The organism is Pseudoalteromonas sp. GB56, assembly GCF_054923835.1.
In genome coordinates this window covers 461,371-692,056 of record NZ_JBPCHK010000003.1, presented here as the reverse complement: position 1 = coordinate 692,056, position 230,686 = coordinate 461,371, and the positions used below count along the sequence as shown (strand labels likewise).

Here is a 230,686-nt window from a genome sequence, read left to right as displayed (position 1 = left end):
TGTCTCGACGTAAAGCTTGTGCTGTGACCCCATCACTGCCGGGTGCTCGGCCAATACCTAAATCAATACGATCGGGGAAGAGTGTAGCCAAGGTACCAAACTGCTCAGCAACAATCATAGGTGCATGATTTGGCAGCATGACTCCACCTGAGCCAAGCCGAATGATTTTAGTATGCGCACCAATGTATGCAAGCAAGGTCGAAGTTGCCGCACTGGCGATGTCGGGCATGTTGTGGTGTTCGGCCATCCAAAAACGGTGGTAACCCAGCTGTTCGACGTGTATTGCGAGTTCTTTCGCACGCTTAAACGCCTCTTGTGCATTACTGCCCTGAACAACAGGAGCTAAATCTAAAACGCTTAACTTTGGTAACTGAGTCATGGTTCACCCGACAAGACGATAACAAGGTGGGCACAATAGCAAGATTCTGCTTGTCTTAGCAGGTAGAAATCGGCATTGCAAAGTTGCCTCCATGGCATCAATCTTTTTGCTTTTTGATGTCTGGACGGAAATTAAAGTAGGACTGATCCATCAACATTCGATGCACTCCCGCAATATTTGCCTCTCGCCACTGTGCAAACATGGGTAAAGTCTTAAACTCAGACAAAGTCAGCTGTTGTTGAATTTCCTCAACAGATAAACCACTCAACATGCCATCGCGAACGCCGTCATACAGAGCTTTGATATACGAAAGGTAGTACTTAACATCATCTCGCGTGCCCATGTTGGCATGCCCACCAACAAGCACATCAAAATGTGGCATCGCTAAAACCTGTTCGGTGGAGCGGATCATGCCATGAATATCGTAACCTTGGAGGTCTTGGTATGGCATACGCCCAAGCACTATCCAATCAACGACATAGAGTACGTTCGCTGGCATAAAGCGCATACTCACAGAACCTCTGCCATTATTCGGGCCATGGTAAGCAAGCTCTACCGAGTTGCTTCCCATGTTCACTTTAAGCTCCTGAGCAAAGGTAATGTCAGCCATACGTGTAGGCGCATCCGTCCATCGTAAGTCTTCATAGCGTAGCGGTGTGCAATAACTTGCGTAGAGCTATCAGCCAGAGAGTCGCCGCCTTGAGTATGGTCGATATGATTATGGCTGTATGCCATATACTTAATTGGCACATTAAAACGGCGCTTGATTTCGGCATTGAGCCAGTTCGCTGCATCACTGTTGATAGGGTCGGTAACAAAAGCAGCGGATTCAGTAATCATAAAAACACTGTAATAGTGACCCGCGTTAAAGCGATAGACGTTGTCTTTCACAGGCTCAATTTTGTACTCGCTCGAGAAGCAGGAAAGGCTCAATACAACGAACAGGCTCATAATCCATTTCATTTTTATTCCAACGCAGATGCCTAAAATACAGAGTGTAGATTACGTTGACTCTATTGTATTAGTTCAAAGCTATAATTGCTGGAGTGCGCTTGGTGTGTGTCATAAAAATAAAACACCCATTCGATAATATCGATAAATTGCGAATAAAAAGGACTTTATGTCAATGCGTTACCTACTACTCACACTTGTACTTTCGACAGTTGTGCTGGGAGGCTGCACCGTCCAACAACCTCCAACAATCACGCAAATTGATGATGCCCCCGCATCGCAACCTAATGTGCACCTAGGTCCTCGCCCTTTCATGCTGATAGAAGCGATGCCTCAAAGTGAGCTAAAGGATAAGTTAATGTCCTGTGCTAACGCTGATTTCAAACCACATGTATTTTCAATTGGCCACCGTGGTGCACCCATGCAGTTTCCTGAACATACCAAAGAAAGCTACATAGCTGCGGCGCGAATGGGAGCAGGCGTGTTGGAGTGTGATGTCACCTTCACTGCAGACAACGAATTGGTATGCCGTCATTCACAATGTGACTTGCACACCACCACCAATATTCTAGCTACAGACCTTGCAGCGAAATGCAGTGAGCCCTTTTCACCAGCTGCAAATGGTGAGCCTGCAAGAGCTAGGTGCTGTACCAGTGATATTACCGTAGAAGAGTTTAAATCGCTCAAAGGTAAAATGGATGGTGCGAATCCCCAAGCTACGACAGTCGCTCAATACCTCGAAGGCACTCCCAATTGGCGAACTAATTTGTACTCCACTCATGGCACCATAATGACCCATGCGCAAAGCATTGCTCTCTTTACACAGCTCGGTGTGCGAATGACCCCTGAACTAAAGGAACCGGAAGTTGCCATGCCTCATAAAGGAATGAGCCAACAGGATTACGCAGCAAAAATGCTAGATGAGTATAAACAAGCAGGGGTTACGTCAACACGCGTGTGGCCACAGTCATTTAATTACAACGACATTATGCATTGGATTGAACAATACCCAGAGTTTGCTGCACAGTCGGTATACCTTGACGGTCGTGATCAAATCGAAGGATTCGATCCTACAAACGCTGCAACCTGGTCACCAAGTATGGATAAACTGGTTGCAGATGGAGTACAGATCATCGCGCCACCTATTTGGATGTTGTTAAGCCTTAACGACAATGGTGAGATCATCCCATCGGCTTATGCTATTGCTGCAAAACAAGCAGGACTTAAAATCATAACTTGGTCCTTGGAACGCTCAGGCCCATTACATAGTGGCGGCGGTTGGTACTATAAAAGTATCTCCGATGCGGTAGTTAATGATGGTGTGATGATGCGGGTGTTAGACGTACTGGCACAAGACGTCGGAGTTATTGCTGTATTCAGTGATTGGCCCGCAACAACCACGTATTATGCCAACTGTATGCTGAGCACCGATTGACGCAAAACACCGCTTTTCAATGAAATACACTAATGCTTAGTTGTTCAATGACTATTCATATTATAGTAGCGGTAGAGGTGCGCCACGTGCTAGTCTAAAACTGGTGCAAAATTAAACATAACGACCAAAATCAGTACCCTACAGGTCTTTTCTAAGGAGAGTATTATGGACCCTATTTCGCAAATCCTTGACATGTTATTCACTGTTGAGGCTTTCTTGCTCATTTTTGTGCTCGTAACATTAAAGAGCAGTGTGAAGTTCGTGCCACAAAACAGAGCATGGCTTATCGAACGCTTTGGTAAATACCAATCAACGAAAGAAGCGGGCTTAAACTTTATTGTTCCTTTTATCGATCGTATCGCGGCGGATCGTAGCTTAAAAGAGCAAGCACAAGACGTACCTTCACAGTCAGCAATCACCAAAGACAACATCTCTCTGATAGTCGATGGTGTGTTGTACTTCCGCGTACTCGACCCATATAAAGCAACCTATGGCGTAGACGACTATGTATTCGCAGTAACTCAACTTGCGCAAACAACCATGCGTTCTGAACTGGGTAAAATGGAGCTAGATAAAACGTTTGAAGAGCGTGACTTACTTAATACCAACATCGTTGCTGCTATCAACCAAGCTTCTGAGCCATGGGGCATTCAGGTTCTGCGTTACGAAATCAAAGACATCGTGCCACCAAATTCTGTTATGGAAGCGATGGAAGCGCAGATGAAAGCTGAGCGTGTGAAACGCGCGCAAATTTTAGAGTCTGAAGGTGATCGCCAGTCCGCTATCAACGTGGCTGAAGGTAAAAAACAAGCACAAGTTCTTGCTGCAGAAGCCGACAAGGCTGAGCAGATACTAAAAGCGGAAGGTGAAGCTCAGGCTATTATCGCCGTTGCGGAAGCACAAGCTGACGCACTGTTGAAAGTCGGTGAGGCTGCTGAAACTGAAAAAGGCCAAAAGGCAATTCAGTTAGACCTAGCCACAAAAGCTATTGCTGCCAAAGAAGCGATTGCGCGTGAATCTTCCGTGGTGCTACTACCAGAAAGCGGAACGGATGCAAGCGCATTGGTTGCGCAGGGGATGTCAATTATCAACACCCTGAATAACAAACAAAAAGGCAGTTAATTTATTTTAGGAGGTGGTATGGAATTCCTAATGAATAATCTCGCAGAAACCTTGATGATTTTGGGTGTACTTGCCCTTATCATCGAAGTGGCAGTGCTGGGCATGTCGACGTTTATCCTATTATTTTTAGGGTTGTCGCTGTTGTTCACGGGCTTGATGATGAACTTCTCATTACTCGATAGCACATTAACTACCGCGCTATGGAGTAACACCATCGTCACCACGGCACTGGCTCTGTTACTTTGGAAACCACTCAAACGTATGCAAGAGCAACGTGATAGCGGTGAGGTAAAATCAGACTTTGCTGAACTAAGCTTTGTGCTTGAGAACGACGTGGATGACCAAGGCTTAACGACTCACACATACTCAGGTATCAGCTGGAAGCTCAAAAGTGAGCACCCACTTACAACTGGCACAAAAGTGAAAGTTGTGAAAAAAGAGGTCGGCGTTATGTGGGTTGAAGCGCAGTAACTATTCACTAAAAATCAAATTATGACTTAATAAGCACGCTTGTCTTTATGGCATTGCGTGCTTTTTTATTGCAACTCGCGCAACAGCCTCATCCCCCCTTGACCACACCTTACCTTTCGAATGCCACTAAAAAAGAGTGTGTTTAAACTTATTGAAAGCGGTTTCAACGCATACCTTAATGAGGTACATTATTGATGTAGATTAAGGTAGAGGCACTACTTTTTCGTCATGATCGGCAAAGCAGGCGCTTCTCATTATAAAAATAACAATAAATATGTGTATTCAGAAAGCAGTTGAACACCACATAAAACAATAAGCGCGGTTTTTAGCTGACTTTCTTGAAACAGTAGTAATAGGACAATTAGGTATGAACCCACAATCTATCTCGAATTACTTTGTGGCTGATCACAAGCGCCTAGAGTGTTTGTATGCGAGCTTTAAGGCAAAATTGGGGAGTGATGAGGCACTGTGTTACTTTTGGGCTTTTAAAAAAGGCATCGAGCAAAATATCAAATGGGAAGAAGAAGTGCTGTTTCCATTTTTTGAGGAGAAAATGGGGATAAGCCATGGCCCTACAGATGTGATGCTCAGCGAACATCGCGACATATTGGAATACCTTGTTGGCATTGATGAGTATTTATTGAGTAATCGCGACGTAGCGCCCCTGCTGCTCGCACTTGAAGAAGTACTCGACGCACATAACCAAAAAGAAGAACAAATTCTTTTCCCGCTAATTGACGATTACAGTAATGGAGTGGAGAAAGCAGATTTATTTCTCGCACTTTGTACGACAAGGGCTTAAAAATCTCTTTCTATGCCAAGCATATTTTCATAATAGGCTTGGCTGAGACCCACACACCCAAAAGCGAAAAAGTGACTCACTAAAGCACTCTCAATAGCGCGTTATGGTTTCACGATTCCGACTCCCCGCAATACATTGCATAGGTCAAATCAAGGCATTAACATGGGCACAAAAATTTTGTCGTGCCTCTATGATGATTAGAACTTACTTAATCGCTGCCATCCCAGCTCTTTCGCCTTTTGCTAGTCCCTCAGTGTATGCAACACAGGATAAGCAAGATATCGAGCGAATTGTGGCAACTTCGTCACGCTTCGCAGTTAATGACGACATTAAAGCGCTGAGCATCACTAGCGTTAACCAAGAATTACTAGAGCAAATAGGCGCGACCCACATAGAAAAAGCATTGCAAAGTGTTGCCGGTGCCAATATTCAACATGGCAATGGCCAAGAATACCTCCCTGCTCTTCGCTCCCCAGTTTTCACCGGCTCAGGAGCATGCGGTTCAATTTTAACGCTTGAAGATGGCATCGCCCTGCGCGCAGCAGGTTTTTGTAACGTCAATGAGCTGTTCGAGGCACACAGTGAAATGGCCCAGCGCATCGAAGTCTTAAAAGGCCCAGGCTCAGTGCTGTACGGCTCAAATGCGGTGCATGGTGTAATTAATGTGATCAGCCAAGACCCAACCCTAGGAAGCGGGTATGCCGCCATAGATGTAGGCTCTTATGGCTACAAACGGGCGAAGTTGCAAGCGGGCAAAGACACAGTAAGTTATGGTATCGGCGCAAATATCAGCATCACTCGCGACTCAGGCTATCGTGAAGATGAAAGTGTCGACCAAGAAAAAGTAACACTGCGCCATCACTACGACGGTCAATCTTGGTCGGTGCAAAATGGCATTGCGTACAGCAACTTGAATCAAGACACTGCGGGCTATATTGAGGGCTTTGAAAGCTATAAAGACCCAGAGCTAGCGAAGCAAAACCTTAACCCAGGTGCCTTCAGAGACAATCGCGCACTAAGGGCATGGAGTAAGTTTAATGGGCACGTTAGCGACTCAACCGACGTAGCCATAACACTCTACGCTCGCGACCAAGAAATGACTTTTTTAAAGCACTTTCTTCCCGGTACGCCTATTGAGCAAAACGCCCAGCACGGATTCGGTATAAATAGCCTCGTGCAACATCGACTCACCCCGCAATGGCGATTGCAACTTGGGCTTGATAGCGAATTAACTCAAGGCAGCATGGTGCAATATCAAGAAAATCCAACCCAAGGTTCCGCCTTTTTGCAAGCGACTATCCCACAAGGAAAACATTACGATTACACCGTCGATGCATCTCAACTCGCCCCTTTTATAGCTTTGCAGTATCGTCAAGCAAACTGGCAAGTGGATCTTGGCGCGCGGTATGAGCATATCCGCTATGACTACGAAACACATATGCAAGCTGGGCGCACGAAAGAAGATGGCAGCGAATGCGCGATGGGCGGATGCCGTTACACACGTCCACCGAGTGCAAAAACTGAATTTACCGACTTATCACCGAAATTTGCCGTTAGCTATCAACTCAACGAAAACCTCCTGACTTACGCCAACCTAGCTAAGGGTTATCGGGCACCACAAACCTCGGAGCTGTATCAGTTACAACGCGCTCAACAGGTTGCTGACCTAAAAAGCGAAACACTCGATAGTATCGAATTCGGTGTAAAGGGGGCTTACACTGATTGGCGCTTTTCACTTGCAGGTTACTACATGGAAAAAGACAACGTTATTTACCGCAACAGCGACTTTTTCAATGTTAACCAAGGACAAAGTAGGCACCGCGGATTAGAATTAGAATTAGATTACCGCCTAAGCGACACGTTGAGTCTACAAACCGCCATAGCAAATGCTCTGCATACCTACGAACATGAGCAACTTCTAGGCGAGCAAAATATTCAAGGGAATATTATGGATACGGCACCGCGTTTGATCACAAACACTCGCTTAAATTGGCGAGCAAGTGACTCAGTGCTGCTATCCTTGCAGTGGCACAGCATGAGCAAATACTTCACTGATGCAGAGAATCAACACGAATATGAAGGGCACGATTTACTCAGTGTACGAGGGCAATGGCAAGTAAGCCCGCAGCTATTGGCAACTCTTAGAATAGAAAATCTTACCGATGAAGCCTATGCAGAACGCGCCGATTACACCTCGTTCAGTGGCGATCGCTACTTCCCTAGTAGACCAAGAACTGCACTGTTCACGATTCAATATGAGTGGGATTAACCCTAGTTAATCCCAGAATAACCAAGAGCTTAGGCTCTTGGTGCTTAAAACACAGCTTTATTTAGCCACAAGTGCACCACAATACTGGCGCCATATCCAAGGGCAATGACCGGTGTCCATTTTAGGTGCGAGGCAAATGAATAATAACCGCGTGCTTGCCCCATCAAGGCCACACCGGCTGCCGAACCTATCGACAATAAGCTACCACCGGTTCCTGCAGTTAACGTGATAAGCAACCATTGGCCATGAGACATTTCTGGCTCCATCGACAGCACCGCATACATTACCGGAATGTTATCTATCACAGCCGACACCACACCGAGTACAGTGTTAGCGACCGTAGCGCTCATGTTGCCATACAAGGATTCCGACAGCAGACTCAAATACCCCATAAAGCCAAGACCGCCCACGCACAGCACAATGCCGTAAAAGAACAGTAAGGTATCCCATTCAGCACGAGAGACTTTGCTGAAGACATCAAATGGCACCACGCTTCCTAACTGCTCCAATCGTTTGTTGTCACCTTCCAGCTCAGCCTTTTCACGCTTGCGCGCCAAAGAGCCTGGGAGGGTCATTCGCAAGAAGTAGCCAAAGAACTGTAAATAGCCTAGGCCCATCATCATGCCCAGCACTGGCGGCAGGTGCAGGACGATGTGACACGCCACCGCAGTTGCAACGGTCAGTAGAAACAAAAAGGTGATTCGCAGCGCGCCACGCTTTAACTCCACATCCGTGTCAACCCGCGTTGGCGAGCGATTTTCAATGAACATACTCATGACCAAGGCTGGCACTAAATAATTAACCAGTGAGGGCACAAAGAGTCGTAAGAACTCAGTAAACGTCACTTGACCTGCTTGCCACACCATCAGCGTGGTAATGTCGCCAAATGGGCTGAATGCGCCGCCAGCGTTCGCTGCCGTTACAATACTCACGCAGCACAGAGCAACAAACTTTTTGTCATTTTCAGCGACTTTCATCACCACAGCGCACATCAGCAACGCCGTAGTAAGGTTGTCTGCAATGGGCGAGATAAAAAATGCTAAGCCACCGGTTATCCAAAATAGTTGTCTGTAGGTGAAGCCTTTTTTAAGTAACCAACCGCGTAAAGCATCAAATAGTCGCCGCTCTTCCATGGCGTTGATGTAAGTCATCGCCACTAACAGAAACAGCATCAACTCGGCAAATTCAAGGAGGTTATGACGAAACGCTGATTCAACAATACTGGCATGCTCGCTTGGGTAAACACTGGCAATGAAAATCCAGATAAGACCCGCGGCAACAAGCACAGGCTTAGACTTGCGCATATGAATCTTTTCTTCTGCCATAACAAGAATATAGGCAATGGTGAAAATAACGAGGGCAGCATAGCCAACCCCTGATTGAGTCAGATTCAGCGCTGCAAAATTGGATTCGCTAGCCTGAGTCGAAAACGAACACAGCACAGTAAACAGTATCAGTAAAGTTTGCGTCATAGTTGTAACGGGCACTGCATTCGCCCTTCCCTCCCAGAAGATAACGGTAAAGTCCCAGCTCATTCGACGTCTCGAAAGAGTAAGTGGAACCGGTGAACTCAGTTAAGTTACCACAAGAAGTACGAACAATTATGTAAGCAAAAGGTGTATATCGACCCTCACAGTAGCTAACCAGTTATAACAGTGAGAACACACAGTGAGCCAGCTATATTTCGGTGCTACCACGAGAGCATTGACTGACTTTAGATAATAGAAAGCGCAATCAAATAGTGATGATTATCTGCACTAATTCAACGTATTAAGTTGCAATCAATGATGAGCCATTCTAAAACTAGGGTTCACATAACCGCTAAGGATTGAGTATGAAGATCACCAAAATGGCTTGTGCCTTGAGCCTCGCGTTGTCATCAGGTGTGATGGCAAATGACCTTTCCCCATTGCAACTAGAAGATGTATTTAATCTCGAATATGCTAACCAGATAGACATTAGCAACGACGGCAAACAGGTTTATTTTGTGCGCAACCGCATGGATATCAAAACCGATCGCAAGTTCAGCAATATTTGGCAAGTCAACACTGATGATAAGCAGCTTATGCCTGTAACCAGTGGTGTGCATCAAGACTTTGCACCAGTACTTTCTCCCAGTGGTGATCGTCTCGCTTTTATCTCAACACGTGATGGCAGTGCGCAGCTTTACGTAAAGTGGTTAAGCACAGGTGCGCTCAGCAAAATTAGTAACCTCACACAAAGCCCGTCAAAACCAACGTGGACGCCGGATGGAAAATCCCTCGTATTTAGCATGTTTGTGCCTGCGAAAGCGAAAAATCCAGTGAACCTTCCGGGCAAGCCCGAAGGCGCCAAATGGGCAGACCCAGCAGTGTTCATCGATGATGTTTACTATCGCGCCGACGGTGCAGGGTACACCAAAGCAGGCTTTAACCAGTTATTCAGTATTTCAGCCCAAGGCGGCAATGCAACCCAGCTAAGCCATGGTGATTTCGACCATGGTGGTAAATTAAGCTTTAGTGGCGACGGTAATACGCTTTATTTCTCTGCTAATCGTCATGCAGACGCAGAGTTAAAACCGATAAACTCAGAAATTTATGCCCTTGATTTACAGACCAAAGAAATCACTGAAGTAACTGACAGAAACGGTCCTGATAACCAACCTCAAGTATCACCTAATGGCCGCTATCTCGCGTACACAGGGTATGATGACAAACTCACTAACTACGAAAACACCCAATTGTATATTCGCGATTTAAAATCGGGTGAGACGCAAAGCTTAACGCCTGACTTTGACCGTTCTGTTGGCGATATTCAATGGTCAGGTGACAGCAAAGGTATCTATTTTAGTTACGACAGCGAAGGGCAAACAACTCTTGCCTATCAACCTCTGCGTGGCAAACACACTGTGATCACTGAAAAAGTGGGCAGTGTTGCCTTTGGTCGCCCCTATTCGGGCGGTGATTTTGATGTAAGTAATAAAGGTGATATCGCCTTTACCCTTGCCGATACTCAGCGCCCCTCCGATGTTGCGCTAACCAAACGCGGCGAAGCACGCCGCCTAACTCAGCTTAACGAAGATGCGCTTGGCAACAAAGAACTGGGTAAAGTTGAAGAGTTATGGGTTAAATCCAAGCATGATGGCTTAGATATTCAGGGGTGGGTGGTGTATCCGCCAGGCTTTGATGCCAGCAAAAAATACCCGCTCATTTTAGAAATTCACGGTGGCCCAGTTGCCAACTATGGCCCACACTTTAGCGCCGAGGCGCAACTTTTTGCCGCCAAAGGAAACGTGGTTTTGTACATGAATCCACGAGGTAGCGACTCTTACGGTAAGGAATTTGCGCAAACAATACACCATAACTATCCAAGTAACGATTATGATGACTTGATGACGGGGGTTGATACACTCCTTGAGAAAGGCTTTATCGACCAAGATAAATTGTTTGTTACTGGCGGCTCGGGTGGTGGTGTGCTTACTTCTTGGATTGTCGGCCACACCGACAGATTTGCGGCGGCTGTGGTTGCCAAGCCAGTGATTAACTGGTTTAGCTTTGTACTTACCGCGGACTTTTATCCATTCTTCACCGATTACTGGTTCCCTGGAAAGCCATGGGATCATATGCAGCACTATATGGAGCGCTCACCGATTAGCTACGTGGGTAATGTAAAAACGCCGACCATGCTACTGACAGGGGAAGCGGATTACCGCACACCAATTTCAGAGACTGAGCAGTTCTATCAAGCACTCAAATTGCAAGGCGTTGATACCGCAATGGTGCGCATCCCTGATGCCTCGCACGGTATCACCAAGCGCCCTTCTAACTTAATGGCAAAAGTAGCGTACATTCTCTGGTGGTTTGAAAAGCACACAGAAAAAACCGCCGAATAACCTAAAATTCAACGAATAAAAAGCGTGGTCACTTTAAGTGAGCCACGCTTTTTTTGTGCTTCTACGGCGAGTTTAAGTTAGTAAAAATATGATCTGAACGTCTTCACCGTAGCGCTTAGAATTAGGCAATAACCAGCTCAACGTCGATGTTGCCGCGCGTTGCATTTGAATAAGGGCACACTTGGTGTGCTGTATCAACTAGTGCTCGTGCCTGCTCTTTGTCCATATCACCTAAATTAATCGTCAGTTTTGCATCAATCGAAAAGCCTGCCCCCTTAGGACCAATCGATACTTCACCTGTGATCGACACATCACGAGGCAATTTAATTTTTTGGTCACCGGCCACTTTTTTCAGTGCGCCAATAAAACATGCGGCATAGCCCGCCGCGAATAACTGTTCTGGGTTGGTGCCCTGCCCATCGTCGCCACCTAAACCTTTAGGCACAGATAAACCAACCTCTAGACGACCATCGTCAGATTTTGCCGAACCGTCACGGCCACCAGTTGCAGTTGCTTTCGCTGTGTAAAGTACGCTATCTAAAGCCATTATATTTCTCCAATCTTTGTCTCAAACTCAAACTTATTTTGCATGCAAAATAAATAATAGAGATGCTTAAGTTGAAGATCAAGTCTTTTGCATGCAAAATAATAAAACAGGAGACACTATGACCGACGAAATTCTTAAACTAGACAACCAGCTCTGCCATCGATTTTATACGGTTGCGAATGCATTCGCGCGTGCTTACCGGCCGCTTTTAAGTGAGCTGGATATCACTTACCCCCAATATGTGGTGATGATGGCGCTGTGGGAAGAAGATGACATAACCATCCATCAGTTATTACAAAAGACGCGGATTGATGGCGGTGCTATGAGCTTGATCCTTAAAAAGCTCACTACCAAGAATTTACTTAATGTTGTCAGCGATGAGCACGACAAACGTGTAAAACGTGTGCTCCTTACCCAACAAGGAAAAGCAGCCAAAGACAAAGCGCTCGCAATCCCCAAACAAATGCGCTGCAACTTCGATAACATCTCTAACGAAGAAGCAATTGAGCTCATGCGTTTAGTGGATAAGGTCAGTAACGGCCTCAGCCAAGCATTGTGTGAAGTGAGCAAAGATGGGTAATGCACGTGAAAAAGTACTCATAAGTGCGTGCCTGTTGGGTAACAAGGTGCGCTACAACGCCAGTTGCCTAGCACTGTCCCAAGAAGATTTTGACTGGTTAAATACACATGTTCAATTGATTGTGCTTTGCCCTGAGGTCTCTGCTGGATTGCTCACACCCAGAGCGCCAGCGGAAATACAACAAGGGCAAGGCATTGACGTGCTACAAGGGAATGCCTCTGTTGTAGGCGATGATGGCGTTGATGTTACTGCGGAGTTTGTAAAGGGGGCTTACAATGCCCAAAGCGTTTGCAAGCAACATGGCATTCGCTACGCGATTCTCGCCGAAGGCAGCCCGTCGTGTGGCAGCACCCAGATTTACGATGGCAGTTTTAGCGGCAAGAAAATAGCAGGTTCAGGTGTCACTGCTGCATTGCTGGAGCAACAAGGCATCAAGGTGTTTAGCCAACATAACATCGACAAACTAGCTGCAGAGCTTGAGCGCCAGCGCGCTCAAGAGCAATAACACTGATATAAGTTATGTGATGTGAACACCGCTGCATAGCGGTGCCTGAACAGTGATTACCTACCAGCTGGGCGTCTATTTCTCGACTGATTGCTTCTTCTGCCCTGCCCTTGCTTCTGCTCGTTCCCTGCGCCACCTTGATTGCGAGGGTTTTTTGAGTTCGCAGGGCGACGACGTGCTTTGTTGGCATGATGCGAATGACCACGTTTGTCTGTCTGTTCTTTGTTTTTCGAAGGTGTATTTTGCCCGTCAGTTTTTGTTGCTTGAGCGTGACCTTCGTCGTTCACCTTTGGCTTTTTAGGCTTCTTCGGTTTCTTTGCCTTCAATGGCTTTAGGGTGCTTTGTGGCAATTCATTACTTGGCTCATATCCGGCGATAATTTTACGTGGCAACAATTCTTGGATTAGGTTTTCTATGCCATTTAAATCTTTCGCATCATCAGCAATCGCAAAAGAAATCGCCAAACCGGATGCTCCCGCACGACCCGTTCGACCGATACGGTGTACATAATCTTCTGCAATGTTAGGCAAATCGTAGTTAATCACGCAAGGAAGTTGGTCGATATCGATACCGCGAGCGGCAATATCTGTCGCAACTAGCGCTTGGATGCTGCCATCTTTAAATCCAGCTAGCGCTTTGGTGCGACTGCCTTGGCTCTTATTGCCATGAATTGCCGTCGAGGTAATGCCGCGGCTTTCTAAATTACGGGCAATACGGTTAGCCCCATGCTTAGTGCGGCTAAATACTAGCACTTGCGGCCAATTATGCTCTTTAATTAAATGACTCAACAAAGCTGTTTTGCGAGATTTATCAACTGGATAAACCCACTGTTCAACGGTTTTAGCTGTCGTGTTCGGCGGCACCACTGAAATCTCAAGCGGATCAGTAACGATTGTTTTGGCTAACTCACGGATCTCTTCAGAGAAAGTCGCAGAGTAAAGTAAGTTCTGACGCTTCGCGGGTAATAACTTGATGATTCGGCGAATGTCATGAATAAAGCCCATATCCAGCATACGATCGGCTTCATCCAACACCAGCATTTCAAGTTGGTTGAGCTTGATAGCATTTTGCTGATACAGGTCCATCAATCGACCCGGAGTAGCAACGAGAATATCTGCACCGCGGCGTAACTGCATCATCTGCGGGTTAATTTTTACACCACCGAAGACCACTGAATAACTCAGCGCTAATTGCTTCCCATAGGTTTCAACACTCTCCCCCACTTGCGCAGCAAGCTCTCGAGTCGGTGTTAATACAAGAGCGCGAATAGTATTATTTTGCGCGCGCTGACCTTTGCTTAACAATTCAAGCATAGGCAAAGTAAAACCCGCGGTTTTGCCTGTGCCGGTTTGCGCTGCCGCCATCACATCTCGGCCCGATAACACCGCTGGAATACCCTGCGCTTGAATGGGCGATGGGTGTTTATAGCCCTGTTGTTCAACAGCTTGTAAAAGCTTCGGTTGCAGGCCTAAATCGCTAAACTGGATGTTGCTTTGGGATTCAATTGAGTTGGTTGTTGGCGCTGATTGCTGGTCGGTCATAGATGCTCGATATGCGTGGCAAAATAAGGCTGCGCGTTATTTCACCAGAAATGTTTAAGGACGCGCAGACTAAAGGACTCTTGCCCTAATTGCAAAGACAATCCGCACTTTTCGTGCTCGGTACGCTCTACAATTACCTTGTCATTTATAAATGCGCTTTATGTATTACTGCTTCACCACTATTCACGCACCGACATGAGTGCATTGGATAGGTGATGTGTAAATGCAATTATAACCGAAATAGCGTCTGCAATGACCAAATAATGCAATCTGTGAATTGGCCTGTTTATCCTTGTAGATTACTTTATGTGCAATCAAAGCGATGTGTGCTGCAAAGCACCACTCATTTGGATAGGTATATCCATGAAGCTAGATTACATCGCGCATCCATGTGCTTCACTGCGAAGAATTGAGAGTCCCAGAATTCATTACTCGCACCATCGCTTTTAATGATCAACCTACATTCAGCTCATTTCCTTGGTGTGGGCATCACAGAGAGTTAATGTTTTAATCAGTGTCTCGACAGTCACTTTATGCCAACAACCTAGCCGTATTGGACGACAAAAATAAAAGGCCATCTAATGAAACGACAAACCTCTGCTCTCGCTGCGGTTCTGCTGCTTAACCTGACTCCTGCCCATGCCGAGTATGATGTCTTTAAGCCCCAACGAGCCATGATCCACCTTGGTGTGCAAGCGGTGCTCACTTGCAACGGCTTGTTTACGTCAAACCGCACCATTGAGCAAGTTAATGCACAAGAACTCACCTATATCCCCGGCAAATTTGGCGTAGCGCCGTCGAAATTAGTACACATAGATAATGACGTTCGCGGGGTGGCTGTGAGCAATGAGTCTGGCGTGACTATTCGCGCAATTTATCGTGATGGCATTGGGTGTGTGGTGCTGCGCCCAGACCAAGACTTTAATGTTGCCGATACCCTGCCGAGTATCAAATTAGCACCAGCTCCGAAAAATTACGCTACAACTCCTTGGCCTATGGGGGATGCGACGACTGACTATCAATTTACATCTGCAACACAACAGCAAGCCATAAACGCAGTTGCTGAGTGAGCGTTCAATACGCCAACGGATGAGCAAGATACCTTAAGCCTTGTTATCGTTCATCGCGGTAATATTATGCTGGAGCGCTACGCTGAGGGCGTCAATCGTGACACCAAAACACGTACTTGGAGCACAGCTAAAAGTGTCTTTGCGACTCTCGCTGGTATCAAAGTCGACCGTAAAGAAATGGCAGTGAACGACTCGTTGAATCTAACTTGTCGCCACAGTTAGCCAACCCAGAGGACGACCCGCGTAACAAAATCACCTTGGGAGATGCCCTGCAGATGTCTTCCGGGCTCTACCCTGTAGATAGCTTTAATATGGAATACGCCAATGGTTCAGGCCTTGCGTATTGGGCGGGTGAGAGTTCCGCAAAGGGCGCGGTGAATCGTGGGCTTGTGCGTGAGCCCGGCACATTTTGGGACTATGAAAACTACGACACATTGTTGGCGACCATGTCGTTCAAAAACACCTTTGATGATGAGCAGGAGTATCATCAATTCCCGTCACGCGCTCTATTCAATAAGTTAGGGATGTACAACACACTTGTGAGCACAGACCAATATGGCGACTTCATTTTTAGCAGCCAAATGTACACCACGGCGCGAGACTTAGCACGATTCGGAATGTTGTACGCCAATGGCGGAAAGTGGTTTGGTGAGCAAATCATCTCGCCAAAGTGGATTGCCTATTCAACCACCCCTGCGCCAGCATCCGCTTCGCGAGACTTTGATTACGGTGCACAGTGGTGGCTACGCAAGGCAGATAAGAACAATGGCCCAGCAAAAGCCTTTACCACGCGTGGTAACCGCGGCCAATTTGTGGTGGTGATCCCAGAAAAAGAACTGGTGATTGTTCGCCGTGGCCTCGACTATGGCAAGCAAGGGTTCAACCCTTGGGAACTCTCCGATAAGGTGCTTGAAGCATTAGAGAAATAAGTGGTAATTTTGCCCCTTTGGTGGATTCTGAAGGGGCCTGAATGAATACTTTTTCGCCTCCTCAATGTAAGCAATCGATTTATTTTAACTACAGGTAACGTACACCACTTCCTTATTTCAACAACCGACCCAAGCCAAACAATGACGCTATGTAACTGTCGAACGACAGCCTGTATTGCTCAATAAAACGTTATCTCTTACGCGAGACTAGGAGACAATGTACTCGCTGCTGTACTTTGTGACTGAACAACACGATTCCTACCCGCTCGTTTAGCTTCATACAAGGCGTCATCAGCCCTTTTTAATACTTCTTCCCAGTGACAGTCGCATTCGCCTGATATAGAAATGCCTAAACTGATGGTGACATTGAGGTCTGTTCCGTTAAATGCATACTTAATGGACTCCACCTCTTCGCGAATTTTTTCAGCCAATACGCTTATCCCCTCTAAGGGTGTTCCCACAGTCGTTACGATGAACTCTTCCCCACCCATGCGAAATAATTTATCAACCTTTCTAAGGCGCCTATTAATAGCTTGAGTTGTACTTTTTATTACGCTATCTCCAGCGTCATGTCCAAACGTGTCATTAATTTTCTTGAAAAAGTCGATATCAATAGCAATCACACCGAAGACGCTATTTATGCGCTTACTCTCCTCGAAGGATTGTTCTGAGCTAGTTTGCATTGCCCTTCTATTGAGGCAGCCTGTTAATTGATCCGTAAGAGACAACCTTCTAATTTCTAAAACCTGCTCTCGCACCACAACTAAAACACACGCGAGTGTGGCTACAGAGATATACAACAAGTCCGCCAGCCAACCAATCGCTTGAATTGGATGGTTAAAATCTTGAAGCACTTCAGAACTGCTAACAGAGACTGCCATCAACGCTCTCACAGCCATTTGTGTAACGAAGAAAACTTCTATCATAAAGAGAGGCGCATAGGACCACTGTTTTGTCGAAGACATCACACGACCCAGAACATACAGAGCGTACATTTTGATAATTAGGATGAGTGTAAAAAACAGGATGATTCTATTTTCAAAAGAGCCACTGAATACCGGGAACTGATGAGCAAGAGAAACAATGATCGCGGCGAGAGCCATTTCCGTTGTAAACAGGCGGAGATTTAAATGCCTTAATAATCCTCTCAAAATCGCGCAATGAGCAAGAAAGTAACAAGTATTTGATAAGCCGAGAAAAAATGAATTTAAATTTTCTCCATGCTCTACAAAATTGGAATGCAGTAATCCCGTACTTATATATCCAAGGGTGTTAAAAAAACCCGCGCCAGCCCAATCGAAAAAGCACAGCTCCTCTTTATTTGCCTTGTACATTGCGAACATAGTCACAGCCATAATGGCACTTAGTATCGTGGCTGCAATTTTTATAGTGAAAGAATCTAACTCCATATGTCGCTCCCAGCCAATAATCATACAAATTAAAGCACACTTAACTCATTTTACGAATTAACATGATTAGTTAGTATTAGATTCCAGCAACCGGATAATAGACACCGCTCACGTTAAAACTAATAAACTTATTTCCGTCAAAACGAGCTTTTTCAAACTTAACCTTCAGGTAACTCCAACCACCAAACCAAAAAGACAAAACACAAGAATAATTTATTTCAAAATAAAGTAAGGGAAAAGATAAAAGAACCAATCAAAAACCACCCCAAATAAAAAATTGTTCAACTGCACTACAAATCACATCACACCAACATGATAAATATAAACTTTTATAATAAAGATCAGCAGATAAAAATACACAAGGTAATGTCACTAGCAAACCATGGCAAAGCAACAAAGCAATAAATTAAGAAATAAATTATTCTTGATCTTTATTTTTTCTGTACTAAGTTAACATTGCCAACATGTTTTTTCACATGTTGAGATAGAGTCACTCGATAATACAAATAAGAGCAATAACCCAAACTTCTAACGTTTGGTATTAACGGGTCACATTACAATAAAAACGATTTTAAAGGTGCAACATGAGAGCTCTTCGCTTATCAAAAATGACCATCGCTATTCATTCAGCCATATGCTTGTCAGCGTGTATGTCTATGCCAACCTTTTCTCAGGAGGTAGAAAAGGAATTAACCACGAAACAGACTTCGGAAAAACAAATTAACGAAGGCGAAATGGAAGTAATTGAAATTACTGGCATTCGCTCTTCACTGCGCGATAACTTAAATAACAAGCGCTACTCCAATGCAATTGTTGACTCCATTAATACCGAAGACATTGCGAAGAACCCCGATAAAAATATGGCAGAGGCACTACAACGTGTCGCTGGGGTTCAAATTGAACGTCAGTTTGGCGAAGGCTCTAGAATCTCTATCAGGGGGACGTCTCCAGAACTGACAAACACATTAGTGAATGGCCAGTCAGCCAAATCTGCATCCTATTTGCCAGGACAAGCTGAAAGTAACGCTTTTGATTTTTCTAACATTCCAGCGGAGCGCGTTTCAAAAATTGAAGTGCATAAGTCAGCACGGGCAGACCTCGATGCAGGTGGTATAGGTGGAACGGTCATCTTGCATACTAAAAAACCATTGGAGCAAGAGGACGGCTACGGCTATTTTAATGTTGAGTCCGAATACAATGACTCATCAGAAAAATACTCTCCACAAATATCAACAGCTTATAACTTCGTGTCTGACAGCAAAAAGTTTGGCGCGTCGATCAGTGTTAGTAGACAACAACGCAATGCGTTTCGTACGGGGTTTGAGTCTGATGGTATTGCCGGTAATGAAGGTGCGATAAGCACAGGCTTTGCACAAACTGATGCAATCAACTGCCCGACAGAGGCATGTGCAAGCAGCGATATAAATCTGCGCCACATGAACAACCATGCATTAATCATTACTCGGCATATGGCATTAAATGGTTATACGTATGGCGATTTAGAAGCTGTTGCCAATAATGGCCCTTATTGGCCTACAGAAAACCCCCTTGATTCAGGAGTATGGAACAACAGCACGCAAAATTGGGGGCAACTTGATGAAGTTATCGATCCTACCTACCTCGATCCTGTTTGGGGTCTTTTTTGGGGAAGTCGTAGAAGCGCGGGCTTAGGCCAAACACCAGGTAGAACTTTAGGAAATATGGTTTACGCGCCTGCTTTTTCTACAGATGAGAGCCGCCTAGACACCACGATTAATTTACAGTGGGCCCCCACCGATACGTTAAGCATTAACCTAGAGGTTAACCAGAATAAATCTGACCGAGATAACAAAAACGATAATCTCTATGCGCAACCTCACCGAATCGTGCAGCTCTTGTACAGTAATGAAGTTCCGGGTATTGACCCTCGACTAGTAATGGATGCCGAGCGCGATATCGTTTTATCTGCAACCTACCCTGTAGACGGCACGAATCTAGTTCGCGGGGCTGGTATGGTGTGGGATGGAAACAATTATTACGCCGGTGATATACGCTGGGGTGAGATGCTCCGCAGAGACTCCAATGATAGAAGCGGCACCGAAACAGAGCAAAATAGATATCACCTCACCATAGATTATGAGCTAGATGATTTCGAGATTAAACTTCAAGCAGGTCATACAGAAGCAGATAGCACGGTATTGGATCGTGCAACCACCCTTGCGAGTCGCTATGGGGATTATGAAACCCCATACTCAGGTGATCAAGCTTCACTTAAAATCCCAACCTATGAAGGTGTGAACTTAGGCTATGGCTACAACCCAGACACAGGAAAAGTATACTGGGGGCTCGAAGCCGACCCTTCACTTACAGGACAGGCTCTAATAGATGCACAACAGCGCGCTAAAAACTTCTTATTAGCACCGACTAATGAGTTTTATCTCCTTACAGGAGGCTTGAGAAATACGGCTCGTTATCGTGATAACACGGAGGATTTCTTACAAGGGGATTTTACTTGGTCATTTGAAAATGATTTTTACATCGACAGCGTCAAGTTTGGTGCTAAATACCGAAACATAGAGCGAACACAGCGCTACTTTACTGAAGATGCCCGCTTCCATGGTTACGCTAATGAATCCAGTGATTTTCCATTAATTCTTGCCGAGCAAATTGTCGGCGGCACCGTGTCTGGTTTGGACTCCGCAGGCCACGATATTCCTAATGAATATTTCGATATAGACCAACAGAAGCGTAATGCGTTATTAAATGATCACTTTTTATTACTCAATTCAGAAGGCACGCCTAACGAAGGAGCGTGTGCTGAAGCTATCGCTAACTCTGCAAATTCAGAAACCTATTACGGTTGTCGCTCAGGGTTAACGGAATCAGCGGGATCAGCGTACGAAGTGAGTGAAGAATTACTTGCTTACTATGCAATGGCTAATTTCAGTGGTGAAATATTCCGTGGTAACGTGGGTATTCGCGTTGTAGATACGCAGCGGGAATCAATTGGTAACGAAGTGGCCAAAGATGAAAATGGCCAATTGCTATCTTATCCACTTGATCCTAGTGACCCTAGCTATATTGCCGAGCTCGCAGGCTTCAACCAATACACTCCCTTAGTACAAGAAAGTAGCACGAAGGATTACCTGCCTAGCTTCAATATTGCGGTTGATTTGGCTGATGATATCGTTCTCAGAGCGGCCGCATCTAAAAATATCTCGCATCCTAGCTTAACTCAGCTAAGAAGTAACTTTAGCTTGGTTACACAGCGATACAGACTATACACCGATGGTAGACAGCAAGACCTAACCCCCAACGGCGAAGCTGAGCGCCTTCCCATGGACTCACAACGAAGAGGTTCCGTAGGTAACCCTAATTTAGGCTCATACAGCTCTGTGAATACTGAACTAGGGGCGGAGTGGTATTTTGCAGAGTCTTCAATATTCGCCATCACCGCGTTCCAAAAAGACATCAAAGACATGGTGCGCTCTACCTCGCAAGTTCAAGATCTATCTTACCTTGGCGCCGAAGGCAAAACCGATGATAATGGCTATTCCATTAACGGAGACTATGTCGTCAGTTCATACTTCAACACGGGTGAACAAAAAGTAAAAGGTCTTGAGTTTCAACTGCAACACGACTTCGGAAACGGCTTTGGTGGCTTAGTCAACTACACCTACACCGATGTACCCGATCAGAAATTTACTACCTCTACTTTTTCTTATGAAATCGCTGATATGTCTGACACGGAAACGCACTTAAGTGATCCATCTCAGCGCGAATACTTTGAAGTAACAGGATTCAACACCAAAACAGTAGGCCAAACAGAGCCTATGTTTGGGCAATCCAAAGACACACTGAATGCGTCTCTGTATTATGAGAATGATACCTTCTCTGCGCGTCTTTCTTATAATTATAGAAGTGAGTTTGCCAACGCAAGTTACACTGATGGTATCCGCTATACAGGGGCTCGCCAACAAGTCGACTTCAAAGCGACCTATCAAATCTTAGATAATCTAGTTGCAAGTTTTGCAGTGACCAATCTAACCAATGAAAACGTTGTTCACTACATGAAAACGTCGCAGATCGTCAATGATCCAGTCATTAATAAAATGAAGTGGGTTGATGAAATCGGCGAAGATGGCGTAGCAACGGGTAATAGAATCGTCGCAACGGATGAGAATGGTAACGAAATCGTTGAATCTTCAATTACTGGAGAAGAGGCCTTCGAGATTCTGTCACAGGCAAGTGGTATTCCTGTTGATGAGCTAAAGCCATACTACGAAAACCACCTAGACAAGATATATGTAAACGAATGGACGAACGGCCGCCGTTATTATCTCGGCTTAAACTGGACGTTCTAACTGCGTTTATCGCCTGGATAGACTATCCCTGAGGCTGCTGCAAAAACACACTGCAATAGCCAATACCCTTAATGAGTGGGTATGTAAGTACCCACTCATTAGCTTCACCACACCAATCAAAAAAGAGTGATTCTCGAATAGCTCGAACGTCAATTCACAGAGTTGCACAGAATCGGCAATGCCCACACAATGTTTATTTGATAACTACGATTGACATTAAAGTTAGCTTTAAGGTTAAAGTTGCCGTCACAGCAACATAGTCGCGGAGAATCATATGCAAACAATACTCGGAGCAAGCGGGCAAATTGGTACTGAATTGGCGAAAGCCCTATACCAAGAGCACACCCAAGCAATACGCCTTGTTAGCCGTAATCCAAGTAAAATAAACCCCACAGACGAGCTTGTCAGCGCTGATTTGTTAGATGCTCAGCAAACGTTGGATGCGGTAGCGGGCTCACGCGTTGTTTATTTTACTGCGGGACTACCCATAGATTCGACGCTTTGGTTGCAACAGTGGCCGATTATGATGGCTAACGTGATCAAGGCGTGTGCCGCTCACAATGCAAAGTTAGTGTATTTCGATAACACCTACATGTACGCACAAAACAATGTGCCGCAATCTGAAGATGCACCTTTCGAACCATATGGAGCGAAAGGCCGCGCACGCGCGCAAATCACCACCATGCTATTGAATGCAATGCAAAAAGGGGTCGTTGAAGCCATGATCTGCCGAGCACCCGAATTCTACGGGCCGGGAAAAACGCAAAGTATTACCAATGCCACTATGCTGGACAAACTGCGCGTCAAGCAAAAGGCCATGGTGTTTTTACGTGACGATACGCTGCGCACCTTGATTTACACACCTGATGCGAGCCGCGCAATGGCGCTGTTGGGAAATACCGAGGATGCATACAATCAAACATGGCACCTGCCCTGCGACGATAATCGCAAGACCTACAAAGAAATCATTGCTATAGCAGAGCAAGTGCTTGCTCATCCTTGTAACTATAAAGTACTGAAAAAATGGCAGCATTCATTGGTGAGTTTGTTTAATAAGCAAGTGCGAGAAACAAAAGAGCTGCTGCCGCGCTACACCACTGACAATATTTTCGTCTCAGACAAGTTCAAAGCGCGTTTTCCTGATTTTGAGGTAACCAGTTATGAACAAGGTATCCGCTCAACTCTGTTACAGAAGTAGCCATACGACATCTGAAACGTGTTGGCTAGTTGAGCGCCTTAACCAACGAACAACTCTGGATTATTTGACACTTGCTCGAACCAACTGCGCAGACTATCAATGGCTGCGCGTGTTTTCGCAGCAACTGTATCGCGATGGGGTGTTACTGCATACACGCTGTAATGAGGCAAGTGCCACTGTGGGCATAAACGTTTTAGCTTGCCGTTTGCTAGCAAATGACGTACTTCCGGCTCAGGTAGCGTGCCATAACCAATGCCATCAAGCGTAAGCTGGATCACCGCCTGCATGTTGTTAACGAGTAATCTTGGTGGGCATAACGAGTGAATCGCATCAGACTCTTGATGTTTGAGGTTATTAGCAATGCGAGTCGTATTTACATGGCCAATATGTGCAAACTCTTTTAGCACACAGGGTTCCTCTGTGGCCACCTTCGCTAATGGGTGTTCGCTACTCACACACGGAATAAGTTGCCAATCGGCAAGGTGGCGCGCGATTAAACTTGAGTCGTGTAAAGGGCCGATACAGATAGCCAAATCGACACCGCTGGCGATGATGTCGAAGGGCTCATCGGTCAGGGTAAGTTGTATAGCTATCTCGGGAAATTGCTCAGTTAGCTGTTTTAGCGGTTGACTCAACAAACCACCACCAAAACCAATCGGCGCGGCAATTTTTAACTGGCCGGAGGGTGTACTTTGCAAATGCTCGAGAGCTTGCTGTGCCTCTTCTGCTGTCGCCAATAGCTTTAGCGAAGATTGATAATAAATCTCCCCCGCCTCAGTTAGGGTTAACTTGCGTGTATTCCGATTGAACAGGCTTAAACCAATGTCTTGCTCAAGCTTAGTGATCTGCTGGCTTACCGCTGATGCAGTCATATCAAGTTGCGCAGCAGCTTGGCTCATATTGCCCATTTCCACCGTTTTCGCGAACACTTTAAGTGCACGAATAATCTTGTTGTTCATAATCTAAGGTGTTCCTGATACACACTATTAGCGTAGACAGTTTGCTGATAACTTCACACATCATAACATTAAATGATAATTAATATCATTTAATAATACATAAAAAATATATCGTCACTTTGCGCCAGCGTGTACTGCGCGCGACCTCTCTTTTTGGCCCATATTCGCTCAAAACTGGTTTAATGGTTATGTAAATGGGGTTTACAAAGACCCAGAATACGCATTTTTTGTTCATATAATTCAGTCCAATAACTCTAAATCACAGGCATTGTGCAAAACTCCACATTTACTTAGCTTGCTAACTAAATTAAAATACTTAGCATGCTAACTAGTGTGAGTACCCTGTATGTCTAAACTGCCATTTCATGAAACCTTAGATTTGAGCCTATGCGGCCACCTTGGACGCGTCCATCGTGTCTGCCGCGAAGCCGTGTCTGTGGCTGTAGCGCCACTGGGTTTTACCCAACCACGATGGACAGCCATGATGCACATCCACCATTTAGGCGAAGGCTGCACACAGCTAGAAGTTGCTAACAGCTTAGGCATTGAGATGCCGAGCCTAACGCGCACTTTAAAACAACTTGAAGAAAGTGGCATTGTTGTTCGCCGCGTTGATAGCCAAGACAAGCGTTGTCGTCGTATCTATTTTACTGAGCAAGGTTTAGCCGATTTAGCACGCCTGAAGCAGCGTATTAGCGAAATAAAAGAACTTCTGTATCACGGGCTGAGCGATGAACAGCTCAATATCCTCGCCCATGGCCTAGTTCAACTTGAAGAAAATGCCCTTAAATTAGCCCATAAGGAGTAATCATAGTGAGTCAACCACGTACACCCGATCAACAATTTGCCCGCTATGTGAAGGTCGCTATTGCGCTCTTTGTCTTGTTTTTTGGCTATTTTGTGGTCGCTGACTTATACATGCCAATGACGCCGCAGGCGCGGGTTTATCATCAAGTTACGCAAATAACACCACAAATCAGTGGGGATATTGTTAAGGTATCAGTGCGCAATAATGAGCAAGTGAAAAAAGGCCAGCTATTAATGCGTATCGATGCCCGCCCGTTCGAACTTGCAGTGCAAAAAGCAGAATTAAACCTTGCTCAAGTAAAACTGCAAAACCAGCAACTAGACGCTGAAATAGCTGCGCTAAAAGCCGATTTAATTGCCGCTGATGCACAACTCGATGAGCAACAAAGGCTGTATGCTCGTAGTAATGCCCTACTGGCATCAAAAGCTATTTCCGTGCAACAAAGTGATGAGATCAATGCCAACTTAGCGACCGCTCGCGCACAAGTAAGCGCGGTAGAAGCCAAGCTACAAGCTGCCAAAATTAAGCGAGGTGCGCATGGTGCAGACAATGTCGCTTTACAACAAGCAAAAAACGAGCTTGAAGCAGCACAGCTCAACCTCAGTTACACACAAGTGATCGCTCCCCACGACGGCGTGGTAAGTAATCTGCAAGTGACTGCAGGTACCTATGCCAAAGCAGGCACAGCCATGACAGGTTTGGTCGCAAACCGCCTAGATTTAGCCGCGGATTTCAGGGAAAAGTCACTTTATCATGTGCGTGTTGGCAAGGCCGCTTTAGTGAGTTTTGATGCGCTGCCCGGCAAAATATTTAATGCTCATGTAAGCGAATTTGCCGCAGGTTCTAGCGACGGTCAGCTCAATGCTAATGGTGCATTAGCACAAGTTGAAACATCGAATCGCTGGGTACGTGACGCACAGCGTCAACGCATACACTTACAACTTGATGGCACGGCCAAAGAAGCCTTTGCACACCTGCCCAGTGGCGCTCGTGCAACGGTGCAGATTGTGCCAGAAACCGGCATTCGCGCATTGTTAGCCAAAGGGCAAATAAAGCTAGTCAGCTTAATGCACTATGTGTACTAAGCTGTGGGAGGTGAGCATATGACTCTCAGTGCCAACGACGTACGCCAAATGCTGCGCATCGCCACAGGTGCCACCATTGGCTTTACACTCAGCAAGCTGTTTAATTGGCCCAATGGTATCTTTTTTACTGTCTATCCGATGCTATTGCTAGGGTTGGTGCCAATCATTAATCCCCACATCGCCCGCCAATTCATCGCCAGTGCGTTGTTTTGCGCTTTTGTGGTTTTGGTGATGCAAGGTTTATTCGGTTTTCACCCAGTACTGATGTCGCTGCTCGCTTTTGTTGTGTTTGCATTTTTGTTCTATCAAATGAGTAAAGGCGTAAACTTCCTATTTGGCGCACTGAGTGTCGTCGGTTTGTCTATCCAACTACATTTTGCCAGTTACAGCAGCACCGGTTTGGGCTTATATCCACTTATCGCCAGCAACATGTTAGCAGTGCTAGTGAGCTTGTGTAGTGCCTACTTGATGCATTACGTGTTTCCTGACGTTGCACCTAGAAACATGATGCAGCGCCCTGCAAAAGACAGTGCCAGTGTGCGTCATGAAGTCTTATTGTGCGCGAGCGTGACCACCGTGTCCTTCATCGTTTTTCAGATTTTGGATTTGCAAGATTCGGTGTCTGCTCAAGCTGCATCGATTTTAATTCTCTTCCCTTTGTGCTGGAAAGCCGCGGGTATGGCAGGCTGGCAACGTATCATAGGCACGTTAATTGGCTGTAATCTTGCGCTTGGCGCACAATTGCTGCTGTTTAACTACAGCCAAATATTAGTGTTTCCGGTCATTGTGTTATGGATATTAACTTTCATTTTCAGCCGCTATCATGTATTAGGTGGCGGTATGCCAGGGGTCGGATTTGGGGTCATTACAACATTTGGTATTTTGTTTGGACAATCTTTAGCACCTAATCAAGACCTAGTATACAGTGCGCTGTATCGCTTTAGCTCGGTGTTTGTGGCCATCGCAGTGAGCTTGTGTCTAGTTTACCTCATCCACCATTTGCTTAATCGCTACAGTGCAACAAGGCACCATACATTTGACTGATAAAGGCATGGCTCGCTTTTGTTCTGCAGCCTTTATCAGTAAGATTTGCATGTAGGTGATGACAAAGGAACGTACATGACATTACAAGGCACATTGTTGGCTAAGCGCAAAATGTTAAAACTCGCTTTAGCGGCAGCTTCAATTGTATTGCTAAGTGTGGCTTTAATAACGCAGAACACCAATCTAATCGCCCTTTTCTCTTTGCTGGCTGTACCACTTGTTATAACCAATTTATCTGCAAAACAGATATCACTGGGTAATCCATTCGAGCATTTGAAAGCCGAACAAGGGGTGCTTAGTGTTCAAGGCACACTTGTGCCCATCAATGAAATTCGTAAAGTGGTGGTAGACAGGGTAAAAGACCAAGGCATCTTCCAGTTGCCCTATAACAGCGGCGGTGACATCAGCCTGGTATTCGATCAAGAACATGTAGAAGAGCTCAAAGAGTACCTAACGCGCACTATTCCCGGCGTTGAAATTGTGACGTAACTTGTCGGAACCCCTACATTTTGGGCATTTTCCGCAACTCTTTGGTTCGTCCACGTTGTACTTTTTGGTCGACACGTTTGCGCTGAGAATTGCGCGTCGGCTTAGTTGCGTGGCGCTTCTTTTCAACTTTTGTCGCCGCCAAAATAAGTTCTTTAAGGCGCGCTAATGCGTCTTCGCGATTTAGCTCCTGAGTACGGTGACTTTGTGATTTAATGACGATAACGCCATCTTTAGTGATGCGACTATCTCGGTAAGCAAGTAGGCGCTCTTTATAAAAATCGGGCAATTTAGAACGTTTAATATCAAAGCGAAGATGAATCGCTGTTGCAACTTTATTGACGTTTTGACCACCCGCCCCCTGTGAGCGAATTGCAGATAATTCGACTTCCCACTCATCAATGGTTACGTTATTTGAGATCGCTAACATCATTGCCTCAGCGTTGCTTAAAACCGTAGTTTACCATTTTATAGCAAATTGACCCAAGCCTTCACAGCATATAAGGCATTGTATTTAGCGCGTAAAATCACCAATTCGTCGCGCCAATTCAACATATAAATCACTTTGTTCTACAGTTAGTTAGATTCAGCCAACACATAAAGAAGCAGGACTAACAATGAACAACAGCAATAAGTCTATCATCCCGAAAGAAGCCTTTGATTGGTACGACGAATATGCCCACGGCATGATGGACCGCCGCACGTTTATGAAAAAACTAGGCACCCTAGTGGCAGTAGGTTATTCAATGACGGTACTGACAAGCGCTCTGCTGCCTAACTATGCGCTGGCTGAGCAAGTATCATTTAACGACCCTGATATTATTGCCCGTTATCAAACCTTCGCTTCCCCAGCAGGTCATGGGGAAGGTAAAGGATATCTTGTTACGCCAGCGAGTATAGAAACCGATGCAGACACCAAGCTGCCCGTGGTACTAGTAGTGCATGAAAACCGTGGCTTAAACCCCTACGTCAAGGATGTAGCCCGGCGCTTGGCTAAAGCAGGGTTTATTGCTTTTGCGCCAGATGCCCTCCATCCGCTTGGCGGCTATCCAGGAAACGATGATGAAGGTCGAGCGATGCAGCGCTCATTGGACAGAGGAAAGATCCAAAATGATTTTGTGGCCGCAGCACAGTTTTTAAAAACGCACAAAAATAGTAACGGCAAATTAGGCGCGGTCGGGTTTTGTTTTGGTGGCTACATCGTCAATTATCTTGCCGCCGTAGACTCTGACTTACTCAATGCGGGCGTGCCTTTCTATGGCACTCCGGCCGAAGAGTCGCTGCGCCAGAACATTAAAGCCCCTCTTTTGGTGCAATTAGGTGAACTCGATGAGCGCGTAAATAGTACTTGGCCCGCCTACGAAAAAGACTTAAAGGCGTTGGGTGTGCAATATCAGATGCACATGTATAAAGGGGCCAAGCATGGCTTTCATAACGACTCCACAGCACGTTACGACAAAGAAAATGCCGAACTAGCTTGGCAGCGCACTATCGCATTCTTCACTCAAGAGTTAGCGAGTGCCTAGGGTCTGTTGATCTTTGAAGTATGAACTTTGTTCAAATCAAAGGCTTTCAATGCAAGGAATGGGTTATGCTGCACAGTGAGCTATGTTAATAGCCCATGACAGAGCAGTGTAAGCTTTTGGTTGAACTTTTTGGGCAGCCAGTATGAACCAGCTGCGCGTTAGAAAGGCTGGCATCAACCAAGGTGCCTCGTCATAATGTCCGCAAACTAAAGTAATTCGATTCTGTATATGACTTATCTTTTAGCCACTACCTTATTGTGGGCATTTTCTTTTAGTCTGATTGGGGTGTATTTAGCAGGCCAAGTCGACCCTTGGTTTTCTGCGCTCACGCGCATTGCACTCGCCACAGTGGTCTTCCTACCCTTTATGCGATTGCGCTCATTGTCACGAGAACTATTCATCAAACTGATGGCCATAGGCGGGATACAGTTAGGTTTGATGTATGGTTTTTACTACCATTCGTTTTTGTACCTCAGCGTACCCGAGGTATTGCTGTTTACGGTAATGACACCCCTGTACGTCACTTTATTAAACGATGCGCTAGACAAGCGCTTCAACCTCGGCTTTTTTAGCGCCGCCATGCTGGCCATTATCGGTGCGATTGCTATTCGCTATGACGGTGTAAATCAGGGTTTCTTGATTGGTTTTGCCATCGTGCAAGCAGCAAACATGTGTTTTGCCAGTGGGCAAGTGCTGTACAAGCGTTTGATGGCAAAACATCAAGGAGTCACCCAGCACCAAGTGTTTGGGTGCTTTTTCATAGGTGCCTTGGTGGTGTCGTTGCTTTGTTACGCCCTATTTAGTAACCACACGCAATTACCCAGCAACCCAACCCAATGGGGAGTACTTATTTATTTAGGTTTAATTGCCTCGGGTCTGGGTTATTTTGCGTGGAATAAAGGGGCAACACAGGTCAATGTGGGTACGCTTGCGGTCATGAATAACCTGCTCATTCCTGCTGGAATTCTCGTTAATGTACTTATCTGGAATCGTGATGCCGATATTGTGCGGCTGAGTATTGGTGGTGCCTTAATAATGGCGGCGTTGATCATCAACGAAAAGTACTTCAATAAACGCCACAGCGCATAATTTTGGCAAGGGGGTTTACACCCCCTTTGCTTTTTCTACAGCATACTTTTTAGAACATCATCCTTACGAATGAAGTGATGGTACAACGCAGCACACGCGTGCAAAGCTATCAGCGCTATCAAGCTCACAGCCAAGAATGAGTGAAACATTAAAAACACTGCATATAGCTTAATGTCGGCAGATAACGCACCCGCGATGTTAAACAAATCAAACACCGATACAGGCCGCGCTGCAAAATACTGCATTAAGAGCCCTGATATCGGCATTAGAATCATCAATGCATACAAAGCATAGTGTGAACCATGTGCGGCTTTACGCTGCCAATTCGGCATGTCCCCGAGCAGCGTGGGTTGTGGTAGCATGCAGCGATTTACAAACCGAAAAATTACCAACACTGTCGCCAATACGCCTGTGCTTTTATGCAAAGAAAGTAACGCTAGTTGCCACACTTCTAAGCTTTTAACCATCGCCAGTCCTGCACTGAGCATAGAAATAATCAATGCCGCCATCGCCCAGTGTAGCGCTCGCATGGACCAGTGGTATCGAGTCACTCGACTAGTCATCACGCCCCTCCTTCACTTGGCCTGTTAGCGATTCAATCGCGCGGCGACGATATGATTCAGCATAGGCTGCTGAACGCGCTCGCAAAATAGGATCTTTGGTTGCTTGTATACCTGATGGAAGCACCAGCGGGTCAAAATTGATGTCATCACACTGCCCCCCTGATTGCGCTTGCCATTGCTCAATTACAACTTGACCAGCAAGGATTTTCTGACGCGTGTTTGGCCAGCTCTTCGCTGGGTTGTTTTCATCATCTTCCGGTGCTGCAAGCGTAAATTCCCAATCAAACACCACAGGCGTGTTCGCTAGGCGTTGTTGTAACTCATTAAATAAGGCGTTCTCACCTGTGAATCGTTCCACTGATACAGGGGTTACATTCGCTGGCTTCATGGCCCAGCGCACCGCTTGGTGTTCTTTGTTTTCATTCACCAAATAAAATGCATTGATACTGTGATAGGTTTCATGAGCAAAGCTATTCGTAGGCACATAGCTGGATTTCCAAACGCGAAAGTCCTCACTTTCAGGGTGCGCTGCAAAAAACTCAGCGATAGACTTTGGTCCTGCTTTAATCGCCATAATTTGCTGATAAAAATTATGAGGGTTAGAAACGGCCATAACAGGCGGCGTATTCATTGCCACGCGCCACTGCTGTGTATTGTCGGCATTAAAGCTTAAGGCAAAACTGCGCACGGGGGCCTTTAAATCCGGCGCGTAAGGATTGTTACCAGCAATCGAGATTCGACCGACGAACGGCGTGATACCCGCCTCAAACACAGCGGCTGTACTGTAACTGTGTAAGTTACCATTAGAGATAAACTGGCCACTTACACACATCCCTTTTGCATGTGCACGGCGAAAACCTGGGTAGTCAGAGTCGCCCTGCTGTAGGTCAACAAACTGCTGTGCCGTCACTGTGGGTGCTTGCGCTAACACTGGGGCGCTAATCAGCAACAACAAAACACTAAGATAATGGGTCATTTTGAGCATCCATATTTTGTTTGATATTAAAGATGAGATAAGGAAATACGCTCAATAGACCTGTTAGTGCATTATTTTATTTCAGCTTATTCAAATAATTGTCTGACACGCGCCTGCAGTTGCGGGATAACATCTTGTTCAAACCAAGGATTGCGCTTAAACCAACGATTATTACGAGGGCTTGGGTGAGGCAAAATAAGTTGTTCAGGCCAGCTTGAACGCCAATCTTCAACAGCCTCAGTGACCGTTTTATAGCGCCTTTTGCTATGATAATTCATAGCGTATTGACCCAAAACCAGCGTTAGTTTTCGATTTTTTAACTGGGTCATAATATCAGCACGCCAAGTTTGCGCGCACAGTGGCAAAGGTGGCAGATCACCATTCTTACCTGTACCAGGGTAGCAAAATCCCATAGGCACAATGGCAAAGTTGTTAGGGTTATAGAATTCATTCTCAGAGACACCCAGCCATGAGCGCAGACGTACACCACTTGGGTCTGAAAACGCCTTACCCTGCTCATGGGCGCGAATACCCGGCGCCTGCCCAGCAATCAATATTGGGGCGCTACCGATTAACTGTAAAATAGGTTTTGGTGGCTGTGGTAATCGCTCTGTACACAAGGTGCAAGCGAGAATTTTATCAATCAGTTCCATAACCTTGAAACCTCCCTGACAACAACTTGTCTGTTTGAGTGCCCTACACCGAGTAAATTTAGAATGGGTATAGATCACTATTTTACTAACTTAATTAATGCTAACCCATTTAAGTGCACACATTACATAGCATGTTCGTTGCAATAACTTAATCATTACAACCAATTGAAATATAGAATTATTTTAACGATTCACACCATCAGTTTTAGTCATTCAAGTTAGTATAATAGCGATCTGCGATCGATGTAGATCAGAATTTTACTAACTTAGGCACGCAATACTAGCCGTACTTATTTGTAACAGCCCTTTAAATCACTAAAAAAGCCATACAATGCGGTGCATTATATGGCTTCGGTGATGGGTAATCTTACATTGCGTTATTGCGAGTGGTGCAGATCAGATTTTTACTAACTTAACTGTTCTCTGTTAGTAAAATCATGATCTGTAAACCCCCTTTACAACTTTATTCCTATTTATTGGTCCACTAAAATAAGCTTGTCGACTGCAAACCCACGTTGCGCTAACGCCTGTTTAAAATCGTTGATTCGCTGCTCATCCACCTCGGGCGTGCGCGATAATAACCAAGCATAATCGGTGTTAAAGCCGCTGATATAAGCGTATTGGTAGTCTTGCTGATCCAAATCAAAAATTACGTAGGAGGAATAGAAAGGGCCAAAAAACGACACCTTCAAGTGCCCTACGTTACTACTATCTACAAACTTTGCTTTACCTTCAGCACTTGACCATTCATCTTGTTGCGCATCGAAACCCTTGTTCAATACCTTTACCGTGCCATCATCGTTAATGCTGTAGGTTGCTGTTACCTTAGTAAGACCTTCTTCAAAAGAATGCGGCATGCGCGCAATTTCATACCAAGTGCCCGTATAGCGAGACAGTTCAAATGGTGTGACAGGCTTAACCTGCTCGGGCACTGACGTGCAGGCACTGAGCACCAAGGTTAGTAAAATAATGATCTTATTGCGCATTGATTGTCCTCTTCGGGTATTCCAAAAATCAATTGATATTAATTATTTACGTTTAATCCGTTAGGATGGTTTAATTTAGTGCTGATTTATTTTTTAGTTTAGTACTTAAGTTTCTGTTCTATGAAACAAGACTGTATTGGATCAAAATTTTACTAAGAGCACCCATATATATGACCCAGGAAATAGGCTTTGGTGATAGCCAAGCAGCGATACGCGTGTATGTGAAAAATCGCCCGAACCTCATCCAATTCCATCAACTGGACCGCCTTATCGCGCTGAATAAACAGGCTATCGAGCAAATCAATGCTGAAGCTGGGAACGGTTGGCGCAAGGTGTTTAACGTATACGCAAAGTGGCTATTCGCCTTAAAACCACAATGCATGGATTTTTCTAGTATCTCATCTTGGCAGTCTTTCAGAGATACCAAACTACTTACTAAGGGGTCCAGCACCGCCCTACTCTTTAGTAAGCCTGATTTTTCGCATTCAGCATTACATATTATTGCTGGCCGACAATATGCTAAGGAGCTGGCAAATGATGCATCAGTTGGTAAAAATCTGATCTGGTTAGATGATGAATTTGCCGTGGATAGGGTAAACAATTTGGTGGTATGCCCCTATTTTGACTATCGGCAACTCAGCAACGTTAAAATCGATAAGCTCGTCAACTTAATAAAAGATATATAGGCGGAGCATACAACAAAGTCTATAGGGTAAATTAAGCATAGCGGGTAAATTTGGCTACACTAAAAACATTAAACATGTTGCTAGGATGCCTTGTGAAAGTACTCGTTGTTGACGATATGCCGCTGATGCGGCATGTAATGATAAATATGCTACGCAAGCTCAATTTCACAGATGTCGTTGAGGCCACGGATGGGCATCAGGCCCTCAAGCTTTTAGAAACGACCAAGTTCGACTTGGTGTTAACCGATTTAAATATGCCAAAAATAAGCGGAAAAGACTTGTTTATGACAATTCGCAGCAACAAAGAATGGGGCTACATTCCTGTCATTGTAGTGACCTGCGAAGACCAAAAAGACATAGTGACGGAGCTTATAAGCGCTAATGTAGATGGCTTCATTGTTAAACCTTTCAACTTAGCAACGCTGAAAAAACAAATCGACCACCTTCAGAAGATACGAACCAAAGCTACTGACAACGCACAGCAAAACCAGCAAAGCTCATCGCTTTGAAATAGCAATGGGCAATACCGAAATCACTACGCTCTAAAAGTTCAGCGAAGCGCATTCGGTCAAGCGCGAAGAATTCGCGCTCAAACGCCACTCGCGTTCGCTCGACACCCACATCTGTAAGTCCAAGCTGTTGGCAAACGTTAAATTGTGCTTCGCGCTCAAACGGCGTCTCTGGCTGCATTAAATCGGCAATCCACAGCCACGCACCACCAATGAGATGACGACGAATAGCCTGTAATAATTGCGCCTTAGAGCCGTCATCGGGCACAAAATGCAGTACCAATAAGCATAGAGCGGCATCGTATTGCCCTTCTAAAGCATTCAAATCGCCACAATGGATTTGTACCCTGCTTGTGAGTCCCGCCTGTTCAAAACGCTGTCGAGCAACGGCTAACATATCCTCGGATATGTCCTGAGCCACAAATTGCATCGCTGGGTTAGCGTGCGCCAATGCAACAACCTCTTTCCCTGTGCCAGCCCCCACCACTAAGACTCTAGCATCGGCTTTTAATTGCACTTGGCACTGTGCGACTGTCAGTTGATGTAGTAATTCATAGCCGGGCACTAAACGTTCAATACGGTCGTCGTAGTTTACCGCTTCTTCACCTTGAAAACTGGGCATGTTGCCTCCTTAGTTTTTACTCACACACAACCTCAGAATACCCACCGGGGCGCTTCTTCACCTTGATCTGCGTCGCTACACGTTCAGTTAATTGGGCAATGTGTGATATGACTCCCACTTTACGTCCTTGGGCTTGCAGGTTATCAAGCGCATCCATAGCAATATTAAGAGTTTCAGCGTCCAAAGTGCCAAAACCCTCATCGATAAACAAGGACTCAATTTTAACTTTGTTAGAAGACAAGGACGCTAAACCTAATGCAAGCGCCAACGACACCAAGAAAGACTCGCCACCGGAGAGTGTATTAACACTGCGCTGTTCGTCCGCCATATCTTGATCGATAATGGCAATATCAAGCGTGCCGGCGATGCGAGTGAGACGATAGCGTTTTGATAGCGTGCGCAGATGCTGATTCGCATACGCGAGCAAAATGGCCAAGGTTTGGCTTTGTACTAGGTTGCGTAAACGCTTACCTTGCGCGTCACCAAGTGCTGTATTCAGCGTGCTCCAAATCGCTAACTGACTTTGTAATGCCTGTAGCTGTGTGGCTTTGTCGGCTAACTGGCGAAGGTTCTGCTGATGATTTTCGAGCTTAGCAACTAATAATGTTAGCGCTTGCTGGGCCTGTTCCTGCGCCTGTTCAAGTTCTAATTTTTGTGCGACCAATCCATCTTCACTTTGTTGCGGCTGATTAGCTTTGTGGGCTGCCAGTTTATTCGCCGTCTGCTCGGATTGCGCCTCAAACTTAATGAGGCTTTGCTGCAATTGCACTTCGCGCAACTGAATTTGCTTAACAACTTCTTTGTCGCGAGTTAGTAATTCGGTGATCTGTGCACGTGTAAGTTCAATACCCTCGGTGCGCTTGCTTTCAATCCATTGACTAACACTTATTTCGAGCTCTTTAATGTCTGCGTGTAACTGAGAACAATTTTTTACTAAGTGCTCGTGTTCTTTGCGTTCCAGCTCAAGTTGGCTTTGTTTCTCTTGCACTACTTGCTGTGCTTGCATTAACGCTTGCTGCGCTTGGCGCGAAGTCAGTTCTAACAATTCTAATAAGCGCTTGGGGTCGTCTGTTTCGTTCACTAATTCGTTTCTATTAGTTAGTAAAATAGTGATCTGGCTTTGCCAGTCAGCGATCTGTTTATCTAGTTTTTTGCCCTGTTCAGTGTGGCTCTCTAACTTAGTAAAATTCTGATCCCGAAGTTTTGATGCATCACTTAGACTTTGTTCAATTGCTGTTATTTGATACAGATTTTGTTCATAAGCTAACTTATCTTGCTCCAGCGCAGGCCATTGTTTTGCAAGAACCTCGATATTATTTTGCCACCAAGGCGCGTCTGCAAAAACCTGCTGCACATGCGCGACAGACTCATTGACTTGCTTCTGCTCGCTGGATAGCTCATCACTCAAACGCTGATATTGCATTTGTAATTGCTGATAATGTTGCTGGGTTTGCCCATACTGAGATTGCAAAAGCGCTTCGGACTTCGCAATCTGACTTTGCTCAAATCGCAATTTTACTAACTGCTCTTCAACTGATTGCATCCGTAATGCATCATGTTCAAGCTCAGTAATATGGTTAGTAAAATAGTGATCGCTCAAGCTATCTATCTCAATAGACTCACAAAATTGATGCAAGCGTTCGATAAGTTGGTTCGATTGCAGCCCTATTTTTGCAAGATTTTCCTCTACCGTAGCAATGCGCTGCTCGCCTACACGAATGGATGTTCGCAAGTCATTACAGTTAGTTAAATGCTGATCCAGCATTGCTTTATCGCGCTGTAATTGCTGTTCAAAATCCTGTAGCAGAGCTTTAAAAGCACTAGATTCACTGCCGTGTTGAGCATATGGATGCGTTGTAGAGCCGCACACCATGCAAGGTTCTGAGTCTTGTAACTGAGTACGTAAATCAGTGATCTCTTCGCTCGCCCTTAATTGTACCTGCTGCAGAGCATGCTGTGTCTGCACAACACTTTGTTCCAAAGAAGCTTGCTGTGGCAATAAGTCATTGAGCTTCGCGTGGTAATCACTTTGCTGTTGCGTTAACGCATCTAAATGTGAGCGCAGTTCATTTTCTTGTGTTTGAACAGCGAGCCATGCGCGATAATTTTCCAAGCTTTGGCGCCACATAGCTAACTGTGATTGCAACTGTGTTGCCGAGCGCCCTTGTGTTTGGCTTTGCGCTTCTTCGATTTGTTGCATCAATAAGTCGCGCTGTGCTCGCACACCATTTAGTGTCTGTTCTATTTCAATCGATGATTGAGCAGCAACATCCAAAGCAGACTTAACTTCTTGTAACTGGCCATTTTTTTTCGCACTGTGGTTATGAAACAAGGCGATACCTGACCACAGATGTTGATAGTGAGACCAATTTTTTACTAACTCGGCTAGCCAAGGTTGCGATGCATATTTTTTCTGTGCTTTGTTTAGTTGCTCATTTAAATCTGCAATTTCACGCTCTAGAGAGAGGTTACTGCTAGTGATTAAACGTGTCGTGCGCTCAAGTTCGGCTCGCTCAATTCGCATTTTTTCCATAGCACCGTGAGCCTGAACCCATTTCAAATCAATTTCGATGGCTTGGTTTAGGCGGGGCTTTAAAGTAGTCAATTCTTGTTGCGATTCGCTCGCCTTATTTTGACTAGCTTGTAGTAGCGCTCTGGCTTCTTCAACGCGTTGCTCAGTAGCACTGTCTTTTAGTATCTCTATGCGTTGCTGTTGCTCAACCAGACGCCCAGTTGCACGCTTTGCGCTTAATACAGTCTCTTCTATCTGCCAACAGGCAGCGATACGTTTAGCATCTGCAAACTCATGTTCAGAGTGAGCAAGCTGCGCCTTAGTGTTATTGATTTGCTCAGTTAAATGACTTAACTCGTCAGTTAACACGCGCTCGTTGTTGAACCAAGTAACCTGATGCGCAAGTGCGTCAATTTGGGCTTTACGTTGCGCTTGGGCCTCTTTTTCTTTACTCAATGCCCCATGTAATTCTGCTTCTTCCTCTTCACTGAGCAAGTGCACTGCGTTCATAGTTTGTTGGAATAATTCAACTTCATTTAACTTAGTTTTGTATCCCTCAAACACGCGTTGGCCAACAAGCGAATATTTTTGTGTACCACTTAAACGCTCGAGCAGAGCAGCACGTTCGTCACCCTGCGCACGAAGAAATGCTGCAAACTCATTTTGTGCCAACATAACCGCACGGGAGAATTGCTCGAAGTTAAGTCCTACAAGACGTTCAATGACTTTTTTAGTTTCTGACTTAGCATCAGTCACTAAGGCTTCATCCGGCATCGCATAAAGCGCATGAGTCGGGGCCTGTAATCTTCCTTGTGCTTTTTTTCTGGCTCGAGTGACCTGCCAAAAAGCGCGATACTCTTTGCCATCGATCGCAATAAAATCAACTTTTACCCAACCTGCTCCTGTTCCACGACGCAACAAATGCCGAGGATCGTTGAGGCGCACGTTGTCACCATTGAAGTCTATCTTCTGTGTGCTTTCATTGCTCAGTCGCGCTGTTTTGTCATACAACGCCAAACACAACGCATCTAACAGTGTGCTTTTACCTGCTCCTGTATCACCCGTAATGGCAAATAACCCTGTATCACTCAGGGGAGATTGGCTGAAATCGATATCTGCTTCCACTAGGGACGCCAAATTATGTATTTGGAGGCGATTAATTTTCATCCACGCGCTCCTGTTCAATATCTGACACCAGTTTGCTAAATAGTGCTTTGACTTCTTCCGTCACGTCTTTTTCTAATAATTCGGGGTGGTCATTAACCGCCAATTCCAACAGTCGATTAGCGTCTAGGCGCTCAATTTCATGTAAATCTTTTAACTCTAGTTCTTCTGCTGTTTTATCTGCCTCTTGACGTACGCGCTCAATGCCACAAAAAAGTAAGGATTTCCCGGTCAATGCTTTGTCTATTTGCGCTCTAAAATCGGGCGCCATTTCCTTACTCGACAAGCGAACGCGGATGTAACCTGTATGTTCCTCACCTTCGGGCAGAGCCTTGATCTGGGCACACACTTCTTGCAGCGTTGACAGTTGTTTGTCTGGAACAATATGCAGATGTTTAAATTTGGGAATGTAAAGGGGGTTTACATCGACTGTTTCATTGTCATTTAAATTAACAATAACACATTGATGTTTATAATTTTTTTCTGAAAATGACATTGCAAATGGCGTTCCGCTGTAGCGAATACATTCATTACCATTCACGCTTTGCGCTTTGTGCAAGTGACCCAGTGCAACATAGTCAGCTTGTTGGGGGAACACATCTGCGCCGATAGCATCTTCACCCCCTATGACCAAAGCACGCTCAGAGTCTTCACTGACGGCCGCGCCACGTGCATGTAAATGCCCCATAACCACAACTTTTGCACGCTCTGGCAACGTTTTAGAGGTCAAAATGGCTTGATAAGCCTGTTGAACTGATACGCTGTAGCTTTGCTTTACGTTAGTGATATCGCACGCCCGTAAATAGGGTAGGGCGAGAATAGCGAGTTGTTCTTGGCCAACATCAATTTGAACTAAACAATTCTCAGGATGTTGGAATTCAAAGTGGCCAACAACATGAGTATCAAATTGAGCGAGCAGGGGCTTGGCCGTAGTGATACGTTTAGCAGAATCGTGATTACCCGCAATCACCACTATATGCAAGTCAGGGCAGGCTGCCTTTGCAGATTTAATAAATTGATAAAATTGACTTTCAGCACGGGTAGGTGGATTAGCGTTGTGATAGATATCACCACTAATAAGCAAAACATCAATCGCTTGCTCATCTAATTGTGTTAGCAGCCATGCCAAAAATGCTTGATGCTCATCGTAACGCTCGTGCTCATAAAAGAGCTGTCCTAAGTGCCAATCTGAAGTGTGAAGTAAGCGCATGAATTAGAATTATTAACTTCTGATGCGCTCACTATATCATGGATATGATGGAGACAGAGTGTTAGTGGGTGAACTGCCACCAACTGATAATTAATACAGGGATGGCAACGGCTATCGCCATCAACGGCACGCGAATACCACGTTGATATTGGGACTTGGTTCGACGAATAGCCGTGGTTTCATCACACGCCGCAACCTTATCAATGTAAAAATAACCATTGTCTAGGTATTGCTTGCAATGCTGCTCATCGGCAGGGATCGCAATTAACTCGTCGTTCTTTTTGAGGACATAAAAATCCATAGCACCACCAATTTTACTCTGCTATGTGCGAATCTAGTGAGCTTCCCTTCGCTTACTTTATGTAACAATAAGTGTGCCAACACGCCTATTGTTGTCCCTGTTTTATTGTTCACGAATTAAAAAAGTGGGGGATTCTAAAATTAATTAGCCCTCAATTTCAACCCCCGTAGAGGTTATTTTCCTGCCTCACTGGCAACCCCCTTTACACCGTGTTGTTAGTCAAACTTAAATTTGGCCAGCTATTGACCGCATCGCGCTGCATTTTGTCGCGTTCTCATTGCACCGATTGATTACTTTTGCAACATTGTTGCTCCTGAATTAGCGATTAAAAAAAGTCATGTATAAATACAAAGGTACCGCCCTAGCAGTCGGGGCATTGGCGCTGTTAAGCCAAAGTGCTTTAGCAAGCATTTCGCAAACAAAAGGCAGTTATGAAGACAAGTTTCGCCAGTTAGATGAAACACTTCCCACTCCAAATATCTACCGTAGCGCCGCAGGTGAGCCTGGAGAGCGTTATTGGCAGCAAAAAGTTGATTATGATATCGACGTAACCCTAGACGAAAAAAATCGCCGTATTAGCGCCTCACAGCGCATTGAGTACAAAAACAATTCTCCGCATACGCTTCGTTACTTGTGGTTACAGTTAGACCAAAATATTTTTAAAGCCGACTCCATTGCCGAACGCACCAAAACCTTTAACTCAGGCCTTGAAGCTCAGCCTATCGGCAAGGCAAGCAAATTAAGCTTGTCACAACTTCGTCGCATGCAATTTCTTGCCGACAATGAACCCGGTTTTGTTGTTAGCAATATTAAAGACGGCAGTGGCAAAGAGTTAAAAGCCACGATAGTGGATACCTTGATGCGTATTGACTTGAACGAGCCACTGCGCCCTGGCAAAAGCGTTGAATTCGCCATGGACTTCAACTTCAACATTATTGAAGAAGACGCGGTCGGCGCACGCAACGGTTATGAGCACTTCGAGAAAGATGGCAATGACATCTTTTTAATGGCGCAATGGTTCCCGCGTCTTGCGGCATACACTGACTATGAAGCATGGACCAATAAAGCCTTTTTAGGCAGCGGTGAATTCACTCTTGAATTTGGTGACTACGATGTTGAAATCACCGTTCCTGCGGATCACATTGTGTCTTCTACGGGCACACTGGAAAACGCACGCTCAGTGCTTACTTCAGCGCAACGTAAACGCTTGGAGAAAGCAAAAACAGCAGAGCGACCTGTCTTTATCGTGACTGAAGAGGAAGCCTTAGAAAACGAAAAAGCAGGCACTGAAGACACAAAAACATGGCACTTTAAAGCGGATAATGTGCGTGACTTTGCATGGGCGTCATCGCGTAAATTCATGTGGGACGCTAAAGGTTATCAACAAGGTGGTAGCGAGCAACCTCTTGTGATGGCGATGTCTTTCTATCCGAAAGAGGGTGGGGATCTGTGGAAGAAGTACTCAACGGAGTCAGTGATCCACACCATGGAAGTGTACTCACGTTATTCGTTCGATTACCCTTACCCAGTGGCGCAGTCAGTCAATGGTCCTGTGGGCGGTATGGAATACCCAATGATCACCTTTAACGGCCCACGTACGGAGCTTCGTGATGATGGTACGCGCACCTATTCGCAAGCAGAAAAACGCTTTCTCATCGGCGTTGTTATCCACGAAGTAGGTCACATTTATTTCCCTATGATAGTCAACTCCGATGAGCGTCAATGGACGTGGATGGATGAAGGCTTGAATAGCTTCCTCGATGGCGTTGCCGGTCGTGAGTGGGATCCTAACATTCCTTGGGGTGTTGAGCCTCGCGATATTGTTGAATACATGAAATCTGAGCACCAGGTGCCCATTATGACGCAATCAGACAGTGTTTTGCGCTTGGGTCCAAATGCTTATACTAAACCAGCAGCGGCGTTGAACATTCTTCGAGAAGTGATTCTAGGCCGTGAGTTATTTGACTTTGCCTTCAAAGAATACGCTAACCGCTGGAAGTACAAACGCCCAACACCGGCCGATTTCTTCCGTACCATGGAAGAGGCATCGGGCGTTGACCTTGATTGGTTCTGGCGCGGCTGGTTCTACAGCACTGATCACGTGGATATTTCCCTAGACAAGGTATACAAGCTTCGCCTAGATACCATGAATCCAGATATTGATTTCAACCGATTACGTGAAATTGAAATGAATAAGCCATCTTCATTGTTTGTTGAACGTAACAAGCGAGAAGGCCGTGAGCTTTGGATTGATAAGAACAAGGATATCACCGACTTCTACGATGAAAACGACCGTTTCACCGTCACCAACAAAGAGCGCAACAGCTATCAGAAAATGCTGAGTAAGCTCGACCCATGGGAAAAGCGCACGCTTGATAGAGCGGTGGCGGAAGACAAAAACTACTATGTGCTGCAATTTAGCAACCTAGGTGGTCTGGTGATGCCAATTCTACTCGAGCTCACTTACGCAGATGGCACTGTAGAAGAACGTTATATTCCAGCGGAAATTTGGCGCCGTAACAGTCGTAATGTTGAGAAGCTTATCGTTACCGATAAGGACAAGGAAATCGCTAGCATTGCAATTGATCCAGGCTGGGAGACGGCTGATGTGGACGTATCGAACAACTATTACCCGCGTCGCATCATGGAATCGCGTATCGAGACTTACAAGCGTAAAGAGAGCAAAGACAAGGTGAAGCGTGACATTATGCACGACATCAAAACAGAGCTTAAAGACGTGAAAAAAGATGAGGAGCAAGAGCAATAATGCACGCAATAAAACAAGTGATATTGCCTGCTGTTGTTGCTGTTAGTGCGCTGCTATTTAGCAGCGCAAGCCTTGCGCATCAATTAAAGAGTTCGGTCACCACCGTGCTCTTTAATAAACGCACTCACAATATCGAGTTGATGCATCGCTTTTATCTACACGACACTGAGCATGCTATAGAGCATATTGTTGGCAAACAGGCGGATATGCTCAATTCCAAATCAGATCAACAACAGTTCGCGGATTATGTGGCACAGCATGTCGCCATCAAAACGCCCCAAAGTGAATCAATGCCACTGAAAAATGTAGGCTTTGAAGTCGATGGTAAGTTCTTTTGGGTATACCAAGAGGCAGCCATGCCTAAACAGACACTCACTGGCTTACAGATGAGCCATGGCGCCTTACAAGAACTATGGCCTACACAAGTAAACATGGTCAATATAGAAGGGCAGGGCAAGGTGCGCACTGTGTATTTTGACCAAGAAAATCAGTGGCATACAGTCACTTTTTAAGGCTAGCATCTAAGGCTCCCCCAACCGACGTGCACATCAGGGATGATGTCGGTGTGCGCGTTTTTTACCGTCCCCCTTCATCCACAGCAATAATCAACGTGTATTCTTTTCAACAGTGTTATACCAATGGTCTTGAATATAGATTTAGGCATTCAACCCGCTACAGCTAGAATAATTAGCAATTTAAATTGCGTGGTATTATTGTGCTTTCATCACGACTATTACGTATCTAGCACAGACCAACAACCAATAGTGAGATGCAACTTACAATGAATAATTCGCTCAAAGGCGTGATTTTTGACATGGATGGCACGCTGTTTAGCTCAAACTTAAATTTCGCCAATATCAGGGAGCAAATCAATTGCCACCCACACGAAGACATTCTTGAATTTGTCGCGCGCCAAGATAGGGCAGGGCAGTTGCGCGCAGAGCAAATTATTCTCGATCATGAACTGGCTGACGCACATCAAGCACAATTATTGCCACAGGTTGAGAAATCGGTGACAGCGTTATTTCATCGTCAGATTCCAATGGCCATCGTCACGCGCAACTGCCAACAAGCAACACAAATAAAAGTCGCACGTAACCCTTTGCCCATCGATCTTATTTTGACACGAGATGACGCGCCTGCGAAACCGGACCCGAGTGCGTTATTGCAGATAGCCCAGCAATGGCAAATTGCACCTCAACAATTACTTTACGTCGGCGACTTTCGCTACGATATAGAAGCGGCGCACAATGCAAGTATGCAGGCCTGCTTCTACGCGCCAGATAGCCTTCCGGAATATGCGCATAGGGCGGACTACATCATTAAGTGCTTCAGTGAACTTCCCGCACTTTTCCAAGATTATGTTAAATAGACTCGTTTTGTAATTTCGTCTAGCTAGGTTGACGATTTATAAAAACATGGTACTAGCCCAATTAGCCTTGAATTGTTAAAATCCTTCGCAGAAATAATATTCAAACTTGAGAGATTGAAAATGGGCAGAGCGTTTGAAGTTCGTAAAAACGCCATGGCGAAGACAGCCGCGGCAAAAACAAAAGTAAACTCAAAATACGGTAAAGAAATCTACGTCATTGCAAAAAATGGCGGTGCTGACCCAGACACTAACCTTTCTCTACGTCGTTTGATCGACAAAGCGAAAAAAGATCAGGTTCCTGCGCACGTTATCGACAAAGCAATCGAAAAGGCAGCAGGTGGTGCGGGTGAAGATTACTCAGCGGCACGTTATGAAGGTTATGGTCCAGGTAACTGTATGGTTATCGTTGATTGCCTAACTGACAACCCTAACCGTACTATTAAAGACGTACGACTTCCATTTACCAAAACAGATTCAAAAATTGGTAGCCCAGGTTGTGTTGCGCACATGTTTGATCACCTCGCGATTCTTGGCTTCGAAGGCGACGATGACGAAGCTGTGTTAGAAGCACTTATGATGGCAGATGTGGACGTTACAGACGTTGAGCTAGAAGATGGCAAGGTTTCTGTATTCGCACCTCACACTGAGTACTTCAAAGCAAAAACTGCGCTGACAGAAGCGTTTGAAGGTATTAATTTCGAAGTAGATGAAATCACCTTTGTGCCGCAAACGCACATCGAAATCACTAACGAAGACGATATCGCTAACTTTGAAAAATTCATTAATATGCTAGAAGACTGTGATGACGTACAAAACGTTTATCACAATGCGATTGTTGATAAATAACAATCAGCACTAATAAAAGGATTTAAATCAATCAGTTGGATTTAAATCCAAGCATAAAAAAAGCCGGATATTCATCCGGCTTTTCTGTGTAAAGGGGCTTTACACAATTAGGACTCTTTGAATAATCGACGGTAATGATGGAGCAGAGGCTCAGTGTAACCGCTTGGTTGCTCACACCCTTTAAACACTAAATCCATCGCAGCTCTGAATGCGAAGCTGTGCGACAGTGATTGCTCATCTTTAGCCATAGGCAAATAATTCGCATCAGCTGCGTTTTGCTCATCGACAACCTTAGCCATACGTTTCATCGTCTTAGTAACTTGCTCCGTTGAGCACACATTATGACGTAACCAGTTCGCGATATGTTGACTAGAAATACGCAGTGTCGCTCTGTCTTCCATTAACCCCACATTGTTGATATCCGGCACTTTAGAGCAACCAACTCCTTGTTCTACCCAACGTACTACGTAACCTAAAATACCTTGTGCATTGTTGTCTAATTCGAGTTGGATATCCTCAGGGCTTAAGTGTTGCTGATTATCAATTGGCGGCGTCAATAACGCAGCCAATGAATTACCAGCCAAAAGCGGAATAGTTTTTTGCACTGCAAACACATCTTTTTGGTGATAATGCAGCGCGTGCAAAGTAGCGGCAGTAGGGGAGGGCACCCAAGCGGTATTCGCTCCCGAATTTACATGGCCAATCTTTTGTTCCATCATCAGCGCGAGCTTATCGGGCATCGGCCACATGCCTTTACCTATTTGCGCCTTACCACTGAGACCACATTCAAGACCAATGGCAACATTACGCTTTTCATAAGCATCAATCCAAGCTTGCTCTTTAATCTTAGCCTTTGGCAATACAATACCCGCTTCCATCGCTGTGTGAATTTCATCGCCGGTTCTATCAAGGAAACCTGTATTAATAAACACAACTCGGTTTTTAGCGTTAGCAATACAGGCCTTCAAGTTCACTGATGTTCTGCGTTCTTCATCCATAATCCCCATTTTCAATGTGAACGCTGGTAGACCCAGTAATCTCTCTACTTCTGTAAATAATTGGTCAGTAAAAGCGACCTCTTCGGGACCATGCATCTTGGGTTTAACGATATAAATGCTATTGGCGCGAGAATTTTTAAGATCACTCTTACCCAAGAATTCAGGCAAGGCACACAAGGATGTGAAGATGGCATCCATAATACCTTCAAACACTTCATTACCATCACAGTCTAGGATGGCCGGATTCGTCATCAAATGGCCCACGTTGCGAACGAACATCAGACTGCGTCCATGTAGCGTTATTTGCGAACCTTCCACGCTGGTAAAATGATGATCTGGATTTAACGTACGTGTAAGTACTTCATCGCCCTTTTTGAACTGGCATCTCAGTTGCCCCATCATCAGCCCAAACCAATTACGGTACACATTGGTTTTGTCTTCACCATCAACCGCTGCAACCGAATCTTCGCAATCCATGATGGTGGTGAGTGCCGCCTCCATGATGATGTCTTTAATGCCGGCTTTATCGTCCCGTCCGATACGGTGATGCGGGTTAATAGCTAGAATGAAGTGCAACCCATTGTGTTTAAACAACAGCTCACTTGGGCGCTGAGGCTGACCTTGATAACCAACGAGTTGAGACTTATCAGCGAGCGTAACCTGTTGCGAGTCGCCTAGCGTCACCACCAACTCGCCATTATTAATGGCGTACTCAGTACTCTCAATGTGCGAACCGCTACTCAAAGGTAAGGTCTCATCGAGGAATTGACGAGCAAATGCCATGACTTTAAAACCACGTACTGGGTTATATTCTCCGCCTTGCTCAGCACCATCGTCTTCACCAATCACGTCGCTGCCATATAACGCGTCGTATAACGAGCCCCAACGTGCATTAGCCGCATTGAGGGCAAAGCGTGCGTTACTCACTGGCACCACTAGCTGCGGGCCAGCCATGGTGGCAATTTCAGCGTCTACATCTTTGGTTTCTATGGTGACGTGCTCTGGCGACTCGACCAAATAGCCAATCTCTTTAAGGAACGAGGTATATTCATCCAGGTTATGTTCGTTATTGCTCTGATAGTAGGCATCAATCTGTGTTTGAAGGGTATCGCGCTTGGCCAATAAGGCTCGATTGATAGGCGTCAAGCGTTTGATGATATCGGCCACACCCTGGAACAAGGTATCAGAGTCGATAGGCGTATGCGGCAGTACCTCTTGAGTTACAAACTCATGCAGGCATGCGTCAATAGACAAGCCGCTGTGAGAGATGCGCTGTGTCATGAACAATTCCTTTAAACGAACAAGTTGTTATTTCACTGTAAACGAAAATTCATGAATGTGAACAGCAAAGCCATTCACAAAAAATATAGTGGTAATAACAACTATAAATTTAATAAATCACGAAAAAAACGCCTAGTTTAAAAATACGACGCGGCAACCTCTCACATTCGTTGACGCAACACATAACCGTTACTCGTTCAAAGGATACGCACAATGAAACATTACAACGCACAGATCGATAACCTAGCAACTTTATGTCAACAAAATGGCGCAGCCTGGGGCACTATCAGCCCGGAATTTGCCGCACGTATGCAACTTCAAAACCGCTTTAAAACGGGTTTGGATATTGCGAAGTACACCGCAAAAGTGATGCGTGAAGACATGGATGCTTACGATGCAGATTCTAGCAAATACACGCAGTCTCTAGGTTGTTGGCATGGCTTTACAGCCCAGCAGATGATGATGGCCATTAAGCGTCATCAGAAAACAACTAAGCGTAGCTATGTATATCTGAGCGGTTGGATGGTGGCAGCACTGCGTTCTGAGTTTGGTCCATTGCCAGACCAAAGTATGCATGAGAAAACCTCTGTGCCAGCGCTAATTGAAGAGATCTATACCTTTTTAAAACAAGCAGATGCACGTGAGCTGGATCACTTATACAGAGACCTCGATGCTGCACGTAAAAAGGGTGCTGATACCAGTGCTATTGAAGCACAAATCGACAATTTCGAAACTCACGTAGTGCCAATTATTGCTGACATCGATGCAGGTTTTGGTAACGAAGAAGCCACTTACCTGCTTGCTAAAAAGATGATTGAAGCAGGAGCGTGCGCGATTCAAATCGAAAACCAAGTATCGGATGCAAAACAATGTGGTCACCAAGCAGGTAAAGTAACCGTGCCTCATGAAGACTTCTTAGCGAAAATCAATGCTGTACGTTATGCGTTCTTAGAACTAGGCGTGGAAGACGGCATTATCGTGGCGCGTACAGATTCTTTGGGCGCGAGTTTGACGCAAAAAATCCCTGTCAGTAAAGAGCCTGGAGACCTAGCTAGCCAATACATCAGCTTCTTAGATGCTCAACCAATTAACAGCGCCGATGACCTCGAGGACAACGAGATGGCGATTAAACTAGGCGGCAAACTGTGTAAACCGGTTCGTCTAGATAACGGCTTGTATCAATTCCGAGAAGGCACAGAAAAAGACCGCGTGGTATTAGATTGCGTAACCAGCTTACAACATGGTGCTGACTTACTGTGGATTGAAACAGAAAAGCCGAATGTTGCGCAAATCGCTGAACTCGTAAACCGTGTACGTGAACAGGTGCCGAACGCGAAGCTTGTCTACAATAACTCACCATCATTTAACTGGACACTGAAATTCCGTGAGCAAGTGTATGCTCAGTGGCAACAAGAAGGCCGTGACTTGAGTACCTACCCAGATCCAACACACGATGCAAAAGTGCTGATGGATGCGAGCCTAGATAACTCTGAACTAGCTAAAGAAGCAGACCGCGCAGTACAGAACTTCCAACGCGACGGTGCACGTGAAGCAGGCATTTTCCACCACCTTATCACGCTACCGACTTACCACACAGCAGCGCTAAGCACTGATATCTTAGCTGAGGGCTACTTCGGTGATTTAGGAATGCTTGCCTACGTACGCGATGTCCAACGCCAAGAAATTCGCCGCGAACAAGCATCGGTTAAACACCAAGACTTAGCTGGCTCGAACATGGGTGATACGCACAAAGAGTATTTCTCTGGTGAAAATGCACTCAAAGCCGGTGGTGAAGCCAATACCATGAACCAGTTCTAATCAAAGTGTGTTGCAATCTATAGGGCCCAAACGGGCCCTTTTTTGTGGGATCAGATTTTTACCAGCTAAGGTTCAGCCGCCAAAATGACGTTGATTTCGCATCACAGAACAAAATTTTACTAACTGTCTTGATATCATTTCCATGTTCAAAGCACGTTTTTACTAACTGGCCAGACGATCACAGAACAAATTTTTACTAACTTAGGCATATGCCAAAAGTAACAAGGCCATCAACTCGATGATGGCCTTGTTACATATATCTTAATAATACGGTGAAATAGTACAGAACATTTAAGCTTGATTACGTCTCAATGGTACAACAGAGCTTTGCTCATCATGACTCTCTCGCTTTGGGCTGTCACCTTGAGGCTCAGCTAGCGCATTGAGACGTGCACGTATGCTTTGCGTGTCAACATGTTCTGCTTTTGCTGCTTTGTTCAAACGTGCTCGCACAGCGTCTAATTGCTGTTGTTGAGGATTTCAGGAACGATAGCATCCACAGTCACGCCTTCATTTGCCATCATTTCAGTGAGTGATTCAGAGGGTAAATTAAGCGCGTTTACAACAATATCTACGGTCTCTTTAAATGCCACTTTTTGGGCTAAGCTAAGCGTCTCTAAAGCCTGTTTCAACTTGTGATAATCAAGAAAAAGCTGCGATAAATGATTCTGCAAAACCGATTCAGAAGTGCCATGATTTGGCTTTTGCAATGGCGCATATGCGTCAGTTAATAAGCCTTCTTCGCGCATCTTGCGGATAAGCTCATCGGAAGGCATTTTTAAGTCAGTAAAAACCTGATCCAGATTACGCTTCACGCGAATGGCTTCAAGCATGCTTAAACGAGCAAAAGCGCGGCTTAAATTATGATGATCCGTAAGTATCGCAAACATAGCGCGTCCTGTTATTGAGTGACAAGGTTAAGGTCCGTTTACCTCTGCTGCACAATTGCGCAAAACGGTGAACGGACGATAACAGCTAAATATTAAAATTTAATTACAGTACCCAAACCTCAACGCGGCGGTTGCGCTCACGTCCTTGCTCACTGTCATTGTTGGCAACCGGTAACACTTCACCGAACCCTTGGGTATCAAACACAGGGATGCCGCGCGCGTTCAGTTCTGTCGCTACAGATAAAGCGCGTTGCGATGACAGAGATTGATTTTTAGTGTTATCACCAGAGTTATCAGAAAAGCCCATTAACACCACGCGTTTTTGTGGGTACTCTTCGAGATATGCAAGTAAACGTTGTAAGTCACGCTTGCCTTTATTGTCGAGTTGACCACTGCCATATTGGAACCTAAAGGTCAGTGATAAGCGCTCCCCTTGATCAGCGTATTGTCTGTATAGGGCCGGTGCCGAATTTGGCGCTTTCACTTGTTCTACGTGAATGTTTTGCGAAATGAGGCCTGTATCAGCCACAATCTCCTGACCTGAAAATGAAATCGCGTAGTGCGCGAAGTTCTTCACAAACATATCCGCGGTAGTCGGTGTATACAGGTATAGACGACGCGACAACGCATAATCTTCGGTACCAATAGTAAAGCGAGTAGGGTAGATAGGTGCCGTTTGCTGACCTTCTGAAACTGCTAGCGCCTTGTTATGGACGATGTAGTTTAAGCCAATGAAACCAATACCAAATTCATCTTGTGATACCAGCTGAGAAAGCTCAGAGCTCGATTCAAAGCGCTGTGCAGCGTCGCTCAGTGACGAGTTGTGTTTTTTCAATACCAAGTTTTTGAAGGTATCCCAGGTGCCAGACTTCGCATCACGCGCATAAATGTTTATCGGTGCAGAACTACCTCCCAACTCGCGCCAGTTGCTAATTTTACCCGAGAATACATCAGCAAGTTGTTGCGTTGTTAGATGGCTTATTGGGTTATTTTGATTCACAATCACAGCTAAACCATCCAGGCCAATAATGTGCTCATTACCCACTTGGCTAAAGTCACCATATTGTGATTTTAGGTTCACAACTTCTTTTTCTTTTACTTTGCGTGATGCCATGGCTACGTCCGCACTTGCCGAAAGAATATCGGCAAATCCCGTGCTAGAACCATGCGCATGTAGCTCAATATAATAAGGTTTATCATTAAGTTGATAATGAAGTTCGCGCTCAACAACCACGTTTCCTTGCTGCCAATCGAAGTCTACGGCACCTTGCTCGCGAAGGTACCCCTCCAGTAATGCAGGCGCTAATTTCTCACCGATTGTGTTTGAACCGTGAATTCTAAATGCTAGCTGGGCCTGTTGCTCTTTAGGTGCAGTCATCGCGACGGTTGTTTGCGCAGGGGCAGTTTGTTCAACGATAGGAGCTTTTACAACAGCCTGATTTACTTGCTGTGTCGGCGTGCTTTGCCCAGAAAAAACCACATATCCAGCAACAGCGAGCGTGATCACCACTGAAGCACTCGCCAACAACAATGCTACCGGTTTCTTTTTGTCTTGTGCAGGTTGTTCTGTAGGAGAGGTGCTAGTTGGGGCCGGCTGTTTGATCGCCTCAATGATGTTATTCAGCTCTGAGTCGCCTAACAGCGCTAATTCACTCAGTACCAGTTCACGATAATTATCGTCGTTGATAAATTTTTCTGTGGCAATTTCAATACCATACTTATTTTGCGCTACACTTTGTAATTGTTTTAGCTGCTCGATAAAACTCTGTTGATGATGAGGATTCATGTGATAAGGCCCATGTCGATTTTTGGGCTCAAGAATAGAGCAGTTAAATGACACTTTTATGAAATGTAAAGGGGGTTTACGGTACCTTTTTTACATTTAAAACAATAATTTACCTATTTCAAGAACACGCTAGGGAAAGATGATGGTAAAGATATCGGGATGGTTGTTTATTGGTAGCGCTATTGCTTTTGCAGGTGCTGGGTATATGGAGAAATATTAGGATTATATGCGGTGGCGGCAATATTTTTAGTGCTAGGTGTTATTCAAATCATTCGACCAATGCAAGACAATTAAATTGTGCCACAGTCGGGAGCAGATCATTTTCCTACTCCCAACGAGAACGTGAAACAACTTAGAGCAAGTTAGTCGCAGTGTTTTAACTCAAGTTCAGCTTTCTCTACTAAGGCTTCGGGTAACTCTTTTTGCACCGCAACCCCAAGCTCTTTAAAGTCATTAGCTTGTTTGATTAAATTACCTTTGCCGCTATAAAGTTGAGCGTAAGCTTTATCGTAGGTTTCTCGCGCCTTATCTAATTGTTTACCCACACCATCCATAGAAACTAAAAATGAATTCAACTTATTGTAAAAACGTTCTGCTCGTTTGGCCAACTCATGGGTATGTTTGGATTGATCCTCAAAACGCCATAACTGCTTCACGATATTCAAACTCGTGAGTAATGTTGTGGGGGTTGCCACTAAGATATTCTTCTCAATGGCTCGCTGATAAAGGTCTGGCTGAAATTTTAGCGCTTCGACAAACGCGCTTTCTATAGGCATAAACATAATCACCACCTCAGGTGAATTAATCTGATCGAGGCGATGATAGTCTTTGCTTGCCAATTCATTGATACGATCAGTCACCGCTTGAACATGCTCTTTAAGCGCTTGCTGCGCGTCTAATTCGGTTTCAGCATTGACGTAACGTGTGTATGCAGACAAAGACGTCTTTGCATCAATAACGATATGGCGGTCCTTGGGTAAATACACCACAACATCGGGCCGAAATCGCCCTTGCTCAGAGTCTAAGCTCACTTCACGGCGATAATTCTGATTTAAACGCAGCCCAGCGCTGTCTAAGACGTTTTCCAACATGAGTTCGCCCCAATTACCCTGAGTCTTCTTTTGGCCCTGTAATGCCGTAGAGAGACGTTCAGCTTGCTCGGTAATCGACTGATTCAACTTCTGCAGGTGAATAAGCTCAGCTTTGAGAGCGGCGCGTTGCTGTAGCTCTTGTGTGTGGATGTGCTCCATTTTATCGCGAAAGCCTTTAAGCTCACCTTGCACCGGTTTCAATAACTGCTCCATACTTTCTTGATTGAGGTGCTTAAATTGTTTGGATTTATCTTCAAACAGCTGATTTGCGAGCAGTGAAAATTCCTTTTTCAGCACCTCTTTTGAATCTTGAAGCAACGCGAGTTGCTGTTCAAAGTGACTTTCCTTTTGCTCTAACGTTGCTTTGATTGATTCATAGCGACCGTGTAATAGCGTTACCTTTTGCTGCAATTGATTGACACTCTCGCGTTCAGATTGGGCTTGTTGTAATAAATCATCATTACGGATAGACGCAGTTTGCAGCTGATTTTGTAATTCGCCTAACTGCTCTTGGTGGCGCAATTGGTTATGTGAGGCTCGCTTTTTTAAACGGTTCACGCACAAAGCTAAATAACCATTCAATACACATGTTGCAGCCAAAGCTGCAAGTAAAGCCGGGGTGTTTTCAGACAGAAGAGCGATCATAGCGATCTCGCGTTTTTATTATTGTCTATAGAGATAATACCAATTGTATCAGGAAAGTAACTACTTGCCGTGGTTGAATAAAGGCAAAAAAAAACCAGCTAAATTAGCTGGTCTTAAAATCAAAATAATCAGGGAAATCAACATAGGGTGCTTGCATCACAAGCATAATAGTAGAGTCACCATTGACGAGAAAGTTCACAAAAAATTACGCTTTTTGCGAACTTTCTAAATTAAGCATCTCAAGCAGTTGATTATCATCAATTTTTTTATTTGATAATAATGTGCCATTTAAGAACTCATCGACTAAGTTTCGCTTTTTTTCTGCTAATGCCATCACTTGTTCTTCCACTGAATTAGCAATGATCAACTTGTACACAAACACAAATCTATCTTGCCCCATGCGATAAGCTCGGTCTGTGGCTTGATGCTCCACCGCAGGATTCCACCAAGGGTCAAAGTGAATAACTGTATCTGCTTTGGTTAAGTTAAGGCCACTGCCGCCAGCCTTTAAACTTATTAAAAACACACTTTTACGACCTTCTTGGAACTCATCAACCTGCTGCTGACGATTGCGTGTTTGTCCAGTTAGTAAAGCGTAATCAATTCCAATCTCTTCGAGTTCACGCGCTATCAAGCGCAGCATTGATGTAAATTGACTAAAAATAATCACGTGGTGATTTTGAGCCAGCATTATCGGTAGGTGCTCTCTTAGCCAAACTAGCTTGGCACTGCTTTGTTCATACTGGTCGTCAACGAGGTGTGGATGGCAACAAATTTGCCGTAATTTCAGAAGCGCATCAAGAAATTGTAGTTTGCTCTTACCCATACCTTGAGTGGACACAAGGTGGCTTAACTTGTTGTGCAGTGCTTTGTGGTAACTCTGATATATCTTGGCTTGCTCAGGCAGCATCTCGAGCTGTTTGACCAATTCCGTTTTACTAGGTAGCTCGGATAGCACATCGACCTTGGCCCGGCGCAACAAATAAGGGCGGATCACTTGGCTTAGCGCATTGCGACCAAATACGTCTTGGTCAACGAAGTGGCTACGAAACCCGTTGTCAGAACCAAGTAAACTCGGCATAGCAAAATCAAAGACAGACTTGAGCTCGAGCAGATTATTCTCGAATGGGGTACCACTCAATGCCAATCTAAATCGTGCTTTAAGTTGCTTCACTTTTTGGCTTAACTGCGCTTGGGTGTTTTTGATTGCCTGCGCCTCATCAAGCACCACTGTGTGGAAATCTACACCGTGATAAAAAGCAAAGTCTCGTTTGAATAAGGTGTAAGTTGTAACTACGACCTTACACTTATCCAGGTTGCTCAACAATCCAACGCGATTTGTTCCTCCTATCACTTGAACAGGAATCTGTGGCGCGAAACGTGAAAACTCATTGAGCCAATTTCCCACTAAACTAGTAGGACATATAATAAGGTGAGGGTGAGGTATAGACTCCTCAAGAGAACTTAAATAGGCAATTACTTGAAGTGTTTTACCAAGCCCCATGTCGTCAGCGAGTACGGCGCCCAATCCTTGAAAAGAAAGCAGCTGTAACCAGTTAACACCAGCTTGCTGATATTCTCTTAAAACCACATCCTTATGAAGGTTGACAGGTCGCAACGATGAAAGAGTTGGCTTTTCTAGTAAAGCTTCAATTCCTGCTTCTATTTGGGTTTCCCAAAGCGAGTTCGCTCTCAAATCATCAAACAAGCTACGAGGAATAGAACACAGGCTGCGAATTGGCGCATCACTATAGCGCTTGAGATACTCAAGCATTTGAAAAGCACTATTTGCATCACAGGCCAGCAAAGCATGTTCGCAACTAACGTAAAAGTGCTCGCTACTGTAAGCAAAGACATCCTCTAACATTTGTTGTGTGAGTAGCACGGATTTATCGCCAACACAGAGCTGAAAGTAACCACTAAGGCGATGGCCCTTTAGCCCCGTAAGCACTAACTTGGGCACACAAAGTTGTACTTTTTTCAAACTGGCGCGCGGTACATTAAGCAAACGCCCACCTAACCCCGACAGTCTATTACCGATTTCAAACAGTTGCCGAGACAACTCGTGGTGTCCGCTACTTGCTAACAAATATTGACCACGTAAAGCCCCTTTACATGGTTCAAAGCCAAGATTGATAAGCGTGTCTTGTGCAGGTAATGGCCCTTCTAGTTCAGCATAAAAGGGGGCGTGTTTAGTGATGAACTTTACTGTGAATTGGCTTTTTGGCTTTTTTTTTTGGCCAAGGCTCAACACTGGGCCAAGCTGTTTGTTTATACGCTTAGTGAGATCCTGAACATCGTCAATCATCACCTCAGGGAACTTACCTAACTGTTTGATTTGCAATGCACTCAAATGTGTTTCTAAGGCAAGTACTTCATTTGAGTGCACATCTAAATAGTGAGGGGGGGCGGTATTAAGAACGCAGTCAGAATCAAAATCTACGATGTTAGAAACGATAGTGGCTTTGTCATTTTCATAACACCAATGATATTCGAGTTTTAAGGGTCTGCCAGCGACCAAAGGTTCTCTGCTCTTTCCTGCAAAAAACCGACCCCGACCAAGCAATTGATGCAAAGCACGACTTCCCCAATGGCTGAACAAAGCCGTCTGCCCAGGCATGTTCTGCGATCTCACCCAGCTAAATAAACGAAAATCATCTTCATCTAGGCCGTTAGGCGTGACCTGAGCGTGTGACTGCTGCTCAGTCAAAAAGCGACCTTGTGAGCTAAAGCCTTCGGGCGTATTAGGTGCCATTTTTGGAATAATTTGCAACGTACCGTTGTGGTGCTGAATTTCAAACAGCAACACAAATTGCTTTTTCTGCGACGATACACTCGCTTCCCTTAATTCACCGAACCAGTCTTCAATTTGATATTGATGTGCAAATTCACCTTGGCTTTGCAATTTTAATTGCAGCAAGGCACTCGCAACATGTTTACAGCGGATTTTGGCAGAACAACTGCAATGGGCTTCGATTTCAGGCGGAGTTTTCGCACTATCAATCGTGATTTGCTGATCAAAGGTGGTGCCGTCATCATCCATCACCTGAGCATCAACTTGGGTGAAGTCGTCGTTGCTCTTAACCCATAATACCTGTTCATCGCGCAGCATCTGTTGAGCGCGACTATAAACGCCCTTAGTGAACATGTTTTTGAGCATGTGTTCAGATAAAGGAAAGTCTGCATCTTGCGAATTAATTTCCGCAAAAACCGCAAGCAAGTCTTCCTTTGTGAACGATGATGACATGTGCCAACCTACAAACTGAAATAGGCCAGTATATCCGTTTTGCCAGTAGGGAAAAAGACCTTGGCAGCCATACCTGAGCGCAAACAAATAAAAAAGCCCTCATTCACAACAAGGGCTTAATGAAATGTGTTGAAAAAGGTAATTAATTAAAACTCTCTAATACCTTAGCCAACTGAGAAAAACGTTTATCTGTCATTATCTTATTATCAATTCTGATAGTAAGATCACCGCTTTTGCTGTGTTTTTGAATACGAACGAAATCGTTATTAAGTCTAATGTCTTCGTTTCGTTTAGCGGTTTGCGGTGCTTCACACAAATACTTGGTTACAGCGAGCGCGGCCTTGTCATCCGTATCAAATTCACTATCGCGGAAGGCACTTTCACAACTTTCGACACGAGTATTAAAGTCATTTTCGTCTTTTTCTCGCGCTTGAATAAGCTTTTTAGCGACTTCTCGACCAACGTGATTCGCAGTAGGGTAGAGCGCTAAAACTTCTTTTGGAAGGCACTCGTACGCCTTAATAGCATCGGCTATTGCCGTATGGGAAACACCTTCGATCTGTGCAATTTCGCGATAAGAGCCCTTCTTTCCCTGTAATTTAAGGTCTTCGCGTGTCGACGCATAGGCCTGGCCTAACTCCCATAAGCTCGGCGCGATATATTGATCCGATGACACTGCAAGGATATTAGCATCCTCGTCGTTAAAATCCGGGGAGCTTAAAACTAAGTAATCTGCATTGGCTAAAATACACGCCTTACGACGACGAGAACCGGCAAGAACAAACAATCCATCGTCATGCTCCCATGCAAGTGCAGGGTGCTGATTGCGTCCATCTTCAGTAATAGCAGGAAGAATGTCAGCAACTGACTTTTCAGTTAACAATGCTTGTACGCGTCGATTTTTGCCATACACCTTGGTCCGGCTTTCAATCTCAGCAGAAGGAATTACCTGACAAGTAAGCCGAATCATACGATTAGGATTGCTTGGAGAAGGCATGCTGATAACATCTCCTGCACGCGCTTGTTCCAACAATTGGTCTAGGCTGCTACTCTCAACTGCCGTTGCAAATGGATCAATTCGGGTATCGTTTTTACGTTTTTTTACCATGATAATGCCTTACTGAGCTGCCTTGAGTTGAGATTGTGTCGACACCCAATTTGAGCGAATAAGCATTTCAAGCTCATCAACAACATCTTTAATATTTTCTTGTGCTTTTACCAATGACTCGCGACTCGCCAGACTATCTGAAGTCTTTTGATCAAAAATAGTATTGAATGAAGACGAACTGGCGGTAATAGCGCTACTGTGATTAATCGGGTAGCTCATTACTTGCCTGCCGAATGCAGAGCGCACGTCTTTAACAATATCGCGTTGTGAATGATTGCCTTTAACATAATTAGTGACAAGGAACTGCATGAAATCCCAGCCATCATGCCCAAGCGCAGCAACGGTATGATAAATTTCACCGAGTCGTTTGAGGTATTTGTTATTCGCATCAAAATCAACGGCTTCTGGATGAACAGGAATCAACATCGCAGTAGATGCCATTAATGCATTATAAAACATGAAGTTAAGCGAAGGAGCAGTATCTATCAAGATAACGTCAAATTGGTCCTGCACCGGCTCTATCACCTTTTCCAACAGCTTATGATAATGGCGAGTAGAATCATAATCACCACTCTCTCTCAATGCTGTTGCTATCTCGTGCTCAAAATAAAAGTCGTCCATTCCCGATGGAAGGATGCGAATATTCGGAATATGGGTCGGTAAGAAAGCGTTGCTAACAATATCTTGCCAGGTCTCACCGTCTTCCAATTCAATGCAATCACGCATTAAATCACCCACAGTAATGGGATCTGGCTCACCAGGAGGGAAGAAACTAGAAGAAGAACCCTGTGGATCCAAATCTATGATTCCAATACGGTATCGCTTGATGTTTGTAGTCGCTAACGCTGCAGCGATGTTCACCATACTGGTCGTTTTACCACAGCCGCCTTTGAGTGAATTAATAACGATTACTTGCAATTTATCAGACTCAGCACGGTGATCGGGGTTGATGCCCATAACTTCAGCCATCTGATAAATATTAGCTAGGGTATACGCGTAATGACCGTTGGCACCTCTGCGGATTTCAATGTGATCAAAATCACCTTGGTCGTGTCGACGTTTTAACGTTCGATTATTACAACCTAACAGATCAGCTGCAGCTTTTTGTGTATAAGTACGAAGCTCTTTTTCATCCGATTTTAAATGAGCCCTATAATGCTGAATTCGCCCTTCGAGGGACTTTTCAGCAACATCAGCAGTAGCTTTGAGAAGTTGGTAAGTATTTAGCGCACTTTTTTTAATTGTCATACTTGTATCCCTAACGTTGAGCTTTAAGTATAATGTCCACTTCTTTAGCTGTAAACAGATATTTAAGACGACATTACATAAAAAACAAGAAAGATATTTACTGATAATCTTGCTTAAAGGTAATAAGACGTTTAAATGTGGTTAAAGTAATAGGTATTAAAAGGATAAGGCGTAAAAATTAGATAATAACTATTTGTTTTTTATAAATAAGTTAGAAATTGATGGATCATCTTTTTACTTGGTATAGATTCTGATTCCTACTAACTAACAGATCAGACTTTTACTGACCTAAGAAATGACATTAGAGTTATTCACAGTTTTGAAACAAAGATATCCACATAATACAGGCTGCAGATCACATTTTTACCAAGATAAAGGGTCTACTTATACACACATATAAGTAGTTAAGTGACTGAATAGTAGTAAGAGATCTGATCTTTACCTGCTATAGATTAGAATCTCTACTAAGTGGATGTATAGTTATTAACATGGCAATTGAATAGAACGCCTAAATTGAATGGAAAATGACCAACTTAAGGCTGTTAGCCCTTTCCTAAGAAAAAAATAACAATTTGAGTTAGTAAAAAACTGATCTCAAATTGAGTAGTTAGTAAAAAAGTGATCCATAAATTGCCTAACTGAGCGTATTTCAGACGCAAAGTTAGTAAAATAATGATCCAGATTACATATCGCGCGTTTGGATCAGTTTTTTACTAACATAGAAGATTAACTTTTGATGCGAGATGTGTTGATATAACCGTTGGCATCGATAGCAATGGAAAATAATAATGAACCGCAAGGTAAATATCTCGGTAGAAAACTTACCGGACTCTTTGCGAGGCCAAATCAATGGCGTTGAAAGTGCAACGGATAATGAAAATTTAGCGTTATTCACAGATAACAAAGACGTACGCATTTCGATAGAAAATTCGATGCATGGTTTAAGAGCCTATTCTAATACGTTCAATCACTATAATCTGTGGGGACGCTTCGTACGCTCTGGCCATAAAAAGTTGCCGCTAGAAGATGCACCGAAGAAAACAATCATCACTAGACGCATATCTGAGAAAGTCGATGGCATTCTCTATGAAGGTGAAATAAAAATAACCCCTGCTGTTGTTAGTACCCGTCAAGATGGTGAAGAAGTTGAATGTCTTGTTTGGCCATCAGACAGAGAAGAAAAAGTAGAGCGTGCACTGATTCGTTTGGCGTCAAAGGGTAAGATTGTAAAAATTAATTTTAAATCTGGTATCCAATACGCTGTAATCTTTTCAATGAATGAACTTGCCCAAGAGTTAAAAGCTGTTGGTCAATCAATGCCTTATCCGCAAATTAAAGAATCTTTAGAAGCGCTTCAAGGTTCAAAGCTGTCATTCAAATATACTGCAACGGATACAAAAAACTCTAACATTGATGACTCATTCTATGAGTCGAATATGAACTTCCTTAGTTCTTTACACTTTAGTGGTAAGAAAGGGCAGGGCGGCAATGTGAAATGCGTTGCGTGCTTAAATGCATTTGTTCACAACATGATTGATAACCTTGAATATAAGGGATATTACTTTAACCGTGCGCAAGAACTAAAACGCGGATTATCGCGTTGGATGATGTTACGTCTATATCATTTATGGCGTTATGCTGCGCCAGGTAAAACTTATCATTTTAGATTGTTATCAATTATGGAGAAGTACGGCACTATTTATGCCGATGATGAAATTACTGAAAATAAGCTCAAAGCATTACGTCGTGATATGACCACCACAATGAAAGACTTAATCGACAAAGGGGCTATTTCTGATTACAGCATTTCCAACGTTAAAGAAGATAACACTGGAAAAATAATCGACTACGTTTATGAAATGCATCCGTCAGATGAATTCTGCGAAGAAATATTAACGTTGAACAAACAAAATAAGCGAATTGAAATTCAAGGTGGGAAACGCATCGTCGAAAATGCAGAAATTATTGATGAAGACCGCTTAGAAGAAATTGTCGAAAAATAGTCAGTATTAACTATCAAAAAAGCCCACAGATGTGGGCCTTTTTGTATAACTACAAGTAAGCGTGTACTTACTTACTCACCTTTAGCCAAATAGAGTCTTTCTACTAAATATTCATGTTCTTGCTTTCGTGGGTCTGACTTGGGTTGATAATTTGATAAGTGACCAATTTTTAATTCAGGATTGTCATCAAAAACAAGAAAAGGCAAAGCTCCGCTTACATGATAACGACGATTGTCTGCGAATCGAATATTTACTTCTGGTGTTACACGGATTGGTCTACGAATGCGCAGTTTTTCATTTTCACTGAGGCTCGCTACTTTACGTTTTTCTTGTTCTACAAGTTGTTGCCAATGGGATTGATCAATCATTCGCGGATTGGAATAAGCACTACTCCTTTCAAGCATAGTAAGTGCTAACTTACGAGTAAGAGACTTTGTTGAATGTTTTGTCATCCACGTAAAGCGAATAGAGTAGGGATCATTTGCTTGGTAGTGAATTTGTCTGTAAAAGGACAAGGTCATTAACCCTGGTACTGCGCTATGAACCGCGTCAAATCGTGCATCGTTATTATCCAGCGTTAACACTAAATCTTTAAACTCAGTCTTAAGTTGGTTTATTTTCAATAAATACGGTTCAAAATTAACAAAATACCGCTTAGGTAAACATACTATGCCGGGATGACGCTTTGCTAATCGGCCACTTTGGTCTTTGTCTCTTAAGAAATCGAGATACGCACCTTTAATCAACGGCAACGCAGATCCATTTTTTATGTGCGTGACATCAATATGGTTGAGTGGTTTTGCTTCCAATTCTGCACTAGGCATAGGAAGCAGAAAATAATCCAATTGACGATGCTCTGATTCATCAAGTTGTTGGCACAAACCTTGGAGATATTCGTTTGTAAGATCAAAGATACTGCGTAGAGACGTTTTTATATTCGGCATAAAAAAGAACACATCATACTTACTAGCTAATGCAAGTTTACTCGGTTTCCTCTTTGGTTTCTATAGTGTATTTATTTTATCAGTTGCTGAGGTTAATTGAGGAATCATATAAGTATGATGTGTTCAATTTAGTGTTGGAGCATATCGTGACGTGACTCTAGCTTTGTGGTTTAGTAAATAACGATTAAAAATTAAGGGGGATGCCCATGAAAATCATGTTCGTCTGTTTAGGCAATATATGCCGTTCACCCACAGCGCATGCCATAGCGCGGAAAATTGCAATCGATATGAAAGGCCAGTATGAAATATCAAGCTCTGGAACTTCAGCGTATCACATCGGTCATAAACCGGACGCTCGCTCTGTAACGCACGGTAATAAACGCGGTTATGATTTCAAAGGGATACGTGCACAACAATTGACTATTCAAGACTTTTTCACGCATGACTACATCTTAACAATGGACAATCAAAACTTTGAAGCGGCAAGGTCAATAATGCCGTCTGGATCACGCGCAAAGCTGATGCCCCTCATGGCATTTCATCCAGGAGAAAACATTACTGAAGTGCCCGACCCTTATTACGGTGGTGCCCAAGGTTTCGACCTAGTCGTTGACTTGTGTGAGCAGGCAATTATCAACTTGTTTAATCAGTTAGAACATTAAACTTCGTTTGCTGAGATGTACTCAAAACAACAAATCGTATGATGTGTTCATTCTGTTTGTATTAGTTATTCCTTTTTATTTACCTAATTTCGGCTTTTACCCTTGCGTCAGTGCCCGCCATTCGGTACTTTCGATGGTGAGGTAACAATAGGAATGAGGAAAATTAAACAGTGAAACCTTGGAGCCCAAATAGTTGGAGGGACTTCCCAATAGTCCAACAACCAACTTACCCTGACGAGAGTCAGTTAAGTACTGTGGAAAGTGAGCTTAATAGTGCACCACCACTGGTATTTGCAGAAGAAACTCGTAGCTTATTCAAGCAGCTTGAAGATGTGTGCGAAGGTCGTGCTTTTCTTTTGCAAGGCGGTGATTGTGCAGAATCATTTGCCGATTTTAACGCAGCTAATATTCGTGACACGTTTAAAACATTGCTGCAAATGGCGGTTGTTTTAACGTACGGTGGTAAATGTCCAGTTGTAAAAATCGCTCGTATGGCCGGTCAATTTGCAAAGCCGCGTTCTGCTGATCTAGAAACAATTGATGGCGTCAGTCTACCATCTTATCGTGGCGATATTATCAATAGTTATGAATTCACCGAAGAAGCACGTGTACCAGACCCGCAGCGATTAATGAAGGCATACCACCATAGTGCATCTACCTTGAACCTGCTTCGTGCTTTTGCGCAAGGCGGTCTGGCAGACTTACATCAGGTAAACCGCTGGAACATGAGCTTTGTAGCTGCTAATCCTTTAAAAGAAAAGTATCAACAAGTCGCTGACCGTATACAAGATGCACTGGAGTTTATGGAAGTATGCGGCATTAACTCTACTAATGCGCCGTCTCTAACAGAGACTTCGTTGTATACATCCCATGAAGCATTGCTTCTTGGCTACGAACAGGCACTTACACGACGAGACCATTTAAGTGGCGATTGGTATGACTGCTCCGCACACTTTGTGTGGATTGGTGAACGTACACGTCAATTAGACCATGCACATATTGAATTCTTCCGTGGTATTAAAAACCCTATTGGTGTGAAAGTTGGCCCAGGTATGGACCCAGACGAATTAATTCGTTTAATCGACGCGGTTAACCCAGATAATATCCCGGGTCGTTTAACACTGATCACTCGCATGGGTGCCGATGTATTGCCTGAAAAACTACCAGCGTTAGTGCGCCGTGTTCAACAAGAAGGCCGCAAGGTCATTTGGAGTTCAGATCCAATGCACGGTAACACCGAAAAGGCGAGTTCAGGTTATAAAACACGTAGCTTCGACAATATCTTGCGCGAGATTAGCCAGTTCTTCGCTGTACACAAAGCTGAAGGCTCGCATGCCGGTGGTGTCCATCTAGAAATGACAGGCCAGCACGTTACCGAATGTACAGGTGGCGCATATGGGTTGTCTGACGATGATTTAGCCCAGCGCTATCGTACTCAGTGTGACCCACGTTTGAATGCTGACCAAGTACTTGAGCTTGGGTTCTTAGTTGCAGACTTACTTAAAGACGCACGAGCTTAGGCAAAAGCTTAACCATAAAAGCGCCTAAATAGGCGCTTTTTTAGTATCGGACATTTACCACATTAATATTTTCGACGCTGCAGTCCCGTCTCAGCCATTATCTTTGCTGATATTTCCTCCACAGAATGGTGAGTGGAATTAAAGTGCGGGATTCTAAAACGCTTATACATCATTTCTACTTCGCGGATTTCTAATCGACATTGTCTTAACGACGCATATTTCGAATTAGCCATGCGTTCATTACGAATTGCTGCCAAGCGCTCAGGTGCTATTGTTAAACCAAATAATTTGCTCTTGTAAGGTTGCAAACATTTTGGAATGTCACTGGATTCTAAATCATCAGGGGTCAAGGGGTAATTTGCTGCCTTAATCCCATATTGCAATGCAAGATACAAACTCGTGGGTGTCTTCCCACTTCGACTCACTCCAACCAATATTACATCGGCCTGCTGGTAGTCTTTAATATTCGCACCATCATCATTTGCCAATGCATAGTTCACCGCAGCTATTCGATAGTCATAGCTTTGCTCGTGAATACTGTGAGTTCTGTGCACTTTTGGCACTGGCTCTACGTTGAGTTCTTTTTGTAGTTGATTACTAAAGGTACTTATAAAGTCATAACATACCGCATCACTGGCAAGGATGATCTCGCTGAGTTCTGGGTTCACGAATGTGAAAAATACAATCGGTTTTTCTTTGCTTAGGGCCGCGGCTTGTTCGATTTGTTTTTTTACTTCTAGCGCCTTTTTCTTAGTCTCAACAAACGGGATAGTGGTGTGTTCAAATTCCATTGGGAAGAGCGACAAGGTCGCGTTACCAAAAACTTCTGCGGTGATGGCGGTACCATCGGAAATATAAAATGCGCTGCGCATAAGGGTCCTTTTTTGAATTAACACCGGATAAACCGCCCGTAGGCGGTTTACGCATGAGTGTTTGCCAGTGTAGAATGATGGCGCCTCATTTAAAAGGTCATTATTACGATGACCAAACTTACAATTTGTTTTTTGGAGAAAGTTCCGTGCAAGAATACGTTCTCTGGTATCAAGAACTTGGTATGCATGATGTGCCGAGAGTAGGGGGCAAGAACGCCTCTCTTGGTGAAATGATTTCGAACTTAGCAAACGCAGGTGTGCAAGTTCCAGGTGGTTTCGCAACGACATCATATGCTTTTAACGAGTTTCTTGAGCAATCTGGATTGAATGCTCGCATCTACGACGTACTAGATAAATTAGACGTAGAAGATGTAAATGAATTGGCCAAAGTGGGTGGAGAAATTCGTCAGTGGATTATCGACACACCTTTCCAAGATGATTTAGATAAAGCAATCCGCGAGGCCTACGGCCAACTACACGCAGATCCAACCCACGACGTATCTTTCGCAGTACGTTCATCAGCCACCGCAGAAGATATGCCAGACGCCTCATTCGCTGGCCAGCAAGAAACCTTCTTAAACGTGCGTGGCATCGATGCTGTAATGACAGCCATCAAACATGTTTTCGCTTCTCTATTTAACGACCGCGCAATTTCTTACCGCGTACACCAAGGCTACGACCATAAAGGCGTTGCTTTATCCGCTGGTATCCAGCGTATGGTTCGTTCAGACAAAGCATCTTCAGGTGTAATGTTCAGTATTGATACCGAATCTGGTTTCGAGAACGTTGTATTTGTTACATCGAGCTTTGGTCTAGGTGAAATGGTTGTTCAAGGTGCTGTGAACCCAGATGAGTTTTATGTGCACAAAGGTACTCTTGCGAAAGGCAAGCCAGCAGTAGTTCGCCGTAACATCGGTTCTAAAGCTATTCAGATGGTGTATTCGCAAGACCAGGCTCACGGAAAGCAAGTTGAAATTGTTGACGTTGCGCCTGAGCAAGCAAACACGTTCTCTATCACAGATGAAGAAGTCATGGACCTTGCTAAGCAAGCCGTGATCATCGAACAACACTATGGTCGTCCGATGGACATCGAGTGGGCAAAAGATGGTAACGATGGCAAACTTTACATCGTTCAAGCACGTCCAGAAACTGTTCGCTCAAACGAAGACGCGAACGTAATGGAGCGTTTCCAGCTTAAGCAAACTTCAAGTGTTGTTGCTGAAGGCCGTGCAATCGGTCACAAAATTGGTTCAGGTGTTGTACGTGTCCTTGATTCAATTGATGAAATGGACAAAGTCCAACAAGGCGACATCTTAGTTACTGACATGACTGACCCTGATTGGGAACCTATCATGAAGCGCGCTGCTGCTATCGTAACTAACCGTGGTGGCCGTACATGTCACGCGGCAATCATCGCTCGTGAACTAGGTATCCCTGCTGTTGTTGGTTGTGGTAACGCAACAGACCTTATTAAAGCAAACCAAGAAGTCACTGTTTCTTGTGCTGAAGGTGACACAGGTTATATCTACCAAGGTCAGTTAGAGTATGAAGTACTGACTTCACGCGTTGATGAAATGCCTGAACTTCCTCTAAAAATCATGATGAACGTTGGTAACCCAGACCGTGCATTTGATTTCGCCCGTTTACCTCATGCTGGTGTTGGTCTTGCTCGTCTTGAGTTCATTATTAACCGTATGATTGGTGTTCACCCGAAAGCGCTTTTAAACTTTGATACTCAGTCACCTGAACTGCAGGAAGAAATCAAAGATATCATCGCTGGCTATGAATCACCGCGCGAATTCTACATCGCAAAATTAGTTGAAGGTATTTCAACACTAGGTTGTGCATTTGCACCGGAACGAGTAATCGTTCGTATGTCAGACTTTAAGTCTAATGAATACGCAAACCTAGTGGGTGGTCAGCAATACGAGCCGGAAGAAGAGAACCCGATGATCGGTTTCCGCGGTGCTTCACGCTACATCAGCGAAGATTTCCGCGAGTGTTTTGCACTTGAGTGTGAAGCCATTAAACGCGTTCGCAATGAAATGGATTTAACCAACGTTGAAATCATGATCCCATTCGTTCGTACGCTCGAAGAAGGTCAACGCGTAATCGAGTTACTTGAAGAACATGGCCTTAAACGTGGCGAAAATGGTCTAAAAGTGATCATGATGTGTGAGCTCCCTTCGAATGCGCTTCTTGCAGATGAATTCCTAGAATTCTTCGATGGTTTCTCAATCGGGTCAAATGACTTAACTCAGTTAAGCTTAGGTCTTGACCGTGATTCAGGACTAATTGCGCACTTATTCGACGAGCGTAACCCTGCTGTTAAAAAGCTCCTTTCAATGGCAATTAAAACAGCCAAAGCGAAAGGTAAATATGTAGGTATCTGTGGCCAAGGTCCTTCGGATCACGAAGACTTTGCAGCATGGCTGGTACAAGAAGGAATCGACTCTGTATCACTTAACCCAGATACGGTATTAGAGACCTGGTTATACTTAGCCGACAAGCTAAAAGATAACTAAGTTTGAAAAGACAAAAGGGCGAAATCTTCGCCCTTTTATTTTTTTGCCAGCTTTTTATCTAGCAACTGGCACCCACGCGTTAATGTATTTTGACATATTCTCAAATACTTACGCGCAAACGGATAATGAAAGGCGAGTAACGTTAAGCCAATCAAAAAGAAAATCACGGTTGGACCTGGTACCACAACAAATATCAAACCCAATAGAAAACAGACTGCAGCTGCAGCATTCATTAACCACTTTTTCATTCAACTCATCCATTAAGTGTTTATAATTTCACCTTAGCGCACCTAAGCCAAGAAAGTCGTTTCATTTTGTAACAATCTGTATATTCTTCAATTTAGAACTCAAAAGCCCGTGTTATAATATCCCGGTCGTTCCTTAAATATATGTCTACCATGATAGCAAAGTTGAGTGCCGAGCAAGTCAGTTCAGAACTGGTCCTGCATTATCTAAAAACAATAAAAGCAGAAGGATTTAGTGGCGATGTGGATGCTAGTTACGGCACCCGTTTACTCGCGGCCACCGATAACAGTGTTTATCAAACAATTCCGCAGGGCGTCATTTTTCCAAAAACTGACAAAGATATTCAAGTTGCATTAAACCTAGCATCAAGAGACCCATTCTTGTCACTCACCTTTGGTCCTCGAGGTGGTGGCACAGGAACCAATGGACAATCTTTAACGCCTGGCATCGTTATTGATCTGTCCCGATACATGCGTGAAATTCTTGAAATTAATGAAGAAGAAGGCTGGGTGCGTGTTCAAGCTGGTGTTATTAAAGATCAGCTAAATGATTTTCTACGACCGTACGGTTATTTTTTCGCACCTGATTTATCTACCAGCAATCGCGCGACCGTGGGCGGGATGATAAACACCGACGCGTCGGGACAAGGTAGTTTAGTGTATGGCAAAACATCTGACCACACTTTAGCTATTAAGGCATTTCTCGCAGACGGTAGTGAACTCAATACCCAAGCCATCACAATAGAAAAAGCAAAGTTAATAGCAGAACAAGATTCGACTGTTGGACGACTTTATAAAACCGTTCTTGATGTCGCGACGAGCAAACGCGAACTTATTTTAGAAAAATTCCCAAGGCTCAATCGTTTTCTAACGGGCTACGATCTAGAACATGTTTTTAATGACACTATGACGGAATTTGATATCGGTCGAGTGCTCACAGGTTCAGAAGGCTCGCTGGCAATCATCACTGAGGCCAAATTTAACATAACGCCAATTGCGCAATTCAAAACACTTATAAATATTAAGTACGACAGCTTCGACTCAGCACTACGTAACTCACCATTTTTAGTTGATGCGCAAGCAACATCGGTGGAAACCGTTGATAGTAAAGTACTTAATCTTGCTCGCGAAGATATTATTTGGCATTCAGTATCGGACTTAATCACAGACGTACCAGGTGAAACCATGCTAGGGCTCAACATGGTCGAGTTCAATGCTGAGCGTGAAGAAGACATGGCAGATAAAATTCACAGTTTATGTCAAAAACTCGATTCACTTATAGCCAACAAAGAAGCCGGCGTAATCGGTTATCAACTAACCAGTGATGTAAACGAGATTCAGAAAATATACGCAATGCGTAAAAAGTCGGTAGGGTTACTTGGCAATGCCAAAGGCGCGAAAAAACCTATTGCCTTTGCAGAAGATACTGCTGTACCCCCTGAAAATTTGGCTGATTTCATTGGTGAATTTCGTGAATTACTCGATAGCCATGATTTAGATTACGGTATGTTTGGCCACGTGGATGCGGGGGTTCTGCACGTAAGACCCGCGCTAGATATGTGCGACCCAGAACAAGAAAAGGTATTACGTCAAATTTCAGATCAGGTTGTCGCACTGACAGCAAAGTATGGCGGATTGATGTGGGGCGAGCACGGTAAAGGATACCGCAGTGAATATGGCCCAAATTTTTTCGGTGAAGAACTATTTACCGAACTGCGCCGTATCAAATCTGCGTTCGATCCACTTAACAAGTTAAACCCTGGAAAAATTTGTACACCGCTTGAAATTAAAGACGAGCTCGTCAGTGTTGATGATAAAAAACGTGGTTGGTTCGACAGACAAATCGACATTCAAGTACGAGACAGCTTTGACACTAGCATGAATTGTAACGGCAATGGTTTATGTTTTAACTATGATGTTACATCGCCAATGTGCCCTTCATACAAAGCAACTGGTGACAGACGATTCTCGCCAAAAGGTCGAGCCGGTTTAATGCGCGAGTGGTTGCGCTTGCAAACGGAGCAAGGCGTCGACATTCTTGAAGAAGAAAAAGTTATCAGTAAAAAAGATGGCCCAACCTGGTGGGAACGATTTTTAAATACCAATGCTAAACGCAAAGGTGTTTATGATTTCTCACACGAAGTGAAAGAATCAATGGACGAATGTTTAGCATGTAAAGCATGTACAACAGCGTGCCCAATTAAAGTTGATGTGCCCACATTTCGAGCGCGCTTCCTTAATTTTTACTACAGCCAATACAACCGCCCACTAAAAGATTATCTAGTTAGCAGTATTGAACAAACGGCACCGCTTCTTGCAAAATTTTCTTCAATTACAAATCCAATCGTCAAATCTGATTTTGTGCAATGGTCAATTAAGAAAACGTTGGGCTATGTTGATACACCAACGCCCAGTCATCCTAATGTTATGTCACGTACCTCGACGTTAGAGAAGTTTGATTTTGCAAAACTTGAAAGTCTCAGCCAAGAGCAACGAAACAATTATGTGCTTATCGTCCAAGATCCATTCACTAGTTTTTATGAAGCTGAGTTGGTCGAAAGTTTTGCAAAAGTAGCACAAGCACTTGGAAAGACTCCAGTGCTGTTACCATATAAACCAAATGGTAAACCACAACACGTAAAAGGGTTCTTGGATAAATTTGCACAAACGGCAAAGAACAGTGCTGAGTTTTTAGAACGAATCAGTGAACTCGATATTCCACTTGTTGGCTTAGACGCGTCACTTGTCTTATGTTATCGCGATGAATACAAGACGGTTTTAGGTGAACGCCGCGGCGAGTTCGAAGTACTAGTTGCTCACGAATGGTTAGAATCTCAAACATTTGAACAACACGTTTTTGAACCACAAATGCCGTTTGTGTTGTTAAGCCACTGCAGTGAAACAACTTCGTTGCCGCACAGTGCAAAAGTGTGGCAACGCATTTTCGAAAATTTAGGCCTTGAGCTGCAAACGAAAGCAACTGGTTGTTGTGGGATGGCAGGTACTTACGGCCATGAACTTCAAAATCAACAAAACAGTACGTCACTTTACGAGTTAAGTTGGCAACCGATCGTTGCGAATACTGTGAATACACAACTATTGGCAACGGGTTTTTCTTGCCGAAGTCAGGTAAAGCGATTTGAAAAGTTTAAACCGAAACACCCAGTTGAAGTCTTAGCTGACGTGTTAAGTTAACGATTAGTTTTGTTTTTCATACGACTTCGCAATGGGTCGAGTCGTTACTCCATGAATGAAAACGCTGACAAGGATCGTTAGCGTAGTCAGTTCGCTGATCAATCCATCTGTAGAATCCAGCACCATTAACGTAAACACAATGGATGCTAATCCCCTTGGCCCGAACCAAGCCAATGTAAATTTCTCTTTTAAATTAATGCCGTTCGAAAACATCAGACAAAACATCACTGGAATTACACGCACTAAGGTAGCAGCAACGATTGCGAATATAATTTTATTGGAAGTGAGTTCAATCGTTTGCAATTGCCAAAATGTGTATACGCCGAACAAGCACCAAATAAGATATGCAAAAAAGTCCGCGATAGTTTCGCTTTGCTGGATAAGTTTTACATCGGCCGTTCTTACATACAGTTTATCGAAAATAAGACCAGCACAAAAAGCAGCAACAAATCCGCTACCACCTAGCGACTGAGCAACACTAAAATTTATTATCGCTAATGACAAGATCAAAAATGGACTCGATGCTTTCTCAAAATAATGTCGTAACGCACTGAGGTGAATTAAACGCGTTGATACATAGGTGATAACAGCTGCACAAATAACAGCAATGCCAATTTCTTTAACGACAAATTCGAGCATTTTTGCTGGAGACTGCCACGAGTCAGCTTGCCACGATAAAAAAAGAAACAGGAATATGGGCACACATAATCCATCATTCAAACCACTTTCTATATTGATTGCCTCACGCACTTTAGCCGGTACGGCCTTAGCTTCTAGAATACCTTTACTTAACGCGGCATCGGTTGGCGTTAAAATAATAGCGATTAATGCCAGTGCTATTAAACTTGACTCTGAAAACAGTATATATCCAGTGAATAATGTTGAAAAAAATGTAAGTGGCAAGGCAATGAACAATAGAATCAAAGGATATTTATATTCTCGTTGTAATACGGACATTCTCGTTTGCGCGGCGTCTGAGAAGAGAAAAACAGCCAGCGTCAGTTCAACAAGTGGAAGTAATGCATCGAGAGGCTGTGAAGTTTGAAACTGGTTAACAAATAAGGCTGCTATAATCATACCCACCAGCACGAAATACATAGGCCCGGTAAGTTCTGCACGCGCTAGTTGCCTAAATGAAATAGAATAAATAAAAAATGAAACTGCTAATATAATTGCAATGTAATATTCCATATCATTCCTTTATAGCTTTCTTTTAATACCTGACTTGGCGCGCTCTTTTATATTTGTTTGAATATATATTTGATCCGTCGTCGCTAATTTAGCATGACCTAAATCTTCTGATAAATGTTTAAGAGGGCGAGTAGCCGCGTCGTGGGTTGCGCCGGTATGACGTAGCCAATGTGCTGTAGCTGCGGTTAGGTTTTCTGACTCTTCTGTGAAGCCATCTTTGGCTAACGCCGCTATGGCTAAATCGAAACTATGTTGTACTAAGCGGCGAATTTGCCTCACCGTCATGCCACCAGTACCACGGAGTTTATGAACAATCGCATAGGGTTCATCGACACGAGGTAAGGCACACAATCCGCGGTATAAACGATAGCGTTTTAAATACTCTATAAAGTTTTCACTTAAAGTTACATCACGTAGTTTATTGCCTTTTCCCATAACTCGTAAGAACCAAAATCCATCTGCATCTTGCCAAAAGTGTGACATCACAGGCGACCAATTTGGACGCTCTGACAACTCTGAGATGCGCAAATATAACCCCTTTAAACAGGCTAAAACAAACAGGTTTCTCTCTAAATCAGGAGTTTGGTCGCACATTTCTTCTGTCACCTTCAATACGTACTCCCACTGCAGATCACTGAGGGTGTCAGGCTGATTTATTTGCGATTGGACAATAAGATATGGGCAGTTTTTCTTTACTACAGGAACGAAATTGGCAAATGTTTTTTCTTCTAAAATAGCGAATTTATAAAATACGTTAAGGGCGGTAAACGTGGCACTTAAACTTTGCTGGCTAGGTTTTGTTTCTCTACCAATAAATGGCCGCCACTTGGGATTTGCAATACGATGGCCCATTTTTTGTTTGAAACGCCATTGCACAGAATCACTACACCAATCACCATCAGGTTCAACAACAAAGTCAATGTATTGCTCAATATCCTCACGCTTTAAGGCAAACATAGGCATGCCTTTTATAGACCAACTCCATAATGCAAAACGTTCGATTTCATTACGAAATCGTGTGAATGTCGCTTCAGATTTTCGCCCATAAACATATAAAAATTGATACAGAAATTCTAAGTCGCCTAACACTTCAGCTAATTTTAAGCTGTACTGTTGTATAAATAACGCTAGTTCAGGATATTCGCTTGAGAGCGTGCCGTCATCAAGGTGCGCAATTTGATAGCGAAGTTGTTTAAATGTGTCTACTAAAGGTGTAAGCATTTATTAAATTATCATAATATTTATATACTTAGCTTATCACAAAGTCCGATACTGTCTAGTATTGGACTTAGCTTAAGGAGCAATAAATGAAGATGACCAATCGGTTACTAATCAGTTTAGTCGTATTACTAACAATGACTGTTATCGGTGGCTGTGCAACTTCCGGAAAAGCCAGTCCGCAGGCTAAACGCGATGTCGTCCAAAGCATGCGTTCGGCAACACTTACAGATCTGTATATGCAAAAACCAGATGTTCAAAATCAAATTGCCACCAGCGCGGGTTACGCGGTATTCGACAATGCCAATGTCAACGTTGTATTCGCCAGTTTTGGCGGCGGTTATGGTGTTGTAAAAAATAATCGTACAGGAAAATGGACTTATATGAACATGGGTGAAGCGGGATTAGGACTCGGACTTGGCGTGAAAGACTTCAATGTGGTGATGGTCTTTCATACTGAGGCTGCACTTAATCGGTTTATCGACCATGGTTGGACGTTTGGGGGGAACGCAGATGCCGCGGCAAAGCACAAAGAGAAGGGTGGGGCAGTTGCCGCAGAAGCCATTGTCGATGACGTAACCGTGTATTCTCTCACCGAAACAGGCTTGGCACTTCAGGCTGTACTCAAAGGCACTAAGTTTTGGGTCGATGGTGAACTGAACTAACCTTTGGTTTACGCTCCGGCTAGGTATAAGCGCCTAGCCGGCATAATTCGTAATTAAGCACCTTTTTTATCTATATTTTTCAACGGCAATTTATGCAATAACATCGCCAGTAGATTTTTCACCTTACTCAAAGCAGCAGTTTCACGTTTGTCTAACATCCCTTGCAATTCGCTCGCAGCGGTTGCTAAAGAATTTGCATAGATATTGGCCGATGCCCCTTTTAGCTTGTGTGCTAATTCCGCCGCATCTTTGTACTTTTCATTCTGTATCAGCTCGTCAATATCGCTTGCCCAATCACAGAAGTCATTCATAAAATGATTCAAGCATCGCTCATAAGCAATGGGATTATGCCCAAAGTTGTGACGCACAGTTTCAACATCAACGCAGCCATCTAATACCGTAAAATCTATGTCACTATTAGCAATCGCCCTTAGTTCCACGCCTTCGGCGTTCTTCGCTTCTCCAGTTTTATTTCGCTTACGATTTTGTTCGATAAAATCCACAAGCGTTGAAGCTAATTGATAAATTTGAATGGGTTTAGGTAAGTGCGCATTCATTCCACAATCAATCGCAGCTTGCCTGTCTTGAGCGAACACAGCCGCCGTCATTGCAATGATCGGTAATTCATCAAGTGATTTAAACTCACGGATTTTTCGTGTTGCGTCAAGGCCATTCATAACTGGCATATGGAAATCCATCAGCACGATGTCGTATTCTTCTTCTCTCACAGCATCAACTGCTTGTTGGCCATTCTCTACAACATCAACTTGTAAACCCAATGTCTGTAAAAAGTCGATAGCAACAATTTGATTGGTTTTCACATCCTCAGCGAGCAACACCCTTGCGCCAGCAATGGGTTTGGTTTTCTCTTTTGACAGATGCACCATGTTCGAACTGCCCGAAGAAACAATCAGATCTCGCTTACCAGAATTAATAGCATCAAATAACCGCGATGGAGTAGGGGGTTGAACAATGAAAATGGGGTTCAGTTCACGCAATAGTTTGTCTTCACAATTCACGTGCGAAGTGATGATGATCAAGCTGTCCTTGCGCCCCGATTTCTTTTGCCGCCATAAGTGACAAATGTCGATGACCCGACTGGATTTTTCGTTGCTGGCATGATGAATTACCAACACATCGAATTCTTCCGGATTTTTATCAAGCACATTGTAGGCACGCTTGTTGTTGTTGTAACACGCTATTTTGATTCCCCAGTGACTGAAATATTGCGTAACCGTGTCTTCTATGTCACTGTCTTCAATAACGACTAATGCCTTCTTCTCGTCGGCGATTAGGTCTAAATAACGATTTGCGTTTTCCTGTAACAAGAATTCCACTTCAAAATAGAACTCTGAGCCTTGCCCTTGTACAGTATTGACGGACATGTGGGTGTTCATCATTTCCAGAAGACGCTGGCAGATACTTAGCCCCAACCCCGTGCCACCAAATTCACGTGTTGCTGAATTATCGGCTTGTCTAAATGGTTTAAAAATGCTCTGTACTTGGGTATCTGTCATACCAATGCCTGTATCGAACACCGCAAAGCGCAATGTGCAACTCGTCGTACTGGAATGAGTGAGTTCTACGCGGATCCGAACTTTTCCAGCTGGGGTAAATTTAATTGCATTGCTCACCATATTGCCCAGGATTTGCCCTAGGCGCATCGCATCGCCAACTAGGCTTATATACACCTCGGGCTTTACATCTAATTGCAAAATCAAACTCTTGCTTTGAGCAACAACGCTATATAAATCAATGAGTTTATCGAGTACTTCGTCAAGGCTAAACGGCTCATTGACTACACTTACTTCACCCGCTTCAAGTTTTGAAAAATCAAGAATATCGTTAACGATATTCACCAATGAATCTCCCGCACTGTAGGCACTTCTTACCAGTCGCGCTTGGCGATCTGGGAGCTCAGCCTCCATCAATAAGGTCATGATCCCAGTAATTGCGTTCATTGGTGTGCGGATTTCATGGCTCATATTCGCTAAGAATTGGCTTTTTGCTAAGTTTGCAGACTCCGCGGCCTCGCGCGCTTTTAATAATTCGGTTTCCACTTTGCGTTGCTCTGAAATATCCAGACTCATGCCAACAGTGCGAACAGAGTACTCTTGCGCCAAAACACTTTGTGCCATTTCCTCAAGTGTTTGCGGTACCATCGTCGTGCGAATGTGTTTATATCCTCCAGTAACAGACTCTTGGCGGTAATAAATGGTGATTGATTCTTTCGTTAATTCGCAATGATGTAATGCTTCCGTGAAGGTGGTTCTGTCATCCTCATGAATGTCTACTAACCATTCTTCTAGCGTTGATTGCTCTTGAGATATCAGAAATTTTGTTTTCGCATCGTATTTATCACTAACAATCACACCGTTGTGCTTATCCCAATACCAGAACACTAATTTGCCTGTATCGCTGGCAAGTTGGACGCGTTGGCGAAAATCCTGAAGCTGGAATTTAACGCGACTTTCATCAGTGACGTCGCGCAAACACACGATTGCTAGACGCGTATCGTTGTAATAAGCATGCCCCAAACTTACTGACACATCCCTGCATTCGCCATTTTTTGTTTTCGCTTGCACGCGTCGACCCTTACCCATCATCCGAGTATTAGGTGCATCAAAAAACATTTGTCGCATTTTCCCATGTTCTGCTTTTATTGTGTCGGGAACCAGTTCGTCGACATTCATTCCCTCAAGGCTGTCACCATAGCCAAAAAATGTTTTCGCACTGGCATTGGCGCGCACTATTTCCCCTTGTTGGTTGATAGACAAAATAGAATCAGGCGTGGTATCGAGTAAGGACTGTAAGTCTCTGCGCGTGCTGTCTATTTCTTCGGCGTGGTTTCGCATAGTATGTACTAACAAGTAGACAATCGCGCCCAACATCATAAGAGGGATAAACAATAAGTAACCTAAACCTATCCAGGTGTGGATGCTTGTAAGGCCGCCAATGTAGTCGCTATTGGCGTTTTGATAGTCTGACAACGAAAGGAGAGTCAAGGCTTCTATCGCTTCTAATGCTGCAACGTCACTTACTTTTATTGCCGCGTCTACCTCTTCGGCACTCATTCCTTGGGTAGTGAGCGTCTTAGCTTCAAGAAGTTTCACTTGATATTCAGCCAAGGTGGCCTTAATTATACTGACTTCATTGATACCGCCATGCGCCTTTGCGCTTTGTTCTATTTTCAGTAGTACTTGATTTGCTTCAACGACATTAAGCATCGCACTATCAAAATAACTTTCGTCTTTGCGTAATACGTAATTTTTGAGGTTGTGGATAAATCCGCCATAGCCAATATGGCGCTGGAGATTATGTAAGGAAATTACTTCGTCACTTATTTCAGATGTTAGTCTATTGAAGTTCTCAGAAGATGTTTCAATCTGCGCTTTTAATGTGAACATCCATATCACGAGTAATACAGCTGTTACGGAAGACAAACCGATAGTGATGGACAAAAGATGATGATTTTTCATGAATCCCTTACCTTTAATTGCACATGACCCAATGAGGTTATCATTGCACTTTCTTACAGCTAATGTGTGTCGTAGTTTTTGCATTAGCTGGAGGTTTATCCAGCGCTTCCTTTTTTATGACACGCTGCATAAACTCCTCAAACGCCTGAGCTGAAACGGGCCTGCAGTACCAATAACCTTGACCATAATCACACTCCATTTCTTTGAGTAATCGATGTTGAGCCTCCGTTTCTATACCTTCGGCAATGACTTTTAAACCCAGCTTGTGGGCGAGTAAAATAATCCCTTCACAAATATTCAGCTGGTCTGGGTGTGTCTCAATTTTACTTACAAAGCTTCTGTCTATTTTTATGTAATCAATATGAAATTTATTAATGTAGGCAAGGGAAGAATAACCTGTACCGAAGTCATCAATAGCCAGCTCAAACCCCAGTCCCGAAAAACCTCTCAGTTTTCCCTCGCTGACCGAAGTACTCTTCATCAAGCTCCCTTCGGTAATTTCAACCACTACGTTTTCACAGCGTAAGCCCACGTTCTCTAATTGGTCACTCCAGATTTGCGGTGCGTGGTCGTCGGTATGAAACTGTACGGGTGATTTGTTAATACTCACTTTGAAGTCACGGTTATATTTTTTTGTCCATTTTACTAATTCTGCTGTGACTTCATCGAACACCCATTTACCAATGTCATTGATACTGCCATTTTCCTCAGCGACAGGAATAAATTCAGCGGGGCTTACAAATCCAAGTTGAGGATGATTCCAACGGATCAGAGCCTCCGCTTTGAACACTTCCTCGGTCTTTAAATCAACGATCGGCTGGTAATTCATAAACAACTGGCCAGTAACAATAGCTTTGGGTAACTCTACCGAGATTTGCTGGTTACGTGACAGCACGTTAGCCAGCTCTTTGTTGTATACCGTATACGCGTTTCTACCGACCTGTTTTGATTGCACTAACGCGTAATCCGCGTTGGTTATCAGTGTCTTGTGGTCCATGCCATGAGCAGGGTACATCGCTATGCCAATGCTACCCGAAATAACATTCATGACATCTTTAATCTCGAAGGGTTTATGTAATTCATGCAGTATGGTTTGTGCTATTTTCTCGACTGCATCAACGTCACAACGGGGCAAGAGGATAAGAAATTCATCACTGCCTATGCGACCAATCACACCTTTTTCATAGACGATATCTGCTACTACATCCGCAATATGGCACAACACGGCGTCGCCGTATTCATGTCCTTGCTTATCATTAATATCCTTAAACCTGTCTAGGTCTAGGTAGATGAGGCCAAGACCTAGCCCGCCTTTGCACTGGCGTATTTCCTCCTGGAGTTTTTGTACGAGTGCTTTACGGTTTAGAAGCTGAGTGAGAATATCGATTTCACCTAGCATCTTGAGGGTATTTTCTGCTTCATATTGAGCAGTCACATCATGAAAGATTGAAGAGATACCAACAACATCGCCATCAACGTCCTTTATCGGCGAGACCGACAAAGACACGTTGAGAATTTGCCCATGACGATTAACTCGTTGAGTGACGTAGTGATCAACCTGGTTACCATTTTCTATTTGATTAAAAATAAACTCCTCTTCGCCTCGACATTGTTCGGGAATGAAGGCATTCATATCGTTGCCAATCATCTGTTCGGCACTGTAACCAAAGAGTACTTCGGCCCCTTTATTCCAACTGGTAATTAACCCATTTACATCGCGACTGATGATGGCATCGTCTGAACTATCGACAATTGCCTGAAAGTATTTTGTTTTTTGCTCAAGCTGCAAACGCTTAGAAATGTCCCTCGCTATTTTACTCACACCGATTATGACGCCTTGCTCATCTTTAATCGGTGATAAGGACACATCAATAGGGACTTTCGAACCGTCTTTTCTGAGGCGCACTGTTTGGAAGTTATCTACGTTTTTTCCTCTTACGATTTTGTCTATTAAGTATTTCTCTTCGTTTTTTTTATCCACAGGAAAGAGTTTTAAAATGGATTGTCCGAGCATTTCGTCTGCTTCATAACCAAACATTTTTTGCGCCCCCTCATTCCAGCTTGTTACGACGCCATCGAGTGTTTTACTGATAATGGCATCGTCAGATGACGTAACTATGGCGTTAAGTAACGTTGCTTTCTTCGCCAATTCCACCTCTTGGCTTATATCTCTGGCTATTTTTGATACGCCGACCACAACGCCATTATCATCATAGATAGGAGAAATATTTGCTGAGATGTGCAACGGGTATCCGTCTTTGTGAATTCGAATTGTGCGAAAGTGCTCTACAGTTTTCCCCGCTGCGATTTGAGCCAAAATGTCTGATTCTTCGGAAACTCTGTCTTGAGGAAATACTTTGAGTAAAGGTTGACCCACCATCTCTTCAGCAGTGAAACCGAAAAGACGCTCAGCACCTTTGTTCCAAGTCGTTACTTCACCGTCAAGTGTTTTACTAATGATGGCGTCAGTAGAGGCTTCGATAATTCGTCTATATTGGACGTCCTCATATTTCTTTGTCATACACGATGCTATTCCAACAAATAAAAGTCATAAGTCATAACTAGATGACAAGTCGAACAAAACAGTTCTTTAATTGAGCATAGACTATGAACTGTAGAGACGATGATATATTTATATTTTTTCACGGTTCTATAATAGCCAGTCGAAATTCAAGCTATAGGTCACGATAAAAAGCTAAGTAATTGAATTTATACAATATAAACAATCTAGACTTAGTCAATAAACTCACTGTAATGTCGTACCTATAAAGCCAACGCATCTAATACTCGACATAGTCTAAGGTTATTTCTTACAACATGTACCCATAATGTATTCAACTGTTGTGCGACTTTTATTATGAACCAAGAAAAAGCCTAGGTTAGTCTGGTCGATTTAGCGGCCTATGACGCTTTCGTTACCATCTACGTAGAGGTCAGCAACAAATTGCGTTATTAATGCTGCTACCTTCGCTGCACATATAAGTCAGCCCATTTTTTTGTGATTTGCTCTTACAGTCAGCTTCATAAACAAATGTGACAATGGAGTCGCTGTGACCAATTATCAAACTGTGTTCTGACTCGTTATCATGGACGCACATAAATCAGAGCCAACTCTGTTGCTCCCGTGTTATTTCAAATCTGAAACTGAGTAGGGTGGAGGAATGGACAGCGCAAACTCTCTTACACTCGAAAATGTGGGCTTCATGTCATAGATGACAATAAATACTCTTGGATTCTATGTACTTTAACAATGAAGGGTTCGACCCGCAGGGGCGATCCCTTACTCACGAGCAAGTGTCGAGATACAATCGTTGTCTTATGCAAACAGTACTGAATCCTCGTTGCCAGATTGATCGTTTCGGCGCTCAATAACGCGCCAAAGTTTCTCGTGGAAGTAAAAAGCCACTGTATTTACAGCGGGCTCTACCGCCGCGACTAAGCCTCCGACCAAGTAACTTCCCGTCAGTAAGTAAGTTACACTAAACGCAATTGTGAAATGCATCGTTGCAAAAGTGAGTGTCTTTTTCATCGCCTATCGTCCAAATGGTTTCTCATATAGCAACCATAATCTTTGAACTCCTTATTTCAGTAAAACTGTATAAATAGATTGTATTGATTGAAAAGATAGATGAAAAAAGCAAAATCAATAGTAAGTCACTTAAAAGAGCATGTGTTCTATCTAAATCACGCTAAATTCATACACACTACGCTTGGAGTAGGTGTCACCTGAGCGTAATACAGGAGAAAGAAAGCGCTCTTGATTAGGTGACTAAAATTAACGACCATCCTATCAGAAAAGATTAGATTCCATACAAACATGTACTCAACGTAGCGCACGTAACATAGAAAAACTTAAAGCAAATAAGACTGATTACTCAATACGGTGTAGAGTTAGCTCAGTTTCTCCTTCGAGCATTCCTCTAGGCATAGCGCTGCACTGCAACAGAAGAAGAGGGCATCCAGAGCCGGACAACAAGATAAATCCACTCACCAGATGGTACTCTGGAGATTCTTTATACAATCAACGTCAAAGATTGTGGGTACAAAATCAACGAACTTGTAACTGAAAGGGGAAACACAGATTAAAACTTTCGCTATTAACCCAAAGTGCTACAATTCTCAACAACTTATTAACTCTTTCCACCTCTGTTTTATATGACTAAGTTAAGCCGTCTTGTCGTAATGTTTGTGTGTTTTTTAGCAATTATGTTTAACGTTAGCGTACATGCTAAACAAGCTGAAATACCCACGCTAGAAGACGATACACTTGGCAAGTACGCCCACTATTTTCAAGAACACAATGGCAACATCTCACTAAAAAATGCAATAGATGCGTTTAACAACGGCCAATCAAAACCAAGTACAAACGATTCAATTTCTCTGGGGATAGGCGTTGACCCTGTTTGGCTTAAGCTCACCATTAACAATACCCATGCGCAGGCTCAGCTTTATCGTCTATCAGTAGCAACCCCGTGGCTTGACCGTATTGATACGTGGTTGATGCACAATCACGAGCAAATCAGACACATCGTTGGTGGCGATGGCCTCGGTTTTGAGCAACGCCCTATGCCATATCGGTTTTATGCATTCGAACACGACTTTCAACCGGGCATTACTGAAATTTACATGCGGGTTGAGTCTTTGGGGCCAATGGCAATTCCAATTCGCTTGAGTAAAAAACAAGCTGCGATTAGTCGGGACATTAGCACGGGTTATCAGTACGGGTTACTCTACGGTATTATGGTAGCTCTGGCACTGTATAACCTCGTTTTGTTTATATTTATACGCCAAAAAGAATATGGACTGTACAGCCTTTATTTAGTTGGTTTTGTTCTAAATAGCTTGTCATATACCGGTCAAATACACGCCGTAATTACCCCTGATTTTGGCCCATATTTCCAAGATTGGGTCGATATATTTTTAATAATCAGCATACAGTGTGGCAGGTTTGCATTTTGCTCGTCTATTGTTAGATACCCAGTCATACGCCCCTGCATTGGATAAATTAGTGGTGCGCACAACCCTCATTATTCCCGCAGGAATGCTAGCCGGCTTTGTATTAGACCAACTCGTCTTTTCTATTTCGTTAGCATTTATATTGAATTGTGGATTCGTCACATTGTTCATCGCTATGGGTGTTTATGCCCTGAAGGCAAAAAAGCCATTTGCAGTTATATTTTTAAGCTCGTCGGTCGTGGCGGCTATTTGCATAACCGTATCTACACTTGCTGTTGCTGGTGTGCTTGTCCCTTATAACGACTACACTTTTAAAGCGATAGAGGTTGGTATGGCGTTTGAAGCCATTTTACTGGCAGTCATTTTAGCTCGTCAGTTTAGAATGGCTAAATTAGATAAATTAATTGCTGAAAATTATGCCCGTAGTGATGCATTAACCACGCTGAACAACCGCCACGGATTCAGAGAAGTCAGTACGCCTGTATGGCAAAACATTCTAAGGGAAAAGCGTGACGCATCGGTAGTGATACTTGATATCGACCATTTCAAACACATTAACGACACCTATGGCCACATGGCAGGAGATGAAGTACTGAAGCAAATTGCGAATTGTATTAAAAACGTCTGTCGCAAAGGAGACATTGCCGCACGATGGGGCGGTGAAGAGTTTATTGTCTTTTTACCTGAAACATCTCATGAACACGCTAAACACCAGGCTGAGCGACTAAGAAATGCAATTGAAAAACTCACTATTACCATTGGTGATGGCATTACCACTCAATTGACGGCTAGTTTAGGCGTCGCGGGAAGCCAAGGTCATGCTATTTCCAACATTCCTTTAAACAAAGTTAGCTTAGAGCAAATCATCAAACGCGCAGATAACGCGCTATACAAAGCCAAAAACAGCGGCAAAAATCAGGTATGTTTGGCGTACTGAAAGCAGCGGCTCATCGGAGGCCATGCGGTTTACTAATGACAGACTGAACCGACCCAGCGTTAACGTGCTAATTGGTGTACAAATATCACCTTCGAGCAAGACTCACTTCGTCGTAACTCATTGTTAAATAGAGTTGTTATAAAAAGTAACACTGTCAATTTTCAACAACCAAAGGAATACTCAAAATAAATCTCCTGAGGTAGTTCGTCACGACAAAACGCCTGCGGTAGCAGATGACCTTTTAGACTTGCCTTGTATAAATTTAAAGCTTCCAACACATGGTGATAACTTCCCTTGGGTGTTCATTGTTGATGACCATGAACATAGACTGCGCGTGAAAGGACAAGTAGTTGTGAATGGGGTAAATCAGGTGGTTCAAGCTACACTAGATGGCTATGGGTTTGCGTATGTTCCTCAGGCGCTGGTCAATAATCAAATTCAATCTGGCGATCTTATTACTTTTTTACCCAATTTCTGCATTACCTATCCGGGCTATTACCTCTATTACACAAGCAGGCTCCAATCTTCAGCCGCATTTAAAATTATCCTCGAGACACTGAGACATCGGAACATCGGAACATCGGAACATCGGAACATCGGAACATCGGAACATCGGAACATTGGAACATTGGGACATTGGGACATTGGGACATTGGGACATTGGGACATTGGGACATTGGGACATTGGGACATTGGGACATTGGGACATTGGGACATTGGGACATTGAAATTGTGTTCTGTTGTACAGTGATGGAAGTATTTTTCTTTTATTCTGTAGAGTCGCTCGTTGGCTATAGCTCGCCTTTGTCCACTACAAAGTTATCTTCTGACTTGCTGTTGCCCAAAAACGTGTTTAGGCAAAAGAACTAAGAGCGAAATGCAGGCATAATTATACCGTCTCTCTTAACTTTTGTATTTCTTGCTTCATTCCTTGTTTTGTTCGCCTAGCATCTTCAGCTGCTAAACCTAAAGTCATCTTTAGGTTTGGGATTGGTGAAAAATTCCTAGTAAATTTATCCCGATAACTGTCAATATTGACAGAACGTTGCATCCTAAGTTTATGTATTTCTTATGAGTTGAACTACACTACGAGTAATCCTATTAAAACGATTAAAAACCATGATGTATCTGCTGAGAATGTTTTATTGAGGTCAGGTAGGTGAGGCAAAGTGCGTTGCTTGTCTACGCCCGTATTTTGATAAGGTTGTATGGAAAACTCAATCGAAATTATATCGTCGGAAAATATTGGCTTCCTGTTTAGCAGGTTTCCCGTTGAAATTCATATTTGGAAATTAATAAGAGAGATCCTGAAGGAAATATTAAAACATGGAGTCTTGTCTATGCCAACCCTCTAGCTTTGGCTTCATGGGATAGGAAAAATCTAACCGAGGTCAAAGACAAGTCCACAGATGAAATTTTTGGTGATGGCGCAACCGAGCACTACTTGTCGATCATCACTGAACTGTTTGAGAAAAATGAAACTAAGGTATTCTTTGATTATTTCCCTCACTTAGATAAGCATTTTCGCTTTACCTCATTTCCTTACACCGACTTTTTTATCACCACGGGTGAGGATGTCACCGATTTAATAAAGCAGCGTGATGCCATTCAGGAGCAATATGACGATTTAACAACAACGAATCAAGCATTAGAAATCAGTAATTTTAGGATTAACTTAGCGGCAGATTCAGCACGCATTGGGTTTTGGGATTTAAATCTAGATACGAATGAATTGGTTTGGGATGCACAAATGTATCAAATGTATGGCATCACAGAGACAACGTTTGGGGGGGCTTATGACGCATGGTCAAGTTGTTTGTATCCAGATGATAAAGAGCAGGCGGAACGTGCTTTTAACACAGCCATTGAAGGTAGTGGCCGACTTCATACTGAGTTTCGAATTTTGCACCCAGATGGCTCTTTGCGCTGGGTGCAGGCAGATGCTCGCTTACATGCCGATCCATTTGATGGTTGTCGCCACATCGTAGGAGTTAACCGGGATATTACATCAATGGTGCTTGCTAAAGAGGCGTTAAATAATGAAAGAAAACGATTTGAACAATTATATAACAGTTCTGATGTCGCTATTTTCGATAAAGATTTTTCTGCAGTACTCACGCTCTTTCAAGCATTACGTGACGACGATGTCACTGACTTCAAAACGTTTTTCCACGATAACCCGTCGGTAATTGACGAGATGTTGGAAAAAGTAATAGTTAATCAGATAAATGCGGCAACATTAGAATTATTTGAAGCGAAAAACGCTCAAGAGTTGAGAGAATCTACCGTTGCGAATTTTGGTGGAAATGACGCTGATATTTTAGTGCCCATGCTTTTTGCGATTTGGGAACAGCTAAAAATCTTTAAAGCTGATACCACCATAGTCACTGTAAAAGGAAATACAAAAGACGTTCATATTTCGATGCCGATACCCGATACGCCCCAAGGGTTTAGCCATATACCGGTCAGTTATTTTGACATAACAGAACGTATTCAAAGTCAGCAAAAGTTACAATATCAAGCCAGTCACGACATTTTAACGGGCCTTATTAACCGTCATGAGTTTGAAACTCGTGCCAAAATGCTATTAAAAAATGCCAAGCAAACTAAACAGCGTCATACTTTTTGTTTTTTAGATCTTGACCAATTTAAGCTTGTCAATGACACCTGCGGCCACCCAGCAGGCGACGAGCTATTAAGACAACTAAGCCAAGTCATTAAAATGTCGGTGCGAAAACATGATGTGGTCGCTCGCCTTGGAGGTGATGAATTTGGTTTGTTAATGGAAGGATACGCTTTAAAACATAGTATTCGTGTTATAGAAGAAGTACTTATAGCAATCAGTGAGTTTCAATTTGTATGGGAAAATAAGATACATCGAATCAGCGCTTCCGTCGGAGTGGTTGAAATAACGGAACTGGTGTCAAATTTTGATGAACTTTTAAAAGAGTCTGACGTTGCGTGCTATTTAGCAAAAGAAAATGGTCGGAATCGATACCATATATCAGAGCCTGAAGATTCGGTATTGGCCCGTCGCCATAAAGAAATGCAGTGGGTTTGTATCATTCATGACGCATTAGAAAATGATAAGTTTGAGCTTTTTGCTCAACCCATTGTCGACTTTAAAACTAATAAGTCGACACGCTATGAACTTTTGATAAGAATGTTCGATGAGCAAAACAACCTGATTGGTCCCGATAGTTTTTTACCTTCAGCTGAGCGTTATGGCTTGATGGAAAAAATTGATACTTGGGTGATCAAAAGAGGCCTGCAAATTATTAATGAACGCGCCGGATTTCTTAAACCGAATTGATCACATTAGTATTAATCTTTCGGGTCAGTCAATAACCAGTGTACAATTTGTAGAAAACACAATGAAGTTTTTAACTCGAGTCAACTTTCCATTGAATAAATTGTGCTTCGAGGTAACAGAAACCGTTGCGATATCTAATCTTGAGTCAGCCGCGAATTTTATTAGTGCGCTTAAAAAATATGAGTGCACCTTTTCTTTGGATGACTTTGGAAGTGGCTTATCGTCATTTGGTTATCTTAAAAACTTACCAGTCGATATAGTAAAAATCGATGGCATGTTTGTCCGGGATATTCTTGACGATGAGATTGATAACTCCATTGTCAAAGCAATCAACGAAGTGGGACATATTATGAATATGGAAACCGTTGCCGAGTATGTTGAAACGGATGAAATTGCAAATAAACTTAAGGAAATAGGGGTTGATTATGGACAAGGATACGGGTTAGGAAAACCTCGAAGTCTACGAGATATTTTAAGTTAGTTTTAACCCACTGTAGCTGTGCTATTTCTCTTTGATATTCAGGTTAAGCAATAGGTTAATCTGAGTTCAGGTTTTTTATATAATCATTCACGTTCTTTCTGTGTAGGGTAGATAACTCCGAAAGAGACTCTTCTCCAACGTTAAAGATTTGAATTTCTTTGATACCATCAACTACCACTTCAAATTGCTCTTTTTTCAAACTCGATGTTGAGACCTAAACGACGCAAAGTCTTAACGTCGTAACTAAAAAGAGGTGCTGTTCTTCTTTCTTTGTAGCCCGGCATCATACCCAGCACCATAATGACAGGGTCTACATTTGTATTTGACGAAAAGAACTCAAGCTCTTGCAACTGCCAATCCTCTGATATTTGTTGTAATTGCAATTCTTCTTCTTCAAAGTCATGCCCCAATATGAATAGGAGAACCTTTGCCCACAATGGGTATCTAGGGGATGTGACATAGAAGTCCTGGAATGCACCACCATGCCAGCCGATAGCGGAACCTTTAGTAACCAGAACTGATTCTGCAGCCGTTGCGATGTAATTGGCACAAGAAGAAAGGCAAAGTTCTTTTACTACTAATTTCAATTTGTAGTCATGAACCAATCTACCTATTTTCATTCCGGATTTAACAGAACCACCCTGACTGTGTATTTCAAGCGTTTTATAACCTTTCTTTCTTTTTAAAAGCTCTTCTAGGTTTGATGCGTTAGTTTCATTTGTGGGTCCAACAAATATGATGGTTGTATCATTTTTTCCGTAAATATATGACATCGCTGTTTCATTATTATCGCCTTTATAAGTGGTAGCGCACCCGACAAGCACTATCGATAAAAAGAAACAAATAACTCTACTTAATTTATTAACCATGAAAGCAATTAAAAAATCGTATGTTATATATCAATATCAATAAGTAAGTATTTCATCAAGTGAAAATTCAACTTTAAGTATGAAGATAGGCAATTGGTTGAAAAAAATGTATTAATAGAATTCCTGCTTAATTCTTTCCTAACGATATCACTATGATAATACACATATACTCTATTTATCTATCGCTAAAGTCCAGAGTAAGCGCGCTAGCCTTAGATCTCACTTTGTGTGCTACGCATAAAACCAAAACCACCACTATATAATAACCCCTTAATGGCTACGAATAATTTATTTATCTTTATTTTAGATACATTAACTCTGTGAAAATGAGGAAATAATTATTAACGGAAAAATATGGCTTAAATTCAACAGTAATTGTCGGTGTAGCGTCTGTATCATTGCTTTCAGGATACCAAAAGCACACAGAATCTCCGGGGAATCATTGACGCAATAAAGCGCGACTCTAGAGTAGTAATCCATGGTGGTTGTGAAAAAAGAATAGACTCAAGACTTGATTGTGATGGAGGTATTGAATGGGTTTATAAACTAGGAAGCGGTATACCCAATGATAAAGATGAAAAGGAACAGATTAAACAACTAATTGAACAGACTCAAGATGTTATCTATGTTCAAAACGGTAAAGAATTACAAGTAGATGGCATAGAAGTTGTGCTTAAAGATGGTAACTACGAAGTGGACCGAAAAACATTTGATGCTGTTGTTACCGGCTCAGAAGATATAGCAAACGCTCCGGAAGTAATAACGACATGGGGAATGGATAAGTACTTCACATCTGCTGACAATGAAGTGAAATTTATTGTAAAGCCCATCGATAAGTTTCAACCTGTTATTATGACGGCTACAAAACTTATCCACTCAGAGGTGATCCATACAGGGTCTACTGTTGTAGATGCTTTGTGTAAATTTGAAATTCAAGGTGATTCTGCCTGTGAGAGAAAAGAAAGCGACGTAATTAACGTTGGAACCTAAGTTTCACCTAAGTCACGAAATAAAATAGTAAATTGGGGGTCAGTTCTTGCTTTAAGCATCTGCCCCATATGTAGAGTGAGTTCAACAAGATATATATGAATACGTTAGGTCAATCAGTGTTTAGTTAAACTCGCTCATTTTGGTCTCACTGTTTTAATGATAGGTTCAAAATTTAGCAGATAGAAAGTTTTGAACGCTAAAAAGTCAGTGAAAATAGTAGGGGGAGAAATCCCATTCTATAAAGAAGACGTTCGACTAACGTGTTTTTGTCCAAGAGAGAGTTACATGAATATCCGTTATTCTATGTTCTATTAACTGTTTGAAGACATGCAAAGTTGTTAGAAATACCAAAGAGCTGCCTTGCGAATAACACTACATCTATTTCGGCTAGTGCATAACTGCCATTCGAAAAGCATGACCCACAAAAAGCTCGATTAGCACCCGATATACAATGTCAGTGGGTTAGTGCTGTCTCAGTCGAGGTCTGTTTTGTAGATTCCTATTTCGATGAAATATTCTTGACGAACAGTGAAATTCCCACACAAAACTTTGACCTCGATTTTGTGGAACAACTTATTTAACATAATCTAATTTATAGGCAATAAATAATGACCATTTCATTTGTTAATGAAATATGTGATCAACAAATTACAAAATGAGGTTTTTGTAAACTGCTAGGCTCTATAAATTGGGCCCTCCAGCAATATATCCCAGACTTTTAGTGTGACTTTCGACCTTGGTTTAATGAGTTGCTTACGTACACCTCGAACAACAAACAAAACATACTCTGATTAAATCAATCGCTTGCATTAAGTCGTTAATCTTTCATCTCAATTAGTACCATTGATTCAATGAGCTATTTCATATTAAGCATTTGTTCTTTTAATAAACGAAATTATGCGAATGAAATTTTCTCTTGGGTGCAGGATTACATCTCAAATAAAAACGCGTGTTTATAGAACTATCCCTGTGAAATGATTGATGTATTTATTACGGTATAGGTAGAAAAAAAAGGCCGGCACAAACCCAACGCACCAGCCTTTGTGCACTCTGTAAAACATGCTTACTTGTGATTTGACCGGCAAACTAATTCACCAACGATTGATTTCGGTGTTAGTCATTACTCAGGCTTATCACTTACCGCATTACCTTGAACGTTAAAACGCAACCCACTGTTTACTGAACTTTTAAATTGCCCATAACCATAGTTGAGTTTTCACAAAATTGACAACTTACTCTAAGTTTCGGTCAATCAATGTGTCACTTTAAGGTTACACGATTACGCCCAGATGCTTTTGACTCGTATAACGCAACATCAGCACGGGAAATGACATCATCAATATCTTCGTTGTCTTGGGCCGCGGTAACCCCAACCGATGTGGTTACTGCGCCATAGATATCGGTGTAGCCCACAACAGATTCAGCTTCTACTGCTTGGCGGATACTTTCTGCGACATGCAGCGCCCCTGCTGCATCTGTGTTGGGTAATAAAGCGGCAAATTCTTCTCCTCCTAAGCGGCACACAAAATCAGTTTTGCGGACTGAATATCTGAGTACTTGTGCCATTGCAACGAGGACTTTGTCGCCGATAGCATGCCCCGCTTGGTCATTCACCGATTTGAAGTGGTCAATGTCTATCATCAATAGGTGAATAGGTAATTTATTACGCCTGGCTTGTTCTAATTCTTGTTGCGCGCGTTCCATAAATGAACGCCTGTTTGCGATGCCAGTCAAACTGTCTTGGGTGGCAGCTTTGAGTAGCGCTAACTCAGCTTCTCGTCTTTTTTCGTCGATACTCTCTTGCAAAATAGCGCTAGAGATAACCAGCACAATAATGAACCAGGAAATGAGCACAACATACAATCCGAATAAATCTTCAGATTGTGCTGCAACAAGTGATTGTACAAATAAATAGCCCAGTAAAACTGGCACAAAGTAGCCAATCATAACTTGGAAGCGAGCTATCCTACCGCCAATGTATGGGGATAACAGCGCATGAACCGCCCCGCTTTGGGCATGAATCAACAGCACACTGATCGCTAAGAATAAGCCGTAGGTAGTCGTCAGTAGTGACATTTGTCCGAAGAATCCTGAAATGCCGTAGGCATAACCGACAATCGACAGCATGGGTACTGCCAAACCAATAAATGCACTCGCTTGCGCAGTTTTTACTTTGCCTAGTCCACCCAATACAACCGCAGCAGAAAGAAGTAACATCATTATCGATGTGTTCAGCCCCATAGAATTCGATTTTCCTGCACGCACTTCAGCAATGACCACGTTCGAAAACGGCATAATCTGGTGACTTAACTGCAGTTTAAAAATGTGATCCAGCAGGACAAGGGTGGAAATGATTAGCGAGGCTAATGCTAATGGTGCGACGACATTAGTCCACATTTTTTTGTGTTCGAGAAACACACCTAAACTCACCAGCATAACTGTGATGCCTGTTAAAGGATTGGTAGCAGCACCTCCAGAGAGTGGTCGGTATAATTGTTCAACATTAACGACATATCCAGCCATAGACAGCAACGTGAGAATGAAACAAGCACCCGCCAACGCTTTGGCGACAATATGCATATAACGCGTACGCTTTTCATATTTGAGAACTTGTTTTTGATTTTCTAAAAGATTGAATTTTACAGAGACCATGACCACACATTTTGTATTGACGCCCTGCCATCTTATTGGACTGACGCTAATAAGCAATTAGAATTACTTAAAAAACAATCATCTAAGAATAAATACCGAGGGTGATTTTTACTGTCCAATGACTCACTACGAAGATAAGGCCGATTACGATCATGGCTGGTAACTAGTTTAGCGAGCCAAAACACACATAAATATACAAATCAATACAATGTCATGTATAGTCATATATAATTTATTGTTACTTTTCGGATGCAATAATGAGCATTAATGGGAATAACTGGATACTTATTGTTGATGACGACGCGGAGCTAGCGCAACTGGTCGCTGACTTTCTGCATACCAATGGCTATACAACCAAAATTGAACACAATGGATTGAAAGCCGTAAGCACCATTATTAACGAGCAACCAGCATTAGTTGTTTTAGACGTCATGCTGCCTGATATGGATGGTTTATCTGTGTGTCGCGCAGTACGCTACGGACATACAGGAGTTCAAGGGACATACGATGGTCCTATTCTTATGCTCACGGCGCTAGATAATGACATTGACGAAGTTGCTGGGCTGGAAACCGGTGCTGACGACTATTTAGCAAAACCTGTACGTTCGCGTGTGTTGTTAGCCCGAGTCCGTGCCCTGCTTCGACGCAATCCCACGGAGCTTGAATCAGCGCAGCTTAATGACGTTCAAAATGAACCGGTTACTGAACCTAGAGATGAATCAAGCCTGCTTAAATTCGATAACTTAGTCATCGATACTAAATATCAAACCGCGACTTATAAAGGCGAGGTAGTGGATTTAACCACTGCGGAATTCGAGCTGTTAGCATTATTGGCTAAGCAACCAGGCGTGATTTGTACCCGTGACTTTATCTCTGAGCACTTTTCTAAGTTAGGGTATGAAAGTACACACAGAACCATAGATTTGCGCGTTTCACGTATTCGTAAAAAGTTGGGTGACGATTCCTCACCTTCTACTCGGATCCGTACTATTCATGGTAAAGGATACTTGTTTGTAGGCGATAGGTAGTCAGATGAACAATAAGCTAGGTGTTATTAGCATTTTCATTGTGTGTGTGCTTGGCAGCATGCTGTTGAGCAGGCCAGCAATTGCAGATGAGCCTACACCTAGCGCGCAAGAACTTGAACAATCACTTGCGCAAGCGAGTGATGCCAACAAGGGTGTATTGCTCACCGCCCTCGTTGAAGCCTACCGCGACAACAACCCCACGAAAAGCTTAGAATATGGCGAGCAAGCACTTATTGTTTTTGCCCAATTTCCTGACGCCAAACGCCACGCTACGGTATTAAACAACATGGCATGGACGCTTGTGTCTATGGGCGACTACGAGCGCGCCCAAAGCATGATCACACAGAGCCAAAGTCTTGCTCAGCGTAATGACGACCAACGGGGTCTCTATGTGGCCATGACCATGCAGGGGATTGTTTATTGGCGAACCGCAGATTACCAATCAGCACTCAAACAATTTGAGTTAGCGCAAGAGATAGCTAAACAACAAAATGACACCCGTGGAATTGCCAACACTACGAACTATATAGCCATTATTTATCAAACACTTGGCCAGCCCAAACAAGCGTTGAGTTATTTTCAGCAAGCACATGAATTGCAACTTGAATTAGGTGAACAAAAAAGCATCGCTGTGTCGCTTAACAATATCGCTAATATCCATGGCACCAGTGGCAACTACAGTTTAGCGCTCGATTTTCAGTTAAAGTCTTTGAAAATAAGGGAAGAAATCAACGATATTCCAGGTTTGGCACAGATATTGGGGAATATCGGCCTAACCTATTTCTATTTGCAGGACTATGATCTCGCCCTCACCTATTTACAGCGTTCATTAGGCCACTATGAAACGCTTAAAGATAAGTTAGGCATTGCTGAAACCTTTACTAGTTTAGGGGGGGTTCATCAACGTAAACAGCAATATGAAGCCGCCTTACACCAATACCGCAGCGCGTTAGAAATTGCACAGCAACTCGAAGATCCAGTGCTTGTGTCACGCGTTAACATCGATATTGCCAGTGCCTACATTGAGCTCAATAAGCCCGCACTTGCCAAGGTGCACGCCCAACCTGCTTTGCAACAGATCACCGAAATACAAGTGATGCCTTTGCAAGCAAATGCGCTGCTCGTCAATGCCAAAATAGCCAAACTAGAGAGCGATTTTGAGCGCGCCGTGCACCTAACTAACCGCTCATTAAGTGTCGCCCAAGAAGTAGACGATAAGCGCCTGACCAAGGAGGCGTATGAATTTCTTTATATACTTTATAAAGATAAAGATGATTATCAACAAGCATTGGCTTATCTCGAACAGTTTAAAACGGTAAACGACGAGATGTTTAACGCCGAAAGCGACCAGCGTGTGGCTTTTCTACTCAGTCACTTTGAGGCTGAAAAGCGCGAACAACAAATCAAATTACTACAAGCCGATCAGTCTTTACAACAAAAAGAAATAGCGCAACAACGTTACACACGTAATGTGTGGATAGCCGCACTGTGTGCCCTTTTTGCCTTTGTTCTGTTACTGGTAAACCGTATTCATCAATCGAGAATTAACCGCTCTCTTAATGAAAACATTCAGTCGCAGCGGGAACTTATACAGGCAGTCGCTCATGAATTTAGAGCACCATTGGCGAGGGTACAGTTAGCTTTTGATATGCTTGAGGATTCGTTCAACCAGCCAAACACGCAAACACTGAGCCATAAAATCAATGATGGCTTGAGTGAACTTGAGAAATTGATCAAAGAGGCACTCGATTTTATACAACTAGACAGCAAAGCCCGTACCCTGCATTTAAGTGAAGTATCCCTTGGAAACTTGTTGTCACGATTACTTGAGTCGCATGTTGATTTATACCCGCAAGTTGAATTCGACCTCTCAGAAAAAGGCAAGCAACCCTGTATTGTCCAAGCTGATACGTTGCAACTTAATCGCGCGGTTTCGAACATAGTACGAAACGCTGCGCGCTTTGCAAAAAGCCAAGTCACGATTACCTTAATCAATCATGCCAGTTACTTCGACATTGTTGTTGAAGACGATGGCCCTGGAATACCAGTTGCTCAGCGAAAACGCGTTGTAGAGCCCTTTGTGCGCCTTGACCTCAGTCGATGCCGCGACTCCGGAGGTGTCGGTTTAGGTTTAGCCTTGGCCAAAAAAATATGTGAGGCTCATAACGGCACGCTAAGCATTAGCGCATCGAATCTAGGCGGTGCCAAGCTAACGATTCATTGTCCAAAACAACATCCTGCATCGCGTTAGCGATTCCACCAGCGAAAAACCCATTCTCTCATTGAGTTAATTACCTCCCAGCACAGCTCCAGCCATAACGATTTGTCCACTAGGTTAAATATTCTTTGATCTTTTGTGTTGTTATGTATATAAATGTATATATTGATTTATATACAAATCGATACATAAACTAGCTTCTGTAGTTTTGAAGCTCACAACTGATAATGAATTTGGTTATATTTCGGTCACTTAAGAACAAGGATTACCTTCTTAACCGTTACCAAATTCCGCAGTAGGTCGATGTAACTGTGTAGTTTAAGGACAAAGTTTCATCTGTGTGCAATGGCCTACACGAATTGGAGTATTGTTATGAAAGTAACCAACATAGCCAGCGCTATCGCCGTTTTGTCCTTGGGTGTGGCAACCAACCTCTACGCCCAAGACTCGCGTTACGTGATCCAAGTAGATAACGAAAATAAAGGCATTGTTAAAGCGCTGGCTGCGCAATTTGGCGCAGATATTAACGTCGATGGCGACGGCTTTATCGCTGCCACGTTTGAAGATAAAGACTTAAGCGAGATAAAAGGCTTATTAAACAACCCACATATTAAATTCATTGAGTTAGACCAACGACGCTCAGCGATGGCGGTGTTTAATGACGATGCAGGCAACCCAACCAACCAACAACTTACACCTTACGCCGTGTATCAATCACAAGCTAACCAGTTGATGTTCAACGCCAATAGCGACATAAAAGTGTGTGTTATCGATTCAGGTCTTGACCGTTCAAACAGCGACTTTAATTGGAATGCCATCACCGGAAGTGATGACCCGGGCACCGGAGCATGGGACGTCAATGGTGGACCACACGGCACCCACGTTGCAGGTACTATTGGCGCTGCTAATAACGGCTATGGCGTTGTGGGCATGGCACCAGGCGTGCCAATGCACATCGTTAAGGTGTTCACCGCTAGCGGCTGGGCGTATTCTTCTGATTTGGCCTATGCTACACAGCAATGTGCTCAAGGTGGCGCCAATATTATTAACATGAGTCTTGGCGGTGGCGGCGCTAACAATACTGAGTCTAACGCATTCGCAAATTTCGTAGCTGAGGGTGGCTTAATCGTGGCCGCAGCGGGCAATGATGGAAACTCAGCACGCTCATACCCTGCAGGTTACCCATCAGTGATGATGATCGGTGCCAATGATGCCGACAACAACATTGCTGAATTTTCTCAATTCCCAAGTTGTACGAGTGGCCGTGGCAAGCGCGCCACTTTCGATGAAACCATTTGTGTCGAAGCAACGGCAGGTGGCGTCCAAACGCTGTCGACCTATCCGGCGGGTATGGCAAGCCTTAGCACCCTCTCGGTAGACGGTACAGCAATCCCGACTTCTGGTATGGAAAATACAGGCAATATCACTGCGAATACCTATTTCATGGGTACCGCAGAAACTCAAGATTCAAACGCAGCAGGTAAAATCTGTGTAATCGACCGTGGCAATATCAGCTTCCACGACAAAGTGCTCAATTGCGAAAACTCTGGCGGCGTGGGCGCGATTATCGTCAACAATGTTGAAGGCATGCTTTATGGCACGCTCGGTGATGCAAATGTGACATCTATTCCAGCTGCTGGAGCGGCACTTGCACAGCGCGCTGAGGTTGTAGGTTCTATCAGTGCCTCTATATCTATTGGTGCCTCAGATTACGGCTATATGAGCGGTACATCAATGGCCACACCTGCTGTGGCTGGTATCGCTGCGTTAGTTTGGTCTAATTTCCCAGAATGTACTGGCGAAGAAATTCGCGCTGCACTCAAAGCAACTGCATTGGACTCAGGTGTGCAAGGTCACGATGTGTACTTTGGCTACGGTATTGTGCAGGCGCATGACGCCAGTCAATACCTCAGCACGCATGGCTGTCTAGGTAGCACAAATCCGCCGGTAGAGCCACCTATAGAGGACCCCACAACACCAGAGCTAAGTGCAAATCATGCAATGAGTAAAGGCAAAAATGTTGTTGAATTAGTTGCAACAGCATCGCGAGAAGTAAATCTCTATCGTAACGGTTCGTTTGTCGCCAGGGTGGCACCAAATCTTGTCTACAACGATATATTTAGTCGCAAAGCCTCTGGCACATTCGAGTATCAGGCATGCGACAGTGTAGACACAAGTGTGTGCTCAACAAAGGTATCTATCTCTTTCTAGTTGGACCTAACCAAAGCAGTGTGCCCTTCCCCATTGGGCCGCTGCTTTTTTATGTGTGAAATCTCTGAGCTCTCCCTACTTCCTTACCCATATGTTCGTGTATTTGTGTATTTGTGTATTTGTGTATTTGTGTATACACATTCCTTTTTGATGTCTTTTGCCATCATGACTCACTGCCTCACTGTCCCAATTAGGGCATAGACAGTGCCGTAACCGCCTTTCGAACGAGAATTTTATAAAAACAATTTTAAGTTTAAAAACATTAACTTATAAATGTTTAATACATATTTTATAAATAAATGTGAATTTTTTGCTGCATTTGTATTGATCGTATACATTTTGAGGTATATAACTATATACATTCGCATACAAATGCGTCGTGCGCCTTACAGGGAGAATGAAGTGGGTCGTACAAATCAACCATAACTTTACATTGATAAAACAACAGGAGACTTGATGATGAAAACGCCCAGTAAATCATCTTCCAAACTAGTATCAACACTTGTAGGCACCACGCTACTTGCGACTATCAGCCCTATCGCGTTAGCGGTAAGTCAGGCACCAGAAAAAGCAGCACCGGCTTATGACCAACAAAGTGTTATCGTTAAATTCAAACAAAAAGTAACTAAAAAAGAACGTAAAGCGTTAACGCAAAACCTCGGTGTATCGTTCAAAGATAAAAATGATGATGGTGTAGATGACCGTCTGCGTCATATCGCTAATGGACGACTTGCTGTTTTAAAGCTCGGAAAAGGCCGCCATGTCGAAAACGTGTTGGCGAGTCTAAAGAACCACCCTCTTGTGGAGTACGCAGAACCGAATTTCATAGTGAAGCATCAAGCGACGCCTAACGACCCTAACTACGCCAACCTTTACGGTATGCAAAAGATTTCTGCCGAAGCGGCGTGGGATTACACCATAGGTGATTCATCTGTAATTGTTGGTGTTATCGATACAGGTTTCGATTTCCAACATCCTGACCTTGTAAATAACATCTGGCGTAACCCTAATGAGATCCCTGGTAACGGTATCGATGACGACGGTAACGGTTATATCGATGACATCCACGGTATCTCAGCCATCCTCGACAATGGTAACCCTCAAGACACAGGTCTTCACGGTACTCACGTAGCCGGTACTATCGGTGCGCAAGGTGACAACAACCTAGGTGTTGCTGGTGTGAACTGGCGTACCAGCATGGTTGGTTGTAGCTTCCTTGGCTCTGCTGGCGGTACGCTAGCCGACGGTGTGCAGTGTATCGACTATATGATCGGTCTTAAGAATGCCGGTAACAACGTTCGCGTTCTAAACAACAGCTGGGGTGGCGGTGGTTTCACACAAACACTTAAAGACGCAATCACAGCGGCAAACAACGCAGACATGCTATTCGTAGCTGCCGCAGGTAACGATGCTTCTGATATCGATGCTGGTGGTTTCTACCCTGCAGGTTATGATGTGCCAAACGTAATGGCCGTTGCGTCTACCGACAGTCAAGACAACATATCTGGATTCTCAAACTTCGGTGACGAACTGGTACACATCGCCGCTCCGGGTTCATTCATTGTATCTACCGTTCCTGGTGGTCAATATGACACGCTAAGCGGTACTTCCATGGCCACACCTCACGTAGCCGGTGCTGCAGCGCTACTATTGTCTGGTAACCCTAACCTGACCACTGCGCAGCTTAAAAACATCCTAATGAGCACAGGTGATGACGTTGCCGCATTGCAAGGCAAAACTATCAACGGCAAGCGCATGAACGTGTTTAATGCCTTGGCTGATTCAGGCGGTACAGGTCCTTCATTCTTTATGAATGCCACTCCGTCGTCTGCAACGGTTAACCAAAGCGAAAGCCAAAACTTCGTTATCGACCTTACCGCTGCGGGTGGTTTTACAGGCGATGCGGCTCTAAGCCTATCGACTGTGCCAGCACTAGACGCAGAAGTTCTGTTCAGCCAAAACCCAGTTGCTGCTGACACTGCAACAACGATGACTATCAACACCACAACTGCGACGGCTCCGGGTACTTACCAAATGACGGTTACAGCAGTAGACGGTGACATCACAAAGACATTACCTTTAACGCTCCGTGTATGGCCAGAAGGCAGCACAACGACCAGTTTCAGCAATAACGAAGCAGTATTGATTGCTGATGATGCACCAGAAGCACCTGCTGAAAGTGTCATCAATGTACCTCATGAGATGATCATCACAGAGGTTGCAGGTCACGTTGACATCACTCACGACGCTATCCAAGACCTGGTTATCAAACTAATTGCACCAAACGGTAAAGAATCAGTACTTCGCAGCCGTGAAGGCCAAGGCACAAACCGTCTTGAGATGGACTTTGTAAACTACGACCACGAGCTCGATAATGCGCTAGGTAACTGGACCCTACGTGTTGAAGACCACGATAACAACAACGCTGGTATTCTAAACAACTGGACGTTGAAGCTAAGCGGCGCGCCTCTCGGTGCTACTGATTTCGCTCCTAACGTGTCTATCGCAACTCCTGAAAACAACAGTGCCTTCCTTGTTGGCGAAACGGTAAGTTTTTCTGCCAATGCGAATGACACTGAAGATGGCGACCTAACTTCATCGGTTGTATGGACGTCAAACGTTGATGGTGTTATCGGTAACGGTGCAAGCTTCACTAAGTCTGACCTATCTGCAGGTGACCACGTTGTTAGTGCTACTGTTACCGACTCTGCGGGTCAAACAACTAACCAGAGCATCGAGTTCTCTGTTGCAAGTGCCAACACGACAGTGAGTGGTTCGAACAACACAGCGATTCCTCTTCCTGAGTGGGGTGGCCGTGTTTACACTGAAATCGACCTGCCTACCGGTGTTGCAGTTGATGCCTTGGAAGTGTCTGTAAACATCTCATACGATTCAGTTCAATACCTGAACGTGTGGTTACAATCTCCTGCTGGTACTCTCGTGAAACTCGTAACGTGGCGTGACTTCTGGAATAAAGACCTTATTCACACCTTTACGCCGGTTGAATTTGCAGGTGAGTCAAGTAAGGGTAAATGGCGCCTATACGCTGAAGACACTTCAAGTTATACAATGAACGGTGTTCTAAATAACTGGAGCATCGCAGTGTCAAACGGTGATGCGGTATTACCACCACCAGCAGAGAACACCAAGCCAGCGCTAACGATCACGGCACCAACTGGCGGTACAACCTTCATGTCTGGCGACAGTATTACCTTTGAAGGTAGCGCTATCGATGCCGAAGAAGGTGATATCAGTGCACGTATCGATTGGTATTCAAACCTCAACGGTAAAATTGGCACAGGTGGCTTATTTAGCACAAGCTCACTAAATGCCGGAGATCATGTTGTGACTGCTGTAGCGTGGGACTCTGATGAAGCATTTGACCAAAAACAAGTGTCATTCACTGTCGAAGAAGCACCCGCTAATGTAGCACCTGTTGCAGACTTTGCTTTCACTGCGGATTTCACAAATGTTCAGTTTACTGATTTGTCTGGCGATAGCGACGGTGCAATCACAAGCTGGTCTTGGGACTTCGGCGATGGTGTGACATCCACTCTTGCCAACCCAGCTCACAGCTACAGCGCTGCTGGTACGTATACCGTAACGCTGACTGTTATCGATGATGATGGAGCCGAGCACTCAATAGGTAAAGACGTAAGTGTGGCTGAACCTGCAATTACACTTTCGGCATCAGCCACTGCTGACGGCGACCGAGTCGTTGCAAGTCTATCTTGGACATCACAAACGAAAACAACATTTGATGTATATCGTGATGGGTCATTATTAGATTCGGGTGTCAGAAAACAAAGCTACACTGACCGCTTCAATTCAAGTGCTACTAGCTTTACATACCGCGTGTGTGAATCAGGCACGAGCAACTGTTCTTATGAACTCACTGTTGCACCCACTCCTAAAGTAAAAGGTAAAAACAAGTAAGTTACCGCAATCCCCAGAAGGCTCCTTGTGAGCCTTCTTATTTCGTTTGCGGTGATTAATTCTGCCATTAATCAGCCCGTAAACACGGACATATTTACGAGGTTATTACCGTGCCACTCTCTTTAACTTTACTCTCCGTGGGCATGCTCTTCGTTAGCAACACCAGTAATGAAGAAATTCGTCTCCCAATGTTTCAAGAAACGACTAAATTGAGCTACCAGCAATCCAACAATAGTCATCTAAATGTGTTTGATATGCTTAACCCATTTCATCACTCCCATTCCCCCGCAATTGATTACTCAACAGCCTCGAGCAATAAAACAAAACAGCAAAGTACTCAACGTGCAGTTGAAAAAGTGACACTTCATTGTCCAACAACAGCGCAAACGGTTAATGCTGGCGACAGTGCGACATTTGAGTTTTCGCTGGATACACAAAATCTCGGTAGTCAAACAGACAAAAACAGCGCAAGCGTATCTGCACAACAATGGCAACTGAGTGTTGCGTCCTCTTTGCCCGGTACACGCTTATCAACACCGCAACTTGTCGATGGGGGACAATTTTCGTTGACTGTGCCAACACAGCAGCAGACCCAAAACGGTAACTACACCTTTACCGTCACCGCAGGAAGCGCACATCATATACAGCAGTCAGCTGTAATGCTCACTGTGATCCCGAGTGGGGCTCAAAGTGTTACATTCGCCAATGATGAAATCATACATATCAAAGACAATAGCGCCATAGCGACCACCAGCACTATCCGCGTGCAAAATCAGTTAACAACTTACTCATTAGAAGTGGAATTGGCAGTGCGTCATAGTTGGCGAAGCGATCTGGAAGTGACGCTTACCTCGCCAAGTGGTAATCAACATGTTCTGCATAATCGTGATGGCGGTTCCAGCAGTGACATTAATCAACATTACAAAATCAATACTTTTAACGGTGAAAGTGCCCACGGTACGTGGACACTCAGAGTGACGGATAAAGCACCGGGGAATATTGGCGCGCTAACTCACTGGCAACTTAACATTGTTGGCTTTGCACCCGCCCACAAGGGATAAGGCCACGCTATCATGCAAGATAGTCGTTGATATCTATATCATCAATTTGATCTTCGCGCAGATACTGCATGGCATAATCACGGTACACCCCAGACGTTAAGAACAACTTAAACAGATCCTTATCTATATGTTGGTCCTTGGCCATAAACTTCATTATTTTCAAAGACTGTGACAAGGTTTTTGCCTGTTTGTAGGGACGATCGTTTGCCGTCAATGCCTCAAAGATATCTGCAATCGCCATAATACGCGCCGGAATCGACATTTGCTCCCCAGTGAGGCCGCGCGGGTAGCCGCCGCCATCGAGCTTCTCGTGGTGACCACCAGCATATTCAGGCACACGAGAAAGATCCTCTGGCAGTGGTAAGGTTTCCAACATGCGAATGGTACTGGTGATATGCTCATTAATAATGTATCTGTCTTCAGGTGTGAGTGTGCCGCGCTTAATACCCAAGTTATATAACTCGCCCAGGTTTTGCTTATTCTCTGGTACTTTCATATTGAAACCGTAGCCTTTATCGCGGGCTTCAACATCATTTAGGCGTTTATAGATATGCTCGGCCTTGTCGTTAAGGATAGGCTCCTCTCCAGGTTGAAATTCAGGGAAGTTTTGCATGTGCCGTGCTTCTTCTGGCGATAAACCAAGCCTATCATCGAGGTTGCGATACCATTTGCGCTGCGCGATAGTGGCCACACGCTCAATATCGGCATCCTCCATAAATTCACCACCGACATTACATTTGGCAATAAATTCAAAGTCGTCAATAATCCCTTGACGCTGGTCCGCACATTCCCTCGCGAGCGCTTCCATGTTGTCGGGTTGCTCAATAAGTGCTTTTAGATACGCAATTTCAGTATCACGTAATAACACTTCAAAGCGCATCCTTACTTCGTGGATTCGGTTATAAATGCACTCTAGCTTCGAGCCCTTATCAACTATATGCTCGGGTGTTGTGATTTTACCGCAATCGTGTAACCAAGCTGCTACTTCGAATTCACGCCACTGTTCTTTGGTTTTGAATCTAAAGTCGACAAAATTCGGGTCATCGGAATTATTCGCTTCTTGTGCCAACATAAGCGCAAGTTCTGGCACGCGCGCGCAGTGTCCACCGGTATATGGTGACTTTTCATCGATAGCTTGAGCAATGATCTGAATGAATGAGTCGAGCAATTCTTTTTGGCCAATTTCAAACTCACAAATCGACTCAGACATGTTCACCAAAGATTTTGACAGCTGGTGTATTTCTTCAATATGCGACGACACGTAGTGCACTTCATCATAATTTCGATGACTAATTTTATGGTTCTCTTGGATAAGTCGTTGAATAGGATTGGCCATATTGCGGGCAATCTGGGTAATGACAATGAGGACCAAACCAAGCACTGCCAGCGTCACAATGACTGCATTACGTACATAGTGATTCAGCTCTGAGAACGCCGCGTGTTCACTGACAAGAAATGCCATGTATTCGCGACCCTGTGTTTTTACCAAGCCCGTAATTTCACGCACGTAGACAAGGTATGACTCACCATTGATATTAATGCTCGTTAACGCGTTTAAGTTGATGTCGTGCTTAGCTAACTCAAGTATTTTCGGCGACGGCAATTGTGATAACGCCGTCGCTTCACGTTGATCATTGGAAAACGTTAGCCAACGTTTTTCTAATTGTGCTTGAGTCTCGGGCGTGATTTGCGACTGCGCGATATCAATCAGTTTTATCAAATCTTCTAAATCTTTATGGACGATGTGATGCAAACCAAAATCATTTTCGCCTTTGAACTCTTCTATCTCAGGACTAACAAACAAGTTTTCGATATAAAAATAGGTTTCGATGTATTGCACTACAGCCTGAAGGTCGAACGCGACATCTACTTCTCCTTTTTGAACCCCGCGCATCGCACTTAAAGTATCGTTGTATTCGACGAATGTGGCATTCGGCAGATTTTGCTGTAAAAATCCAGTGATTGCATACCCTTTTTGAGCGGCGATACGTTTGTTAGTCAACGCTTGCAGAGATGTTACTTTGGCAAGCGAAGGGTCACGAGTAGCAAAGACGACTTTAGGCAAGTAATGTGGCCCAGCAAAGCGCCCGAACTCTTTGCGCTTCTCGGTTTTCATTAAGCCTAATAACGCGTCAATTTGCTTATTCTCCAACTGCTCCATCAGCTCTGAAAAGGTATAACCGTTCACTAAGTTAAGTTTCAAACCCAACATTCTGGCTGCTATACGCATTCGGTCGAGACCATATCCGCGCGGTTCACCCGAGACGTTATACTCAAACGGTGGGTAATCATCCATTACCCCAACGGTGATTTCGCCAACGTCATCGATGACCTTTTGTTGCTCAGGTGTAAGCGCCAATCGAGGTTGCGCGTTTTGTACCTGCCTAACATTACTGATGTTTTGAGCACGCACCACGCCATTTTCATCGAACATATATGCCCGCGTATCTCCAACATAACCACTTATAGACATGTATTCTGACAGTGAAGACATCACGACGCCGGCACCAAACACATCGCCCTGATCGTTTTTGATGGTGTAACTGGTTCCAGGTTTATTAATGAAGCTAAACATGTAAGGGGGGACCTTGGTGACATTTTTAGTGTTGGCGCTTTTATACCAAGGTCGAGTTGTCGCGTTAAAACTCGTGTTTTGCTCTTTTGTCAGGCGCGTCGATAAATCGCTGTTTAGATACGACGTAAACTGCGTTCGCTGTCCATCATCACTTGTAACACGTAATAGAATCCATCTATCGCTGGGAGCCGCCCCCCACGCCAAACGAAGCCCCTGTGCAGATTCCAAATTTGACAGTTCAATGTAATCACCATTGTTAAGGCCAATAAACAAGGAAAATACCTTGTCGTTGCCCTCTAGTAGAGTACTTAAGGCCAATAAGGTATTGCGATCAATGCCATGGGCATCAACATTGCGAAGAATTAAGTTGTATTTAAGTGCCTTAGTTAGACTGATGGCACTGCGTTCCTGCATCACGGCTTGGCGGGTGCTTTGCTCCGCAATAGATTGGAATTTATCTTCTGCAGTGCTTTTAGCAAGATGATTACTGAATAAGAATTGTAAGGTGATGCCTACCAAAGCAGTAAAGGCACATGCAAGTACAAATGAAGCTATTAAAGTTAGCCTAATCGTAAAGCGCAATTTTTTAGGTTTTATTATCAGGGGCATCCGCTAACCGTATCGTTATAATTATCTACAATTAGCTTAATACAAATTTCAAAAAGTGTTATAAATTAACGCGTTGTATTGCAAATATTTAAGATAAATTTCAAAAATATAATGACCCTATAATAGGTACGTATAATAGAATATTGCAATTTAATCATTAATATATTGTGCGAGCTTTGGTGCTAATTTGCGTAGCGCTTGATAATTTCCTCTATCTTACCGGTAGCATGCAATCGCGCGAGTGCTTGGTTGGTAATCAGCATGTTTAACTTACCATCGCCTGTCTTTGGGAAAACAAACTGATAAGGCGCTTGATCAATAATAAAGTCCGCTTTTTTAAACTCTGCTTGTAAGTGGGGATTGTTAAGAATTAAAAAATCATAAACGAGCTCAGACATTACAATGGCATCAATACCCGTTTGTTCTGATTTAAGCAACGCTCTTAACATGCCAAAATCCGAGTAAAAGTTTCGCTTAACCAGCTCGCCATTGGCGAATGCCTGATCCAGTGTTGGATAAACGTATTCATATCGAGTGCCGATGCGAAATGGCTTTACTCGGTCTGTCGAGTGTTGAATGAAATCATCAATACCAGTGAATGACATGTTCGAGTCTATGGGAAGAATAAGTACATCATTAACAGTGGTAATTGGGGTGCTCCAATAATAGTTATCAGCGTTTTGCGTCCAACTCTGTGAGTCAAATAGAAAGTCCAATTGTCCTTCAGATAACATTTGTAACGCCTTACGAGCATAGGGCCCAGCGTAATATGCATGTTCACTGTATTGGTTAGTTGCTTTTAATAAATCGGGAATGATCCCAGTTACTTGCTCTCCAGCAATACTAAAAGGTGGGAAATGGTCAGGGTAACCGCCTTTGATGTCACGCGCTTGACTAGAAAAAGTGCATAAAAAGATGAAAAAAACGATGGCTCTAAACACGTTTGTATCCTAAAAAATGAGTCATTTCGAATATGATTTGGTTAACGTATCGCCAAGGCGAATAAAATATAGTCAATAAATTCAGCGTAATACAGAGCTACATGCTAGGCATGTTCATACTAAATGTCTACATTTTGACACAAATAGCCAACGCGTAGATGTCAGCTTTACTCTACGCTGGCAAAGACCATTGAGGCAGATTCAAGGAGAGGTTCAAAATAAGAAAATCCCTGTAAACAGGGATCTTTCAATTAAGCAAAATTGATTTGGTGCCTAGGGTCTGATGACCCTTGCTGTGTGTTTTTGCAACTGTCATTGGGGGATTTTGGCAAGGCAGAGCCTGCGTCGCATAGCCATTCTATGTAAGTCTGGCATAACGCCGAAAAAATACCCCAATGGCGCTGCCCAAGGGGTTCAACCAAAGGCTTACACTGCGTTGTCGTCGGCTATTAACATAGCTCACTATGCAACATAACCCATTCCTTGCATTGAAAGCCTTTGATTTGAATAAAATTCAAACTTCAAAGGTCAACAGACCCTAGTCAACGATAATGCGCAGCATACGGCGAAGTGGCTCTGCTGCCCCCCACAACAGTTGGTCACCTACCGTGAACGCACTGATGTATTTAGGGCCCATGCTAAGTTTACGAATACGGCCAATCGGGATCCGCAATGTGCCAGCGACATTCACTGGCGTCAGCTCTTGACTTGAAGCACCGCGTTCATTCACTATCACGTCGACCCACTCATTGTGAGATGCAAGGATTTGCTCAATTTTCTCGACGCTGATGTCCTCGCGGAGCTTAATCGTCAATGCCTGAGCGTGACAACGCATCATGCCCACTCGAACACATAAACCGTCAATTGGGATAGGCTGTTTGCTCGAACCCATAATCTTGTTGGCTTCAACTTGAGCCTTCCATTCTTCTTTACTTTGGCCTGATGGCATAGGCACATCAATCCAAGGAATTAAGCTTCCCGCTAACGGCACACCGAATTGGTCGCAGCTCAGGCTGCCGTCTTTCATCTTGGTGGCGACTTTCTTATCGATATCAAGGATAGCACTGCTCGGGTCAGTGACTTCATCCGCCACTTCGTGGTTAAGCTCACCCATTTGCACGAGTAGCTCTTTCATATTGCGCGCACCTGCACCGGATGCCGCTTGGTAGGTCATGGGGCTGACCCATTCAATCAAGTCTTGTTCGAACAAGCCGCCTAGCGCAAGTAACATGAGTGAGACCGTACAGTTACCGCCGACAAAGGTTTTTACGCCCTGCTCTAGCCCTTGCTCGATCACATCTTTGTTAACAGGGTCTAAAACGATAATACTGTCGTCTTTCATGCGCAGCGCAGATGCGGCGTCAATCCAATAGCCTTGCCATCCGCTGTCACGAAGCGGTTGATATACTTCATTGGTGTAATCACCACCTTGGCAGGTTATTACTATGTCCATTTGCGCAAGTGACTCAATATCGAACGCATTGAGTAATGGTTTTGCTTCGCCTGCGATATCTGGCCCTAATTGGCCAGCTTGTGAGGTGGTAAAAAAGGTCACGTCAATATGAGCAAAATCGTTTTCTTGTTGCATTCGCTCAAGCAGTACGGAGCCGACCATACCGCGCCAGCCTATTAGGCCTACTTTTTTCATTCTGGTTTCCTTATGAAAAGTCATTAAACATATTGCGTGAGTACCCGCAGCGATGCTGCAAGGGAATCGCTGACAATAACATCGCTTAATCGATTACTCTAGGGGCTTAGCTGCAACATTAATTTATTTCATAGTCGGTGGCTATTAGCACGAGGCCTTAAATTGTGGTCATAAAAAAACCCAGCCGAAGCTGGGTTTTCAGTGCGTAAGGGCTTAGAACTCGTAAGAGTAACTCAAGCTTAGGCCAACACCTTCGTCTTTCGAACGAACAACGATGTCAGACTGAGTCACTTCTTGATCTTCATTCAAGATATTCTGCACCTTGAATTTCACTTTTGAATTGAAATCAGGGTAGAAGGTATACACTAAATCAAGCGAGTGGAACGGCTGCTCGTACGCATCGTCACGACCGGCCACACCGGCTGCTAAGATTCGCTCACCGAACACGTTATACACCATAGATGCACTGTGCATACCATCTAGTGAGTCGTAGCTAAGCTGCAAGTTCACAACGTACTCTGAATGACCCGTCATACGTTTTGTAGGGTTAGTCAAGGTACCTGCCAAAGCTGGATCAATGGTCGCTTCAGAGTCACTTAAGGTGATATTACCGCTGGTAAATAAGCCATCTGTTACAAACGTCAGGTCTTGCAACCATTCCGCTTCGATACCATAAACTTCCGCTGTTTCACCATTAACGAAGGTGGCTGAGTAATCTTCATCACCGATTCGCAAAATCGTTTCAATAGGCGCTTCGATGTCTTTATAGAACGCAGCAACACTGAATGAATTACCCGCTTCACCATAATGTTCGTAGCGCAAGTCAAAATTCTTGATTGGGCTACTCTTCAGACCTGTACGACCAAAAGTACGAATATCTGTTAATGGATCGAAGTAAGTCACTGGTACAATTTCACGAAAATCAGGACGAACCACAGTTTCACCGTAACCCGCACGTACTTGATACGTCTCGCCACCTAAATATGTCAGTGATAGAGCCGGATACCAATCGTCTTCATTGATTGAGCCTGCTTCGATTTTTTCAGGATCGTAGTACGTATTCAAATCGTCTGCGTCAAAGATTAAGCTGGATGTACCGATTGAAGTTTGACGAAATTGCTCATAACGAATACCACCACTGATACGCAGCCATTGATCGTACAGCACATCAAATTGAGCATAGCCTGCATCAATTTTTTGTGCCGCGATGTAATCATCCGCATCCGGTGCTGTTGGCTCGTTGAAATCAACTAAAATGACATTTTCACCAATGAATGTGTCATTTAAGTAACTACCATTGCTCAACGGGCTTTGGCTTCCATCATTTATGTCAATTGACGCACCAGCACTGTTGTTAATAGCAAAACTTGAAGTATTAAAGATACGTGCACGGTCAGAGAAATCATAACCACCTTTTAATTCGACTTCCGCCGACTCAAATGTAAGTGGTAAGGTCACATTACCGCTGTATGATTTTACGCGTTCTTCCATGTCGGTGTATGACATGATCGCACGGTTATCATCACCCGTAATCGCTGAACCTACATACTTACCAGACGTGTCGTAGCTATCGCGGAATTCAAAATCAACATTGGTTGGGATGTCCGTCGTCGCTTTTGATTCCGTATATTGCCAATCGGCACCCAATCCCCAATAATCAAGAAAAGTGTGCTGACCGATAAATTGAGTGACGTTGAGCTGACGCTCTTCGTAATTAAACTCATGGTTGCGGTTGGCAATACCATCACCTGCGATAGTAAACGTAGAGCTCCCTGCTGGGCTTTGTGAGATAGCAATTTCAGACTCATCTTCATTGTCGATGATATAAAGCTGCTGTGCTGAAATACTGTGCGTACCCAGACGATAACCCAGGCTCAATGTGCCGTTGTAACGTTCATTCTCAATCGTAACGCGTGAGTCTTTTACCGTGTTAAAACAAGAAGTGGTAATTTCCTCTTCATTATTTAATGTACGGCTACAGCTGTCATCCACATCTTGTGCGATTACAGAGCTAAAACGCTCTTCAAAATCCCACTCTGTTGAGTATGAACCACTGAGCATAAAGCCAATATTACCACCAAAGATAGACTCTTCGAAGTTGTCACCCCAATGCGCTTTGATGTCGTATTCTGGGTCTAAAGATTCGTCTTTTAGCACGTAGTTTCGAGGAAGAGACTGTAACAAGGCATTGTTAATGGCTGTCGCTTGTTGCGCACGTGTCGTATCGCCATCTACGAGATTGTCGCGGTCAACAATATTGCCAATGGTAAAGTCGCCATGATAGCGAACAATCGCATCTTGTAGTGCTTGTGGCGTGCCATCTTCATTGCGCGAATACGTGTAACCTTCATCCGCAGCAGTGTTGTAGCCAACACCGACTTCGATACCAGCGACAAACTCATCCGGTACAGATTTAGTACGTATATCAATGTTACCGCCACCAAACGCTGCGGGCATATTGGGTGAATACGCCTTTTGTACAGCCATACTCTCAATGATACTTGCTGGGAAGATATCCAGAGGGATAACGTTACGAGTCAGGTCTGGGCTTGGAATGTAGGCGCCATTGAGACGGGCGCTTGAATAACGCTCACCAAGACCACGAACGTAAATAAATTTACCATCAACAAGTGTCAGACCGGTTACACGACGTAGTGCCGATGCTGCATCACTGTCGCCAGTACGAGAAAGTTGCTCTGCACCCAGGATATCGGCAACGAACGCTTGGTTTTTACGTTCTTCTATGACTGCCGCCGCACTGCCTTGCAAGCGTGTACCAACTGCAACCACTTCTTCTATTTCTTGGTTTTCTGCAGTTTGTACGTCTTCCTCTGCCGCCATTAGGGCATTAGATTGGGCAAACAATCCAAAGCCAACAGCCCAAGCTAGTCGATTTAGCTTATGTTGTTTAGACATGGTTTACATCCTAATCAGTTTATACAAAACAGGCGCCTGATGCTTGTTGTTCAAGCCCCAAGGCGCCTTTTTCAAGTGTTCAATGGGTGTGTTTTGAGACTAATTAGTCTGCTTGCGCTGCTGCTAGAGCCGCTTCAACCCATTTGTACCAGCTTGAATCTGTATCTTGGTCTGATACCGCGCCGATGTAGTCTACTGAGTCAAAGAATGAATCAAGAGAGCTTAAGTCGTTCGCTGTTACTGTTACGTCTGTTGACGCTGTGTTTGTTGCAAAACCGTTGTCAGCAAGTACTGCTACGTCATCTGTTAGGATTTCGCTTGCGCCACCGTTTTCAAACCATGATGCTTTAGTTTGACCAGCTAGTGGGCCACCAGCGAATGTATCTGAACCTACGAAGTTTGCAGAACATGCCATCACTGAGCTTGTGAACATGATATTATCAACCTGCTTCTCACCATCGCTTGAGTGCTCGATACACGCTGTGTTAACTGCGTTTTTCTTCACGATAAGTGCGTTGTAGATGCTTGCGTTGAACTGATCATCAAACTTATATGCTTGTGAAGGGTCATCATCACGTACTGAGTTACCGTCAGTTGTTACAATAGTAACGTTCGCAATAGTTGGGTTCGAAGGTGAAACTTGCGCAGTTGAAGAACCTTTCACACCGTCTGATTCAAAACCATTGTTACCCATGTATACAACTGAGCCGTCGTTTAGTGTCACAGTACCGTGTTGTACGAATAGGTATTGCGCCGCACCTTGCCAACCTGCATCGAAGTCAAACGAGTCATCTTGCGTGTCAGTGACGACAACATGTTTAAGTGTTGTTGCACCGCCGAAGATTTCGATACCATCATCGAAGCCTTGGTGAATGTGGATGTAATCGAATGCTGAACCAGAACCAACAGCGTTAAGTGTTAGTGAGTTAAGGTCATCACCTTCACCACCTACACGAGGGCCTGAACCTGCGTACCAAATCTTAGCCCATTTGATGCTACCGCTTGAATCAGTGTTGTCGTTACCACCGAAGTAGCTAGTGATACCTTCTGAAGCTACGTTACACGTACCGCCATCACGCTCTGCGTCTGTACATTGGTCCGTGATACCTTGACCATTGATGATGATACCACCCCAGTCAGCGTAACGAGCGCCATTACCAGCACTGTCGAAACGGTCAAATGCATTTGCAGAAGTGAATGTGATTGGTTTATCTTCAGTACCGATTGCTTGGATTTTAGCGCCACGTGCGATACGAATGATTGCCTCACCCGATTCGAAAGCCAGTGTTGCACCCGGCTTAACTGTCATTGTTGGGCCGTTTGCAGGAATAGTAAAACCTGATGTTGTGTCGCCATCTTCACCAATTTGAAGTGCATCAGCGAACAGGTGCACACCACCTTCTGGTAACTCTTCAAAAGTAATGTTACTAGTGATTGAGATTGTTTTGCTTGCGAATGAATCGTTATATACACAGTCATTACCGCTTGCTACACCTTCAACTGTACCAGCATCAGTTTCGTAGCTTGCACACACGATTTCTTCTTCGTCAGAACCACCGGATGTGTTGTTTGAATTGTTAACGCTGTTGTCCGTGTTCGTGCTGTTATCATTAACAGTTGGGTTGATTTCAATATCGCCACCACAAGCTGTTAGTGCCATTGCTGAGGCTACAAGACTAACCTTGAATAAGTCAGAAAGTTTCATCATAAACTCCGTAGTTCTTTAATTTATATAATTAGTGCAGTTGTTTAGCTGGTGAATACAATACGGAAGGTTTATGACAGCGGGGTGACACTTATTTAAAGAAAACGTGACAATAAAGAATTTTTTAAGTTATTGTTAAAAAGAAAAAAGCCACCCTAAGGCGGCTTTGGTGTTGCGATTATATGTCAAATTAATGTCGGTTTATTACAACAATAATTAATTTGATTTATAAAGTTAAAGTAACGCTTGTTTTAATGTTTCAGCATGTAACTTTTCATTTTTAACGTATTTGATCCATTGCTGCGCCAATCGCTCAGAACGCTTATGCTTTTCAGCTTGTTCAAATGCCAAAATGGATGCGTCGTAATTTTGCAAATTGAACTGGGCCATACCCAATGCAACATAGGCGTTGGATTCAAAATCAAGGCCACCTTTGTCCAATGCTTCACGTGCCGCATCAGCCGCTTCATTAAACAGCTCTAAGTTAATGAACACTTCTGCCAGGCGCTGATCATAAATACCCGATTGCTCTTGAGTCGCAGCTTTTTCAAAGTAAGCAACCGACTTTTTCTCTTCTTTAGCTTGCACGTAAGCCTCAGCAATGAATGCATTGTTTTTCACGTTATCTTCAACAATACCTTGTTCTTGCGCTTGTTTCATAACCTTGGCTGCTTTGAACGGTAGGCCGTTGAACATATACACTTGCGCCAAATTGCGAAGGTCGCTCTTCGTTTTGATAAACCCTTGCTGATAAGCCGCTTCAATCGTTGCGAGCTGAATCTTTTCTTGGCCTACTTCACCGTACATGCCGCTTAATTGCACCCAATATTCAGGCTTGTTATACAGGGCAATCATTTTCTCTAGTACTTCAACCACCTTCTTTGGTTGCTGTTTTGAGTAGTAAAGCGCACGTTGCAATACGAGCCAGTTTTCTTTTGGTGTTTTACCGTCTTTTTCTGCCAATGCGACTGCCGTGTTAATCGCCGCTAACGCTTCATCGTATTTATTCATTTGATAAAACGCTTGTGATTTTAATACGTAATAGCTATCTGGCTGTGGCTTAGTATTTATCTTGTCCCATTTCGCGAGGTAATTGACCACACCTTGATAATCTTCGTTGGCCATAGACAATTGCGCCAAGGAAAATAGCGTGCTCAGATGCAGTGACTCGGGAATAGCGTCTTCGGCAACCACTTGTTCAAAGGCGTTTATCGCTTCTGGTAAACGGTTTTCGTTGTAGTAGATAAAACCGTAGAAGTTATACATCATGGCACGTTCATACTCGTTCATGCTTGACGCACGTTCTTTCACCGAGTCCAGCGCATCTAGGCCTGCTTTTACGTCACCGTCATCGGCCAATTTTTGTGCACGAGCCAGTTGGCTATAGACTTTGTCGCGCAGCGCCGGTACGCGTTTTGTTGTTTGTTCGGCATGTACCGATGCCAGTTCGACACCTGGGATCATGCTTGCCATGCTAGGCAGAACGAGCGTTGCTGATGACAAACCAGCAAACAGTAGTAATGAATTTAACTTGTTCATTGTAAACCTCATAAATCGCAACATGGGCCCCTAGCCAGTACTAAGGGCACCTTAATTTATCCGTTGATTTGGAAAGTGATTCGGTTTTGTACCCCGCCCACTTCAACCGCTTCACCGTTAACAATGCGCGGCTTATATTTGAACTTCAGTGCGGCATCCATTGCTGCTCTATCAAAGATCTCTTGTGGTTCAGCTTTTACCACCTGAGGGTCGCGCACTGTACCTTGCTTAGTCACCGTAAATTCAACGATGACATAACCTTCGATACCACGGGACAAGGCTCTACGCGGATATACCGGCGAGACTTTCACGATAGGCAAATACTCACCGTCACTGGTTTCAAGCGCTAGGCCTTTACCTAAGTCCACGTCCGCACTGATGTCAGCGCTAAAGTCAAAGTTATTCGCGTTAGCAGATGCATCATTGCTCTGTGTTTGCGGCGACTCTAAAGGCGGTGGAGGCTCTTTTGGTGTCGGTGGCTTTTGCGGTTTGCGCTCTTTTTTCTCCACCGTCTCTTCTTGTTTCAAACGCACGAAGTCGAGCACATTACCTTTAGCAGGCTCAGTCATCGCGCCTTCACCGCCAGTAATGAGCGCTTGCATGCCCAAAAACAGCATAAAGGTGACGATACCGGCGATAACTAAAGCGATTAAATAACGCATTTATCGCTCCTTAAGCTTCTTGCGCAGCGATTGACACATCAAACACGCCCGCGGCTCGCGCCGCATCCATCACTTTGATAAGGGTGTCAGTCGTGGCTTTTTTGTCAGCTTGGATAACGACACTGCCTTGCGGATTCTCCGCTTTCAAGCGTTCGATGTTTGCCTGGACCGCACGCACATCTACTTGGCGTTTGTTGATCCAAATTTCACCTTCGTCTGAAATAGCGACTAAGATGCTGGCACGCTCTTCTTCACGGCCGTTGCCGCTTCTGGGCGGTTTACATCAATACCCGCTTCTTTCACAAAAGATGCGGTAACGATGAAGAAGATAAGCATGATGAACACAACGTCCAGCATTGGCGTCATGTTAATTTCTTCTGCTTCGTCTTCTTGAAAAATCTTACCTAATGGGGCTCTCATTTTGTCTCTCCTTGCCTGCGCCAAGACGCAGGCAGATAATCATCGCAACTAGTGGTCCAAGACCATCTTATCTTCTAACAATTCGACTTCTCGTTTCGCGCGGCGCTGCAAGAAGGTAGACGCAAATACACCTGATAATGCGCCAACCATGCCTGCCATCGTGGGGATGGTCGCTTTGGACACCCCTGACGCCATCGAGCGCGCGCTGCCTGTGCCTGTCACCGCCATCACATCGAATACTTCAATCATGCCGGTTACCGTACCGAGTAGACCTAACAGTGGGCATAAGGCAACCATCACATTAATCAGTGCTAGGTTGGCATTAAGCTTCATGCCTGCGCGAGATCATCGCTTGGCGAATTTGCTCTGCGTTCCAACTGTTACGCTCATTGCGGTCATACCAGGTCGCACGTACTGACTTTTTGTATTTCACGTAACCACCGAAGAAATACATAAAGCGCTCAAGTATCAGCAACCACATCGCGAAGATGAGGATGCCGATGACCAGGAGAACCTGGCCACCTGTGTCGAGAAAATCACGAATTGCATTGATCCAATCAATCAATAGCACCATGATTTACGCTCCTTTCTCGCTACGCTCAGCAATTAAACCCGCGCTCTGCTCTTGTAAGATAAGCAGTAAGTTCTTAGAACGCGTGTTCAGTAGCGTGTAGAGGAATACGGTTGGGATTGCCACAACCAGACCCAGTACTGTGGTCACCAAGGCTTGTGAAATACCACCGGCCATCAGTTTCGGGTCACCTGTACCGAACAAAGTAATTGCTTGGAAGGTGTTGATCATACCGGTTACTGTACCCAGTAGACCCAACAGTGGCGCGACAACAGAGATGATTTTGATAAGCGTTAGATTACGGGTGATCTTCGGCATCTCGCGTAAGATTGCTTCAGATAGCTTGAGCTCTAGCGTGTCGTATGCAACGTCTGGGTACTGGTCTTTCACCTTCATAACGCGGCCCAGTGGGTTGTCATCACGAGCAACACTGTCTTTGAGCTGACGACGGATTTTGCCACCAATGAGCATTAACGAGATAAAGCGTTCAAGGGCAATGATCAGTGCCAATGCGCCTACCGCGAGAATAACGTAACCCACAGTACCACCTTGGTGTACACGCTCTTCTGTATCCGGGGCTTGAACAAGCAAACCAAGAATTGAACCTCCTGTTGGGTCCAATGCGAACTGGACGAAACCATCTTTTGATTGTTGAAGCTCAGCGGCGCTTGATGTAAAACGCGCTACCGGCTGGCGAGTCAGTTCAGACAAGGTATTTGTCACGTTGTTGTATTCTAGGTATTTGCCATCAGCGATTAGGTTAAATGCACCTACGCGTAACACTTCTTTATTTTGTTTAGCACCACCTTCAACAATCACTTCAGTGTTAAAACGCGATACTTTGCCTTGCTCCGTCATTTCACGTTGCAGTTCGAACCATACTTTTTCGATGTCTTCGATTGAAGCAAGCTTAGAAGTAGAACCCATTTTCTGAGCGAGGTCATCCATAAACAGGTCGCGGCCTTGAAGCTGTGCTGAGACCACTGACGTTGCAAACTTGTTTGAGCTGTCACCAGCAACTTGCTGCAGTACACCAAACAATTCTTTAAGTGTACCCATGCGGTTTTGCAACGTGTCGCTCAGTTGCGCAAGCTTCACTTCGTTTTCTTCAAAGCTCGTTTCTAGACGCTCTGATTCTTGAAGTTTTGCATTGCGAGATTGCTCTGCACTGCGAAGCATCTGCATTTGCTCACTTTGGCGGGCTTGGAACTCTTTTTCACGTTGTTGGTTTTCTTGTGACTGGGCAATTTTGCCTTGCTCAAGTGTTTTCAACAGCGCATCTAAGTTCATTGCATCATTTGCAAGCGTTGCGCTAGACATAGCCGCCAATGCTACAAATGCGGCACCCTGAGTAAATTTCTTAACTAGTTTCATGGTTAGGACCTCTTATTCCGCAGCTTGAACTGGCAGGGTTAACATATCTGGGGCTAGCTGCTTACGCGCAATGCGTAGGCCTTTGTTGATTTGGTTGATGGTTGAATCATCCAATTTCACAAATTGCTTGGTGTCTTTATCCAGGCGCCCGCTTGTTTGCCATCACGAGTAAGGTAGATAAGCTCAAGGCGACCAATGCGTAAGAAGTCAACTTCACGCTCAACGCCATCAACGTTTAGCAAGCTGGTGTACGCTTCGATTGTACGACCGTAATCAACTTCGACTTGGTACGCTTCAAGTACACGGCGGAATTTTTCGCTTGATGCCACATCTGCGCGGTCCATCAATTTGCGAAGGTGGGCAACGCGTTGTGAACGCTCTTGCTCTAAGAAAGGAACATCTAAAGATACAAATTGCTCTAGACCTTCAATCATACGCAGCATCAAAGGAGTGATTTGACGTTCGATCACAGACACTTGGTCCATTGACGCATTCAAGTTAGCCATTTCTTCAACTTGATTGCTGATTTGTTTGTTCAACTGCGCGTTGTAAACGCTTAGGCCATCGATCTCTTTGTTTAATGCTTTGAACTTTTGCAAACGTGTTTGCATGTTGTCCGCAATATTATCGATTTTTGTTTGAGACGCAGTGGCCAGTTTATTAATTTCACCGCTCTTATCTTTCACTGTGTCTAGTTCATTTGCCATTAACTGTGTGCTACACGCTGCAACAATTGAAGCCAGAATGAGTGGTTTAACGCCTTTCATCGCATACACCTTTTTCGTTAGCTTGATGCCTAGTCGGAATACCGACGTGATTTAAGATGCTCGAGAGTTTAGAGATGAAAAGTGACAGGCGTGTTGCGCTATTAATACAGTTTAGTTACAGCTGTAACAATTTTGACTTACAAAACGGTCTTCAAGACCGACCAAACTATAAAACTATTAAATAGATAATAGGTAGCAACAGGTTCGAGTTAAGGCTTGATGGAACGTTCCATTTAATCGTAGCAACAATTGTGTATGAATACGTATTCAGTGAGGTAAACAAAAAAGCCAGCTAGTTGATTAGCTGGCTTCAAACATCCAGGGTGATGTTATTTATTAATCAGCAAGTTTCGACTGCCACTTACCCAGTAGCTTAGGTAAGCTCATTGCGTACCAAGCAATAAATAGGTAGCACACCATAGGAATGTAGAAACTCGGCTGTATGCCAAAGTTGTCGGCCGCGTAACCTTGTAATAAAGGCACTAACGCGCCACCAACAATCGCAAGACACAACCAACCAGAACCACGGCTCGTCAGAGAGCTCAGAGATTCAATCGCCAGTGTGAAAATTGTTGGGAACATAATAGAGTTAAACAAGCCAATCGCAATAACGGAATACATCGCCACTTTACCGCTAGTATTAATAGTCACAATTAGCAACGCGATGGTCATACAGGCATTAAATAACAATGCTTTGTGCGCAGCAATTTTACGAAGCGCCGCGGAGCCAATAAAGCGACCCACCATAGCCCCACCCCAATAATAAGAGAGGTAATACGCAGCATCGTGCTCAGCCAACCCGGCAATATCAGCTTCACCTAGGAAATTAACGAAGAAGCTACCGATAGCCACTTCCCCGCCCACGTAACAAAAAATAGCAAGAACACCAAACACTAGATGAGGCGCTTCGGTCAATGAATGGCCTTTTGCTTTGCAATCGTGTTCTTCTGAGTGTTCTTTAATTTCTGGCAATTTTAGAACAGCGAATACCACAGCAATAGTCAATAGCGCTGCAGCAAGTATAAGGTAAGGGATTTTTACACTGTCAGCAGTTGCAGTCGCAGCCTCTGCGGCGATAGCTGCAGTACCGCCAAATAAAAGAAACTTACCGACGATAGGACCCACGGTTGTGCCAAACGAATTAAGCGCTTGAGCTAGGTTCAGACGACTCGGTGCTGTTTTGGCAGGGCCTAATGCTGCCACATACGGATTCGCAGATACTTGTAAAATCGTTACACCCGAAGCGAGTACGAACAAAGCGCCTAGGAACAGCCAATATTCATGAACTGCGACGGCTGGATAAAACAATAAACAGCCTGTTGATGCGATGATTAAACCGCTTACCACACCTTTTTTATAGCCAAAACGTTTTACTAAGTAACCCGCAGGTAAAGACATAATAAAGTAGGCGCCAAAGAAGCAAAATTGGACCAACATCGCTTCTGTGTAGGTTAAATCAAAAACGGCTTTTAATCGTGGAATCAAAAGATCGTTCATTACAGTGATGAAACCCCATAAAAAGAATAGGGTCGTCATAGCTGCAAGCGGCAAGGTATAGTTTCTTTGATTATCTGCCGCAGCAACGTAAGCCTGATTGGTATTTATCTCACTCACGTGTTGTTCTCCTTATACTTGTTGATTTTGATTCTACACATCAAATTAACAAAATCACAACGAATAAATAGGAACGTTCCAACTCAATCGACTGGATTGGTCCGTAAACAAAAATAACGTAGTTCATGCAATGCTCAGCGTTGACTGAGCAAATCGAGATAAATGTACCTATTAAGTTGTAATAACAACGCGTGATCACTTTGCTTTAGTCAGATTTAATTCTTTCAGTTCCGCCCTGTCGATGTGGACAGATATCATGAAGCAGACTCAATCACCTATAATTATCGCGCTTGCAGCAATGTTGCTGCACTCACAATAGGAGACACGCGATGAACAAGTTCGCATTGTTACTTAGCGCGTTGTTGATTTTGTTGTCCACCAACGTATCTGCTCAATTAGAAGTTTATAAAGACTATGATTTGGGCACGACCATCCTCGAGATTACCACGGTTAAAATTGACCCCAATATGGGCGATGTCTATCTAGAAGGACTCAGAGACTCATGGGTCAAAGCGGTAAAAATGCAAAAGGAGCTTGGTTACATAAAAGACTGGAAAATATACGCCAGTGACTTGCCACAAAGCGGCGAGTTCAACATGGTGTTAGTCGTTGTTTTTGAAAAAGCATCAGACTTGGAACCAAATAAAGAAAAATACCTAGCCTTCATGGAAAAATGGGGTGAAGCGAACCGCGAAAATGCACGAAAAATCTCCAAAGAATATCCAAAAGTGAGGTCGCTCACCGGCCAATACAGAATGAGAGAAGTCATAATGAAATAAAGCCTCAGTATCAATTGAGCGCACGGCCCAAAATTTTGGGCCGACTTTCTAAGCAGAAATTTTGCTTGTGTACTGCAGCACAGAACCCTTTTTATATTGATATCCGCCGACCATTCGATTGCTGCATTTTTCTAATTCACAGGTATAACCGTAAGAATATGCTACGCTTTTTAAAATAGATACACATCCGTTTGTGAGTGCCAATAGGTGAGCAAGGTCAAGCATCACATTAAACCTCGCACAATTATCGCGATAATCCTCGTCAGTGCTGCTGTTCACATACTCTCATTGTATTTGGGCCTTAATCAACTTTCACATTGGCGCTGGATTAATGTTCCAATCCACACTGCTGTAGAAATTGCTGGGTCTTTCATCGCTCTATTCGTCGCTTATTTATTGCTAGCGCTTGAGCGTAAAGGGATCGGCACTAGTTTTAACATGCCAATAGCGGGCGCCATGGTTGGCATGGGTATACTCGATGGTGCACATGCGCTCGTCTCTCCTGGCCAATTGTTTGTATGGCTTCACTCCTGCGCTACATTCTTAGGTGGGCTGTTATTTGCCGTCGTGCTCTTGCCTAAACACCAACGCAGTGCATTTACGCTACGTTGGCCCACGCTCATTCTCGGCATTACATTGTTATTTTCTCTTGGCTCAGTGTTACTCAGCGATTCTTTACCACAAATGTCAGATGCACATGGCTTTACACATGTTGCAATGTTCCTCAACGCCTGTGGTGGCGCTTTACTGTTGCTAAGTGCAGTTAAACTATTTTGGGCATATAAAGTACATAATCAATCCGATGATTTACTGTTTGTTTTACATTGTTCAATGTTTGGCTTCGCAGCCATCATGTTTCAACAATCGCAGCTATGGGATTTACCTTGGTGGGGCTGGCATGTATTGCGATTTTTGGCCTATGGTGTTGCATTGTGGTTTGCACTTTCAAGTGATTTGATGGCACAACTGCGAACAGAAGAACTAAACAAAACGCTTGATGAAGAGATAAGAAATAAAAAAATATGTTAGCGATTATCCAACGTCGATATGACCAAGCTAACAAACAACATAAAACGATATTATTTAATTTGAGTGATACCGTAATCATGACCGATGTAGACGGCATCATTTGTTCCATCAATCCAGCTGGCGAGAAGCTATTTAAGTATTCATCTGAGCAATTGATTGGTGAGCATGTTGAAAAATTGATGCCAGACGATATTGCGCACTTGCATAAAGACTTCATGCTCAATCACAACGCCACTGAAGAGGCCACAATCATTGGTCTAAACCGCGAATTACTCGCAATAGACAGCGAACAACAACAATTTCCTATTGAATTGGCTGTTAACGTACACGACGCAGATGGAGAGCAACTTTATATCGGCATCCTTCGCGATATTTCTGAGCGAAAGCGACACGAACAACAGTTGGTCGATGCCAAAGCTGAAGCTGAGCGTGCCAGCGAAGCTAAAAGTGCATTTTTGGCCAACATGAGTCACGAAGTACGGACACCGATGAACGGTATATACGGCACGCTTCAACTTTTGAGCAAATCAATCAAGAGTGAACATGAACTCGATTCCATTGATAAAGCCTTGTACTCCACCCGTTCACTCAATACCCTCATCAACGATATTCTGGATTTTTCGAAAATTGAAGCCGGAAAGCTGGAAATCGACCCGCATCCATTTTCTTTGTCTGGACTAATCGGTTCTTTAGAATCCGATCTGCGCATGTTACTCGCAGATAAGGACATTGAACTAATCGTTACCAACACGATAGACCATGATCAATGGCTTGGCGACTCCGTCCGGCTCAGGCAAATATTGCTCAATATTTGCAGTAACGCCATTAAGTTCACCGAGCAAGGAAAAGTAACGCTTCACATCGCAAAAGGACGCACTAAAGGGTTTGTCATCGATGTTAGCGATACGGGAATAGGTATGTCACAAAGTGCGCTTGCGCGCTTATTCGATAGGTTTGAACAAGCAGATACGTCGACAACGCGTAAATACGGTGGCACTGGCCTAGGAATGGCTATTACGAGCTCTTTAGTTGAGTTGATGGGTGGCAAAATAGATGTTTCCAGCACAGAAAATGAAGGCACGCATTTTACTGTTTCTTTGCCGTTTGAGACGGCGCGCGGCAACACGGACTCTCACGAACTTGTTGAGCAACAAACATTACCTGATTTGACTCCCTACAGTATATTGGTCGCAGAGGACAATCATATTAATCGCATTGTGATTGAAGCTATCTTGACAAAGACCGGCGCATTGCTGCATTTTGCTTCAGACGGAATTGAAGCCGTTGAACAAGCGGCCAACTTGAATCTCGACCTCATCTTTATGGATATACAGATGCCAAATATGGACGGCATCGAGGCGTGCAAACAGATAAAGGCTGCGAATACGTCAGTTCCAATCATTGCGTTAACAGCAAACGTGATGAAAGAAGATATTGTTAGATACCAAGACGAAGGCTTCGACGGCCATTTAGCCAAACCCGTTGAATTCGAGCAAGTCGTGGCTACCCTCAATAGGTATTTCCCTCAACACCTAAAGTAAAGCTTTTCTGTGAGCATCAATGCAGCGGCTGTATAACCCCGGCGCCACTTAACGCAACCCGTGATGTTAGCCACAGATAAACGGACTTAAAAAGTATTTGGCAATTCCCTCTGCATTTGTAACTATTATCTATACATTGCTTTTCAATAGTTAGCTTCGATGACGATAAGACTCATACTCAATGGCAAAAAGGCATCTCTAGAAAATGTGCGCTCTGCCATTAACGCAACAAGAACGCGCCATAACGCAGAAATTCAAGTAAGAGTGACTTATGAGTACGGAGATATAGAACGGTTCGTTCATGAAGCCATTACCGATAAGGTAAGCCGTTTGGTCATTGGCGGTGGTGATGGCTCTGTTAATGAGATTGTCTCGGCGTTGATGCAACACCCCAAAGACAGTCGCCCTGAGCTCGCGATTTTACCTTTAGGCACAGCGAATGATTTCGCAACCTGTTGTCACATTCCCCAATGCCCTAACGCAGCGCTGCAACTAGCCACTGATGGTATGGCTTATAAAATTGATGTAGGCACGGCTAACGAGCGATACTTTGTCAATGTTGCTTCTGGAGGATTTGGTGCGCAAGTGACCTCTGAAACCCCCGTTGAACTGAAAAATTTTCTAGGTGGTGGAGCCTATACACTTACAGGCCTTGTTCGCGCCCTTAACTTTAAGCCATACCAAGGAATTTTAACTACAGAACAAGGATTCTTTGACACCAGCATGATAGTGGGTGCGGTGTGTAACGGAAGACAAGCTGGTGGTGGTCAAGTACTTGCACCTAGCGCATTTATTGATGATGGGCTACTGGATGTAGTCGCATTATTAGCGTTTCCTGTCACGCGTATCAACCAAGTCATTCAAGAATTGGGCAACCCAAATGAAAACAATGAATTCGTTAAATATGTTCAAACAAAATGGGTTGAATATGAATCTCAGCTCGATGGCCAAGTTAACTTAGATGGCGAACCATATAAGTCGAAGAAAATTCGCTTTGATATTTTGCGCAAGGAAATCAGTCTCGTACTGCCAAACAGCAGTCCCTGTATTACGCGCACTGTGTAATTTTATGCTGTACTGAGCTGGGTTTGCAGCCATTCCCTCGCCTGCTCGATGTCTTCAAAGTAAGCAACATTTTGTTGGTCGAGCGCGGGAGTGCGCTTTTTTAAGATACTCTTTGTCATGCCACTATCAATTACAAACGCTTTGGCGACAAGTGCTTGAGTGTTCAGCCACTCATTATATTCATTGAGTGCGTTGTACGCTTCTGGGGTGCCACCTTCAACAGCACGATCGTCAACGAGCATAGCAAACTTTGCCCCCTCGAGAGCGACGATAATATCTCTGACTTTTTTGGCATAAACACAGATGGCATTCTCATTAAAGCTGCCACAAAACACCGCTTCAATCACGTTAGCATTTAACTTGACGTCGGTTGTGCCATGATTTTGTCTATTCATCTAGATACTATTGTCCCCAATCGTTAGCAATGTATTTAGGCTTCATTTTGCCGCTGATGCTATCAGTTTTTGTGCAAGTGTAAAGTCTATGTTGCTAACAATTTAGAGACAATGTAAAACGACCTCCTTGATGTGAGAAACAATCACCTCAGAGGCTAGTAAACACTTAGTCGCAGTCGAAATTTGGCCAATCTGCAATATGCTCTTCGACGTCTTCCATGTACACATCAGTGTCTTTGACTATCTTGTTGCGAACACTGATTCCAGCCGCATGCATTTTCGACTTTTTGCCTTTATTAAGCAATGGATGCCAACTCGCTAATCCTCGCCCTTCGTGAAGACGTCGATAACTGCAGCTCTGTGGAAGATAGTAGACCTGCTCCATGTTCTCTTTAGTCAACTTTACACAGGATGGAACAAGCTGTTGACGCTGCTCGTAAGCTGTGCAGCTACAGGTTTTATTATCAAGATAATGGCAGGCGATATTGGTAAACAAGAGTTCTTCGCCCGGGCGTAGCTCGCTTGCAAAATCAGACTCATCGTCTTGTTCATCGCTGTCGATAAATTTGTTCAAACAACATTTACCGCAGCCGTCACACACCGCTTCCCATTCTTGCTCGTTCATTTGAGCAAGCGTTTTGGTTTCCCAGAACTTATTATCTAACATAAAAAACGCCCCTTTAATTCGGGGCGTAGTATATCAAATTATTGCACAGTCGTACTATCGAGCAATTATTTGATTGCAGGGTAACCGATGCGATCCGATAGATAGCCTACACTGGTTGCGAAGTAGTAAGAACGGTTCCAGTTCATCAATGCTTTGTAGTTGTCATATGCTAAATACATACGCCCGTTGGTGTCATCTGGCATTACCAATGCAGCGGTGATGTCGCGCTTTGGTAAGTCGGTACCGTCCATGCGCTTGAGACCTAACTCATTCCACTTAGTGAGTGAACGCTCAGACTGTGCCCACTCATCCAGCCATTGTTTGTGACTACGCGTACCACGCTTTAAAATCGTATCGGTGTCAAAGCCAGCTGGTAGCTTTACTTGGCGTCCCCAAGTAAGGTCGTCATTCCAACCGACACTCTTGAGGTAATTAGCTATCGATGCAAACGCATCTTCTTCTGTGGTCCAAATGTCTTTGCGGCCATCACCGTTGTAATCCACAGCATAAGAATTGAAAGACGTAGGCATAAATTGCGTTTGGCCCATCGCACCAGCCCAAGAGCCCTTAAAGTTTTCCAGATTGATATGGCCGTCTTTTAAAATGTCCAACGCAGCCCACAACTGATTTTTGTACATGGTCTCACGACGACCATCGTATGCAAGGGTCACCAAACTCGAGATGACAGGGTAACCACCTTGAATACGTCCGAAGTTACTTTCCAGTCCCCACAATGCAACAATGAAGCGAGCTTGAACACCATATTGTGCCGCAACTTTTTCAAGCACATTCTGATGTTTTTTGTATAGTTCTCGTGCTTGCTGCACTTTCCAATCAGGAACACGCTTGGGTAAATATGTTTCTAGCGTTTCTTTGACTTCAGGCTGATTTTTATCGGCGCTAATCACTTTGGGTTTGAATTTAATCGTGGCAAACGCTTCGTTTAGCAGTTGCTCACTGTATCCTTTTTCAAGTGCTTCGACTTTCAATTTAGCTACGTAAGCATCGAATGCAGCTTGTTGCTCTTCGACACTTTTTATCTGCGAGTCTGCCAGAGAAGGAAACGATAAGGTTGCTGCGACTACCACACCTAATGTGGACTTAGTTGCAGGCTTGAATGCGCTGGCTAAATACTTGCTGATTCTTTTTAATCACGCTCTACTCCATTTTGCTTTTTTAATTCATCCAACATATTTTCTGTTGGAGGGGGAAGTTGTAAATAAAACCCCTTGTCGCTTAATTCTTCCTTAACCTTGTTGATATCGGCCAATGCAAGCTGAGTTTTTGTTGCAAGATTAATCAACATGACAAACTTTGGGGCACCAAACATATCCATAAGTGGCTTTGGTACATCATCAAAAAAATCTCTTTTTGGCAAGTAAAGGTAGGTATCTGGTTTTTTCTTACTCTTATATACTGCACACAGCATGTTTTTAAGGCCTTTAAGTTGTTGCGAAACACACTTTGACACTATACCATGAGACATTATTTATGTGGTAAGTTTAGTGGCCAAGCTCAACACCCAAATCTGCGTAAACTCTAGTTCACACGCACAACTCGGTGATACTAATAATTCGGCCACACAAGTATGAGCGCTTATGTCGGAACAATTATTCGAATTAAAAGGGAATCTTTTTACACTGTCAGTGCTGCGTTTGTTAACGTCGGACTTTGATGCATTGAATGAGCAGCTAGGTGCAAAAATAGCGCAAGCTCCAAAATTTTTTGCGGGTGCCCCCATCGTCGTAAACCTCGAAGCTTTAGAGGGTGTCACCGTCGATTTTTCTCACCTTCGCTCTCTACTTAAAGGGTTAGATTTCAACCCTGTAGGTGTGTGCAGCGGCGATGATGAGCAGCACAAAGCAGCTAAAAATGCTGGCTTTTCGGTACTGAACTACTCTAAAGACTCTCAACAAACTAAACCTCAAACACAACAACCCGCAGCTCAAGCAGAGCAAGTAGAGCCGACTTTGGTCATCGAAGCAACGGTTCGCTCTGGACAACAAGTGTATGCGAAAGGTCGAGATTTAATTGTGTTGGGTTCAGTCAGTCATGGCGCTGAAGTTATCGCCGATGGCCATATTCACATATACGGTACCTTACGTGGACGAGCAATCGCCGGAGCGCAAGGTAACAAAGACGCCACAATATTCTGTCAAAAGCTTGAAGCCGAATTGGTTTCGGTTAATGGCAGCTATTGGATCAGTGATTCACTGCAAGGTGAGCTATGGGGCCAACCAGCCTGTGTTCGCCAACGCCAAGACTCACTTCATATATCAGCTTTGGTTAAAGGATAAAACACATGGCAAAAATTATTGTCGTAACTTCTGGTAAAGGCGGTGTAGGTAAAACTACCTCTAGCGCTGCAATTGGTACTGGCCTTGCACTGAAAGGGTTTAAAACAGCGATAATCGACTTTGATATCGGTCTGCGTAACCTTGACTTGATCATGGGCTGTGAGCGTCGTGTAGTGTATGACTTCGTGAATGTTATCAACGGTGAAGCGAACCTTAACCAAGCGCTTATCAAAGACAAGCGTGTTGATAAGCTTTACATCCTTCCAGCGTCGCAAACACGTGATAAAGATGCACTAACCAAAGAAGGCGTTGAGAAAGTACTTAATGACCTGAAAAACGATTTTGATTTCATCGTTTGTGACTCACCAGCTGGTATCGAAGCAGGCGCAATGATGGCGTTGTACTTCGCTGACGAAGCCATTGTTACCACTAACCCTGAAGTTTCTTCAGTTCGAGACTCTGACCGCATTTTAGGTATTTTGCAAAGCAAGTCGCGTCGCGCAGAAGAAGGTCTAGAGCCGGTTAAAGAACACCTATTGCTAACGCGTTACAACCCTGAACGTGTGCAACGAGGTGAAATGCTGTCAGTAGAAGACGTCAACGATATTCTTGCAATTGACTTGCTTGGCGTCATTCCAGAGTCGCAAGCTGTGCTTAATGCATCAAACCAAGGCCAGCCCGTTGTACTTGATAGCGAATCTGATGCGGGTCAAGCGTATCACGACGCCATCAATCGCTTACTAGGTGAACAAGTTGAATTCCGCTTCTTGGACGTTGAGAAACGCGGCCTATTTAAACGGATTTTCGGAGGATAACGTGTCATTACTTGATTACTTTCGTTCAGAGAAAAAAACCAGCGCCTCGATGGCAAAAGAGCGTCTGCAAATTATTGTTGCACACGAGCGCTCGCAACGTGGAACGCCGAATTACTTGCCACAGTTAAAGCAAGATATTTTGGAAGTGATCCGCAAATACGTTCCTATTGATGCTGATGCTGTTCAAGTCCAACTAGAACAAAATGAAGATGATTTGGCAGTATTAGAACTCAACGTAACATTGCCAGACGAAGAAAAGTAATCACTTTTTGACGATCGGGTGCAAAAAAAGGAAGCCATTGGCTTCCTTTTTTTATATTTGTGCTAGGGAGATTCGCTGTTGACTGACCCTAACTGCCGCTCGTACTCACGTAGCTTCTTCTCTATATTTTTTTGATGCCAAGGCACCATGACTTTTGACAAGTCAATCGCCTTGGTCTGCAATTTAATTGCTTCATCTAGGTCTCCACCGTTTGCGTAGGCCGAAGCCAAATTTGCAAAGGCATACGCCGAATCTGGATACAGCTGTGTAATGTGTTGATAGATTTTGATACTTTGTTTAGGCTCATCAGCTAACTTATACTTGGCTAACGCGCTGAGTGAAGACTCAGCAGATACCTCAAAACCATATTTGTTCGCGGAAAGTGCCCTGTAATAGTCAATGATTGCTTGTACACCCTGTTTCGAAACATCTGAGTCTGGGGCCAATGGAGTATGATAATCCCAAAACAAGCGCTCTATTCCCTCAATAACCGTGACGATTGGCCTCGACATATAATGGCTACTATCGGCGAAGTTAATTTGCCACTGTAGCTGCGTAGGTGCTTTAGCTTGTAATGCGTGTTCAAACGCTTTTACGGCCTCAATACTCCCTTTCTCATAGTTATGCTCTCCGATATTAATATACACAAAACGTTGTTTATCAGTCAGGGCTTCAAGTTTATTCAAAGCCGTGGAATTGACACCGAGAAAATCATCTTGGATTGACGGTGAAGCAAGAAAATAGGCATTAAATAAAGTTGGTTGGTTAAGGAGCGCGTAGAGGCCAAATGCAGCATTGCCCATAAATCCACTGTAAATACGAAAACCATTGGTTCGATATTGCTTGTCTATGTAGGTTAAAATCTGCTTATCAAGAAAGTTGAGAAGGGATTTATCCTCTGGATTTTCAGTTGTTGAAATAAATAACTGCGCAAATTCCTGATGATAATCTGCTGTGTGATGATGATGGTTTCTAACCACGGCCAATCGCCATTATGACTTAGCCAATCTTGCATTCCACTCAAATATGGTTGACTGCGCGGGTGTAAATCGAACATCACAAAATAGCGTTTATCCGGCTCAGAGCCATAACTTGCGGGGAGCGTAACATTGAAGGTCATAGGTTTGTCGAAGTGCTCAGAAGAAACAGTGACTCGTTCAACAGGCGTCAATTGACGCACGTCCATCGCACTTGCTTTGCTACACAAAATTAAAATTAACCCAAAATACAGATATTTAATCATCAGACATCCTTATACATTGTCAGATATTGACGATAACAGGTTTAACCTACATGAGAAACTAAGGAGCGCAGAAGAAGGAAGTTTTGTGTACACCCATATTTCTTCGCCTATTTTTACGCTATAAGTGCCTTGGCTAGACATCAGACCTTAACAGTCATACAGCTGAGCGAACTTGAAGGTTAACTTAACAATTGTGGAAAAAAAGGAAGCCATTGGCTTCCTTTTTTATTTGTAATTTACTACTTATAGGCAGTTAGGCATCGTGTAATGGCACCCACTTTTCTAACGACTTTTCTAAATACTCTGCACGCCACGGCTGCAAAATATCAGGTGCGAACATCACAGGTCGCTCTGCTGCTGAAACCTTCCAATTCCAACTAATAAGCTGATTGATTTGCTTTTTACTGGCAAAAACATCGGCTGGAATACCGGTTTCCTTACTCACCGAAGTGATTTTTTGTTTTATTTCCTTGGCCGCTTGCTTGTAACCGCGAAAATCCATCAAACGGAGCACCTTTTCAGGTAATTGCTCTTCAGCGATTTCTTTGGCTCGCTCGATACACGCCAACATTTCTTTACCAGAGCGATTAACTTCCATTGGGTCAATGCCCGGAATATTGCGCATGCTGTTCAAAGAGCTTGGGCGTCGTTTGGCAATTTCCACCATATTGGCCTCTTTGACAATAAAGTTTAAGGCCAAGTTCTTACGTTGTGCTTTTTGGCGACGCCAAACTGAAAGCTCTCTAAGAGCCGCGAGGTCGCGAGGGTTGAGTTGCCACGCACCTTTTATATCACGGTATAAAAATTCATCTGGGACTTGATATGCCCTTTTCTCTGAAATCAGCTGCGACTCTGCTATAACAATGTCAAACCAACCCTTGGCGTTAATTTCTTCTACAATTTGTTCAAAACATGGAAGAAGATGAGTTACATCTGCCGCAGCATATTCGAGTTGGCTGTCCCGCAGTGGACGTTGCAACCAGTTGGTTCGAGATTCGCTTTTATCGATTTCTATTCCCAAACGCATATTCACCATGGCTGCGAAGCCCACGCAGTTGCCTGAGCCTAACAGTTGCAGTGCAAATTGGGTGTCAAATAGCGGTTGCGGCACAAAGCCAGCAAAGTTTTGAAATACTTCAATGTCTTCAGAAGGAGAATGTAGGACTTTGAGAGTATTAGGATTCTTCAATACATTCCATAGCTTTGAGAAATCTAATTCACAAAGCGGGTCGATTAAAGCAAGATGCTGTCCATCAAATACTTGGAGTAAGGCAATTTCGGGATAAAGTGTACGACGGCGCATAAACTCTGTATCGATGGCGAGTACTTGCGCATTACTGATGGCCGCAACAAATTGGTCTAACGCTTGCTGCTCAGTGATTAACTGATATTCCACTTTTACTCCTCAAAAACAAACCGGCTGTTGCCGGTTTGTGATTCTTTATTTTTGTTCGTCTTTGAGCGCTCGTCGCAAAATTTTACCCACATTGGTTTTGGGTAACTCATCTCTAAATTCAACCAACTTAGGCACTTTATAGTTAGTTAGATTGTCGCGACAATGTTTTATTATATCCTTTTCCGTTAAGGACGGGTCTTTTTTCACAACAAAAACTTTAACTTGTTCGCCGCTCACTTCATGAGGCACGCCTACAGCAGCCACTTCAAGTACACCTTGGTGATCTGCAATCACTTCTTCAATTTCATTCGGGAACACATTAAAGCCAGACACCAAAATCATGTCTTTCTTGCGATCGACAATATAAAAGAAGCCTTCGTCGTCATAAGTCGCGATGTCACCCGTTGCAAACCAACCGTCTTTTAAACATTCAGCCGTTGCATCAGGACGATTATAATAACCTTTCATCACTTGCGGGCCTTTAACCCACAATTCGCCCGGCTCACCCTTCGGTGCTTCTTCACCATTATCAAGCACGAGTTTAATATCTGTGCTGGGTGCAGGCAGACCAATTGAACCATTGTATCCGTCGAGGTCATATGGGCTAACAGTAACAAGCGGTGAACACTCGGTAAGGCCGTAGCCTTCAACTAAACGGGTGCCCGTCACTTTTTGCCAACGTTCGGCCACTGGACGTTGCACAGCCATGCCACCACCGAGTGACATTTTCAGGTTAGAGAAATCAACATCTGCAAACCCTTCAGCGTTCAATAGACCGTTAAATAGTGTATTAACACCGGTCACAATCGTGAACTTATTGTCTTTTAACTCTTTAACGAACGCTTTCATGTCACGCGGGTTAGTGATCAATAAGTTTAAACCACCATATTTCATGAAAGTTAAGCAGTTCGCTGTCAACGCAAAGATATGATACAGAGGCAATGCGGTCACGACGACCTCCTTGCCACGCTCTAGGATGTTATCCAAACAACCCGATACCTGTTCAAGGTTACCCACCATATTACCGTGTGTGAGCATTGCGCCTTTTGATACACCTGTGGTGCCGCCGGTATACTGTAAGAAAGCAAGATCATCAAGCGTAATCGTTGGACGTTGATATGTCGCCGCATTACCTTGCTTCATCACTTGAGAAAATGAAATGGTGTTGTTGATGTTATAGGCCGGAACCATTTTTTTGATGTACTTAACAACAAAGTTTACTAGGTGTTTTTTAATGCCTCCGACCATGTCACCGACTTCAGTAACAATGACGTGCTTCACTTTAGTGTGGCCAATCGCTTTTTCTAACGTGTTTGCGAAGTTGGCCAAGATGAAAATTGCATCGGCTTCTGAATCGTTTAGTTGGTGTTCTAATTCACGCGCGGTGTAGAGCGGGTTTACATTAACCACAACACATCCGGCGCGAAGAATACCAAGGATACTGATTGGCGTTTGCAGTAAGTTGGGCATCATTACTGCTACTTTAGAGCCTGGCTTTAGGCCTAAATCATTATTGAGATACGATGCAACTTTCTTCGTTGCTTCGTCGATTTGCTGATACGTCAGTACAACACCCATATTCTGGAATGCAGGTAGTTGTGCGTAATCACTGAAGCACTTTTCGAACAGTGTCAGCAAAGAGTCGTAATGAGCGGGATCGATGGTTTCTGGACAACCCTTCGGATAACGCTTTAGCCAGATTTTCTCCACACTAGGCTCCTATAAATTTGTTCTTATAATGGTTTATCTTAGAAGTCATGAGTCTTGGCGTTAGGTACGGCGTTATCTAGGCACGACGCCACACTACTGCCCAAGTAGCTAAATGGTCCACAGTGCTACCAACAGCACTACTAACCTTAATCTAAGTTGTAATTTATAACAATCGAGCAAAAGCTCTAATTTCAACGATATTCCCACATTTACGTCAAAGTTACAATTAGATTGCGCCATTTTGATGCAGATGCGCACCAATTAGGCGCGCGCAAAGTTTCGGATTTTCCATATGGCAATGATGGCCGCCTTCTAACATCTCTACATTCAACGTTTTGTAATATTTAGAAAATTTTTCTTCGTTGTCACGTACAAGTTGATAACCTTCGGTCCCTTTAATTAATAGTGTAGGGACGGTGATGTCTGCCAATAGTGCATGTGCTTGCTCTAGGCTATATCGAAAAGCTGAATAATGTTTTATACGAGGGTCTGTTCGTAGTGACACACCGTCTTCAACTGACTTGATGTTTCTTGCCATTAATGGTGCTGCGATACACTCATCAAAGTCACTCACTGCGAGCCGTCGGTTTATAACATCTTGTGGTGAGTCATACACGCGACATTTCGCAGCGCGCATGCGCTGCACCAATGCCCTTTTTAACAATTCTTTAGACTCATTTGCGCTAGCACAGACCAACCCTACTCCTTCAATCAAAGTGAGACTGGCAATTCGGTCTGCAAAACAGGCGACGTAGAGCGATGCAACCATTGCTCCCATTGAGTGACCCACCAGATGTATCTCTGTTGCTTGGCACTGAGCCAATACTTGCTGCAGATCGTCTACATAATCGATGAAATAATAATGGGCGTCTGCTGAGCGCCATTCGGACTCGCCATGCCCCGGCCAATCCAAGGCAAAAATCGGGAAATCATTACCAAATTGTTCCATCAATGGAGCAAAACTGGCCGCGTTATCTTGCCAACCATGAAGTGCGACAACAACCTTATCAAAAGGGCTATCAAAAGCTGATTGCGTATTAGATATTCCTTTTAAGGTCAGTGTTCTAGTTGAGAGAGAGAAAGTTTCCAAAACAGCTCCGTTTTTTACCGCATTGCGGTTTCATTATTCAAATGACGGGTTAGAATGACGTCATCACACAACAGGATATAGACATGAAACGCACATTTACACTAGCAACGCTTTCTCTAGCAAGTTTTTTTGTCAGCGCAGGACAAAGCACCCCAAAAAATATTATTTACATGATTGGCGATGGTATGGGCCCAGCTTACACATCGGCGTATCGCTATTACCAAGATGATCCGAACACTAAAGTAGTCGATCCTACCGTTTTTGATTCCATGCTGACAGGTATGGCACACACTTACCCTGACGATGATACAGTGGTCACTGATAGTGCAGCTGGCGCAACGGCATTGGCCACAGCAACGAAGAGCTACAATGGCGCAATTGCAGTTGATACAAAAAGAAGACCTAAAAACAATGCTAGAAATAGCAAAAGAAAAAGGTATGACAACTGCATTAGTCGCCACGTCACAAATCAACCACGCGACTCCAGCAAGCTTCGCTGCGCATAATGAAGCTCGTGGCAATTATGATGATATTGCTAACGATTACATCGACAATAAGATCAACGGAAAACTTCCTGTTGACCTAATGCTAGGTGGTGGTACGCAATACTTTATTCGCGATGACAGAAACTTAGTCAATGAATTCGTCGCTGCGGGTTATCAATACAGTGACAACTTTGCACAGCTTGACCAAATCGAACAAGTTCCAGCTATCGGTTTGTACGCGGCAAAGGGCTTACCCTTTGCGCTGGATAGCGATAAAGCACGTCTAACGAAAATGACAAAAAAAGCGTTGTCATTACTCGAGCAGAATAACAATCCTTTCTTCATTATGATTGAAGGCAGCCAAATAGATTGGTGCGGACACGCAAATGACATTGCTTGTGCGATGGCGGAAATGAACGATTTTGCTGGTGCTATCAGTGCAGCAAAAGAATTTATTGCCAAAAATCCCGACACTATCTTGGTGGTCACAGCTGACCATTCGACCGGCGGTCTGACAATTGGCGCTCAAGGTCAATATAAATGGGAAGCTGACGTAGTTAAAGGTGTTAAGGCAACTGCGGGGGTGCTTGCTGAGCGTCTCATGGCGAGTGAAGACATGAAAACTCAATGGGAAAGCGAGAGCGGCCTCGAATACACGAAAGAACGAGAGGTTTTGTTAACACAAGCGAAACAAGTAGGCGAAGAAGCACTCGTGATGGCGGTTAAAAAGCTGATTAGCGAAGCGAGTTTCACAGGTTGGACGACATCAGGCCATACCGCTATCGATGTACAGGTATTTGCACATGGTGCGGGGTATGAGCAGTTTATTGGTTCGCAAAACAACACTGAAATTGCAACCAAACTCATCTCTTTTATTAACAAAAAATAACACTATTGATATTCAATCAATATTGAGTTACTGTTCATAGTGCTTGTTAACATAGTTTAACAACCCTACTGAAAACTGAAGACTCAAAAGCCGCTCCCAGAGCGGCTTTTTTACGTTTAACGATTTGGTTATCGTATTGACCTCGTGTCTTGACGACGGCGCGTCGAACAGTCTCTGAGTGCCTGTTCCAAGTTAAGTGGTTTGGAAAAGTAGTATCCCTGCAATTGGTCTACTGGGAGGGTGCGCATATAGTCTATGTGAAACTCGCTCTCCACTCCTTCGGCTATGACTTCAAAACCAAGTTGATGGCACATTTGCGATAAGCTTTTATACAGATGTATCGCTTTGTCTTGTTCATCTTGGGAAGTAAGCTGCGATCAAATTTAATCGTGTCTACATTCAATTTACTTAAAATACTTAGGCAAGAGTATCCAGTTCCAAAATCATCAATTGCGCAACGTATCCCGTTTTCTTTAAGCGCCGCGACAACTTCTTGTGTACGGATGAAATCGTCAATATACGTCGATTCTAAGATTCTCAACTTCAACTTGATCTGGAAACTTACTAAATGCGCGAATGACTCTCTTAAACCGCCTATTTATTAGATTTTGTGGTGAAATGTTAAAACTAACTTTTGGATAAAATCTGTGGCGCTTGAACTCCAATAAATCCAGCTCCAATTGGTCAATGACGAAGCTGTCGACGACATCCATCATTTCAAATTTATCTAAGATATCGATAAACCAAGGCGCAATTATCGATCCGTCTTGCTTCTTCACGCGCAACAGTGCTTCGTACCCTAATAATTTGTGGGTCTTGTTGCATACCTTTGGCTGATAATACAAACAAAGCATGCCGTGTTTCAGTTCACTAATCGCTTTGTTTAATTGTTTCTGCTGAGCGATTTTTTCATTATCTCGGCGAGCAAACTGCGCTTCTACTTGACGTTCCAATTGGCGCCCTGCACTGACACGTTTAATCAGTACATCCAACTCTCGCCCTGAGATATTATGACGGCTATTAGCGCGCACAAATGGCAGGTAAATCAGAGCATTCAACGAAATTAATACTAACTGCCATAAAGGCCCAGCCACACTACCCGTTGATAAATAGCCATTAAAAAACACCGGCATAAACCAAGGCACATCAGTAATATTGGAATGTATGCTCAGCACACCTGTTGAAAACACAAGTTCGCTCAGTAACGCATTGATCAGTGGCACAGTTAAAAATGGCACAAGGAAATAAGGGTTAAACACAATAGGTAAGGCATACACCATGACTTCACTGAGGTTAAAAACGACCAGTGGTAAGCCTAGTTTCGCGACGGATGATTCGTAAGTTTCACGTCCATGAATAAAACAAGCCAGCACCAGTCCCCACATTCCACCGACTCCACCGACCATAACAAAGCTATTGAGGTACACTGAATTTGGGATTGTTTCTCGCTGTTCAAACACATTACTGACATGTTGAGCGGTGTCACCGTGTACTCCCAAAAACCATAGCAAGTGGGTGCTCAGAACGTCCAGTGCCAACTGTGCTCCATCACTTTTATGAACCAGCCAACGATTAAATGCACTGTTAATGTTGCCTATTAGCGAATCAACAAGTGGGAACAAAGCTAAGCACGCAATCAGTACGATTAAGTAAGGTAACATCAAGCTAAGGTGTTTATTCAAAAACAGACTGATACTTGACGCAGGGCTTAATCGAAGCTTTCTGATATCGAGGAGTCGTTGCACTAAGTAGCAACAAAAAATGGGCATGAGAATCGAAAAAACAAGCCCACCGGCATAGTTCACCGTTACTGTGCCGTCTGTTGATACGCGCAAATAGTCAGTAGCTGCACAAAAACACACCAGCACTAATACAGGCACCGCGATGGTGTTTAGTTTGAGGTTTTTTGCCAAGTAATAGGTAAACGACAATAGCGTTGCGACAGGGAACAATCCCCAAACGATAGTATTGAGTGAAGAAAAAAAATGTAAGAAAGACGACGCCTTTCCATACCCCAGCCAATGGCTAACCAAAGAGAGCAGCGCAGACATCACAAAAAATGGAATGAGTGCTACGTACCCTTCACGCAAAGATAATACAACTGTATTAACGGCTAGCTTGGCTGCTCCACGAGTAAAAACTTCAAAAACGCGGTGGTGCAAAATAGACTAACTTATACTTATTCTTGTTTGCGTATAAGGTACCTCGGACTTCTCAACTTGTCCACATATTATATACAGAACTATGCGTAAACACTGACGTGAAGCATGGATTTCACTTCTTCACGACGTTCTAAAAACGCATACTCTTTGTAGGTTGCGATAGCTGCGCTGGTACGGGTGTCGCGGGGCTGATCATAAATCGTTTGGCGATACAAAGCGTCAGCGAGTACTCGGCCTTGTTTTGAATCGTTAACGGTGGAGGATTGAGTGATGTTTTCATTTTGTTGAACATTTTCGACTACACGCGTACCCCGCCCCGAGGATTGAACGCCAGGGTTGACCGAAATAGCATTGTTAATAGCGCGAATTGTCATACACAGTTTTTTAAATTAAGACTGGTTAAGTTTGATACAAAGCAAAAAGTAAGCGCAATACAGTGGGCGTAAAATTATTCACGCCCAGGCAGTTTCTTCCACGTCACTGTATCGCGCACATACACGGGCTGCGCATGCGCCGCTGATGTTGTTTGCTCAAGCTCTACGCCTTTAGCGATAAGTTTTAGCATGAAGCGACTGTCTGGCAGAGCGATATCGGTCGTATCAATGAGGCCAGTAATCGAAGTCAACAGTTCTGGGTATGTTTTCCACCCTGTCCCCACAGCGGCAGCGTCAGCAAACGGGCTTGTTACATCTTCAGGTTTTAACACTTGTTGCTCGCCACAAATTTGCGCCAAGCCATCAACCGCCTCATATGCGCCAAGGTAGACCTCGCCCATGCGCGCATCAATTGCCGCAAGAACCTGTGTTGCACCTTGTTCAATTGCCTGTTGCGCCATCAGGGCTAACGACGATACCCCAACAACCGGTATATTGGCTGAAAATGCCAAACCTTGTGCTACTGATACACTGATACGGACACCAGTGAAACTACCTGGCCCCTGACAATAACCAATAACATCAACATCGCTAATGTCGCACCCTGCTTGCTTAAGTACCTTATCAATTTCGTCAAGAATGCGCTGCGCATGCTGCTGCGGACACACATCAAAGAAATGATATTCTTTGTTGTTGTGTAATAAGGCGACTGACAACGCTTCTGTTGAAGCGTCTAAGGCAAGGATGGTTTGGCTCATAATTACTCTATCGTTGATAAAAATGCGTTTACTTCATCCATGTCACGACTGCGACGCATATTGGGTAGGCTTTTAAGAAATACCTGACCATACTCTCGGGTCACAACACGGTTGTCACATAATACTAAAACACCGCGATTCTTGGCTATCACGGATCAAGCGACCGACCCCTTGTTTTAAGGCAATTACCGCTCGCGGTAACTGAATGTGTGAAAACGGATCGCCGCCGGCTTGTTCACATTCTCTCATCCGCGCTTGCAACAAAGGATCATCCTGCGCGATAAACGGCAGCTTATCAATGACCACACAACTTAGCGCACTGCCGCGCACATCCACGCCTTCCCAAAATGATGCCGTGCCCATCAGTACCGCATTGCCGTGTCGGGTAAAACGTTCCAACAACAACCTTTTTGACATTTGCCCTTGCACAAATACGGGGTATTCCATTTGCTGACACAGTATCTCGGCTACCATGTACATGACTCGGTATGAGGTGAAAAGCAAAAAAGCAACGACCTTGTGCGGATTTAATCACTTGTTGGCAAATACCGACCAATGCTCGTGGCATCTCATCCGAGTTCGCCGGGGGTAAATAGCGTGGTAAACAAAACAAGGCTTGCTGTTGATAATCGAAGGGGCTTGCCAGCATGAGTGTGTTGACAGGATCTAAACCCAATGAATCGCTAAAGTGTTGCAGACTGTCATTTACAGACAACGTCGCGGACGTGAAAATAAACCCAGCTTCACGCTCGGCTAACATTTCGCGGAATTTTGCAGCTATGTTTAAGGGCGTAATATGAATACTGACGTGCCGCCTTGTTGCCTCATACCAGTAGCTGTAACCCTGCGTTGCAATATCAAAAACGCGATCAAATTGACCCACCAAGGACATCAAACGCTCCAACATGGGTTCGACCAATTCACTGCGCTCAATACATAATTTCAGTACTTGATTTAAGAACTGTAAGTCCTTGGTAACACGATGTACCGCGTCACACAAAGGCTTTGAACTCAGCGCTTGGCGCCAATCACCACGGCCGCCATCATGGGGTAACTGCAAGCGTAAATCCATTGTCGCCGACTCAAGTTTGTCGAGAGTTTTACCGAGTTGCAACATGTCTCTTAATTCTGTGCGATAGAGCATGCGAGCATCTGTGATGAAGGAAAACACCTTTTTTGTGGACACTGTTTCACCGAAATAGTCACTGGCGATGTCAGCTAACTGGTGCGCTTCGTCAAAAATATACCCATCTGCACCTGGTAGAAGCTCAGCAAAGCCGCTTTGTTTTACTGCCATATCGGCAAAAAATAAGTGATGGTTTATCACCACAATATCCGCTTCTGCAGCTTTTAAACGTGCTTTGCGCACAAAACAGGCGTCAAAATCAGGACACTCTTTGCCCAAACAGTTATCTGCAGTAGAGGTGACATAAGGCAATACTTTAGCGTCATCTTCAATTCCGTGACAATCGGCGATATCACCACTGCGCGTTTGTGTAGCAAATTTAGCGACCATGGCCAATTGGTGCATGATATCAGCATCGTCACTGGGTACGTGAGCGACATGTTGATTCAAGCGATAATGGCATACATAGTTACTGCGCCCCTTGAGCAACGCCTTCTTTTTCGCACTTCCTAGCGCTTTATAGACGGTCGGCAAGTCACGATGATAAAGCTGCTCTTGCAGCGCTTTGGAGCCGGTGGATATGATGTACTTACCCTTATTGGTTAATGCAGGAATCAAATAAGCGAACGTTTTGCCCGTGCCAGTTTCGGCTTCAACCACGATTTGTTGCTTATTTTTCAACGCTGAATCACACACCTTCCCCATATCAATCTGTGCTTGGCGCGGCTGATAACCTTTAATAGTCATTGCTAGCGGGCCGGTTTGGGAAAAGAGTTGGTCTATGGTCATTAATGCACAATAGGTAAGTTAGAAATGAGAGGGGATAATAGCCTAAAAGGCTGGGCTAACCAAATCGTTCATATTCCTTGGCTTTTAACTCATATCTAGCTAACATTGTCGCGGGATTACACATTGAACTAAAAGGATTTTATTATGAAAAAGCTGATAATCAGCATGTGTGCCGTGTCCGTAACCCTTCTATCAGGTTGTGGCAGTACTCCTCCTCGCGTTGCTCAAGATAAAGTAGTAACAATCAACGGAACAGACTTCACGTTCGGTGGTGTTTACGACGTTGATAAAAATCGTTTAGAGCTGAGTGTCAATGGCGATCCAGTAATGAATGGTCGTTTCGCACCTTACACACCCACACTCAACATGAGTGCCCAATATGAAAATCATGATATTTCTGGGTATTGCTATTTTGGTTCTGTGTTGCAGAATCAAGGCGGAGCTTTTGGTGCGATTGCGGGCGTAATTCAAAGCTCTCAACAAAAATCAGGGGATAAATGCGAGATCAAGGTGGCAGGCGAAATAAAAGAGCATTTGTACTTTTAAATCACCTTATACCCAAATATCAAGGTGAGGATTGTCTTCCTTGCCTTTTTTGTCCTTGTCATCCAATAAAGTTTCTTGGCCGCGTTGTTCCTTGATACGTTTACGGTCATTACGTACTTTTTCAACTTTATCGTCTTTAACACCGGCCACATGAAATGCGCCCTTGTGCTGAACATCTAGTCGCGTGATCCTCCCAAGAAAGGGAATCATGATATCCATACAAGCTCCTTCACTTTGCCCTACCGGGGGCATAAAACCACACCCTGTTATCGACAGTTATAGCTTATTCTTTAATCTCATTAAAAAAATGGTTGCACTCCAACACAAGAATATGTTTATCTAATAACCGAATCAACGACAACCTATGTTTACAGCATTTAGAGAAAGAATCATGACATTTACACTGACAACTATTCATCATCATCATCACACCACCGAATAGCCTGTCAGGTATTTCGCTGGGGGGTTATTCCTAAAAGGAACCTCCGGCGCGTAATCACTACCAAATTCATTTTCGCCCCGAGGTCTCCTCGGGGTTTTTAGTTTTAAAATTAAGGAAATGAATTATGAGCAATAACAATCGTTTACGAATCGCAATCCAAAAATCAGGACGTCTTTCTAAAGACTGTCAAAACCTACTCAAACAACTCGGCGTCAAGCTAAACCTCCGCGAGCAGCGCCTAATTGCCCACGCCACAAACATGCCGATCGATGTTTTACGCGTGCGCGATGACGATATTCCGGGTCTCGTTATGGATGGCGTGTGCGACCTCGGTATTGTTGGCGAGAACGTGTTAGAAGAAGTCAAAGCTGAACGCGCCCGCGGCGACAATGCCAGCTCTGTGAAAAAGCTCTCTACACTTGACTTCGGCTACTGCCGCCTCGCTTTGGCATGGCCGCAAGAGCTTGGGGTGCAAGAGAAAAGCTGGTTTGCAGGTAAGCGAATTGCCACGACTTATCCAGAAATTTTGACTCAATATCTTGAGCGCGAAAACATCAATGCCAGTGTGGTTATGTTAACGGGATCGGTAGAAGTTGCCCCTCGTGCAGGGCTCGCCGATGCGATCTGCGACTTAGTGTCAACGGGCGCCACGCTTGAAGCGAATGGCTTAATGCAGGGCGAAACGATCTTAGAATCAAACGCCTGCCTTATTCAAAATGAAAACCTACAAGACCCCGAAAAACTCGCCCTAATCGATAAGCTCATGCCTCGCCTGCGCGGTGTGAAGCAAGCTAAAGAAAGCAAGTACATCATGATGCACGCCCCCAAGTCTAAATTGGATGAGGTATGTGCATTACTGCCAGGTACCGGCCAACCTACGTTATTAGCACTTGCAGGGAGCGACGAATACGTGGCGCTACACATGGTCAGCTCGGAAACACTGTTTTGGGAAACCATGGAATCGCTTAAGGCACTTGGTGCAAATTCAATCTTGGTCATGCCAATTGAGAAAATGATGGAGTAAGCGCGGCATGATTGATTGGAATACACTCTCGGCTGCGCAGCAGCAACAGACTTTACAGCGACCCGCTGTAACAGCAGCAGATAATGTTCGCCCTGTCTGCGAAGACATTTTGTCGCAAGTCAAGATTAACGGTGATGACGCGCTGCGCGACTTCGCCAACCGCTTTGACGGTCGCAATGTTGACGCGCCATTGCTGTGCACTAATGATGACTTTGTTAATGCCGATGCGGCACTCTCTACTGAGCTTAAAAGTGCGATAAAGCAGGCCTATGACAACATTCGTCGTTTTCACCTTGCCCAAGTGCCAAAGAATATGAGCTTAAGCACCCAACCCGGTGTTGCGTGTGAACTACGTTATCAAGCCATTGAAGCGGTCGGAATTTATGTCCCTGGCGGCAGTGCGCCCTTACCTTCATCAGTGTTAATGCAAGGCGTGCTCGCACAAATTAGCGGTGCACAAACCGTAGTATTAGCAACGCCAGTCAAAGGCAAGCAAAGTATTCACCCCGCGATTTTGTACGCAGCGCGATTATGTGGCATTTCTCAAGTACTGCAAATTGGCGGCGCTCCTGCCATCGCAGCGATGGCGTATGGCACACAAAGTGTGCCTAAGGTAAACAAAATTTTTGGTCCAGGAAATTCGTTTGTAACTATGGCGAAACAACTCTGTGCGCAACACGTTCCGGGATTAGCCATTGATATGCCAGCAGGCCCATCTGAGGTCCTTGTGATTGCCGATAGCCGCGCCAAGGGGGAATTTATTGCTGCTGATTTATTGTCTCAAGCTGAGCACGGCCCTGATTCGCAAGTGATTTTACTCAGCGACAGTGTCGAGGTGATTGCAGCAACGCAAAAAGCGCTTGAAACACAACTTGAGCGTTTACCACGTGCTGATATTGCAAAAGCAGCACTTGAAAACTCCGCGCTCATTAAAGTCGACAACATTGAACAAGCCGTAACTGTTTCAAACGAATATGGTCCCGAGCACCTTATTTTACAACTTGCTGAAAGCGCTGAATATTTACCTAAAATCAAAAACGTTGGTTCTATATTCGTTGGTGATTTCACTCCAGAGTCAGCGGGTGATTATGCTTCAGGCACCAACCATGTACTGCCGACTTACGGCTACTCGAAAGTGTATTCAAGCCTAAGCCTGTTAGATTTTTACCGTACATACACTGTGCAAACAGTGACTAAAAGTGGCCTTGCCGATTTAGCAAAAGCAATTATTCCTATGGCTGAAGCTGAAGGGCTGGATGCCCACGCCAATGCCGTTCGTGTGCGTTTAGGAGCCCTACAATGAGCAACGAAGTGATTAAAGAACAAAGTAAAGCACAGTTTCCTGAGAACGTGTTGCCACAAAACATTGCTAAATTAACAGCGTACAGCTCTGCAAAAAGTGAAAAAGCTCACAGGCTCGACTTGGCTTAATGCCAACGAAAGCCCGTACAGTCGAGAATATGAACTGACTAAAACGGAGTTCAACCGCTACCCAGATCCACAACCTCAACAGGTGCTCGATGCCTACAGCAGCTATGTCGGCCTTGACGCCGAGCAAGTGGTCATGACCCGCGGTGCGGATGAAGGCATTGAGTTACTGGTACGCACATTTTGCGAACCCGGTGAGGACAGTATTGCGCTATTCGCACCCACCTACGGCATGTACAAAGTCACAGCGGATACCCACAATGTGGCGATTAACACCCTTAGCCAAGAAACGTTGCAACAAAGTGATGCCGTAGGTATATGTGAACAAGTCGGTGATGCCAGGTTAGTGTTTATTTGTAACCCTAACAACCCGACCGGGGCAATGATCTCTACCAGTAAAATTGCCCAAATTGCCGAACAACTATCCCAAAGAGCAATCGTGGTTGTTGACGAGGCGTATATTGAATTTTGCCCTGAGCAAAGTGCAGTATCTCTAATCAATGATTACAACAATGTTGTTGTCCTGCGCACATTGTCTAAAGCGTTTGCCCTTGCTGGGCTGCGCACCGGCTTCACCTTAGCCAACACAGCGCTTTTAGCACCACTGCGCAAAGTGCTGGCGCCCTACCCTGTATCGACCGTCGTTGCCGATATCGCGGCACAAGCCCTTAGTACCTCGAATATTGCCTCGATGCGCCGACAAGTGGGTATCCTAAATTCATTGAAAGCCCGCTTACAGCAATGGTTAAGCGAAAGCAGTGCAGTGACGATGGTACTCAGTGGTGAAGGTAACTTTGTGACACTGCAACTAGAAGATAAAGCAGCGATTGCAATCGCATATGAGCGCGGTCTAGTCATGCGCCCCTTTGTACTTTTCGGTCAAGACAATTGGCTACGTATATCCATTGGTAACGAGCAAGAACTCAGTGAAGTTAAAGCATGGCTTGATGCTATAGCGCTGAACACAACAAACCAATAACAAGGCAAAACAGGAATAACAATGAGTAACCCATATTTATTTATCGACCGTGACGGCACCTTGATTGAAGAGCCTATCACAGACAAGCAAGTGGACAGCTTAGAAAAACTCGCCTTGTTGCCCAACGTGATCCCAGCACTGCTTACCTTACAGGCTAATGGATACAAGTTGGTAATGGTGTCAAACCAAGATGGTTTAGGAACAGACAGTTTCCCGCAAGCTGACTTTGACGCGCCACATGACAAAATGATGGCTATTTTCAGCTCCCAAGGCATCGTCTTTGAAGATGTACTGGTTTGCCCGCATTTCGATGGTGACAACTGCCAATGCCGCAAACCAAAAACAGGTTTGCTGGTGGACTTAATGCGCTCAGGCAAAGTGGATATTGCCAATTCATATGTGATTGGTGACCGCCAAACCGATATCCAGTTAGCCGAAAACTTGTGCATACAGGGCATTTTATACGACAACAATTGGCCACAGATTGTCACCCAGTTGACCACGGCTAATCGTCAAGGTGCGGTAAAACGCGATACTAAAGAAACGCAAATAAGCGTGGCGCTCAATCTTGATGCCAACAAAAGTGGTGAAATCAGCACGGGTTTAGGCTTTTTTGATCACATGCTCGACCAAATTCGCACCCACGCAAACATCTACCTAGATATTCAAGCCACAGGCGATTTACACATCGACGAGCACCACCTCGTTGAAGATGTGGGTATAGCCCTTGGTCAAGCACTGCGTCAAGCGTTAGGTACTAAGTCGCAAATTGCACGCTATGGGTTTGCGCTACCGATGGATGAGTGTAAAGCCGAGGCACAAATAGATTTATCTGGGCGAGCTTCTTTTGTCTTGAACGCCAACTTTAGCCGCGAAAAAAGCGGGCGATTTAGACGTACAAATGGTCGAGCACTTTTTCAAAAGTCTTAGCGATAATGCCGCTATGTCGCTAATTTTGAGTGTATCTGAGGGCAATTGCCACCACCAAGTGGAAGGCTTGTTTAAGGCGTTTTCTCGGGCGCTACGCACTGCTATAAGCGAAGATGCCACGCAACAAACTGCCAGCTCTAAGGGGGTACTATGATAGCCATCATCAATACCGGTTGTGCCAACATCAACTCAGTGCGTTTCGCATTTGAGCGTTTGGGTACGCCTGTTGAAGTCATCACCGATGCGCAGCAATTGCGCCAGTATGAGCGCGCTGTTTTACCGGGAGTGGGTCATGCAAAAGTGGCCATGGCCAGACTTATTGAAGGCGGTTGGCAACAAGCCATTGATGAATATCAGCGCCCTCTTTTAGGAATTTGCCTTGGTATGCAGTTACAATGTGAGCACACCGCAGAAGGTGATACGCAATGCCTGGGTATTATTCCCGGTGCAGTAAGCGAACTTGAAGTAGGTGATTTAAGTGCACCACACATGGGCTGGAATCAGCTGTGCATTGCTCAAACGCACCCGCTGACTCAAGGTGTAAAAGATACCGACCAAGTGTATTTTGTGCACAGCTTCGCCCACCAAGTGAATGACGCAACATTGGCCACCAGCGAATACGGGCAACGTTTTTCTGCGATTGTCGCCAAGGACAATTATGCCGGAATGCAATTTCACCCCGAACGCAGCGCGAAAGTAGGCGCGCGACTTCTTCAAAACTTTATTGATTGGCAGGCATAAAGAAGCATTATGATTATCCCAGCATTAGATGTATTACAACAACAAATCGTGCGCTTGTATCAAGGCAAATACGACACTGCACAGTTTTATCCGTTTGATTTAGCCGAGCGACTGATGGACTATCAACGCCAAGGCGCGCAAAAACTCCACCTTGTTGATTTAGAAGGTGCGCGTGACCCTGATAAAAAGCAGTGGCGTCAGATTCAAGAAGCGACCAAAGCCTTGGGCGTAGGTTATCAAGTTGGTGGCGGTATTCGCAGTATTGATGACGTCACTCAGTGGCTAGAAGCGGGTGCGGCACAAGTGGTGATTGGCTCAAAAGCGGTGAATGATAAAGAAGAAGTGGCGAGTTGGATTGAGCGCCATGGCGCGCAGCACTTTGTTATTGCCCTTGATGTCAACAAAACAGAAAAAGGCTGGATGCCTGCGACTCACGGTTGGTTAGAAAGTGGCGATGTGTCTTTGTTTGAGCTCATCGACTTTTACGCTAACCTTGGAGTTATCGATTTTCTGTGCACCGACATCAGCAAAGATGGCACCATGAGGGGCCCTTCATTTAGTTTGTACGAAGAGCTGCAAGCGCACAATCCCCACTTGCGCATTCAAGCATCGGGCGGCGTAAGCTCACTTGAGGATATTCGCCGCTTGAAAGAAATTGGCACCCAGGGCGTCATTCTTGGTAAGTCGCTACTTGATGGCGCATTCACCGTTGAGGAGGCATTAGCATGTTATCAAAGCGCATAATCCCCTGCTTAGACGTAAAAGACGGCCAAGTCGTTAAAGGCGTACAATTTAAAGGCCATGAAATTGTTGGCGACATTCTCAATCTTGCCAAAGCCTACAGCGACGCCGGTGCTGATGAGTTGGTCTTTTACGAGATTAGCGCCAGCGTCGAAAAACGCTTATTAGACGTAAATTGGGTTGAGCATATTGCCCGCAACATCGACATTCCCTTTTGTGTCGCAGGTGGCATTAAATCAGTCGCTGACGCTGCCCGCGTGCTGCAAAGTGGCGCAGATAAAATTAGCATCAACAGCCCTGCTATCGCGCGCCCTGAATTAATTCGCGAGTTGCATGATGAGTTTGGTAAACAATGCGTCGTTGTGGGTATCGACAGCTTTTTTGACGCACAGACGGGTGAATACTTGGTGTATCAATTAACCGGCGATCCCAACAGCTCATCACGTACTCGCTACAACACATTGGAGTGGGTAGAACAAGTTCAAGCGCTCGGTGCAGGTGAAATCGTACTAAACTGTATGAATCAAGACGGCGTCCGCAATGGATACGACATCGAACAATTAGCAAAAGTACGTCAGATATGCCATGTTCCCCTGATAGCTTCAGGCGGTGCGGGCAAAATCAGTGATTTTAGCGACGTGTTCACCCAAGCGAATGTCGATGGCGCCTTGGCAGCAAGCGTATTCCACAAAAATATAATTAATATGGGTGAGTTAAAACAACACTTGGCCAATAACAACATAGCGACTCGATTATGCGAATAGATTTAAACAATGTCAGTGACGTAAATTTCTCTAAATCACCTTTGATTCCAGCAATTGTCCAAGATTATGTCACCGGACAAATTCTTATGCAGGGTTTTATGGATCATGCGGCCCTTACACACACCTTAGAGCAAAAGAAAGTAACTTTTTATTCGCGTTCCAAACAACGGTTATGGACCAAAGGCGAAAGCTCTGGTCATTTTCTGCATGTTGAAGCCGTTTATACAGATTGCGACCAAGACTCTATTTTGATTATGGCCTACCCCGATGGCCCCACCTGCCACCTTGGCACCCAAAGCTGTTTCGGTGATGCTAAACCCAGCCTTGGCTTTTTGGCAGAGCTCGAGCAAATTATCATCGATCGCAAAGATGCCGATCCACAAAGCAGCTACACCGCTTCGTTGTTTGTCAAAGAGCTAGCTCGCAGCTGCCAAAAAGTCGGCGAAGAGGGCGTAGAAGTGGCTTTGGCCGCCATGAAAAATGACAATAACGAGCTCACCGATGAATCCGCCGACTTGCTCTATCACCTTATAGTGCTTTTACAACGCCAAGGCTTGTCATTAGCTGATGTAGTAAGCCGCCTACAATCTCGCCATTGATGTGGGATTGGTGTGTATTTGCCATTGCCAGAGAGTGCCGTCCTTGGGTATGCTAACAACATCCCAATTAAGGAACTCTTTGGCATGAAAGCACTTTATCCCACTCTCGCTGCGCTTATTTTGGCTGCAGGATGCGCAGGCCAGGCACAAAAAGAGCAACAAGCTCAAGTTGACAGTCTTAGTCCCTGTGAAAAAATTGATGCGCTACTTGGCGCCTATGACAATCGATTCGCAGGTTTAAAACTTGCTCGAACGCAATCAAAGTTTATCGATAGCTGGCAAGCACGCTACAACTTAATTGGTGATAGCTGTCAGATCTCTGCACTAAATGAAACAACTTATTCATACAGCTGCCAACAAACATATAAAGAGAAGGACGCTGCGTTAGCCGTACATCAGCAAGCAGTTGATTTTACCCGTCAATGTTTGGGAGAAGGTTGGTATGAGCAGCAAAAAGAATCTGAAACTTCTTTACGCACAACCTTCGTGTTAGATGAAAATAAGCCCTCTGTTTCAGTGCATACAGGTAAATCATTGTCTCGTTCTACGCCTTGGATGACGTCTTATGACATCGGAAAAACCAAGTAATCGCATTTTAGGCACTAAAGAAAAGCTGGGCATCATCCCAGCTTTTTTTGTTTTCTAATTGCAATACTGTCGAGTTTCAAAGCTTCAATGTGACGCTTTTGATAAAGAAAATAGGTGTTGCGCAAAACCACTGTAGCTCACCCGCCAATCCAGCAGCATGTTGATTTAGGCGTAAGCGCAACGTTGATAATAGCGCGATTTTCACCGAGCATTTAACACCTTACGCACCTAAAAAGCGAAGACTAAACGGCCTGTTTACGTTGCTTTGTGTCAATTTTTTGGAAATTAACGGCTTGATTTTTGCCATTGTTCTTAGCAGCGTACAATGCCGTATCTGCCATTTCAATGAGAGACTTCGCGCTCGTGAGCAGCTCAGGAATGATTGAGACATAACCCACGCTTATGGTTACCGTATCTTGATCGTCACCTGGGTGGTCAATAGCGAGGTTTGCAACTTCTTCCACGATGTTTTGTGCCAGTTTTTCAACACCCGCTTTTTCACCGTAAACTATTACAGCAAACTCTTCCCCACCATAGCGACAGACAATATCAGTTTCACGATTACAAACGTTAAAAAATGCTCTGGCCACCGTTTTCAAACACTCATCACCTTGATAGTGGCCGGCAGCATCGTTGAAAAGTTTGAAACAATCGATGTCCGCCATGATCAAAGAGATATATCGTTGTTCACGGCGAGCCAAATTGATCAAAAATCCTAACTGGTTATCGAATTCGCGTCTGTTTTTAAGATTGGTCAGGCCATCCAACGTTGCTTGCTTATATAAGATATCAGTGGTTACTTCAGGCTCGATAATCCCCAGCAATATAATCGCTTCGCCATTGTCGTTACGACACAGAGCTTTTGCACGACTAGTAAAATAATTCACCTTTTCGGTGACTTCATCATAGTAAGGAAAACGATTGTTATATTCACTGCATTTGTTATGACGAAGGTCGCTGTAATCTTGTAATACCTTTCGAGCTTTGTCACTGCTCTTTAGCGCGATGAATTTGTTATAGTCACCGCATATTGGGCATGTACCAAGGACTGAGTGCCCTACCTTGTCACTGTCGAGGTGAAAGGTGTCACGCATAGTCTGATTGCAATAAAAAGTATCAGGGTCATCTTCTAAATCGATCAGCCACCAGGAAACACCTGAAAAGCCCAAAAAAAACTCACACTTTTTATAGAAGTGCTCAATTCGGGAATTAGGAAACATCTCACTCGTTCTATTTAAACCAGTCGATTGTATTAAGTTTAGACGAATCCTCATGAGTTAACATAATTTAACGAAAACTGAACGGCGCGTCGTCTACTCAGTGTCACCCAGTTGTCATACCTTATTCATGGCTATGACTTATTTTACCGACAAACTCTGATTAACAGATTTTCAGAGTAACCTCACTATGTTTCCCATCTACGTAATCAACCTAAAAGGCAGTGAACAGAGACTGGCTCGCGCGAGTCAGCAACTATTCGCACAACGCCTCTCATTTGAACGAATTGATGCGGTAAACGGCAGACTGTTAAATACAGAGCAAAAGCATGCTGTTATAGACCCACAGGCGAACAGGCAAAAATTCTATCGACCATTGAGTGATGGCGAGATTGGCTGTTATCTCAGTCATAAAAAGTGTTGGCAGCGATTACTTGATTCCCACTGTGACTATGCTGTGATTTTAGAAGATGATTTTACTGCTACTGGTAATCTCAAAAACTGTGTCGAAGTGGCAATGAAGTCCAAACTCCCCTTGGACATCGTCAAATTGTGTAACTATCAAGGCAGAGAACGTCCTGTTAAGTATCAGCACGCGCTTAGTAATAAGCACATACTCGTAGTTCATGACAAACCACTTAGTGGTTGCTGTGCGTATATCATCACCCGTGCAGGTGCGAAACGTATGTTAGCGCATGCGCAAAAGATTTACCGTCCTGTGGATACGGATATTCAACATACATGGGAAACGGGTGTGAGTGTTGGCGCAATACAGCCATACCCAGTGTTACAAGACAATTTTTTTGACAGTGATATCGCCAGTAGAGGTCGTAATAAGCCCAAAGCGTACCCTTTGCAAAAGCAGCTGCTGGCAATAAAAAGTTGGCCGAAGGCACAAATAGCCCGTCGTCAATTGATTTATAAACTTCACAAAGGTGATAAAAACCTCATATCGGCACCTGTAACCAACACGTGAGTTTGAGTACACAGATGCCGACATTTGCATGCCTTAGTCGATTAGATCAACGCCAACCCACGCTTTAAACAAGCGCTTTTGTTCATCCGAAGGTGTCGCCACAGGTTGCACCTTCGCATCTTTATCAAAGGTTTTAGCCAACACCACCGAGCTTGTTTGTAAGCGATCACGGCGGAAATAGCTCACTGTAATCGCATCACCGGCTTTGTATTGACCTAGAGAGGTCGCTAGATCAGTACTGATACGTCGGCCATCTAACGCAACAATCACATCGCCAGCGGTTAGCCCAGCAAGCCAACTTGCACCGCCACGACGCACATGTTCGAGTTTAAGTAACCCTTTATCCAAGCTCGTTGTCGCATCTAGGCTCACGATTTCTTTCGCATCCTCAGGATACACTCGCTCTAAACCTACTTGTGCAAGTAGCGCATCAAAGTCCACTTGCATCGGTGCATCAACATTATTGGCCCACCACTGCGCGTAATCTTGGCCACTTAAATCTTGCAAAATAGCCTTTACATCTTTTTCGTTAAAGCTATTTGGTAACTTATGCCTGTTGTACAGCTCCTTGTGTACATCGCGGTAGCTCACTTGCGCATTAGAGTCACTTAATAGTTTGAGGTCCAACACCATAGACAACAGTGAACCTTCCGAATAGATGTTGGTACTGTAATTCTTACCATGGTCGCCGCCTTGGTTAATCCAAGAATCAAAACTTGTTTGTGCAACGCTTTGCGTATCGCGACCCGGCGTAACAAGGTGACGATTGATGCGTTTAGCTAAATCCTTAAAGAATTCTTTTTTGGTCATCAAACCAGAACGCAATAACAAGTGATCTTCAAGGTAACTGGTTGAGCCCTCAGACAGCCACAATAAACGCGTGTAATTTGGCTCGATATAGTCATAAGGCACCATGCCCTGTGGACGATACGCTTTGACATTCCAAGTATGAATAAACTCATGGGCGGCCGTGGCGATGAAACCTAAATAATCTTCGCGTTTGGCAAATTTGTCGCGTTGGCGTTGAATAATTGTCGAATTAAGATGCTCAGTTGCGCCACGTGCACCTGATGTAGCATGCACCATAAAAACATAACGCTCGTACGGGTAATCATCCCAAATCACATTGCCAGTTTTAACCAAGGTCGTTAAATCAGCAACCATCTTCTCGCTATCATAATTACCCTCTCCCCAAATAACGAGTTCATAGTCACGATTATCAACGCTAAATGCATGTAGTTCGTTGATGCCAGTTTCTATGGGGGAATCAACTAACACATCAAAATTCGGGGCAATAAACTGGTGTTTATTGTCGCCTTTTTTCATACCTGATACTGAACGCCATGACTTTGGTACATTCAATTGTACAGTGACAGGCTCGTTACGGGTGGCTTCGCTATACATAAAGAACCCGGATGCATCGATAAATGCGTGGGTATCGTCGATGTGGCGAGCACGCAAACCAAGTTCGTTGGCATACACTTGATAATTCAAGGTTACAGCTGTTGGTTCATCAAGGAACACTCGCCAAGTGCTCTTATCGATTTTATGCCATTTTAGCGTGCTACCTTTTTCATCCTTCGCTTCAAAATAACGAACACCATTGGCTAGGTCCAAAATAGTGTAGCGGCCTGTGCGCCAAGCGGGGAATTTCGCATCAATGTAGCTTTGACCGGTTTTATCAAAAGAGACCGTCACGTCACCTAAATGGTGCGCACTTTGCGAAATGTCGAGTTGATAATGTGTGTCGGCTAATGCTTGCTGGCTAAGAAAAAGTAAGCTTGCGGAAATTACGTTTCTAATCACGGAACACCTGTACATCAAATTTGGTGCAGCAAGGGTATCAAAACGCAAGCAAACGAAACAATTTTTTGCGTTTAATCACGGATTAAGCAGAAAAAAAACAATTGTTAAAACGGTAATGCACAGAAATATGTTATACACTGGAACATATAATTGTGACGAAGGAAAATAAGACGTGACTGAACAGCTTGAAGCTTTACGGAAAAAGTTGAATTCAGCCATTTCACAACGGCAAACAATAGAAACTACGCGACAAGAGCAAGTGGGTACGCTGGCTCAGTTCATCGCCAAACTATCGTTAGTCTGTAAAGGGATTGATATAGAGCTTGATAATCGCCTTGCGGGTTTTAGACGCCACCTACAAAAAGGCGCTAACTACAAAGAATTAAGCCCAATTATTCACGAGCTAAATGCGTTACTAAGTCGCCATGAAGCCAATGTGGATGCGCAGTATCGTGAGCTGCAAGCGAGTGTTAATCAAGCTGGCGTCCGCTTACAACAACGCAAAGGGTTGCCTGATGACTCACGCAGGACGCTTCGCGAATTACTTAATAAGCACCTCTCAAACGCAAAGTCACCACTTGATTTTGTGCCTCTGTTTGAACGCCTCGTAAATATTTATGATGAAGTTCTGCATGCCAAAGAAAAAAGTGCGGATTTTCCTAACAATGACGATGTAAAGCGTTTTGCCAATGAACTGACTCAAATTACCAGTGAAGTCAGTGTCCAGGGGGAATTTGCAGAACTAGTTCGTAACATCAAAACCACGATCAACAGTGCTAATGAACTTGACCAGCTGTTAAACGCCAGCATCGAGCTCATGCGCATAATTATCTTGAGCTTGAGTAAAGAGCGCCGTTCAGCGCAACACTTTTTGGCGTCGCTGAATCAGAGTTTAGCAGACTTACAGCAACTCCTGACCAACACGACTGATAAATCTCGAAAGCTCGATTCAAAAATCAATGAAGTGTATAAGCAAATTGATCACAACATTGCCGAGCTCAGCATGAGTGCAGAACAGGCGACGGATATTACCGAGCTGAAAGTAACGGTTGAATCAAGACTAGCGAGCTTAACTGAGCAACTATTAAGTAAAGAACAGCTTGAAGCCCAGCAACGCGACGCCTTGCAAGAAGGCTTGCAGTCCATGCAATCTCGCGTTAATGATCTTGAGCAACAAGTTGAAAGCTATGAAACGACCATCGAGCGCCAGCGTATCATGTCTATGCAAGACAGCTTGACCAAGTTACCGAACAGATTAGCATTTGATGAACGACTGGAAATCGAATTAGAGCAAGTTCGCCGAACAAACTCTGCGGTCAGCTTGGTGGTGATTGACGTTGACCACTTCAAATCAATCAATGACAAATATGGCCACAGCGCTGGCGACAAGACCCTACTGGTCTTAGCTACCGCAATGAAAAAAGCGATTCGCAGTACCGACTTCATCGCTCGCTTTGGCGGTGAAGAGTTTGTGATAATTATGCCCAATGTTGATATTGGCAACGTTGTTCGCCCACTCGATAAACTGAGAAACAGTATCAAAGGGATCCCTTTCAAATTTAAGAATGAACAAGTTCAAATTACCGTTTCCATCGGTGCTACCCAAATTCTGGCTAACGACACGGCGCTTAGTGCTTTTGATCGCGCGGATTTAGCACTCTATGACGCAAAAAATGGCGGACGCGATCGTTTGATAATCAAGAAATAGCCCGTGTTTCACAAAGGAGTAGGCTATGAAAATACAGCTCAACCCAACTGGTGTTTTAAATCTATTATCGCAATTGGAAGTCGATTTGTTGGAAACATCAACGACCGAACGATATAGACTATTTCGTAATTGCTCATTAGCAGTATTGAATGTAGGCAGTCATACAGACTCGAGCGCAGAGATTTATGACAGTTATAAAGATTTTGATATTAGCCTCATCGTACGCGAACGGGGCATTAAAATTGAGCTCACCAATCCGCCGCAAACAGCGTTTGTGGATGGCGAAATCATTCGAGGTATTCACGAACACATTTTTTCTGTTATCCGCGACATTGTCTTCATTTGTCAAAAGCACCACATCATGGAACAACACGAGCCAAAAGCAATAACCCACATGGTGTTTGATATGCTGCGAAACGCCGGGGCACTTGAGGTTAATACTGACCCGAAAATGGTCGTGTGTTGGGGCGGACACTCTATCGCTGAACATGAATACAAGTACACCAAAGAGGTAGGGTATCAACTCGGTCTTCGGGGCATGAATATTTGTACAGGCTGCGGCCCTGGTGCAATGAAAGGACCAATGAAAGGCGCCACAATTGGTCACGCTAAACAGCGTATCAATAATCCTCGCTACTTAGGTTTGACAGAGCCAAGTATTATCGCGGCAGAGCCACCTAATCCAATCGTTAATGAATTGGTGATTTTACCTGACATTGAAAAGCGCCTTGAAGCCTTTGTTCGTGTTGCTCACGGAATCATTATATTCCCAGGCGGTGCGGGTACAGCCGAAGAGCTGCTTTATTTGCTTGGCATTTTGTTGCACCCAGATAATGCTAAACAGCAATTGCCAGTCATTTTAACCGGACCGGCTCAAAGCAAAGACTACTTCGATGAAATTGTCGCGTTCGTTAAAGACACCCTAGGACAAGAAGCACTCGATAAATTTGATGTGATAATCGACGATCCGCAGTTAGTGGCAAGTACGCTCAAAACGAAAATGAAAGAGGTACGTGATTATCGCAAGCAAGAAGGGGATGCTTACTACTTCAACTGGACATTGCGAATTGATCCAGAGTTTCAGGCGCCATTTGCACCAACGCATGAGAATATGGCAGCGCTGGACTTACACTTGGATCAACCCAAACAACAACTCGCTGCCAACCTAAGACGCGCATTTTCTGGTATTGTAGCGGGCAATGTGAAAGATGAAGGGATCCGCGCGATTAAACAACACGGTGTGTTTGAATTATCGGGTGACCCTGAGTTAATGAAGAAGATGGACGCGCTGCTCAGTGCATTCGTGCGTCAAGGACGTATGAAACTACCCGGCAGTAAGTACACTCCCTGTTATACAGTTCGGACCTAATGCAATTATTACTAATCGATGCGCTGAATTTAATTCGGCGCATATACGCTGTTTGCGAAAGTCAGTATGGCGCTCAAAGCGAACAAGCAATCAATGAAGCTGTTGAGCGCACAGCTAACGCTGTTAAAAAGCTCAGCCGCCAACATCAACCTCACTATGCCCTCGCCGCGTTTGATGGCGATACCAGTTGGCGTTACGATTTTTTTGATGGCTACAAAGCGTCAAGAAAGCCAATGCCTTCGACATTACAGCAACAATTGCCCCGCTTTGTTGAGGCAATCACGCAACAACACATCAATGTTGTACGCGCACCCAATGAAGAAGCTGACGATGTGATTGCCACCTTAGCTGCTAAAGCCAGTGCACAAGGATTGCAAGTCACTATCGTCTCGACGGATAAAGGGTACTTACCGCTCATAGAGCAAGACGTGGTTATCTATGATTATTTCAATAAATCTGCACGTACTCGAGAAGACATAGAAGAAAAGTACAAGGTAAACGTTGAGCAATTATGGCAATATTTCGCGCTTGTCGGTGACAAAACGAATGATATACCCGGCGTGAGTGGTATAGGCGCAAAATCAGCACAATCCTTGTTGCAAGAATTTTCAAGTGTTGCTTTAGCATTGCAAACAAAGCCTGACGATAAAGTTCAGCAACTATTAACACGCCACTTGTCAGACTATGTTCGTGCGCTTGCCTTGGTTTCGTTGCGAACTGATATCGATTTAGGTATATCTTTAAAGCAATTACGTGTGCGCGAGGATGCTGAGCACATCATTTTGACGACTCAGCAACCTTAGCAATGTGGTCACTTAATGGGTATACTGGCTCAAGTTAACGGTGTGAAGGCAGAAAGTGGATGTGGAGTAAGGTTCTCAAATACATAATTTTGGGTATCGGTGTATATGCAGTCATTGCGACTCTGGTTATGACCCTATACAAAGACGACCCTGGTGCCATGGTATGGCAAGACAGAGAAGCCTACAACAAACGTTTTATTGCAAAATTAGATACGTCCACGCCCATGCATATTGAAGAAGTGCTTGAAACGCTTGGAACACCTGACCTAACCTTTGTTAAGCGCCGAGGTGACGATATATATCAGATAGTGTTTTATCGTACGCAACATATCAAAGCCGATGGCATTACCACCAAAGATGAGTGCACAGGGCTATTATTTAAGAATAAAAAGCTTTTAGTTTGGGGGCAACAGGCTGAACTCGCCTATGACAAAGTCGATTTACAATCCTAACCATGTACAAGAATTGGGTAAACTTGTTAGCTATATAGCCAAACTACATAAAGCTACTCGCGACAAAACACAATGGTCAAGCCTCTACCCTGCGTTGCTCGTACTAAGTGAACGCCTAAGTACTCTTAATCATAATAATGGCAGCCTGTTTCAGTGGTTATTGTCCTGTGAACTAACCCAGTTTCCCTATGCTACGCGGTTACATATAAAGCGGATTGCTGCCCTTGCTTGTTTAACGCAATCGCAAGGATACCAAGCGAAAGATTGCCAATTAATGATGATGGCTATACTCAGTGCTGACTTATCCGTACTGGGTGTACTTAACAAACGAGCAGACAACAAACCACTGAGCGAGAGAGAAGCGCTACAACTCCAACGCGGTACGTTGTTAAGTATAAAAATGCTCGACATCAATGCACATCAACATCCTGCTTTGGTGCAAATTCTTGCAAAAACAAAACAATATCAACGCATTATAACTAACAAACAAAGTGCACAACTGTATGACGGCTACACCCGAATGGTCGCGCTAGCGCAATTGTTAGGAAATTACACAACCGCCACAGCAAGCAAAGAAGGCGTTCATTTTTTTAACGCTTGTGCTTATGTCTACAAGACCACCCACCACACAGATATCCAATTTTTGTGTACCCAAATAATTGAGCATCTTTCACCACAATTATTAGGTAGTTATTCACAACGTGGCGAGCAAAGCTTTGTTTACATGGGCCAACATCCAGATAACGAGCATATTTTTTCTGAATTAAGAACGGACAAACCTCGCTACCGCATTATCAAAAAGCCGCACTGGCAGTATCTTTCTCAGTGTGAAATCTATAATGACATCAGTGAGTTGATAGAGCGCATCGGTGCCCCCGTTCAACGCAGTCATAAAGTAGTACGCAACACCCAGAACAATCATTACTTGGTCCAACAGCTCAGCCAAGCTCACTCTTATTCGGAGATAGAAAAGTGTATCGCCGAGCGCCCTGAATTGATCGCGCGGATCATGCAAGAAGCGTCAGCCTACAACCGAACGTATCAAAGTGCAGGCACATTGCGTCACGCATTGAGTATGGTAGGACTATACAATGTTGGCGATTTTATCTCTCGTGTCTTACTGGAGCAGCAGGTTCAGGAATTACAACACCCTCTCGCAGCCTTTGTAAAAGCGAGAGTCCAATGCACACACAAGCTTGTCGCGTTCATGAGCGAGAAAATGAAAAATGTCTACTCTGAACGTTTAGCTACGCTTTATCTGTGCTATTTCAACTACTTTTTACAAGAAGCTGGGGCAAAGTTATCACGCACCGCAGCGCTCGACCCGCTTAAGTTACCCTTTGATGAACATGCGCCTCGCCCTATCGCGGCTCTACTGGGCGTCAGTCACTACGACAAAAGCGCCTTACACGCTTATCTCGTCCAGCATTTGGGCGAAAGTGAGTGGGTCAGTGCACTTATTCAAAGTGAGCAGTTACCTTTTAATGAACTTAATACCAACGCGCGCATCTGTTTTACATTCAAACTTGTAATGTTCCATGTATATGGCCATGGTCACAATATCGAACCATGGCAGCAACAATTGGTGAAAAACACCATGCTCGAATGCCAAGGTCCGAGTATTCAACTTGAGACGCTTATTACGCAAGCACTCTCAATTGCCCCTTATAATGGGGTGTAGAAAATTCCATCATAATTCACCATATTTATGTCGGATATAACATATATTTAAAAGCCATATACTGGAAAAAATAAGGGTTTACTGCTAAATTCGCCCCTGAATTCTCACGTAAAATTTCCGCCACCATTTTTTAGCTTTTCATGACACACTGCGCGCCAGTGTGTTTTTGGTATTGGTGACGGTCACTTCTATCAGTTTAAGGAATACTTAAATGGCTAAGCAAACCATTACGGTCATCAAAGGCGATGGCATCGGTCCAAGCATCATTGATTCTGCAATTGAAATTCTTAATGCAGCGGGTTGTGAATTTGATTATGAATTCGTAGACGCTGGCCTAGCAGCACTCGAAAAAACAGGTGAGCTTTTACCACCTGCCACGCTTGAAGCCATTGAACGCAACAAGATCACATTGAAAGGCCCACTGACTACACCTGTTGGTGAAGGCTTCACGTCAATCAACGTTACATTGCGTAAGCAATTTAATCTTTACGCAAACGTTCGTCCTGTAAAATCTTTTGCAGGTACTAAAGCGCGTTATGACAACATCGATATCATTACTGTACGTGAAAATACGCAAGGTATGTACTCTGGTCTTGGCCAAGTAGTATCTGAAGATGGTACTGAAGCAGAAGCGATGTCAAAGATCACTCGTGAAGGTGCTGAAAAAATCGTTACTTTTGCTTATGAGCTAGCACGCCGTGAAGGCCGTAAGAAAGTAACAGCGGTTCACAAAGCAAACATCCTTAAGTCAACGTCAGGCTTATTCCTAAAAGTTGCACGCGAAGTTGGCGAGCGTTTCCCAGATATCGAGTCTGCGGAAATGATCGTTGATGCAACATGTATGAAGCTAGTAATGAGCCCAGAAGAGTTCGATGTAATCGTTACAACAAACTTATTTGGCGATATTCTTTCTGACCTATGTGCCGGTCTAGTGGGCGGCCTAGGTATGGCACCAGGCGCAAACATCGGTGAAGACGCGGCAATCTTCGAAGCGGTTCACGGCAGTGCACCAGACATCGCAGGTAAAAACCTAGCTAACCCAACATCTGTTATTCTTGCTGCTATTCAAATGCTTGAGTACCTAGATATGGGTGACACAGCAGAGCGTATCCGCGCAGCCGTTGCTGATGTGATCAAATCTGGCGATCGTACAACACGCGACCTAGGTGGTGAACACGGCACAACAGACTTCACTGCTGCGGTAATTGAACGTCTGTAATCACACAGTAGAATATAATTCTTTTAAAGACTCGCTAAATGCGGGTCTTTTTTTTCGAACATAAAAAATAAACTGGATTATTTATTCCAAACAAAGAGCTTTAAAATATTATTGCGAATAATTTATCCAAAAATTTCTCTTTTACGGTTGACATTCATTGGCTAAAAAATTAACAATAGGGTCAAAGTAATTAATAGCAACGCCGGCCGCAAGGCCGTTGGGTAAAACATGTCAACAATGTCAGTTCTCGTAGTGATCCTCGTGGTGGTCTTTGTTAAGACCGCGGGGTATACGTGAGCTTTCAGATAAGCGAAACAACCCCCGCACCTTATGCGGGGGTTTTTTTTTGAGGAATGAGGATGAGTAAGCAGCAATTCAACGGCGGGGAGCTAGTTGTCGCCGCATTGAAGAAACTTGGAGTAAATTATATCTTTGGCTACCCCGGTGGTTCAGTCTTAGACCTGTACGATGCTTTGTTTGAACAAGAGGATATTGAACATATCCTCGTACGCCATGAACAAGCAGCAACCCATATGGCCGACGGGTACGCGCGTGCAACAGGTGAAGTCGGTGTGGTCCTGGCAACTTCAGGACCAGGGGCAACTAACTGTGTAACAGGCATCGCAACCGCATACATGGACTCCATTCCTATGGTAGTCATATCCGGACAAGTACCCAGTAACCTCATTGGCGATGATGCGTTTCAAGAAACCGATATTGTGGGTTGCTCACGCCCCATTGTGAAGCACAGTTTTAATTGCCGCAGTGCCCAAGACATCCCGACGATACTCGCCAAAGCGTTTTACATCGCCAGTACTGGCCGCCCTGGGCCGGTTGTTGTAGAGCTACCTAAAGACATCCTAAATCCAGCGACGAAATTTGATTTTGTGATGCCCGACGATGTAACCATACGCACTTATAACCCGAGTTCAAAAGGTCATCCTAAACAAATCAAGAAAGCCGTGAGCACTATTTTAGGTGCGAAGAAACTCGTAGTGTATTCAGGTGGAGGCGTCATCTTATCCAACACCAGTGATAAACTCACTGAGCTTGTTGAAACGTTAAACGCACCTTGTACCAATACCCTAATGGGCCTTGGAGGGATCAGTGGCGAGCACCCCAATTTTATCGGCATGCTGGGGATGCATGGCACATTAGAAGCCAACAAGGCGATGGCACATGCTGATGTGATCCTAGCATTGGGCGCACGATTTGATGACCGTGTTACTAATAATGTGAAAAAGTTTTGCCCTGATGCGACCATCGTTCATGTGGATGTAGACCCTACTTCTATTTCTAAAACTATCAGCGCACATATACCGGTTGTAGGTAGTTTAGATATCGTATTCGATCAATTACTTGAAGCTATCGCCAAATCCTCGCAAGGAATCGACCGAGAAGCTCAAGAAGATTGGTGGCGCCAAATCACCAGTTGGCGAGAGCAAAAATGCCTTAGCTTTACCCCTGGAGTGGAGAAAATAAAACCACAAACGGTGATTCAAAAACTATATCAAGCAACGAATGGCGATGCGTACATTAGCTCAGATGTTGGTCAACACCAAATGTTTGCAGCACAGTACTACCCTTTTAAACACCCACGTCAATGGATCAATTCAGGAGGTCTTGGGACCATGGGCTTTGGATTACCCGCAGCGATGGGCGTCAAGTTAGCCTTTAGAGACAAAGAATCTATTTGTGTGACCGGAGATGGCTCTATTCAAATGAATATTCAGGAACTGTCTACTTGCTTGCAATACAACTTAGCGGTCAAAGTAGTCTCGCTAAACAACCGCTCGCTAGGCATGGTCCGCCAATGGCAAGACATGATGTACAGCGGCCGCCACTCATCCTCTTACATGGAATCTTTGCCCGACTTCGTAAAATTGGCAGAGAGCTATGGCCATGTCGGCATCCGTGTTGATCATCCAGATGAATTGGACGCAGCGATTGAGAAAATGATGTCAATTAATGACCGATTAGTATTCCTAGACGTACGTGTCGATGAACTCGAACATGTTTACCCAATGCAAATTAAACTCGGTGCTGTTGATGATATGTGGCTGAAAAAAGGAGTAAAAGCATAATGCGTCGTATACTTTCAATCCTATTAGAAAATGAGCCAGGCTCTTTATCTCGTATCGTGGGTTTATTTTCACAACGCGCTTACAACATCGATAGTTTGGCAGTAGGTACAACAGACGATGATTCATTATCGCGTATCACCATCACCACCAAAGGCGGCGACCGCGTACTTGAACAAATTCTGAAGCAGGTCAATAAGCTTGTCGATGTTCTTAAAGTCATCGACCTCACCGAGCAAAGCCATATAGAACGTGAATTATTGCTCGTCAAGGTTGTTGCACAAGATGAGACTACTCGCGCTGCTGTGACACGCGTTGTTGACGTATTTGGTGGCGCTATTTTGGACATGGGTCGTATCAGCTATTCATTACAATTGGCTGCAAGCACGGAAAAACTTGAATCTTTCCTTGATACATTGCGCCATGAAACGGACATTATTGAAATGGTACGCTCAGGTGCAATCGGTCTCGGCCGTGGAGACAAAGCACTTAAAGGTGGCTAAATAAATCCAAATTCTAGCCCTTCGAGAATAATTTACACTCAAAGGGCTAAAACAACTATTCACTTTTACACACCCGCCTATTTACCTATAAAGCATACATGTATACTGTACAAATATTGTCTTGAATTTAGCGCGCATTAAAAGGAATTGGAGATGGCTAACAAACAAGTATGGTTTCCGGCAAAGCGATATGGGATTGGCTGGACATTGCCCGTAACATGGCAAGGTTGGGCGGTGCTATTAATATACACTGTGAGTTTAATTGCTCTGAGCGCACGTGTATCAGTAACTACACAAACACAATTGTGGTTACTGTGTTTCCTACCGACTTCCTTAATTTTCTTGGCGATTGTGATGCTTAAAGGAGAGCGGCCAGTGAGATGGCGTTGGGGAGGTAACTAGTTGCTTAAGCGTGAGAATGCTTAGACGTAAAAAAAGGGCCCATTCGGCCCTTTTTATCATAATTCTGTAAATTATGCGTTTACTGAATCTTTAAGGCCTTTACCTGGCTTGAAGCTAGGAATGTTTGCAGCCGCGATCTGGATTTCAGCACCAGTCTGAGGGTTACGACCTGTACGAGCTGCACGCTCTTTTACAGAGAAAGTACCGAAACCTACTAGCGCTACAGAGTTACCGTCTTTCAAAGAGTCAGTTACTGCACCAGTAAATGCATCTAACGCACGGCTAGCCGCTGCTTTTGAGATTTCAGCATCGTTGGCAATTTTTTCGACTAATTGAGCTTTATTCATTGTTTGATTCCTATTCGTTATTTTTTTGCCTTAGCAAGACCTATATTTAAGTATTTTTATTAACTTGGCAACTGCAAACCACACATTTTTATGAAAAAAATTCGCTGAAACGCCTTATTTGTTAACGTTTCTCGATAACTAACGTGATTTCGCCAACTTCCATACCCAACTTATCAATAGACGTGCGGTTGATCAACCTTGTTTCGGTGACAAGATACATCCAATCGTCTAAGTCCACTTCCATGGTATCCCCATCATAAGGGATTTCCAATGTATATTGCCAGTTAAACGCATTACCACGAGTGATACCTTTAGCGGTTCCTACTACATCCCCCGCTTCTCCTGTGAGCGTGCCATCTTCTTTGAGTGTGATTTTCCAAATACGTTCGCCTGTTTCCCCGTCTTGGTAATAAAACTGCTCATCAATGGTGCCTAAATTGCCTTGCCAAGACGCTTGCATGTCAACTTTGAATCGCCTAGTCACCATGCCTGAGTAATCTTGAACAATGCCATATGCGACCAAATCACCATCAAAGAAGGTTCTGAAATCAAATTTGGGCTCAGTCCCTTCGTAATCCTCAATGGAAGCACTGCATGCACTTAGCAAAAATAAGACTACGACCAAAAGCACGTTTCTCATTCACCCGCTCCTATTAATTTCTTTCTAAGTTTAGGTTCACTGGTATCAGGAGATAGCCAGATTGCTGTAAACGCATCACTGAATTGGCTGTCTTCTATCTCTGTGAGGAGTTCGCCATTGAAATAAAATGCGCCTATTCCCAGTGCAGTTGTTTCGTAACTCAAAGAGTCTCCTTTGCGAATATCCGGCCACAGGTCTTCAATAACAGGACCATAAGCTTGCACGTGTTCTGGCTTACCCAAATGGCGCCATTGATCTTTAGTGGCTTTAACAATGTCTTTTGCCTTGAAATCACGTAAGTAAGTGAGCGTTAAACGCATGGGGTGCTGGCCAAACTGATATTCACCGCTAGGGGTAAACAATTTTGCTTCATACACATCCCAGAACATATACGTCATAACGCCCTCTCCAACAGCAACCATGTCCCTGTCAGATGAACTTGCGCGAACGCTAGGGCTGACACTCAAGCACAGGGCTAAAAGTAACAGGAGTGTTCTCATTAATAGTTCCTCAAAGCGTCACCTTCGCTGTATCCCAACATGCCAAGGTCATTAGTACTCATTAGTCTGTGTTCAATACGTTGAGCATGCGCCTATTGATCATGACTATCACTGAAAAGGTCGTCGCCCACATCGCACCGTAAACGAGATAAAATTGCCACCAAGAGGTATTGATAGTAATCACGCCATATTGTGCCGCTCCTAGATAACTAAACGGCGCTGCGAACCAACACAGGGCGAAGCACTGCCAAAACGATAAGCCGTTAATAAAACGAAGAGATTGATTAACGGTTAATATTAAGCATAGCCAAAGAGCACATAACCACAGTGGTAACAAAGGCGTCGTGAAACTGATGATGTCCAATTGATTGGCTGTTATCTCTAATATGCAGGCGATGAACACAGTTGCGCTTAAGTAAACATCAACACGGCGAACTTGCGACATCCACAACATAATCGCGGCAAACACCAGCATGAGCGGTAACGCATCATTTTTGAAAAAAAAAGCAGCCCACCAGCTGCTTTGAAATAAAATGAAGTTAATAGTTAAGCGCAATGTCGGTGTCATTACTCTTAAACCCCTGTTTGCGCGCCACAAGGTGGACAGTGCTTATCGCTCGTTGGCGAAATGCACCTTCACAGTACCCTAAATAATAGTGCCATAACCGATAGAAGGCTTTGTTAAACTTTTGCCCCTGTAACTGTGGCCACGCCATATCAAATCGCTCACGCCAGTCAGACAAGGTTCGCGCATAGTGCAGACCTATGTCATGCAGTTCGTGCATGACCAACTCAGTGCCTTGACGTAGATGACGACTCATTTCATCAATACTCACTAGGCAGCCACCGGGAAAGATGTATTGTTGTATAAAGTCGGTTTGCTTTACATAGGTGTTGTAGCGCTGGTCGTTGATGGTGATAGCCTGCAACAACATAGCACCGTCTTCTTTGAGAAGACTATTACATTTGTCAAAGAATCCATTAAGGTACTCGTGACCGACCGCTTCAATCATTTCAATAGATACCAATTTGTCGAATTTACCCTCGAGCAATCGATAATCTTTTTTCAATAATGTGATTTTATCTTCGAGTCCGAGCGCACTTATCTTATTAGCAACGTAGTCATGCTGCTCGTCTGAAATTGTAGTCGTAGTAACATGCACCTTGTAATGACTGGCAGCGTAGATAGCAAAAGCCCCCCAGCCGGTGCCTATTTCAATGACGCTATCACCGTCTTTAAGTTGAGCCCTTTCACAGATCAACTTAAGTTTGTGCTGTTGAGCTTGCTCTAAAGTAGCGCTTTGGTTCGGATAGACTGCACAAGAATAAAGCATTTCATCGCTTAGGAAAGACTCATAAAGCTCATTACCTAAGTCATAGTGGGCAACTATATTGCGCTTTGAGCCACTGCTACTGTTTTTATTGCGCAAGTGCTTGAGACGATAAATAAGACCACTGATCAACGCAAAGCGGCCTTCAAACGCGTCTAGCTGAGCTTGGTTTAGCACGAAGATTTCTATCAAACGCGTGAGATTGTCGCATTCCCAATGCCCTTCAATGTACGACTCTGCTGCTCCGATGCTGCCTGAAAACGCAAATGCGTTGTACATCTTGGCATCCACCACAGTAACAACAGCTTTGAGCTGCGCAGATTTATTGCCAAAGTAGGTAACTGGCTCATGCTTCTCATGCACTTCAATGCAACCATGCTCTATAGTGTTTAAGGCACCAAAAACGAGCTTTTTGGCCAACTTAGTTCGCCAATTAAGATTGGGGCTGACTTTAACCTCAGTAACTCTTTCCATCATTTATTCCCAGGGTGAGCGTAAAAAGGCACACGTTTTAAAAATAATTTCACTGCTTGCCAGTAGATCCCTTTAACGATGCTTAAACTCATCGCTGGAAAGCGCTTAAGCAATTGACTCACTGCCTGCTTGTCCAACAATTGACGTTGCAAACGCATGGTCGCATCGAAAAGAAGTTCATCCTGACGCTTGTTCTCTATATGGATAAACAAAGACCGAGAAAGCACTTTGACGACCCAGTGATAATGCATATCCAAATTCATAAAAGGAGATACGTGAAAACACTTCTTAAAGTTCACTTTAGTATGCAAATCAACTAAATAATAGTGGCGTTCGTTCCAAGGTGTGTTGCTCACCTCTGCCATCATATGGGTAAAGGTATTGGCACCTGTGGGTTTAAAAAAGTAAAAATTGGCAGGTGAGAAATACACGCCCAAGCAGCGCAATTGTGCCAATAAATAAACAGATCCTACCTCGATAGTTGCATCGAGCGTATGCAGTTGCTTTATAGCGCGTTCCTTCACATCACCTTGTTGCAAAGGCACATAATCACTTTGCTTGAAGCGTAATAACTTCCCTCTACCAGTACCAAGTAAAGGATGAACACCATCTAACTGCTCTGGATGTGCCAAGTCTATCCACATCATGTACAGTGGATAATTAAACTGATGAGAAGTAACCTCAAAGCGTCGATGGCGGACATCGCCAAGCATGATAGCGCTTTGCCAAGCGCTGTTTAGCTCAGTTTCAATCTTGATTGGCGCCTCGGCACTACTCAAAGTTGACTCCTAGTAGCTTGGCCACATCAACGGCACTGCGCACACCGTCTTCATGGAATCCGTTGTACCAATATGCACCGCAAAAATAGCTATTGTTGTGGCCATTGATTTCACTACGGCGTTGCTGCGCCGCCAGACTTTCGCTGTTAAATACAGGGTGATGATAGGTAAAGCGGCGTAATACCTTCGTTTCGTCGATAGCATCGTCACAATTAAGCGTTACGCATAATGGTTTGCTTGACTCAATGCCTTGCAAAATGTTCATTTGATACGTCACTACCGCGGCACGCTCTGTGTTGTTGTCTAAGCGATAGTTCCAACTCGCCCATGCCGCTTTCCTCTTCGGTAATAACGTCGCATCCGTGTGCAACACCACCGAGTTAGGCGTATAAGGAATAGCGCCTAGCACCTGCTTTTCTTGCTCTGTTGGGGCAGCTAATAAAGCAAGAGCTTGGTCTGAATGACAGGCAAACACTACATCATCAAACTCTTGTTGATCACCATTTTTAAAATGGATCTGCACTTTGCCATTGCTTCTGTGCACACTGGCAATGTCAGCGCCCAATTCAATATTGTCTTTGAACTGTTCGGTAAGTGGCGCAATGTATTCTCGCGATCCACCAGGAATGACATACCACTGTGGACGATTAGTAATATCCAACAAACCATGGTTGTAGAAAAAGCGGATAAAAAATTCGATACCAAACTCGTTCATCTTTTTAATCGACGTCGACCAAATCGCAGCGCCCATTGGTAAAATATAGTGGTTCCGAAAAAAGTCGTTAAAACCGTGTTGGTCGAGAAATTGCCCGAGCGTTAACCCTTTTTCGTAACTGTCATCGTGATAAATGTCTTTACAGATGCGGTTAAAACGCACAATTTGCCACAGTAAATGCCAAAATCTAGGACGGAAAATATTACGCTTTTGCGCAAACAATGTTGAAAACGTATGGCCATTGTATTCAAACCCTGTATCAAGATTATGAACGCTGAAACTCATCTGTGTGGGCTTTCTGTTAATACCAATGCCAGCGAGGAGTTTTTCAAAATTTGGGTATGTTCTGTCATTGAAAACAATAAAACCCGTATCAACAGCAAGCTGCTTACCACCGACTTCAACATCAACGGTGGCGGTGTGTCCGCCGATATAATCATTTTTTTCAAACACTGTGACTTTGTGCTTTTTTGCAAGTAAGTGCGCACTGGTCAATCCAGCAATACCACTACCAATAATTGCGATTTTTTTCACCGCACCATTCCTTTTGCTAATTTTGACCAAATAAACCACGGTAATGCCCGCAGTAACTTCAAAAAGACTGTGAATCTCTTTGGAAAATGAATTTCTTTGTGACGCCTTTGTAACCCTTTATACATATACTGCGCTGCTTCTTCTGCGCTGATGGCCATAGGCATAGGAAAATCGTTTTTATCCGTTAGTGGGGTTTTAACAAACCCCGGGTGAACAATGCTGACATCAATATCAGCTAGGTCGATTTCTAAACATTTGGCTAAATACGTTGCGCCCGCTTTGGATGCGCCATACGCCTCACTGCGCGTTAGCGGCAGATAGGTGACACTCGAAGAAACAATAACAAGTTGGCCGCCCGATTTTATTTTCGGCAACATGGCCTCTAAGCAATAGCCCAGACTTATCAAGTTCACTCTAATGACGCGCTCAAACAACGCGCTGTCGAAATGCTTAGCGTCGTTTATGTATTCACAGCTGCCGGCGTTAAGCACAACGATATCCAACTCTGGAAGCGATTCAACTTGCTGCTTTATATCTGCCAAATCAGTAATATCAAAACGCACCGCAGTGATGTTGTCATGATTGGCAAGTTCATCGAGTTTGGTTTGTGAACGGCCACAAGCAAATACGCTTGCTTTATCTGCATATTTCAATGCCAAGGCTTCACCAATGCCAGATGTTGCACCCGTGATCAGCACATTCATGATGAACCTGCGCGTTTGTCTATCATTTTTATCAACTTACTGATGACAGGAAGACGCCTATACAACAACTCCCCCACGTCAAAGTAATCGCGATGAAAAATCACCTTCTGCTCGTCAAAGCGCAGCAAGCTGTGGCCTTTGACTTCGACTTCACGGCCGCCATTTATTCGTGGATGGCGATACGTCATGGTCCAATAAATGAATGCGGTATCGTCTAGCTCATAATAGTCACTGATATTGAACGAACAGCTGCTGACATTGGCATATAGATTGGCGAAATACGTGTACAGACTGTCAAGGCCACGTACTTCATGGAGCGGATCAGTAAAATGAACCTCTTTATGGTAGATGTCGTCAAGCAAAGACAAACTGTTTTTATCCAGTCTTTGGTACATTGCTACGAATTGTTCAACGCGTTCACTCATCGTCCACCTTAAACCTTGCTAACGCTCGCTGGCGTGCTGCTTTATGGTCCACTATCGCCGGCCAATACGCTTTCGACGCAGTCGCTGCCAAGTATTGGTGCGGAAAGTGGATATATTTAGTTGGAATATTTTCTAGCTCTGGTAGAAACTTACGAATGAATTCACCTTCTGGATCAAAGCGTTCGCTTTGTGTGATTGGGTTAAATATTCTGAAATAAGGCTGCGCGTCACACCCTGTACTGGCGGCCCACTGCCAACCACCATTATTCGATGCTAAATCGCCATCGATTAGATGACGCATAAAAAACTGCTCACCGCGGCGCCAATCGATTAGCAAGTGTTTGGTTAGAAAGCTGGCGACGACCATGCGCAATCGATTGTGCATCCAGCCCGTTTGCGTAAGCTGGTGCATCGCCGCATCAACCAGCGGATAACCGGTGCGCCCTTCGCACCATGCTTCAAAATTGTCATCGTCTTGCTGCCATTGCAACGAATCATATTTTGCATTGAAGTTTTTGTGCTTACACAGCTCAGGAAAGGCGCAAATGAGATGCCGATAAAACTCACGCCAAATCAACTCATTCACCCAGCTAAACACATTACTTTTTGCGCTTTGTAATACATGGGGATAGTGATTCTGAACGTTAACCAATAGCTGCTTGACGCTAACAATACCCAGCGCCAAATATGGACTGAGGCCAGACGTTCCTTTAATCGCAGGGAAATCCCTGTTGTCATGATAGGATGCAAACTTATCATCAATAAAACGCGAGACAATCGTGCTCAGCGCATCATCATCTACCGGCCATTTGTGCGAACTGCCATCGCCTTGGAGAATGGCTGGCGCTTGCCACATAACTTGTTCTTCGTGGTCAGATAAAGGCCATTGCGGCAGCACAAAGTGCTGATTCTCATACTGACTTAACCAAGCACGCTTGAATGGCGTAAATACCTTAAACATTTCTGAGCTTTTGGTGGTCACAGAACCAGGCTTGGCAATCACATCGCCGTCATACAGGACTAAATCAATACCACTTTGCGCACATGCTTGGTCGCGCTCTCGCTCGTTGATCTCATACTCGCGGTTTGCAAACACTTGGGAGAAATTGTGTTGCTGACAAAACAGCATAAGTGCTTGAGGAACATCACTAAAAAGTGGCGCTTCGAGGATGTGTAAAGTTATGCCATATTGACCTAAAACCTGCCCTAAGTAGTCAACACGACGCAACAACAAGTCCTGTTGGATAGGTGCCATGTCATGCTTGTTCCATTGCGCGAAAGACACAAAAAACAATGCATCTTTGGCACCGCTATTTATAGCATCTATCAATGCTTCGTTACTAAAAAGGCGCAAATCGCGCCTAAACCAAAAAACTGGGTTCATTAAATACCGTATCTTAATTTCAAATCGTTGGGGTGCGGATTGAAGTACACTTGCTGCGCCAAATAGGGATTTGGATTAACATTGAGATGATGCTTTAACAAGGTCAAAGGTACGTACAAAGGCACCAAGCCTTGACGATAATCTTCAATGGCGGCGCGCAACTCTTGCTTTTCGTCACTGTTCAATTGTTGTTTGAAGTAACCCTGTAAGTGCATAAGTGTGTTTGTGTGGGCTTTACGCGACGCAGGCTTCTTAAGTGCCTTCATCAGACCAGCGATGTATAGCTGGGCAATGTCATCAAGGTTATGCCCTTCATTGGAGCCTAGTAAACGCCCTAAATCCCGGTATGCTTGGTAGTTATGACTCATCAGCAAGTATTTATGCATCGCATGGAAGCGCGTCAATCTGTGCGGTGTGAGCGGCGCTTCACAAAGCTTGCGCCAGCTGTGATAAACATAGACCCGCATAACGAAATTTTCTCGCAGGTGCATGTCATTTAAGCGGCCGTTTTCTTCGCAGGGCAGTAATGGATTATGTTCCATAATTTGCTGGGCAAAGAAGCCAACTCCCTCAGATGTGTTACCCGTGCCCGCTTCATTGTAGATTTTAATACGCTCCATGCCACAGCTTGGGCTTTTAGCACAAAAGATAAAACCATCCAGCTTGTCGCCAAAGTTCTGGGCAATGCGTTGGCCATACTCGATAAGCTTGTCACCGACCTCGCCGCTGCCGTCCGGCCGGCATACAGTGATGACATCACCTTTGCGCACTTGGCGAATCGTTGGTCGAGGAATTGGCAGACCAATCGCCACTTCTGGACAGAAAGGCACGTAGTCAACGTGCCTTGCTAGCTCATCCATGCAAAAATTCGAGCGCTTGTGGCCAGAATCAAACCTTACTTTTTCACCACTTAAGCACGCACTAATCCCAATTTTAACGTCATTACTCATTAGTAGATAAGCTCACCTATTGGATTCAATAATTTACTCAGGCCTTTGTTAAAGTGCAGTGCACTATTAACCACCGCCAAACACAAACACCCGTTTTCAGTCACCGGTGTGTGGTCATGTTGGTGATCGAGCCAAATAAAATCACCAGGAACGTACTCGCCGTGTTCGTCGTTGAAAGTCCCGTCCAATAACAAGGTTAGTTCAAACCCGGTATGCGTGTGCTCTGGAATGCTGCCGCCAGGCGCGATGTACAATAAACTCGTGCGAATACTGCCTTCATCTAAATCTAAGCGTGACCGTGCAAGCTTACCCGCTTGCACGAAACGCGACATGGCTATGTGGCTCAAAGAACGCGGCAAGGTCACACTGCGCTCACCAAACGTCAATTCTTTGCGGCTCTCTATTGAGAACTCGTCGATGTCTGCATCGGCAACAATGTCGCTCATCATTGCACTGAAGGCATCGTCAAAAGTGGACGCCTCATCCGAGCGAGGCTCTTCAAACACTACATCAGCTTGTTTCGCCTCGATGTCCGCAACCTGTTTAGCACATTGTGGGCACATCTCGTGGTGAGCTGACACTGCTACGCTCAGCGATGCAGGCAAAGTGCCTTGCACAAATTGCGTTAGTAGTTCTGAATTAGGGTGATACTTAATCATGTTCAGCTCCCATGTGATTTCTTAATTTTGAGAGCGCGAGTCGCAACCGTGATTTAACAGTTCCAACTGGTACGCCTAACTGCTTTGCTAATTGCTCTTGGGACATCTCTTGCAGATACACCCCTTTAACAACTTCCTGTTGTGCTGGTGGCAACATATCTAAATACTGTTTCAAGAGGTTGGACTCCAAGTGATCCGCAAACACCACTTCATCCTCTTCGGAATTCACCATTGGCCAAATATCTTCGCTCAAAGTATCTTCGCGGTTAGAGCGGATCTTACGTAGCGCATCGAATGACGCATTACGCATCACAGTATACACCCACGTCGTTGCTGCCCCTTTGCTGGGGTGGTACAAATGGGCCTTTCGCCACACTGACGTCATCGTGTCTTGCACCAACTCCATTGCCGACGCTTCGTTGTTGAACTGTTTGATACCGAATCGTTTAATTTTAGGTGCAAAGTATTCAAACAGCTGAGCAAAAGCCGCTTTATCACGCTCAGACGCTACTTTGACCAAGGCGTCTGACAGATGCTCTGTCGCAGTCATACTTTGTCCTTCACTTTCATTGTCGCCGCTCGTTTGACAAGCAAACCTCGGACGCGGCTCTTTGTTCGCTGTTAAAGCTGATTGCAAAGCCATTTGCTACCTCACCAATGATATGTTGCTCATGTATACGAAAGGGCCTGCGTGTAGAATCACTTATTTTTGTGTTTCTAAAACACATTTAAATTAGGGTAAAGCTCGAGTAAATAAACGCTTTATTGATTGAGTCTCAAGCACCAGTACTCAATTCAAAAACACGGTTTATTGGTTGTACAAAGGCTGAGTACTTTGAAAATTAGTATGGAATAAAGTGGGCAGATATTCAAAGGCGAAAGAGATGATTTTATTAATAGAATCAATAACAAAAGGAGGTAACCACTCATAGAATTCAATCGTTGCAATTGAATTGGCGGCTTTTAGCTCGGTTATGGGGTACTACTTAATCCACCAACCGAGATAACGACATAGGCTAAAGCCTAAGTAAGTGCCTAACAAACTTGCTACTGGCAGTAACAATAGGCCAAGTAAAGCGATATTAAGCGGCATTATCATCGCCCTTAGTTTCTTTTACATCATTACTTTGTGAAGTGTTCGCCTGGCGCTGTTGATCTGCAGAGCGTTCAAACAACTCTTTGGTTGCTTTTTCAAGCGATGCTTTTTGCGTATTCACTAGGGTCGCCAGTGCCTCGTTTGCAGCTTCTTTCACAGCACGTTCAATTTCATCGGTTAAAGAATTTGCGCTTGCGCTCATACTCATTGTCAATGTTGCTGCTACGATTGTTGCTTTAGTAAAAGTGTTCATGATGGTCTTCCTATTAATGGTTCATTAAGTTAGTCGCAATATCTTTTACAAAGGTTGTGCCATCACGAAAATATTTTTTAAACTGTTGTTTTTATTAATATAAAATATTTTCACTTAGAAGAATTGATGTCCGCGATTAAATCAGTAACACTAACAAGTAGTCTATTTAACACTCAATTTCGCATTTTTGACCAACTCAAATTTCAGTGTACAAGTGTACGCTGAATCGTTATAGTGTGGCCTGACCACTGTACTTGGGAATGTATTTCGATATGAACAAGGGTGCTTATTCACCAATCGAAGAGAAAATTAATTGGCTTAGTCATGGTATTGGCGCGTTGCTGTCAGTCTTTGCTTTGATAGCGATGGTGATTCAAAGTCAAAACAACACATCAACGATTGCTGCATTGATTTATGGCATTAGTTTGTTATTGATGTTTACCAGTTCCACTTGCTACCACGCCACTGCAAAAGAACAGGCGCGTGCGTTACTAAAAAAGCTTGATCACAGTGCCATTTATCTTTTAATCGCAGGTACCTACACACCATTTTTACTGGTTGCATTGGGCGGCTACTGGGCGGTCGCAGGAATGTTGTGTATATGGGGCTTAGCTGCATTTGGAGTGATCTTTAAACTTTGCGCTAAAGTACCAAGGCCAAGGGTCTCATTGGCTACCTACTTAGTGATGGGGTGGATTGCATTGGCATTTGTTTATCCACTCTATCTTGCCTTGCCAGGCGCGGCACTGTGGTTGCTCGTTTTAGGTGGGGTGCTGTTCAGTGTGGGGACTGTGTTTTACAGTGCCAAGCACAAACAATTTAGTCATGCTGTGTGGCATTTTTTTGTGTTAGTTGCCTGTCTGTGTCACTTTTTAGCGATTTATCTCTATGTCATCTAATGGCTTATTCAGCCCATTGATTCATTATCAAGGTCTTCGTGTGTGTTCTCGTTGCTGTTCAGTCCGTTGAAGCACACACGCCCTTTCTATCTCGGTGATTACTACTTAATTAACACACCGAGATGACGAAAAACGCTAAAGCCAAGGTACGTGCCAAACAGACCTGCTACAGGCAATAACATCAATCCGAGTAGTGCTAGATTAGGCGTCATTGTCTTCACCCGTTGTGCTGTCTTGCTGTTGTTTTTTCTCAGTGCTTTGTGCTTTTACCGAACTTTCAAACAACGCTTTAGTTTGCTGCGTAATGGTCGCTTTTTGAGAACTCACTAAAGTAGAAAGGGCTTGGGTAGCCGCTTCTTTTACAGCACGTTCAATTTCGTCAGTGAGTGAATTTGCACTTGCGCTCATACTCACGGTCAACGTTGTGGCGATGATAGCTGCTTTAGTTAATGTGTTCATAATGGTGTTCCTGTTAATGTGTTATTAAGTTAGTCGCAATAGCTATTACAAAGGTTGTGCCATTATGAAAATAATTTTTATCTTATTGATATATATGTATTTATTTATTCATTCTCACATTTGTAACGTGTGTAGCCTAAATGTTAGTGACTAACTATTAGCGCTTTTAACATCAACATTGGTTAATTTGACCACTTTCTAAGATATCAACATGTCGTTCTTGCAAAGGCGGGTAGGAAATGAGCAAGGTTGAGTGAATTACTGGAGCGGCTCAAAGCCGCCACAGGTATTTTGCCATACTGACTTTACCGTTATTAACTTCAATACCTTCATTGCGCAGTGCTTCTTGTTGCCTGATAAAACCATCAGTGCCAAAAGGAAATGATATTTTTCCTTGTGAGTTAACAACTCTATGCCAAGGTATTCGATTGCCACTAGGCAGATTTTTCATCGTGTGGCCAACATATCTCGCGTAACCAGGAAGCCCTGCACGTTTCGCTACTTCGCCATAGCTACACACCTTGCCGTGGGGTATGGCACAGACCACTTGATAAATCATATCTTGTTTATTCATGAGCAATGGCCTGTAATCTTTGCCAGACACTTCTAGCGACCGGTCCATGATGGCGTGAATGACGACGAAACGCTCTTATTTGTGCTTGAAAAAGATATTCTCTGTCAGTCAGCTCTAACACATGTAACTGTCCAGCATCGATTTCCTGTTGGCACAAATCCAAACACATAAGCGCCCACCCAGTGCCATTAAGCAGCAATGATCGCAATACGAAAATATCGTCAACCTTCATCATCGCCACTTTGTTAAGGAATGACAGCGATTCATGCTCAAATCGTAGCCCCGTCTCGTACATGGAAATACACGGGTATTTCATTATTTCTTTGTAACTAAGTTGTGCTGTCGGCACGAGTATGGGAGAGGCAACCAACCCCACCTTAATGGTACCCAATGGAATACTTTCTAAGTCACCACTGGCATGAAAAATATCAAACCAAGGGCCTATGCCAAGATCTGACTGTCCTTTGTTGATTTGTTCCAAAGAGCTGAATCGTTTGCCGCTGTCGACTAAAAACTCGGTGTGCTCGTATTCGTGATAGCAATCTTTGAGAACGCGACTGACCTCTTCACTCACACACACTTGTTCGTAACTCAAACGGAACAAAGGTTCATTGCCATTTGCAAGTTCACTACTGAATTCGTTCAGCCCGTCAAGCTCTTGCAAAATATGCTGTGCCCGTCGGCAATAGGCTTGGCCTTGTGGCGTAAGGCTAAATCGATACCCCGCTCTATCAACAACAGCAAACCCTACTTCATCCTCGATTTTTTTTACGGTCATCGTCAATGCTGGTTGTGTTTTGTGTAACTGTTGCGCAGCTTCGCTTAATGATCGGCTGCGCGAGAGCACATCGAGAACCTGTAACCAAGCCAACTTCATAAACAAACCTTATCTTGTTTAAAGTTATTTATAATTTTTATTTGAGTTTATCCTAAAGTACCCTTTGCTACTACACTGACTATCGTCTTATGCCAAATATTGCAGGGAGTTACCACCAATGCGGCGTGCAATTTCGACTCTTTCCTTCCTAACCTTATGTTTGACCTTCTTGGGGTGCTCAGAACAGCAAGAACAACCAGTAGAAGCACCTCCAATTCGTCCAGTTAAATTATTAACTGTCGGCCAAAGTGATGAAAGCATCATGCGCAGTTTCCCCGCGGAAGTCGTAGCACACCAAGGTTCATACCTAGGATTTCGTGTTAACGGTGAACTACTTGAGTTCCCTGTATTAGCGGGTGCTGAGGTTAAAAAAGGGCAACTGCTTGCAAAACTAGACCCTGAAGATTTTCAACTTCAATATGATGAACGCAAAGCACGTTACGATCTAGCACAGTCCCAACTGCAACGTATTCAAGCTTTGTTCGACAAGAAAATTGCCAGTCAAGCAGAACTAGACCAAGCCGTTGCTAATGCGCGTGTCGCTGAATCCGCTTTCAACATTGCTAAGACAAACTTAGAGAATTCGGAATTACGTGCCCCCTTTGCTGGTACGGTCGCAAAAGTGTTTGTAAAAAACTTCGAAAATATTCAAGCAAAACAAAATATTTTACGGTTAGAAACGCGCGATTTAATGGATGTGGAAATCCAAGTCCCAGAAAAACTGGTCGCCCGTGTAGATAAAGAAACCCTTTATCAGCCAACGGTGGTTTTCGATGGTTTTCCTGACAAGTCGTACAAACTCACAATCAAAGAGTATGACACCCAAGCGGATCCCGCGACCCTGACCTATAAAGTGGTATTTTCATTGCCAGTGCCTAAAGACTTCAATCTACTCGCGGGCATGACTGGGCACGTATACATAGACATAAGTAAGATTACTAAAAACGTTAAGCCGTGGCATAAACTTCCCGCAGAGGCTGTGTTCTCAGATCCAGAGCTGGATACGCAAAACAATAGCTTTGTGTGGGTGTATGACACACAGTCAGGCATCGTTAGTAAACGCGCGGTTGAAGTGGGCCAATTGCACAAAGATGGCATTGAAGTTCGTGCAGGAGTAGAGTCAGGCGAGCAAATTGTAGCTGCTGGGGTGCATTACCTCAAAGAGGGCATGAAAGTAAGACCGTGGCAAAAAGAGCGAGGCTTGTAAATGAACTTAGTTTCACTCGCTATGGAGCGCAAGGTCATCAGCTGGATGTTTGCGCTTCTGTTGCTCATAGGCGGTACGGTTTCCTATTTTTCACTCGGACAGCTCGAAGACCCAGAATTCACTTTGAAAAAGGCGATGGTGATCACACTTTATCCTGGCGCTTCTCCGCGTCAGGTTGAAGAAGAAGTGACCTTTCCTATTGAAAATGCCATCCAAGAATTGCCTTATGTCGATTACGTCACGTCTATTTCATCCAACGGTAAAAGCCAAATTACGGTTGAAATGAAAAGTACGTATCGCAAAGAAGACTTAAAGCAAATTTGGGATGAGTTACGCCGTAAAATCAATGATTTATCAGCATCACTGCCACCGGGTGTATATCCAAGCAAAATCATGGATGACTTCGGTGATGTGTATGGTGTAACCCTCGCTGTCACAGGCGACGGCTACTCTTATGACGAGCTAAAAGACTATGTTGATTACCTCAAACGTGAACTTGTACTGGTTGATGGTGTAGGTAAAGTCAGTGTTTCTGGTGAACAGCAAAGCCAAGTTATTGTCGAAATCTCTACACATAAACTCGCACAGTTAGGGATCAGCCCGAACCATATATTTTCGCTGTTGCAGGCACAAAATACAGTTTCCAATGCAGGGCGAGTCATGGTTGATGGCGAGTCTATTCGTCTGCATCCAACCGGTGAGTTCGATAATGTCAGTGAGCTCGAGCATCTGTTGATCTCAAGCCCTGGCGCGAGCGAACTCATCTATCTTGGTGACGTTGCGAAAGTGTATCGCGAGTATGCGGAAGTGCCGAACCACATTGTGCGCTACAACGAAAAGCAAGCATTGTTACTGGGGTTATCGTTTGCCAGTAACGTCAACGTAGTGGATGTTGGCGCGCGTATTGATGCACACCTGCACGAGTTAGAATATCAGCGTCCACATGGCATGGAAATAGATGCCATTTACAACCAACCCAAAGAAGTTGAAAACTCTGTTTCCAGTTTCATATTGAGTTTGTTTGAAGCAGTGGCGATTGTTATCGTCGTGCTTTTGCTATTCATGGGCGTCAAAAGTGGCTTGCTCATTGGCGGCATTTTGCTGCTGACCGTGCTGGGTACCTTCATTTTTATGGCGCTGTTCGGCATTAACCTACAGCGTATCTCATTGGGTGCCTTGATCATTGCTCTTGGGATGTTGGTTGATAACGCCATCGTTATTACCGAAGGCATTTTGATCAACTTAAAGCGCGGACAAACAAAACTGCAAGCGGCTGTTAATATCGTTGGGCAAACAAAATGGCCCCTACTAGGTGCCACGGTGATTGCTATTACTGCGTTTGCGCCTATCGGTCTTAGTTCGGATGCCAGTGGTGAATTTGCTGGCAGCTTATTCTGGGTGTTATTCATTTCCTTGCTATTAAGCTGGGTAACGGCCATTACCCTCACGCCATTTTTTGCAGACTTATTGTTTAAAGAGCAATTAAAGTCTACTGCTGGCAATGAAGACGATGACCCTTACCAAGGTGCCTTGTTTAACGCCTATAAATTCATCTTAAGTCGCGCGATGCATTATGGGAAAACCACCATTGTGCTGATGATGATGTTGTTGGTGGCCGCAGTGATTGGCTTTGGGTCAGTTAAACAGTCATTCTTCCCTGCGTCGAATACACCGATGTTCTACATCGACTATTGGCATTACCAAGGTGCTGATATTCGCACTACCAGTGCTGGCGTCGAAGAGCTAGAAGCCTTTTTACTGGAGCAAGCATTAGTCGAGGAAGTGACGAGCACCATCGGCCAAGGTGCACCGCGCTTCATGCTCACCTATGCACCAGAAAAACAATACTCAGCGTTTGCACAATTAATTGTGCGAGTACGCGACCGTGATGCGGTGCTCACCATGATTGATGAAGTACGACAGTACGAGCGCGACCACATCACTGATGCCAAGCTGAAGATTAAACGCATGGAAATTGGCCCATCAACGGATGCTAAAATTGAAGCGCGTTTCACCGGCCCAGACCCTGTGGTACTTCGCCAACTAGGTGAGCAAGCCAAAGCCGTTCTTGAAGCGGATGGCGGCGCGTACCATATTCGCGACGATTGGCGCCAACGCTCGAAATTAATTCGCCCTATTCTCAACGAGCAAAAAGCACGTCGACTCGGCGTGAGTAAAAGCGATCTTGACCAATTGTTGCTTACTAGCGTCAGTGGAAAGAAAGTAGGGCTGTATCGGGACGGTACGCAACTGTTACCAATCATTGCTCGCAGCCCGGCTGAAGAACGCCTAAACGTAGAAAGCTTACGCGACTTACAAATATACAGCCCTGTGCTAGGGGTGTTTGTGCCGGTTACGCAAGTGGTGGATGACTTTGTTGTACGCTGGGAAGACCCACTCATTATGCGTCGCGACCGCAAACGCACACTAACCGTAATGGCCGACCACGATTTACTCGGGGACGAAACGCCAGCCAAGTTATTCGCGCGCATTCGTGCCAATATTGAAGCGATTGAACTACCGCATGGTTACGAACTGCAATGGGGCGGCGAATTTGAGTCCTCCAGCAAGGCACGTAGCGCCATTTTCGGCTCACTGCCACTTGGTTATTTGGCGATGTTTGCCATTACTGTTTTGCTGTTTAACTCAGTGCGTCAACCATTGGTTATTTGGGCCACTGTGCCGCTAGCAATCGTCGGTGTCAGTGCTGGCCTGTTAAGCATGAATGCATCATTCGGCTTTATGTCGTTGCTGGGGTTATTAAGTCTCTCTGGCATGCTTATAAAAAACGGCATTGTATTGGTGGATCAAATCAATTTAGAGCTCGATTCAGGTAAAGATCCTTATCAAGCTGTGTTTGATTCAGGTGTCTCGCGTGTTCGACCCGTCGCCATGGCGGCAATCACCACAATTCTTGGGATGATACCGTTACTGTTTGATGTGTTCTTCAAATCAATGGCAGTCACCATCATGTTTGGGCTGGGCTTTGCTACCGTACTGACCTTGATAGTTATTCCAGTGCTTTACTGCAAGTTCTTTGGCATTGAAAGCCACAAACGATAAACGCCAATAAGGGCTCACCTCAGTGAGCCCGCTTTATCCACTTAAGCACTCGCCGTTTTAGCTTTTTTATTTTTCGCTAATCGCTTTGCGCGCTTTATCGCCGACTTCTTCGATGCGTTTTTCTGCGCAATCTTAATTACTTTCGCTTCTTTTAGCGCCTTTGTAGCCCGCTTGAGTTGCTTTTTTGCCTTGTCAGCTATCTGTTCCGCTTCCAATGCTTTATCCACCGCGGCTTGTGCTTTTTCAGATGCTTCTTTCGCTATCGCCGCCGTGCGCTGGACTTCTTTTTTGCTTTTCGCAATTAGTTCTTCAAGTTTGGTCATTCTTTCTTCGTAAACTGAAACCTTTTTTGCCATAGTCGTTTCTCTCTCTTAACGTTGCGTCATTTTGCTTGGCTCGCCCACAATGAGTGGATCAACTTGGTTAACTACCTCAAGGTCTTTGCCCGGGTAATCTAAGCTGCTCAAGAAGTGGCGCATACAGTTAATTCGCCCGCGCTTTTTGTCGTCAGAACGGATTTGCGTCCATGGCGCATCTTTAGTGTGGGTATGAAAAACCATCGCATCTTTAGCTGCACTGTAGTCGTGCCATTTCGACAATGACGCCATATCCACTGGGCTCAATTTCCATTGTTTTAATGGGTCACTTTGACGCGACTTAAAACGCCTAAATTGCTCTTCGCGGCTGACCGAGAACCAATATTTAAACAATTTGATGCCACTGTTAACCAGCATGCGTTCTAACTGAGGTGTTTGGCGCATAAACTCCAAATACTCTTGGTCATCGCAAAAGCCCATCACTTTTTCCACACCCGCTCGGTTATACCAAGAGCGGTCGAACAGAATGATTTCACCTTTAGCTGGTAAATGGTTGATGTAACGCTGAAAGTACCATTGATCACGTTCACGAGCTGTGGGCTTTTCAAGGGCAATAACATGTGCACCACGCGGGTTAAGGTGTTCCATAAAACGTTTGATGGTGCCGCCCTTACCCGCCGCATCACGTCCTTCAAATATGATCACGATTTGCTGGTCGGTTTCCTTTGCCCAGCCCTGCATTTTTAACAGTTCAATTTGTAACTCATGTTTATGGCGCTCATATTCAACCACGTCCATTTTGCGCTTGTAGGGATAGTTGCCGTCTGCGTTCCACTTTAGTCCAGGGTTTTTGGCGTTTAAATCGAAAACAACACGTTTCTTGGCATTGTTAATAGCCTTTGAGGGGGAATGCGCGACATTGATTGTCTGCATAGAGACTCCTTGATAGATAACTCAGTTGAAAACGGTTAGGTTTTGTTCTCTTATTGGGTACTTTCAAGTTAACTATATGGGAATGAGCGAAAAGCGAATTGATCTACATCTAATATTGAACCCAAAATAGATACAATAAATATTTCAGCGTTCAAATGACGTGGTTATAACGGCTATCGAATCTCAATTTTCTGCGCGATGGCCTCTGCCAACCGCATATAGCCTTGGTCGTTGAGGTGGATTTGGTCTGACTTAAACTCATTGTCGGTGAGTAATTCACTGAGGGTGTCGGCCACAAGGGCAACTTGGTATTGCTCAGCCAGTTCTTGATATATTGGCGCGTCGCTAAGAAACAACGATTTTTGCGGCACTGCTACCAGGATGACATGCAATCCACGCTGCTGCGCAAGCGCTATCATGCTACCCAAATTAGCTTTAACGGCACTCATCGGTTGGTTGCGCAAAAAGTCATTGCCACCTTCTAGTAGCACGAGTGCATCGGCAGGATTGGCATCAAGTACCGCTTCTAAGCGAGCGAGTCCTCCCTGAGTTTGCTCTCCTGACACACCACTGGCGATTACTTCTAGGCCTGTTAATTGCGCTAAATGCTGAGGATAAGTGATATTTTTAGCACCTAATGACACCGTTAAACTGTCACCAAACGCGATAATAGTTGCATCGCGGCGCAGCGAAACTTCGCTCGAATCTGAACATGCAACTAACAATACAACATAGACTAACGCGAGCAGGCGTTTCATTTTTTTAAACTCAATGTACCACCAATGCGCTTTTGGTTGGTCTTTGCTGGTTTAGCTTTGTCACGAGCCTGGCCACCTTGCTTGTTGCTGGGTTTGCCAGACGGCTTGGTATACGACTTTTCATTTGACTTACCATATGGTTTCTTTGCTGGCTTGCCACCTGTTTTGTTGGCTGGTGCGCCGGCGCGTTTACCATCAGGTTTGTGCGATGCTCGCTCGTTTGTTCTCAAATTCTGACCAGGGCGCTGTTCATGCTTATCACCGCGCGATGAAAAATTGTCACTGTGCGTACGCTTCGCTGAGCGAAACTCAGCGTCTCGATCATTATGCTGATGCGGCTTTTTCGTGGCTTTATTGGTGTCTTGAGAATGCTCTTCAGTTTTGCCAGAATCTGCAATCAAATCATTGATAGTCGCCATCTCACTGTCACTCAAATGGCGCCATTGGCCATCCTTTAGGCCTTCAAGCGTCACGTTCATGATGCGCGTGCGCTTCAGCTTGGTCACTTCATAGCCCAAGTACTCACACATACGGCGAATTTGACGATTTAACCCTTGAGTCAGAATGATGCGAAATCAATCACTGCCAACTTGCTCCACCTTACATTTTTTGGTCACCGTGCCAAGAATAGGAATCCCCCCTGCCATACGTTCAACGAAACGCTGATTCAACGGCTTATCAACCTGAACTTCATATTCTTTTTCGTGATTGTTCCCTGAGCGCAGGATTTTATTGACGATATCGCCCTCATTAGTGAGGAAAATAAGCCCTTGAGAAGGCCTGTCTAATCGACCAATAGGAAAAATACGTTCCGGATAATTAATGGCACTGACAATGTTACTTTTGATTTTACTTTCGGTGGTGCACGTCACACCCACTGGTTTGTTGTAAGCAATATACACACGCTTAGGTTTAGCTTTAAGGGGTTTTCCGTCAATCAAGATAACATCTGCGTCGCTGACTTTATCACCCATCTGCGGTGCACCACCGTTTACTTTCACTCGACCTGTGCTGATTAATGTATCGGCCTCTCGGCGAGAACAAAAACCGGTTTCACTGATGTATTTATTAAGGCGTGTTGGCAGGCTCATTTTTTCTACAAATAAACGTTTAATTGTGCCTATTGTAATAGAGTCGGTGCAAAAAATCCGAATTTAGTGTCAGTGCGATGCACAATTGACATAAAAAATCTGATTACTGAGAGACAAAATGTTGTTCCAAAATACTGGTGACGTCAAATGGATAGCTCGTTAAATTGGGATTGTGCGTTCGTGTGTATTGTTTGAAGTCAACATCCTGCCAATTACTGGGCTCAACAAGCGGTTTAATTTGTTCAACATTGGCAGCGTTAGCAATTGCCAATTTAAAACTAATGTTAGCGGAAATCTTCGCTTGCTCACCTAATTTGGCATGGTCATAGGCTTTAATCACTGCCCACGCTCCCATGAGAAAATGGCCGCCTATCGACGCGCTTAACTGTTGTTTTTCAATCCGTTCTAACGCAGAAGGCAACCAATCAAAGCCACCGATAAAAATGTCATTGTTTACATGCCTCCCCGCTAGAATAGCAGCATCGGATGCAGCCATAGCCATTTCATCTGACGCACTCCATACAATATTAGTGCTGGGATAGCGGCGTAAAAGTTGGCTGGTTTGCTTTGCGGCTAAGTCAGCACGCCACTGTGCGTGAACCAATTGATTCAATGGCACGTGTTGAGCGTTTAAAAAGCGTTCCATTCCACGCACTCGATGATCGGTTTCTGCGCCGTAATGACCGCCTATTGCCACAATGGACGGTTGCACAAGATTTTTTGCTTTTGCCTGATTTAGTAGCTCTTGGGTCAAATCATAGCCGGCTTGTTCATTGTCATGGCTAAGTTGCGACAGCCAATATTTTAATTTTTCGCCAGGGCCCCCAATGGCCTCTCGCTCTTTAGCGGAAAGAGTTTGCTCTAACGTGATGTAATACACTTTATGTGCTTCTAGCAACTTCATTGACTGACCATCACCGCCGGGGTAATTGATCAAAATGGCGTAATCAGGAGCAGGATGATTGGCCAGATACTCTTGTAAATTTTGTTGCTGAAATTCTCGATGCGCATCACCGTAAATGACATCGAATTTCATATCCAAGTCTTTTGCAGCGTAGGCGCTGAAGGTTTGTACCTTTCGCCAAAACGGATCATCCGAATGAGAAGGATTGATGAGCAAGACGCTGGTTTTGGCATTTAACAAAGGCACAAACAACAACCCGAATGCTAACAACCATAACTTAAACCAGTTCATTTAATACTCCGAGGATCCACGCATTGCTCACGCACATCATTAGCTTTTACTACATTCTAGATTTTAGGGACAAAAAACGCCAGAGCCACTCAGCAGGTCCTTGTCTAAAAAAGTGCAGGTATAGATTGCATACCAACACCATGAACATCATTACTAATAAAGATAAGCTCATATAGTCAAGTAAGACAAATGTCCGAGCGAAAACATCGCCATAGAAATGAACAAGCATGACCATCACCACTGATTGCCCTAAATAACAACTGAGCGACATCTTCCCTACATTGGCGATTGCCTGAAATGCCCTGTTTTGTGGAAATGAGTGAAACGCTAAGAGGTGCACTGCAACAAGTGCGGTTGCAAAACCACTGAGAGAAGTTGCCACCATAGCGACAATTTGTGAAAAATCTGTTTGCTCCTTTAAATGCCAAACACATACGAGCGCACAAAGGAGTAACAGCATAATCAATGCATACGTGTGACTTTTCGCCCAAGGTCTCGTCAGCCAGCCACTGCGCCAAGCGTAAATAGTCAACAACATGATGCCAAGCTCTAGCCATAACACACCTATTATCAAAGCCAATAGCATCAACCCAGCGTTGATTGCGTTATCCACGCGGGTGGCAAAAAAGTCGCCGGTAAATTCGTTCAAATATTGCTGATACTGCTGTGATTCATACGTCATTATCGGTATATCTGATAGCACACCAACACCAAACAGTAGCGCTGCCCCAAGAGAACAAAACAACAATCCATTGCGTTTAAGGTCTTCTGGCGTATTATCAAGCATGCTCAGCGCTATCAAACCGGCAATAGCATATCCCAGCAAAATATCACCCGCCCAAATAAAAAAGCTATGCCCGATGCCAAATACGACTAGTACCTTGAGGCGACGAAAAAGATAGGAGGGAGGTGATTCAACGGCCGAATATTTTGACCATTGCGCCACGAGGCCAATCGCAAACAAAACAATAAATAACCCACGAAAACGACCATCCAAAAACAGGGCTTGAATGGCACGAAGAGCGACATCAAGCCAGTTGTCAGACGACGGGGACACATAGCCGTACTCAAAATTAACAAAAAATGGCGCGTTTAAAAAAAAGATGCCTAATATCGCTATCCCGCGCAATATATCGAGATCAACACGCCGTCCATTCAATGGAATGATAGCGTCGATATCCTGTTCAGACTTGAACAGCTTGTTATCACTCACTGTGTTTTTCTCGCTTAAATTCGAAACAAAGCGATACCATGCATGTAAACATTTTATAAGACAAGGCGAATCGAAACTCAGTAAGTGTTAATACATAAGGGTATGATTTACATCAAAACGTCATAGTTGATCGAACATTTGCGACCAAGTGATGGCGGAGGAATGCATGCTTGGTAACTCCTTGTCACCTATATTCAGTGGCTGACAGGCTTTTTGCATTGCCCACCAACTGCCGCTTTCATACGCCTTAACCAATTCAAGAACGTAATAAAGCGTATTGTTCTCTCCTGTCAGTGCAAGCGCAATTTCTTCAGGAAACGGCAGCGAATCAACAATTTTTTCCATGGGTCTGTCGAGCATGGCATCAATCAAAGAGAATAGGCCAACCAAAAATGCACTGTTGGTAAATGCGGGAAAATGACGTTTGGCGATCAGTTCGCAAAAACGCGCACGAATTGAAGAAAGTCGCGTCAATTCTAATGGTTTCTCATGGGAAATGTGAGCAGTCACAATCAAGGCAACGAACCGCCTAACCCGCTCTTCACCTAGATAAACAAGAGCTTGCTTGATGGAATCAATACGCTCTTGCAGAGGGAACAAACCAGAATTTATAAATCGCAATAATTTATAAGCAAGTCCTGTATCTTGGCTAAAAATCTCCGCCAATTTATTTAGGTTTAAGTTAGGCCTCAACGCCTCTGCATAAATAGCCATGACCAAAGGTGAGCGGCTGGAGCAGTCTTTTTGCGCCACCATCTGAGGTTTCGCAAAGTAATATCCCTGGAAAAACTCGAAGCCACGACTTTTTGCTTGCTCGTACTCGTCTTGTGTTTCCACTTTTTCCGCTAAGTATTTAATTTTTGGGTATTTACGTAATAACTCCATGGTCTGGTCGATTTCTTCAAAACTTGAGTGACGTAAATCAAATTTAATTAAACGCACCAACTTGAGGAATTTGTCCCAACGCGGTTCGTATTTAAAATCGTCCAGAGCGAGACGGAAACCTTTGTGGAATAGTTCGCTGACAAGCTGATAGTGCTCTTCGTCAGGGGTCACATTCTCGAGAATTTCAATGACGACTTTGTCACTCGGTAAGAAATCAGCAAGGCGCTCTTTTAAAGACTGCTCTCCAAAGTTAACCAATGCTTTGCGCCCACCAGTGATATACGACAACCCTTGGTTTAGTTGGTTGTCGCAGATAAGTTTTGCCGTAGCAACCTTATCTTCGACATTCGGAAAGGTGTTCTCGGCACTGTCACGGAACAATAATTCGTAGGCAACGACTTGATTGTGCTTATTAAACACGGCTTGGCGAGCTACAAACACATCCAATTCGAGTCTCCTTTTTAAATACGTTTATCTTTAGCCTCAATGCCAACTCAAACTGTAGCTGTGAGCCTGTTTTTGTTTTTTGCCTAGGTATCGCCCATTATACTGGGATGATGACACCAAACAATCGAACAAAAGCATAGGGTTAGCAAACCCTCTCAAAAAAGCATAGTTAATAATAGACCGTGTGCGACACTTTCGACGAGAAAATTACGACAAATCGCCGCTAAATAAGTCCAAGCGACTTGTTGTTCTTTGCCAAGCAAAGTAATGTGTTTATTTTGATGTGTTCGAACCGTTAGCCAAATTGTGGGCTATCCTTTTTCTTCGACACATAATGAAGGCTTGCCAATGCAACGCATCGGTAGATTGCCAATAAAACCTCGACATAACATTAACAACATGGAGTAAACAATGCGTTTATCCGTTATTGCTGCAGCAATCGCTGCAACAACGCTTCTATCAGCGTGTAGCGAACAACCAGCTACTAATTCACAAGAACAAAAGCCAGCTGCCGCACAGAGCTCACCAGCTAAAGAAGTCGCACAGGAAAATCTATTCTTGCGCCCTAGTCCTTTGCAATACATGGCGCCTGAGTTCGACAAAATCACCATGGACATGTACGAGCCAGCCTTTGAAGCGGGCATAAAAGAACAAAAAATTGAAATCGACGCCTTGGCGAAAAACCCTGGCCGCCCTACTTTCGATAACACGCTAGTAGCGATGGAAGAGTCAGGCGAAATCCTAAAACGCGTTCGCGCGGCTTTCAGTAACCTATCTGGTCTAATTTCAAATGAAGAGTATCAGCGTATTGAAGCCAAAATGGCGCCGATTATGGCTGAGCATCGCGACAATATTTATTTAAACAAAGACCTATTTGATCGTGTTGCAGCTATCTACAAGGAAAAGGACAAGCTTAGTAAAGAAGATCAACGTTTAGTTGAGTACTACTATAAGCAGTTTGTTCGTGCCGGTGCGAAGCTAGATGCAGATCAAAAGCAACGTATGCGTGAAATCAACGGCGAACTATCAAAACTAAGCACACAGTTCTCACAAAATGTCCTTAAGTCTTTCAAAGAAGACACTATTTTAGTGACTGATGAAGCACAGCTAGCTGGCTTGAGTGCAGATGAGATAGCCAGCCTGAAAGCCGCAGCTGAGAAGGCTGGTAAAGAAGGTTATTTGATCACTCTTGTGAACACTACGCGTCAACCGATCCTTTCAAGCTTAGAAAATCGTGAACTTCGTGAAAAAGTGTGGCGCACATCTTCGATGCGAGCACAACAGACCAATGGCCCAATCGCAATCAAAGAAGCACAATTACGCGCTGAAAAAGCGAAATTACTAGGCTTCGAATCATGGGCACATTATCAGTTAGATGACCGTATGGCGAAAACGCCAACGGCGGTATTCACCATGCTCGACGACTTAGCGCCGAAAGCAGTTGCTAAAGCGCAAAAAGAAGCACAAATGATTCAAGCCGCTATCGAAAAAGATGGCAAAAACTTCGAATTACAACCGTGGGATTGGGCTTATTATGGCAGCAAAGTACGCGCTGAAATGTTCGATATCGATGCGAGTCTGGTAAAACCCTATTTCGAAATGAATACCGTGATCAATGATGGTTTGTTCTTCGCCATGAACAAGCTATACGGCATCACAATGAAAGAACGTAATGACATCCCGACTTATCACGAAGACGTGTTCGTATGGGAAGTATTTAACGAAGATGGCAGTTCAGTTGGTCTGTTCTACCTTGATCCTTATGCGCGTGAAGGCAAGCGTGGTGGTGCATGGATGAGTGCTTATGTGGGTCAAAACCACCTAGAAGGCACTAAACCTGTCATCTACAACGCTCAGAACATTCCAAAACCAGCAGCAGGTCAACCTACGCTGATGACATTCTCTGAAGTAACAACTATGTTCCATGAGTTTGGTCATGCAATCCACGGCCTATTCTCTGATGTGAAGTATCCATCTCTTGCAGGTACCGCGACAGCGCGCGATTTCGTTGAGTTCCCTTCTCAAGCAAATGAAGACTGGAACATTGAACCAAGCGTGTTAGCAAACTACGCGAAGCATTATCAAACGGGCGAACCGATCCCGAAAGAATTGCTTGAAAAGCTACTTAAGTCGCACACCTTCAATCAAGGTTTTGATACCACTGAGTACCTTGCAGCTGCACTACTAGATATGGAATGGCACTCAATTGCTCCTGGCACTCAAATTGAAGATGTTGCCCAATTCGAAAAAGCAGCACTTGAGCGCCATGGCATTGACTACTACCCAGTACCGCCACGTTACAAGAGTTGCTACTTCAGCCACATCTTTGCCGGTGGTTACAGCGCTGGTTACTACGCCTATCTGTGGACCGAAGTTTTTGCTGCAGATGCATTTGCACACATGCAAAATGAAGGTGGCTTAACACGTAAAAACGGTGATCATTACCGTAAAGAAGTGTTGTCGCGCGGTAACAGCCGAGACTTGATGCAAAGCTATGTTGAATTCCGTGGCCAACAACCTACCACTGATGCACTGTTAAAACGTCGTGGTCTCGTTGATGGTGATGACAAGTAATCAATTAGTTGCATAGTCATTATAAAACGCGACATCTGTCGCGTTTTTTATTTCTGTTGCAGCTAAAGTCAGTACCGATTGTTATACTTAACCGCTACTGCAGTACTGGTATCTGTATGATAAAAAGATTTTTCGTACCATTTTAATTTTGGTCACCGTGAGTGTACTGAGTATTTGTGGATATTTGACATATCACCTTTATAAACACAAATACACGTCGCTGGACCCGAAGCTTAGAGAAATTTCAGGCATCGAATTCGATAAGCGTGGTAAATTATGGGCCATTAATGACGGTGGTGATGGGCCGTTTTTGTACCAAGTTAACAACCAAGGTCACATTGACAAGCGTATTGAAATTACTAACGCAAAAAACATCGATTGGGAAGACATGACCCAGAATGAGTTTGGTCATTTCTTCATAGGCGATTTTGGTAATAATCTGAATGAACGACGTTGGTTAACTATCTATAAGATTGAAAATCCAATTGATATTAAAGGATCCACGACTGAAGCTGAAATTATCAAATTCACATACAAGGACCTATGGGAAGCTCCTGTTACACCTGAGCGCAGAAATTTTGATCTAGAGGCTTTTGTTGAATACCAACATCACTTGTATTTATTTACAAAGAACAGAACCCAGCCATTTGATGGCAAAACCAATCTCTATCGAATAGGAAATCACGCTGACAATTACGAAGCGCAGTTTATTAGCTCGTTTAAGACCTGTACGACCGCTGAGAAACTATGTTGGATAACTTCAAGCGCGATGAGCCCAGATCGAACTAAGCTAGTGTTGTTAGACAGTACACATTTGTGGCTGTTTGATTCTTGGCAAGGGGATGACTTTTTCTCTGGTAACGTACAAAAAATCAATTTAGGGATAGTCACACAAAAAGAAGCTGTGAGCTTTTATGATGACAATACCATAGTAGTTGCGGACGAAGAGTTTAAAGGCATTGGCCGTAACGTATACGTATTTAAACTTGATGAGCAAACACCTAAAGCGGTAGACCTCGAAACAGTAGACGAGCATATACCCAACAACCATTAGTCCTGATTTGCTATATACTTGATGCATAAGAATTTTAATAGTTACACCTTGTTTAAGGATTTCTACCTTGATTGATAGTCCATTTTTAGAGCGCTTAAGTAACGCACTTGAAACCATTGTTTTTAGTTATGGCGGATCGGATTTCACTGTTGCTAAATTAATTCAAATCCCGCTGATTATTTTATTTGTATGGTTGCTGGTCCGCTATATCGGTAGGCTTATTCAAAGACGCATAATTAGCAAACGGATCGGTCCCGACGCTGCATTGTTGTTTAAGCGCATTTATCTCGTGCTATGCATTATCATCATTTCTTTTACCACATTGGAAGTACTCAACATTCCGCTCACGGCCTTTGCATTTGTGTCTGGTGCCGTAGCGATTGGTGTTGGCTTTGGCGCACAAAACATAATTAATAATTTTATAAGTGGTTGGATTCTGATTTGGGAGCGCCCTATTCGTATTGGTGATTTTTTAGAGGTCGCAGACGCCAAAGGGGTTGTGGAAACAATCAACACACGTTCTACGCGAATTCGCCGGAATGATGGTGTGCACTTACTCGTCCCGAATAGTCAGCTATTAGAAAATACTGTGATCAACTGGACTCTGATGGACACCATGGCTCGCACCTTTGTGCGCGTAGGTGTCGCGTATGGCAGTGATGTTGAGCTCGTAGAGAAGTTGTTGTCAGAAGTGCTGCAAAATAACTCAGCAATATTACAAGACCCTGCACCTACGGTCATTTTTGCAGACTTTGGTGACAGCGCACTGATATTTGAAGCCGTGTTTTGGGTCAACGCCGAAGCTGAGTCCAACGTGCGCAAGGTGAAAAGTGATCTCCGCTTTACTATTTGCAAGACGTTCGCACAACATGATGTGGTGATTGCCTTCCCGCAACGCGATATCCATTTGAACGGTGAATTATTGCTTAAACGTGACCAATAGCGTGGCTGTGGTTTTAAAAGATAAAAGAGCGAAACCCCGCTCTTTTATCGCTTAAATTTGGTTTCTAGGATGACTGATGACGTGGTTCTCTCTACCCCATCCAAATTACCAATGTCATCCAATAAATGGCTCAGTTTTTCCAGATTTTGAGCCTGCACAACGGCAATAAGGTCATACTCACCGCTTATCGCATATAACTCCGTGATCGCATCAATGTGTTTAAGCTCAATATTCGTTTTTGTAGTCAGTTTCTGTTTAACTTTAATTGAAACATGAGCAGATACCATAGACGATAAATACGTATCGCCATATTCAACGCTGTATCCTTTAATCACGCCAGTTTCTTCAAGCTTTTGCATACGGCTTTGCACTGTTGAGCGAGACAAATCAAGCGCCCGGGCTAAATCTGAAACACTCGCTCTGGCATTAGTTCTGAGCATCGCCAAGAGCTTTTCATCTTGTAAACTTATCATTATGACAACCAATTTCGTCAATTTGACATTCATTATACGCAAATTTATCAATATGACACTGCAATTTTATATACAAAGCCGTCACTATAGTGGTCATAACAATCTACTATAATTAGGAGCCGCCGTGAAAAGGTCTCCTAACTCTCATATTGAAGGTGTGTCATGCAAGTAAACCGCGAATTATTTAATGAAGTAATGGTCCCTAACTACAACCCATCAGAAGTGATCCCTGTTAAAGGTGAAGGTTCACGTGTATGGGACCAAAATGGTACAGAGTTTATCGATTTTGCCGGTGGCATCGCTGTAAATTGTCTGGGCCATTGTCACCCAGCTTTGGTTACTGCACTGAAAGAGCAAGGCGAGAAGCTTTGGCACTTATCTAATGTCATGACGAACGAGCCTGCTCTTCGTTTAGCAAAAAAACTTACTGACGCAACGTTTGCTGACAAAGTGTATTACGCCAACTCGGGCGCTGAGGCAAACGAAGCTGCGCTTAAACTTGCTCGTCGTTGGGCTCTTGATAAGTTTGGCGCGCAGAAATCAAAAATCATTGCCTTTAATAAAGGTTTCCACGGCCGTACCTTCTTCACTGTTACTGTAGGTGGTCAAGCAGCTTATTCTGATGGTTTTGGTCCTAAACCTGGTGATATCGTACATTGTGATTACAACGACATTGAAACGTTCAAGTCGCTCATTGATGACAATACGTGTGCGGTCATGATGGAACCACTTCAAGGTGAAGGTGGCATCATCGCACCTGAAGCCGAGTTTGTTAACGCGGTTCGTGAACTGTGTGACAAGCATAACGCCCTATTAATTTTTGACGAAGTCCAAACAGGTGTTGGTCGTTTGGGCCATTTATACGCATACCAAGGCCTTGGTGTAACACCAGATATTCTAAGCACAGCGAAAGCGTTAGGGGGTGGTTTTCCTATCGGCGCAATGCTGACTACATCAGAAATCGCGGAACACCTCAAGCCAGGTACACACGGTTCAACATATGGCGGTAACCCTCTGGCGTGTGCAGTAGCAGAAGCTGCGTTTGATACTGTAAACACACCAGCGGTGCTAGAAGGCGTTAAAGTTCGTGAGCAACTTTTCCGTGACGGTCTTGCAGCTATCAATGAAAAATACAATGTGTTCAGTGAAGTGCGTGGTAAGGGTCTACTTCTTGGTGCAGTATTAAACGAGCAGTACAAAGGTCAAGCTCGCGATTTCCTTAACGCGTCTATCGACAACGGTCTAATGAGTTTGGTTGCTGGCATGGACGTGGTGCGTTTCACCCCTTCACTTGTAATCCCAGAAGCGGATATCACAGAAGGTCTAGCACGCTTTGAAAAAGCGGTTGCTCAGGTTGTAGCTGCTAAATAACAGCCGCTAGCGAAGATAACTTTTATGCTAGTTTTAAGACCCATATGCGGCGATGACTTCGCCGCGTTAAAGCAAATAGCCATCGAGTCAGGGCATGGATTTACATCCTTGCCCGTCGATGATGATCTCCTACAAGCGAAAATCGCTCGAGCCCAATCAAGCTTCGCCAAGTCTGTACAAGGCCCTGGTGATGAAGGCTATTTATTTGTGTTAGAAGACACCGAATCAGGTGAAATAGTGGGCACAACGGGCATAGAAGCCGCTGTTGGTATGAGTGTTCCTCTGTATCATTACCGCGTGTCAACATCGGTACACCACAGCCCGAGTTTAGACGTGTACAACACAGTAGAAACCCTTTCAATGTGTAATGACTACACGGGCTGCTCAGAAATTTGTACCTTATTCTTACGCGAAGACTATCGCCGTGGTTTAACTGGGCGCTTTTTATCGCGTATTCGCTTTTTATTTATGGCTGAGCATAGCGACCGCTTCAGCGACACGATTATTGCGGAAATGCGTGGTGTGAGTGACGAAGATGGCCACTCACCATTTTGGCAATGGTTGCAAAGGCACTTCTTCTCCATTGAGTTCCCAGAGGCTGATCACCTTGTTGGCCTTGGAGATAAAACCTTCATCAGTGAGCTAATGCCCAAGTATCCAATATACGTGAGTCTATTGAGCCCTCAGGCACAAGCAGTAATCGGTGAAGTACATGAGAACACGGCCCCAGCCCTGCGTTTGCTACAACGCGAAGGTTTCGAACACCGTGGCTATGTTGATTTGTTCGACGCAGGCCCAACCATCGAAGCCAAACTGGGCAATATCGCGACGGTACGCCAGTCAAAGGTGTGCCCTGTTTTAATCAAAGAAGATCTGCGCCCACAAGGGACCACCTGGGCAATTTGTAATGACAAGGTCGAAGATTTTCGCGCCATCTTCTCTGATGCAGTGCAGTACTGCGACATCAAACATCAACTTTATTTAAATGCGCAAACAGCCCAAACCCTCGGTGTTACACAGGGTGACTCGGTTCGCTTTTTCGCATTATCTAGTCGTTAAGGAATGGTTATGCAAGTGCAATTAATCAATAACGAATGGGTCGAAGGTCTCGGCCCTACATTTACCTCTTTGAACCCAAGTAAAAATAAACCAATTTGGCAAGGCCAAGGTGCCACTGCTGAGCAAGTTGATGCTGCGGTTAAAAGTGCACGCGCGGCACAATTTTCTTGGGCGCAAACCAGTCTTGAAGAGCGTATCGCACTATTAGAGCGCTTTGTCAGCCAACTCAAAGAAAACGCCGAAGCCTTAGCTGTGACCATTGCCGAAGAAACGGGCAAGCCAGTGTGGGAAACACGCACCGAGGTCGGGGCGATGACAGGCAAAATTGCGATCTCAATCAAGGCCTATAACGAACGTACCGGCACCGTCGAAAACCCGATGCCAGGCGCGCAAGCTTTTATTCGCCACAAACCTCACGGTGTGGTTGCGGTATTTGGCCCATACAATTTCCCTGGCCACTTACCAAATGGTCACATCGTTCCTGCTATTTTGGCGGGCAACACGGTCGTCTTCAAACCCTCTGAGCTGACGCCAAAGGTGGCACAACACACGCTTGAATTGTGGGTAAAAGCTGGCCTTCCTGCAGGTGTCATCAACCTTGTACAAGGTGAGATTGAAACAGGTAAAGCTCTGGCGTCGCATCAAGACATTGATGGCCTATTCTTTACTGGAAGTTCTCAAACAGGGCATTTACTGCATCAACAATTTGGTGGTCATCCAGGCAAAATTCTTGCGCTTGAGATGGGTGGTAACAATCCGCTGATCATCAAAGGTGTGACTGATATCGATGCCACAGTGCACGATATCGTGCAGTCAGCATTTATTACGTCAGGTCAGCGTTGTACATGTGCACGCCGTTTGTTTATTGAAACGGGCGAGCAAGGGGATGCAATTCTTGCGCGCCTAATTGAAGTGACCAACAACATCAAAATTGGCGATAGCTTTGCGCCAGAGCAACCATTTATGGGTGCAATGATCAGTGCTAAAGCCGCAGCAGGCATGCGCAGTGCGTATGAACAGCTTATAAATCAAGGCGCTACGTCATTGTTAGAAATGAAGCATCTTGATGAAAATACAGGTTTTGTTACGCCAGGCATTGTCGATGTATCAAACATCACGATGGCAGATGAAGAACACTTTGGCCCGTTATTGAAGGTCTATCGTTACAGCGATTTCGATGCGGCTATCAACGAAGCAAACAACACATCATTTGGTCTTTCTGCAGGTCTACTCGGTGATTCACAGCAAGACTACGATTACTTTTTAAAGCGTATTCGCGCAGGTATTGTGAACTGGAATCGTCCAATCACAGGCGCATCAAGTGCAGCACCATTTGGTGGCATTGGTGCCAGCGGCAACCACCGCGCCAGTGCGTATTACGCAGCAGATTATTGTGCTTACCCAGTTGCTTCTGTAGAAGCATCGAAAAGCACATTACCAGAAAAATTAGCGCCGGGCTTAATGCTTTAATAAAGAATAATTCACGCAACTACGCGTTAAGGAACAAACATGCACAACGATGTAAACACGCTTTTTGAAAAGCTTTGGGATAACTACCTTGAGGTAACACCTTCAGCAGTAAAGGTTCATGAGCTTTTGGGTTCGACACAACAAGACGATGTAATTAACGATCACATTGCCTTGCGTACTTTTAATCTACCAAAAGTGGGTTTAGAGAAACTAGCAGCTCATTTTTTAGCTGTAGGCTACAAAGAATGTGGTGAGTACCACTTTGAAGCTAAAAAATTGTACGCCAAGCATTACGAGCACTCAAATCCTACTCAACCTAAAGTCTTTATTTCTGAGCTGTTAGTTGAAAAGTGTTCTGAAGAACTGCAAAAAGTGGTTCACCAAATGGTTGAGCAAATTGAAGAAGATGCAGTAACTGCAGACAACTTTTTATACTCAGGTACACACTGGCAAGTAAGCCACGAGATGTATAAAACATTGCTAGAAGAGAGCGAGTACGCAGCTTGGATGGCGGCTTGGGGTTATCGTGCAAACCACTTCACCGTGAGCATTAACCACCTAGCTCAGTTCGATACTATCGAACAAGTGAACCAAAAGCTTAAAGATGCAGGTTTTGCCCTGAATACGTCTGGCGGTGAGATCAAAGGTTCTCCAGAGGTGCTACTTGAGCAATCATCTACCCTTGCGGACGATGCAAAGGTAGCATTCAGCGATGGTGAATACGCTGTTCCTAGCTGCTTCTATGAATTTGCACTGCGCTATTTGAAGCCAGACGGTGAAATCTACACAGGGTTTGTTGCCGCGTCTGCTGATAAAATCTTTGAGAGCACAAACGCTCGATAAGCTATCGGTGCTTATATTGGGTCTTACAGTAACCCCGTATTATATCGGGGCTACGTAAGGCCTGATGTTTGGTTTTTCTTCCAGACATCCTTTTACGCCATAAACGAAAGCTCGATGCTTTCAACTCTTTGCGCATTAACGCGATTACCAAATTTTCGTCAATTCCGTAAAGCCTTTCAATCGCCTCAAAGGGTGTTCTATCTTCCCATGCCATTTCTATAACACGAGATTTATCACTTTCATTTAACATGCGAATCTCTGGATTGTTTTGACAGTTAAACGTGCATTAGGGTTTTGCGATCACTGAATGGAAAACTTTATTTTGTCGCACTAGTTCTTGGCAGGTGTTAACGCTTGGCGCTCTGATGATGAAGCACGCAAGATAGATAATGCTCTGGCAACAAATACACCGCTCAATGCGCCATAAACAACGACACAAACGTAGGCAAATTCTTTCGTTGCAACCACAGGAATAGCAAGTGACTTACTTACTGCAACCGCATATTTAATGAAAAAGATGGCCATCATTAACAGCAGCGGGAGCCAGCTGCCTTCAACTAAAAATTTATTCCGCTCAGAGAGATACGTCGCCGCCCCTATCGGCCACACAAAGCCAAACAGAGCAACACAGGTGCCTAATCCAATCACCCAGAACAATGACAACAACACATTATCACCAAAGCCAGAGCTGACACCGAAGTAGGATAAACACACCATTCCCGCCGGAAGGAGCCATAAAATCCATTTTTTTACTTCTCGCTGCCGACTTTGTTGGATACCCGCACCAAGTAGTACTAAGAACAAAATAAATACCCAAATCGGTGTGTGTTTTATAATTTCAATTATCATCCTTAACCCTTACGAATAAAACATCTATTTCTACATCTTTCGGTGAATAAATCACCACACTATATTAAGTCCATAATAAAGTATTTTTATTATTTTTATATGGCTCAAACACTCATTTTTTGATTTACTTTAATAAACCCAAATTGGGTACATCGTATATTGCAAACTCACAATGATTTTCCAAATATGAGGCACACTATGCTTGGTGAAAAACACTCGCTGCTGAATGATTTTCCGCAGTACAATGATTTAATACACTCGCTTGCGAAAAAGGATTTGCACTTCAAGAAGACGATGCAGCGTTATGACGAGATGGACAAAGAAATTCGCAATCTGGAGTTGAGAAACTCACCTATTGACGACATTGACATGCATGAAAAGAAACATCAGCGCGCGGTTTTGAAAGACGAGTTATATGAATTTTTAAAAGCGAACGCGTAACTAAAATGAAGATTGATGTCTCTTGCCATACTCGTTTTCAATATGACAAGAGACAGTTTTCAACGGGGTGTGTAAGCTCTGACTCACCTTCTTAGCTAAAACCCGATATACACAGAAACATGTAATAACAATACTGCAAGGACAATATAGGCAATCCATAAAGGGAAGATAAACTTTGCCCACTCCCCCCAACCTACGCGCGCTGTTGCCAAATAGGCGAGTAAGGTCCCTGATGTAGGGGTCAGTATATTGGTAATGCCATTACCAAATAAAAAAGCGACAATAGTCGTTTGTTCCGACACACCCGTTAAACTGCCAACAGGACCAAGAATGGGCATACTTACCGCAGCTTGACCTGAGGTTGAAGGAATTAAAAAATCCAGTAACAACTGAGACACAAACATTCCGGTAGCGGCAATGTACGCATTACCCTCACCAATAAACGACATCAGAAAGTGCACGATAGAGTCTAAAATCATCCCTTGTTTCAACACGACGGCTACTGCGGTCGCTACGCCGATTAACACACTTGCCAAGAGCACTTTTTTCATTCCATCAACAAATGCTTCCGCCGCTTTGTTCGCACTCAAGCCACTCATCGCAGCGAGTAGCATGCTAAGCGCTATGTAATAGGCGCTTAAGGCATGGTGCTTCCAATGCCATTGGGTTGAGGCATACACTAACAATGCAATACCACACGCTAATACCAGCAACATGGCTACATGGCGGTTAGAAAGTTTATCTGAGTGAAAATGCACCTCTTCATTTTTGAAGCCATGGCGTTTAATCATAAACAGTACAAAGACGATGCCAACGCTTAAGAACGCGAGATAAAACATAAACCGCACACTTGCGCCGCTAAAAATTTGCAGCCCGAGTAAAGGTTGCGCAATGGTTAAAGGCAGTGGATTAGTAACGGATGACAGGTAGCCTGCTTTAACCGCAACACAGACAATGGCGAACCCAATAATGTTTGGCAGTCCTAAACGATTGGCCATGCCCACCATCAAAGGGATTATAAGAAGGTATTCAGACGCCAGTCCTAAAAAGGTACTACCCGCCGAAAATGCGATCATTAGGATGATGACCAACACATAGATATTACCCTGTACCAGGCTAAGTAGTCGCTCGAGTCCCGCATCGACGGTACCCGCCTTGGTCAAAATACCAAACATGCCACCGATAATCAGCACCATAAAAATAAGCCCAGCACCTTGCTCTAGACCAGCAGGGATTGCCATAAAGGCGCCAACGATACTAACGGGCTCTGGCTTAATTTGTTCGGCATTTTCGAATTCAAAAAGGTTGCTCAGTGACTTATCTTTTTCAATCACTTTGAAACTGTTCGCTACGACCAGGTTACCGTTTCGCTCGTACGACCCCGAGTCCACGACATAGGTCAGTAACATAGCTAAAAACAATATACTGAGTAAGATGATGATTGGATTCATACCGCGCTTTTTGTTAGCGACAGCAGTTGTTTGCTCTTGGCTTTGCGTTTGCTCCATCGTCATTGCCCCACCAGCCTTGCCACATAAGTCGCTAATTGTTTGGCAACATAGCGAGTATCGCTCTTGAATTGCGCATAGTTCGAATTTTTGGCAAAGGTTTGCTCGTTCATATATAAGGCGCGGTTAATCTCGATTTGCACACTATGGCGATTTGCTTTTACATCCGCATAATGGCTGACTAAATAGCCCCCTTTATAAGGCGTATTTCGCACTACTTTATAACCCTGATCGGAAAATGCAGTGGCGATAATATCAACAAACTCAGCACTTGCAGAAGTACCATCAAGATCACCTAAAATGATGTCTGGACGAGCACTTCCCGAATCTATATTCATGCCATTCCCTACCGACTTCATCGAGTGGCAATCAACATGCCACACGCCTTGATGCTGCTGGTGCAAACCATCAAGTAACGACTGTAACTGCTTGTGATAAGGGCGGTAATAGTGAATTATGCGTTGAATTATTTGTTCTCGTGACAAAGCATCACGGTACATGGGTACACCAGGAAGTGCATAGCGCCTGATCAATCCCATTCCTCGCTCACTGTATTTAGTAGGTTGACATTGATCCCAAGGTTCATCTAACAGCGCAGGGTCGATGTCATCCGGTGCACGATTGGGATCGATATACATACGCGAAAAATGCGCATGCAAGAGGTGTCCACCTTCATCGACAACACTTTGCCAAATATCGTCGATGTAGGCATCCCATCCCGTTTTTATCTGCTCTAAAGGAACAGTCGCATCAAAATCGTCTGGGCAATATATACCACTGTGCGGTGAATCAAACACGAGAGGCAATACTGATGGCGTGCGCGGGGTTAACAATGTGAAAGCCGACTCCATAGGTCAATCTCCTAACTGCATTTCAAAGTGGCCTGCCACACGGGCAGGCGTTACGACTTTCATTAAAGTTTGTACGTCAACTGCATATACACAAAACGACCAGTTGGGTTGTAGGTGTTTTGATCAAAGTTGATATTCAAGTTCGTTAATGACGACGGTGGTTGTTTATCACCTAGGTTATTTATGCCTAGCTTAACCGCCATGTTGTTCTCAAACTGATAACCCGCCGACACGTTGTGATACGTTACCGCACCAATGCCTCTTGGCTCGCCAGCTACTTGCTCAGTTGTAGAGTCGATATAGCGCAAGTTGTAATTGGCTGACCATGCATCATGCTTCCACGTAGTTGAGAACGTACCACGCCACTCAGGGTAAGATTCACGAGATGCAGCCGTCCCCACTAAGTCTTCTTTTTCTACTGAACCATCTGACAAGGTCGTGTATTCAGTGAGGTCATTCAGTTTAGAGATATTGGCATTAAACGACCAATCACCAAAGTCACTTTGTAAAGAATAGTAAGAAACAAAATCGATACCAGAAACGCGGGTCGCGTTTAGATTCACTGGGCCATCCAAGATATCCATGATTTCGCCTGTACTATCACGGGTGATGGTGTCGCAGTTCTTGTTCTGATAGGCACATAAATCTAGGTTGTTTTGGGCACCGAACTCACTGATAGTATTATCAATTTCGATTTCATACCAATCGAGTGTGAAACTGAAATTTTCAATGAATTCAGACTCATAAATTAAACCTACGGTTTTATTTTCCGATGTTTCTGGCACCAACTGGCGGTTACCACCTGTGGTCACCTGCACGTTAGTAAATGGTTGAGTATAGCCTGCAGGCACTCCAGAGCATCCAGGTAAACTCGCATCCGCCGAGCAAGGGTCGCTGACTGCACTAAAGGTTAAGCGCTGACCTTCAAACAATTCCAAAATCGACGGTGCACGAAAGCCTTCAGCCCAGTTTGCGCGAAACGACAATTGCTCAAATGGGGTGTACAGCAATCCAATCTTGCTGTTAGTTGTAGAGCCAAAGGTACTGTAGTCGGAATAACGCGTTGCTAGACTCAATTCTAAGTATTCAACAAATGGTTTGTCGGCCAAAAGTGGAATACTGAATTCGGCATACGCTTCTTTTAGGTCATACTCACCCACGGTGCCTTCGCGCGGCGAAGACGAAGTGGTGCGATAGGTATTGATACGTGGGTCTGAATTGATCGTGCTATCGGGTGTATCTTCACCTTTTTCTTTACGGTACTCAATACCAAACGCCGCGCCAATGTCGCCCGCCGGCAGTTCGTACAGAAAACCGCTAATGTTTGCTGTGAAGTCAACCTGACTGGCTTCGTTCTCATCATGGCCAGTGAAATTTACGTAATCGACCATTTCTTCTGTCAGTGGGTTGAAAATATTGACGGGTACACAGCCAGCAACTAAATCTGACACATCACCTTCTATGCCCGTGGTATCACACGCACGCATTCCCAGCGCCAACTTATCTAGGTGCATTTGGTTATTGGAGGTAAATTCACCTTTGTTTTTTGCATAAGACACAAAGCTATCCCATGTCCAACCATCAAACACTTCACCATCTAGGCCCAGTGCAAAACGAGTGGTTTCAACTTTTTGCTCATTCACACGGTAATCATTGTTCATAAAAAATGAGCTATGGCGGAAATCGCTGCCTGAAAACTCCACCCCAAACGGATTCACACGTGAATCATCGGGAATGTAAAAGCCACGACTGCCACGAATTGACGACAGCGCCGGTGAAAACTGCTGATCAGACTCACGTAGGTTGTACATGGCCTCAGCCTTTAGGTTCACCTGACCCACAGGCATCACAAGTTGCGTGTATACAGAAGTGCGCTCACTTGGGCCAATGACATAGTTGTTGTCATAGCGGTTAAACTTATCGTCACTGTTCACTGCACGCCAGTTAGCAATCGTGTTGCCGTCTGCCCCTGGGTTGCGGGTAATACCTGCCGATGGAATAGAGAAATCAACCACATCGGCCAAGTTATTTTCAATAAAAAAACCTTCGGGTGTTGACGATGCTAAGCCATTAAGTGGCACAGCTGTGAGTTCTCGGTCCTGGGTATACACAGGTTTTTGATCAACATAACTTGCCGCAAACATGAGATTCGCTTCGCCTAAGTTCGTTCCTGTTAATAAATCAACATTGAAGGTCTCTTTGTCACCTTCTGTGGTTTCACCGTAATAGGTTTTTACTTCAAGACCTTCAAAATCATCATAGGTATAGAGGTTTACAACGCCTGCAATGGCATCTGCACCATAAATCGCCGTGGCGCCGTCTTGCAGTACTTCAACACGCTTGATAATGGCCTGAGGAATGGTGTTCATGTCCACAAAGTCGCGAAAACCGCGGGTACCTGCACCATTGACCCAGCGGTGACCATTTACCAACACCAACGAGCGGTTGGCACCGAGGTTGCGTAGGTTCAAACTCGCAGTACCATGACTGGTGCCCGCCGAGCCGTTGCCGTTGAGGCTTGAGCCCACGGAAGGCAGTTCTTGCAATACCTCTCCGAGCGACAGTGAACCATTGGCATGCAAAGCTTCTAAGTCGATATCTTGTACTGGGCTGGCCGTCGCGGCTTGGCGTTTGATACGCGAGCCGGTAACAGAAATCACTTCTACGTCTTTTTTAACCTCTGCCTGCTCAGCCAAAGCTGTCTGCGAGGCGGTCATACATATAGCAGCAACAGAAATTGATACCAACGATTGCTTAAATCCTGAATATTCCATTTGTCACACTCCGAGAGTTTATTTTTATGTTGTTAGCGTTTCACTTTACTCCCTCGCAAAGTCTATGCAATATTATGAAATATCATCATCACCCTATAACAAATTGTTATGAATAAAATCACTGACTCAACACATAAAATGACCCTCAATAGTTTAGAAGCCTTTGATGCGGTGATGAAAACGGGCTCAGCGACAGGCGCGGCCAAATCGCTAGGATTAACACAACCAGGGGTCAGTCGCTTAATTGCACAGCTGGAAAATAATGTCGGCTTTGCGTTGTTTTATCGTGAAAAAGCCCGGTTATTTCCCACTGACGAGGCAATCGCACTGCACAAACAAGTGGAAATTTCACTGGCCAGTGTGTATCGCGTTGAGCAGCTTGCAAAAAATATCCACGAGTCCCATGTGGGCGAGTTAAACATTGTCGCCCCGAGTAGTTTTGTTGCAGGGCCTTTAGCCGAAGCCGTCGCTTCTTTCGTCAAACGCCACCCCAATGTAAAAATCAGTTTAGACAGCCACAGTCCTGCTCGCGCGCGGGAGTTGGTGGCTAACAAAGCCTTTGATTGTGGCTTTATCCAATTTCCAGAAAATCATGAGGGCCTGTGGTGCGAACCTATCATTACCAGCGATTTGGTGTGCGCGGTGTCGAGTGAGCATGCTTTTGCCGCTCGCCAACAGTTAACGCCGAAAGATTTGAAAGACGAAAGCTTAGTATTGCTGGGCAGTGGCAGACACTCGCGCAAACAAATTGAACATGCATTCTTACAACACAATGTGCGCCTAAAAGTGCGGGTGGAAACACATACGGTTACCACGGCCTGCACCTTAGCAAAACATAACGTGGGTATTGCTATCGTCAACGAGTTGTTGGCACAACAGTTTAAAGATAATAGCCTGACTTTAATGCCATTTGTGCCAAAAATTGAGCTGACCTATGGCTTTATTACCTCAGCATCCACGCAAATGAACAGGCTGACTCATGCTTTTTACTCGCATTGTAAAGAATACTTTGATGAGTTCGAGCCAGTGCGCTGAATGCCAACTCACCGCCATCGTTTTTACAAGTGATTAATTTTTGTCCCTGAGTAAATCCCTCTGTGATTGTTCCTAAGTGCGTCGACTTAGCCACTGTTACCCTCCATCTCACTTAGGTTTCATCATGCTTTTACCTTGCTAACCGCGCTGGCTATCCTAAAATTTAAACTAGTACGCGAAGATGTCGCTCTAGCACGCACCAGCTCACTAAGGAAATAGTTTGGCTACCAAACATAGCTCAACAGCGCACATGGAAAGAAACGTATTAGTGCTGAACTTCACCGAGGATATGTGTTTAACTGACCAAAGTGCTTCATATCACACGTGGCATTTTATTGATGCCGACTCTTTAGAGTCTGCCGAAACGATTGTGGAGCAATACAATTGTTATGTTGCTATCGCAGTGATAGAACCGGTCAGACAAGCATGTTTACTTAAGGCTGTTGAGAAACTGTCATCACAATTTAACAACCTTTTATGGTTAGCGATTCTCAGCTGACAGTAGCTCTTTGGCTGGCAATCTTAGTTATTGTTTCACCGATTACTTCATGGATTACCATCATCTACCAATCGATTGGCAACGCTTAGATCACTCACTTGGGCATTTATATGGCATGGCTCAAATGCGCATGCTTGCACAAAAAGAACAAGCCGAAACCAAGCCCAACTCGCTCGTATTTGGCGAATCTCAGGTTATGCGGGATCTGCAGCAAACCTTGGTTAAAGTCGCCAGTACTGACGAAACAGTCTTAATTGGTGGAGAGACCGGTACCGGCAAAGGTTTGTGCGCGCAATATATTCATTCACTGTCGTCGCGCAGTTCAGGGCCCTTTATTACCGTTAATTGTGGCGCATTACCACCTACTCTCATCCATTCAGAACTGTTCGGTCATGAAAAAGGTGCTTTCACAGGAGCGGCAAGACAATACATAGGTAAAATTGAACGTGCCAATGGAGGGACGTTATTCCTTGATGAGATTGGCGACCTACCCCTTGAGTTACAGATTAATTTGCTCCACTTCCTAGAAGAGCGCTTTATCGAACGCGTCGGGGGTAATAAACCGATTGAAGTGGATTGCCGTGTTATTTTTGCCACCCATGTCGATCTAGACAACGCCGTCATTCAAGGTACTTTCCGCGAAGATTTGTATTATCGCATAAACATCATTCAACTTGAGATACCAAGCCTTCGCGACCGTAAGCACGATATTCCCGTGTTGGCGAACGATTTTCTAGATAAGTTTTCGCCACAAAATCAAAGTCTTGCCTTTTCCTCCACGGCAATTGATCTGATGTTTAGATACAGTTGGCCTGGCAATGTTCGAGAGCTAAAAAATAGAATTCAACGCGCCATTATCATGACCGATACTGGCATCATTAATGAGTCTGATTTGGGTATAAAGGCGCTCTTCGCTGACAACGAAGAGGACAGGGTTATTGACCTCGTTCAACGCAGAAATGACATTGACGCACAGTCGGTGTTAGATGCCATCGAACAGAACAATCACAATGTCTCCGCGGCTGCAAGGGATCTCAACATTTCTCGTACGACCTTTTATCGTCTGCTTAAGAAGTGCAACATTAAATTGTGACCAGACTCTGTGAACCTGATGAGGACCATCAAATGAAACCACACTTTTTAACACGTGCTGTGTTGCTTGGGTCATCCTTGCTGCTCTTTGCTTGTCAAGACGATAACGCCCAATTGGAACAAGAAGTAAAAGCCCTCAGAGCTGACATCGTTGAGCTAAAACAACAACTGAACACGGTCGCAAGCCAAGTCGGTGACATTCATGTCATAGCCCAAGCTTCACAACAACCGCAAACAAAAACCTTACCCACCCAAGACGATATTAATGGGGGGGGGCACCTTACCTGAACTCGGTGAGGCTACGGCAACACTGGCTATCGTTGAATTTTCTGATTATCAATGCCCATACTGCAAACGATTTATTGATACGACATTCCCGAAACTCAGAGCGAATTATATCGATAAAGGCAAGGTTAAATACGTGACTCGCGACTTCCCGCTCGGATTTCATACCAAGGCGAAAGGTGCTGCCGTTGCTGCAAATTGTAGCTTGAAACAAGAAGCATACTGGCCAATGCGTACTTTGCTGTTTAACAACATGCGTAATTTGGGTGACGAACTGTATCAGCAAAGTGCAGAAAATTTATCGCTAAACCTCGAGGAATTTGCAACTTGCTTAGCGGATCAACAAATTATGCAAAAAATTGAAAGAGATTTGAGTTATGGCTCATCGTTGGGTATTCGCGGCACCCCTAGCTTCCTGATTGGTCGAATAGAAAATAATCAACTTGTAAAACCTCAGTTATTGGTAGGTGCGCAGAGCTATGAGACCTTCGCGGGCATTCTTGATAGCCTAGAGCAAAACCAAGCTAAATAGCATTCCCAATGCACCTTATAGGAGATGTGTATTTTCAAGTGACACATTCTAGGAACTGTCCACACTGTTCACCGACCTCGTGAACAGTGTTCCCCACTCCTTCAATTTATTGATTATATTGAATATTTAATTAAGAAATCCCAGTGTAATTTCGTGTGTATTTTAGAAACTGTTACTCATACGCAACACTTTTGTTCACCCTTAGTTCAGCCAATTTGAAAATTTTCATAAAAATCATAGTGTTATTATCTTGGTTCAATCTTTGCTCTAAACGCCTACCTGTGTAATTTCACCCCCCGTAGTCTGGACAACTCTCTACGGCCGATGGAAGGCTCACACTTAACACCGACTAAGCAGTAATAAACGGACGTACCCTTTCACCCATATCGCTCATATATGGCAGTGAAAGATCCCACTCACAACTAGTTACACAAAAACTAACGGTTAACGAGGTCATGCTTATGAAACGATTTAACTGTAAAAAGCTTATTAGAGTCTTGGGCGTTACTCTGATTAGCACAGCAACCCTATATGGTTTTAGTACCGCGCCCGTACACGCATCTTTCTTCCCCCAGAAAATGGAACAAGCCTGTATGGCTGAACAAGCTGGGTTTGACTTGAACTGTACCGCAAAAGACATTCGCGTAACGAGTGTTGATAACATTAGAAATTTAGATGATTCACCTGCCGTAAGTTGTCAATTGGGCTCAAGTGTTTCTTTTAAAGCTGATGTGAGTATCACCACCACGGCGAATGAACGATACGATTATTCTGTGTATCTTCCCGAAGGAAATTGGAGCGCACAGGATTCTAACCCTGACAACACATGCTCTATATTACTTGGGCAGAATAATGGACCCGGCGTAGATTTAGAAGAAGGCCAAGACCAATGTGCTGATATCTCTAAAGCGGCTGGCTTTGATGAAACACACGTCTATGTTGGTGAGGAAATTACGCTGTTTTGTCGTGATGACGACAACTCTGGTTATGTAGACTTTAACTACTGCGCTGCATGGCACAACAAAGACGGTGCTGATTGTAGCGAGGACGATCCGGCAGCTCCTGGTACACCTTCAAAATGTCGTTGTGAAGCATTCGACATTGATATTTTCATTAAACCAAGTGCACCTGTAATTACTAAAACTTTAGAAAGTGCAAGTTCAACTGCTACTGAACCAAGCGGTAGTTTCACTTATTCTGTAAGTTTTACTAATCCAAATTCTGGCGCATCGATATTCTTAACTTCACTTGACGATATAATCGACCAAGGCGGTGATGATAGCTTTGAGACCACAGTGAATTTATGGGGAGCGACCACTACGGCTGGTACCGCCGATGGCGTGTACTTAACCAATAGCACCTGTTCTCAACCTGCGAATGGCGGCGAAGTGTTGGGCGGCGCATCCTATAGCTGTCAATTCACTGTAACAATTGTTGATTCAGATTTACCTGATGATCAAACCCCTGAGCTTTATGATGATACCGTGAGACTAACCCTCAACGATTCAAATGGTGATGGCATTGAGGCTCTCGCAACTTGCCCAGGTAATGTAAACCAAGCATTCGGCGACCACTGTAGTAATGAAAAACGCGTGACGCTAACGAATGTTGCACCTTCTATCTCGGTGCTTAAAGAAGCGAATGTGAGTCAAGTCCCTGAATCAGGTGGCAATGTGACGTACACAATTACGGTTACAAATACGTCTCCTGAATGGGATTCGCCAATCACTATCACCTCCTTAGTGGACGATGTGTTCGGTGACCTCACAACCCTAATGGATAGCGATTGCGCAATTGGTGCTCAATTAGACTTCGAAGGCTTCTATCAGTGTTCATTCACACAATGGATTGCTGCCGAAATGGCCGGTTCACACACCAACGTAGTGACAGCAAAAGGTACCGACAATGAAGGCGATGAAGCGACTGGTTTTGAATCAGAAACAGTAATGATCAGCAATGTGCTTTCAAACATCACGCTAGAAAAAGTAGCAGACCCCATTGAAGTGCCTGAGACAGGCGATGATCCGTCACAAACTCGTTCTGTTGAATACACCTTCACGTTCGGCGTTGACGGAAGTGGCGTGGATAATGTGACCTTTAAAGAGTTACTTGATGACATGTTTGGTGATCTCACTGATGAGTGTATGGTCGATACCAAAAATGACATGCCTATCGGCCCCGTTGACCTGTTAGACTTCGTCTTAATGCCGGGCGAAACTGCAAGTTGTAGTATCAGTCGCGATTTGACGGGTAACTCAGGTGAGGTGCACGTGAATGTAGCAACCATCAATGGTATCGATGATGATAATGACCCAGTTACGCAAATGGATGATGCGAGCGTTACCTTTATTCCAGCAGCTCCGGCCGCGGATGTGAAATTTGGCGCAGGTCTACTGGCCATTGTTGAACTAACCAATACAGGTATTGAGAATGTAACCTTAACGTCTATGTTGTTCGATGGATTTGATGTGTTCGCTGAGGAAGAGACTTCGCCTGATTTGACGGTTGATGGCTTTAAATTGATTAACTCTGGTGGTTCGTATGAAAATCAAAACTACCCAGCATGTAATCAAGGTCAGCTTCTCACTTATAATGGTTCTCCAGGTTCAACATACTCTTGTGCCTTCACCATTGAATACAGACCTGGCCTAGATAGTGTTGCCGCTATTAATCAACTCAATGAACTAATCATTACATTGGAAGATGATGAAGGCGATGCAACTATCAATAAAGTTGATATCCAAGTCTATGGCTTTGGTAACTAACTCAGCCTATGGCGAATAGCGAATGTTGAGTTAGAAAAACAGTGTTCGTACGGCGTATATAAAACGCTAAAACCAAGCAAGGAGCCGCGACTCAGTCCCGGCTCCTTTTATTTTACCCCCAAGCTAGGTAAAATAATTAGTTTCCACCTTTGCCTTTTTTGCCGCCACCTCCAGTGCCGCCGCCATCAGCAGTTGATAGAGTGATCGTTACAGTCGTCGTTGATTCCAACTCACCATCACTAATTGTGTAGCTAAAGCTGTCGCCATTTTTGAAGCCTTTCGCCGGTGTATATTCTAGTTGGCCATTAGTACCCACAGTCACTGTACCTTTGCTACCCTGCGTTACAGAACGGATAGTCAATGTATCGCCATCCTCGTCCGAATCATTCGCTAGTACATTAATCGTTACTGCGCTTTTGCTAGAGATAGTTACCGCGTCACTTTGCGCAATGGGTGCGTGATTAACCGCTGCAACAATGTTGTATGAAAGCGTGGTATAGGCACTCATGTTACTGTTTTCGATATCCTGTGTAACAAGCGTCATACCATAAGTGCCTGCTGTTGCGTCGTTTGAAGATACGACAGCCAAGGTCACTGTATCACTTGTACCATCCGCAAGCGTCATGTGCGCAGTGTCTGCGAACCAGCCAGCTGGAGTCATAATTGATAATGAGTAAGTGGCTGCTGAACAGTCAGTGTTCTGGTTAGTTACGGTCACTGTGTACAGTTGTTCCTGACCTGGATTCACTGCCCCTGCAGTGCTTTGAACACTTACAGTCGGTGCACCCGCAATGCACACTGGGGCTGGCTCTGCCACTACGTAGGTTGCAGTCAATGCCGCTTGATACTGGGCTTGCGCTAGGTTGTTTGCCACAACACTAAAGTCATACACACCTGCATCTACACTCGTTGATGAAACTACGTCTAAATCGATTGCCTGTGACTGACCTGAAGCAAGCGTTACAGTTTGGTTAGTTGCACTAAAACCAGCAGGTAATGTCGCCGCAACAGCAAAGTCCGTTGGGTCACATGACTCACTGTTGTTGTTGGTAAGTGTGCCTTGATAGTTAACAACAGAGCCTGCCTCTACAGCGCCTGTATTGTTCGCAGTTAACACCCAAGTTGGATTTGCTAGTTCACATTGAGCAACCGGCGCTTCTACAACATAGGAAACGGTCATTGCATCTGTGTATTGAGCATCGGATGCACTCACTGTTGTTACAGCAATATCATAAAAACCATCTGTTGCCGCTGCTGGAGAAGTCACTTCAAAGCTAACTGAAGCGCTTTGGCCTGGTAAGACTGTTGCAGTAGCTTGTGTTGCCACCCAACCTGCTGGAACAGAGGGTGTAACAGTAAACTCAGACGCTGAACATTCTAGGCTGTCTTGATTACTTAATGTTGCGCTGTACGTTACCGTAGTCCCTGGAGCAACCCATGCACTCGCAACAGGTGACACATTAAGTGTAGGATTTGCAGCAGCACACGTTTGGGTTGAATAACTAACGGAAACGCTTGCAGCTGTTGCGCTTACCCACTCAGTTGAAATACTTACACCCGCTACTTCATCGGTATAAGTGTTCCCTGCAACTAACGCAGCATCATCAAGATCATAGATACTGCTTTTAGGGGTCATATCGAGGATTTGACTGCTCTCGATGTCATCTTTTGATTGGTTTAAGTGCACCAATACACCATTCGTGGCTGCGGTACCCGCCATAAATGAATCGAAACCTTGCGCTTGACGATACTCTAAGTAATACCAAAGTGATGCCCCTGTTGAAGAGTCTGTGCCACGGCGAACTTTCAATGCTTTAGCGCTACCTGATGCAGCAGCAGTAAGCGGCTCTAAGATGAAGTTTCCGTCATCATTTGCAGTCACGACTTCACCCGCGCTTTGAGTTAGCCAACCCAAACGCTCTTTATTAAACGCGTTGAAGTGACCTTCAGACTTACCCATGATGTCAAATTTGTCACCGTAAGTAACAGCAACACACGAATCACTAATATAACCAGAGCCACAACTCAATTCTTTCGCGTGTTTCAAGCCTAGGTTATGACCAATCTCATGACCAATCGTCATTAGGTTCAATTCGCCGTTAAGCCATGCACGAGAAGGTGTACCGCCCACGGTGCCTTGGCCACGCCAACCGCAACTGTCATTTTTAGGTAGCATGTACACTAGGCGCTGGTATTGGCTCAAATCAACACCATTGTCCTGTGCTACTTGGCGTGCATGTTGGTCCATACCAAAGTAGTCGCACGTTGTATCGATTGGCATAGTGTAATAACCGCGCACGTCGCCACTTAACCATGTTTGACCATAAGAAGCCTCTAGGAAATAGTCGTTTACGCGACCAAATACCATGTCTTGCACTTCTTGCTCTGTCCATGGTTGAAGATCTGGGGCATCTTGGAAGTTCAGAAGCAATACTAGGGTTTTTTGTTCACCTGTTGTGCCTGAAAGTGGTGCAGCAACACCCGAATTCGCATCGCTTGATGCATCGCCAGCGGCGAGTACTTGCAAGCTCGATAATTCGTTATCAAGTAACAGTCGAGTCGTAGTGTGTTGTTCAGTGTTTTGTGTGAACTGCCAACCACGCACACTCAATTTATCACCTGATTTCAATGCGTCAGTGTTAGCGTTAGCAGGAACAAACAACTCGATATGCTCGTTGCCAGTATTAAGGAAATAACGAAGGCGTGTTTTACCTTCTTCCTCAGAATCCAAATAAACGAGCTCTAAATCACCAGTCATCTGTTTTTTCTGAGCTAAAGTAGCTGCAACATCAGCTGGCATATTGCCACGTTTTGCTTGTGGGATAATTGTACGAAGAACGGTACTTGGGTCTTGACCGAGAAGATGGTACTGCGTGTTCTGACGCTCTTGTGCTACTGCGAGCATTTGCCCCGTAGACATTACGCCTTGGCCATTGTTCGTTTTGGCCATTGATGTTAATTCAAGCGTTTGCAACTTAACTTGTTGGGCATGCGGCATTGCTGCCTGTACTTTCATTGCAGTAAAACTCAAACCAAGCATTAGCGCGGTATACGCGCAAGCTTTACTTGCTGTGGAAGTGGTGTTCGTAGACGTTAAAGTGCAAAGGTTGGTGCTCACAACTGAACCCTCTCAAAGTATAAACATCACTTCGAAAGCATTCAGTAATAATACTGAGCTCTAGAACACATTCCTTCGGTAACCCAGCCACCCTCTAATTAACTAGTAGGGCCTGTGGCTTTGCGTCCACCAATTACTTGGTGTTTGCCATTTCGAGAGTGCTTTCGAACATAAAAACGCATGCGACCTAACGCTGCGTCGGACATAATTTTAGCAACATGATTGCAAAAAACTCAACAACAAAATTGTACTTTTTTTAATCAATTTTTAAATGTGTAATAAAATCAACACGCAAGAACTAAACATTTTTTCCTAGGAATAAAATATTATTTAAAAAACAAAAAAACGTGCAGTTTAATAACATGAATATAATGACAATCCAGTATCTATAGGCTCTACTTTCAATTTTTCCGTGAAAGTGTAATTGGTGTTTAGGTGTACGGAGATTAAAGGATGGTTGCCCAACTTTTCAAAATACTTGTTCATAGACTCGCAGCATCAGTTTACATCTTTGCAACCTACTTGGTTGTTTGGCGACGAGCGCTGTGAGGCTAAAATATGAGATGAAGATGCACGTTGCACCGCCAGGCAATAATACCGTAAGGAATCAAGAAAACACGAGCTCAACGAGTGAGTGAGCCCGAGTTTCAAAGAGGCATGTTAGTGGGTGATGATGTCAACAATTTCGCGTGTGTCATCAATTAATCGAATGATAGAACCATCTACTTCGATCGAAATAAGACCATCTCGACCGAGTGGCTTGATCACTTTACCACGACGATAGATGTCGCGATCTAAAATATCACCCCGTCTGAGCTTTTTCTGCCATCCTGGAGGTAGATCACCACCATTGTCTACTTTCTTCTCTAAGCCAGGTGGCAAGCTTTTGTGATCGTGCTTGTCCTTGTCTTTATCTTTATCTTTAGCGTACGCCATACCCGTTACGAGACTGAGTCCGATCAACCCTACGTAAATATATGCTTTCATCGTTTTGTTCCTTAAAGAAGTGTTACTTGAGGTTAGCAGTTTTATCTGAACACGCTATGAAACTTTGTCATAGAGCATAATGATATGGATTGCACCAAACGTCTGTGTAGTGCAGATAACATTATTTTCTCTGTCGCACCGTGCCATAATTCCTCCGCCCAGCCCCTTAAAAAGGGTGATTTAAAGCGACCAATACAACATTGATCTACTGAGATTTATGATACGTTTGAAACTTTAAACAGGACCAAAAACTTTAGAAATGGCACATCAAAAGCAGCACTTACCCAGCAAAATTTGCCCAGTTTGTGGTTTGGAATTTCGATGGCGTAAAAAGTGGCAATTAAACTGGCACGAGGTTAGATATTGTTCGAAGCGTTGTGCCCAGATGCGTAAAACACAACGCTTCGATTCGGTTTAGCGCTACTGAGTGTCTAATTGCAAGATACGAGGTATGGACTTGATACCATGACGTTTGAACATTTTACCGTCTTCATCAATTACAACCGTCACTTCGTCCACAAACTCCCCCTTATAAGCGGTTGCGTCTTGGTCTGTGGTCCACAAGTTAGATACAACAACGGTGACTGACTTTCCCTGTTTGAGCATGTCATTGACTTGCATTCTTGCTTGTTCACAGTCTTTAGCCGCTTTAGGGTTGCGCGTTGCCCAATAGGTTTCACACCACGTTGCGCTAAAAAACACGATATCTGTATCAAACTCGTAGTCTTGCGCTTTACTTTGTGTAGGAGCAATAGCTGCAAGCTCAACGCCCTCTTTAAGTTGCGCCAAGACTTTTTCAAGGTGCTCGTCAGCCTCATGAGTCCGATAGACAAGATCACCTTTACGATTGAAAACCAAATGCAGTGGCGTGCCGTTTAACTGCATCGTTGTTGATAATGAACTTTCGGTATCTTGAGCCAACGGCACTGTAAGGCCAAATCTATCCACTACCTTCTGAATCGCCTGTGAGTCATCATTGAGATCGATATTCACCGCTAAAAACGCTATGTCTTCACCAAATTCTTGATAGTGCTTTTGCAAAGTCGGCATTTGCTTCATACATGGGCTACACCACGTTGCCCACATTTCAATATAAAGCGGCTTCTCTTGAGCATAGTTTTCAAGCGCAACACTTTGCTGGCTCTGCAGCGCAACAACACGCACATCTTGCAAAGGGTGGGCGAAAATAAGCGTGGGAACAAGTGCTAAGACTAATATCAATAATCGTTTCATTTTTGTGCTCTCAAAGATTGTACTGAGTTAACAATAGCAATAAGCTAGTGCCAGTAATTGAAAAAAAGCGACATCTATGACGTTACGCTCTTCTGAGAAATATGCCAGAGAATTACAGCCTATTTCTCACTTTGGTCTCTCTACGCACGCAATTAAAGATAAATCTATTGCCGAGCTTTGGTCTTCCAATGTGGGCAATGACAGCACTTGGAATGAACAACTGTTACATGCCGATGGCCGGATGGGCTTATTCGTGGTGAGCGGTCCCGAAGTGTATATCAATGACCGTGAGCTCGCACAAGGGGTGTATGTGTGTGGCGCTGCAGTGCAGGCGCAAGTCATTAAATGCAGCGCACAAGCGCACATGTTTGGTGCACGATTTCATATTGGGCAGCAACAGTCACTTATCAACTTATGTGCCCATGAGCTAACAGGGCAACTGCTGCCCATCGCAGACTTATCGCTCACCACCTCGTTGTCGAAACTACATTCACAGATGACATTTTCACAATTTGCAGAGCAACTGCTAAAAACCAGCACTGAGCAAAGGACTGCGAATGTGAAGTTAAGTGCCAAACTAATTAACGAGTACAGTAACAGTACAGTGGTTGCGAATACCTTGAATATGAGCAAGCGCACGGTTGAACGCCACGCTTTGAATCAAATTGGCTTGCCATTAAAAACCATTGATATCTTAAAGAAAGTCGCCACTGCCAGAGCCAGCATCAAGGCTCATCCCAAGACGTCACTGACCCAACTCGCCTATGATATCGGCTTCGCAGATCAAGCCCATTTCACTCGCCAATTTAAGCAAGTAGTCGGTATGACACCTAGGGAATATAGAGCGTTGAAAACGGCTCCGATTAGTCGTTAAAATCACCTTGCACTAGGTGCGTCTGGCCCTGTTTATCCACCTCAACCGTCATGCCATCAGCAGCGATGAAGAGCCTGCCGTTGTAGCGCTCTTGTGCGGTGTCTTTAATCCTTGCCATGCACTGCTCCCCACCATAGCGGGCACTGAAATGAGTGAGTAACAAGCTAGGTATTTCGTGCTTTTGGGCATATTCTGCAACTCGCTCAACATCACTGTGGCCGGTATGAAAGCCCACTTTCCTCAAATCTACTGCGAGAAAGGTTGCTTCGTGCACCAACAAATGCACTCCTGCAATCACCTTATCTAAACACGTTGGCGCTTCGTTATCGCCACAAACAATGATCACTCGTGCCGGCCATGCAAAAAAAGTGTAGTCGTCACTAAGCAGTGTTTGGCCATTAAAAGAGGTATTTTCTCCTCGTTGTAGGCGATTGTAATGAGGGCCACTGGTAATACCATCTTCAGCAAGCTTGGTGATATTTAATTTGCGTACGATCTGTGTTTCCACAAATTTATAGGCGTAACTTGCTACCCGATGTTTGAGTGCGCTGCACGTCACAGCCACCCATGACAAACTCTGCTGTGCGCATTGTTCGATACTCACTAGATTCAGCTCAAAAGGTAACTTTAATTCAGTCATTTCCATAGTCGCGCGCACCATCGACAATACTTCATCCGGCGCGATGAGATACATAGCGTGTGTTCGACCCGATAGGCCGGCAGAAGCAATTAAACCGGGAAGCCCGTAACAGTGATCGCCGTGTTTATGGGTGATAAAGATGGCTTCCAAATGGTAAACAGATAACGCACTTTTGAGGATTTGATGTTGCGTCCCTTCACCACAGTCGACAAGATACCAAGGTTTTAAATCGTCACGAAAAACCGCATAAGCCGATACGTTTCTTTGCGTTGTGGGCGTCCCTGAGCTGCTTCCTAATACTTGTACTCGCAATTCTTTTTCCTACTATCTTTGTATCTGAGTTTAATTTTACGACGCGCGCCCAAAGAATAACACTAAGGCACATTTATCAGGATAACCAGTCATGAAAAATGATATCGATACCAAAACCCTGCTCAATGTATACGAGCAAATTCAAAAACACGGAGAACAAACCGAAAAAGGTAAATTGTACCAAGGCCTCTACGCCTACAGTGATATCGATGGCTACACGGTCTACCTTGAAGGCAGCGGTGTATTGCTACGTTTTGGATTTCACAATACCTATCACCTTGACTATCAAAGTGATAAAAACAAAGAAGATTTTATGAACAAAGTGCTCAGCATCGCCCATCATGATTGATCTTCCCCTCATAGGTTAAGCGTATAAACCACTTTGTATAATATGAGGGGTTTTACGTGCACAGACCTAGGCGATATAGGCCCACTCCGGCACCGTTACAAAATCACATCGAGCGAGTTGTCGACGCCTTAAAGCAGCAACCACACAAAATATCACTCATCAGGGAGAACCTTGAGTACTATCGCCAACAGCCACATTTAAAGCGCGGGTTTTTGCTTGCTATTGAACGCTTTGATTGGGTGTTTGCCGCCCATCAAGACATTGATTCCCTGTGCGCCCAATTATTGAGTGATGATTACATAGGTAGGCGTCTACGTCGCTATCCGCTGTTATTCAAGGGCGTATTAGATGATTAACCTGGTGTGGTTAAAGCGAGATTTTCGCCTCAATGACCATGCGCCTCTTCATTTCGCCGCACTCAATGGCAAGCCAACCCTTGTTGTCTACGTGATCGAACCTGAGTATTGGCAACTCAATGACACCAGCATGCGGCAATTTTCTTTTGTCGCTCAAGCGCTACGTTCATTGGCCGTTGAATTGGAAAAAATTGGCGGCTATCTACTAATAAGACAGGGGGATGTGCGTGAAGTATTCGCTCGTATCCACCAGCATGCGGCTATCGATACACTTTTTAGCCATCAGGAAACAGGCAACACTTGGACGTATAAACGAGACCAAGCTGTATTCGCGTGGTGCGATAAAAATGGTGTCGCCATCAATACGTACCGCCAACAAGCGGTTTTTCATGGCGAGGTAGATAGAAATACATGGCAAACCCGTGCCACTGGCTGGCTCGAACACGGTTGTTACCCCAGTCCCACCCGATTGCACAGCCTCATTGCGCATCATGATGGTTTAGCACTGCTTGATACCTACCCAGGAAATGACGAGCTAAAAGCAATTTCAGCACAGCACGGCAGCCACACTGCGGCCCTAAAGACGCGCCATAGTTTCCTGTCACATCGTATTCACCAATACCGATTCGGCATATCCTCTATCGTCAAAAGTGGCACAGCCTGTTCACGCTTAAGTCCCTATCTTGCGTATGGCGTGTTGAGCTTGCGAGATACCATGAATCAACTGTGCGCTATGCCACCACTAGAAGGTAATCGTGACGCAGTTGTCTCACGATTACATTGGCACAGTCATTTCGTACAGAAACTCGAATCTGAACCCCGTTATTGTGAGCAAGCAGTACACCAAGATTTAATATCGCTTCGGGAAAGTGAGTTTGATCCAATCCAGTTCGAGCGTTGGTGTCAAGGCTACACTGGGGTGCCCTTTGTCGACGCCTGTATGCGCTACCTGCACCATTATGGCTGGCTTAATTTTAGGATGCGCGCCATGCTCATTGCGTTTGCAAGTTATCAGCTGTGGTTACATTGGCACTTGCCTGCTGCCTTTTTAGCGCAGCAGTTTATCGATTACGAGCCAGGCATTCATTATCCCCAAGTGCAAATGCAATCGGGGACGACGGGCATCAATCCATGGCGTATGTATAACCCCGTCACTCAAGGGCAAAAATACGATACACACGGTCATTTTATTCGTCATTGGCTTCCAGAGCTCGACCATGTACCCAATGCGTTTATTCATACACCTTGGCTATACACCAATCTTAAAACGGATAAATACGACAGACCCACTGTGCCTCCGGACGTTGCCCTGCGCCACGCCAAAGAAAAAATCTCGGCGTTTTACAAAGCGCATGTAAAAGAGGGTGAAACCCAACGTGTTATAAACACACATGCAAGCCGAAAAAGGCCCACCAGAAAAGCGAACCCGAGAAAAAATACCAAACAATTAAAATTATTTTGATCCTTTTCTTTTTTCGCACCGTAACTATATTGCTTTTCCCTATGAAAGCAGACTTCTTCCCTTTATGGGTAGGCAGAGACTCCCCCGTCTCTGCTTTTTTTTACCGCTTATCGCTCCTAGCTTTGTATTAACCGCTAATCGAAGATAAAACATCGCCAACATGGTATTGTTCACAGCATTTTGAGACTCCATGGATTAAATAGGTATGACAAAAGCTGTATCCGCCGTACCAGAGCAAGAACAAAAAGGTTGGTTTAATCGCTTCCTTGCCACAGTCGAATTTCTCGGCAACTTGTTACCCCACCCCATCACGCTATTCGCCCTATTCTGTGTCGCCATTGTTGTAATCAGTGGTATTGCTGATTGGGCTGGATTGAGTGCAATAGACCCACGCCCTGAAGGTGCAAAAGGACGCGATCCTGATGGCGTAATTGAAGTTGTCAGTCTAATGAGCGCGGAAGGTCTGCGCCGTATTTTTGAAGGGCTCGTCACTAACTTCACAGGCTTTGCGCCTTTAGGCACTGTGCTAGTTGCATTATTGGGTGTGAGCGTAGCAGAGCATTCTGGGCTCTTATCTGCGGCAATGCGCGGTATGGTCATGGGCGCGTCAAAGCGTCTGGTGACCTTTATGGTGGTTTTCGCCGCCATTCTTTCCAACACGGCATCTGAGCTTGGATACGTTGTTCTCATCCCGCTTGCAGCGATGATATTTCACAGTCTAGGCCGCCACCCACTCGCTGGTCTGGCTGCAGCTTTTGCAGGCGTATCTGGTGGTTACAGTGCAAATCTATTATTAGGTACCATTAATCCCCTACTTGCTGGTATTACGACCCCAGCCGCTCAGATGATTGATCCTGACTATCAGGTCGGGGCGGAAGCGAACTACTATTTCATGTTCATCTCCGTCTTTCTTATCGCTATTCTTGGCACCTGGGTGACTGAAAAGGTCGTTGAACCGCGCTTGGGTAAATATGACCCAAAAGAAGCCAGTGTTGATTTAGGCGAGAACAAAATCGAGCAACTAAGTGCAATTGAAAAAAGCGGCTTAAAATGGGCAGGTCTCACCTTTTTAGCACTTGGTGTTATTCTCTCACTAACGATTATTCCTGAAGATGGGATATTACGTCACCAGGTTACGGGTGAAGTTAAAGGCTCACCTTTCCTCAAAGGCATTGTGGTAATTATCTTCATCACCTTCGCGATTCCCGGTTTTGTGTATGGCCGTGTTGTTGGATCAATGAAAAATGACCGTGATGTCATTGACGCTATGAGTAAAAGCATGGGGGCCATGGGTATGTACATCGTACTGGTGTTCTTCGCAGCGCAATTCGTGGCATTTTTTAAATGGACAAACCTTGGCACCATCCTCGCGGTAAACGGTGCTGCATTGTTGCAAGCACTTAACCTTACAGGTCCAGAAGTATTCGTATTCTTTATACTAATGTGTGCGTTGGTTAACTTGAGCTTAGGTTCGTCTTCGGCACAATGGGCAGTCACCGCTCCTATCTTTGTGCCAATGTTGATGCTTATTGGCTACGCCCCAGAAACTATCCAAGCGGCGTATCGTATCGGTGACTCGGTTACCAATTTAATCACACCTATGATGAGTTATTTTGGCTTAATACTCGCCGTCGCCACCAAATACAAAAAAGACATGGGAATTGGTACCCTGGTTGCTACCATGCTACCGTACAGCATGATTTTCTTTGTTGGCTGGGTGTGTTTATTCTATATCTGGGTATTTGTTTTAGGTATGCCTGTAGGCCCTGGCTCACCAACCTATTACCAACCCTAACCCTTCATTCTCGAGCCAGCGCACTTGCTGGCTCGTACCCATTTGCTATAGTTGTTGTGTAATCAATTACCTAGAGCAACTAAGTGCGCTATCTACTCGTTTTCCAGTTTCTCATCTGTTCATTTTATTCACTTGCAGCTGTAGAAAAATTCATTGAACAGACCTATGCAACAGCCATGGTTCTGACCAACGGTGAATCAGTGAACATGGGGGTTGGACACTTTAATTCACCAGCAGCGTTGTTCAATTCTGAGCAAGAAGTGGATAACGAATTACGCCAAGATCTCAATGTATTCACGTTACCTATCTCAAAAAAGACACGTTCACCCATCTATTTTGAAAATTTTGATAGCGAGCTTCACATTCAGGCTAGCTTTTTAAACCAAACAAATAGCCTCAATTTATTTGAGCAAGAAATCGACGATATTGTCGCAGAAGATATCTACGGCATAGGTGCGAATTGGGTTTTCGAACGTCCTGTGAGTTCGAAGTGGTGGTTTGGTTTTGGTACGCGTATCCAAGCCTTCCACTACGATAACTCGTACACCTATAACTCTGAACAAAGTAGAGAATTACTGCAACCACAATTGGATGGCGTCGTTGCAAACATCAGCTCAAATGCGCTAATCGCCAACCCCCATGTTGAAATGATGTATCGCCTTCCTCGTCATTGGGGGTATTACGAATACAAAACAAGTTTCAATTACTACTACGGGAGTTCTTTAGCTGAGCCCTCAGGACTGGGTAAAATCAGGCCAGAAGGGTGGCGTTATCAAAACGGCATCAAAGCACGATTCAATGGTGCGCATTTTGGTGATTTATCACAGGCTTTTTATTTCAAAGCGCACAGAGTTGATATCGGTGGTGATAATGCCAGCGCATTTGGCACTGGCCATTTTTATGAATATGGCATCGGCATACTTTTTGATACTAGCCCTTGGCTATCTTGGCTCGAAAACGTAGGAATAGGTCTTAATTATCATCATGGCAGTGCGTTAGAGGGCGGCAGTGTTGTATTTTATTTTAACGAGTAACTGCCCCTACTAAACCACACTCGATAAGGAACGCGAACACATGCAAGCCCCGAGAAAACTCGCCACTCACTATCGAGCTATTGTGAGTAGTATTGGTTTCTACCCCGCTATCATAATCAGCTTATTAATGGTCTTTGCTATGCTGTTAGCTGCCATAGAGTATCAAGATTGGATGATGCGAATTAAGGATGAGTGGCCTGTGTTCTTCGTGTCGGATATCGACACAGCTAAAACCTTGTTAAGCATACTTGCAGGTGGATTGATTTCCTTGACGGTATTTAGCTTTTCCATGGTGATGGTCGTACTCAATAATGCTTCAGCAACACTGTCACCTCGTGTACTCCCTGGGCTAATCACCATTAAAGCACATCAATATGTGTTAGGAATGTACTTGGGCAGCATCGTTTTTACCTTGCTTACCCTAATGAACATCCATAAAGACCAAGAGCAATTTAACACCCCTGCATTAGCCACCTTCTTTGCCTTGCTGCTAGGAATATATTCGTTAGTGCTGTTTGTCTTCTTTATTCATTCAATATCCCGAGCGATACAAGTAGACAACGTACTCAATACGCTGTTTTCTCAGACAAATAAGCAATTAGAAAGCCTCATTGCATACCAAAGTGCTGACATCCTCAAGCTCAAACCCGACTATCAAGACTGGTATTTATTACCCAGCCCCAATGCCGGATATTTTAAAGGAGTAAATACGCAGCAATTGACCAAGTTACTCACTGAGTACAATTTAGAAGTTGTGGTCGCCGTTGAGCCAGGATTTTTCTGTGTTAAAGGCTTCCCCTATTTGGCCATCAGTTATGATATAAGCGATAACCAAGAACTCTGTGAAAAAATAAATGCGTGTAGTGTCTTTTATATCGAGGAATATATTGGCGATCACTACAGCTATGGCCTTAGGCAAATTGCAGAAATTGCGATAAAAGCACTGAGCCCTGGGATCAATGACCCGGGCACTGCCGTCAAAGCCGTGGACATGTTGAGTATATTAACCATCGCGCGTTTACACGTGGGTGATTTCAACTACACACTATTAAACTGCGATTCTAACAATCCCCGGCTGTGGTTTTATGAGCCAAGTCTCGCTTCATTGTTAGAACAAAATTTTGACCCGATCCGCCACTATGGTTGTTCAGACCCTACAATTCTGGTGAACCTTATTGAAGCGCTTAAGAACATTCTGTTTGTATGTGACCACGATAGCGAATACACCAACGCACTCTATAATTATGTGCAAGCAACTGTGTTTGATGCCGAGCACAATATTAAGAATCCGTATGAACGCGCACACATCAATCGAATGTTGGAGAAAATGAATCATGTTGCCGCCAAACGTGGCGACAACATTAAATTTCAATTATCTGAGAACCAGCCATCGGCTTAAAGTTGCCACGCATAACTGATTTTGGTGAAGAATGTTCTATCCGTCCGCGTTAGTTCGTTGACATCATCATCCTGATAGCCACTGTCTGAATAACCCAGATAAAAAACTGATTGTGGGTTAATCATGTAGGAATACACAACCTGTGAACCAAAGTCACGATTTCGTTCATGGACTTGACGGTACAAGTAGGCTTGCTGGTTGCGGTCGATGTCTTCAAATTGCCAAATCACCTTTAACATACTATGCACATTGAATTTGTAGTACATACGTAGGTCCCATTGCTGCGCGGTGTAAACACTCTCATCTTCCACATCAAGAGAACTGTAGTTGTAGCCTAGCTGCAATTGTAAATGCTGATTGACGTCCCAACTGATGGTGTTTTCGATGTCAGCACCATCGCCTAATCGCACGTTACTATAATCAATTCGCGAGCCATATTCGGCGTAAAGTGTGTAGTTTAAATCTTGAAGCGGCCGCGCAGTAAGATAGACATAGCCATTATTTTGTGAGAAGTACTCACCAAAATACAGTTCGTTACTGTGCCAAACACCCACTTCATAAGTGGAAATTAAAGGGCCATCACCAAAAATATGGCCGACAAATTGCTCTTCTAATAAATTACCTTCGAGGTCATAACTTTTTTCCCACTCGAGGTCATATCCCCACTTTGTAATCCACGCATGCTCTTCCCCGTACCAGGTTTGGCCTCCTCCGAGTTCAAATTCACGGTAGTCAGACTTGGGTTGGTAACCCATATCTGCTCGAAAATCTTCACTTACCTGCTCGATTTCGGCGCGTAATGTGTAGTCTCGCTTCAAGCGCTCGATTGAAAGATTAAAGGCTGTGCCTGATTGCTGCTCATCAAGCTCCCAATTATTAGCGAAATCAGTCGCATTTTGCGTATCAGCGTAAGCCAGTGCGTAACTGATTGAGTCGGAATCATTCAGTGAAGAGGTCCCATCAATACCAACCACAGTATTGTGATAATCACCACCTTGACGATGAGTAAGCATCACCCCTACACCACCGGTTTGCCCTACATCGTAACGATACCGACCTACCGTGTTGACCACTTTCTCATTGAGTTGCACCAAGTAAGAACCTTGGTTTGACGGTAACAGTACGGAAGAGTTATTGTCGTCAGCGACGAGCATGGCATAAGTGTGTGCGCCATTTTTCCCAGTCACTTTCATACCGTAATCAGGATCAGCAATCGTCCTGCTGTACATGAGTTCTAACTCATTGGTCTGAAAGAAAGAAGAGCCGTCCAAAAAGAACGGACGTTTTTCTGCGTAATACAATGAATAGTTGGTATTTACATCCAACTGAATAGCATCCGCTTCCACTTGCGAAAAATCGGGATTAACAGTGGCATTGACCAAGGTCTCATCATTGACCCGCCAACGCACATCTACACCCGCGTTGTAATCAGTATCACCATCAACCCAAGGGCCAGGCACTGATTCTTTCGTGTCACTGCGTTGCACACTAACATAAGGAGTAACCATCACATCGCGTTGTGAAGTGCGATTGGCTAAGCCGGTCAGTTTATCAAATTGACAAAAACTACATTTAATATCGAGGTCAAAACCAACGTTGGAAATTTGATACAAAGGATCACGTGGATAATTACGCGCAACAGAGATACCCCAGGTGATTGGTTCTTTGGTTTTCGGTAGGTTTAAAACGGTCAGAGGAATTTTCATTTCCACTGAATAACCATCATCATTAATTTTCGATGCACTATACCAAATGGCATCCCAACTAGGGTCTTCTTGCCAGGTATCAAAGTCGGTGGCGAGGATATCACCCTGAGCCCCGAACGCGTTAACGAAAAACTCAAAGGCATTGCGCTCATCATTGAGACTGTCGATGATGATACCCACATTATCGTCTCGCCATAGCTCATCGCGGTCTCTAATGGCACCACGGATCTGGCTCGGATTTGGATCTTTTGCATCGATTGCAAGATAGAAAAAGCGCCCATCTTCGAACATATACGCGGTTGTTTCTACCGGAGAAGGAGATCGCTCCAACGGCGCATTCTGAGTGTTTACTTCAATCTTGGTAGCATGTTGCCACACAGCTTCATCAATCTGACCGTCTAATTGCACCGATTCTTGAAGGTGTACAAGTGAATAATTTTGAGCGGGTGGATATGCAAAGGATGCTGCACTAAACCCCAGTGCTAATACGCTTGCGTATACGGGTACGCATTTTAACTGCACCATAAATATCCTTATAACTACAACTAGCCTTTTGCTCTCAGCAAAGTTTTCTCAATGTTAACAAGATGAAAACAAAAAGCTAGTTTTTAGTGCATTAAATGCCAATATAAACTCAAAAACAAGGTGTTAGAGATTTACCAATGTTCCTTTAAGTGTTACACCCGCAATAAGTGCTCCCGCACCGCATTCAAACTCGGTCTCACTCGAAAACTCACGTTTCTTATAATAAGACTGAATATTAACGACCGCGTTCATTCCTTCACGTTTTGCGCGCTCTTGCAGAGCTTTGAGTGCACTTAGCATAACCCATTCACAAGCTTCACGATCTGACTTATTGAATGCATTGGTTTTTTTGTTAGTCATCACCTCTCCGAAGCGCTCTTTCACTTCGCCATGAGACTGAGTTCCAAAGTACATGGGCACATCAAGTAACACTGATTTTGCTTTACTACTTTGCAGTAACTCCGCAATTGGGTATTGACCGATGTCATCCCGAGCCAGCGCGCCTGTAGATACACTCAGTAGCGCAGTTGCTAATAAAATTTTTGCTTTCATAGTTAATTCCATTTTTTATTGTAAAACTTCCATGCCACACCAATACCGTAAGCGATATTATGGTGGCGCTCCACCAGTGGGCTATCTTGCCAACGCGCATCCTTGATACGGTAATATTTGACAAAACCACCGACCCACCAGCGTTGTGAATCGTAATTTAAACCAATCGACACTTCGCTGCCACTATAACCCCGTTCAGCATCATATTGTTCACGGTTGTCTGTGGCAAATTGCTCACTCACACCGTAAAAATAATCGACATATTTTGAGGTCGCGAAATTAATAGCGGCTCGGGATGTCATAGCCAATGTTGCTTGTTCATGTTGCCACAGGCTTCGCTGCCACTGTACGTAAGGCCCCATTCGAAAACCCAAATCGTCAATGCTGGAAAAGTCGCTGGCAATGGCCTTTCGCAAAAAGAGGCCGGCCTTTGCGTAACCATCACTCGTTTGACTGCCACTGAAATAATAATCGAGTGCCGGGCCCAACTCGAATACCCAATCTAAGTCATCCATTCCAGCACGCACTGAGTTGTCTTGACTGTCAACCGCTAAGCTCGCCGTTGCCGAAATATCAAGATGCCAATTACCTTGCTGCCACAAATAGCCTACCGCACTGTTACGGTCCACGCTCAGTTTGTCGCTGCGGTAACGTACATAGGGCAGCGGTAAGGTGTAATTATTGTGCTCACTTGAGCCCAAATAGTGCGGCAAAGAGGTGTGAAAGATACCCGCACCTAGTTCGAGCTCCTCGCTGTAACTCGCTGCACTCATGAGTCCAAGTAACAGACCCCCCACCCATTTAACCATTGCCAATTACACTCTTTTAAAAATTAACGACGTGTTGATGCCACCAAATGCAAAGTTATTGCTCATTACATAGTCACAGTGCATTTCACGGGCAGATGTAAGGTAATCGAGCGGCGCACATTGTTCATCAACTTGGTCCAGATTAACGGTTGGTGCAAACCAGTCATCACGCATCATTTCAATACTCGCCCACGCCTCTATTGCACCACACGCGCCAAGAGTGTGACCCAAGTAGCTCTTTAACGAGCTGATAGGCTTTTTACCCAATGCATTGTATGTTGCATGTGATTCGGCAATATCACCTCGGTCTGTTGACGTACCGTGGGCGTTCACATAACCAATTTCATCAGCGCTGAGGTGCGCATCAGCTAGTGCCATTTCAATGGCAACTTGCATGGTTTCACTGGTTGGTTGAGTAACATGTTGGCCATCAGAATTACAGCCAAAACCAACGAGCTCTGCCAAGATTGTTGCTCCACGCTCTTTAGCATGTTCATATTCTTCCAATATAAGCGTGCCTGCACCTTCACCAATCACTAAACCGTCGCGGTCTGAGTCAAACGGTCTTGGGGTGGCTTTTGGTGTATCGTTCTTACAGCTCGTAGCATATAAGGTATCAAACACGGCAGCTTCAGTAACGCAGAGTTCCTCAGCCCCACCAGCTACCATGATTTTCTGACGCCCGTACTTAATTGCCTCGTAGGCATAGCCAATGCCCTGAGAACCAGACGTGCAGGCAGAGCTTGTGGTGATCACTCGACCTTTAAGACCAAAAAACACACCAATATTCACAGGTGCAGTATGTGCCATCATTTGAATGTAACTGGTTGCCGTAACACCTGTCATTTGCCCAGTTTTCATCATATCCGCGAAGGCAATCAGTGGTGGCGTCGAGCCAGTTGATGAACCATACGCCACGCCCGTATCACCGTTGGTCAGTGAGGGGTGATCCAATAGTTGCGCCTGTGCCAGCGCCCGCTCGGTGGCCACGGTCGACATAAGCGCCACACGTCCCATCGAACGCACCATCTTGCGTTTATAGTGATTCGGACGTTCAAAGTCAGTGATAGGCGCTGCAAGTTTAGTGTTTAAGTCACTAATTTTTTGCCATTGCGGCATTTCTTGAACCGCATTTTCACCACGCTCCAGCGCCGCTCTAAAACTTTCCCAGTTATCGCCAAGTGCCGTAATACACGACATCCCAGTAACCACGACGCGTTTCATTATACTAATCCACCATTCACTGAAATAACCTGACGAGTAATGTATGCCGCGGAGTCTGACGCTAGAAACGCGACCGTCGCTGCCACTTCATCAACACTGCCCATGCGGCGCATAGGCACATGCTCAAGCAGCATCTTGGTGTCCAAATCTTCTGTCATTTCTGTGGCTATAAGCCCGGGTGCAACACAATTCACGGTGATTTTGCGCTTCGCAAGCTCAAGTGATAGTGCTTTTGTAGCGCCAATAATGCCTGCTTTTGCTGCACTGTAATTCACCTGACCACGGTTTCCTGCAATACCAGACACAGACGCTAGCGTAATGATACGGCCACCTTTGCGGGCGCTCACCATTGGCATGACTAATGGGCGAACTACATTGTAAAAGCCATCAAGTCCCGTGCTAATGACTGTGTCCCACTCCTCGTCGGTCATCGCTGGGAAAGCTGTATCACGGGTTACTCCGGCATTACACACGACACCGTAATAGGCACCATTTGCTGCGATGTCAGCTTCAATTGCCGCCTTGGCACCGTCACGATCCGTGACATCAAACACCAATATATTCACCGCGCGACCTAATGCTTGAATTTCTTGTGCTACTTGCTGCGCTAATTCCACTTTGGAGCGACAATGTAATGTAATATCAAAGCCTTGCTGAGCCAGATGCAACGCCACTGCTTTTCCAATACCGCGGCTTGAGCCAGTTACTAATATACGTCTACTCATTGGTTTTCCTTTATAAATTTCATGGGATCAGCGGGTTGGAATACGTTGATTTTTGCCTCAACAACACAGGCTTCCTGGTGCAGAATTTTGCATTCAAATACGCTTAAACCTGATTCGTCTTGGATTAACTTCTCAACAAATACATCAAGTTCCCACGTGTTATGGAAAAGCGGCTGATAACATCGAATTTTTCGGCTTCCTAGCAAAAAGCCTATTTTAATGTCGCGCTGACTATCAAGATCATGTACACCAGCATAAGCGGCAATGGCTTGCGCCATGTATTCGCTGCCAATATAACTGGGGACGCCCTCACGCTGCGTATCATAAAATGCACTTTGCTCCGTGATAGTAACGCGACACTGCGCGGTGTTTTCATCA

190 protein-coding genes, 9 pseudogenes and 1 riboswitch (2 of these 200 running past the window's edge) are annotated in these 230,686 nt (G+C 44.3%); of the genes and pseudogenes, 96 read left to right on the top strand and 103 right to left on the bottom strand.

What is annotated here, in order from left to right; genetic code table 11:
- From ACH19P_RS18485 to ACH19P_RS18475, 3 genes are all read right to left on the bottom strand, one after another.
- Nucleotides 1-379, bottom strand: partial view of an LLM class flavin-dependent oxidoreductase gene (locus ACH19P_RS18485; protein ID WP_462160091.1) — the beginning only. The gene continues 605 nt to the left of window position 1, outside the view; the window shows 379 of its 984 coding nt (coding positions 1-379); its start codon is at nucleotides 377-379; its stop codon lies off the left edge, out of view.
- 97 nt (nucleotides 380-476) lie between these two features.
- Nucleotides 477-989, bottom strand: coding sequence for an MBL fold metallo-hydrolase (locus ACH19P_RS18480; RefSeq protein WP_462160089.1), 513 nt, complete (start codon nucleotides 987-989; stop codon nucleotides 477-479).
- Nucleotides 953-1,342 (bottom strand): MBL fold metallo-hydrolase, encoded by a 390-nt coding sequence (locus ACH19P_RS18475; RefSeq protein WP_462160088.1) that lies wholly within the window; start codon nucleotides 1,340-1,342, stop codon nucleotides 953-955. Before ACH19P_RS18475 ends, ACH19P_RS18480 begins: the two co-directional genes overlap by 37 nt.
- 163 nt (nucleotides 1,343-1,505) lie before the next feature.
- On the opposite strand from ACH19P_RS18475, the gene ACH19P_RS18470 reads away from it, so the two are divergent.
- The 5 genes from ACH19P_RS18470 (at nucleotide 1,506) to ACH19P_RS18450 (ending at nucleotide 7,429) form a co-directional block, all read left to right on the top strand.
- Nucleotides 1,506-2,765, top strand: a complete 1,260-nt coding sequence (locus ACH19P_RS18470; protein WP_462160086.1) for a glycerophosphodiester phosphodiesterase family protein — start codon at nucleotides 1,506-1,508, stop codon at nucleotides 2,763-2,765.
- Between the two features lie 165 nt (nucleotides 2,766-2,930).
- Entirely contained in the window at nucleotides 2,931-3,887 is a 957-nt protein-coding gene (locus ACH19P_RS18465) for an SPFH domain-containing protein (protein WP_462160084.1), read from the top strand.
- 18 nt (nucleotides 3,888-3,905) lie between these two features.
- Nucleotides 3,906-4,358, top strand: coding sequence for an NfeD family protein (locus tag ACH19P_RS18460; RefSeq protein ID WP_462160083.1), 453 nt, complete (start codon nucleotides 3,906-3,908; stop codon nucleotides 4,356-4,358).
- A gap of 367 nt (nucleotides 4,359-4,725) precedes the next feature.
- On the top strand, nucleotides 4,726-5,160 hold the full coding sequence (locus ACH19P_RS18455) for a hemerythrin domain-containing protein (protein WP_462160082.1): 435 nt from the start codon (nucleotides 4,726-4,728) through the stop codon (nucleotides 5,158-5,160).
- 193 nt (nucleotides 5,161-5,353) lie between these two features.
- Complete coding sequence (locus ACH19P_RS18450; RefSeq protein ID WP_462160210.1) at nucleotides 5,354-7,429, top strand: TonB-dependent receptor; 2,076 nt, start codon at nucleotides 5,354-5,356, stop codon at nucleotides 7,427-7,429.
- A gap of 44 nt (nucleotides 7,430-7,473) precedes the next feature.
- On the opposite strand, the gene nhaD is transcribed toward ACH19P_RS18450, so the two are convergent.
- Nucleotides 7,474-8,901 (bottom strand): sodium:proton antiporter NhaD, encoded by a 1,428-nt coding sequence (gene nhaD / locus ACH19P_RS18445; protein ID WP_462160208.1) that lies wholly within the window; start codon nucleotides 8,899-8,901, stop codon nucleotides 7,474-7,476.
- A 377-nt stretch (nucleotides 8,902-9,278) separates the two neighbouring features.
- On the opposite strand from nhaD, the gene ACH19P_RS18440 reads away from it, so the two are divergent.
- Nucleotides 9,279-11,300, top strand: a complete 2,022-nt coding sequence (locus tag ACH19P_RS18440) for a S9 family peptidase (RefSeq protein ID WP_462160207.1) — start codon at nucleotides 9,279-9,281, stop codon at nucleotides 11,298-11,300.
- A 121-nt stretch (nucleotides 11,301-11,421) separates the two neighbouring features.
- Here the strand turns inward: ACH19P_RS18440 and ACH19P_RS18435 are convergent, their stop codons facing one another.
- Nucleotides 11,422-11,847, bottom strand: coding sequence for an organic hydroperoxide resistance protein (locus tag ACH19P_RS18435; RefSeq protein ID WP_440589698.1), 426 nt, complete (start codon nucleotides 11,845-11,847; stop codon nucleotides 11,422-11,424).
- A gap of 118 nt (nucleotides 11,848-11,965) precedes the next feature.
- Between ACH19P_RS18435 and ACH19P_RS18430 the strand changes: the two genes are divergently transcribed.
- Both ACH19P_RS18430 and ACH19P_RS18425 read left to right on the top strand, forming a co-directional pair.
- The gene (locus tag ACH19P_RS18430; RefSeq protein ID WP_462160080.1) at nucleotides 11,966-12,427 is read left to right on the top strand and encodes a MarR family winged helix-turn-helix transcriptional regulator; all 462 of its coding nucleotides are present in this window, start codon (nucleotides 11,966-11,968) and stop codon (nucleotides 12,425-12,427) included.
- Nucleotides 12,420-12,932: a 2-thiouracil desulfurase family protein gene (locus ACH19P_RS18425; protein ID WP_462160079.1), complete on the top strand. Its 513-nt coding sequence runs from the start codon at nucleotides 12,420-12,422 to the stop codon at nucleotides 12,930-12,932. The genes ACH19P_RS18430 and ACH19P_RS18425 overlap by 8 nt, the downstream gene beginning before the upstream one ends.
- Nucleotides 12,933-12,988: 56 nt before the next feature.
- Here ACH19P_RS18425 and ACH19P_RS18420 read toward each other — a convergent pair whose 3' ends face one another.
- Nucleotides 12,989-14,419 (bottom strand): DEAD/DEAH box helicase, encoded by a 1,431-nt coding sequence (locus ACH19P_RS18420; RefSeq protein ID WP_462160206.1) that lies wholly within the window; start codon nucleotides 14,417-14,419, stop codon nucleotides 12,989-12,991.
- 635 nt (nucleotides 14,420-15,054) lie between these two features.
- Between ACH19P_RS18420 and ACH19P_RS18415 the strand changes: the two genes are divergently transcribed.
- Genes ACH19P_RS18415 through ACH19P_RS18405 form a run of 3 tightly spaced genes read left to right on the top strand, consistent with a single transcriptional unit; the run spans nucleotide 15,055 to nucleotide 16,472 of the window.
- Entirely contained in the window at nucleotides 15,055-15,543 is a 489-nt protein-coding gene (locus ACH19P_RS18415; protein WP_462160078.1) for a hypothetical protein, read from the top strand.
- 45 nt (nucleotides 15,544-15,588) lie between these two features.
- Nucleotides 15,589-15,765 carry a hypothetical protein gene (locus ACH19P_RS18410; RefSeq protein WP_462160205.1) on the top strand — a complete coding sequence of 59 codons (177 nt, stop codon included), beginning with the start codon at nucleotides 15,589-15,591 and terminating at the stop codon, nucleotides 15,763-15,765.
- Nucleotides 15,750-16,472 (top strand): serine hydrolase domain-containing protein, encoded by a 723-nt coding sequence (locus ACH19P_RS18405; RefSeq protein ID WP_462160076.1) that lies wholly within the window; start codon nucleotides 15,750-15,752, stop codon nucleotides 16,470-16,472. Before ACH19P_RS18410 ends, ACH19P_RS18405 begins: the two co-directional genes overlap by 16 nt.
- A gap of 197 nt (nucleotides 16,473-16,669) precedes the next feature.
- Here the strand turns inward: ACH19P_RS18405 and ACH19P_RS18400 are convergent, their stop codons facing one another.
- Nucleotides 16,670-17,881, bottom strand: a complete 1,212-nt coding sequence (locus ACH19P_RS18400; RefSeq protein ID WP_462160074.1) for a GGDEF domain-containing protein — start codon at nucleotides 17,879-17,881, stop codon at nucleotides 16,670-16,672.
- A gap of 584 nt (nucleotides 17,882-18,465) precedes the next feature.
- Here ACH19P_RS18400 and ACH19P_RS18395 point away from each other — a divergent pair.
- Together ACH19P_RS18395 and ACH19P_RS18390 are read left to right on the top strand one after the other, a co-directional pair.
- Nucleotides 18,466-22,224, top strand: a complete 3,759-nt coding sequence (locus tag ACH19P_RS18395; protein ID WP_462160073.1) for a TonB-dependent receptor domain-containing protein — start codon at nucleotides 18,466-18,468, stop codon at nucleotides 22,222-22,224.
- 274 nt (nucleotides 22,225-22,498) lie between these two features.
- Entirely contained in the window at nucleotides 22,499-23,422 is a 924-nt protein-coding gene (locus ACH19P_RS18390) for an SDR family oxidoreductase (RefSeq protein ID WP_462160072.1), read from the top strand.
- 38 nt (nucleotides 23,423-23,460) lie between these two features.
- Here the strand turns inward: ACH19P_RS18390 and ACH19P_RS18385 are convergent, their stop codons facing one another.
- The gene (locus tag ACH19P_RS18385; protein WP_462160070.1) at nucleotides 23,461-24,381 is read right to left on the bottom strand and encodes a LysR family transcriptional regulator; all 921 of its coding nucleotides are present in this window, start codon (nucleotides 24,379-24,381) and stop codon (nucleotides 23,461-23,463) included.
- Between the two features lie 346 nt (nucleotides 24,382-24,727).
- Between ACH19P_RS18385 and ACH19P_RS18380 the strand changes: the two genes are divergently transcribed.
- From ACH19P_RS18380 to ACH19P_RS18365, 4 genes are all read left to right on the top strand, one after another.
- Nucleotides 24,728-25,189 (top strand): MarR family transcriptional regulator, encoded by a 462-nt coding sequence (locus tag ACH19P_RS18380; RefSeq protein WP_462160068.1) that lies wholly within the window; start codon nucleotides 24,728-24,730, stop codon nucleotides 25,187-25,189.
- Nucleotides 25,190-25,194: 5 nt separating this feature from the next.
- Nucleotides 25,195-26,274, top strand: coding sequence for an HlyD family secretion protein (locus ACH19P_RS18375; protein WP_462160067.1), 1,080 nt, complete (start codon nucleotides 25,195-25,197; stop codon nucleotides 26,272-26,274).
- 18 nt (nucleotides 26,275-26,292) lie between these two features.
- Nucleotides 26,293-27,318 carry a DUF2955 domain-containing protein gene (locus tag ACH19P_RS18370; protein WP_462160066.1) on the top strand — a complete coding sequence of 342 codons (1,026 nt, stop codon included), beginning with the start codon at nucleotides 26,293-26,295 and terminating at the stop codon, nucleotides 27,316-27,318.
- A gap of 75 nt (nucleotides 27,319-27,393) precedes the next feature.
- A complete protein-coding gene (locus tag ACH19P_RS18365) occupies nucleotides 27,394-27,807 on the top strand; it encodes a hypothetical protein (RefSeq protein WP_462160065.1) in 414 nt (137 codons plus the stop codon).
- Between the two features lie 13 nt (nucleotides 27,808-27,820).
- Here the strand turns inward: ACH19P_RS18365 and arfB are convergent, their stop codons facing one another.
- Nucleotides 27,821-28,234 (bottom strand): alternative ribosome rescue aminoacyl-tRNA hydrolase ArfB, encoded by a 414-nt coding sequence (gene arfB / locus ACH19P_RS18360; protein ID WP_462160204.1) that lies wholly within the window; start codon nucleotides 28,232-28,234, stop codon nucleotides 27,821-27,823.
- A gap of 187 nt (nucleotides 28,235-28,421) precedes the next feature.
- Between arfB and ACH19P_RS18355 the strand changes: the two genes are divergently transcribed.
- Together ACH19P_RS18355 and ACH19P_RS18350 are read left to right on the top strand one after the other, a co-directional pair.
- Nucleotides 28,422-29,330, top strand: coding sequence for a dienelactone hydrolase family protein (locus ACH19P_RS18355; RefSeq protein WP_462160064.1), 909 nt, complete (start codon nucleotides 28,422-28,424; stop codon nucleotides 29,328-29,330).
- A gap of 228 nt (nucleotides 29,331-29,558) precedes the next feature.
- Nucleotides 29,559-30,419 carry a carboxylate/amino acid/amine transporter gene (locus ACH19P_RS18350; RefSeq protein ID WP_462160063.1) on the top strand — a complete coding sequence of 287 codons (861 nt, stop codon included), beginning with the start codon at nucleotides 29,559-29,561 and terminating at the stop codon, nucleotides 30,417-30,419.
- Between the two features lie 35 nt (nucleotides 30,420-30,454).
- Here ACH19P_RS18350 and ACH19P_RS18345 read toward each other — a convergent pair whose 3' ends face one another.
- From ACH19P_RS18345 to ACH19P_RS18330, 4 genes are all read right to left on the bottom strand, one after another.
- A complete protein-coding gene (locus tag ACH19P_RS18345) occupies nucleotides 30,455-30,982 on the bottom strand; it encodes a cytochrome b (RefSeq protein WP_462160203.1) in 528 nt (175 codons plus the stop codon).
- Nucleotides 30,975-31,967, bottom strand: coding sequence for a catalase family peroxidase (locus ACH19P_RS18340; protein ID WP_462160062.1), 993 nt, complete (start codon nucleotides 31,965-31,967; stop codon nucleotides 30,975-30,977). The genes ACH19P_RS18345 and ACH19P_RS18340 overlap by 8 nt, the downstream gene beginning before the upstream one ends.
- 77 nt (nucleotides 31,968-32,044) lie before the next feature.
- Nucleotides 32,045-32,611 carry a uracil-DNA glycosylase family protein gene (locus tag ACH19P_RS18335; RefSeq protein WP_462160061.1) on the bottom strand — a complete coding sequence of 189 codons (567 nt, stop codon included), beginning with the start codon at nucleotides 32,609-32,611 and terminating at the stop codon, nucleotides 32,045-32,047.
- A gap of 473 nt (nucleotides 32,612-33,084) precedes the next feature.
- Entirely contained in the window at nucleotides 33,085-33,597 is a 513-nt protein-coding gene (locus tag ACH19P_RS18330) for a lipocalin family protein (protein ID WP_462160060.1), read from the bottom strand.
- Nucleotides 33,598-33,767: 170 nt separating this feature from the next.
- Here ACH19P_RS18330 and ACH19P_RS18325 point away from each other — a divergent pair, with 170 nt between their 5' ends.
- On the top strand, nucleotides 33,768-34,283 hold the full coding sequence (locus tag ACH19P_RS18325; RefSeq protein WP_462160059.1) for a DUF6942 family protein: 516 nt from the start codon (nucleotides 33,768-33,770) through the stop codon (nucleotides 34,281-34,283).
- Between the two features lie 92 nt (nucleotides 34,284-34,375).
- Nucleotides 34,376-34,792, top strand: coding sequence for a response regulator (locus ACH19P_RS18320; protein WP_462160058.1), 417 nt, complete (start codon nucleotides 34,376-34,378; stop codon nucleotides 34,790-34,792).
- Here the strand turns inward: ACH19P_RS18320 and ACH19P_RS18315 are convergent.
- The 4 genes from ACH19P_RS18315 to ACH19P_RS18300 all read right to left on the bottom strand — a co-directional run bounded on the left by ACH19P_RS18315 (nucleotide 34,749) and on the right by ACH19P_RS18300 (nucleotide 40,601).
- A complete protein-coding gene (locus ACH19P_RS18315) occupies nucleotides 34,749-35,414 on the bottom strand; it encodes a class I SAM-dependent methyltransferase (protein ID WP_462160057.1) in 666 nt (221 codons plus the stop codon). The two genes, ACH19P_RS18320 and ACH19P_RS18315, sit on opposite strands and share 44 nt — an antisense overlap.
- A 16-nt stretch (nucleotides 35,415-35,430) precedes the next feature.
- Nucleotides 35,431-39,093 (bottom strand): AAA family ATPase, encoded by a 3,663-nt coding sequence (locus tag ACH19P_RS18310; protein ID WP_462160056.1) that lies wholly within the window; start codon nucleotides 39,091-39,093, stop codon nucleotides 35,431-35,433.
- A complete protein-coding gene (locus ACH19P_RS18305; protein WP_462160054.1) occupies nucleotides 39,083-40,300 on the bottom strand; it encodes an exonuclease SbcCD subunit D in 1,218 nt (405 codons plus the stop codon). Before ACH19P_RS18305 ends, ACH19P_RS18310 begins: the two co-directional genes overlap by 11 nt.
- Nucleotides 40,301-40,361: 61 nt before the next feature.
- Complete coding sequence (locus ACH19P_RS18300; RefSeq protein ID WP_462160053.1) at nucleotides 40,362-40,601, bottom strand: hypothetical protein; 240 nt, start codon at nucleotides 40,599-40,601, stop codon at nucleotides 40,362-40,364.
- A gap of 337 nt (nucleotides 40,602-40,938) precedes the next feature.
- On the opposite strand from ACH19P_RS18300, the gene ACH19P_RS18295 reads away from it, so the two are divergent.
- From ACH19P_RS18295 to ACH19P_RS18280, 4 genes are all read left to right on the top strand, one after another.
- Nucleotides 40,939-43,368: a M1 family metallopeptidase gene (locus tag ACH19P_RS18295; protein ID WP_462160052.1), complete on the top strand. Its 2,430-nt coding sequence runs from the start codon at nucleotides 40,939-40,941 to the stop codon at nucleotides 43,366-43,368.
- A gap of 23 nt (nucleotides 43,369-43,391) precedes the next feature.
- Complete coding sequence (locus ACH19P_RS18290; protein WP_462160202.1) at nucleotides 43,392-43,880, top strand: DUF6702 family protein; 489 nt, start codon at nucleotides 43,392-43,394, stop codon at nucleotides 43,878-43,880.
- A 269-nt stretch (nucleotides 43,881-44,149) separates the two neighbouring features.
- Nucleotides 44,150-44,740 carry an HAD family hydrolase gene (locus ACH19P_RS18285; RefSeq protein WP_462160051.1) on the top strand — a complete coding sequence of 197 codons (591 nt, stop codon included), beginning with the start codon at nucleotides 44,150-44,152 and terminating at the stop codon, nucleotides 44,738-44,740.
- Between the two features lie 120 nt (nucleotides 44,741-44,860).
- The gene (locus ACH19P_RS18280; protein ID WP_462160050.1) at nucleotides 44,861-45,586 is read left to right on the top strand and encodes a YebC/PmpR family DNA-binding transcriptional regulator; all 726 of its coding nucleotides are present in this window, start codon (nucleotides 44,861-44,863) and stop codon (nucleotides 45,584-45,586) included.
- 107 nt (nucleotides 45,587-45,693) lie between these two features.
- On the opposite strand, the gene ACH19P_RS18275 is transcribed toward ACH19P_RS18280, so the two are convergent.
- Nucleotides 45,694-47,865 (bottom strand): malate synthase G, encoded by a 2,172-nt coding sequence (locus ACH19P_RS18275; RefSeq protein WP_462160049.1) that lies wholly within the window; start codon nucleotides 47,863-47,865, stop codon nucleotides 45,694-45,696.
- Nucleotides 47,866-48,078: 213 nt separating this feature from the next.
- On the opposite strand from ACH19P_RS18275, the gene ACH19P_RS18270 reads away from it, so the two are divergent.
- Complete coding sequence (locus ACH19P_RS18270; RefSeq protein WP_462160048.1) at nucleotides 48,079-49,683, top strand: isocitrate lyase; 1,605 nt, start codon at nucleotides 48,079-48,081, stop codon at nucleotides 49,681-49,683.
- Nucleotides 49,684-49,974: 291 nt separating this feature from the next.
- Here ACH19P_RS18270 and ACH19P_RS18265 read toward each other — a convergent pair whose 3' ends face one another.
- The 7 genes from ACH19P_RS18265 to ACH19P_RS18235 all read right to left on the bottom strand — a co-directional run bounded on the left by ACH19P_RS18265 (nucleotide 49,975) and on the right by ACH19P_RS18235 (nucleotide 59,698).
- Nucleotides 49,975-50,124, bottom strand: a complete 150-nt coding sequence (locus ACH19P_RS18265; protein WP_462160047.1) for a hypothetical protein — start codon at nucleotides 50,122-50,124, stop codon at nucleotides 49,975-49,977.
- A gap of 17 nt (nucleotides 50,125-50,141) precedes the next feature.
- Nucleotides 50,142-50,573: a hypothetical protein gene (locus ACH19P_RS18260; RefSeq protein ID WP_462160046.1), complete on the bottom strand. Its 432-nt coding sequence runs from the start codon at nucleotides 50,571-50,573 to the stop codon at nucleotides 50,142-50,144.
- A 103-nt stretch (nucleotides 50,574-50,676) separates the two neighbouring features.
- Nucleotides 50,677-52,359, bottom strand: a complete 1,683-nt coding sequence (locus ACH19P_RS18255) for a substrate-binding domain-containing protein (protein WP_462160044.1) — start codon at nucleotides 52,357-52,359, stop codon at nucleotides 50,677-50,679.
- Between the two features lie 362 nt (nucleotides 52,360-52,721).
- Nucleotides 52,722-54,095: a DNA recombination protein RmuC gene (locus ACH19P_RS18250; protein ID WP_462160043.1), complete on the bottom strand. Its 1,374-nt coding sequence runs from the start codon at nucleotides 54,093-54,095 to the stop codon at nucleotides 52,722-52,724.
- A 205-nt stretch (nucleotides 54,096-54,300) separates the two neighbouring features.
- Nucleotides 54,301-57,342 carry a DEAD/DEAH box helicase gene (locus ACH19P_RS18245; protein ID WP_462160041.1) on the bottom strand — a complete coding sequence of 1,014 codons (3,042 nt, stop codon included), beginning with the start codon at nucleotides 57,340-57,342 and terminating at the stop codon, nucleotides 54,301-54,303.
- A gap of 142 nt (nucleotides 57,343-57,484) precedes the next feature.
- The gene (locus tag ACH19P_RS18240; protein WP_462160040.1) at nucleotides 57,485-58,450 is read right to left on the bottom strand and encodes a transcriptional regulator; all 966 of its coding nucleotides are present in this window, start codon (nucleotides 58,448-58,450) and stop codon (nucleotides 57,485-57,487) included.
- A gap of 9 nt (nucleotides 58,451-58,459) precedes the next feature.
- The gene (locus ACH19P_RS18235) at nucleotides 58,460-59,698 is read right to left on the bottom strand and encodes an AAA family ATPase (RefSeq protein WP_462160039.1); all 1,239 of its coding nucleotides are present in this window, start codon (nucleotides 59,696-59,698) and stop codon (nucleotides 58,460-58,462) included.
- Between the two features lie 788 nt (nucleotides 59,699-60,486).
- On the opposite strand from ACH19P_RS18235, the gene ACH19P_RS18230 reads away from it, so the two are divergent.
- The gene (locus ACH19P_RS18230; protein WP_462160037.1) at nucleotides 60,487-61,701 is read left to right on the top strand and encodes a replication protein A; all 1,215 of its coding nucleotides are present in this window, start codon (nucleotides 60,487-60,489) and stop codon (nucleotides 61,699-61,701) included.
- Nucleotides 61,702-61,772: 71 nt separating this feature from the next.
- Here ACH19P_RS18230 and ACH19P_RS18225 read toward each other — a convergent pair whose 3' ends face one another.
- The gene (locus tag ACH19P_RS18225; RefSeq protein WP_462160036.1) at nucleotides 61,773-62,645 is read right to left on the bottom strand and encodes a DNA replication terminus site-binding protein; all 873 of its coding nucleotides are present in this window, start codon (nucleotides 62,643-62,645) and stop codon (nucleotides 61,773-61,775) included.
- A 206-nt stretch (nucleotides 62,646-62,851) separates the two neighbouring features.
- Between ACH19P_RS18225 and ACH19P_RS18220 the strand changes: the two genes are divergently transcribed.
- Nucleotides 62,852-63,307: a low molecular weight protein-tyrosine-phosphatase gene (locus ACH19P_RS18220; protein WP_462160035.1), complete on the top strand. Its 456-nt coding sequence runs from the start codon at nucleotides 62,852-62,854 to the stop codon at nucleotides 63,305-63,307.
- A 170-nt stretch (nucleotides 63,308-63,477) separates the two neighbouring features.
- Nucleotides 63,478-64,827, top strand: a complete 1,350-nt coding sequence (locus ACH19P_RS18215) for a class II 3-deoxy-7-phosphoheptulonate synthase (RefSeq protein WP_462160033.1) — start codon at nucleotides 63,478-63,480, stop codon at nucleotides 64,825-64,827.
- A gap of 62 nt (nucleotides 64,828-64,889) precedes the next feature.
- Here ACH19P_RS18215 and ppsR read toward each other — a convergent pair whose 3' ends face one another.
- Nucleotides 64,890-65,699, bottom strand: coding sequence for a posphoenolpyruvate synthetase regulatory kinase/phosphorylase PpsR (ppsR, locus tag ACH19P_RS18210; RefSeq protein WP_462160032.1), 810 nt, complete (start codon nucleotides 65,697-65,699; stop codon nucleotides 64,890-64,892).
- 146 nt (nucleotides 65,700-65,845) lie between these two features.
- On the opposite strand from ppsR, the gene ppsA reads away from it, so the two are divergent.
- On the top strand, nucleotides 65,846-68,224 hold the full coding sequence (ppsA, locus tag ACH19P_RS18205; protein ID WP_462160031.1) for a phosphoenolpyruvate synthase: 2,379 nt from the start codon (nucleotides 65,846-65,848) through the stop codon (nucleotides 68,222-68,224).
- Nucleotides 68,225-68,259: 35 nt separating this feature from the next.
- Here the strand turns inward: ppsA and ACH19P_RS18200 are convergent, their stop codons facing one another.
- Nucleotides 68,260-68,472, bottom strand: a complete 213-nt coding sequence (locus ACH19P_RS18200) for a PGPGW domain-containing protein (RefSeq protein WP_462160029.1) — start codon at nucleotides 68,470-68,472, stop codon at nucleotides 68,260-68,262.
- Between the two features lie 150 nt (nucleotides 68,473-68,622).
- On the opposite strand from ACH19P_RS18200, the gene ydiJ reads away from it, so the two are divergent.
- The gene (gene ydiJ / locus ACH19P_RS18195) at nucleotides 68,623-71,664 is read left to right on the top strand and encodes a D-2-hydroxyglutarate dehydrogenase YdiJ (protein ID WP_462160028.1); all 3,042 of its coding nucleotides are present in this window, start codon (nucleotides 68,623-68,625) and stop codon (nucleotides 71,662-71,664) included.
- Nucleotides 71,665-71,667: 3 nt separating this feature from the next.
- On the opposite strand, the gene ACH19P_RS18190 is transcribed toward ydiJ, so the two are convergent.
- Complete coding sequence (locus tag ACH19P_RS18190) at nucleotides 71,668-72,855, bottom strand: cation:proton antiporter domain-containing protein (protein WP_462160027.1); 1,188 nt, start codon at nucleotides 72,853-72,855, stop codon at nucleotides 71,668-71,670.
- Nucleotides 72,856-72,864: 9 nt separating this feature from the next.
- The gene (locus ACH19P_RS18185; protein WP_462160025.1) at nucleotides 72,865-74,076 is read right to left on the bottom strand and encodes a tyrosine-type recombinase/integrase; all 1,212 of its coding nucleotides are present in this window, start codon (nucleotides 74,074-74,076) and stop codon (nucleotides 72,865-72,867) included.
- Nucleotides 74,077-74,168: 92 nt separating this feature from the next.
- Here ACH19P_RS18185 and ACH19P_RS18180 point away from each other — a divergent pair, with 92 nt between their 5' ends.
- On the top strand, nucleotides 74,169-74,738 hold the full coding sequence (locus tag ACH19P_RS18180; RefSeq protein WP_462160201.1) for a lipid-binding SYLF domain-containing protein: 570 nt from the start codon (nucleotides 74,169-74,171) through the stop codon (nucleotides 74,736-74,738).
- A gap of 53 nt (nucleotides 74,739-74,791) precedes the next feature.
- Here ACH19P_RS18180 and ACH19P_RS18175 read toward each other — a convergent pair whose 3' ends face one another.
- From ACH19P_RS18175 to ACH19P_RS18165, 3 genes are all read right to left on the bottom strand, one after another.
- Nucleotides 74,792-78,217 (bottom strand): hybrid sensor histidine kinase/response regulator, encoded by a 3,426-nt coding sequence (locus ACH19P_RS18175; RefSeq protein ID WP_462160024.1) that lies wholly within the window; start codon nucleotides 78,215-78,217, stop codon nucleotides 74,792-74,794.
- Between the two features lie 40 nt (nucleotides 78,218-78,257).
- Entirely contained in the window at nucleotides 78,258-80,738 is a 2,481-nt protein-coding gene (locus ACH19P_RS18170; protein ID WP_462160023.1) for a sensor domain-containing protein, read from the bottom strand.
- A gap of 795 nt (nucleotides 80,739-81,533) precedes the next feature.
- A complete protein-coding gene (locus ACH19P_RS18165) occupies nucleotides 81,534-81,746 on the bottom strand; it encodes a DUF2061 domain-containing protein (protein ID WP_462160022.1) in 213 nt (70 codons plus the stop codon).
- Between the two features lie 677 nt (nucleotides 81,747-82,423).
- Here ACH19P_RS18165 and ACH19P_RS18160 point away from each other — a divergent pair.
- The 5 genes from ACH19P_RS18160 to ACH19P_RS18140 all read left to right on the top strand — a co-directional run bounded on the left by ACH19P_RS18160 (nucleotide 82,424) and on the right by ACH19P_RS18140 (nucleotide 87,904).
- Complete coding sequence (locus ACH19P_RS18160) at nucleotides 82,424-83,221, top strand: 7TMR-DISM family protein (protein ID WP_462160020.1); 798 nt, start codon at nucleotides 82,424-82,426, stop codon at nucleotides 83,219-83,221.
- Nucleotides 83,157-84,110, top strand: a complete 954-nt coding sequence (locus ACH19P_RS18155) for a diguanylate cyclase (RefSeq protein ID WP_462160019.1) — start codon at nucleotides 83,157-83,159, stop codon at nucleotides 84,108-84,110. The genes ACH19P_RS18160 and ACH19P_RS18155 overlap by 65 nt, the downstream gene beginning before the upstream one ends.
- A gap of 151 nt (nucleotides 84,111-84,261) precedes the next feature.
- Nucleotides 84,262-84,861 (top strand): LysR substrate-binding domain-containing protein, encoded by a 600-nt coding sequence (locus ACH19P_RS18150; RefSeq protein ID WP_462160200.1) that lies wholly within the window; start codon nucleotides 84,262-84,264, stop codon nucleotides 84,859-84,861.
- Nucleotides 84,862-85,395: 534 nt separating this feature from the next.
- Complete coding sequence (locus ACH19P_RS18145) at nucleotides 85,396-87,423, top strand: diguanylate cyclase (protein WP_462160018.1); 2,028 nt, start codon at nucleotides 85,396-85,398, stop codon at nucleotides 87,421-87,423.
- Complete coding sequence (locus ACH19P_RS18140) at nucleotides 87,392-87,904, top strand: EAL domain-containing protein (protein ID WP_462160017.1); 513 nt, start codon at nucleotides 87,392-87,394, stop codon at nucleotides 87,902-87,904. The genes ACH19P_RS18145 and ACH19P_RS18140 overlap by 32 nt, the downstream gene beginning before the upstream one ends.
- 179 nt (nucleotides 87,905-88,083) lie before the next feature.
- On the opposite strand, the gene ACH19P_RS18135 is transcribed toward ACH19P_RS18140, so the two are convergent.
- Nucleotides 88,084-88,773, bottom strand: a complete 690-nt coding sequence (locus tag ACH19P_RS18135; RefSeq protein WP_462160016.1) for a hypothetical protein — start codon at nucleotides 88,771-88,773, stop codon at nucleotides 88,084-88,086.
- Between the two features lie 669 nt (nucleotides 88,774-89,442).
- On the opposite strand from ACH19P_RS18135, the gene ACH19P_RS18130 reads away from it, so the two are divergent.
- Nucleotides 89,443-89,763, top strand: a complete 321-nt coding sequence (locus ACH19P_RS18130) for a hypothetical protein (RefSeq protein WP_462160015.1) — start codon at nucleotides 89,443-89,445, stop codon at nucleotides 89,761-89,763.
- 1,260 nt (nucleotides 89,764-91,023) lie between these two features.
- On the opposite strand, the gene ACH19P_RS18125 is transcribed toward ACH19P_RS18130, so the two are convergent.
- Nucleotides 91,024-92,415 carry a GGDEF domain-containing protein gene (locus ACH19P_RS18125; protein ID WP_462160014.1) on the bottom strand — a complete coding sequence of 464 codons (1,392 nt, stop codon included), beginning with the start codon at nucleotides 92,413-92,415 and terminating at the stop codon, nucleotides 91,024-91,026.
- A gap of 257 nt (nucleotides 92,416-92,672) precedes the next feature.
- Between ACH19P_RS18125 and ACH19P_RS18120 the strand changes: the two genes are divergently transcribed.
- From ACH19P_RS18120 to ACH19P_RS18100, 5 genes are all read left to right on the top strand, one after another.
- Nucleotides 92,673-93,443: a response regulator transcription factor gene (locus ACH19P_RS18120; RefSeq protein ID WP_462160013.1), complete on the top strand. Its 771-nt coding sequence runs from the start codon at nucleotides 92,673-92,675 to the stop codon at nucleotides 93,441-93,443.
- 4 nt (nucleotides 93,444-93,447) lie between these two features.
- Entirely contained in the window at nucleotides 93,448-95,694 is a 2,247-nt protein-coding gene (locus ACH19P_RS18115; RefSeq protein WP_462160012.1) for a tetratricopeptide repeat protein, read from the top strand.
- Between the two features lie 339 nt (nucleotides 95,695-96,033).
- Nucleotides 96,034-97,872, top strand: coding sequence for a S8 family serine peptidase (locus ACH19P_RS18110; RefSeq protein WP_462160010.1), 1,839 nt, complete (start codon nucleotides 96,034-96,036; stop codon nucleotides 97,870-97,872).
- Nucleotides 97,873-98,328: 456 nt separating this feature from the next.
- On the top strand, nucleotides 98,329-101,808 hold the full coding sequence (locus ACH19P_RS18105; RefSeq protein WP_462160009.1) for a S8 family serine peptidase: 3,480 nt from the start codon (nucleotides 98,329-98,331) through the stop codon (nucleotides 101,806-101,808).
- A gap of 110 nt (nucleotides 101,809-101,918) precedes the next feature.
- Nucleotides 101,919-102,869, top strand: coding sequence for a proprotein convertase P-domain-containing protein (locus ACH19P_RS18100; protein ID WP_462160008.1), 951 nt, complete (start codon nucleotides 101,919-101,921; stop codon nucleotides 102,867-102,869).
- Nucleotides 102,870-102,879: 10 nt separating this feature from the next.
- Here the strand turns inward: ACH19P_RS18100 and ACH19P_RS18095 are convergent, their stop codons facing one another.
- From ACH19P_RS18095 to ACH19P_RS18040, 12 genes and pseudogenes are all read right to left on the bottom strand, one after another.
- Nucleotides 102,880-106,053, bottom strand: a complete 3,174-nt coding sequence (locus tag ACH19P_RS18095; protein WP_462160007.1) for an HD domain-containing phosphohydrolase — start codon at nucleotides 106,051-106,053, stop codon at nucleotides 102,880-102,882.
- A 182-nt stretch (nucleotides 106,054-106,235) separates the two neighbouring features.
- The gene (locus ACH19P_RS18090; protein ID WP_462160006.1) at nucleotides 106,236-106,994 is read right to left on the bottom strand and encodes a substrate-binding periplasmic protein; all 759 of its coding nucleotides are present in this window, start codon (nucleotides 106,992-106,994) and stop codon (nucleotides 106,236-106,238) included.
- A 538-nt stretch (nucleotides 106,995-107,532) separates the two neighbouring features.
- A complete protein-coding gene (gene asd, locus ACH19P_RS18085; RefSeq protein ID WP_462160005.1) occupies nucleotides 107,533-108,642 on the bottom strand; it encodes an aspartate-semialdehyde dehydrogenase in 1,110 nt (369 codons plus the stop codon).
- A gap of 213 nt (nucleotides 108,643-108,855) precedes the next feature.
- Nucleotides 108,856-111,558 carry a TonB-dependent receptor domain-containing protein gene (locus ACH19P_RS18080; RefSeq protein ID WP_462160004.1) on the bottom strand — a complete coding sequence of 901 codons (2,703 nt, stop codon included), beginning with the start codon at nucleotides 111,556-111,558 and terminating at the stop codon, nucleotides 108,856-108,858.
- A 103-nt stretch (nucleotides 111,559-111,661) separates the two neighbouring features.
- Nucleotides 111,662-113,263, bottom strand: coding sequence for a hypothetical protein (locus tag ACH19P_RS18075; protein WP_347390100.1), 1,602 nt, complete (start codon nucleotides 113,261-113,263; stop codon nucleotides 111,662-111,664).
- Nucleotides 113,264-113,497: 234 nt separating this feature from the next.
- Nucleotides 113,498-114,802 carry a tetratricopeptide repeat protein gene (locus tag ACH19P_RS18070; RefSeq protein ID WP_462160003.1) on the bottom strand — a complete coding sequence of 435 codons (1,305 nt, stop codon included), beginning with the start codon at nucleotides 114,800-114,802 and terminating at the stop codon, nucleotides 113,498-113,500.
- A gap of 56 nt (nucleotides 114,803-114,858) precedes the next feature.
- Nucleotides 114,859-115,464 (bottom strand): energy transducer TonB, encoded by a 606-nt coding sequence (locus tag ACH19P_RS18065; protein WP_347389877.1) that lies wholly within the window; start codon nucleotides 115,462-115,464, stop codon nucleotides 114,859-114,861.
- A gap of 10 nt (nucleotides 115,465-115,474) precedes the next feature.
- Nucleotides 115,475-115,800 (bottom strand): annotated as a pseudogene (locus ACH19P_RS18060) (ExbD/TolR family protein).
- 132 nt (nucleotides 115,801-115,932) lie between these two features.
- Nucleotides 115,933-116,458 (bottom strand): annotated as a pseudogene (locus ACH19P_RS18055) (MotA/TolQ/ExbB proton channel family protein).
- Nucleotides 116,459-116,461: 3 nt separating this feature from the next.
- A complete protein-coding gene (locus ACH19P_RS18050) occupies nucleotides 116,462-117,829 on the bottom strand; it encodes a MotA/TolQ/ExbB proton channel family protein (protein WP_462160001.1) in 1,368 nt (455 codons plus the stop codon).
- A gap of 12 nt (nucleotides 117,830-117,841) precedes the next feature.
- Nucleotides 117,842-118,515 (bottom strand): annotated as a pseudogene (locus ACH19P_RS18045) (DUF3450 domain-containing protein).
- 417 nt (nucleotides 118,516-118,932) lie between these two features.
- Nucleotides 118,933-120,210 (bottom strand): sugar MFS transporter, encoded by a 1,278-nt coding sequence (locus tag ACH19P_RS18040; protein WP_462160000.1) that lies wholly within the window; start codon nucleotides 120,208-120,210, stop codon nucleotides 118,933-118,935.
- Between the two features lie 329 nt (nucleotides 120,211-120,539).
- On the opposite strand from ACH19P_RS18040, the gene ACH19P_RS18035 reads away from it, so the two are divergent.
- From ACH19P_RS18035 to yegS, 4 genes are all read left to right on the top strand, one after another.
- On the top strand, nucleotides 120,540-120,989 hold the full coding sequence (locus tag ACH19P_RS18035; protein ID WP_462159999.1) for a hypothetical protein: 450 nt from the start codon (nucleotides 120,540-120,542) through the stop codon (nucleotides 120,987-120,989).
- Nucleotides 120,990-121,196: 207 nt separating this feature from the next.
- Nucleotides 121,197-122,018, top strand: coding sequence for a hypothetical protein (locus ACH19P_RS18030; protein ID WP_462159998.1), 822 nt, complete (start codon nucleotides 121,197-121,199; stop codon nucleotides 122,016-122,018).
- Nucleotides 122,012-123,559: an ATP-binding protein gene (locus tag ACH19P_RS18025; RefSeq protein ID WP_462159997.1), complete on the top strand. Its 1,548-nt coding sequence runs from the start codon at nucleotides 122,012-122,014 to the stop codon at nucleotides 123,557-123,559. The genes ACH19P_RS18030 and ACH19P_RS18025 overlap by 7 nt, the downstream gene beginning before the upstream one ends.
- Before the next feature lie 159 nt (nucleotides 123,560-123,718).
- Nucleotides 123,719-124,624, top strand: coding sequence for a lipid kinase YegS (gene yegS / locus ACH19P_RS18020; RefSeq protein ID WP_462159996.1), 906 nt, complete (start codon nucleotides 123,719-123,721; stop codon nucleotides 124,622-124,624).
- 2 nt (nucleotides 124,625-124,626) lie between these two features.
- Here yegS and ACH19P_RS18015 read toward each other — a convergent pair whose 3' ends face one another.
- The 4 genes from ACH19P_RS18015 to ACH19P_RS18000 form a co-directional block, all read right to left on the bottom strand.
- A complete protein-coding gene (locus ACH19P_RS18015; RefSeq protein ID WP_462159994.1) occupies nucleotides 124,627-125,019 on the bottom strand; it encodes a hypothetical protein in 393 nt (130 codons plus the stop codon).
- 166 nt (nucleotides 125,020-125,185) lie between these two features.
- Nucleotides 125,186-125,686, bottom strand: coding sequence for a YcgN family cysteine cluster protein (locus tag ACH19P_RS18010; protein WP_462159993.1), 501 nt, complete (start codon nucleotides 125,684-125,686; stop codon nucleotides 125,186-125,188).
- A 65-nt stretch (nucleotides 125,687-125,751) separates the two neighbouring features.
- Nucleotides 125,752-126,741, bottom strand: a complete 990-nt coding sequence (locus ACH19P_RS18005) for a lytic murein transglycosylase (protein ID WP_462160199.1) — start codon at nucleotides 126,739-126,741, stop codon at nucleotides 125,752-125,754.
- Nucleotides 126,742-126,833: 92 nt separating this feature from the next.
- Nucleotides 126,834-127,115, bottom strand: coding sequence for a YcgL domain-containing protein (locus ACH19P_RS18000; protein WP_462159992.1), 282 nt, complete (start codon nucleotides 127,113-127,115; stop codon nucleotides 126,834-126,836).
- Between the two features lie 169 nt (nucleotides 127,116-127,284).
- On the opposite strand from ACH19P_RS18000, the gene minC reads away from it, so the two are divergent.
- Genes minC through minE form a run of 3 tightly spaced genes read left to right on the top strand, consistent with a single transcriptional unit; the run spans nucleotide 127,285 to nucleotide 129,060 of the window.
- Nucleotides 127,285-127,983 carry a septum site-determining protein MinC gene (minC, locus tag ACH19P_RS17995; RefSeq protein WP_462159991.1) on the top strand — a complete coding sequence of 233 codons (699 nt, stop codon included), beginning with the start codon at nucleotides 127,285-127,287 and terminating at the stop codon, nucleotides 127,981-127,983.
- A gap of 5 nt (nucleotides 127,984-127,988) precedes the next feature.
- Complete coding sequence (minD, locus tag ACH19P_RS17990) at nucleotides 127,989-128,798, top strand: septum site-determining protein MinD (protein WP_347389887.1); 810 nt, start codon at nucleotides 127,989-127,991, stop codon at nucleotides 128,796-128,798.
- Between the two features lies 1 nt (nucleotide 128,799).
- On the top strand, nucleotides 128,800-129,060 hold the full coding sequence (minE, locus tag ACH19P_RS17985; RefSeq protein ID WP_347389888.1) for a cell division topological specificity factor MinE: 261 nt from the start codon (nucleotides 128,800-128,802) through the stop codon (nucleotides 129,058-129,060).
- A 62-nt stretch (nucleotides 129,061-129,122) separates the two neighbouring features.
- Here the strand turns inward: minE and ACH19P_RS17980 are convergent, their stop codons facing one another.
- The 4 genes from ACH19P_RS17980 to ACH19P_RS17965 all read right to left on the bottom strand — a co-directional run bounded on the left by ACH19P_RS17980 (nucleotide 129,123) and on the right by ACH19P_RS17965 (nucleotide 134,499).
- Complete coding sequence (locus ACH19P_RS17980) at nucleotides 129,123-130,040, bottom strand: alpha/beta hydrolase (RefSeq protein ID WP_462159989.1); 918 nt, start codon at nucleotides 130,038-130,040, stop codon at nucleotides 129,123-129,125.
- A gap of 516 nt (nucleotides 130,041-130,556) precedes the next feature.
- Nucleotides 130,557-131,699, bottom strand: coding sequence for a ribonuclease D (gene rnd / locus ACH19P_RS17975; RefSeq protein ID WP_462159988.1), 1,143 nt, complete (start codon nucleotides 131,697-131,699; stop codon nucleotides 130,557-130,559).
- A 45-nt stretch (nucleotides 131,700-131,744) separates the two neighbouring features.
- Nucleotides 131,745-133,409, bottom strand: a complete 1,665-nt coding sequence (gene fadD / locus ACH19P_RS17970; protein WP_462159987.1) for a long-chain-fatty-acid--CoA ligase FadD — start codon at nucleotides 133,407-133,409, stop codon at nucleotides 131,745-131,747.
- A gap of 226 nt (nucleotides 133,410-133,635) precedes the next feature.
- A complete protein-coding gene (locus ACH19P_RS17965) occupies nucleotides 133,636-134,499 on the bottom strand; it encodes an alpha/beta fold hydrolase (RefSeq protein ID WP_462159986.1) in 864 nt (287 codons plus the stop codon).
- Nucleotides 134,500-134,582: 83 nt separating this feature from the next.
- Between ACH19P_RS17965 and ACH19P_RS17960 the strand changes: the two are divergent.
- A pseudogene (locus ACH19P_RS17960) lies at nucleotides 134,583-135,873 on the top strand (alkaline phosphatase).
- A gap of 128 nt (nucleotides 135,874-136,001) precedes the next feature.
- Here ACH19P_RS17960 and ACH19P_RS17955 read toward each other — a convergent pair.
- The 5 genes and pseudogenes from ACH19P_RS17955 to ACH19P_RS17935 all read right to left on the bottom strand — a co-directional run bounded on the left by ACH19P_RS17955 (nucleotide 136,002) and on the right by ACH19P_RS17935 (nucleotide 141,082).
- Nucleotides 136,002-136,414 (bottom strand): annotated as a pseudogene (locus ACH19P_RS17955) (EAL domain-containing protein).
- Nucleotides 136,386-138,035, bottom strand: a complete 1,650-nt coding sequence (locus tag ACH19P_RS17950; protein WP_462159985.1) for an EAL domain-containing protein — start codon at nucleotides 138,033-138,035, stop codon at nucleotides 136,386-136,388. Before ACH19P_RS17950 ends, ACH19P_RS17955 begins: the two are co-directional and overlap by 29 nt.
- Nucleotides 138,036-138,115: 80 nt before the next feature.
- Nucleotides 138,116-138,409 carry a hypothetical protein gene (locus ACH19P_RS17945; RefSeq protein WP_462159984.1) on the bottom strand — a complete coding sequence of 98 codons (294 nt, stop codon included), beginning with the start codon at nucleotides 138,407-138,409 and terminating at the stop codon, nucleotides 138,116-138,118.
- Between the two features lie 74 nt (nucleotides 138,410-138,483).
- Complete coding sequence (tsaB, locus tag ACH19P_RS17940) at nucleotides 138,484-139,170, bottom strand: tRNA (adenosine(37)-N6)-threonylcarbamoyltransferase complex dimerization subunit type 1 TsaB (RefSeq protein ID WP_462160198.1); 687 nt, start codon at nucleotides 139,168-139,170, stop codon at nucleotides 138,484-138,486.
- Nucleotides 139,170-141,082: pseudogene (locus ACH19P_RS17935) on the bottom strand (ATP-dependent DNA helicase). Before ACH19P_RS17935 ends, tsaB begins: the two are co-directional and overlap by 1 nt.
- 144 nt (nucleotides 141,083-141,226) lie before the next feature.
- Between ACH19P_RS17935 and ACH19P_RS17930 the strand changes: the two are divergent.
- A complete protein-coding gene (locus ACH19P_RS17930; RefSeq protein WP_462159983.1) occupies nucleotides 141,227-141,628 on the top strand; it encodes a hypothetical protein in 402 nt (133 codons plus the stop codon).
- Between the two features lie 6 nt (nucleotides 141,629-141,634).
- Here ACH19P_RS17930 and ACH19P_RS17925 read toward each other — a convergent pair whose 3' ends face one another.
- Nucleotides 141,635-141,847 carry a hypothetical protein gene (locus tag ACH19P_RS17925; RefSeq protein WP_462159981.1) on the bottom strand — a complete coding sequence of 71 codons (213 nt, stop codon included), beginning with the start codon at nucleotides 141,845-141,847 and terminating at the stop codon, nucleotides 141,635-141,637.
- A 347-nt stretch (nucleotides 141,848-142,194) separates the two neighbouring features.
- Between ACH19P_RS17925 and hisG the strand changes: the two genes are divergently transcribed.
- From hisG to ACH19P_RS17880, 9 genes and pseudogenes are all read left to right on the top strand, one after another.
- Complete coding sequence (gene hisG, locus ACH19P_RS17920) at nucleotides 142,195-143,094, top strand: ATP phosphoribosyltransferase (protein WP_462159979.1); 900 nt, start codon at nucleotides 142,195-142,197, stop codon at nucleotides 143,092-143,094.
- 7 nt (nucleotides 143,095-143,101) lie between these two features.
- A complete protein-coding gene (gene hisD, locus ACH19P_RS17915; RefSeq protein ID WP_462159978.1) occupies nucleotides 143,102-144,397 on the top strand; it encodes a histidinol dehydrogenase in 1,296 nt (431 codons plus the stop codon).
- Nucleotides 144,394-145,501: pseudogene (gene hisC / locus ACH19P_RS17910) on the top strand (histidinol-phosphate transaminase). The gene hisD and the pseudogene hisC overlap by 4 nt, the downstream one beginning before the upstream one ends.
- A 21-nt stretch (nucleotides 145,502-145,522) precedes the next feature.
- Nucleotides 145,523-146,585: pseudogene (gene hisB / locus ACH19P_RS17905) on the top strand (bifunctional histidinol-phosphatase/imidazoleglycerol-phosphate dehydratase HisB).
- Complete coding sequence (gene hisH, locus ACH19P_RS17900; RefSeq protein WP_462159977.1) at nucleotides 146,582-147,172, top strand: imidazole glycerol phosphate synthase subunit HisH; 591 nt, start codon at nucleotides 146,582-146,584, stop codon at nucleotides 147,170-147,172. Before hisB ends, hisH begins: the two are co-directional and overlap by 4 nt.
- Before the next feature lie 9 nt (nucleotides 147,173-147,181).
- Nucleotides 147,182-147,916, top strand: coding sequence for a 1-(5-phosphoribosyl)-5-[(5-phosphoribosylamino)methylideneamino] imidazole-4-carboxamide isomerase (locus ACH19P_RS17895; RefSeq protein WP_462159976.1), 735 nt, complete (start codon nucleotides 147,182-147,184; stop codon nucleotides 147,914-147,916).
- The gene (hisF, locus tag ACH19P_RS17890) at nucleotides 147,898-148,677 is read left to right on the top strand and encodes an imidazole glycerol phosphate synthase subunit HisF (protein ID WP_462159975.1); all 780 of its coding nucleotides are present in this window, start codon (nucleotides 147,898-147,900) and stop codon (nucleotides 148,675-148,677) included. Before ACH19P_RS17895 ends, hisF begins: the two co-directional genes overlap by 19 nt.
- Nucleotides 148,668-149,276, top strand: coding sequence for a bifunctional phosphoribosyl-AMP cyclohydrolase/phosphoribosyl-ATP diphosphatase HisIE (gene hisIE, locus ACH19P_RS17885; RefSeq protein WP_462159974.1), 609 nt, complete (start codon nucleotides 148,668-148,670; stop codon nucleotides 149,274-149,276). Before hisF ends, hisIE begins: the two co-directional genes overlap by 10 nt.
- Before the next feature lie 84 nt (nucleotides 149,277-149,360).
- Entirely contained in the window at nucleotides 149,361-149,864 is a 504-nt protein-coding gene (locus ACH19P_RS17880; RefSeq protein WP_462159973.1) for a hypothetical protein, read from the top strand.
- A gap of 242 nt (nucleotides 149,865-150,106) precedes the next feature.
- Here ACH19P_RS17880 and ACH19P_RS17875 read toward each other — a convergent pair whose 3' ends face one another.
- Nucleotides 150,107-151,084 (bottom strand): GGDEF domain-containing protein, encoded by a 978-nt coding sequence (locus tag ACH19P_RS17875; RefSeq protein WP_462159972.1) that lies wholly within the window; start codon nucleotides 151,082-151,084, stop codon nucleotides 150,107-150,109.
- A gap of 187 nt (nucleotides 151,085-151,271) precedes the next feature.
- Here ACH19P_RS17875 and ACH19P_RS17870 point away from each other — a divergent pair, with 187 nt between their 5' ends.
- Nucleotides 151,272-152,057, top strand: coding sequence for a glycosyltransferase family 25 protein (locus ACH19P_RS17870; RefSeq protein WP_462159971.1), 786 nt, complete (start codon nucleotides 151,272-151,274; stop codon nucleotides 152,055-152,057).
- Nucleotides 152,058-152,090: 33 nt separating this feature from the next.
- On the opposite strand, the gene ACH19P_RS17865 is transcribed toward ACH19P_RS17870, so the two are convergent.
- A complete protein-coding gene (locus ACH19P_RS17865) occupies nucleotides 152,091-153,860 on the bottom strand; it encodes a M61 family metallopeptidase (protein WP_462160197.1) in 1,770 nt (589 codons plus the stop codon).
- A 175-nt stretch (nucleotides 153,861-154,035) separates the two neighbouring features.
- On the opposite strand from ACH19P_RS17865, the gene ACH19P_RS17860 reads away from it, so the two are divergent.
- From ACH19P_RS17860 to ACH19P_RS17820, 9 genes are all read left to right on the top strand, one after another.
- Entirely contained in the window at nucleotides 154,036-155,571 is a 1,536-nt protein-coding gene (locus ACH19P_RS17860) for a GGDEF domain-containing protein (protein WP_462159970.1), read from the top strand.
- 25 nt (nucleotides 155,572-155,596) lie between these two features.
- Complete coding sequence (gene ppnN / locus ACH19P_RS17855) at nucleotides 155,597-156,940, top strand: nucleotide 5'-monophosphate nucleosidase PpnN (RefSeq protein ID WP_462159969.1); 1,344 nt, start codon at nucleotides 155,597-155,599, stop codon at nucleotides 156,938-156,940.
- Nucleotides 156,940-157,743, top strand: a complete 804-nt coding sequence (gene xni, locus ACH19P_RS17850; protein WP_462159968.1) for a flap endonuclease Xni — start codon at nucleotides 156,940-156,942, stop codon at nucleotides 157,741-157,743. Before ppnN ends, xni begins: the two co-directional genes overlap by 1 nt.
- Nucleotides 157,744-157,802: 59 nt before the next feature.
- Entirely contained in the window at nucleotides 157,803-158,195 is a 393-nt protein-coding gene (locus tag ACH19P_RS17845; protein ID WP_462159967.1) for a DUF3192 domain-containing protein, read from the top strand.
- Nucleotides 158,170-159,876 carry a hypothetical protein gene (locus ACH19P_RS17840; protein WP_462159966.1) on the top strand — a complete coding sequence of 569 codons (1,707 nt, stop codon included), beginning with the start codon at nucleotides 158,170-158,172 and terminating at the stop codon, nucleotides 159,874-159,876. Before ACH19P_RS17845 ends, ACH19P_RS17840 begins: the two co-directional genes overlap by 26 nt.
- 211 nt (nucleotides 159,877-160,087) lie before the next feature.
- Nucleotides 160,088-161,095, top strand: coding sequence for an isocitrate dehydrogenase (locus tag ACH19P_RS17835; protein WP_462159965.1), 1,008 nt, complete (start codon nucleotides 160,088-160,090; stop codon nucleotides 161,093-161,095).
- A gap of 359 nt (nucleotides 161,096-161,454) precedes the next feature.
- Nucleotides 161,455-163,179: an acetolactate synthase 3 large subunit gene (locus tag ACH19P_RS17830; protein ID WP_462159964.1), complete on the top strand. Its 1,725-nt coding sequence runs from the start codon at nucleotides 161,455-161,457 to the stop codon at nucleotides 163,177-163,179.
- Nucleotides 163,179-163,679: an acetolactate synthase small subunit gene (gene ilvN, locus ACH19P_RS17825; RefSeq protein WP_347389915.1), complete on the top strand. Its 501-nt coding sequence runs from the start codon at nucleotides 163,179-163,181 to the stop codon at nucleotides 163,677-163,679. Before ACH19P_RS17830 ends, ilvN begins: the two co-directional genes overlap by 1 nt.
- A 153-nt stretch (nucleotides 163,680-163,832) precedes the next feature.
- Nucleotides 163,833-164,081: a hypothetical protein gene (locus ACH19P_RS17820; RefSeq protein WP_462159963.1), complete on the top strand. Its 249-nt coding sequence runs from the start codon at nucleotides 163,833-163,835 to the stop codon at nucleotides 164,079-164,081.
- 71 nt (nucleotides 164,082-164,152) lie between these two features.
- On the opposite strand, the gene ACH19P_RS17815 is transcribed toward ACH19P_RS17820, so the two are convergent.
- From ACH19P_RS17815 to ACH19P_RS17750, 14 genes are all read right to left on the bottom strand, one after another.
- A complete protein-coding gene (locus tag ACH19P_RS17815) occupies nucleotides 164,153-164,428 on the bottom strand; it encodes an HU family DNA-binding protein (RefSeq protein WP_347389916.1) in 276 nt (91 codons plus the stop codon).
- Nucleotides 164,429-164,549: 121 nt separating this feature from the next.
- Nucleotides 164,550-165,068, bottom strand: coding sequence for a DUF3833 domain-containing protein (locus ACH19P_RS17810; protein ID WP_462159962.1), 519 nt, complete (start codon nucleotides 165,066-165,068; stop codon nucleotides 164,550-164,552).
- Nucleotides 165,065-165,568: a chalcone isomerase family protein gene (locus tag ACH19P_RS17805; protein WP_462159961.1), complete on the bottom strand. Its 504-nt coding sequence runs from the start codon at nucleotides 165,566-165,568 to the stop codon at nucleotides 165,065-165,067. Before ACH19P_RS17805 ends, ACH19P_RS17810 begins: the two co-directional genes overlap by 4 nt.
- Before the next feature lie 61 nt (nucleotides 165,569-165,629).
- Nucleotides 165,630-166,136, bottom strand: a complete 507-nt coding sequence (locus ACH19P_RS17800) for a DUF2878 domain-containing protein (RefSeq protein ID WP_462159960.1) — start codon at nucleotides 166,134-166,136, stop codon at nucleotides 165,630-165,632.
- Nucleotides 166,108-167,373, bottom strand: coding sequence for a class I SAM-dependent methyltransferase (locus tag ACH19P_RS17795; protein WP_462159959.1), 1,266 nt, complete (start codon nucleotides 167,371-167,373; stop codon nucleotides 166,108-166,110). The genes ACH19P_RS17800 and ACH19P_RS17795 overlap by 29 nt, the downstream gene beginning before the upstream one ends.
- Nucleotides 167,373-168,086: a DUF1365 domain-containing protein gene (locus tag ACH19P_RS17790; protein WP_462160196.1), complete on the bottom strand. Its 714-nt coding sequence runs from the start codon at nucleotides 168,084-168,086 to the stop codon at nucleotides 167,373-167,375. Before ACH19P_RS17790 ends, ACH19P_RS17795 begins: the two co-directional genes overlap by 1 nt.
- Before the next feature lie 58 nt (nucleotides 168,087-168,144).
- Entirely contained in the window at nucleotides 168,145-169,401 is a 1,257-nt protein-coding gene (locus ACH19P_RS17785) for an NAD(P)/FAD-dependent oxidoreductase (protein WP_462159958.1), read from the bottom strand.
- The gene (locus ACH19P_RS17780) at nucleotides 169,398-170,105 is read right to left on the bottom strand and encodes an SDR family NAD(P)-dependent oxidoreductase (protein WP_462159957.1); all 708 of its coding nucleotides are present in this window, start codon (nucleotides 170,103-170,105) and stop codon (nucleotides 169,398-169,400) included. The genes ACH19P_RS17785 and ACH19P_RS17780 overlap by 4 nt, the downstream gene beginning before the upstream one ends.
- The gene (locus ACH19P_RS17775) at nucleotides 170,102-170,530 is read right to left on the bottom strand and encodes a nuclear transport factor 2 family protein (RefSeq protein WP_462159956.1); all 429 of its coding nucleotides are present in this window, start codon (nucleotides 170,528-170,530) and stop codon (nucleotides 170,102-170,104) included. The genes ACH19P_RS17780 and ACH19P_RS17775 overlap by 4 nt, the downstream gene beginning before the upstream one ends.
- Nucleotides 170,523-171,914, bottom strand: coding sequence for a deoxyribodipyrimidine photo-lyase (gene phrB, locus ACH19P_RS17770; RefSeq protein WP_462159955.1), 1,392 nt, complete (start codon nucleotides 171,912-171,914; stop codon nucleotides 170,523-170,525). The genes ACH19P_RS17775 and phrB overlap by 8 nt, the downstream gene beginning before the upstream one ends.
- Entirely contained in the window at nucleotides 171,914-172,864 is a 951-nt protein-coding gene (locus ACH19P_RS17765; protein WP_462159954.1) for a YbgA family protein, read from the bottom strand. The genes phrB and ACH19P_RS17765 overlap by 1 nt, the downstream gene beginning before the upstream one ends.
- Nucleotides 172,864-173,523 carry a ChrR family anti-sigma-E factor gene (locus ACH19P_RS17760; protein WP_462159953.1) on the bottom strand — a complete coding sequence of 220 codons (660 nt, stop codon included), beginning with the start codon at nucleotides 173,521-173,523 and terminating at the stop codon, nucleotides 172,864-172,866. Before ACH19P_RS17760 ends, ACH19P_RS17765 begins: the two co-directional genes overlap by 1 nt.
- A complete protein-coding gene (locus ACH19P_RS17755) occupies nucleotides 173,516-174,073 on the bottom strand; it encodes a sigma-70 family RNA polymerase sigma factor (RefSeq protein ID WP_462160195.1) in 558 nt (185 codons plus the stop codon). The genes ACH19P_RS17760 and ACH19P_RS17755 overlap by 8 nt, the downstream gene beginning before the upstream one ends.
- Nucleotides 174,074-174,605: 532 nt before the next feature.
- Complete coding sequence (locus ACH19P_RS17750; RefSeq protein ID WP_462159950.1) at nucleotides 174,606-174,872, bottom strand: hypothetical protein; 267 nt, start codon at nucleotides 174,870-174,872, stop codon at nucleotides 174,606-174,608.
- 272 nt (nucleotides 174,873-175,144) lie between these two features.
- Between ACH19P_RS17750 and trhA the strand changes: the two genes are divergently transcribed.
- Nucleotides 175,145-175,771, top strand: a complete 627-nt coding sequence (gene trhA / locus ACH19P_RS17745) for a PAQR family membrane homeostasis protein TrhA (RefSeq protein WP_462159949.1) — start codon at nucleotides 175,145-175,147, stop codon at nucleotides 175,769-175,771.
- 201 nt (nucleotides 175,772-175,972) lie between these two features.
- Here trhA and ACH19P_RS17740 read toward each other — a convergent pair whose 3' ends face one another.
- The 3 genes from ACH19P_RS17740 to ACH19P_RS17730 all read right to left on the bottom strand — a co-directional run bounded on the left by ACH19P_RS17740 (nucleotide 175,973) and on the right by ACH19P_RS17730 (nucleotide 177,681).
- Complete coding sequence (locus tag ACH19P_RS17740; RefSeq protein ID WP_462159947.1) at nucleotides 175,973-176,230, bottom strand: hypothetical protein; 258 nt, start codon at nucleotides 176,228-176,230, stop codon at nucleotides 175,973-175,975.
- A gap of 271 nt (nucleotides 176,231-176,501) precedes the next feature.
- Nucleotides 176,502-176,804 (bottom strand): MGMT family protein, encoded by a 303-nt coding sequence (locus ACH19P_RS17735; protein WP_462159946.1) that lies wholly within the window; start codon nucleotides 176,802-176,804, stop codon nucleotides 176,502-176,504.
- On the bottom strand, nucleotides 176,797-177,681 hold the full coding sequence (locus ACH19P_RS17730) for a LysR family transcriptional regulator (protein WP_462159944.1): 885 nt from the start codon (nucleotides 177,679-177,681) through the stop codon (nucleotides 176,797-176,799). Before ACH19P_RS17730 ends, ACH19P_RS17735 begins: the two co-directional genes overlap by 8 nt.
- Before the next feature lie 118 nt (nucleotides 177,682-177,799).
- Between ACH19P_RS17730 and ACH19P_RS17725 the strand changes: the two genes are divergently transcribed.
- Nucleotides 177,800-178,888, top strand: coding sequence for an efflux RND transporter periplasmic adaptor subunit (locus tag ACH19P_RS17725; RefSeq protein ID WP_462159943.1), 1,089 nt, complete (start codon nucleotides 177,800-177,802; stop codon nucleotides 178,886-178,888).
- Nucleotides 178,889-181,951, top strand: coding sequence for an efflux RND transporter permease subunit (locus tag ACH19P_RS17720; RefSeq protein WP_462159942.1), 3,063 nt, complete (start codon nucleotides 178,889-178,891; stop codon nucleotides 181,949-181,951).
- A 41-nt stretch (nucleotides 181,952-181,992) separates the two neighbouring features.
- On the opposite strand, the gene ACH19P_RS17715 is transcribed toward ACH19P_RS17720, so the two are convergent.
- The 7 genes and pseudogenes from ACH19P_RS17715 to ACH19P_RS17685 form a co-directional block, all read right to left on the bottom strand.
- Nucleotides 181,993-182,307, bottom strand: a complete 315-nt coding sequence (locus tag ACH19P_RS17715) for a hypothetical protein (protein WP_462159941.1) — start codon at nucleotides 182,305-182,307, stop codon at nucleotides 181,993-181,995.
- Nucleotides 182,308-182,322: 15 nt separating this feature from the next.
- Complete coding sequence (gene ppk2 / locus ACH19P_RS17710) at nucleotides 182,323-183,201, bottom strand: polyphosphate kinase 2 (protein ID WP_462159940.1); 879 nt, start codon at nucleotides 183,199-183,201, stop codon at nucleotides 182,323-182,325.
- 173 nt (nucleotides 183,202-183,374) lie between these two features.
- Nucleotides 183,375-183,959, bottom strand: a complete 585-nt coding sequence (locus ACH19P_RS17705; protein ID WP_462159939.1) for a GDSL-type esterase/lipase family protein — start codon at nucleotides 183,957-183,959, stop codon at nucleotides 183,375-183,377.
- 350 nt (nucleotides 183,960-184,309) lie between these two features.
- Nucleotides 184,310-185,050: pseudogene (rluF, locus tag ACH19P_RS17700) on the bottom strand (23S rRNA pseudouridine(2604) synthase RluF); the annotation flags it as partial.
- 103 nt (nucleotides 185,051-185,153) lie between these two features.
- Nucleotides 185,154-186,245, bottom strand: a complete 1,092-nt coding sequence (locus ACH19P_RS17695) for an ABC transporter substrate-binding protein (RefSeq protein WP_462159938.1) — start codon at nucleotides 186,243-186,245, stop codon at nucleotides 185,154-185,156.
- 49 nt (nucleotides 186,246-186,294) lie between these two features.
- Nucleotides 186,295-187,458 carry a DUF418 domain-containing protein gene (locus ACH19P_RS17690; RefSeq protein WP_462159937.1) on the bottom strand — a complete coding sequence of 388 codons (1,164 nt, stop codon included), beginning with the start codon at nucleotides 187,456-187,458 and terminating at the stop codon, nucleotides 186,295-186,297.
- Nucleotides 187,459-187,578: 120 nt separating this feature from the next.
- On the bottom strand, nucleotides 187,579-188,790 hold the full coding sequence (locus tag ACH19P_RS17685) for an EAL and HDOD domain-containing protein (RefSeq protein WP_462159936.1): 1,212 nt from the start codon (nucleotides 188,788-188,790) through the stop codon (nucleotides 187,579-187,581).
- Between the two features lie 411 nt (nucleotides 188,791-189,201).
- On the opposite strand from ACH19P_RS17685, the gene ACH19P_RS17680 reads away from it, so the two are divergent.
- The 3 genes from ACH19P_RS17680 (at nucleotide 189,202) to ACH19P_RS17670 (ending at nucleotide 193,361) form a co-directional block, all read left to right on the top strand.
- Nucleotides 189,202-191,364, top strand: a complete 2,163-nt coding sequence (locus tag ACH19P_RS17680; protein WP_462159935.1) for a M3 family metallopeptidase — start codon at nucleotides 189,202-189,204, stop codon at nucleotides 191,362-191,364.
- Nucleotides 191,365-191,503: 139 nt separating this feature from the next.
- Nucleotides 191,504-192,418: a hypothetical protein gene (locus ACH19P_RS17675; protein ID WP_462160194.1), complete on the top strand. Its 915-nt coding sequence runs from the start codon at nucleotides 191,504-191,506 to the stop codon at nucleotides 192,416-192,418.
- A gap of 67 nt (nucleotides 192,419-192,485) precedes the next feature.
- The gene (locus tag ACH19P_RS17670; RefSeq protein WP_462159934.1) at nucleotides 192,486-193,361 is read left to right on the top strand and encodes a mechanosensitive ion channel family protein; all 876 of its coding nucleotides are present in this window, start codon (nucleotides 192,486-192,488) and stop codon (nucleotides 193,359-193,361) included.
- Between the two features lie 44 nt (nucleotides 193,362-193,405).
- On the opposite strand, the gene ACH19P_RS17665 is transcribed toward ACH19P_RS17670, so the two are convergent.
- Complete coding sequence (locus ACH19P_RS17665; RefSeq protein ID WP_462159933.1) at nucleotides 193,406-193,834, bottom strand: Lrp/AsnC family transcriptional regulator; 429 nt, start codon at nucleotides 193,832-193,834, stop codon at nucleotides 193,406-193,408.
- Between the two features lie 162 nt (nucleotides 193,835-193,996).
- Between ACH19P_RS17665 and ACH19P_RS17660 the strand changes: the two genes are divergently transcribed.
- From ACH19P_RS17660 to ACH19P_RS17645, 4 genes are read left to right on the top strand one after another with little or no spacing between them, the layout of a single operon-like run.
- Complete coding sequence (locus tag ACH19P_RS17660) at nucleotides 193,997-195,205, top strand: aspartate aminotransferase family protein (protein ID WP_462159932.1); 1,209 nt, start codon at nucleotides 193,997-193,999, stop codon at nucleotides 195,203-195,205.
- Between the two features lie 24 nt (nucleotides 195,206-195,229).
- Nucleotides 195,230-196,264, top strand: a complete 1,035-nt coding sequence (gene astA, locus ACH19P_RS17655) for an arginine N-succinyltransferase (RefSeq protein ID WP_462159931.1) — start codon at nucleotides 195,230-195,232, stop codon at nucleotides 196,262-196,264.
- Between the two features lie 9 nt (nucleotides 196,265-196,273).
- The gene (gene astD, locus ACH19P_RS17650) at nucleotides 196,274-197,734 is read left to right on the top strand and encodes a succinylglutamate-semialdehyde dehydrogenase (RefSeq protein WP_462159929.1); all 1,461 of its coding nucleotides are present in this window, start codon (nucleotides 196,274-196,276) and stop codon (nucleotides 197,732-197,734) included.
- Nucleotides 197,735-197,773: 39 nt separating this feature from the next.
- Nucleotides 197,774-198,577, top strand: coding sequence for a 2-oxoadipate dioxygenase/decarboxylase family protein (locus tag ACH19P_RS17645; protein ID WP_462159928.1), 804 nt, complete (start codon nucleotides 197,774-197,776; stop codon nucleotides 198,575-198,577).
- 1 nt (nucleotide 198,578) lies between these two features.
- Here the strand turns inward: ACH19P_RS17645 and ACH19P_RS17640 are convergent, their stop codons facing one another.
- Both ACH19P_RS17640 and ACH19P_RS17635 read right to left on the bottom strand, forming a co-directional pair.
- Complete coding sequence (locus ACH19P_RS17640) at nucleotides 198,579-198,827, bottom strand: TIGR03643 family protein (RefSeq protein WP_462159927.1); 249 nt, start codon at nucleotides 198,825-198,827, stop codon at nucleotides 198,579-198,581.
- A gap of 80 nt (nucleotides 198,828-198,907) precedes the next feature.
- A complete protein-coding gene (locus tag ACH19P_RS17635; protein ID WP_462159926.1) occupies nucleotides 198,908-199,426 on the bottom strand; it encodes a DUF6622 family protein in 519 nt (172 codons plus the stop codon).
- Between the two features lie 198 nt (nucleotides 199,427-199,624).
- On the opposite strand from ACH19P_RS17635, the gene ACH19P_RS17630 reads away from it, so the two are divergent.
- A complete protein-coding gene (locus tag ACH19P_RS17630) occupies nucleotides 199,625-199,867 on the top strand; it encodes a YdcH family protein (RefSeq protein ID WP_462159925.1) in 243 nt (80 codons plus the stop codon).
- Nucleotides 199,868-199,962: 95 nt separating this feature from the next.
- Here the strand turns inward: ACH19P_RS17630 and ACH19P_RS17625 are convergent, their stop codons facing one another.
- The 3 genes from ACH19P_RS17625 to ACH19P_RS17615 all read right to left on the bottom strand — a co-directional run bounded on the left by ACH19P_RS17625 (nucleotide 199,963) and on the right by ACH19P_RS17615 (nucleotide 205,000).
- Entirely contained in the window at nucleotides 199,963-201,381 is a 1,419-nt protein-coding gene (locus ACH19P_RS17625; protein ID WP_462159924.1) for a YfcC family protein, read from the bottom strand.
- Nucleotides 201,378-202,226 (bottom strand): N-formylglutamate amidohydrolase, encoded by an 849-nt coding sequence (locus tag ACH19P_RS17620; RefSeq protein ID WP_462159923.1) that lies wholly within the window; start codon nucleotides 202,224-202,226, stop codon nucleotides 201,378-201,380. The genes ACH19P_RS17625 and ACH19P_RS17620 overlap by 4 nt, the downstream gene beginning before the upstream one ends.
- A 62-nt stretch (nucleotides 202,227-202,288) precedes the next feature.
- Nucleotides 202,289-205,000 (bottom strand): TonB-dependent receptor, encoded by a 2,712-nt coding sequence (locus tag ACH19P_RS17615; protein WP_462159922.1) that lies wholly within the window; start codon nucleotides 204,998-205,000, stop codon nucleotides 202,289-202,291.
- A gap of 108 nt (nucleotides 205,001-205,108) precedes the next feature.
- On the opposite strand from ACH19P_RS17615, the gene ACH19P_RS17610 reads away from it, so the two are divergent.
- From ACH19P_RS17610 to ACH19P_RS17585, 6 genes are all read left to right on the top strand, one after another.
- A complete protein-coding gene (locus ACH19P_RS17610) occupies nucleotides 205,109-206,035 on the top strand; it encodes a LysR family transcriptional regulator (RefSeq protein ID WP_462159921.1) in 927 nt (308 codons plus the stop codon).
- A gap of 220 nt (nucleotides 206,036-206,255) precedes the next feature.
- Nucleotides 206,256-206,534, top strand: a complete 279-nt coding sequence (locus tag ACH19P_RS17605; protein WP_462159920.1) for a hypothetical protein — start codon at nucleotides 206,256-206,258, stop codon at nucleotides 206,532-206,534.
- A 10-nt stretch (nucleotides 206,535-206,544) separates the two neighbouring features.
- Entirely contained in the window at nucleotides 206,545-207,627 is a 1,083-nt protein-coding gene (locus ACH19P_RS17600) for a sigma-54 interaction domain-containing protein (RefSeq protein ID WP_462159919.1), read from the top strand.
- Nucleotides 207,628-207,659: 32 nt separating this feature from the next.
- On the top strand, nucleotides 207,660-207,914 hold the full coding sequence (locus tag ACH19P_RS17595; RefSeq protein ID WP_462159918.1) for a hypothetical protein: 255 nt from the start codon (nucleotides 207,660-207,662) through the stop codon (nucleotides 207,912-207,914).
- Nucleotides 207,892-208,443, top strand: a complete 552-nt coding sequence (locus tag ACH19P_RS17590; protein WP_462159917.1) for a DsbA family protein — start codon at nucleotides 207,892-207,894, stop codon at nucleotides 208,441-208,443. Before ACH19P_RS17595 ends, ACH19P_RS17590 begins: the two co-directional genes overlap by 23 nt.
- Nucleotides 208,444-208,904: 461 nt before the next feature.
- Complete coding sequence (locus ACH19P_RS17585) at nucleotides 208,905-211,208, top strand: hypothetical protein (protein ID WP_462159916.1); 2,304 nt, start codon at nucleotides 208,905-208,907, stop codon at nucleotides 211,206-211,208.
- Nucleotides 211,209-211,344: 136 nt separating this feature from the next.
- Here the strand turns inward: ACH19P_RS17585 and ACH19P_RS17580 are convergent, their stop codons facing one another.
- Both ACH19P_RS17580 and ACH19P_RS17575 read right to left on the bottom strand, forming a co-directional pair.
- Nucleotides 211,345-214,224 carry an Ig-like domain-containing protein gene (locus ACH19P_RS17580; protein ID WP_462159915.1) on the bottom strand — a complete coding sequence of 960 codons (2,880 nt, stop codon included), beginning with the start codon at nucleotides 214,222-214,224 and terminating at the stop codon, nucleotides 211,345-211,347.
- Nucleotides 214,225-214,400: 176 nt separating this feature from the next.
- Nucleotides 214,401-214,485: riboswitch (cyclic di-GMP riboswitch) on the bottom strand.
- A gap of 501 nt (nucleotides 214,486-214,986) precedes the next feature.
- Entirely contained in the window at nucleotides 214,987-215,313 is a 327-nt protein-coding gene (locus tag ACH19P_RS17575) for a hypothetical protein (protein ID WP_462159914.1), read from the bottom strand.
- 259 nt (nucleotides 215,314-215,572) lie between these two features.
- Between ACH19P_RS17575 and ACH19P_RS17570 the strand changes: the two genes are divergently transcribed.
- Entirely contained in the window at nucleotides 215,573-215,731 is a 159-nt protein-coding gene (locus ACH19P_RS17570) for a DUF2256 domain-containing protein (RefSeq protein ID WP_462159913.1), read from the top strand.
- Nucleotides 215,732-215,733: 2 nt separating this feature from the next.
- Here the strand turns inward: ACH19P_RS17570 and ACH19P_RS17565 are convergent, their stop codons facing one another.
- Entirely contained in the window at nucleotides 215,734-216,546 is an 813-nt protein-coding gene (locus ACH19P_RS17565; protein WP_462159912.1) for a TlpA family protein disulfide reductase, read from the bottom strand.
- A 76-nt stretch (nucleotides 216,547-216,622) separates the two neighbouring features.
- Between ACH19P_RS17565 and ACH19P_RS17560 the strand changes: the two genes are divergently transcribed.
- Nucleotides 216,623-217,420 (top strand): AraC family transcriptional regulator, encoded by a 798-nt coding sequence (locus ACH19P_RS17560; protein ID WP_462159911.1) that lies wholly within the window; start codon nucleotides 216,623-216,625, stop codon nucleotides 217,418-217,420.
- Here ACH19P_RS17560 and ACH19P_RS17555 read toward each other — a convergent pair.
- The gene (locus ACH19P_RS17555) at nucleotides 217,410-218,372 is read right to left on the bottom strand and encodes an MBL fold metallo-hydrolase (protein ID WP_462159910.1); all 963 of its coding nucleotides are present in this window, start codon (nucleotides 218,370-218,372) and stop codon (nucleotides 217,410-217,412) included. The genes ACH19P_RS17560 and ACH19P_RS17555 overlap by 11 nt on opposite strands.
- Before the next feature lie 91 nt (nucleotides 218,373-218,463).
- Between ACH19P_RS17555 and ACH19P_RS17550 the strand changes: the two genes are divergently transcribed.
- The 6 genes from ACH19P_RS17550 (at nucleotide 218,464) to ACH19P_RS17525 (ending at nucleotide 224,767) form a co-directional block, all read left to right on the top strand.
- Nucleotides 218,464-218,721: a DUF3081 family protein gene (locus ACH19P_RS17550; RefSeq protein WP_462159909.1), complete on the top strand. Its 258-nt coding sequence runs from the start codon at nucleotides 218,464-218,466 to the stop codon at nucleotides 218,719-218,721.
- A gap of 56 nt (nucleotides 218,722-218,777) precedes the next feature.
- Nucleotides 218,778-219,077: a hypothetical protein gene (locus ACH19P_RS17545; RefSeq protein ID WP_462159908.1), complete on the top strand. Its 300-nt coding sequence runs from the start codon at nucleotides 218,778-218,780 to the stop codon at nucleotides 219,075-219,077.
- Nucleotides 219,070-220,539: an FAD-binding domain-containing protein gene (locus ACH19P_RS17540; protein ID WP_462159907.1), complete on the top strand. Its 1,470-nt coding sequence runs from the start codon at nucleotides 219,070-219,072 to the stop codon at nucleotides 220,537-220,539. Before ACH19P_RS17545 ends, ACH19P_RS17540 begins: the two co-directional genes overlap by 8 nt.
- A gap of 205 nt (nucleotides 220,540-220,744) precedes the next feature.
- Nucleotides 220,745-222,334, top strand: coding sequence for an AbgT family transporter (locus tag ACH19P_RS17535; RefSeq protein WP_462159906.1), 1,590 nt, complete (start codon nucleotides 220,745-220,747; stop codon nucleotides 222,332-222,334).
- Nucleotides 222,335-222,417: 83 nt separating this feature from the next.
- Nucleotides 222,418-223,368 carry a Solitary outer membrane autotransporter beta-barrel domain gene (locus tag ACH19P_RS17530; RefSeq protein WP_462159905.1) on the top strand — a complete coding sequence of 317 codons (951 nt, stop codon included), beginning with the start codon at nucleotides 222,418-222,420 and terminating at the stop codon, nucleotides 223,366-223,368.
- Nucleotides 223,369-223,408: 40 nt separating this feature from the next.
- Entirely contained in the window at nucleotides 223,409-224,767 is a 1,359-nt protein-coding gene (locus tag ACH19P_RS17525) for a DUF2254 domain-containing protein (protein ID WP_462159904.1), read from the top strand.
- Here the strand turns inward: ACH19P_RS17525 and ACH19P_RS17520 are convergent.
- From ACH19P_RS17520 to ACH19P_RS17495, 6 genes are all read right to left on the bottom strand, one after another.
- Nucleotides 224,764-226,998: a carbohydrate binding family 9 domain-containing protein gene (locus tag ACH19P_RS17520; RefSeq protein WP_462159903.1), complete on the bottom strand. Its 2,235-nt coding sequence runs from the start codon at nucleotides 226,996-226,998 to the stop codon at nucleotides 224,764-224,766. The genes ACH19P_RS17525 and ACH19P_RS17520 overlap by 4 nt on opposite strands.
- Before the next feature lie 123 nt (nucleotides 226,999-227,121).
- A complete protein-coding gene (locus ACH19P_RS17515) occupies nucleotides 227,122-227,550 on the bottom strand; it encodes an excinuclease ABC subunit A (protein ID WP_462159902.1) in 429 nt (142 codons plus the stop codon).
- Between the two features lie 2 nt (nucleotides 227,551-227,552).
- The gene (locus tag ACH19P_RS17510; protein ID WP_462159900.1) at nucleotides 227,553-228,359 is read right to left on the bottom strand and encodes a MipA/OmpV family protein; all 807 of its coding nucleotides are present in this window, start codon (nucleotides 228,357-228,359) and stop codon (nucleotides 227,553-227,555) included.
- Nucleotides 228,360-228,365: 6 nt separating this feature from the next.
- On the bottom strand, nucleotides 228,366-229,583 hold the full coding sequence (locus tag ACH19P_RS17505; protein WP_462159899.1) for a beta-ketoacyl-ACP synthase: 1,218 nt from the start codon (nucleotides 229,581-229,583) through the stop codon (nucleotides 228,366-228,368).
- Nucleotides 229,583-230,308, bottom strand: coding sequence for a 3-oxoacyl-ACP reductase FabG (fabG, locus tag ACH19P_RS17500; protein ID WP_462159897.1), 726 nt, complete (start codon nucleotides 230,306-230,308; stop codon nucleotides 229,583-229,585). The genes ACH19P_RS17505 and fabG overlap by 1 nt, the downstream gene beginning before the upstream one ends.
- Nucleotides 230,305-230,686: the 3' portion of a hotdog family protein gene (locus ACH19P_RS17495; protein WP_462159896.1), read on the bottom strand. The gene runs 74 nt beyond the window's last position; only the last 382 of its 456 coding nucleotides appear in the window; its start codon lies beyond the right edge, outside the window — the gene reads right to left on this strand; the stop codon is at nucleotides 230,305-230,307. The genes fabG and ACH19P_RS17495 overlap by 4 nt, the downstream gene beginning before the upstream one ends.

Bases quoted from the DNA above. Each gene is read 5' to 3' on its own strand.
- ACH19P_RS18080 (WP_462160004.1), bottom strand. From the start codon at position 111,558: ATGTCTAAACAACATAAGCTAAATCGACTAGCTTGGGCTGTTGGCTTT.
- ACH19P_RS18430 (WP_462160080.1), top strand. From the start codon at position 11,966: ATGACCGACGAAATTCTTAAACTAGACAACCAGCTCTGCCATCGATTT.
- ACH19P_RS18240 (WP_462160040.1), bottom strand. From the start codon at position 58,450: ATGGTAAAAAAACGTAAAAACGATACCCGAATTGATCCATTTGCAACG.
- ACH19P_RS18070 (WP_462160003.1), bottom strand. From the start codon at position 114,802: ATGAACAAGTTAAATTCATTACTACTGTTTGCTGGTTTGTCATCAGCA.
- ACH19P_RS17625 (WP_462159924.1), bottom strand. From the start codon at position 201,381: ATGACGATGGAGCAAACGCAAAGCCAAGAGCAAACAACTGCTGTCGCT.
- ACH19P_RS17515 (WP_462159902.1), bottom strand. From the start codon at position 227,550: ATGAAAGCAAAAATTTTATTAGCAACTGCGCTACTGAGTGTATCTACA.
- ACH19P_RS18310 (WP_462160056.1), bottom strand. From the start codon at position 39,093: ATGAAAATTAATCGCCTCCAAATACATAATTTGGCGTCCCTAGTGGAA.
- fabG (WP_462159897.1), bottom strand. From the start codon at position 230,308: ATGAGTAGACGTATATTAGTAACTGGCTCAAGCCGCGGTATTGGAAAA.
- ACH19P_RS17680 (WP_462159935.1), top strand. From the start codon at position 189,202: ATGCGTTTATCCGTTATTGCTGCAGCAATCGCTGCAACAACGCTTCTA.
- ACH19P_RS17660 (WP_462159932.1), top strand. From the start codon at position 193,997: ATGCAAGTAAACCGCGAATTATTTAATGAAGTAATGGTCCCTAACTAC.
- ACH19P_RS17795 (WP_462159959.1), bottom strand. From the start codon at position 167,373: ATGGAAAGAGTTACTGAGGTTAAAGTCAGCCCCAATCTTAATTGGCGA.
- ACH19P_RS18330 (WP_462160060.1), bottom strand. From the start codon at position 33,597: ATGCGCAATAAGATCATTATTTTACTAACCTTGGTGCTCAGTGCCTGC.
- ACH19P_RS18015 (WP_462159994.1), bottom strand. From the start codon at position 125,019: ATGAATAGACAAAATCATGGCACAACCGACGTCAAGTTAAATGCTAAC.
- ACH19P_RS18395 (WP_462160073.1), top strand. From the start codon at position 18,466: ATGAGAGCTCTTCGCTTATCAAAAATGACCATCGCTATTCATTCAGCC.
- ACH19P_RS18035 (WP_462159999.1), top strand. From the start codon at position 120,540: ATGAACAAGTTCGCATTGTTACTTAGCGCGTTGTTGATTTTGTTGTCC.
- ACH19P_RS18095 (WP_462160007.1), bottom strand. From the start codon at position 106,053: ATGCCCCTGATAATAAAACCTAAAAAATTGCGCTTTACGATTAGGCTA.
- ACH19P_RS18455 (WP_462160082.1), top strand. From the start codon at position 4,726: ATGAACCCACAATCTATCTCGAATTACTTTGTGGCTGATCACAAGCGC.
- ACH19P_RS18190 (WP_462160027.1), bottom strand. From the start codon at position 72,855: ATGGAATATTACATTGCAATTATATTAGCAGTTTCATTTTTTATTTAT.
- ACH19P_RS18115 (WP_462160012.1), top strand. From the start codon at position 93,448: ATGAACAATAAGCTAGGTGTTATTAGCATTTTCATTGTGTGTGTGCTT.
- ACH19P_RS17780 (WP_462159957.1), bottom strand. From the start codon at position 170,105: ATGAATGTGCTGATCACGGGTGCAACATCTGGCATTGGTGAAGCCTTG.
- ACH19P_RS18370 (WP_462160066.1), top strand. From the start codon at position 26,293: ATGACTCTCAGTGCCAACGACGTACGCCAAATGCTGCGCATCGCCACA.
- ACH19P_RS17510 (WP_462159900.1), bottom strand. From the start codon at position 228,359: ATGGTTAAATGGGTGGGGGGTCTGTTACTTGGACTCATGAGTGCAGCG.
- ACH19P_RS17750 (WP_462159950.1), bottom strand. From the start codon at position 174,872: ATGAACACTTTTACTAAAGCAACAATCGTAGCAGCAACATTGACAATG.
- ACH19P_RS18380 (WP_462160068.1), top strand. From the start codon at position 24,728: ATGTCTAAACTGCCATTTCATGAAACCTTAGATTTGAGCCTATGCGGC.
- ACH19P_RS18365 (WP_462160065.1), top strand. From the start codon at position 27,394: ATGACATTACAAGGCACATTGTTGGCTAAGCGCAAAATGTTAAAACTC.
- ACH19P_RS18400 (WP_462160074.1), bottom strand. From the start codon at position 17,881: ATGGAGTTAGATTCTTTCACTATAAAAATTGCAGCCACGATACTAAGT.
- ACH19P_RS18415 (WP_462160078.1), top strand. From the start codon at position 15,055: ATGAAACGACAAACCTCTGCTCTCGCTGCGGTTCTGCTGCTTAACCTG.
- ACH19P_RS18300 (WP_462160053.1), bottom strand. From the start codon at position 40,601: ATGGATTTTTATGTCCTCAAAAAGAACGACGAGTTAATTGCGATCCCT.
- ACH19P_RS17715 (WP_462159941.1), bottom strand. From the start codon at position 182,307: ATGGCAAAAAAGGTTTCAGTTTACGAAGAAAGAATGACCAAACTTGAA.
- ACH19P_RS17570 (WP_462159913.1), top strand. From the start codon at position 215,573: ATGGCACATCAAAAGCAGCACTTACCCAGCAAAATTTGCCCAGTTTGT.
- ACH19P_RS18010 (WP_462159993.1), bottom strand. From the start codon at position 125,686: ATGTTAGATAATAAGTTCTGGGAAACCAAAACGCTTGCTCAAATGAAC.
- ACH19P_RS18440 (WP_462160207.1), top strand. From the start codon at position 9,279: ATGGCTTGTGCCTTGAGCCTCGCGTTGTCATCAGGTGTGATGGCAAAT.
- ACH19P_RS18335 (WP_462160061.1), bottom strand. From the start codon at position 32,611: ATGGAACTGATTGATAAAATTCTCGCTTGCACCTTGTGTACAGAGCGA.
- ACH19P_RS18135 (WP_462160016.1), bottom strand. From the start codon at position 88,773: ATGGTTAATAAATTAAGTAGAGTTATTTGTTTCTTTTTATCGATAGTG.
- ACH19P_RS17840 (WP_462159966.1), top strand. From the start codon at position 158,170: ATGACAAAGTCGATTTACAATCCTAACCATGTACAAGAATTGGGTAAA.
- ACH19P_RS18285 (WP_462160051.1), top strand. From the start codon at position 44,150: ATGAATAATTCGCTCAAAGGCGTGATTTTTGACATGGATGGCACGCTG.
- ACH19P_RS18000 (WP_462159992.1), bottom strand. From the start codon at position 127,115: ATGCTGTGTGCAGTATATAAGAGTAAGAAAAAACCAGATACCTACCTT.
- ACH19P_RS18355 (WP_462160064.1), top strand. From the start codon at position 28,422: ATGAACAACAGCAATAAGTCTATCATCCCGAAAGAAGCCTTTGATTGG.
- ACH19P_RS17505 (WP_462159899.1), bottom strand. From the start codon at position 229,583: ATGAAACGCGTCGTGGTTACTGGGATGTCGTGTATTACGGCACTTGGC.
- ACH19P_RS17895 (WP_462159976.1), top strand. From the start codon at position 147,182: ATGATTATCCCAGCATTAGATGTATTACAACAACAAATCGTGCGCTTG.
- ACH19P_RS18125 (WP_462160014.1), bottom strand. From the start codon at position 92,415: ATGGTCTCTGTAAAATTCAATCTTTTAGAAAATCAAAAACAAGTTCTC.
- trhA (WP_462159949.1), top strand. From the start codon at position 175,145: ATGAACAAGGGTGCTTATTCACCAATCGAAGAGAAAATTAATTGGCTT.
- ACH19P_RS17945 (WP_462159984.1), bottom strand. From the start codon at position 138,409: ATGACAATTCGCGCTATTAACAATGCTATTTCGGTCAACCCTGGCGTT.
- ppsR (WP_462160032.1), bottom strand. From the start codon at position 65,699: ATGCGCAGCGCATTTTATATTTCCGATGGTACCGCCATCACCGCAGAA.
- ACH19P_RS18065 (WP_347389877.1), bottom strand. From the start codon at position 115,464: ATGCGTTATTTAATCGCTTTAGTTATCGCCGGTATCGTCACCTTTATG.
- ACH19P_RS18245 (WP_462160041.1), bottom strand. From the start codon at position 57,342: ATGTCATCATCGTTCACAAAGGAAGACTTGCTTGCGGTTTTTGCGGAA.
- ACH19P_RS18225 (WP_462160036.1), bottom strand. From the start codon at position 62,645: ATGCCGAATATAAAAACGTCTCTACGCAGTATCTTTGATCTTACAAAC.
- ACH19P_RS17580 (WP_462159915.1), bottom strand. From the start codon at position 214,224: ATGAAAGTACAGGCAGCAATGCCGCATGCCCAACAAGTTAAGTTGCAA.
- ACH19P_RS18480 (WP_462160089.1), bottom strand. From the start codon at position 989: ATGGCTGACATTACCTTTGCTCAGGAGCTTAAAGTGAACATGGGAAGC.
- ACH19P_RS18270 (WP_462160048.1), top strand. From the start codon at position 48,079: ATGAAACATTACAACGCACAGATCGATAACCTAGCAACTTTATGTCAA.
- ACH19P_RS18250 (WP_462160043.1), bottom strand. From the start codon at position 54,095: ATGATCGCTCTTCTGTCTGAAAACACCCCGGCTTTACTTGCAGCTTTG.
- ACH19P_RS18325 (WP_462160059.1), top strand. From the start codon at position 33,768: ATGACCCAGGAAATAGGCTTTGGTGATAGCCAAGCAGCGATACGCGTG.
- ACH19P_RS18050 (WP_462160001.1), bottom strand. From the start codon at position 117,829: ATGAAACTAGTTAAGAAATTTACTCAGGGTGCCGCATTTGTAGCATTG.
- ACH19P_RS18260 (WP_462160046.1), bottom strand. From the start codon at position 50,573: ATGTTTGCGATACTTACGGATCATCATAATTTAAGCCGCGCTTTTGCT.
- ACH19P_RS18160 (WP_462160020.1), top strand. From the start codon at position 82,424: ATGTTTAACGTTAGCGTACATGCTAAACAAGCTGAAATACCCACGCTA.
- ACH19P_RS17575 (WP_462159914.1), bottom strand. From the start codon at position 215,313: ATGAAAGCATATATTTACGTAGGGTTGATCGGACTCAGTCTCGTAACG.
- ACH19P_RS18435 (WP_440589698.1), bottom strand. From the start codon at position 11,847: ATGGCTTTAGATAGCGTACTTTACACAGCGAAAGCAACTGCAACTGGT.
- ACH19P_RS17725 (WP_462159943.1), top strand. From the start codon at position 177,800: ATGCGGCGTGCAATTTCGACTCTTTCCTTCCTAACCTTATGTTTGACC.
- ACH19P_RS18470 (WP_462160086.1), top strand. From the start codon at position 1,506: ATGCGTTACCTACTACTCACACTTGTACTTTCGACAGTTGTGCTGGGA.
- ACH19P_RS18110 (WP_462160010.1), top strand. From the start codon at position 96,034: ATGAAAGTAACCAACATAGCCAGCGCTATCGCCGTTTTGTCCTTGGGT.
- ACH19P_RS17925 (WP_462159981.1), bottom strand. From the start codon at position 141,847: ATGGATATCATGATTCCCTTTCTTGGGAGGATCACGCGACTAGATGTT.
- hisF (WP_462159975.1), top strand. From the start codon at position 147,898: ATGTTATCAAAGCGCATAATCCCCTGCTTAGACGTAAAAGACGGCCAA.
- ACH19P_RS18200 (WP_462160029.1), bottom strand. From the start codon at position 68,472: ATGAAAAAGTGGTTAATGAATGCTGCAGCTGCAGTCTGTTTTCTATTG.
- ACH19P_RS17820 (WP_462159963.1), top strand. From the start codon at position 163,833: ATGGCTAACAAACAAGTATGGTTTCCGGCAAAGCGATATGGGATTGGC.
- ACH19P_RS17585 (WP_462159916.1), top strand. From the start codon at position 208,905: ATGAAACGATTTAACTGTAAAAAGCTTATTAGAGTCTTGGGCGTTACT.
- ACH19P_RS18220 (WP_462160035.1), top strand. From the start codon at position 62,852: ATGAAAATCATGTTCGTCTGTTTAGGCAATATATGCCGTTCACCCACA.
- ACH19P_RS17705 (WP_462159939.1), bottom strand. From the start codon at position 183,959: ATGAAACGCCTGCTCGCGTTAGTCTATGTTGTATTGTTAGTTGCATGT.
- hisIE (WP_462159974.1), top strand. From the start codon at position 148,668: ATGCGAATAGATTTAAACAATGTCAGTGACGTAAATTTCTCTAAATCA.
- ACH19P_RS17810 (WP_462159962.1), bottom strand. From the start codon at position 165,068: ATGAGAAACGTGCTTTTGGTCGTAGTCTTATTTTTGCTAAGTGCATGC.
- ydiJ (WP_462160028.1), top strand. From the start codon at position 68,623: ATGATAGCAAAGTTGAGTGCCGAGCAAGTCAGTTCAGAACTGGTCCTG.
- ACH19P_RS18255 (WP_462160044.1), bottom strand. From the start codon at position 52,359: ATGAATCCTCATCATCAACAGAGTTTTATCGAGCAGCTAAAACAATTA.
- ACH19P_RS18315 (WP_462160057.1), bottom strand. From the start codon at position 35,414: ATGCCCAGTTTTCAAGGTGAAGAAGCGGTAAACTACGACGACCGTATT.
- ACH19P_RS18295 (WP_462160052.1), top strand. From the start codon at position 40,939: ATGTATAAATACAAAGGTACCGCCCTAGCAGTCGGGGCATTGGCGCTG.
- ACH19P_RS17640 (WP_462159927.1), bottom strand. From the start codon at position 198,827: ATGTTAAATGAAAGTGATAAATCTCGTGTTATAGAAATGGCATGGGAA.
- ACH19P_RS17665 (WP_462159933.1), bottom strand. From the start codon at position 193,834: ATGATAAGTTTACAAGATGAAAAGCTCTTGGCGATGCTCAGAACTAAT.
- ACH19P_RS18230 (WP_462160037.1), top strand. From the start codon at position 60,487: ATGAACCGCAAGGTAAATATCTCGGTAGAAAACTTACCGGACTCTTTG.
- ACH19P_RS18425 (WP_462160079.1), top strand. From the start codon at position 12,420: ATGGGTAATGCACGTGAAAAAGTACTCATAAGTGCGTGCCTGTTGGGT.
- ACH19P_RS17620 (WP_462159923.1), bottom strand. From the start codon at position 202,226: ATGGAGTCGGCTTTCACATTGTTAACCCCGCGCACGCCATCAGTATTG.
- ACH19P_RS17720 (WP_462159942.1), top strand. From the start codon at position 178,889: ATGAACTTAGTTTCACTCGCTATGGAGCGCAAGGTCATCAGCTGGATG.
- ACH19P_RS17790 (WP_462160196.1), bottom strand. From the start codon at position 168,086: ATGCTTGGCGATGTCCGCCATCGACGCTTTGAGGTTACTTCTCATCAG.
- ACH19P_RS18105 (WP_462160009.1), top strand. From the start codon at position 98,329: ATGATGAAAACGCCCAGTAAATCATCTTCCAAACTAGTATCAACACTT.
- ACH19P_RS17775 (WP_462159956.1), bottom strand. From the start codon at position 170,530: ATGAGTGAACGCGTTGAACAATTCGTAGCAATGTACCAAAGACTGGAT.
- ACH19P_RS18385 (WP_462160070.1), bottom strand. From the start codon at position 24,381: ATGAACAACAAGATTATTCGTGCACTTAAAGTGTTCGCGAAAACGGTG.
- minC (WP_462159991.1), top strand. From the start codon at position 127,285: ATGTCGGAACAATTATTCGAATTAAAAGGGAATCTTTTTACACTGTCA.
- ACH19P_RS18075 (WP_347390100.1), bottom strand. From the start codon at position 113,263: ATGAAACTTTCTGACTTATTCAAGGTTAGTCTTGTAGCCTCAGCAATG.
- ACH19P_RS17590 (WP_462159917.1), top strand. From the start codon at position 207,892: ATGGGGGGGGGCACCTTACCTGAACTCGGTGAGGCTACGGCAACACTG.
- xni (WP_462159968.1), top strand. From the start codon at position 156,940: ATGCAATTATTACTAATCGATGCGCTGAATTTAATTCGGCGCATATAC.
- ACH19P_RS17800 (WP_462159960.1), bottom strand. From the start codon at position 166,136: ATGACACCGACATTGCGCTTAACTATTAACTTCATTTTATTTCAAAGC.
- ACH19P_RS18340 (WP_462160062.1), bottom strand. From the start codon at position 31,967: ATGCTCAAAATGACCCATTATCTTAGTGTTTTGTTGTTGCTGATTAGC.
- ACH19P_RS17755 (WP_462160195.1), bottom strand. From the start codon at position 174,073: ATGACTGCGACAGAGCATCTGTCAGACGCCTTGGTCAAAGTAGCGTCT.
- ACH19P_RS17735 (WP_462159946.1), bottom strand. From the start codon at position 176,804: ATGAATAAACAAGATATGATTTATCAAGTGGTCTGTGCCATACCCCAC.
- ACH19P_RS18235 (WP_462160039.1), bottom strand. From the start codon at position 59,698: ATGACAATTAAAAAAAGTGCGCTAAATACTTACCAACTTCTCAAAGCT.
- ACH19P_RS17880 (WP_462159973.1), top strand. From the start codon at position 149,361: ATGAAAGCACTTTATCCCACTCTCGCTGCGCTTATTTTGGCTGCAGGA.
- ACH19P_RS17870 (WP_462159971.1), top strand. From the start codon at position 151,272: ATGTTTCCCATCTACGTAATCAACCTAAAAGGCAGTGAACAGAGACTG.
- ACH19P_RS18180 (WP_462160201.1), top strand. From the start codon at position 74,169: ATGACCAATCGGTTACTAATCAGTTTAGTCGTATTACTAACAATGACT.
- ACH19P_RS17930 (WP_462159983.1), top strand. From the start codon at position 141,227: ATGAAAAAGCTGATAATCAGCATGTGTGCCGTGTCCGTAACCCTTCTA.
- astD (WP_462159929.1), top strand. From the start codon at position 196,274: ATGCAAGTGCAATTAATCAATAACGAATGGGTCGAAGGTCTCGGCCCT.
- ACH19P_RS18350 (WP_462160063.1), top strand. From the start codon at position 29,559: ATGACTTATCTTTTAGCCACTACCTTATTGTGGGCATTTTCTTTTAGT.
- ACH19P_RS17760 (WP_462159953.1), bottom strand. From the start codon at position 173,523: ATGATTAAGTATCACCCTAATTCAGAACTACTAACGCAATTTGTGCAA.
- ACH19P_RS17835 (WP_462159965.1), top strand. From the start codon at position 160,088: ATGGCTAAGCAAACCATTACGGTCATCAAAGGCGATGGCATCGGTCCA.
- phrB (WP_462159955.1), bottom strand. From the start codon at position 171,914: ATGAACCCAGTTTTTTGGTTTAGGCGCGATTTGCGCCTTTTTAGTAAC.
- ACH19P_RS17815 (WP_347389916.1), bottom strand. From the start codon at position 164,428: ATGAATAAAGCTCAATTAGTCGAAAAAATTGCCAACGATGCTGAAATC.
- ACH19P_RS17630 (WP_462159925.1), top strand. From the start codon at position 199,625: ATGCTTGGTGAAAAACACTCGCTGCTGAATGATTTTCCGCAGTACAAT.
- nhaD (WP_462160208.1), bottom strand. From the start codon at position 8,901: ATGACGCAAACTTTACTGATACTGTTTACTGTGCTGTGTTCGTTTTCG.
- arfB (WP_462160204.1), bottom strand. From the start codon at position 28,234: ATGTTAGCGATCTCAAATAACGTAACCATTGATGAGTGGGAAGTCGAA.
- ppnN (WP_462159969.1), top strand. From the start codon at position 155,597: ATGAAAATACAGCTCAACCCAACTGGTGTTTTAAATCTATTATCGCAA.
- ACH19P_RS18025 (WP_462159997.1), top strand. From the start codon at position 122,012: ATGTTAGCGATTATCCAACGTCGATATGACCAAGCTAACAAACAACAT.
- ACH19P_RS18390 (WP_462160072.1), top strand. From the start codon at position 22,499: ATGCAAACAATACTCGGAGCAAGCGGGCAAATTGGTACTGAATTGGCG.
- ACH19P_RS17610 (WP_462159921.1), top strand. From the start codon at position 205,109: ATGAATAAAATCACTGACTCAACACATAAAATGACCCTCAATAGTTTA.
- ACH19P_RS17730 (WP_462159944.1), bottom strand. From the start codon at position 177,681: ATGAAGTTGGCTTGGTTACAGGTTCTCGATGTGCTCTCGCGCAGCCGA.
- ilvN (WP_347389915.1), top strand. From the start codon at position 163,179: ATGCGTCGTATACTTTCAATCCTATTAGAAAATGAGCCAGGCTCTTTA.
- ACH19P_RS17535 (WP_462159906.1), top strand. From the start codon at position 220,745: ATGACAAAAGCTGTATCCGCCGTACCAGAGCAAGAACAAAAAGGTTGG.
- ACH19P_RS18305 (WP_462160054.1), bottom strand. From the start codon at position 40,300: ATGCGCTTACTTCACACTTCAGATTGGCACTTAGGACAGCTCTTTTAT.
- asd (WP_462160005.1), bottom strand. From the start codon at position 108,642: ATGAAAAAAGTAGGCCTAATAGGCTGGCGCGGTATGGTCGGCTCCGTA.
- ACH19P_RS18450 (WP_462160210.1), top strand. From the start codon at position 5,354: ATGATTAGAACTTACTTAATCGCTGCCATCCCAGCTCTTTCGCCTTTT.
- ACH19P_RS17645 (WP_462159928.1), top strand. From the start codon at position 197,774: ATGCACAACGATGTAAACACGCTTTTTGAAAAGCTTTGGGATAACTAC.
- ACH19P_RS17615 (WP_462159922.1), bottom strand. From the start codon at position 205,000: ATGGAATATTCAGGATTTAAGCAATCGTTGGTATCAATTTCTGTTGCT.
- ACH19P_RS17830 (WP_462159964.1), top strand. From the start codon at position 161,455: ATGAGTAAGCAGCAATTCAACGGCGGGGAGCTAGTTGTCGCCGCATTG.
- ACH19P_RS18475 (WP_462160088.1), bottom strand. From the start codon at position 1,342: ATGAAATGGATTATGAGCCTGTTCGTTGTATTGAGCCTTTCCTGCTTC.
- ACH19P_RS17805 (WP_462159961.1), bottom strand. From the start codon at position 165,568: ATGAGAACACTCCTGTTACTTTTAGCCCTGTGCTTGAGTGTCAGCCCT.
- ACH19P_RS18165 (WP_462160022.1), bottom strand. From the start codon at position 81,746: ATGAAAAAGACACTCACTTTTGCAACGATGCATTTCACAATTGCGTTT.
- ACH19P_RS18170 (WP_462160023.1), bottom strand. From the start codon at position 80,738: ATGACAAAGAAATATGAGGACGTCCAATATAGACGAATTATCGAAGCC.
- ACH19P_RS17635 (WP_462159926.1), bottom strand. From the start codon at position 199,426: ATGATAATTGAAATTATAAAACACACACCGATTTGGGTATTTATTTTG.
- minD (WP_347389887.1), top strand. From the start codon at position 127,989: ATGGCAAAAATTATTGTCGTAACTTCTGGTAAAGGCGGTGTAGGTAAA.
- ACH19P_RS18275 (WP_462160049.1), bottom strand. From the start codon at position 47,865: ATGACACAGCGCATCTCTCACAGCGGCTTGTCTATTGACGCATGCCTG.
- hisG (WP_462159979.1), top strand. From the start codon at position 142,195: ATGAGCAATAACAATCGTTTACGAATCGCAATCCAAAAATCAGGACGT.
- ACH19P_RS17565 (WP_462159912.1), bottom strand. From the start codon at position 216,546: ATGAAACGATTATTGATATTAGTCTTAGCACTTGTTCCCACGCTTATT.
- ACH19P_RS17595 (WP_462159918.1), top strand. From the start codon at position 207,660: ATGAAACCACACTTTTTAACACGTGCTGTGTTGCTTGGGTCATCCTTG.
- ACH19P_RS17845 (WP_462159967.1), top strand. From the start codon at position 157,803: ATGTGGAGTAAGGTTCTCAAATACATAATTTTGGGTATCGGTGTATAT.
- ACH19P_RS17765 (WP_462159954.1), bottom strand. From the start codon at position 172,864: ATGAGTAATGACGTTAAAATTGGGATTAGTGCGTGCTTAAGTGGTGAA.
- ACH19P_RS18460 (WP_462160083.1), top strand. From the start codon at position 3,906: ATGGAATTCCTAATGAATAATCTCGCAGAAACCTTGATGATTTTGGGT.
- ACH19P_RS18140 (WP_462160017.1), top strand. From the start codon at position 87,392: ATGAACGCGCCGGATTTCTTAAACCGAATTGATCACATTAGTATTAAT.
- ACH19P_RS18175 (WP_462160024.1), bottom strand. From the start codon at position 78,217: ATGAAAAATCATCATCTTTTGTCCATCACTATCGGTTTGTCTTCCGTA.
- ACH19P_RS18120 (WP_462160013.1), top strand. From the start codon at position 92,673: ATGAGCATTAATGGGAATAACTGGATACTTATTGTTGATGACGACGCG.
- astA (WP_462159931.1), top strand. From the start codon at position 195,230: ATGCTAGTTTTAAGACCCATATGCGGCGATGACTTCGCCGCGTTAAAG.
- ACH19P_RS17740 (WP_462159947.1), bottom strand. From the start codon at position 176,230: ATGAACACATTAACTAAAGCAGCTATCATCGCCACAACGTTGACCGTG.
- ACH19P_RS18280 (WP_462160050.1), top strand. From the start codon at position 44,861: ATGGGCAGAGCGTTTGAAGTTCGTAAAAACGCCATGGCGAAGACAGCC.
- ACH19P_RS18465 (WP_462160084.1), top strand. From the start codon at position 2,931: ATGGACCCTATTTCGCAAATCCTTGACATGTTATTCACTGTTGAGGCT.
- ACH19P_RS17560 (WP_462159911.1), top strand. From the start codon at position 216,623: ATGACGTTACGCTCTTCTGAGAAATATGCCAGAGAATTACAGCCTATT.
- yegS (WP_462159996.1), top strand. From the start codon at position 123,719: ATGACGATAAGACTCATACTCAATGGCAAAAAGGCATCTCTAGAAAAT.
- ACH19P_RS18345 (WP_462160203.1), bottom strand. From the start codon at position 30,982: ATGACTAGTCGAGTGACTCGATACCACTGGTCCATGCGAGCGCTACAC.
- ACH19P_RS17520 (WP_462159903.1), bottom strand. From the start codon at position 226,998: ATGGTGCAGTTAAAATGCGTACCCGTATACGCAAGCGTATTAGCACTG.
- ACH19P_RS18185 (WP_462160025.1), bottom strand. From the start codon at position 74,076: ATGCTTACACCTTTAGTAGACACATTTAAACAACTTCGCTATCAAATT.
- ACH19P_RS17695 (WP_462159938.1), bottom strand. From the start codon at position 186,245: ATGAACTGGTTTAAGTTATGGTTGTTAGCATTCGGGTTGTTGTTTGTG.
- hisH (WP_462159977.1), top strand. From the start codon at position 146,582: ATGATAGCCATCATCAATACCGGTTGTGCCAACATCAACTCAGTGCGT.
- ACH19P_RS17875 (WP_462159972.1), bottom strand. From the start codon at position 151,084: ATGTTTCCTAATTCCCGAATTGAGCACTTCTATAAAAAGTGTGAGTTT.
- ppk2 (WP_462159940.1), bottom strand. From the start codon at position 183,201: ATGCAGACAATCAATGTCGCGCATTCCCCCTCAAAGGCTATTAACAAT.
- ACH19P_RS17540 (WP_462159907.1), top strand. From the start codon at position 219,070: ATGATTAACCTGGTGTGGTTAAAGCGAGATTTTCGCCTCAATGACCAT.
- hisD (WP_462159978.1), top strand. From the start codon at position 143,102: ATGATTGATTGGAATACACTCTCGGCTGCGCAGCAGCAACAGACTTTA.
- ACH19P_RS17550 (WP_462159909.1), top strand. From the start codon at position 218,464: ATGAAAAATGATATCGATACCAAAACCCTGCTCAATGTATACGAGCAA.
- ACH19P_RS17525 (WP_462159904.1), top strand. From the start codon at position 223,409: ATGCAAGCCCCGAGAAAACTCGCCACTCACTATCGAGCTATTGTGAGT.